Source organism: Streptomyces sp. NPDC029138, assembly GCF_055564375.1.
In genome coordinates, this window is sequence record NZ_JBVHWM010000001.1 from 1 (window position 1) to 223394 (window position 223394).

A 223394-nucleotide genomic window follows, 5' to 3' on the forward strand; every position below is an offset into this window, starting at 1 on the left:
TTCGCCTACCTGCGGGCCGTCGTCGTACCGACCGGGGTGTACGCCGCGTCCGAGGACTGGGGCGCGGAAGGGCTCGCCGAACGGATCGAGCGGGCGGCGGGGGAGTTGGCGGCGTTGATGCCGTTGGCTCCGCGGCGGGGGGAGGAGGCCGTTGTCCCCTTCGCCGAGCAGCTCGCGGCGCTCCAGCGCTGAATTCCGCCCACCCACCCACCCGACTCGGTCAGCCAAGAGGTTGGCGGTTCGGGTGGGTGTCCGCTCGGGCGGCTGAGTGGTTGCCGATCGGGGCGGGTGGCGGCTCGGGCGTGGCGAGCGGTTGCCGGTTCGGGTGGGTGTCCGCTCGGTCGGCTGAGTCGTTGCCGATCGGGGTGAGTGGCGGCTCGGACGTGGCGAGCGGTTGCCGTTTGGGGTGGGTGGTGGCTCGGGCGGCTGAGTGGTTGCCGTTTGGGGTGGGTGGTGGCTCGGGCGTGGTGAGTGGTTGCCGGTTCGGGTGGGGGTTCGCTCGGGTGGGTGAGTGGGGGACGGGGGCGGTGGTTCGCCCTGTGACGGTGAGAGGGCGGTAAAAAGGGTGATCGTAGGTCCAGCGGGCCCGGTCGAACCGCCGGAGGCCTTGGCAGACTGGGGATGTGCCCCAGACTGTGCTGCTCGCTGAAGACGACCGTGCCATCCGTCATGCCCTGGAGCGTGCCCTGACGCTGGAGGGGTACCAGGTCACGGCGGTCGCCGACGGCGTGGAAGCGCTGGCGCAGGCGCACCGGAACCCGCCGGACGTGCTCGTCCTCGACGTGATGATGCCGGGCATCGACGGACTCCAGGTGTGCCGGGTTCTGCGCGCCGAGGGGGACCGCACGCCCATCCTCATGCTCACCGCCCTCGTGGAGACCGCCGACCGCATCGCGGGCCTGGACGCCGGCGCGGACGACTACGTGGTCAAGCCGTTCGACGTCGAGGAGGTCTTCGCCCGGCTGCGCGCGCTGCTGCGCCGTACCAGCCCGGTGCCGGTCCCCGGCGGCGGCCCGGAGGGCCCGGTCCGCGAGGCACAGGTCTCCCCCGAGGCACAGGTCTCCTCCGACCGGCAGGTGGAGGCCGCCGGTCTCCGCATGGATCTCCAGGCCCGCCGGGCCTGGCGCGGCCGGCGCGAGCTGGAACTGACCCGTACCGAGTTCGAGCTGCTGGAACTGCTGGTGCGCAACGCCGGCATCGTGCTCGACCACTCCACGATCTACGACCGCATCTGGGGTTACGACTTCGGCCCCGGCTCCAAGAACCTCGCCGTCTACGTCGGCTATCTGCGCCGCAAGCTGGACGAGCCCGGTGCCCCGCAGCTGATCCACACCGTGCGGGGCGTGGGTTACGTGCTCCGGGAGGACTAGGTGGGCCGCCGGTGGCTGCCGGACCGGCCCCGGCCGAAGCTGGTCTCCCTGCGCACCACCTTCGCGGTCTCCTTCGCGGCCGTCACCGCCGCCGTCACGATCCTCGTCGGCATCCTGTCGTACAACTCCGCCGCGCGGCTCGTCCGTGTGGACCAGCAGTCGGTGTTCACGCAGGTCGTGCAGGACGTCCAGGACGAGGTGCGGCAGCACACGATGGGTCCGGAGGACTTCTCCTCCTCCCGGCCGGGGCACGATCTGGTCCGCCCCGCCCGCACCGACGTCCAGGTGCTCGGCGCGCAGGGGCAGATCATGGACCACGGCAGCCCGGTGCTGCCGGTCACCTCCCGGGACCGGGCCATGGCCGTCGCGCGGACGGCCGGGAAGGTGGTCGAGCACAAGGACGTCCGGGTGGACGAGGACCTGTTCCGCATCGCCACCGTCTCGCTCGGGAAGGGGCGGGGGGCCGTCCAGGTCGCGCAGGAGTTCAGCGACACCGAGGATCTGCTGCGGGCGCTCCAGCAGCGGACGCTGATCCTGATGGCGGCGGTCGTGGTGGCGGCCGGGCTGTTCGGCTGGTGGCTGGCCCGGCGGATCACCCGGCGCCTGGTGATCCTGACGTCCGCCGCGGAGGACGTCGCCCGCACCCGGCAGCTGGGCATCCAGGTGCCGGTGGCCGGGCTGGACGAGGTGGGGCGCCTCGGCCGCGCCTTCGACCGGATGCTGGGGCGGCTCGCGCAGTCGGAGGAGGACCAGCGCAGGCTGGTGCAGGACGCCGGGCATGAACTGCGTACGCCGCTGACCTCCCTGCGTACGAACATCTCGCTGCTGCGGCGGATCGACGAACTCCCGCCCGCCAGCCGGGAGGAGCTGGTCGCCGACCTCTCCCAGGAGGCCCGGGAACTGACCGACCTGGTCAACGAGCTGGTCGACCTGGCCGCCGGGCAGTCCGACGGCGAGCCGCCCCAGCGGGTGGACCTCGCCGACCTGGCCGAGGACGTCGTGGGGCTGGCCCGGCGTCGTACCGGGCGGGAGATCGTGCTGCGCGCGAGCGGTGACACGACGACCGACGGGCGGCCCGCGATGCTCCAGCGGGCCATCTCCAACCTGGTCGAGAACGCGGCCAAGTTCGACCGGGGCGGCAAGGCGCCGATCGAGGTCGGCATCACCGGGCCGGCGCGGCCGGGCACGGTCCGGGTGGAGGTGCGGGACCGGGGGCCGGGGATCGCCGAGGGTGACCTCGTCCGCATCTTCGACCGCTTCTACCGCGCCGCCGACGCCCGCTCCCTGCCCGGCTCGGGCCTCGGCCTGTCCATCGTCCGCGAGGTGGCCATGTCCCATGGCGGAGCACCGTTCGCCTTCCGCCGGGAGGGCGGAGGCGCGGTCATCGGCTTCACGGTAGGAGGCGGAATCGTGCCGGGCGGCGGCACCGGTACCTGACCGGGTGGCGCGGGGCGGCGCCGGTGGTTGAGTACGGGTACGGAGAACACGCTGAGCGCCGCCTACTGCCACGGCGGAGGGCTGCTGGGGCTGGAGGACAAGACCGTCGACGGTGCCTACCGGATGTTCCGCGCATGGGCGCTGGACCACGTGCCCGCGAGCCAGGCCGTCCCCGGCCTGCGCCGACTGCACCAGCGGCTGAAGGGCGACGGCTGGGAGGTCTCGTCGTACCGCGAGGGCGGGAAGGGCAAGGACTGGTCGCTGTACGTGCGGGAGGCTATGAGCGGCCCGGCAGGGTGAGGAAGCCCTCCGCGCGGGCGCTCGCCAGGCCGATCCTCGGGATGTCGCTGCTCTTGGCGAAGAGCAGGAAGCGGGGTTCCCACACCGGCCGGTACTTGGCGTTGGCCCGGTAGAGGGACTCGATCTGCCACCAGCGGGAGAAGAAGGTGAGGGTCGAGCGCCACAGGCGAAGGACGGGACCCGCGCCGAGGCGGGCGCCGCGTTCGAACACCGAGCGGAACATCGCGAAGTTGAGGGAGACCCGGTCGATCCCCAACTCCTTCGCCTGGAGGAGGAGTTCGACGACCATGTACTCCATCAGGCCGTTCTCGCACGCACGGTCGCGGCGCATCAGGTCCAGGGAGAGGCCGCGCTCCCCCCAGGGCACGAAGCTGAGCAGGGCGCGCGGTTCCCCGTCGGCGTCCCGGCACTCCAGCATCACGCAGCGGCCGTCGGCGGGGTCGCCGAGGCGGCCGAGGGCCATGGAGAAGCCGCGTTCGGTGGCGCCGTCCCGCCAGTGGTCGGCGCGGTCCACGAGGACGGTCATCTCCTCGGCGGGGATGTCCTCGTGGCGGCGGACGCGGACCGTGTAACCGGCCCGGCGGACCCGGTTGTGGGCCTGGCGGACCACGCGCATGGCCCGGCCTTCGAGGGTGAAGTCGGCGAGGTCCACGATCGCCTCGTCGCCGAGTTCCAGCGCGTCCAGGCCGTGCCGGGCGTAGATCGTGCCCGCTTCCTCGCTCGCGCCCATCACGGCGGGGGTCCAGGCGTGGCGGCGGGCCTCGGCGAGCCAGGCGTCGATGGCGCCGGGCCAGGCCTCGGGGTCGCCGAGCGGGTCGCCGGAGGCGAGGCTGACCCCGCCGACGACGCGGTAGGCGATGGCCGCCTTGCCGCTGGGGGAGAAGATGACGGCCTTGTCGCGGCGCAGGGCGAAGTAGCCGAGGGAGTCGCGCTCGCCGTGGTGTTCCAGCAGGTCGCGCAGTCTGCGTTCGTCCTCCTCCGCGAGCAGGCAGGCGCCGCGGGGGGCGCGGAAGCAGGCGTAGAGGACCGCGAGGAACGCCACGGCCATCAGGATGTTGACGATCACGTCCACCCAGCGGGGGGCCTGTACGGCGGTGACGCGGTCGGCGAGCGGGCCGACGCTGATGCCGCGCAGCAGGGTGTAGGCGATCTCGTCCTTGAGACCCGCGCCGGTGACCTTGTTCGTCGCGTGGACCAGGAGCGTGCCGAGGCCGCCGCCGACGAGGGTGCCGCCGACGCCGGTGGCGAGGGCCAGGCGCGGGTTGGAGCGGTCGCCGATGGCGTCGAACTCGCGGCGGCCGAGCAGCAGGGCGGCGACGAACAGTCCGGTGAGGGCGGTGGAGACCCAGTTGAAGGCGTGCTCGCGGTAGGGGGCGCGGGTGAGGGCGGCGGCGTAGAGGCCGAAGAGGGGGCCGGCGAGGAGGAGGTTGAAGAGCCAGGCGGCTCGTTTGCGGCGGCGCATCACCACCGCGAGGAACAGGGCGAGGGCCGCCGACACCAGGCCGGCGGTGGCCAGGTACGGGGTGAAGTACTCGCCCGCGTTGTGCTCGTGTACCTCTTCGCGGAAGGGGAGGGACACGACCGCCGCGAGGTTGAGGACGGCCAGCAGGCGCAGGTACCGGACGGTGGCCGTGGCGGCGCGGGCGCGCAGCCGGTCGTCGCCGCCGATGCGGCGGAGGCGGGGGGAGAGGACGCGGGGCGGGAGGACGCGGAGGGTGCGGTGGGGGGTGCGGGGAGCGGGGACCTGCGGGGCGATCCGGGGCGGCTGTTGTGCCGGGGTCGTTTTTTGTGCGCTGGTCGTCCGCTGTTCGGACGTCGTCTGTCGTACGGGCATGGCGACTGGTCACCCTTGGGGACGGGGACGGGGCATCGCAGACCCTACAGCTTGTAGGGTAACGGAGGGGTGCCGATCCGCACAGCCGGCGCACAGCCTCTCATCCCCCGGCTGTCCTCAGTCTCCGCTTCCGCGCCGGGCCGCCGTCAGCAGCCAGGCCAGGTTGCCCACCGCCGCCCCGGCGGCCACCGCGGCGACGATCACCCCGCCGGTCGCGAGGCCGTCACTGAACAGGTGCGGGCGCCGGTCCAGGCTGTGCAGGCCGAAGCCGCACAGCTCGTACACGCCGACGGCGGCGATGGCCAGGCTCACGACCAGCATGATCAGCGTCGGCACGAGGCTGCGCGCACAGACCTCCGCGCCGGGCTCCGCTTCCGTGGTGTCCTGCATGGGTCCCCCGTTGAACAGACGTGTGAACAGCCCGGTGGCTGTTGGCGATTGGGAACCTACAATACGTAGGGTCGATTAGGGTCGACGCCGTGCGGATCTACATCAGCGTGGACATGGAAGGCATCACCGGGCTCGTCGACGCCGACGACGTCCAGCCGGGCGGCCGGGACTACGAGCGGGGCCGCGCCATGATGGCCGAGGACGTGAACGCCGCCGTACGGGGCGCGCTGACGGCCGGCGCGTCCGACATCCTGGTCAACGACGCCCACGGGCCGATGCGCAACCTGCTCCCCGAGGCGCTGCACCCGGCGGCCCGCCTGGTGCGCGGCAGGCCCAAGCAGCTCGGCATGCTGGAGGGGCTCACCGGGGAGTACGACGCCGCGCTGTGCGTCGGCTACCACTCCCGGGCCGGTGCGCTGGGCGTGCTCAGCCACAGCTTCATGGGTCATGAGATCGAGGACATGTGGCTGGACGGCCGCCCGGTCGGCGAGATCGGCCTGGCCCATGCCACGGCCGCGGCCCTCGGGGTGCCGATGGTGGCCCTCACGGGTGACGACGCGGCGTGCGCGGAGATGACGGAGTGGGACGCCTCGGTCGTCACCGTCCCGGTGAAGTACGCCCACGACCGGTTCGCGGCCGAGCTGCGGCCGGAGGCCGAGGCGCGGGGGGCCGTCGAGGAGGCGGTCGCCCGGGCGCTGACCCCGGCCCCGCGCCGCCCCGCACCCTCCGCCGCCGAGGCCACCCTGACCGTCCGCTGGCAGTCCGCCTCGGTCGCCGCCACCCTGCTGGGCATCCCCGGCGTGACGGCCGAGGACTCCCGGACGGTCCGGGCGACCGGTGAACTGCCAGCGTTGTACCGGCAGTTCGGGGTGTGGATGCGGGTGGCGGCGTCGCTCACCCATCAGCCGCCGTACTGCTGACGCCCGCTGGCCGGCTGGCCGGCCGGCAGTGGCCACTCCTTCGTACGGTCGGCCGAGCGGCGCGGGAGAGGGTTGTCCGGCGGGGGAGGCGGCGTTGTCCGGTGGCTACTTCGCTGTGCGGCGGGCGTAGGCGCGGGCCGCGCGGGCGCGGTCGCCGCAGCGGGTGGAGCACCAGTGGCGGCGGCCGTGGCGGAGCAGGTAGCGGTTGCAGGGCGGGGAGCCGCAGGCCGTGAGGCGCTCCGCGTCCGGCCCGGCCAGCAGGTCGGCGGCGTCGGTGGCGAGGGCGGCCAGGGCGTGCTCCACGATCTGGGTGGTGGGGTGGGCGGCGGCCCGGTACGGGCCACGGTCCGGGGGCCAGTGCAGCAGCGGGGCGGCCGGGGCGCGGGTGAGCGCGTCGTTGAGGGCGGCGACCGCGTCGGTGGGGACGGGGCCGCCGGTGATCCGCGCGGCGAACAGCGTCCGGACCTGCTCGCGCAGGACGCGCAGCCGGCTCGCGCACGTCTCGCGCAGATCGGCGCCGGCCGGGGCGAGACCACGGTCCACCAGCCAGTGCTCGGCGGCGGCGGGCGTGCCGAGGAGGTCCGTCGACCGGCCGCCGGGCAGGGTGACCGCCGTGTTGGCGAGGTCGAGGGCGAGGTGCTGCTCGGCGCCGGGAGCGGGGGGCAGGTTCACGCCTCTCATGGTAGGCCTTGCGCCCATCCATGAGAAAGGGCTAGCGTCCCTCACGGATGAAACCGAATCTGTCCATGAGGTGAGCGGTATGCAGATCCCCGTCCAGGTCCTCGGCGGTCCCACCGTCCTCATCGAGTACGGCGGCCTCCGCTTCCTCACCGACCCGACCTTCGACGACCCCGGCGACTACCCGGCGCCCAGCGGCCGGGTCCTCACCAAGACCGCCCCGCCCCGCGTCCCGCTCGCCGGACTCGGCCCGGTCGACGTCGTCCTGCTCTCCCACGACCAGCACGCCGACAACCTCGACCACTCCGGCCGCGCCCTCCTCGCCGACGTACCCCGCACCTTCACCACCCCCGCGGCGGCCGGCCGGCTCGGCGGCCGTACCGAGCCGCTCACCCCCTGGCAGTCCGTGGACCTGCCCCGCCCCGACGGCGGCACGGTCACCGTCACCGCCGCGCCCGCCCTGCACGGCCCCGAGGGCTCCGAGCCGATCGTCGGCGAGGTCACCGGCTTCCTGCTGACCGCCACCGACCTGCCCAGCGTCTACGTCAGCGGCGACAACGCCTCCCTGGACCTGGTCAAGGAGATCGCCGCCCGGTACGCGCCCGTCGACACCGCAGTCCTCTTCGCCGGCGCACCCCGTCTGCCCGTCCTCGACAACGCCCTCCTCGTCCTCGACGGCGCCGGTACGGCGACCGCCGCCCGGCTCCTCGAAGCGCGCCGGGTGGTCCCGGCGCACTGCGACAGCTGGGCCCACTTCACCGAGACCCGGGATGACGTGGTGCGGGCGTTCGAGGAGGCGGGGCTGGCGGACCGCCTGCAACTGGACTGAGCGGCCGGCACTGGGACTGAGCGGCCGGGCCCGGGACCGAGCGGCCGGCACTGGGACTGACCGCTGGAAACTGAGCGGCCGGGCCAGGGACCGACCGTCACCGCGCCCTTTCCCGCAGGAACAGCGCGCTCGTGACGGTGCCGAGGAGCGCCAGGGCCGCGTTCAGCGCGATCGCCGTCTTGAGGCCGCCGAGGACGGCCACGGCGCCCGTACCGCTCATGGCGGCGGTGGCGACGGCACTCATCACCGGCGTACCCATGGTGATCCCGATCTGCTGGGTCATCGTCGCGAGCCCGGTGGCCAGCCCCTGCTCCCGGTCGGCGAGACCCGAGGTGGCGGTCACCATGAAGCCGACGATGACCAGCATGTTGCCCACACCGCCCGCGAAGGTCGCGGCCAGCAGCAGCCACAGCGAGGAACGGCCGGTGCCGAGCCCGAGCAGGGCCGCCGTGCAGAGGGCCTGGCCGAGGCCGCCGGCCAGCAGCACCCGGGTGGCGCCGAGCCGGCCGATCAGACGCGGGGCGAGGGCGCCGCCGACGACGGTCCCCGCGCCCAGCACACCGAACGACAGCCCGGCGGCCAACGGCGAGAAGCCGAGCACCTCCTGGAGGTACAGGGTCAGCAGGAACACCAGGGACGTCTCGGTCAGGAACGCGACCAGACCGGCGACGTTCCCCCACGCCACCGACCGCCTGCCCAGCACGTGCGGCGGCACCAGCGGCGCGGACACCCGGCGTTCCACCGCCCCGAACACGAGCAGCAGCACCGCCCCGGCCGCCAGCGGCAGCAGCGCGGCCGGCGCGCCCCAGCCGTGCTCACCGGCCTGTGTCAGACCGAGGACGACCACCAGCAGCCCGAGCGTCACCGTGACGGCACCCGGCACGTCCAGCTTCGGACGCTCCTCGGGCCGGGACTCGGCGATGACGGCGGGCGCGACGAGGAGCACGGCGAGGGCCACCGGTACGTTGATGAAGAACGCCCAGCGCCAGGACAGCAGGTCGGTGAGCAGGCCGCCGAGGATCGCGCCCGTGGTGAAACCGGCCGACATCAGCGCCCCGTTGAGCCCGAGCGCCTTCTCCCGCAGCGGCCCCTCCGGGAAGGACGTCGTCAGCAGCGACAGACCGGCCGGGGTCACCGCGGCGGTGGCCAGTCCCTGGAACACCCGGGCCACGACGAGCACGTCGGGGCTCCGCGCCAGCCCGCCCGCCAGCGAGGCCGCGCCGAGGACGACGAGGCCGGTGAGGAACAGCCGACGGCGGCCGAAGAGGTCGGCGACCCGCCCGAACAGCAGGGTGAACCCGGCCGCGCAGAGAGCGAACGCCGTGCCGATCCACTGGAGACGGGCGAGCGAGAAGCCGAGGCCGGCGCCGATCACCGGCAGGGCCACGTTCAGGATGGAGAAGTCCACGGCCAGCATGAACTGAGCCGCCAGCAGCAGCACCAGCACCAGGCGGAGCCGGGGGGTGAGGACGGCGGAGGCACCGGGGGGTTGACGGGTGGCGGTGACGGACATGACGGAACGGTCCCCTCTGTTGGCGGAGTCGCCGACGCACGGCGGAGTCGCCGACGCATGGCGAAGTCGCCGACGCACGGCGGAGTTGTCGGGCAAGAGGCTCGTCCCTGCCGCCCCTCCCAACCAGCACCCCCGTGCGACCGGCCGTCGCGAGGGTGGTCATCGCGTGACCACCCTCAGGCATCCCGTTCGCGCCGCCCGCCGGGCAGGATGGACGACGACCGCCGCACACCCAGGGGGCGCACGCCCCCACCCGCGCGGGCACCCGCCCCACCCCCGGAGGCCTACATGGACGCGTCGTCCGAGCTGGGAGACTTCCTCAAGTCCCGCCGCGCCGCCGTGCGGCCGGAGGACGTCGGGATCACGACCGCGCCGGCCCGCCGCCGGGTCGCCGGGCTGCGCCGCGAGGAGCTGGCCCTGCTCGCGGGCGTCAGCATCACCCACTACACCCGCCTCGAACAGGGCCGCGCGGCCGGCGTCTCCGACTCCGTGCTGGACGCCATCGCCCGCACCCTGCGCCTCACCGAGGACGAGACCGCCCACCTCAGGGACCTGGCCCGGCCCGCGGCCCGGCGCCGCCCGGCCGCACCCCGCGCCGAACACGCGACCCCGTCGGCCCGCCAGCTGCTCGCCGCCATGACCGACGTACCGGCACTCATCCTGGACCGGCGCAACGACGTCCTGGCCTGGAACCGGCTCGGCCACGCCCTGCTCGCCCCGCACCTTCCCCGGGACGCGCCGGACACCCCCACCGCCCGCCCCAACCTGGTCCGGATGCTGTTCCTGGACGAGCGCTACCGGGCCCTGTACGCCGACTGGAAGGAGGAGGCGCACCTGGCGGTGGCCTCCCTGCGCCTGGTCGCCGGCCGGCACCCGGACGACCGCGCACTGGCCGAGCTGATCGGCCATCTGTCCATCCAGAGCGACGAGTTCACCGCCCTCTGGGCCCGGCACCCGGTCCGCACCTGCACCTCGGGCGGCAAGTCCCTGCGCCACCCGGCGGTCGGCACGCTGGAGCTGAGCTTCGAGAACCTGTGCCTCCCGGGCCCCGCGGGCCAACGCCTCATCGCCTACACGGCCGAACCCGGCACCCCGTCCGACGCGGCCCTGCGCCTGCTGGCCGGTACGACGGCCCCCACCGAGCCGACCCTGCCCGCCCTGGACGCACGCTGACCGCCCCTGGCCGGCCGACGACGGCCTACGCCCCCGCCCTCACCCCGAGAACGTCCAGCATCGCGCGGGTGGCCGGGCTCGGGTTGAAGCGGCTCCAGGCCAGGTACTCGGTGCGGCGCGGCCCGTCGACCACCGGGACCAGCGCCAGCCCGGGGTCGTCGGCGGCCAGCGGGCGGATGAACGCCGAGGGCAGCAACGCGATCCCGAGCCCGCGCGCGATCAGCCGGGTGATCAGCTCGACGACCCCGGCCTCGTACGCCACATCGCGGACCAGGCCGGCCGCCGCGAACGCCTGATCCGACTGGGCCCGGGCGGGCGTCCCGGTCACGAAGTCCACGAACGTCTCCTCGGCGATCTCCCCCAGCGTGACCCGGTCCGCCCCGGCCAGCCGGTGCCCGGCCGCCACCACCAGCACATGCTCGTCGTGATCGAGCACCACGCTCTCCACCCCGGAGGGCCGCTCACCCTCCGGCAGCCCCAGGAAGGCGATGTCCACGTCCCCGTTCCGGATCGCCGCCGCCAGATCGTCACTGCGTCCGGAGCGGAGCATCACCCGGACCTCCGGGTGCCGCGCCCGGTACCGCTGCAACAGCTCCGGTACGTCCACGGCGGCGGCGGTCACGATCACGCCGACGGTGAGTCGCCCCCGTACCACCCCGGTCGCGGCGGCCGCGTCGGCCACGGCGAGGTCGGCGGCGGCCAGAGCCTCCCGGGCCCGGGCCACGAACGCCTCCCCGGCACCGGTGAGTTCGACCCGTCGGCTGGACCGCGCGAACAGCCGTACCCCCAACTCCCGCTCCAGGCCCGCGATCCGGTGACTGAGCGAGGACTGCACCACGAAACAGCGCTCGGCGGCCCGGGTGAAGTTACGGGTCTCGGCGACGGCGACGACGTACCGCATCTGCTGGAGGTCCACGCATCCATCGTTCTCGTGCATGGCTGCGATGACAAGCATGTGTTGGACGCATCGACGGCGCTGCCGAGACTTCTTGCATGCCTGCTTACGCCGACAGAGCGGCAACCGTTCTCCTGACCGCCCTCGCCCCCGCCGCCTGGGGCACGACCTACGTCGTCACCACCGGACTCCTCCCACCCGGCCACCCCCTGTTCGCCGGCCTCATGCGCGCCCTGCCCGCCGGGCTGCTCGGCCTGGCGCTCACCCGCGTCCTCCCGCGCGGCGACTGGTGGTGGAAGGCCGGAGTCCTCGGCGCGCTCAACATCGGCGCCCTGTTCCCGCTGCTGTTCCTGGCGGCCGAACGACTTCCCGGCGGGGTCGCCGCCACCCTCAGCGCCACCCAGCCGCTGCTGGTCGCCGCCCTGGCGATCCCGGTGCTCCAGGACCGGCCGACCGTCCGGCGCTGGACCTGGGGCGTGCTCGGCGTGGTCGGCGTCGGACTCGTCGTCCTGGGTCCGAGGGCCCGCCTGGACGCCGTCGGCGTACTCGCCGGCCTCGGCGGTACGGCCGCGATGGCCGTCGGCGTCGTCCTCACCAAGCGCTGGGGCCGTCCCCCGGGCGCGGGCCCGCTCACCCTGGCCGCCTGGCAACTCACGGCGGGAGGCCTGCTCCTGCTGCCGCTGACTTCGACGGTCGAGGGGCTGCCGCCGCGGATCGACGCCGGGGCGGCCGTCGGTTACCTGTGGCTCGGCAGCATGGGCGGCCTGATCGCGTACACGCTCTGGTTCCGTGGCATAGCCCGCCTCCCGGTCGGCGCCTCCGCCCCGCTCGTCCTCCTCTCGCCGCTGGTCGCCACGGTCATCGGCACGGCCCGTGGCGAGTCCCTGAACCTGCTCCAGACGTTCGGCTTCGCCCTGGCCCTCACGGCGATGCTCGTCGCCCAGCTGAACCCACCGAAGAAGACAGAGAAGAAGACGCAGAAGAAGACAGAGCAGATGACCGAGAAGACAAGGGAATCGGAACCGATGAGACCACGCCTGACGATCGCTGTCCTCGGCGCCACCGGGATGGTCGGCAGCCGGGTGATCACCGAGGCCGCCGCACGCGGACACCGGGTCCTGGCCCTGTCCCGCAAGCCGACGAGCGAACACCCGCATGTGACGCCGGTCCCGGTCGACGTGAACGACCCGGACGCCGTCCACAGGGCGCTGGCGGACTCGGGCGCGGACGCCGTCGTACTGGCCGTACGCACCCATCCGGTGGACGAGGACTTCCTGCTCGGCGCGACCCGGACGGTCCTGGACGCGGCCGCACAGCTGGGCATCCGCGTCCTGGTGATCGGCGGCGCCGGTGCCCTGCGCAGCCCCGGCGCCCCCGACGTCCTGGTGGCCGACAACCCCGTCTACGTCCCAGCGCCGTTGCAGCCGGTCGCGGCGGCGGGAGTGGCCCAACTGCGCACCTGCCGGACCCACCCCCACACGGACTGGGTCTACCTGAGCCCCCCGGCCCTCCTGGAACCCGGCCCCCGCACCGCCCGCTACCGCCGCGGTACGACCACCCTCCTGACCACGCCCGACGGCCGCTCCTGGATCAGCGCCGAGGACCTGGCCGTAGCGGCCGTGGACGAGCTGGAAGCCCCGGGTCAGGACCACCACATCACGGTCGCCCACGTCACCGAGGCCTGAACCGGCGAGAGCCGCCGGCACGCGAGGGGTCGGTGGCCGCGCCTCAGCCCAGCTCCTGGCACATGAACCCCAGCCGGTCCCAGGCTCAGTCCCCCGCGGCTCCCTTTCCTGGCACCGCCGACGTAGCCTGCCGGAACTTCGCCGCTTCAGCCGCCACCTGGGAGTGCCCGCGTGACCGAGTCGACCGCCCCGGAAAAGAAGCCCTTCCTGTACGTCGTCGTCTGCGCGAGCGGCGTCGCCCATGACGTCGGCAAGCTGATCACCGCCGCCCAGGAGGCGAACTGGGACGTCGGTGTCATCGCCACACCCCAGGGCCTCGGCTTCATCGACGCCAAGGCGGTCGAGGCCCGGACCGGCTACCCGATCCGCTCCGCCTGGCGCTCACCGGGAGACCCGCGCCCGCTGCCGCCCCCGGACGCGATCGCCGTCGCCCCGGCCACCTTCAACACGATCAACAAGTGGGCCGCCGGAATCTCCGACACCCTGGCTCTCGGCATCCTGTGCGAGGCGTACGGCATGGGCATCCCGACCGTGGCCCTGCCCTACCTGAACTCCGCCCAGGCCGCCCACCCCGCCTATCGGCAGAGCCTGGACCGGCTGCGGGGGATGGGCGTCCTGATCGGCTCGTCCGAACCACACCAGCCGATGGCCGGCGGCGCGGCGGACCGCTTCCGCTGGGAGGAAGCGCTGGAGCTGCTGGCCCCCGTGGTCGGCACGGTGCGCTGACGCCGACCTGGGTATCCGCCGCTCGGTTCGACGGGACGCCCGACCCGGTCGGGACAGCGCACTGCCGTCACCGCCCGCTGGACGTATGGTCCGTATATGAGTGCCCTGGTACGGCCGGTGCAGTGTCGCGCTGCCGGAGCCGCCCGCTCGTCGCCGCCGGTGTTCCTGCACGGGAGGGTGAAACGTGTCCGACACGGCCACTGACGCTCGTACTCCCGGCTTCGGACCGGACGCCGTGGACGCGGTCCTGGAGCACTGCGTCCGGAAGACCGGTGCCTACGCCGGCGCGGTCTACGTCCTGTCCCCGGACGAGCAGGTACTCCAGCTCGCGGTGCTGAGCGGAATCTCCCGACGGATCGCCTCGCCCTGGGCACGCGTTCCGTTGCCCGCCGTGAGCCCGGTGAGCGACGCGGTGCGGCAGGGAGGTCTGGTGTGGATCGGCTGCCAGGAGGAGCTGGCGCGCCGCTATCCGCAGCTGGCACTCGTCCTGCCGCATCCGTTCGCGCTGGTCGCCGCGCCGGTCGGTACCGGCCCACGGACGTGGGGCGGGCTGGTGCTGCACTGGTCCAGCGCGCACCCTCCCACGCTGAGCGCACAGGAGCGTGAGGCGATCGCCGACGCCTGCCACCACCTGGGCCTGATCCTGCGGCACGCCGCCGACAGCGGCCGCGCACTGGCCGGGCCCGAGCCGCGGATCCTGTCTCCGCCGCGGAACCGCGCCGCCGGACCGGCCGAAGCGCAGGCCGCGGCCGACTTCGCCGAGCGCCTGCCCAGCGGCTGCTGCGCGCTCGACCCGGACGGCCGGATCACCTTCCTCACCACCGCCGCGGCGGAGCTGCTCGGCGCAGGCATTCCCGACCTGCTGGGCGCCCGGCTCTGGGAGGCGCTCGCGTGGCTGGACAACCCGGCCGCCGAAGACCGCTACCGGGCCGCGGTGCTGAGCCGCCGGCCGACGTCCTTCACCGCCCGGCGGCCCCCCGAACAGTGGCTGTCGTTCCACCTGTACCCGGACGCGTCCGGCATCAGCGTGCGCATCGTGCCCACGTCCTCCGCTGATGCCGTGCTCCCTCCGCATCTGCTGCACCCCGCGCCCGCGGCGGATCCCGGCCGGGCCACGGCCCTCTACCACCTGATGCACCTGGCCGCCACGCTCACCGAAGCGGTCGGCGCCCAGGATGTCGTCGAACGCGTCGCCGACCAGATCCTGTCCGCCTTCGACGCCCAGGCCCTGGTGCTGATGGCCGCCGAGGAGGGCAGACTGCGGATCATCGGCTACCACGGCTACTCCGCCCAGCTCATGGACCGCTTCGACACGGCTCCGCTCACCTCCGACACTCCGGCGGTGCACGTCCTGACGACAGGGATCCCGAGCTTCTTCGGCACCTTCGGCGACCTCAAACGGGCCTATCCTCCCGCCGTCCGCCAGGACGACATGGCAGCCTGGGCGTTCCTGCCGCTGATCACTTCCGGACGCCCCGTCGGCTCACTGGTCCTCGCCTACGACCGGCCGCGCACCTTTCCCGCCGAGGAGCGCTCCGTTCTCATCTCGACCGCCGGGCTGATCGCCCAGGCGCTGGACCGCGCCCGTCTCTACGACGCCACGCAGCAGCTCGCCCACGACCTCCAGGCCGGCCTGCTGCCGCGCACGCTGCCCCGTATTCCCGGTCTGGACGTGGCCGCCCGCTACCTTCCCGCCAGCTACGGCATGGACGTCGGCGGGGACTTCTACGACCTCATCCGCCTCGGCGAGACAGCCGCCGCCGCGGCCATCGGAGACGTCCAGGGCCACAACGTCCAGGCCGCCACCCTCATGGGACAGGTCCGCACCGCCGTGCACGCCACCGCCGGCGCACCGCCCGGCGAGGTCCTCGCCCGCACCAACCGTCTGCTCACCGACCTCGACGCGGGCCTGTTCACCAGCTGCCTCTACGCCGACCTCGACCTCGCCCACCACCGCGTCCGCCTGGCCACCGCGGGACATCCCCCGCCGATCCTGCGCCATCCGGACGGCCACGCCGAGATCCTCCACCCGCCTCCCGGGCTCCTGCTCGGCATCGACCCCGCCGCCGACTACCCGGCGACGACCGTCCCGCTGCCTCCCGGTGCCGTGCTCGCCCTGTACACCGACGGACTCGTCGAAGCGCCCGGCACCGACATCGAGGACGCGATCACCGCCCTCGCCGACCAGCTCGCCCACGCCGGCAACCAGCCCATGGACGCCCTCGCCGACACCCTCATCGCCGCCGCCCACCACACCACACCCCGCAACGACGACGTCGCCCTACTCCTGATCAGCCCGCACCAGAGGTGACGCGACGAACTCAGGGCCACACCAGGCAGTACGGCTGATGCCCCGCCTCATGCAACCGGTGGCTGAAGTCCTGCCACTCATGAAGCAACTGGTACACATTGAACGCATCCCGCGGACCGCCCCGGTCGGGAACCGTCGACCAGATGAAGGCCGCCGCGCCGACCGCTTCCTCGCCGATTCCGCGGAGGGGGTCCACGACCGTCATGGGGAGTTTGACGACCGCGTAGTCGGGGTGCAGGACGACCAGTTCCAGGGGTGGCACCTTGTGCAGGGGGACGCCCTCGATGCCGGTCAGCACCATCGCGGCCATCGTCTCCGGCTTGATCTTGGTGAACATGCCGTTCATGCCCAGCTCGTCGCCGCCGAGTTCCTCGGGACGCATCGAGATGGGGACGCGGGCCGCGGTCGCGCCGTCCGGCGCGCCGAAGTATTTGTACGTCACCCCCACCCGACCACCATTCCTGCTCCCCGCCCGGAGGCGGTCGGCCCGCTGGTCGAGCCGGCGGTCGAGTTCCCGGTCGATCTGCCGGTCGTACCGCTCGGGCTCACTCGGTACACCCTGTGTCTGACGTGTCTCGGTCGTTTCCTCCGCGTCGCGCCGGTGCCTTCCCCGCCGGGCACGTCGAGGACCCAGGTCATCAGTCCCCTCGCCCAGTCCGCCACCGCGATGCATATCTCCACCCGACTGCTTTTCTAGGACGCGTGGCCCCCGCCGCGCAACCCGATCATCGTGTCAGTGACCTCCCCCACGGCCGCCCGCCGAAACGTGCGGTGGAACAACAGTCCACGCGGGGGGATTCCCGGCCCTGATCATCCGGCCCCTGATGAGTACGTGCGTATGGGCTTTGTGTATCAGGTCTCAGTCTCGCAGATGAGGGATGGCACCGCTGTGATCTTGGGACCCGCCGCGCCTGATCTTGGGATCCGTCGCGTCTGATCTTGGACCCGCCGCGTCTGATCCCGGGCCCATCGCGTCCGATCGGCACGGTCCGGCCGGGGCTCGGCGCGCCCTTCGGCCTACCCTGAGGAGGTCACCCCGCAACCGGAGTCCGAGAAGCCGGAGTAGTCGCACGTCATGAGTGCCATGAGCGAAACGCCCTATCCCTACGACGCGCCCGTCTCACAGGCGCTCTTCGACCGTGCCTCCGTCGTCACGCCGGGCGGAGTGAACTCCCCGGTGCGGGCCTTCCGCGCCGTCGGCGGCACGCCCCGGTTCATGGTGTCGGGCAAGGGGGCCTACCTGACCGACGCCGACGGGCGCGAGTACGTCGACCTCGTGTGCTCCTGGGGACCCATGATCCTCGGGCACGCGCACCCCGAGGTCATCGCCGCCGTCCAGGAGGCCGTGGCCCGCGGTACGTCCTTCGGCACGCCCGGCGAGGGCGAGGTCGCGCTCGCCGAGGAGATCGTCGCCCGGGTCGAGCCCGTCGAGCAGGTGCGGCTCGTCAGCAGCGGGACCGAGGCGACCATGTCCGCCATCCGGCTCGCCCGCGGGTTCACCCGGCGGTCCAAGGTGATCAAGTTCGCGGGGTGCTACCACGGGCACGTCGACTCGCTGCTCGCCGCGGCCGGGTCCGGTGTGGCCACGTTCGCGCTGCCCGACACGCCCGGCGTCACCGGCGCCCAGGCCGGCGACACGATCGTGCTGCCGTACAACGACCTGGAGGCCGTGCAGGAGGCCTTCCACCGGCACCCCGGAGAGATCGCCTGTGTGATCACCGAGGCGTCGCCGGGCAACATGGGTGTCGTGCCGCCGGACCCCGGCTTCAACCAGGCCCTCAAGGACTCCTGCCGGCGCAACGGCGCCCTGTTCATCTCCGACGAGGTGATGACCGGCTTCCGCACCAGCCGCGCCGGGTGGTACGGCGTGGAGGGCGTCGCGCCCGACCTGATGACCTTCGGGAAGGTCATGGGCGGCGGGTTCCCGGCCGCCGCGTTCGGCGGGCGCGCCGATGTGATGGCGCACCTCGCCCCCGCCGGGCCCGTGTACCAGGCCGGCACCCTCTCCGGTAACCCCGTCGCCACCGCCGCCGGTCTCGCCCAGCTGCGGCTGCTCGACGACGCGGCCTACGACAAGGTCGACGCCGTCTCCGAGCAGATCCGGACGCTCGTCAGCGAGGCGCTGTCGAAGGAGGGCGTCGCGCACCGGGTGCAGACCGCCTCCAACATGTTCTCCGTGTTCTTCACGGACCGGCAGGTGCGCGACTACGAGGACGCCAAGCGACAGCAGTCGTACCGTTTCACCGCGTTCTTCCATTCGATGCTGGCGAACGGCGTCTATCTGCCGCCGTCGTCCTTCGAGTCCTGGTTCGTGTCCACGGCCCATGACGAGCGGGCCATTCAGAAGATCGCCGACGCCCTTCCGGCGGCGGCCCGGGCGGCTGCGGAGGCCACGGCAGAATGAGCGACAGCAGCAAGGACGTCACCGTCGTCCACCTCATGCGGCACGGCGAGGTCGAGAACCCGGACGGGATTCTGTACGGGCGGCTGCCCGGCTACCACCTGTCCGAGCTGGGCCGGCGGATGGCCGAGCGGGTCGCCGAGCACCTGGCCCCGCGGGACGTCACCTATGTCTGCGCCTCCCCGCTGGAGCGCGCGCAGGAGACCGCCACGCCGATCGCGAAAGCGCACGGGCTGGATCTCGACAGCGACGAGCGGCTGATCGAGGCCGAGAACATCTTCCAGGGCAAGACGTTCGGCGTCGGCGACGGCGCCCTGCGCAATCCGGACAACTGGAAGCACCTCGTCAACCCGTTCCGGCCGTCGTGGGGCGAGCCGTACGTGGACCAGGTCGTGCGGATGATGGGCGCGCTGAACGCGGCCAAGGACCGGGCGCGCGGGCACGAGGCGGTGCTGGTCAGCCATCAGCTGCCGATCTGGATCGTGCGCTCGTACGTCGAGCGGCGGCGGCTGTGGCACGACCCGCGCAAGCGGCAGTGCACGCTCGCTTCCCTGACGACTTTCACATACCTGGGTGACAGGATCGTTTCCGTGGGCTACAGCGAGCCCGCCATCGATCTGGTCCCGGTCCATCTGCGCGCCGGCGCCAAGCCCCAGAAGGGCCAGGGCACCGCCCAGGGGAAGGCCTTCGGCGCTTGACCGGTATCAGTCGTCACTGACGGTCCGTTTGGTGTCGCTTAGCGCACTTTTACGGTTTCCGTTACGAAAATCAGAAGAATCAGCGGAACCTCCCCGATCGTCCTGCCCTCTGACTGGGTGTCCAGCAGGCAGCGACGAATCGGGGATTTCCATGCCCACCTTCTCCCGGACCTTCTCCCGGCGGGGAATGCTCGGCCTCGGCGCGGGCGCGGCGGCCGCCGCCTCGCTCGCCGGCTGCGGGAGCCTCACGTCCTCGGACGGCGGTGGCCACCCGAACGGTTCCGGCCAGGGCAAGCCCGGGCGGGCGGGCGGCGGGAGCACCGCGCATCCGGCGCGGCCCCTCGGCGACGGCTCCACCTCCTTCACCGGCGAGCAGCCGCACCAGCCGGCCAGGCCCGAGCCGCTGGAGCCGGGGCAGACCCCGCCGCAGTTCGTGATCTTCTCCTGGGACGGCGCCGGCGAGGTCGGCAACGGTCTCTTCCCGCGCTTCCTGGACCTGGCCAAGGAGCACGGCGCGGCCATGACCTTCTTCCTCTCGGGGCTGTATCTGCTGCCCGAGTCGAAGAAGCGGCTGTACGAGCCGCCGAACAACCCGCGCGGTGCCTCCGACATCGGCTACCTCACCGACGAGCACATCAAGGCCACGCTGACGAACGTGCGCCGGGCGTGGCTGGAGGGCCACGAGATCGGGACCCACTTCAACGGGCACTTCTGCGCCGGTACGGGCACGGTCGGCAACTGGACCCCGCAGCAGTGGGCGAGCGAGATCCGGCAGGCCAAGGCGTTCGTGAAGGAGTGGCGGACCAACACCGGCTGGACCGATCTGCCCCCGCTGCCGTTCGACTACGACAAGGAGCTGGTCGGCGGTCGTACGCCCTGTCTGCTCGGCCAGAACAACCTGCTGCCCACGGCCCGCAAGCTGGGCTGGCGCTACGACGCCTCCTCGCCGGGCGGCCGTCAGGTGTGGCCGGGGAAGAAGCTGGGGATCTGGGACCTGCCGTTGCAGCAGATACCTTTCCCCGGACGTTCCTTCGAGGTCCTGTCCATGGACTACAACATGCTCGCCAACCAGTCCCTGAACTCCACCAAGGCGCCCGCCTACAACTACCCCGGCTGGCGCAGGCAGTCCGCGCAGGCATACATCCAGGGATTCCAGCGGGCATACGAGACAAACCGGGCGCCGTTCTTCGTCGGCAACCACTTCGAGCAGTGGAACGGCGGCATCTACATGGACTCCGTCGAGGAGGCCTTCAAGCACATCGCGCGCGAGAAGGAGAAGGGTGCCGACGTACGGCTGGTCTCCTTCCGGCAGTTCGTGGACTGGATGGACGTGCAGAAGCCCGAGGTGCTCGCCAAGCTGCGGACGCTCGAGGTCGGGCAGCGGCCGGCGGGCGGCTGGAAGGAGTTCCTGCGGGGCACCAAGTCGGCGTCCTCCGACGCGGCCTGAGTGCGTGCGACGCCCGAAATGTCCCGTGTAAATACGCCCTGAAATGCGGTTTTCCGCCCGGCAGGGGGGCGCGCGAAGCCCCCGGAACAGGCATGCGAAACTTTTCACATGAGTACCCGTAGCCGCGCCGTCCTGCTCAGCGCTGTGGCCGCCGTCGCGGCCGTGACCCTGTCCGCGTGCGGTAAGGGCGGCACCTCCGGAGGCGGTGGCGACACCAACTTCGTCACCGGCAACAACGGCATCGACACCGTCCCCGCCGGCAAGCGCGCCACGGCTCCGGACCTGTCGGGCAGGACCATCGACGGCAAGACCCTGGACGTCGCCGACTACAAGGGCAAGGTCGTCGTCATCAACGTCTGGGGCTCGTGGTGCGGACCGTGCCGCGAGGAGGCGCAGTACTTCGCCAAGGTCTCCAAGGAGTACCGGGACAAGGGCGTCCAGTTCGTCGGCATCAACACCCGGGACACCAGCACCACCCCGGCCGTGAACTTCGAGAAGGAGCACGGCGTCGAGTATCCGAGCCTGTACGACCCCACGGGCAAGCTGATGCTCCGCTTCAAGAAGGGCACCCTCAACCCGCAGCTCATCCCCTCCACGCTCGTCATCGACCGGCACGGCAAGGTCGCCGCGCGGGCCCTGGAGGCGCTCGACGACACGGGTCTGCTGAAGATGCTCAAGCCGGTCCTGGCGGAGAAGTGACGTGAGCGCACTGCTGACGCTGGCCGCGGAGACGGGCCGCAACGAGACGGTCCTGCACGGCGCCCTGCTGGTCGCTCTGCCGATCGCGCTGCTCGCCGGGCTCGTCTCCTTCTTCTCGCCCTGTGTGCTGCCGCTGGTCCCCGGTTACCTCTCCTATGTGACCGGCGTCGCGGGCACCGACCTGGCCGAGGCCAGGCGGGGGCGGATGGTGGCCGGCGCCTCCCTGTTCGTGCTCGGCTTCAGCGCCGTGTTCGTCTCCGGCGGTGCGCTCTTCGGCTACTTCGGTTCCAACCTGATCGACTACCAGAGCACCCTGTCCAAGGTGCTCGGCCTGGTCATGATCGCCATGGGTGTCTTCTTCATGGGGCTCCTGCCCTGGTTCACCATGCGCGAGTTCCGCTTCCACAAGCGGCCGACGGGCGGCCTGCTGGGGGCGCCCATACTCGGTGCCCTCTTCGGCGTCGGCTGGACACCCTGCATGGGCCCGACGCTCTCCTCGGTGAACTTCCTCTCCTTCCAGGAGTCGAGCGCCGCGCGCGGCTCGCTGCTGATGGTCGTCTACTGCCTCGGCCTCGGCGTACCGTTCGTCCTCACCGCGATCGGCTTCCGCAAGGCCCTCGGTGCCTTCGCCTGGGTCAAGCGCCACTATGTGTGGGTGACGCGCATCGGCGGCTCGATGATGATCGTGACCGGTGTGCTGCTGCTGACCGGTGCCTGGAACAGTCTGGTGCAGCAGATGCAGACCTGGTCCGGCGGCTTCAATGTGGGGATCTGACCGATGAGCAAGACCGACACCGACACGAGCCAGGACCGGGAGGAACTGGGAGCGGCCGGCTCCCAGCTGTCCACCGCGCCGCAGGAGGAGCAGGTGAGCCTGCCCGGCCTCGGTGTCATCGGCTGGGCGCGCTGGTTCTGGCGGCAGCTGACCTCCATGCGGGTCGCGCTGCTGCTGCTCCTGCTGCTCTCGCTCGGCGCGATCCCCGGCTCGCTGATCCCGCAGACCGGCGCCGACGCGAGCAAGGTCGAGGACTTCCGCGCCGCCCACAGGACGCTGGCGCCGGTCTACGACAAGCTCGGCCTGTTCCACGTCTACAGCTCGGTGTGGTTCTCCGCGATCTACATCCTGCTGTTCGTCTCCCTCATCGGCTGCATCATCCCCCGCACCTGGCAGTTCGTCGGCCAGCTGCGCGGCCGTCCCCCGGCCGCGCCCAAGCGGCTGACCCGGCTGCCCGCCTACACCACCTGGCGCACCACCGAGGACCCGGAGCGGGTCCGTGAGGCCGCGCTCGCGCTGCTGAAGAAGCGCCGCTTCCGCGCCCACGTCGCCGGTGACGCCGTGGCCGCCGAGAAGGGCTACCTGCGCGAGGTGGGCAACCTGGTCTTCCACATCGCCCTGATCGTGCTGCTGGTCGCCTTCGCCTCGGGCCAGCTCTACAAGTCCGACGGCACCAAGCTGATGGTGGAGGGCGACGGCTTCTCCAACGCGCTGCCGATGTACGACGACTTCAAGTCCGGCAGCCTGTTCCGGAACGACGACCTGGTGCCGTTCAGCTTCGACCTGAAGGACTTCAAGGGCACCTACGAGGTCAGCGGCCCCAACCGGGGCACCCCGCGCACCTTCGAGGCGAAGATCACCTACAGCAAGGGCGCCTACGGCAAGGAGCGGCCGACGACCGTCAAGGTCAACGAGCCGCTGAAGATCGACGACGCCAAGGTCTACCTGGTCAGCCACGGCTATGCGCCCGTCATCACCGTCCGGGACGGCAAGGGGAAGATCGTCTACCAGGACGCGGTCCCGCTGCTGCCGCTCGACGGCAACGTCACCTCCAACGGCGTGGTGAAGGTGATGGACGGCTACCGCGACGCCCGGGGCAAGAAGGAGCAGCTCGGCTTCCAGGCGTTCTTCGTGCCGACGCTGAACACGCGGAGCGGCACGATGCTCTCGCAGTTCCCGGCGCTGCTGAACCCGGTGCTCGCGGTGAACGCCTACCACGGCGACCTGGGTGTGAACTCGGGTCTCCCGCAGAGCGTGTACCAGCTCGACAAGAAGCACATGACGGCGTTCAAGGACGCCAAGGGCCAGCTGCTGAAGAAGCTGCTGAAGCCCGGCGACACCATGACGCTGCCCAACGGCGCCGGGTCCATCACCTTCGAGAAGGACATCAAGGAGTGGGCCGGCTTCGAGATCGTCCAGGAGCCGGGCGGCGGCTGGGCGCTCACCGGCGCCCTCGCCGCGATCTTCGGCCTGGCCGCGTCCCTGTTCATCCAGCGCCGCCGGGTCTGGGTGCGGGCGGTGCGCGGCGCCGACGGCGTCACGGTGGTCGAGATGGCGGGGCTCGGCCGCAGCGAGTCCGCGAAGGTGCCCGAGGAGCTGGGCGACCTCGCCGGAATCCTCTACGACCGGGCGCCGGGGGCACCTGAGCCCGGCGACGACCCCGACGACGACTCCGCAGAAACCCCCGACCCCCAAGTCGTACCTGCCGAAGGGGCTGAGAAGTGACTCTCGCCGCCGCAACCGATCTGGCCGCCGCAACCAACGAACACCTCGCGAGCATCAGCAACACGCTGATCTACTCGTCGATGGCCGTCTACACCCTGGCCTTCTTCGCCTACATCGCCGAGTGGCTGTTCGGCAGCCGCAGCAAGGTCGCCCGTACGGCCGCCGCGCTCACCGCCGACAGCGAGCGGAAGGCGAGCGCGCCCGCCGTCACGGTGCAGCGGGCCGGCGGCACCGCCGTGCTGGAGCGGCCGAAGGTCGTCGTCCGCTCGGCGTCCGGCGCGCGGGACGTGCCGGACGGGCCCGGCGCGCACGGCGGCGACGAGCAGGGCGACCTGTACGGCCGGATCGCCGTCTCCCTCACCGTGCTCGCGTTCCTGGTGGAGCTGGGCGGTGTCGTCACCCGCGCGGCCTCCGTGGAACGGGCGCCGTGGGGCAACATGTACGAGTTCAACATCACGTTCTCCACGGTCGCGGTCGGCGTGTACCTCGCGCTGCTGGCCCTGAAGAAGAACGTGCGCTGGCTCGGCCTGTTCCTCGTCACGACGGTCCTGCTGGACCTGGGTCTCGCGGTCACCGTCCTGTACACGGCCAGCGACCAGCTGGTGCCGGCCCTGCACTCGTACTGGCTGTACATCCACGTCTCCACCGCGATCTTCTGCGGTGCCGTGTTCTACGTCGGCGCGGTCGCGACGATCCTGTACCTGTTCAAGGACTCGTACGAGAACAAGCTCCAGCTGGGCGGCCGGCCCGGCAAGTTCGCCTCCTCGGTGCTGGAGCGGCTGCCCGCCTCGGCCTCCCTGGACAAGTTCGCCTACCGCGTCAACGCGGCGGTGTTCCCCCTCTGGACCTTCACGATCATCGCGGGCGCGATCTGGGCGGGCGACGCCTGGGGCCGGTACTGGAACTGGGACCCGAAGGAGACCTGGTCCTTCATCACCTGGATCGCCTACGCCTGCTACCTGCACGCCCGGGCCACGGCCGGCTGGAAGGGCCGCAAGGCCGCCTACCTGGCGCTGATCGCCTTCGGCTGCTGGCTGTTCAACTACTACGGCGTCAACATCTTCGTCAGCGGCAAGCACTCCTACGCGGGCGTCTAACCGCCACCGCCGCAAGGCCGGTTCCTGTGACGCGGGTCACGGGAACCGGCCTTCGTCGTCCGGACAGGCGACAGGACGTGGACACACATCGCCGGGTCGTGACTCGCCGGCCACGCTGGCGGGTGCCGCTGCGTCAGCGCCCCGAAGGGGCGCGGGGAACGGCCGCGCGAGCGCGCGGCCGGACGACCGTTCAGCCGCTGCACCGGCAGGAGGTCTGGATGAGAAGGGCAGGCCACCAGCGACACGGCGGTGCTGCGCCGGGCCGTCGTGGACCGCGCGGGCGAGCGGCCGCAACCACGTGCGCATCCCCGGACCCGGGGGCAGGCTGGTGTCATGAGCGGTTCCATCGCACAGGGCACCAGCCAGACGCACGGGAACACGCACATCCTGCACTTCGTGGTGCGGCTCCCGCAGCGCATGGAGGAGGTCTGGCCCGCGCTGGCCACGCCCGAGGGGCTGGCGTCCTGGTTCACCGCCGCCGACGTGCTCGAACCCCGGCTCGGCGGCGCGGTCGCCCTGCGCGACCTGGGCGGCGGACAGGTCACCGCGTGGGACGTGGACCGGGTCGCGGAGTACACGGTCGAGGGCGGCGGCCGGCTCCGGTTCCATCTGGAGCGGGACGGAGAGGACGGCAGCGTGCTCCGCTTCACGCACGAGTTCCAGGGCGAGGAGGAGTCGGAACAGCGCTGGCGGAGCCGTTTCGAACGTTTGATCGAGGCGCTGGGGCCGGGACGGAGCTGAGCGCCTAGGAGACCGCGGGCAGACTGCTGTGGGCCACCGAGGCGATCCGGTCCCGCAGCCGCTCGACGTACAGCCGCATGTTCTTCGCCGCGATGTCCGTGTCCGGGTACCGGCTCGCCAGCCACAGCCCCTCGGGCAGCCGGTTCACCCACACGCACACCTGGTCGCCGTACGACACCCGCATCAGCCCGTACGCCTTCAGCTCCGCCCACCGCTCGGCGCCCGGGATGGTGCGGGCGTCGACGTACGACACGATCGAGTACAGGTCCGGGGAGGTCGGCCGGAAGTCCGCGCCGAGCAGGCTCAGCACCCGGGCCAGCGGCATCCGGGCCAGCGACCGGTTCGCCTGGAGTTCGGCGCGGACCGCCCGCAGGGCCTCCGGGAAGCCACGGGTACGGCCCACCGGCACCTCGATCGGGGCGCCGCCCACGTACCAGCCCACCGAGTCCGTCCACCGCGACTTCACCCGGGTGTGGAAGGGCACGACCGTCCGGTACACCGGCTGCCCGCCGAGTTCGTGCACGATCAGCCCGGTCGCGGCCAGCAGCCCGACCAGGCTGCCACCGTACGGCCGGCAGTACGCCTCGAACGCCGCCGCCGCGTCCGCGTCCGCCAGCGGCTCGCACAGCATCCGCTGTGTGGGCAGCGGGCCGCCCGGGGCCAGCCCCAGGTCGACCGGGAAGCCCGGCAGCGTGCCGTCGCAGCGGTGGATGAACTCCCGCCAGCGGTCCACGAACGCGTGCCCGCCGTCGATGCCGTCCGCGTCCGCGCGCTCGATCTCGCAGAAGTCGACGTAGCTCGCGGCCGGTACGGAGGCGTCCGGTTCGGTCCCGGCCAGGCCCGCCGCGTACAGCTCGTGGATCTCGGCGACGAGCCGGTGCAGCGAGTACGCGTCGACGTTGCTGTGGTCGAAGGCCATGTACACGCTCGCGCCGTCGTCCCGTGCGACCGCTGTGTAGATCAGGTTGGGCCAGCGCAGCGCGTCCGCGACCGTGTCGAAGCGGTCCTGGAGGTGCCGGGCGAGACCGCCGGCGTCGGGGAAGTCGCCCACCTCCTCCCGGCGCAGGGACACGTCGGCCGCATCGAGCGTGAACCGGCGCAGCTCGTCACCCGCCCAGCGGAAGCCGCTGCGCAGCGTCTCGTGCCGTACGGTCCAGGCGCGCAGCGCCCGCTCCAGCACGTCGAGGTCGACCGGGCCGGGGATGTCGAAGGCGGTGCCGAGCCAGGTCGGCACGAAGAGCCCGTCGTCCCGGACGCACTTGGCCGTCCTGATGTGCGACTCCTGGATGTAGGCGGGCGGCCGGGAGTCCTCCGGGAGCGCCGTCGCCGCCGCGACGGTCGCCGGGCTCAGCGTCCACTCGACGAGCCGTCCCGGCCGGACCTCGCAGCGCTGGATGTCAGTGATTCGCACGCGTCTCCCATCGCAGAAGGGGCCCCTGGATGCGGGCCCCCTGCAAGCCAATGCCGTGGGACGCGGGCGGGACATGCCCGGCCGGTTCATTTCAACGGAACGGGTGGCGGGCCGAACGCGGAAGTGAATAACCGTCGGTGACCGGTCAGGGGTTCAGTCGACGGTGATCGAGTCCAGCTTCTCGCGGAGGTACACGTGCGAGTCGACGGGCGGGTACGCCACCCGGCCCACCGGCGCCGGAAGGGACTCCACCAGCGTGCCCGGGGTGCACTCGCCGAAGTACACGAGCGAGATCAGCTCCTCGGTGGGCGCGTCGACGGGCGGCGGCAGCACCCGGTGCCGCCCGGACCGCCACCGGTCCCCGGTCCAACGGGCCAGCAGATCGCCGATGTTGATCGTGAACGCGGCCGGGTCGTACGGCGCGTCCTGCCAGCCGTCCGTGTCGGTGTACACCTGGAGCCCGCCCTGGCCGGCCTGCCGGTCGAGGATGGTGACGGTCCCGAAGTCGGTGTGCGGCCCGATCCGGAACTGCCCGGGCTCGGGCACGCCGACGATCTCCGTCCCCGGGTACCAGTTGATGTTGAAGCCGTACGTCGGATGACCCATGTGCCGGGTGAAGAAGTCGGCGCCGAGCCCGAGCGCGCACGCCAGCAGGGCCAGCAGCTCCTTCTCCAGCGCGACCATCCGGCCCAGGTACTCCTCGCACAGCCCGCGCAGCGCGGGCACCTGCGCCGGCCACACGTTGGGTGCGTACCACTCGGCGTTGACGACCGGGTCCTCGAACGGCTCGGCGGTGGCGAAGGTCAGCGACTCCTTCAGGTCCGGCGGGGTCGCGGTGCCCTCCGCGTACCCGTTGGCCTCGGCGCCCGGACCGAGCCAGCCGCGCCCGCCGACCCTCGCCGCGTAGCGCTGCTTGACCTCGGTGGGCAACAGGAAGAACTCCCGGGCGGCCGACCGGATCCCGGCCCGCAGCGCGGGGTCCACGCCATGCCCGGTGACCAGCAGGAACCCGGCCGTCTTGAGGGCCTCGTCGACGGTGCGGGCGAGCACGGCCCGCCGCATCGCGTCCCCCTCGGTCCAGATCCGCAGATCGATGGTGGGAATCACACCGGCCATGCTTCCACTCCTCGGCGGGGCTTTCACCCTTCGGCCGGCGTTCCGTACCCGGGCTGAGGCACCGCCGGCTAGCCGGCCAGCAGGCCGGTGATCGCCTGGACCGCCTGCGCCACCGGCTGGCCGACCGCGCCGACGGTGGCGGCGATGCCGGCGATGGCCATCAGCGCCCGGTGCCGCTCCTGCGCCGGGACGGCGGCTTCGGGGCTGAGGGCGGGCAGGGACTCGTCGAGCAGCTGGGCGCTGGGCGCCGGCACCTGGGCTCGCAACTCGCCGATCAGCCGGTGCAGTTCGGCGAGGGCAGCGACCAGCGCCGGGTCCTGCCCGGCCGTACCGGTGGTCATCTGGTTCTTGACGATGCCCTGGTTGCCCTGGCCGCCGTACATGGTGACGTTGTCGCCGTAGTAGTAGCTGTTGCCGGTCATCGCGTGATCCCCACGTTTCCGTTGCCGCCGTACATGTTCACGTTGTCGCCGAAGTAGTAGTTGTTCGGCGAGACGGTGAGGCGTTCCACCGTCACCCGGAACTCGGTGTCGGGGTGGTCGAGGGCGTACGAGATCTGGCCGACGAGCTGGTCCAGGTAGCGGGCGTCCTGGCTGGTGACCAGCGCGGTGGAGGCGCCGGACGTCTCGACGGCGAGGACGTAGTGGGGCTGGGCCGTCAGGACGGACATCATGTCGACGAAGAAGTAGACGGCGGCGGCGAGGGCCAGGAACCAGACCCAGCCCACATAGCCGGCCGCGCCGGAGTCGGGGCCCTGGAAGGCCAGGGAGGGCAGGCCCGGCAGCATGGCGATGAAGCCGACGACCAGCGTTCCGGCGGCGTACCGCAGGAACCGCAGGACCGCCTCCTTGCGCCTCGGCCGCAGGGTGAAGGTGTACACGCGGGCGATGTTGTGCAGCGGGTAGACGGCCGAGCCGATCCACAGAATCCGCTTGCTGACCCGCAGTTCGATGGGTGCGGGCGGGGCGGTCCGGGCGGGCGGCGGCACGTCCGGCATGGGCGGGCCGGCCGGCGCGGCGGCCGGTGGCGGTACGGCGGACGGTGGCGGTGCGGCCGACGGTGGCGGTGCGTGGGCCGGTCGCTCAGGCGGCTTGCCGGTCTCCATGGGTCCCCCAGAGGTCAGATGATCCCTCGTTACTCGTTGTCGACCATTAATCACGCCAGGGGTCGGCAGCCGCAAGTCCTTATGAACGCAAGCCGCGCGAGGGCCGCTTGCGGTGACCCGGGGGTGGCCGCATGGACAAAGCGGTACGTCGGCGATACTTGGGCACATGGCTTACGACGATCTTCGCTCCCTCCTCCGGGCGCTGGAGCGCGAGGGCGACCTCAAGCGCATCAAGGCCGAGGTCGACCCGTATCTGGAAGTCGGGGAGATCGTCGACCGGGTGCAGAAGTCCGACGGCCCGGCGCTGCTCTTCGAGAACGTGCGCGGCTCGGACATGCCCCTCGCCATGAACGTGTACGGCACCGACCGCCGCCTGCTGAAGGCGCTGGGCCTGAAGTCGTACGGCGAGATCTCCGAGAAGATCGGCGGTCTGCTGCGGCCCGAGCTGCCGCACGGTTTCGTCGGCGTGCGGGAGGCCTTCGGCAAGCTGGGCGCGATGACCCACGTCCCGCCGAAGAAGGTGAAGTCCGACAACGCGCCGGTGCAGGAGGTCGTCCTCCAGGGCGACGAGGTCGACCTCGACCGGCTCCCGGCGCTGTTCACCTGGCCGAAGGACGGCGGCTCCTTCTTCAACCTGGGACTGACCCACACCAAGGACCCCGAGACCGGCGTCCGGAACCTGGGCCTGTACCGCCTCCAGCGGCACGACAAGCGCACGATCGGCATGCACTGGCAGATCCACAAGGACAGCCGGAACCACTACCAGGTGGCCGCCCGGAGGGGTGAGCGGCTTCCGGTGGCCATCGCCTTCGGATGCCCGCCCGCCGTGACGTACGCCTCCACCGCCCCGCTCCCCGGCGACATCGACGAATACCTTTTCGCCGGCTTCATCGCGGGCAAGCGGATCGAGATGGTCGACTGCAAGACGGTGCCGCTCCAGGTCCCGGCCAACGCCGAGGTGGTCCTGGAGGGCTGGCTGGAGCCCGGCGAGATGCTGCCCGAGGGCCCCTTCGGCGACCACACCGGCTTCTACACCCCGCAGGAGCCCTTCCCGGCCCTGAAGATCGACTGCGTGACGATGCGCAGGCGCCCCCTGCTCCAGTCGATCGTCGTCGGCCGCCCCCCGACGGAGGACGGCCCGCTCGGCCGCGCCACGGAGCGCTTCTTCCTGCCCCTGCTCAAGATCATCGTCCCGGACATCGTGGACTACCACCTGCCCGAGGCCGGCGGCTTCCACAACTGCGCGATCGTCTCGATCGACAAGAAGTACCCGAAGCACGCGCAGAAGGTGATGCACGCGATCTGGGGGGCCCACATGATGTCCCTGACCAAGCTGATCGTCGTCGTGGACGCCGACTGCGACGTGCACGATCTGCACGAGGTCGCCTGGCGGGCCCTCGGCAACACCGACTACGCCCGCGACCTCACGGTCGTCGAGGGCCCCGTCGACCACCTGGACCACGCCTCCTACCAGCAGTTCTGGGGCGGCAAGGCGGGCATCGACGCGACGCGGAAGTGGCCGGAGGAGGGCTACACCCGCGACGGCGGCTGGCCGGACATGGTCCTGTCGGACCCGGATACGGCGGCCCTGGTGGACCGCCGCTGGAAGGAGTACGGACTGTGACGTCGGCCTCTGCCGCCATCCCCCAGCCCGGCCGCACCAAGGCGTTCCTCCGCCTGGTGATGATCGAGCACTCGGTCTTCGCGCTCCCCTTCGCCTACATCGCCTCCCTCACGGCGATGTACGAGTGGGACAAGAACATCCACTGGGGCCGCCTGCTCCTGGTCACCATCTGCATGGTCGGCCTGCGCACCTTCGCCATGGCGGTCAACCGGATCATCGACCGCGAGATCGACGCCCGGAACCCGCGCACGGCCCACCGCGAGCTGGTCACCGGCGCGATGTCGGTGAAGCACGCCTGGACGGGCGCCCTGATCGCCCTGGTGGTCTTCCTGGGCGCGGCGGCCCTCCTGAACCCGCTCTGCCTGGCGCTCGCGCCGGTGGCGGTGATCCCCATGGTGGTCTACCCCTACGGGAAGCGGTTCACCAACTTCCCGCAGGCCATCCTGGGTCTCGCCCAGGCCATGGGCCCCATCGGCGGCTGGCTGGCGATCAGCGGCGAGTGGTCCTGGACGGCGGTGATCCTCGGCCTCGCCGTCGGCGTCTGGATCGGCGGCTTCGACCTGATCTACGCCTGCCAGGACGTCGAGACCGACCGCGAGATCGGCGTGCTGTCGGTCCCGGCCCGCTTCGGCATCCCGGCCGCGATCTGGGGCGCGCGGGTGTGCCACACGATCACGACGGCCCTGTTCGTCTGGTACGGCCTGGCCACCCACGCCGGCGCGTTCTTCTGGCTGGGCCTGCTGATCGTCGCCGGTGCCTTCCTCTACGAACACTCCATCGTCCGCCCGCACGATCTGTCCCGCCTGAACAGGGCGTTCTTCTCGGTCAACGGCTTCATCGGCATTGCCCTGTTCGTGTGCGCGCTGCTTGATCTCCTCGTACGCGGTCTGACCGTGTGAGCGGCCCGGCACCACCCGGCCTGAGCACGGTCGGGCGCGCCGGTACGCTCAAGGTGTGAACGCAGGAGAAACGCAGCGTGTGCCTTGGATCGTGGGGGTCTCCGGAGCTTCCGGGACGCCGTACGCGGCTGCCGTGCTGCGGGCGCTGCTGGGGGCCGGGGAAGCGGTGGACCTGGTGGTCAGCCGGGCCTCGCGGCTGACGCTGCTGGACGAGACGGGCATCTCGTTCCGGGACGCCCACTGGCAGGACGACCTGCGGGAATGGCTGGCCCGTGGCGCCGACGGCAAGCCCGGGACCTTCGAGGTGGACGTCAGCGGGGTGCGGTACTGGAGCGCGGGCGATCTCGCCGCCGGCCCGTCCTCGGGGTCGTACCCGGCGAAGGGCATGCTCATCGTGCCCGCCTCCACCGCCTGCGTGGCCGGTGTGGCGCTCGGCCTGTCCAAGGATCTGCTCCAGCGCGCGGCGAGCGTCACACTGAAGGAGCGCCGGACGCTGGTCGTGGCCGTACGGGAGACCCCCTTGAACGGGCAGACGCTGCGGCACCTCGTCGCGCTGGACGACGCCGGCGCCACGGTCGTCCCGGCCTCGCCCGCCTTCTACGCGGGCGCCACCCACATCCAGGATCTGGTGGACTTCGTCGCCGGCCGCGTGCTGGACGCGGCGGGTGTCGCACACGACCTGTACCGGCGCTGGCGGGGCGAGCTGGGCGGCGGCACACCCGGCATGTAAGGCAAGCAGCAGTACCCCTCATCACTTCACGAACTTTCACCGGAAGGCTTCGATCGCATGGACGCGGTGGACAGGCAGCTCATCCAGGCCCTGAGGGAGAACGGCCGGGCCTCGTACGCGGAGCTGGGGCGCCTTGTCGGCCTGTCGGGGCCCAGCGTCACCGACCGCATCAACCGGCTGGAGGCGGCCGGTGTCATCACCGGCTACCGCGCGACGGTGAACGCGGCCTCCCTCGGCCTCGGCGTCACCGCCCTGATCGGCATCTCGCTCTCCGACGCCGCCGACCACGAGGACGTCGCCCAGCGGCTGCGGGACCTGCCGGAGATCGAGGACTGCTGGTTCATCGCCGGTGACGACTCCTTCATGCTCAAGGTGCGCTCGACGGACGTGGACGGCCTGGAGAAGACCATCCGCCGGCTCAGCGGGACGAAGGGCGTCTCCCGCACCCGTACCACGATCGTGCTGTCCACCAAGTGGGAGAACCGGGTCGGAGAACTGCCGGAAGAGGTCTAGGGATACCGTGGGTCGCGTTGTCGTAGAAAGGTGTGGGTATGGACGTCGGCCTCAAGCGTGAGCTGGAGGAGAAGGTCCGCTCCGGTGAGCGGCTGACCCGCGAGGACGGCATCGCGCTCTACGAGTCGGACGACCTGGCCTGGCTCGGCGGACTCGCCCACGAGGTACGGACCCGCAAGAACGGTGACGTCGTCCACTTCAACGTCAACCGGCACCTGAACATGACGAACGTGTGCACGGCCTCCTGCGCCTACTGCTCGTTCCAGCGCAAGCCGGGCGAGAAGGACGCGTACACGATGCGCATCGAGGAGGCCGTCAAGCTCGCCAAGGCGATGGAGTCGGAGAACCTCACCGAGCTGCACATCGTCAACGGCCTGCACCCGAACCTGCCGTGGCGGTACTACCCGCGCTCCCTGCGCGAGCTGAAGCAGGCCCTGCCGAACGTCTCCCTCAAGGCCTTCACGGCGACCGAGATCCACCACTTCGAGACCATCAGCGGTCTGTCGGCGTCCGAGATCCTCGACGAGCTGATCGACGCGGGCCTGGAGTCGCTGACCGGCGGTGGCGCCGAGATCTTCGACTGGGAGGTCCGGCAGCACATCGTGGACCACCGCACCCACTGGGAGGACTGGTCCCGCATCCACCGCCTGGCGCACGAGAAGGGTCTGAAGACCCCGTGCACCATGCTGTACGGCCACATCGAGGAGCCCCGGCACCGCGTCGACCACGTCCTGCGCCTGCGTGAGCTCCAGGACGAGACCGGCGGCTTCCAGGTCTTCATCCCGCTGCGCTACCAGCACGACTTCGTGGACATGAAGGACGGCAAGGTACGCAACACCCTCCAGGCGCGCACCCGGATGGCGACCGGCGCGGAGGCGCTGAAGACCTTCGCGGTGTCGCGGCTGCTGTTCGACAACGTCCCGCACGTCAAGGTCTTCTGGGTCATGCACGGCGTGCAGACCGCCCAGCTCGCCCTCCAGCACGGCGCCGACGACATGGACGGGTCGGTGGTGGAGTACAAGATCACCCACGACGCGGACAACTTCGGCACGCCGAACAAGCTGACCCGCGAGGACCTGCTGGAACTGATCCGCGACGCGGGCTTCCGCCCGGTGGAACGCAACACGCGGTACGAGATCATCCGCGAGTACGACGGCCCCGACCCGGCGCGCCGGGAGTCCCCCCAGCCGATGCGGGTGTGACTTTCCGGCGAGGGCCGGCTGAGCCGACCAGGGGCGCGGGGAACTGCGCGAGAACCCCCCACGCACCCGCACCCGGGCGACGGCCTGATCGACCCCTCGATTCCCCGCCGGAACGAGGGGTACCCGCCGGGCATGCCAGCAACGAAGGCCCCCGAGGACGCGTACACCGCGGAGCCGTTCGTGCCGGACGGCGCCGACCTGCAAGCCCTCCGCCAAGCCGCCGCAGGGTGTCGCGGCTGCCCCCTGCACCGCGCCGCCACCCAGACCGTCTTCGGCGCCGGGAACACCGACGCCCGCGTGATGCTCGTGGGGGAGCAGCCCGGGGATCAGGAGGACCGGCAGGGGAGGCCGTTCGTCGGTCCGGCCGGCAAGCTGCTCGACCGGGCCCTGGCGGAGGCCGGTATCGACCCCTCCGAGGCCTACGTCACCAACGCGGTCAAGCACTTCAAGTTCACCCGGGCCGAACCCCGCAAGCGCCGTATCCACAAGGCGCCGAGCCTGCGCGAGATGACGGCCTGCGGCCCCTGGCTCGCGGCGGAGCTGGCGCTGGTGGAGCCGGAGCTGATCGTGATCCTGGGCGCTACGGCCGGGAAGGCGCTGCTGGGGTCGTCGTTCCGGGTGAGCCAGGTGCGCGGGACCGTACTGGAGGAGGAGATCCACGGCCGGCCGGAGCGGCTGGTGCCGACCGTGCACCCGTCGGCGGTGCTGCGCGCGGACGACCGCGAGCAGGCGTACCAGGGCCTGGTGGCCGACCTGAAGGTGGCTGCACGCGCCCTTGGGTAATAAGTAAACTGCCGACGTGCCTCTTACCTTCACGCTGGACCCCGCCATCACCCCCGCCCTCCGCGACGGCATCCTCGACCTGTGGACGGACGTCTCCGACGCGGGCGGTGCCGTCGGCTTCGTACCACCGGTGACCCGCGAGGAGATACGCCCGGAGCTGGTACGGCACTTCGTGCAGATGGCCGAGGGCCGCACCCGGCTGCTCGTCGGCCACGACGAGACCGGCGAGGTCGCCGCGGCCGCCTTCCTCACCCGCAACACCCACCGGCTGATGACCCACTGGCTGTGGCTGTACACGGTGATGGTCCACCCCCGCCACCAGGGCCGGGGCTACGGCCGCGACCTGCTGGCCGCCGCCGCGGACGCGGCCCGCGCGATGGAGGGCATCGAGGCGATCCGGCTGACCTGCCGGGGCGGGCTGGGCCTGGAGCGGTTCTACGGCTCCTGCGGCTACAAGGAGGTCGGACGCGTCCCGGACGCCATCCGGGTCGCGCCCGGGGACGACCGCGACGACATCATCATGCTGCTCCCGCTGCGCTGACGCCGACCCCCCTGCGTGATCGCCCACCGCTCGTGCTTCACTGGACGATGACCCCTTTTGGAATCGGACGAGTGGATTGAGATGCTCCGCTACACGCTGATGCGCCTCGGTATCTTCGCGGGCTGCCTCTTGATCGTCTGGGGAGCCGTCTACTCGGGCATCTTCCCGCGCGGCTTCGGCGAGTCCAACGGACTGTGGGTCCTGCTGCTCGCCCTGGTCCTCTCGGCGCCGATCAGCTGGGTGGTGCTGCGCAAGGAGCGGGACCGGGCCTCCGTGCAGATCGTTCAGAAGGTCGACCGGATGAAGGCCAACCTGGACGCCAACCGCAGCCAGGAGGACGTCGCCGACGACGCGTCGCGGACACAGGGCGAGGCCGCCGCGTCCAGCTAGTCCCGCCGCCGGTCCCACTAGGCTTGCCCGCATGGGTGCCGTCAAGACCAAACGGATGCCGAGGGCGGTGCGGGAGCAGCAGATGCTCGACGCTGCCGTACGGATCTTCGGGCAGCGCGGGTACATGGCCGCCTCGATGGACGAGATCGCCGAACTCGCGGGCGTGTCCAAGCCGTTGGTCTACCTGTACCTGAACTCGAAGGAAGACCTCTTCACCGCGTGCATCCGCCGCGAGGCCGCCGCGCTCACGGAGGCCGTGCGCGCGGGTGTCCGGCCGGGGCTGCCCGCCGACCGGCAACTCTGGGACGGCTTGCGGGCGTTCTTCGCGCACACCGCCGAGCACCCCGACGGCTGGTCGGTGCTGCACCTCCAGGCCCGTACGCACGGGGAGCCCTTCGCGGCCGAGGTCGCCGCGATGCGCGCGGAGATCGTCGCGTTCGTGACCCGCCTGGTCGCGGTCGCGGCCCGCGAGGCCCACCGCGACCCCGACCTCCCGGAACACGAGGTGGCGGGCCTGGCCGAGGCCCTGGTCGGCGCCGCCGAGTCCCTCGCCGCGTGGGCCAACGTCACCCCCGGCACAACGGCCCGCCAGGCAGCGGCCACCCTGATGAACTTCGCGTGGTCGGGCCTGGGCAACCTGATGCGCGGTCAGATGTGGACACCGCCGAATGAGCCGACCTGAGGGGCGCGGGCAACTGCGCGACCAGCCACAACGGACCCGCGCCCGGCAACGACGGGGCACCCCGGTGGCGCCTAGCCCAGTCGGCTCCGCACATCCCCCTCCACATGCACCCGCCCGCCCTCCGCACCCCGCAACTCGAACCGCCCGCTCCCATCGGCCCCGTACACCACCGTCCCCGGCAACAGCACCGGCGCCCGGAACCGCGCCCGTACCTCGGTCGCGTCGGGGATGCCGTGGGCGGCCAGGCAGCGGGCCAGCGTCCACATGCCGTGGGCGATGGCCCGGGGGAAGCCGAAGAGGCGGGCGGTGAGGGGATGCAGGTGGATGGGGTTCCGGTCGCCGGACGCGGCACCGTACCGCCGCCCCACGTCCCCGGCGAGGCTCCACTCGGCGACGACGGGCAGCGCGGCGTCGGTGGCCTCTCGTGGCGCGGGTGACGTACCGGGGCCGGTGCGGTGCCGGGCCAGATACGTGCTGCGGGACTCCCAGACCGCCCTCCCGCCCGACCGTAGCTCCGTCACCACCATCGCCTCCGTCCCCCGCCGATGCGGAATCAGCCCCTCGACCCACACGGACAGCTCGTACTGCCCGTCGGCCGCCAGCGCGGCGCCCCGCTCGATCTCGATCGACGTGTGCACCAGCCCCAGCAGCGGCAGCGGAAAGTCCCGTCCGCTCATCAGCCGCATGGCCAGCGGGAAGCCGAGGACGTGCGGGTAGGTGACCGGCAGGTCGGGTTCGCCGGTCGGGAAGCCGCAGACCCGCTCGTACGCGGCCAGCTTCGTCAGGTCCACGCGTACGCCGGGCAGCACCAGGCGGGTGCGGGGGAAGGCCGCGTCGGGGGCGGGGCGCTTGAAGGGCGAGCGCAGGGCGCCCCGGGCCAGCAGCGGGGCCAGCGCGGGGGGCGCGGTCAGGGTGACGGCGGTCATCACGCCCCCAGCAGGCTCTGGCCGCAGACGCGGACGACCTGGCCGTTGACCGTGCCGGAGGCCGGGTGGGCGAGCCAGGCGGTGGCCTCGGCGACGTCGACGGGCGACCCGCCCCGCGCTAGGGAGTTCATGCGGCGACCCGCCTCGCGGGGCGCCGGGTGAGGAAACGGCCGGGGGCCGTGCCGGTGAAGCTGAGGTGGCGGTCGGCCATGTGCGACTCCCGCGCGACTCGGTTCCGGAGAACGGGAAAATGCTTACTCTTGAGTAAGGTTACCGGAGGTAAGTCGAGGTGGGCCACTGCCGGGTGAGCCACCGCCACGGGTGAGGAGCGGATCGACATGAGCCCCCTGGACCATCCCGCGCACGCCGGGTCGCGGTGCTCGGCGGCACCCGCGTCCCGTTCGCCCGCTCCGACGGCCCCTATGCCACCGCGAGCAACCAGGAGATGCTGACCACCGCCCTGATCGGCCTCACCGACCGCCACGACCTCCAAGACCTCCACGGCCCCGGCGTGGTCGGCGAGTTCGTCGCCGGCGCGGTCCTCAAGCGCAGCCGGGACTTCAACCTGCCCCGCGAAACCGCGCTCGGTTCCCGGCTGGAGCCGCGCACCCCCGCCTACGACATCCAGCAGGCCTGCGGCAACGGACCCTGACACCGGGCCGCCAGGCAAAGGTGAGCACCCGTCACATAGCCCCCGATGCTGCACATCCCCGGCCCCGGACCCTCCCCGAACCCGCACAACCCCCTCACAGCGGAGCCGTACGATCACCTGCCTAACCAGCGGTAACCCCTTTCCGTGAAAGGCTCACCGCAGGTGCACGAACGCCAGAGGAGCCGCCCGTGTCCACGCCGTACCCGACCCCGCCCGCCTCCTCCGGCACCCCGGTCTCCGCCACCGACTACGACGGCCGCCCGGTCCTCGTCGAACCCGAGATACGCCGGCTGGACGGGGCCGTACGCGAAGTGGCGGTCCCCCCGTTCGCGCCCCCGGTCACCCACGGCTCCCTGGCCGACCTCCCGTACGAGAACGCGGAGGCCGCCCCCGACCAGGTCGTCCTCAGCCGCAAGCTCTCCGACGGCAGTTGGCGGGATGTGACGGCCGCCCGCTTCGCCGCCGAGGTGCAGGCCGTGGCGAAGGGACTGATCGCCGAAGGGCTGGTGCCCGGCGACCGCATCGCCGTCATGTCCCGCACGACGTACGACTGGACCCTGCTCGACTTCGCCGCCTGGGCGGCCGGCCTGGTCACGGTCCCGATCTACCCCACCTCCTCCGTCTTCCAGACCCGCTGGATCCTCCACGACTCCGGCGCGGTCGCCCTGGTCACCGAGACCGCCGCCCAGGCCGCCGCCATCGGTCCCGAACTCGCCCACCTGCCCGACCTGCGCCACCTGTGGGTGATGGAGAAGGACCACGTGGCCCGCCTCGCCGACGCGGGCGCACCGGTGCCGGACGGCGAGACCGGCGTACGCCGGGGCATGCTCGGTCCCGACACGCTCGCCACCCTGATCTACACCTCGGGCACCACCGGCCGGCCCAAGGGCTGCGCCCTCTCGCACGGCAACTTCTTCGCCGAGGTCGACAACGCGATCGAACTCCTCTACCCCGTCTTCAAGGCCAAGGGCGAGGACCCGTCGGTCCTGCTCTTCCTCCCCATGTCCCACGTCTTCGGCCGCATGGTGGCCATCGCCTGCGTCCGCGCCCGGGTCCGCCTCGGCCACGCCCCCAGCCTGGCCCCGCAGGATCTCCTCCCGGACCTGGACGCCTTCAAGCCGACCTGCCTGCTGACCATCCCCTACATGCTGGAGAAGGTCTACAACTCCGCGCGCGCCAAGGCGGAGGCCGGCGGCCGGGCGTCGGTCTTCGACCGGGCGGCGGCCGTGGCCCAGCGCTACGGCGAGGCGCTGGAGGCCCGCCAGACCGGCGCCGGCAACGGCCCGGGGCGCGCCCTGAAGACACAGCGCGCCTTCTACGACCCCCTCGTCTACCGCCGCCTCCGCGCCGCCATGGGCGGCCGCGTCCGGTACGCCATCTGCGGCGGCTCCCCGCTCGGCCGACGCCTCGCCGCGTTCTACGCCGGTGCCGGCATCGAGATCTTCGAGGGCTACGGCCTCACGGAGACCACCGGCGCCTCCACGGTCACGCCGCCGCTGAAACCGCGCCTGGGCACGGTCGGCTGGCCGCTGCCCGGCACGCGGGTGAGGATCGCGGCGGACGGCGAGATCCTCATCGGCGGCGACCACGTCCTGCGCGGCTACTGGGACCCCCAGGCGGGCGGAGTGGTCCCCGCCACCCGCGACGGCTGGCTGCCGACGGGCGACCTCGGCGAACTGGACGACGAGGGCTACCTGACCATCACCGGCCGCAAGAAGGAACTCCTGATCACGGCGGGCGGCAAGTCGGTGGCTCCGGCCCCGCTGGAGAACTGGCTGCGCCAGCACCCGCTGATCTCGCAGGTGATGCTGGTCGGCGACGCCCGCCCCTACGTCGCGGCGCTCATCACCCTGGACCGCGACGGCATCACACACTGGCGCCAGATGATCGGCAAGCACCCGGTACCGCCAGAACTCCTGGTCGACGACGAGGAGTTGAGGGCCGTCCTCCAGCGGGCGATCGACGAGGCGAACCGCATGGTCTCCCGCCCCGAGTCCATCCGCCGCTTCGCCGTCCTCCCGGTCGACTTCACCGAGTCGGCAGGCCACCTGACCCCTTCCATGAAGCTGCGACGCGAGCAGATCCTGCGGGACTTCGCGGGCGAGGTGGAGGGGTTGTACGAGCGCTGAGGGGAGCGGAGCGGGGAGGTTGCTGTTGGGCCGCTCGCTTCTTGGCCAGTGTCGTGCTTCCGCGGGCCGCGTCAAGGGCGCTTCGCGTCGCCTTCGGCGATGGGCCTCCGGCCCACCCTTGACCCGGCCCGCTCCAGCACGAGGAAGAAGCGAGCGAGCGGCCCGGAACAGCGGTGGCCCCAGCGGCAACGGGCCCCCGGCTCAACTGCGCCCGCACCCGGCGCTAGGGGTACGCGTCGGCGCCTCGCCAGCACGCCGGGCTGGCCTAGCGGCTTGCGGCCGGTGGGGGTGCGCGCCCGCGTCTCGCCTGCACGCCGGGTGAGTTTGGCGGCTGGCGGCTTGCGGCTTGCGGGTGGTGGGCGCGGGGTGACTCCCGGCTGCTGTCCTGGGCGTCCCATGAGCCCCTCAGGTCACACGGGCCCGGTGATTGGCGGATTTGGGCCACTCCCGGCGACCGCCCAGCCCCCCGACCTGCCCATTTGTCCGCACCCCTTGGCACAAATCTGCCAATCACGGTGTGAGGGGCCCGCCGTCGGGGGAGCCGCCCCTCCCCACACCCGCCGTTCGCCGCTAAGCCCACCCGGCGTGCTGGCGAGGCGGGACGGCGCCCCACCCACTGGGCGTTCGCCGCTAAGCTCACCCGGCGTGCTGGCGAGGCGCGTCCGCGCAGCCCTGCCGACGATGCGGAGGCAACTGGCCCGAGGGCCCGGTACCGGGCTGGGCCACCGGCTTTCCGGGCCGCTCGCTCGCTTCTCCCTCGTGCTGGAGCGAGGTGAGTCAAGGGTGGCCCGGAGGGCCATCGCCGAAGGCGACGCGCAGCGCCCTTTACTCAGCTCGCGGAGGCACGACACTGGCCGAGAAGCGAGCGGCCCAACGGTCACTTCACAGCACAGCGAAGGTCGGCACCCGCTCCCCGCTGGTCCCACCTTCTCCGGAATCGGCGGGGCGTGGAGCGGGTTGCCGCCTGGGTCGGTCGCGGCCCGCTCACGATCCTCGCGCGCTGTGCTGAGCCCAGTCAATCCTTGGGTTTCCTCATCAAACCCCAGTGTTAACTTGGGGGTTGTGACCCTGGAAGACCTCCGCGTGTTCGTCGCCGTGTGCCGTGCGGGCAGCCTCAGCTCGGTAGCCCGTGACCTCGGCCGCACCCAGTCCGCCGTCAGTCAGCACGTCAAGCGACTTGAGCGGGAGACCGGCGTGGCCCTGCTGGAACGCCAGCCGCGCGGAGTCGTCCCGACGCAGGCCGGCCGGATACTGGAAGCCGCCGCAGCCGAGGGCGTCAACGCCCTGGACGTCGCCGTACGCCAGCTCCGCGACCTGGTCGACGGCCACAGCGGGTACGTCCGCGTGGCCACCGGCGCGACGACCGTCCGGCACTTCATGTCCGACGCGGTCGTCACGTTCCGCCGCCGGCACCCCAAGGTCAACCTTGAGTTCCGCACGGTCAGTTCGGGCCGGGGCAGTTTCGACGCGCTCGCCGACGGCACGCTGGACCTCGCCTGGATCACCATCGGCCCACCGGTCCGGGGCATCGAGCAGCGAACGGTCGTGGAACTGCCCTGGCTCCTCGCGGTCCGGGCGGACGACCCGCTGGCCGACCGCCCGCACCTGGACCCGGCGGAGCTGTCCGACGCACGGGTCATCCGGCTCCCACCGAACTCCACATCCGCCGCCCACCTGGAAGCGGCGTGCGCCGAGCGGGGCGTGCGGTTCGCCTACGAGCCGAACGTGGCCGACTGGGACACGGCCCTGCTGCTCGCCGAACTGGGCATCGGACGGGCGGTCGTCCCCGCCGTACCGGGACTGCCGGTCCCCGGCGACGGCCCACTGCGCCTGATCCCGCTGCCCGGCCTCCGTCCCCTCCCCGTCGGCTGGGCCGTCCGCCGCTGGGACGCCCTCAGCCCGCCGGCCCGGGCCTTCGCGGACACGGTCGCCGCCCTCCGCTGAGCGCCAACTCCACCCAGACCGTCTTGCCGACGTCCCGCTCTGACACGCCCCACAGCCTGGCCAGCACCTGTACGACGACGAGACCCCGGCCGTTCTCGTCCTCCAACCGCCCGTCCAGGAACCGCAGGGCGCGGTCGCCCCGGGCGTCGCTCACCTCGATACGCAAGGTGTCCTCGGCGGGGAGCAGTGCGAGCCGCAGTTCGAAGTCCCGGCCCGGTACGCGACCGTGCGTGACGGCGTTGGCGGCGAGTTCCGCCACGATGAGCTGGGCGGTGTGGCTGAGGTCGCCGTCGTGCGGGTATCCCCAGGTGGCGAGCGCGGTACCGGTGAGCCGACGGGCCAGCCGGGCGCCTCGGGGCGTCGAGCTGAGCCGTTGGACGAGTTCGGTTGTGGGGGTGGAGATTTCTACGTTCACATCACCGACAGTGGTCACTTCTCTCTACCCTGACCAGGGGAAACTCGGCGACTCTCCGTAGTCGTACGAGTGCGGGCCGTCTGGTGTACGGGTGTCGTGGAGGGTGTCGTGATGGAGGAGCGGAGGCCGGAGACACCGGCGGAGGCGAACGGGTCGCACGCGGTGTTCATGGTCATCGGCAAGCAGCTGAAGTTGCTGCGGGAGAAGGCGGGGCTGAACCAGAGGGAGTTCGGTCAGCTGGCGGGATACGGTCCGGATCTGATCTCGGCCATCGAGCGGGGGGTGCGGACGCCAAGGCCGGAATTCCTGCGGAGGGCAGACGAAATCCTCAAGGCCGACGGGCTGTTCACAGACGTCATCCCGGAGGTCGAGGAGGCGATGGCCAAGGCGCGGACCCGGCACCCGGAGTGGTACCGGAGCTACGCGGCGATGGAAGCGGAGGCTGTGGAGCTGCACCACTACTCCAACCACGCGGTGCAGGGGTTGTTGCAGACCGAGGCTTACGCGCGGGCGGTGTTCACCAAACGGCGGCCGTTCCTCAGCGAGGAGACCATCGAGAAGCGGGTCGCCGACCGACTCTCACGCCAGCAAGTGTTCGAGCGCGTACCGGCCCCCGTGGTCAGCTATGTACTCGAAGAGGTCGTGCTCGATCGACCGATCGGCGGGCCACGCGTTCACGCCGAGCAACTGCGCCGCCTGCTGGACGTCGGCAGCATGAGGAACGTGGAGATCCAGGTGATGCCGACGCGCCTACAGGAACACCCGAACATGGACGGCGCGTTCAACCTCCTTGTTCCCAGGGGGCACTCGCAGGTCGCGTACACGGAGATCCAGGGGTTCCCCCGCCTCATCACGGACCGGGAGGAGGTACGGAAGATCGCCGACCGCTATGGGATCATGCGGGCCGTAGCACTTCCACCCTTGGAAACACGGGCGTTGATCGAAAAGAAGCTGGAGACGCTATGAGCAGCGCAGAACTCACTTGGTTCAAATCCAGCCACAGCGGTGGAGAAGGCGGCGATTGCGTGGAAGTCGCCCCCCACCCCACCGCCATCCACATCCGCGACTCGAAGCAACCCCTCGCCGCCCACCTCACCGTCACCCCTTCCGCTTGGTCAGCCTTCCTTCTGGGCGAGAAGGAACGCCTGCGGGACGGGTGATTCGCCCCGGGTCACCTCGGGTCCGCGCACGGTGGTGGAGCGGAGGGTGAAACCGGCGTCGGAGAGCAGGTCCGCCATCTGCTCGGGGTGGCGCCGGTGGTAGTCCAGGGCCACGTCGTGACCGAAGGGGCGTTCGAGGCGGAGCGGTACGTCACCCACCTGGAAGGCGAGCAGGAGGCGGCCACCGGTGGCCAGTACCCGGTGGAACTCGGTGAACAGGTCGGGCAGTTCGTCCACAGGTGTGTGGATGCTGGAGTACCAGGAGACCACCCCGGCCAGCGAACCGTCGGCGACAGACAGCTTCCGCATGGAGCCCTGTTCGAACCGCAGCGCGGGGTGCCGGCGGCGGGCGATGGCGATCATGGCGTCGGAGAGGTCCAGGCCGAAGACGGACAGGCCCAGGCCGGCCAGGTGGGCGGTGACGTCGCCGGGGCCGCAGCCGAGGTCGGCCACCGTGCCGCGGGGGCCGACCTGTTCGGCGTACGCGCTGAGCAGGGCCCGCTCCAGGGGCCTCTCGGCCAGGGGATCGCGGAAATGGTCGGCGTAGTCCTCGGCGATGGTGTCGTAGAAGGCGCGGGTGTCGGTCATGGGGAGGGACCGTAGCGGCCCGCACCGACACTCCGCTTAGGCTGCTGCCGTTGGCCAACGCATCAACTGGGGGGTACAGGCCGATGAACCAGTCGACGGAGGTGTTCCAGCCACTCCAGGCGGACGACCCGCCCGTGGTGGCGGGCTACCGGCTCGCCGCGCGGCTGGGCGCGGGCGGTATGGGCCGGGTCTACCTGTCCCACACGCAGGGCGGCCGGCCCGTCGCGCTCAAGGTCGTACGGCCGGAGCTGGCGGACGACCCCGATTTCCGGCGGCGGTTCGGCAGGGAGATCAAGGCGGCTCGGCGGGTGCGGGGGGCGTACACCGCCGAACTGATCGACGCCGACGCCGACGGCGTACCGCCGTGGCTGGCCACGCTGTTCGTGCAGAGATCGATTCGAGGGGGAGCGAAGCAGGCCGAAAGCAGCTGGAGCCTCCTCCAACGAGTCCGATCCATGGGGTCAGCACACACGGCGCTCGCTACCATGATCCGCGATCTCGTCAGTTAATCGTTTCTCTCAAAGGAACCGCATGCGACTTCCTCGTCGTGCCCTGGTCTTACTGACTACGCTGGCCACCCTCATAGGCGTCAACCTGCTCATCTCCACCCCCGCGCAGGCCGCCACCTCCTGCTCCGGCACCATCACTCATACCGAGACCTTCTCGTACCCAGGAGAAGGCGTAGTTGGTGAGCTGACCATCTATTACAACAGCAGCAACGGCGGGACCAACAGCGCCTGCTTCTACCACCGAGGCCGCGCCTACGGCGTTGTCGCTGAGACCTACGTCTACATCATGCGGTGTGCGCAAACGTCCGGCGAGGGTCAGCCATGCAAGTCCACCTTCCCTGGCGGCTCTGACGACGGTAACTATGCCTACCAGGCAGGTCCCGTCGGTGTGACCGGCACGGCAAACGACTGTGTCGGAGCGATAGGCTGGATCGCATGGCACGGGACGATCATCGGCACAGGCAATCCTAAGACGTGGGGTTGTTGATCGCGGCGTTCATGGCGGGGCTGTGGCAGATGCCGCAGTCCGGTCAGTCACCGGGCCCTCTGTGAGTACCGTCTCCTCCTCAAGTACGCAACGAAGCACAGTTGGACGCTCAGCATCGCGGCGACCGGTACCGAGTTCTGCATGAAGGACGACGAGGGCAACATCGGGCTGTACGTGATCCAGACGAAGTCCACCGCGATGCCCGACATCGCCTTCCTCACCGGCGACCTGACCGTCTGGCGGAACGCCGCCTAACCCACCCCCGCCAGCCGCAGCAGTGCCGTCGTCGTGGCCGCCCCCAGCACCACCACGGCGAACGGTGCCCGGCGCCAGGCCAGTGCGGCGCCGACCAGGACGCCGGCGGGGCGGGCCCAGCCCGCGAAGCCGCCGGACTCGGTCAGCGCGCCCGTGGCCAGCAGGGCGACCAGGAGGACCACCGCGCCCGCCGAGGCCAGCTCCTGGACGCGGGGCGGGACCGTGACCCGGCCGTGCAGGACCGGGCCGACCAGCCGGAAGGCGTACGTGCCGACGGCCAGGGCGAGGATCACGGCGAGCGTGGCGTTCATGCGGCGGCTCCCCGGCGGCGGTGCAGAGAGAGTCCGGCCAGGGCCAACAGGACCGGGACCCCGGCCGGGACGGCGGGCGTGGCCGCCGGGGCCAGGGCGGCGCCGAGCAGGGCGCACCGCCGTACGGTCGCGTCGGCGCGGAGGGCGGGCAGGACCAGGGCGACCAGGACGGCGGGGAACGCGGCGTCCAGTCCGTAGCGGGCGGTGTCGCCGAGGGCGCCGCCCGCGAGCGCGCCGGCCAGGACGCCGGTGTTCCACACGGCGAACAGGCCGAGCCCGGATATCCAGAACGCCCGTCGCCGGCGTACCGGGTCGGACTGGGCGAGGGCGAAGGCGACCGTCTCGTCGGTGACCAGGTGGGCGCCCAGGAAGCGGGCCGCGCGGCCCGTGCCGATGATCTCGGCCACGGCCAGACTGAAGGCCGCCGTCCGGGTGTTGAGCAGCAGTCCGGTGGCCACGGCGGCCACCGGACCGCCCCCGGCGAGCAGCACGCCCACCGCGCTGAACTGGGCCGAGCCCGCGTAGACCACGAGGGACATCAGCACCGGCACCCACATCGGCAGCCCGCCGGCGACGGAGACGGCGCCGAAGGAGACGCCGACGATGCCGCTGGCCAGCCAAATGAGCGAGCTGTCGCGGACGAGTGAGCCGTGGCCGGCCCTCGCGGGTGTTCGCTGTACCGAACGCATGTTTCCTACAATGGACAGTGAGCGCCCTGTCCGTCAAGGCGAACGATCGTACCGATGGAGCGAACGCACATGTCCGAGGTGCCCGCCCGGCTCCCCCTGGAGTGGATCGCCGCGTCCCTGAAGCGGGAGCGCGGCCGTGCCGGTCTGTCCCTGTCCGAGCTGGCCAAACGCGCCGGAATCGCCAAGTCCACGCTGTCCCAGCTGGAGGCCGCGAGCGGGAACCCGAGCATGGAGACCATCTGGGCGCTCGCGGTGGCGCTCGGCGTGCCGTTCAGTGCGCTGGTGGAGTCACCGACGCCCAGCGTCCAGGTGGTCCGGGCCGGCGAGGGGCCCACGGTCGGCTCGGAGCAGTCCAGCTATGTGGCCGCGCTGCTGTCGGCGAGCCCGCCGGGGGCGCGCCGGGACATTTATTACGTGTGGCTGGAGCCCGGGACCGTACGGGATTCAGAGCCCCACATTCCGGGGACCGTCGAGCACATCGTGGTCAGCGACGGGGCCGTGAAAGCCGGTCCGCGCGGCGGGGCCGTGGAACTCGGCCCCGGGGACTACATGTCGTACCGGGGAGACCTGCCTCACACGTACGAGGCGCTCGCGGCCGGGACCAAGTTCGTGCTGATCATGCAGCACATGTGAGCGTTCGTGAATACGAAATGAACGGGGAAAGGCAGGAGCCCCGTCGCCGGTGGCGCGGGGCTCCTTGGGTACTGCACTCAGGTTCTGCGATCAGGCAGTGATCAGACGGGAGTGACGTTCTCCGCCTGCGGGCCCTTCGGGCCCTGCGTCACGTCGAAGCTCACCTGCTGGTTCTCCTCGAGGGAGCGGAAGCCGGAGGCGTTGATCGCGGAGTAGTGAACGAAGACGTCGGGGCCGCCGCCCTCCTGGGCGATGAAGCCAAAGCCCTTTTCGGCGTTGAACCACTTGACGGTTCCGGTAGCCATAAGCCCTCCTTGGGCTCAAAAGGGTTGCCCTGCCTCCAGAACCTGCAAGTGCGAAACGGTGCTGCACGACTGCATTCGTCTGAAAACGACGAGAGCCTGCGGTTACATGCTCCGCAGGCTCTGTACTGCAAGGGAAACCAAACTGCAACTTGCGGCAAGCCTAGCATCCGGGCAGCCGAAAGCAATAGGGATCAAGATCACGTCACCCGGATGTTTGAACGTCCGCTAGGCCGTTCGGGGGTGGGGTCGGTCCCAGCACCGTACCCCACGGGGTCTAGTCTCGCGATGTGGACAATTCTCGCACCCGGCCGCGCGTCGGCCACATCCAGTTCCTGAACTGCCTGCCCCTCTACTGGGGGCTCGCGAGAACCGGCACGCTCCTCGACTTCGAGCTCACCAAGGACACCCCGGAGAAGCTCAGCGAGCGGCTCGTGCGCGGCGACCTCGACATCGGCCCCATCACCCTGGTGGAGTTCCTGCGCAACGCCGACGACCTCGTCGCCTTCCCCGACATCGCCGTCGGCTGCGACGGTCCGGTGATGTCCTGCGTGATCGTCTCGCAGGTCCCGCTGGACCAGCTCGACGGCGCCCGGGTCGCCCTCGGTTCGACCTCGCGCACCTCGGTCCGGCTCGCCCAGCTGCTGCTCGCCGAGCGGTACGGCGTCCAGCCCGACTACTACACCTGCCCGCCGGACCTCAGCCTGATGATGCAGGAGGCGGAGGCCGCCGTCCTCATCGGCGACGCCGCCCTGCGCGCCAACCTCCTCGACGGACCCCGCTTCGGTCTCCAGGTGCACGACCTCGGCGCGCTGTGGAAGGAGTGGACCGGCCTGCCGTTCGTCTTCGCGGTGTGGGCGGCCCGCCGGGACTACCTGGAACGCGAGCCGTCACTCACCCGCCAGGTCCACGAGGCCTTCCTCGCCTCCCGCAACCTCTCCCTGGAAGAGGTGCACAAGGTCGCCGAACAGGCCGCCCGCTGGGAGGAGTTCGACGAGGCCACCCTGGAGCAGTACTTCACCACCCTCGACTTCAGCTTCGGCGCCCCGCAGCTGGAGGCCGTCGCCGAGTTCGCCCGCCGGGTCGGCCCGACGACCGGCTTCCCGGCCGACGTGAAGGTGGAACTGCTCCAGCCCTGAACGGGGTAGGAACCCGGGACAGGCCGACCGAGGGGGGAAGCGTGGGCGGGGTGACCACAGGGGCGCTGGCGCTCGGCGCCCTGCTGTGGGGCGCACTGGCGGGGGCGCTGCTGCCCCGCGCCGCCTACCGTTTCGCCGTACCGTCCGGCGAGCCCTGGCGCGACCGCTGTCCCGGCGGCCACCATCCGGTCCGGGGGTGGCTGGGCGGGGTCCGGTGCGGGGAGTGCGCGCGCGGGGGCGAACGCGGGGGAGCCGAGGGGCGGGCGCCCGTCACGTCGTACGAGCCGTACGCCCCCTCCGCGCCCCTCCTCGCCACCGCCACCGCCCTCGTCTGCGCCGCCATCGCCGCCGCCACCGGCACCCGGCCCGAGCTGGGGGTGTGGCTGCTGCTCGCGCCCGTCGGCGTGCTGCTCGCCGCCGTCGACTTCCGGGTGCAGCGGCTGCCCGATCCGCTGACCCTCCCGCTGGCCGCCACCGCCCTCGCCCTGCTCGGCCTCGCCGCCCTGCTCCCCGAACACGCCGGCCACTGGCGCACCGCCCTGTACGGCGCCCTCGCGCTGGGCGCCGGCTACTACGTGCTGTACCGCGTCAACCCGGGCGGCATGGGCTTCGGCGACGTGAAGCTGGCCGTGGGCGCGGGCGCCGTACTCGGCTGGTACGGCTGGCCCACCGTGCTGCTCGGCACCTTCGCCGGGTTCCTGCTCGGCGCGCTCTACGGCGGCGCGCTCGTGCTGGCCCGGCGGGCGGGCCGGAAGACGGCCGTGCCGTTCGGCCCGTTCCTCCTCGCCGGTGCCCTCACCGGACTGCTGATCGGCGCGTACGCGGCCTGAGCGCGGGCGGCCGAAAGGGCTGGCGTAGGCTGACTCAGTCCGTCCACAACCCTTGACGAAAGGGACGCCCTGGTGACCGAGAAGGCCGACCTCACGTCTGTCCTCGACCGTGCCGCCGCCGGTGGGCGGATCACCCCGGAAGAGGCGCTCGTCCTCTACCGCGACGCCCCCCTGCACGCCCTGGGCGCCGCCGCCGACGCCGTGCGCCGCCGCAAGTACGCGGGCATCGAGCACATCGCCACGTACATCATCGAGCGGAACATCAACTACACGAACGTGTGTGTCACGGCGTGCAAGTTCTGCGCCTTCTACGCGGCCCCCAAGGACAAGGAGAAGGGCTGGACGCGGGATCTGGACGACATCCTGCGCCGCTGCGCCGAGACCGTCGAACTCGGCGGCACCCAGATCATGTTCCAGGGCGGTCACCACCCGGACTACGGCGTCGAGTACTACGAGAAGCACTTCCGGGCCATCAAGGAAGCCTTCCCGCAGCTGGTCATCCACTCCCTGGGCGCGTCCGAGGTCGAGCACATGGCCCGGATCAGCGGAGTCTCGGTGGAAGAGGCCATCACCCGGATCCACGAGGCCGGCCTGGACTCCTTCGCCGGTGCCGGCGCGGAACTGCTCCCCGAGCGCCCCCGCAAGGCCATCGCGCCCCTCAAGGAGAGCGGTGAGCGCTGGCTGGAGATCATGGAGACCGCGCACCGGCTGGGCGTCGAGTCCACCTCCACCATGCTGATGGGCACCGGCGAGACCAACGCCGAGCGGATCGAGCACCTGCGGATGATCCGGGACGTACAGGACCGTACGGGTGGCTTCCGCGCGTTCATCCCGTACACCTACCAGCCCGAGAACAACCACCTGAAGGGCCGCACCCAGGCGACCCTCTTCGAGTACCTGCGGATGATCGCCATCGCCCGCCTCTTCCTGGACAACGTCCAGCACATCCAGGGCTCGTGGCTCACCACCGGCAAGGAGGTCGGCCAGCTGTCCCTGCACTACGGCGCGGACGACCTGGGCTCGATCATGCTGGAGGAGAACGTGGTCTCCTCGGCCGGCGCCAAGCACCGCTCCAACCGCCTGGAGATCATCGACCTGATCCGCAAGGCGGGCCGCGTCCCGGCGCAGCGGGCGACGACGTACGAGCACCTGGTCGTCCACGACGACCCGGCGAACGACCCCGTGGACGACCGCGTGGTCTCCCACATCTCCTCGACGGCCATCGAGGGCGGCACGGCCCACCCCGAACTGAAGCTGCTCGCGTCGAACTAGGGCCGTCTTGCTGACGATTCACGCGGACTCCAGAGGGCACGCCTTCCTCGTCAAGGGGGAGTGGATCGAGGCGGTCGGGCCCCTGGAGGAGCTGGCCGCCGCGCAGCCACGCGTGCGCGTGCGCACCTGGCCCGGCATCCTCACGCCCGGGTTCGTCAACCTCTACGGCAACGAGCTGCTGGAGCGGACGTACCACCCGGACCCACGGGAGGCCGACGACCTCGGCACCGAGCCGCTGTCCGGGGACGCGCTCGCCCTGCTCACCCTGGACGACGTCCGCTGGGGCGCGAGCGCCCGGCGTGGCATCCAGCGCATGCTGACGTACGGCACGGTCGCCGTGGCCTGCGAGCCCTTCGCCAACCGCGCGGTGCGGGACGCCGTACGACGCACCGGGCTCGGGACCGTGGGACGGCTGGGCACCCCCGACGACCCGCCGTCCCTCGATCCGTTCGGCTCCGCCCGGCCCCCGATGCCGGCAACCGAACGCCGGGAGGGCTCCGCCGCCCGCTTCGCCGTCTTCGACGTACGCGACGAGGAGGAACTGGCCGAGCGGGGCGCGGCGACGTGCGTGGCGACCGTGGTGGCGGGGCGACTGGTGTTCCGCCGCCGCTGAGGCGCCGTAGCGACTCGCTCAGCCGGAGAAGCGGCGCGCGAAGGCGCCGGAACTCTGGCTCACCCCGCTGCAATCCGTGGCCGCCTCGTCCTGCCCGGGCTGCCCGTCCTCGCACTTCTGGTCCCGGAGCGTCGACCACATCGACACCCAGGCGACCCCCTTCCGCTCCGCGAACCCCCGCACCTGACCCGCGTCGGAGAGCGTGAACGTCTCGCCGGACACGTCGTTGACGCCGATCATCGAGGTCAGCGCCATGCCCCGCCAGGCACCCGCGTCCGACAGCCCGAACACCTTCTTCAGCTGGGCGTGCGCGGCCGTCGCGGACGTCACGGCGTAGTCCCCCATGTCGCCGTCGTACGACTCGCCGTAGTTCATGGTCATGAGGTCGACCGTGGAGACCTGGACGTCGTACGTGTTCGCGGTCTCCAGCAGCGCGAGGCCGTCCGCGTCGAGCCCCGACGGCATCACCGGAAGGGTGAAGGAGACCTCCAGATCCGGCCGTTCCTTCTGCAACCGCGCTATCGCCCGCGAACGCAGGTCGACGGAAGCGGAGTTGGCCAGCTCGTCCCCCTCGATGTCGAAGTCGGCCGCACTGGAGCCCGCCGCGTCCAGCGCCTTGCCATAGGCGGCGGCGAGTTCCGAAACACTGTCACAGGCGGCGGCCAACTCCTTTCCGGAGGCGCCGCCGAAAGACACCCGCACCGTGGCGCCGTTTTTCTTCAGCGCGGATATCCGGGATGTCACGGCGGAGTCGACGATCGCCTCGGTGCCGTTCCACTTCGGCGTACAGCCACCGCCACCGGAGATCACGAAGGCGAGGTTGTACGCCGCCGGGGACCCGGCGGAGTCGGTGGCCGCGGCCTCGGTGGCGCTGACGTAGGGGGCGTAGGCGGTGCCGGCCGCGGGGGCGGCGGCGGTGCTGGAGGCGGCGGCGTGCGGTGGGCTCGTGGCCTGCGCGGAACAACCCGTCACCGCGAGCGCGACCGCGCAGCCGGCGCCGGCCATGGGCCTCAGTGGACTCCTCATGAGGCGAAATCTCTCACACCGGGGTATGGACTCCGTGCGTCCTCTCAGCCCGGCAACAGGTTCAGGGCGCCTTCATGGGCGGCTCACAAGAATCTCGGCCGGCTCACAAGAATTCCCGAGAAAAGGCCACATAAAGGCTCTCTAATATCCGGGGAATGCAATCCGAACCCGCCATCGAAACTCGCGCCGCCGGGCGCGGTCGTCGCCGCAAACATGGCAACGGGCCCACCGAGGGACCCGTGTTCGTCGACACCACCGGACGCCGGTCCAAGGTGCTGCGCCGCCTCGGCCTGTTCCTCGGTGCCGTCTGCCTCACCTACGCGGGCGTGCTCGCCGCCGCCTTCATGGGCTGGGGCACCTCCCTGAACCCGTCCTCCCTGCTGCCCTTCGGCACCAACGCCGACGGCGGCCGGGCGCCCGGTCGGATACGGCCGGAGGGCGGCATCGGCCGCCAGATGGACCTGCCGAAAGCCACCGAGTCGGCTTCCCCCACCGTGTCCCCTTCCGTGTCCCCTTCCGTGTCCGCGCCGGTGTCCGCGTCCGCGGGCCTCGACTGACCGGAGCGCAGCGGCAGTCATGACCACTCCGACGTCCTCCCGGGGCCGCAGGCGCGCGCCCACCCGCATCGAGCGCGCGGCAGGCAAGGCCGCGGCGCTGCAACGCCCCCGCGTCATCCTCGCCTTCCTGCTCCTGCTCGCGCTGACCTGCGTGATGCTGCTCGACGGCTATCTGCGCGCCGAGGTCGGCGGCGACCAGCGCGTGCGCGGCGGGGCCGACTCCAGCGAGGTCCCGGACGCGATCCTCGACGGCGGCCCGATCCTCACCTTCCGGGGCGGCCAGGCCACCACGGTCTCCGTCCCCGCCAGGACGGCTCGATGGTGTCCCGCTACCCGGGCATCGTGAGGACGATGGCCGAGCAGGGCAACGAGGTCGGTGTCCACACCTTCACGCAAGGTGACGTACCACACCTTCGGCTGGGCCTGGTGCGGCCTGGTGTTCCCCTCCAGGGGCGTCATGTTCGCCCTGGCCGGCACCCTGCTGGCGAAGTCCCTGGAACGCCCGGCCGTGAAGGTCGTGAGAGCAGGTTCAGGAGGCTCCTGCCCCCCTTCTGGTTCTGGGGCTTCTTCGTGGTGCTCGCGATGCTGATCCACGGCTGGATGCCGGGCCGGCAGTTCGTCTACTGGGTCGTCCCGCTCGGCGACCCGCCGGGCAGCGCGTGGGGCGAGCAGGCCTGGGAGATCCTCTGGTACCTGCGCACCTACCTCTGGTTCGTGCTGCTGTCCCCGCCGCTGCTGCGGGTCTTCCGGTTCGCCCCGGTCCCGGTCCTGGTGCTGTCCCTCGCGCCGGTCCTGGTGCTGAACTTCGTCCGGTCCGGCCCGGACGACCGGCTGGGCAGCGCCCTGTGGGACCTGTCGACGTACCTCTGCTGCTGGATGCTCGGCTTCGCCCACCGCGACGGCGTGCTCCGGCGGGCGAAGCCGGCCCCGGTGGTCGTCCTGCTGCTGATGTGGGCGAAGTCGTACTTCCGGATCGACTTCGCCCGGCTGACCCGGTCGCGGCGCCTGGACCGGACGGTCACCGTCTTCAGCGCGCGCGGTGACGATCTACCTGTGGCACGAGATCGCGCTGGTGCTGGCCGTCCCGCTGATCGACCGGCTCTGGAACGTGCCGGCCTTCGAGACGTACCTCCCGCTGGACAGCCAGTGGTTCATGTTCGGCGTCGGCTGGGTGCTGATCGCCTTCTTCGTGCTCGCGTGCGGGTGGGTGGAGGACGTCGCGGCACGCAGGAAGCCGACGCTCCTGCCGGGAGGGCGGGCTGCAAGAATGGGCGGGTGACCCGCGCTTCCCTGAACAAGCAGCCGCACGAAGTCGCCTCGATGTTCGACGACGTGGCGGAACGGTACGACCTGACGAACGACGTGCTGTCGCTCGGCCAGGACCGGCGCTGGCGCAAGGAGGTGGCGAAGGCGGTCGACGCGCGCCCCGCGCAGAAGGTCCTGGACCTCGCCGCCGGTACGGCCACCTCCTCGCTGCCCTTCGCGCGGACGGGCGCGTACGTCGTCCCCTGCGACTTCTCCCTCGGCATGCTCCAGGTCGGCAAGAAGAAGCACACCTGGCTGCCGTTCACCGCGGGTGACGCGACGAGGCTGCCCTTCAAGGACGACACCTTCGACGCGGTGACGATCTCCTTCGGGCTGCGCAACGTGCAGGACACGGACGCGGCCCTGCGCGAGATGTACCGGGTCACCCGGCCCGGCGGACGCGTGGTGATCTGCGAGTTCTCCCACCCGACCTGGACGCCGTTCCGGACCGTCTACACCGAGTACCTGATGCGGGCACTGCCGTCGGTCGCGCGCACGGTGTCCTCGAACCCGGACGCGTACGTCTACCTCGCCGAGTCCATCCGGGCCTGGCCCGACCAGCCCGCGCTCGCCGAACGGCTGCGCAAGGCGGGCTGGTCCAAGGTGGCGTGGCGCAACCTCACCGGCGGGGTCGTCGCGCTGCACCGGGGCTTCAAGGAGTAGCGGGCTTCGAGGACCGGCAGCCCTGGGATGGGGCAGGGCTTCGGGACGAGCTTCAAGGAGAGCTGAATCCGGCCACCGCGTACGGGTCGCCGGGCTGCTCCAACTCCCGTTGCAGTCCGCCCGTCGGGGGTCGCGGAACGCGCGGCTCCCGCACGCCTCCGCCGCCCTCACCCTCACCGAAGTCGAACCACACGTACACCATCGAGTCCGGCGGCACCTCGGCACCGGGCTGCGGATACTGGCGTACGACGTGGTCGACGACGGTGCGGTGGAAGTCCGGGCGGTCCGGCGCGTTGAGGAACAGCCCCCGCGCCCTGGCCGTTTCGCGCGCGTCCACAGCCATCAGGCCGACCAGACGCGGGACGCGCACTTCGGGTGTTTTGGGTGTTATGCGCACAGATGTCACCCCCAGCGGTACTGGCAGGGTAACTCTCGCCCGGCCCGCCCGGAAGGCGCCGGTGTCTTTCTGTAACAGATAACTACGCTGTGTGATGAAGGCTGAGCCGGAAGCACAGGGCCGGCTCGTTCAGCGTGGGGTGCGTGTAGGTCTCCGCCCGCTCCATGCCGAGCCGCCGGGCCACCGCGATCGACCGCTCGTTGCCCTGGAGGACCATCGCCACCACCGCCGGCACCCCGGCCTCCCGCACCCGCCGCAGCGTCTCCCGCGCCGCCGCCGTCGCGTACCCCTTGCCCCAGTGTGCCCGCCCGAGCCGCCAGCCGATCTCGGTCTCGCCGACCGGACCCCAGTCCGGCCGCCACGGCTGCGCGCCGGTGAAGCCGATGACCTCCCCGGACTCGTTCAGCAGGGTCCACAGGCAGAAGCCGTGTTCCGCGTCGTGCCGCCGCTGGCGCGCGGTGAGTTCCTCGTAGACCGACAGCTCCGCCGGCCTGCCGCCGTGAAACTCCATGACCTCCGGGTCGGCGAAGATCCGGTGCCAGGCGATCGCGTCCTCGTGCGTGGGAACGCGCAGCCGTACCGCGGGGAGAGGTCGGTTCACGGGGCAGCCCTTCAGCCGGTGATCAAGTCCGCTGAATAGACTGCCCATGTCCAGTGCCGGTCGGCACGCAGATTTCGAAACCTTGGGGAGATCCCGCCGTGACCGAGCCCCTCTCCGACCACACCGCAGATGTGATCGTCGTGGGCGCGGGGCCAGCCGGCTCCACGACCGCATACCACCTCGCCAAGGCCGGTCTCGACGTCCTGCTCCTGGAGAAGACCGAGTTTCCGCGCGAGAAGGTGTGCGGCGACGGCCTCACCCCGCGCGCGGTCAAACAGCTCGTCGCCATGGGCATCGACATCTCCGAGGAGGCCGGCTGGCTGCGCAACAAGGGCCTGCGCATCATCGGCGGCGGCTCCCGCCTCCAGCTCGACTGGCCGGATCTCGCCGCCTACCCGAACTACGGCCTGGTCCGCAAGCGCGACGACTTCGACGAGCAACTCGCCCGCAACGCCCAGAAGGCCGGCGCCCGCCTGTACGAGCGCTGCAACGTCAGCGGCCCGGTCCTCGACGACCGCACCGGCCGCATCACCGGCGTCACCGCCAAGCTCGGCGAGGAGAAGCGCGAGGTCACCTTCCACGCGCCGCTCGTCGTCGCCGCCGACGGCAACTCCACCCGGCTCTCCCTGGCGATGGGCCTGCACCGCCGCGAGGACCGCCCGATGGGCGTCGCGGTCCGGACGTACTTCGAGAGCCCCCGCCACGACGACGACTACCTGGAGTCCTGGCTGGAACTGTGGGACCGCCGCGGCCCCCAGGACCGCCTGCTGCCCGGCTACGGCTGGATCTTCGGCATGGGCGACGGCACGTCGAACGTGGGCCTCGGCGTGCTGAACACCTCCGCCTCCTTCAAGGAGCTGGACTGGCGCGAGATCCTCAAGGCGTGGTGCGCCTCCATGCCGGAGGACTGGGGCTACACCCCGGAGAACATGACCGGCCCGATCCGCGGCGCCGCCCTGCCGATGGCCTTCAACCGCCAGCCGCACTACACGCGCGGGCTGCTGCTCGTCGGCGACGCCGGCGGCCTGGTGAACCCCTTCAACGGTGAGGGCATCGCCTACGCCATGGAGTCCGGCCAGATCGCCGCCGACGTCATCGTGCAGGCCCACGCGCGCGCGACGCCCGCCCAGCGCGAGATCGCCCTCCAGCGCTACCCGCGCGTCCTCAAGGACACCTACGGCGGCTACTACACGCTCGGCCGCGCCTTCGTGAAGCTCATCGGCAACCCGAAGGTCATGCAGATCGCCGCCCAGCGCGGTCTGACCCACCCGCTGCTGATGAAGTTCACCCTGAAGCTGCTGGCGAACCTCACCGACCCGACGGGCGGCGACGCGATGGACCGCATCATCAACGGCCTGAGCAAGGTGGCGCCGAAGGCGTGACTAGGCGCTGAACGTCGCGGCGTTGGCGGCCCGGCGGGCGTACACCTCGTCCCGCCGGCCCGCCATCTGCCCCAACGCATCCTTCTTGTCCCGTTTCGAGAGCCGGTCCAGATAGACGTACCCGTTGGTGTGGTCGGTCTCGTGGGCCAGACACCGCGCGAAGTACCCGGTGCCCTCGACGACGACGGCGTTGCCGTCCCTGTCCTGCCCGCGCGCGACGGCCCGGTCCGGCCGCGGTACGGCCATCACGGCACCGGGCACCGACAGGCACCCCTCGCCCTCGTCCAGCAGCCGTCGCCCGGTCGTGGGCGTTTCGAGCACCGGATTGACGATGTGCCCGACATGTCGGACTCCGTCGTCATCGGGGCAGTCGTACACGAACAGGCGCAGATCCACCCCGACCTGATTCGCCGCCAGTCCCGCGCCCTCGGCGACATACATGGTCCGGAACATGTCGTCGATGAGCGCGGCGAGGTCGGGCCCGAACGCCGTGACGTCCCGGCACGGCTTGTGCAGCACCTCCTCGCCGACCTCGGTGATGCGGCGCACCGCACCCCGCGCGGCCTCGGGGGCGTGCCGCGGGTAGTGGTCGGCGGGAATTCCCTGTACGAACACGCGTGGCATCGCGTGGACTCCTTCGCTCGGCGACGGACCACCGGACGGCGGCCCGAGCAGAGCATGGCAGGGACGACGCGGGGCGTGTCAGGGGCGACGCGCGGCGCTTCAGGGGCAGCGTGAGGCGTTTCGGGGACAGCGCGAGGGCCGCTGCCCCCGAGCGGCTGCGGCCCTACGCGTCTGAGAGGTGCGGAGTGCGCTCAGAGCACCCGCACGGCGCCCGTGGGCGGGTCGTACGACAGCGGGCGCTCCACGACGCCGCTGGAGGGGTTCTGCGCGCCCACGAACATGCCGTCGCCGACGTACACCGCGACGTGGTACGCGCTGCCCGCGCCACCCCAGTACAGGATGTCGCCCGGCTGGAGGTTGCTCAGCGAGACCTGGGTACCGGCCGTCGACTGGTCCTGGGAGACACGCGGCAGGCTGATGCCGACCTGCTTGAAGGCCGTCTGCACCAGGCCGGAGCAGTCGTAGGCGGAGGGACCGGTGGCACCGGAGACGTACGCCTTGCCGACCTGCGCCTTGACGAAGCTGATGACGGCCGCGGCCGAACCGGTGGCCGTGGACGTGCTGGTGGAGGTGGACGTGGAGGTGGAGGTGGAGCCGGCGTCCGCCGTGGTGGACAGCGTGGTCCGCTCCGCGGTGCGGGAGGCGCGGGCGGCGGCCTCCTTGCGGGCGGCCTCCTGGGCCTTCTTCTTGGCCTCCGCCGCCTTCTTCTTGGCGTCGGCGAGGTCCGCCTTGGCCTGCTTCGCGGCCTTCGCGGCAGCCGCGTCACGCTCGGCCTGCAACTGGTAGTTCGCGGCGGCCTGCTCGGTGGCGTCCGCGGACTGGGCCGCCTGAGCGGCCAGGTCGGCCGTCAGGGTGGGCAGTTCGAGGGTCTGCGTCACCGGCTCGGCCGCGTTCGCCGAGCCGGACGCCCCGGCGACTGCCAGGGTGCCGAGGACGCCACCGGCAACTCCGGCCCGCATCGCGAGGGTCGACGCGCTGCGGCGGGGCTTCCGGTGGCTGCGTATGTGAGCGGTGTGGGACATGGGAACAACCGGTACCAGGGGCTCCTTCATATCTTCAAGAAACGTGTGCTGCGCCACAGTTGTTCAATCGAGACCCGGAATCCCGGGCGTGTCGCTCTTTATTGACGCCGTAACGGACATTGCGGACGTCCGCGATCAAGCCCTTGATCACGGTCTTTGATCATTACGTCCGGATTGCCCCCCACCTACCACTGGTTGGGTTCGTTGGCCAAGCCCGGTTCTCAGAGGCCTCTCATGAACGTGACGGAGGTCACGGAACGATTATCGGAATCGCGGCGTCCGGCGCCTGTGCGGCTCGTGAACGCGTGCACGCGCCCCGAATCGCGTCCACACCCCGCCCCGGCCTCCTTCCGATGTGTGAACGCGCCCCTCTATCAGCCCCTCGCGTCCAACTCCAATTTGCATGCACCGGAACTCTCTTGATATAGAGACGCCCCTTCTGGCCTGCGATGACATACAAGATTGTCACTTCTGGTGATCAACTGAACGCTTCGCGTATGAAGATCACTCATCATCCGACTTCATGATCCTTCGTCAGGTGGTGGAGATCACAAAGCTTGTGTAATACCCCGTGTCGCAGATCACAGAGCGGCGGGCATAAGATGCGAGGCAGTTGGGCTTGTGACCTGCTTCACATGTTCGCGATCTTCGCCGGGGCGAGCGGGGTTCGTGGGACCGGTGAGGCGGATGTGAGCCCAGTGCAACCGCCAGCAGTCAGCGCCGACTGAGAGGAGCGAGGAGCGGTGAACGCGTATGCGCCCATCCTCGTACTGGGAGCCCTCGGGGCAGGCTTTGCGATCTTCTCCGTGGTCATGGCCACGCTGATCGGTCCGAAGCGGTACAACCGCGCGAAACTCGAAGCCTACGAGTGCGGCATCGAGCCGACCCCCACGCCGGCCGGCGGCGGGCGCTTCCCCATCAAGTACTACCTGACGGCGATGCTCTTCATCGTCTTCGACATCGAGATCGTCTTCCTCTACCCCTGGGCCGTCACCTTCGACGCCCTGGGGATTTTCGGGCTCGTGGAGATGCTGCTCTTCGTGCTCACCGTCTTCGTCGCGTACGCGTACGTATGGCGGCGCGGCGGCCTGGAATGGGACTGAGGGGCCTTTAACGACATGGGACTCGAAGAAAAGCTGCCGAGCGGCTTCCTGCTGACCACCGTGGAGCAGGCCGCGGGCTGGGTGCGCAAGGCGTCCGTCTTCCCGGCCACCTTCGGCCTGGCCTGCTGCGCCATCGAGATGATGACCACCGGCGCCGGCCGCTACGACCTGGCCCGCTTCGGCATGGAGGTCTTCCGCGGCTCACCGCGCCAGGCGGACCTGATGATCGTCGCCGGCCGGGTCAGCCAGAAGATGGCGCCCGTCCTGAGGCAGGTCTACGACCAGATGCCCAACCCCAAGTGGGTGATCTCCATGGGTGTCTGCGCCTCCTCCGGCGGCATGTTCAACAACTACGCGATCGTCCAGGGCGTCGACCACATCGTTCCGGTCGACATCTATCTGCCCGGCTGCCCGCCCCGCCCCGAGATGCTGATGGACGCGATCCTCAAGCTCCACCAGAAGATCCAGTCCTCGAAGCTCGGCGTGAACGCCGAGGAGGCGGCCCGCGAGGCGGAGGAGGCGGCGCTCAAGGCCCTGCCCACGATCGAGATGAAGGGGCTGCTGCGGTGAGCGACGCGAACGGCACCCAGGGAAACCCTGGGGCGAACGGCTCCGCGAACGGGGTGAACCCCGAGAAGGATCTCTCCGCCTCCAACCTCCCCGGCCAGCGCGGCCAGGGCGGCGAGGAGATCCGCGTCCAGCGCGGCATGTTCGGCGCCGAAAACGGCGGCGACACGTCCGGCTACGGCGGCCTGGTCCGCTCGGTCCGACTCCCGGGACCGGCGACCCGGCCCTACGGCGGCTGGTTCGACGAGGTCGCCGACGAACTTGAGGGCGCCCTGGAGGAACAGGGACTCCTCCCCGGGAACGCCATCGAGAAGACCGTCGTCGACCGCGACGAGCTGACCTTCCACATCGAACGCGAGCACCTGGTCCGCGTCGCCCGCACCCTGCGCGACGACCCGGCCCTGCGCTTCGAGCTGTGCACCGGCGTGAGCGGCGTCCACTACCTGCACGACAAGGGCCGCGAGCTGCACGCCGTCTACCACCTGCGCTCGATCACCCACAACCGGCTGATCCGCCTCGAAGTCAGCGCCCCCGACAGCGACCCGCGCATCCCGTCGCTGGTCTCCGTCTACCCGACGAACGACTGGCACGAGCGCGAGACCTACGACTTCTTCGGCATCGTCTTCGAAGGTCACCCGGCCCTGACGCGGATCATGATGCCGGACGACTGGCAGGGCCACCCGCAGCGCAAGGACTACCCCCTCGGCGGCATCCCCGTCGAGTACAAGGGCGCCCAGATCCCGGCTCCGGACCAGCGGAGGTCGTACTCGTGAGCACGCAGTCAGCATCCGCCGCGTCGGCCGCGTCCGCGCGCGAGACCACCGAGGGCACCGTCTACACGGTCACCGGTGGCGACTGGGACGAGGTCGTCCAGTCCGCGGCCCGCGCCGACGACGAGCGCATCGTCGTCAACATGGGTCCCCAGCACCCGTCCACCCATGGAGTGCTCCGCCTGATCCTGGAGATCGAGGGCGAGACGGTCACCGAGGCCCGCTGCGGGATCGGCTACCTCCACACCGGCATCGAGAAGAACCTCGAATACCGCACGTGGACGCAGGGCACCACGTTCGTGACGCGCATGGACTACCTGACGTCCTTCTTCAACGAGACCGCCTACTGTCTCGCCGTCGAGAAGCTCCTCGGCATCGAGGACCAGATCACCGAGCGCGCCAAGATCATCCGGGTGCTCCTGATGGAGCTGAACCGGTTGTCCTCCCACCTGGTGTGCATCGCCACCGGTGGCATGGAGCTGGGCGCCACCACGATCATGATCTACGGATTCCGTGATCGTGAAATGATTCTCGACATCTACGAGCTGGTCACGGGCCTGCGCATGAACCACGCGTACATCCGGCCCGGCGGACTCGCCCAGGACCTGCCGCCCGGCGCGGTGGACCAGATCCGCGAGTTCGTGAAGAAGATGAAGAAGAACCTCCCGGAGTACGACAAGCTCGCCACCGGGAACCCCATCTTCAAGGCCCGCATGCAGGACGTCGGCTACCTCGACCTGGCCGGCTGCATGGCCCTCGGCGCGACCGGCCCGATCCTGCGCGCCACCGGCCTGCCGCACGACCTGCGCAAGGCCCAGCCGTACTGCGACTACGAGACGTACGACTTCGACGTCCCGACCGCCGACACCTGTGACGCCTACGGCCGCTTCCTCATCCGCCTGGAGGAGATGCGCCAGTCGCTCGGGATCGTCGAGCAGTGCCTGGACCGGCTCCAGCCCGGCCCGGTCATGGTCGCCGACAAGAAGATCGCCTGGCCCGCCCAGCTCGCCCTGGGACCGGACGGACTCGGCAACTCCCTCGACCACATCAAGAAGATCATGGGCACCTCCATGGAGGCTCTGATCCACCACTTCAAGCTGGTCACCGAGGGCTTCCGCGTCCCGCCGGGACAGGCGTACGCGGCCGTCGAGTCGCCCAAGGGCGAACTCGGGGTGCACGCCGTGTCCGACGGCGGCACCCGCCCCTACCGGGTCCACTTCCGCGACCCGTCCTTCACCAACCTTCAGGCCATGGCGGCGATGTGCGAGGGCGGCCAGGTCGCCGACGTCATCGTCGCCGTCGCGTCCATCGACCCCGTGATGGGAGGCGTCGACCGGTGACCACCTCTTCTTCCGAGCGGGGCGTCAGCCTGGGCATGCCCGAACTGCCCGCACCCGCCTACCCGGACGACGTCCGGGCCCGGCTGGAGGCGGACGCGCGCGAGGTGATCGCGCGCTACCCGGACTCCCGGTCCGCCCTGCTGCCGCTGCTCCACCTCGTGCAGTCGGAGGAGGGCCATGTCACGCGCACCGGCATGCGGTTCTGCGCGGACATGCTGGGCCTGACCACGGCCGAGGTCACCGCCGTCGCCACCTTCTACACGATGTACCGGCGCAAGCCGTCCGGTGACTACCAGGTCGGGGTCTGCACCAACACGCTGTGCGCGGTGATGGGCGGCGACGCGATCTTCGAGTCCCTCCAGGAGCACCTGGGCGTCGGCAACGGCGAGACCACCGACGACGGCAAGGTCACCCTGGAGCACATCGAGTGCAACGCGGCCTGCGACTACGCGCCGGTCGTGATGGTCAACTGGGAGTTCTTCGACAACCAGACCCCGGCGAGCGCCAAGCGCCTGGTCGACGATCTGCGGGCGGGGCGCTCCGTGCAGCCCACGCGCGGGGCGCGCCTGTGCACCTTCAAGGAGACCGCGCGGATCCTGGCCGGCTTCCCCGACGAGCGGCCCGGGGCCGTCGAGGAGGGCGGCGGTGCGGGACCCGCGTCGCTGGTGGGCCTTCGCCTGGCAAGGGGAGAGGCCGCACCCGCGCGCGTGGTCCATCCGCGCGGAGGTCCGCATGAGGAGCCGCAGGACAGGGTGCACGAGCCGTCGCCGGCCGAGCACCTCAGCTCCCATGACGCGCCGCAGGAGACATCGGCCTCCGACCCTGCCCACCCCGCGGGGCCTACCGCAGAGGAGGGGGAGTGATGACCGTGGTATCCGAGGTCAAGGACCCTAGCCCGGAGAAGCTGCTCGCACCCGTGCTGTCGGCCTTCTGGGACGAGGACCGGTCCTGGACTCTGGACGTCTACCGGAGGCACGAGGGGTACGAGGGGCTCCGCAAGGCCCTCGCCATGTCACCGGACGACCTGATCGCGTACGTCAAGGACTCCGGGCTGCGGGGCCGCGGCGGCGCGGGATTCCCGACCGGGATGAAGTGGCAGTTCATCCCTCAGGGTGATGGAAAACCGCACTATCTAGTTGTCAACGCCGACGAGTCGGAGCCGGGCACCTGCAAGGACATCCCGCTCCTCTTCGCGAACCCGCACAGCCTCATCGAGGGCATCGTGATCGCGTGCTACGCCATCAGGTCGTCGCATGCCTTCATCTATCTGCGGGGTGAAGTCGTCCCCGTTCTTCGGCGGTTGCACGAGGCCGTGCGCGAGGCCTACGCGGCGGGCTACCTCGGCGAGAACATCCTGGGCAGCGGGCTCGACCTCCAGCTCACCGTGCACGCGGGCGCCGGCGCGTACATCTGCGGTGAGGAGACCGCACTGCTCGACTCGCTCGAAGGCCGCCGTGGTCAACCGCGGCTCCGTCCCCCCTTCCCTGCGGTGGAAGGCCTCTACGCCTGTCCCACTGTCGTGAACAACGTCGAGTCGATCGCGTCGGTTCCCGCCATCCTGAAAAACGGCAAGGACTGGTTCAGGTCGATGGGCAGCGAGAAGTCCCCGGGCTTCACGCTCTACTCGCTCAGCGGCCATGTGGCGAGCCCCGGCCAGTACGAGGCCCCGCTCGGCATCACGCTGCGCCAGCTCCTCGACATGAGCGGCGGCATGCGGCCGGGCCACCGCCTGAAGTTCTGGACGCCGGGCGGCTCCTCGACGCCGATGTTCACCGACGAGCACCTCGACGTCCCCCTCGACTACGAGGGCGTCGGCGCCGCCGGCTCCATGCTCGGCACCAAGGCGCTCCAGTGCTTCGACGAGACGACCTGCGTGGTGCGGGCCGTGACCCGCTGGACCGAGTTCTACGCCCACGAGTCCTGCGGCAAGTGCACGCCCTGCCGGGAAGGGACGTACTGGCTGGTGCAGTTGCTGCGGGACATCGAGGCCGGCAAGGGCGTGATGTCCGACCTCGACAAGCTCGCCGACATCGCCGACAACATCAACGGCAAGTCGTTCTGCGCGCTCGGCGACGGCGCCGCGTCCCCGATCTTCTCCTCGCTGAAGTACTTCCGCGAGGAGTACGAGCAGCACATCACGGGCCGGGGCTGCCCCTTCGACCCGGCCAAGTCGACGGCCTGGGCGGACCGCCCGGAGGTGAACGCATGACCGTGACCACCAACGCTCCCGCGGGTGGCGGAGAGGCGGCGGTCCCGCCGGAGGACCTCGTCACGCTGACGATCGACGGCATCGAGATCAGCGTGCCCAAGGGCACCCTGGTCATCCGGGCCGCCGAGCAGCTCGGCATCGAGATCCCGCGTTTCTGCGACCACCCCCTGCTGGACCCGGCCGGTGCCTGCCGCCAGTGCATCGTCGAGGTCGAGGGCCAGCGCAAGCCGATGGCGTCCTGCACCATCACCTGCACCGACGGGATGGTCGTCAAGACGCACCTGACCTCCCAGGTCGCCGAGAAGGCCCAGCACGGGGTGATGGAGCTGCTGCTCATCAACCACCCGCTGGACTGCCCGGTCTGCGACAAGGGCGGCGAGTGCCCGCTCCAGAACCAGGCGATGTCGCACGGCAACGCCGAGTCCCGCTTCGACGGCAAGAAGCGGACCTACGAGAAGCCCGTACCGATCTCCACCCAGGTGCTGCTCGACCGCGAGCGGTGCGTGCTGTGCGCCCGCTGCACCCGCTTCTCCAACCAGATCGCGGGCGACCCCATGATCGAGCTGGTCGAGCGGGGCGCGCTCCAGCAGGTCGGCACCGGCGAGGGCGACCCGTTCGAGTCGTACTTCTCCGGCAACACCATCCAGATCTGCCCGGTCGGCGCGCTCACCTCGGCCGCCTACCGGTTCCGCTCCCGCCCCTTCGACCTCGTCTCCTCTCCGTCGGTGTGCGAGCACTGCTCCGGCGGCTGCGCCACCCGCACCGACCACCGGCGCGGCAAGGTGATGCGGCGGCTCGCCGCCTACGACCCCGAGGTCAACGAGGAGTGGATCTGCGACAAGGGACGCTTCGCGTTCCGGTACGCGCAGCAGAAGGACCGCCTCGACACGCCGCTCGTGCGCAACGCCGACGGCGTCCTGGAGCCCGCCTCCTGGCCGGAGGCTCTGGAAGCGGCCGCGCGGGGCCTGAGCGCCGCCCGCTCCCGGGCCGGTGTCCTCATCGGCGGCCGGCTGACCGTCGAGGACGCCTACGCGTACAGCAAGTTCGCGCGCGTGGCGCTCGACACCAACGACATCGACTTCCGCGCGCGCGTGCACAGCGGCGAGGAGGCCGACTTCCTGGCGGCCCGGGTGGCCGGCCGCGGCCGTGACCTGGACGGTACGGGCGTCACGTACACCTCCCTGGAGAAGGCGCCCGCCGTCCTGCTGGTCGGCTTCGAGTCGGAGGAGGAGGCACCCGGCGTCTTCCTGCGGCTGCGCAAGGCCTGGCGCAAGCGCAAGCAGCGGGTGTTCGCGCTGGCCACGCACGCCACCCGGGGCCTGGAGAAGGCGGGCGGCACGCTGCTGCCGGCCGCTCCGGGCACCGAGACGGAGTGGCTGGACGCGCTCGCGAGCGGCGTCGGCCTGGGGGAGCCCGGCACGCTCGCCGCCGAGGCGCTGCGCACCGAGGGCGCCGTCATCATCGTGGGAGAGCGGCTGGCCGGTGTCGCGGGCGGACTCGCCGCCGCCCTGCGCGCCGCCACCGCGACCGGCGCTGAGCTGGTGTGGATTCCGCGCCGGGCCGGTGAGCGCGGCGCCGTCGAGGTGGGCGCGCTGCCCTCGCTGCTGCCGGGCGGCCGTCCGGCGACCGACCCGCGCGCGCGGGAGGAGGTCGCCGCGGCCTGGGGTCTCGCCGAACTCCCGGCGCGTTACGGCCGCGACACCCACCAGATCGTCGAGGCCGCCGCGACCGGCGAACTCTCGGCACTCCTGGTCGCCGGTGTGGAGGTCGCCGACCTGCCCGACCCGGCACGCGCGCGTGAGGCGCTGGAGAACGTCGGCTTCCTGGTGTCGCTGGAGCTGCGGCCCAGCGAGGTCACCGCACACGCCGACGTCGTCCTGCCGGTCGCCGCGGTCGCCGAGAAGGCGGGCACCTTCCTCAACTGGGAGGGCCGCGTGCGCCTCTTCGAGGCCGCGCTCAAGCCCGACCAGATGACCCGCCCGCTCGCGCCGACCGACACGCGCGTGCTGCACATGCTCGCCGACGCCATGGACGGTGTCGAAGGCGCCGACGGACGCCGGCAGCTGGGCCTGCCGGATCTGCGCACCACGCGCGCGGAGATCGACCGGCTCGGCTCCTGGGACGGCCCCCGCGCCTCCGGACCCATGGAGATCGCGGGCGCGCTGCCCCGCCCGGCCGCCGGCGAGGCCGTGCTCGCCGGGCACCGGCTGCTGCTCGACCAGGGCGTCCTCCAGGAGGGCGACGAGGCGCTCGCCGGAACCCGGCACGCCGCACGCGCGCGCGTGTCCGCCGCGACCGCCGCCGAGGCGGGCGTCGCGGACGGCGGCATCCTCACCGTCACCGGCCCCGCCGGCACGGTCGGACTGCCCCTGGAGATCACCGAGATGCCCGACCGGGTGGTCTGGCTCCCGCTGAACTCCGTCGGTGCCGGCGTCGCCTCCGACACCGGGGCACGGCCCGGCTCCCTCGTCCACATCGGCCCGGCGGCAGTCGCCGAAGAGGCCCCCAAGGAGGTGGAGGCATGAGCCCGTACCTCGCAGCTGAAGACCTCTCGATGTTCGGCCGCGACCCCTGGTGGCTGGTCGTCGTCAAGGCAGTCTTCTGCTTCGCGTTCCTGATGGTGACCGTCCTGTTCTCCATCGTCTGGGAGCGCAAGGTCGTCGCCTGGATGCAGCTGCGCATCGGCCCCAACCGGCACGGCCCCTGGGGCATGCTCCAGTCGCTCGCCGACGGCGTGAAGCTGATGCTCAAGGAAGACGTCATCGTCAAGCGCGCGGACAAGGTGGTCTACGTCCTCGCGCCGATCGTCGCGGCCGTCCCGGCCTTCATGGCGATCGCGGTGATTCCCTTCGGACCGGCCGGCAACGAGATCTCGATCTTCGGCCACCGCACCGCGATGCAGCTCACCGACCTGCCGATCGCGATGCTCTACATCCTCGCGATCGCCTCCGTCGGCATCTACGGCATCGTGCTGGCGGGCTGGAGTTCCGGGTCCACCTACCCGCTCCTGGGCGGCCTGCGCTCCTGCGCGCAGATGATCTCGTACGAGATCGCCATGGGCGCCGCGTTCGCCTCCGTGTTCCTCTACTCGGGGTCGATGTCGACGTCCACGATCGTGGAGCAGCAGCACGACCGCTGGTACATCCTGCTGCTGCCGGTCTCCTTCATCCTGTACATCGTCACGATGGTCGGCGAGACGAACCGCGCCCCCTTCGACATGCCGGAGTCCGAGGGCGACCTGGTCGGCGGCTTCAACACCGAGTACTCGTCGATCAAGTTCGCGATGTTCATGCTCGCCGAGTACGTGAACATGGTGACGGTCTCGGCCGTGTCGGCCACCCTCTTCCTCGGCGGCTGGCGCGCTCCCTGGCCGGTCAGCTCCTTCTGGGAGGGCGCGAACCACGGCTGGTGGCCGCTGCTCTGGTTCGTCATCAAGGTCCAGCTGCTGCTGTTCTTCTTCATCTGGCTGCGCGGCACGCTCCCGCGCGTGCGCTACGACCAGCTGATGAAGCTCGGCTGGAAGGTCCTCATCCCGGTCTCCGTGACCTGGCTGATGCTGGTCGCGACCGTCCGCGCCCTGCGCAACGAGAACTACGACTTCGCCGACATCGCCCTCTACGTCGGCGGCGGTGTCCTCGCCCTGCTGTTGATCTCCTTCGTCGCCGACATGTTCCGCGAGAAGGGGAAGACGGCCGAGCAGCCCGCCGCCCAGGAGCCGGCCTTCGACCCGATGGCGGGCGGGTTCCCCGTGCCGCCGCTGCCCGGGCAGGAGCTGCCGCCGGCGCCGAGGCGCCGCCCCCGGTGGGGCGAGCGGGAGCTGATTGTCAGTGGCGGGTCGGACACTGTCAGTGACGGAACTTCGGATGGAAAGGAGGCGTCCGATGGCTGAGGAGCCTCAGGAGGCCGGGCAGACCAAGCCCGGATTCCAGAACCCCGTGGCCGGCTTCGGCGTGACCTTCAAGGCCATGTTCAAGAAGCGGCTGACCGAGCAGTACCCGGAGCAGAAGAAGACCACGGCTCCGCGGTTCCACGGACGGCACCAGCTCAACCGCCATCCGGACGGCCTGGAGAAGTGCGTCGGCTGCGAGCTGTGCGCCTGGGCCTGCCCCGCCGACGCCATCTACGTGGAGGGCGCCGACAACACCGACGAGGAGCGCTACTCGCCGGGCGAGCGGTACGGCCGCGTCTACCAGATCAACTACGCCCGCTGCATCCTGTGCGGGCTGTGCATCGAGGCGTGCCCCACGCGCGCGTTGACGATGACGAACGAGTTCGAGCTGGCCGACTCCAGCCGCGCCAACCTCATCTACACCAAGGAGCAGCTGCTCGCCGGTCTCGAAGAGGGCATGGTCGACACGCCGCACTCGATCTTCCCGGGGACGGACGAGCAGGACTACTACCGCGGCCTGGTGACGCAGGCCGCGCCCGGTACGGTCCGCCAGGTGGCCGTCTCCAAGGGCGAGGCCCCGCAGGAGGCCGCCTCCACCTTCGGCGAGGACGAGCCGGCCTCGGAGAAGGTGATCGGCCGATGAGCGCGCAGCAACTCGCCGCCTACACCACCTCCACCGGTGAGGCCTTCCAGTTCTGGGTCCTCGGCACGATCGCGGTGATCGGCGCCCTGTGCACCGTCTTCATGAAGAGGGCCGTGCACAGCGCGCTCTGCCTCGCCGGCACCATGATCGTCCTGGCGGTGTTCTACCTCGCCAACGGCGCCTACTTCCTCGGGATCGTGCAGATCGTCGTCTACACCGGCGCGATCATGATGCTGTTCCTGTTCGTGGTGATGCTCGTCGGCGTCACGGCCGCGGACTCCCTGAAGGAGACCATCAAGGGCCAGCGCTGGCTGGCCCTTCTGTGCGGGGCCGGCTTCGGTGTCCTGCTGTTCGCCGGCATCGGCAACGCCTCCCTGAAGGAGTTCAACGGCACCGGCCGGGCGAACGCGAACGGCAACGTGGAGGGGCTCGCGACCCTCATCTTCACCAAGTACGTCTTCGCCTTCGAGATCACCGGCGCGCTGCTCATCACGGCCGCCGTCGGCGCCATGGTGCTCACCCACCGCGAGCGCACCGAGCGCGCCAGGACCCAGCGCGAGCTGTCCGAACAGCGCATCCGCGAGGGGAAGCACATCCCGCCGCTGCCCGCCCCCGGTGTCTACGCCCGGCACAACGCCGTGGACATCGCGGGCCTGCTGCCCGACGGCACCCCGTCCGAGCTGACCGTCAGCAAGACGCTGCGCGAACGCGGCCAGATCCGTGACGTGTCCGCGGAGGCGCTCAACGACCTGCGGGCGCTGGAGCAGCGCGCGGAGGAGCGCCTGGAGCGCCGGGCGATCGAGCCGGAGACGTTCAAGCGGCCCGAGGAGGCGTCGAAGTGAACCCGGTCAACTACCTCTACCTCGCCGCCCTGTTGTTCACGATCGGCGCGACCGGCGTCCTGATCCGGCGCAACGCCATCGTGGTCTTCATGTGCATCGAGCTGATGCTGAACGCCTGCAACCTCGCGTTCGTCACCTTCTCCCGGATGCACGGCAACCTCGACGGCCAGATCATCGCCTTCTTCACGATGGTCGTCGCCGCCGCGGAGGTCGTGGTGGGCCTCGCGATCATCGTGTCGCTCTTCCGTGCCCGCCACTCGGCCTCGGTCGACGACGCCAGCCTGATGAAGCTGTAAGGGGTCGGAAGAATCGTGGAGAACCTGATCGCGCCGCTCATCGCGGCGCCCCTGCTCGGAGCGGCCGTCCTCCTGGTCGGCGGCCGGCGCCTGGACCGCGTCGGCCACTGGATCGGCACGCTCCTGTCGGCCGCCTCCTTCGTGTTCGGCCTCATCCTCTTCGCCGACCTGCTCGGCAAGGGCGCGGAGCACCGCACCCTGACGCAGCATCTGTTCAGCTGGGTTCCGGTGGCCGGCTTCCAGGCGGACGTCACCTTCCGCCTCGACCAGCTGTCCATGACGTTCGTGCTGCTCATCACGGGCGTCGGCTCGCTGATCCACCTGTACTCGGTCGGGTACATGGAGCACGACGAGCGGCGCCGCCGCTTCTTCGGCTATCTGAACCTGTTCCTCGCGGCGATGCTGCTGCTCGTCCTCGCCGACAACTACCTGCTGCTGTACGTCGGCTGGGAGGGCGTCGGTCTGGCCTCGTACCTGCTGATCGGCTTCTGGCAGCACAAGCCCAGCGCCGCCACGGCCGCGAAGAAGGCCTTCCTGGTCAACCGCGTCGGCGACATGGGCCTGTCGATCGCGATCATGCTGATGTTCACCACGTTCGGCAGCTTCGCCTTCGGCCCGGTCCTCGGCCACACCGGTGACACGTCCGAGGGCAAGCTCACCGCGATCGGCCTGATGCTGCTGCTCGCGGCCTGCGGCAAGTCCGCCCAGGTGCCGCTCCAGTCCTGGCTCGGGGACGCCATGGAGGGCCCGACTCCGGTCTCCGCCCTCATCCACGCGGCGACGATGGTGACCGCGGGCGTCTACCTGATCGTCCGCTCCGGGGCCATCTTCAACGCCGCCCCCGACGCGCAGCTGGCCGTCACGGTCGTCGGCGCGGTCACGCTCCTGTTCGGTGCGATCGTCGGTTGTGCCAAGGACGACATCAAGAAGGCGCTGGCCGGCTCGACCATGTCGCAGATCGGCTACATGGTCCTCGCGGCGGGCCTCGGCCCCATCGGCTACGTCTTCGCGATCATGCACCTGGTGACGCACGGCTTCTTCAAGGCCGGGCTGTTCCTCGGCGCGGGTTCCGTGATGCACGGCATGAACGACGAGGTCGACATGCGGCGCTACGGCGGCCTGCGCAAGTACATGCCGGTCACGTTCATCACCTTCGGCCTCGGCTACCTCGCGATCATCGGCTTCCCCGGCCTGTCCGGGTTCTTCTCCAAGGACAAGATCATCGAGGCGGCGTTCGCCAAGGGCGGCACCGAGGGCTGGATCCTCGGCGGCGCGGCCCTGCTGGGCGCGGCCATCACCGCCTTCTACATGACGCGCGTGATGCTGATGACGTTCTTCGGAGAGGAACGGTGGCGCCACGCCCCGACCCCGTCCCCGGCCGAGCCCAGCGTGGAGCCCGCCGCCGAGACCAGGGGCGAGCACGCCGAGCCGCACCCGCACGAGTCCCCGAAGGTCATGACGATCCCGATGATCGTGCTGGCCGTCGGTTCGGTCTTCGGCGGTGGCTTCTTCAGCATCGGCGACCGCTTCCTGCACTGGCTGGAGCCCGTCACGGGGCACAGCGAGGGCGACTCCCCGCTCAGCGCGGCCACGGTCACCGGCGCCACCATGGTCTGCCTGGTCATCGGCGTCGCCATCGCCTGGGCCCAGTACGGCCGCAAGCCCGTCCCGGCCGTCGCCCCGCGCGGCTCCCTGCTCACCCGCGCGGCCCGCCGCGACCTGCTCCAGGACGACTTCAACCACGTGGTCCTGGTGCGCGGCGGCGAGCACCTGACGCGCTCCCTGGTGTACGTCGACCACACCCTGGTCGACGGCGTCGTCAACGGCACGGCGGCCGGCTTCGGCGGCCTGTCCGGACGGCTGCGCCGGCTCCAGAACGGCTTCGCCCGCTCCTACGCGGTCTCGATGTTCGGCGGCGCGGCACTCCTGGTCGCCGCGACCCTGCTGATGAGGGCGGTCTGATACCGATGTCCTTTCCTCTGCTGACAGCGACGGCGGCGCTCCCGGCCCTCGGGGCCGTCGCCACGGCCGCCGTACCGGCCGTCCGGCGCACCGCCGCCAAGTGGCTGGCACTGGTCGTCTCGCTCGCCACGCTCGCCCTGGCGATCACCGTCCTGGTCCGCTTCGACCCGGGCGGCAGCCGTTACCAGCTCACCGAGTCCCATGCCTGGATCAAGGACTTCGGCGTCAGGTACGAGCTGGGCGTCGACGGCATCGCGGTCGCGCTGATCGCGCTGACCGCCGTACTGATCCCCTTCATCATCCTGGCGGGCTGGCACGACGCCGACCCGCTGGAGACCGGCAGCCGCCGCTGGCGGCCCACCCAGGGCTTCTTCGCGCTGATCCTGGCCGTCGAGGCGATGGTGATCATCTCCTTCGAGGCCACCGACGTCTTCCTCTTCTACATCTTCTTCGAAGCCATGCTCATCCCGATGTACTTCCTCATCGGCGGCTTCGGGGACCGTGCCCATGAGCACGGCGAGGAGACGGCCGCCACGCAGCGGTCGTACGCCGCGGTGAAGTTCCTGCTCTACAACCTGGCCGGCGGTCTGATCATGCTGGCCGCGGTGATCGGCCTGTACGTGGTGGCCGGGAACTTCTCGCTCACGGAGATCGCCGAGGCCCGCGCGAACGGCTCGCTGCACATGGCGACCAGCACCGAACGCTGGCTGTTCCTCGGCTTCTTCTTCGCCTTCGCGGTGAAGGCGCCGCTGTGGCCCCTGCACACCTGGCTGCCCAACGCCATGCAGGAGTCCACCGCCCCGGTGGCCGTGCTCATCACCGCGGTCGTCGACAAGGTGGGCACGTTCGCGATGCTCCGCTTCTGCCTCCAGCTGTTCCCGGAGGCGTCGAAGTGGGCGACGCCCGTCATCCTCGTCCTGGCGCTCATCAGCATCATCTACGGCGCGCTGCTCGCCGTCGGCCAGCGGGACATCAAACGCCTGGTGGCCTACGCGTCGATCTCGCACTTCGGCTTCATCATCATGGGCATCTTCGCGATGACCAGCCAGGGCCAGTCCGGCGCCACGCTCTACATGGTCAACCACGGCATCTCCACGGCCGCCCTGATGCTGGTCGCCGGCTTCCTCATCTCCCGGCGCGGCTCGCGGCTCATCGCCGACTACGGAGGGGTGCAGAAGGTCGCCCCGGTGCTCGCCGGGACCTTCCTGATCGGCGGCCTCGCCACCCTCTCGCTGCCCGGCCTGGCGCCGTTCGTCAGCGAGTTCCTGGTCCTGGTCGGCACGTTCACGCGCTACCCGGTGATCGGCATCATCGCCACCTTCGGCATCGTCCTCGCCGCGCTGTACACCCTCGTGCTGTACCAGCGGACGATGACGGGCCCGGTGAAGCCGGAGGTCTCCGCGATGCCCGACCTCCGCGTGCGCGAGCTGGTGGTCGTCGCCCCGCTGATCGTTCTGCTGATCTTCCTGGGCGTCTATCCGAAGCCCGTGACGGACATCGTCAACCCGGCGGTCAAGCAGACCATGTCCGACGTCCAGAAGAAGGACCCCAAGCCCGAGGTGGAGGCGGCCAAGTGAGCGCACCAGCCGTCCACAGCCTGTGGACAACCGCGGCCGAACCGATCTCGAAGATCGACGCGCCGAAGATCGAATACGGACAATTGTCGCCGACGCTGATCGTCATCGGTGCGGCGCTCGTCGGGGTGCTCATCGAGGCGTTCGTGCCGCGCCGGTCCCGCTACTACGCGCAGGTGTTCGTGTCCGCCGTCGCCCTGTGTGCCGCGTTCGCCGCGGTCGTCGCCCTCGCGGCCGACGGGTTCGGCACCACGAAGGCACACATCGCGGCCATGGGCGCCATCGCGGTCGACGGCCCCGCACTCTTCCTCCAGGGCACGATCCTGCTGGCCGGCCTCGTCGGCCTGTTCACCTTCGCCGAGCGGCGCCTGGACCCGGCGGCGCACGGCAACCGGGTCGACTCCTTCGCAGCGCAGGCCGCCTCCGTACCCGGCAGCGACAGCGAGAAGGCCGCCGTGAAGGCGGGCTTCGCCACCACGGAGGTCTTCCCGCTGCTGCTCTTCGCGGTCGGCGGCATGCTGATCTTCCCGGCGGCGAACGACCTGGTGACCCTGTTCGTGGGCCTGGAGGTCCTCTCCCTGCCGCTGTACCTGCTGTGCGCGCTGGCCCGCCGCAAGCGGCTGATGTCGCAGGAGGCCGCGGTCAAGTACTTCCTGCTCGGCGCGTTCGCCTCCGCGTTCACCCTGTTCGGCATCGCGCTGCTGTACGGCTACGCGGGCTCGATGTCGTACGCGCGCATCGCCCAGGTCGTCGACGGCACGGTCACCGATGTCGACCCGGCGCTCGCCAACACCATGGGCAACGACGCGCTGCTGCTGATCGGCGGCGCCATGCTGGTCATGGGCCTGCTGTTCAAGGTGGGCGCGGTGCCGTTCCACATGTGGACGCCCGACGTCTACCAGGGCGCGCCCACCCCGGTGACCGGCTTCATGGCGGCGGCGACGAAGGTGGCCGCGTTCGGCGCACTGCTGCGTCTGCTCTACGTCGTCCTGCCCGGGCTGCGCTGGGACTGGCGGCCGGTCATGTGGGCCGTGGCGATCATCACCATGCTGGGCGGTGCGATCGTCGCCATCACCCAGACCGACATCAAGAGGCTGCTGGCGTACTCGTCCATCGCGCACGCCGGTTTCATCCTCGCGGGTGTCATCGCCACGTCGAAGGACGGCGTGTCGTCGGTCCTCTTCTACCTGGCGGGCTACTCGTTCGTGACGATCGGCGCGTTCGCCGTGGTCACGCTGGTGCGCGACGCGGGCGGCGAGGCGACCCACCTGTCCAAGTGGGCGGGCCTCGGCCGTCGGTCTCCGCTGGTGGCGGCCGTGTTCGCGGTGTTTCTGCTCGCCTTCGCCGGCATCCCGCTGACCTCCGGGTTCGCCGGGAAGTTCGCCGTCTTCAAGGCGGCGGCGGACGGCGGCGCGGCCCCGCTGGTCGTGATCGGTGTGATCTCCTCGGCCATCGCCGCGTTCTTCTACATCCGCGTGATCGTGCTGATGTTCTTCAGCGAGCCGCGACCGGAGGGCCCGACGGTCGCGGTCCCGTCCCCGCTGACCATGCTCGCGATCGGCCTGGGCGTGGCCGTGACCCTGGTCCTCGGTGTGGCGCCGCAGTACTTCCTGGACCTGGCGAACCAGGCGGGAGTCTTCGTGCGCTGACGTCCGCCTCCGACATGCCGCTGCCCGGCACCCGCGTCCTGAAGGGTGCCGGGCAGCGGTGCGTTCGTAGGCCTCACTGACTCCGGTCGCGGCGTGCCTTGATCTGCGTCAGGTCCAGGTCCACCGGGAACGGCACGTCCACCTTCATCCGCTCGCGGAAGATGCCCGTTCTGGTGTACGTGCCGGTCGTCGGCTCCAGCTCGAAGACGTGCACCGCTGCCCGGCCCTTCTCGTTCTCGACCCGCCAATAGTGCGGAATCTTGGCGCGGGCGTACTTCAGGGGCTTGGTCTCGCGGTCGCGGGAGACGGAGTCCTCGGAGACGACCTCGATGGCCAGGACGACGGACTCCGCCGGGAAGCGGGTCTGGTACGGGTCCTCCACCACGTCGGCCCGGACCACCACCACGTCCGGCTCTGGCCGGTTCTGGCGATCGATGTCGATGGTGAACTCGCGGACAGTCTCGAATTCCTCCGGCGCCACAGACTGGAGCTGCCATTCAAAGAAGCTCACAGCGCGTACGTGAAACATCGTCTGCGGACTCGCGAAGACCAGGCTCCCGTCGATCAATTCCGTGTGCGGAGGAAGATTCGGGAGGCGGTCCAGGTCGTCGGCGGTCCAGCCGCCTTCCGGCGGGGTCGGCCAGCTGGGCGTGGACGCCTTCGGTGCGACGCTCATCAGTGCTCCCATGGGACGGAGTCTCGCCGGTGCGTTCAGAGTATCGGCCGGAAACGGGCAGGTCTCCCGCGAACGTGTGAACGACAGTCGTGTCCTTGACGTGCGGTTTTCCGGGCGACCTGTGGATAACTCCGGGGCTGTCGGTCCGGAGCCCTATGGTGGAGGCAGCGGTCGAGAGACGACACACGGGGGACCGACGGGGGACAGGGCGATGGGCGTGACGGGCGGGATCAGCGAGATGACACAGGTGACCGAGGGGCCGGGCACGGCCGACAGCGAGGCGCTGGCCGCGCTGCACCGGGTCTTCGGATACGACGCCTTCCGGGGCGAGCAGCAGGCGATCATCGAGCATGTCGTGGCGGGCGGCGACGCCGTCGTCCTCATGCCGACCGGCGGCGGCAAATCGCTGTGCTACCAGATCCCGGCCCTGGTCCGGCCCGGCACCGGCGTCGTGATCTCGCCGCTGATCGCCCTCATGCAGGACCAGGTGGACGCCCTGCGCGCCCTCGGCGTCCGCGCCGGCTTCATGAACTCCACCCAGGACTTCGACGAGCGGCGCATGGTCGAGGCCGAGTTCCTGGCCGGCGAGCTGGACCTGCTGTATCTGGCGCCGGAGCGGCTGCGCGTGGAAGCCACGCTGGACCTGCTCTCCCGTGGCAAGATCTCCGTCTTCGCCATCGACGAGGCCCACTGTGTGTCCCAGTGGGGCCACGACTTCCGCCCCGACTATCTCGCCCTCTCCCTGCTCGGCGAGCGCTGGCCGGACGTCCCGCGGATCGCCCTCACCGCCACGGCCACCCACGCCACCCACCAGGAGATCACCCAGCGGCTGAACCTGCCGACGGCCCGGCACTTCGTCGCCAGCTTCGACCGGCCCAACATCCAGTACCGGATCGTGCCCAAGGCCGACCCCAGGAAGCAGCTGCTCGCCTTCCTCCGGGAGGAGCACGCGGGAGACGCCGGCATCGTGTACTGCCTCTCGCGCAACTCGGTGGAGCGCACGGCGGAGTTCCTCAACACCAACGGCATCGCGGCGGTGCCGTACCACGCGGGCCTGGAGGCGGCCACGCGCGCGGAACACCAGGCCCAGTTCCTGCGCGAGGACGGCCTGGTCGTGGTGGCGACCATCGCCTTCGGCATGGGCATCGACAAGCCGGACGTACGCTTCGTCGCCCACCTGGACCTGCCCAAGTCGATCGAGGGCTACTACCAGGAGACCGGCCGGGCGGGCCGCGACGGCCTGCCGTCCACGGCCTGGATGGCCTACGGCCTGAACGACGTCATACAGCAGCGCAAGCTGATCCAGTCCGGCGAGGGCGACGAGGCGTTCCGCCGCCGGGCCGCCGCCCACCTCGACGCCATGCTCGCGCTGTGCGAGACCGCCCAGTGCCGCCGTGGCCAGCTGCTCGCCTACTTCGGCCAGGATCCCGACGCGGCGGCCTGCGGCAACTGCGACACCTGCCTCACCCCACCCGAGACCTGGGACGGCACGGTCGCCGCGCAGAAGGTGCTGTCGACGGTGGTGCGGCTACAGCGCGAACGCGGGCAGAAGTTCGGCGCGATGCAGATCGTCGACATCCTGCTCGGCAAGCGCACCGGCAAGGTGATCCAGTTCGACCACGACCAGCTGTCGGTCTTCGGCATCGGCCAGGATCTTTCCGAGGGCGAGTGGCGCGGGGTCATCCGGCAGCTGCTGGCCCAGGGGCTCCTCGCGGTCGAGGGGGAGTACGGCACCCTGGTGCTCACCGAGGCGAGCGGCTCGGTGCTGCGGCGCGAGCGCGACGTGCCGCTGCGCAAGGAGCCGAAGAAGCCGGCCGCCTCCCGGTCGCGGTCCACCGGTTCCTCCGGGGGCGACCGCAAGGGCAAGGCCGTCGCGGCCGAGCTGCCCGAGGCGCTGCTCCCCGCCTTCGAGGCCCTGCGGGCGTGGCGCGCCGAACAGGCCCGGGAACAGGGTGTCCCGGCGTACGTCATCTTCCACGACGCCACCCTGCGGGAGATCGTGACCCGGTGGCCCGGTTCGGTGCGGGAGCTGGGCACGGTGAACGGCGTCGGCGAGAAGAAGCTGGTGACGTACGGCGAAGGGGTGCTCCAGGTGCTGGCCTCCCTGGACGGGCCTGCCTCGGTGACCGCCGACCCCCCGGCGGCCGCTGACACCCCGGCCGCCGTCGACACCCGGGACGCCACCGACACCCAGTTCGCCGACTGGCCCGAGCCGACGGACGAGCCGGAACCGGACGACTGGATATAGCCGGCCGGGGGCAGCCGGGACAGTCCGGGGCAGCCGGGACAGCCCGACGGCAAAACCGTCGGACCTCAGGACAGTGCCGTCCGGCTCTCAGGACAGTGCCGTCAGGCCCGGGGCGAAGGTGATCAGCAGCGGGAGCAGCGGCACCAGCGCGGCCACCGTCGTCGTCAGCGCCCGGTGCCGGCGCAGCAGCCGTGGCGGCGGCTCCAGCAGGCGGTCCACACGCTCGCCGAGGAGGCGGCGGCTGGAGTCGCAGGACAGGACACCCCGGTGCTGGTTCAGCTCGATCAGGGCGAGGGCCGTGGTGAGGTGCCCGCAGCGCCGGGAGGCCGTGTCATCGGCGGCCAGCTCGACCAGGCGGTGCGTCTGGTCGCAGAAGTGGGCGAAGAGCGGTACGCGGGGGAAGCCCGTGGCGAGGGCGGTGGACAGGTGCAGCAGCCAGTCGTGGTGGGCGCGGGCGTGGCCGCGCTCGTGGGTGAGGACGGCGTCCAGCTGAAGGTCGGTGAGGCGGTGCAACGCCCCCGTGGTGACGACGAGTTGCGAGGGGTGCCCCGGCATCCACCAGGCGTCCGGGTACTCGTCCTCCAGCACCAGCATGGGCCCGCGTGCCGCCGGCAGCCCGGCCGGCAGCTCGGGGGCGCGCTCGCGCAGGTGCGCCCGGGCCTGGCCCCGGCTGCGGCGGGCCTCGAAGAGTTCCCGGGCCAGCATCGCCGTTGTCCAGGCGGCCCCGCAGGCCAGCAGCATGGTGAGCGCGGCGGCCCACACCGGCGCGGTGGACAGGTCGTACGCGGCGGTGACGGCGGGCGGCGCGGGAGCGAACACGCGGTCGCGGACGGTGTGGAAGACGGCCGCCGCGCCCAGGACCAGTGCGGTCAGGCAGCACAGCAGGACGGTGGCGACCAGGCACTGCCACACCCACAGCGCGACCACGGGTTCCCGCTCGGGCCAGGCGGCACGGGTCAGCGCGCGCGGCGCCGGTACGGCGGCCGTCAGGGCGACGACGCTCAGCAGGAGCAGGCAGACAGTCATGCCGGGGCTCCGGTTCCTGGTCGGAGAGGTGGGCGGGTGACGGTGGTGCCGGGCACGCGTCACGCGACGGCGGCTCGCGCGTGGTGCGTGTCCCCGTCAGTATGACGAAGACGGGCGGTCGGAGTCAGGTGTCGACGCCGATCCGCCGGGACCGGCAGGCAGGCCCGCGACCCCTGCCGCGCCCGACCGCCCCGCCGCGCCCGACCGCCCCGCCGCGCGAGCCACCCGACCCACCCGGCAACCCCGCCCGACACCCTCACCCCGGCACCCCGCAACGTCAGCCCGACACCACCCGCCCGCTGACCTCGCCCAGTCCCACCCGGCGGCCGTCCGCGCCCGGGGCCCATGCCGACAGGGTGACCACGTCGCCGTCCTCCAGGAAGGTCCGCTTGCCGTCGGGGAGTTCGAGGGGGTCGCGGCCGTTCCAGGTCAGTTCCAGCAGGGAGCCGCGCTGGCGTTCGGCGGGGCCGCTCACCGTGCCGGAGCCGTACAGGTCGCCCGTGCGCAGCGAGGCGCCGTTCACGGTCATGTGGGCGAGCTGCTGGGCGGCGGTCCAGTACATCGTGGAGAAGGGTGGTTCGGAGACGACGTGGCCGTTGACCGCGACGGAGATGCGGAGGTCGTAGCCGCCGGGCTCGGTGCCGGGCGCCGAGTCGTCCAGGTAGGGCAGCAGCGGATGCGTGCGCTCCGGAGGCGCCACACGCGCGTGGTCCAGCGCCTCCAGCGGGGTGATCCACGCCGACACCGAGGTGGCGAAGGACTTGCCGAGGAACGGGCCGAGAGGGACGTACTCCCAGGCCTGGATGTCGCGTGCGGACCAGTCGTTCAGCAGGCACAGCCCGAAGACGTGCTCCCGGAAGTCGCCGAGCGCGACCGGGGTGCCGAGCCGCGACGGCACGCCCACGACGAAGCCGACCTCGGCCTCGATGTCGAGCCGGATGGAGGGACCGAAGACGGGCGCGGGGTCGGCGGGGGCCTTGCGCTGCCCGGACGGCCGTACGACGTCCGTGCCGGAGACGACCACGGTGCCGGAGCGGCCGTGGTAACCGATCGGCAGGTGCTTCCAGTTGGGGGTGAGGGAGTCCTCGGCGTCCGGGCGGAAGATCTGACCGACGTTCCGGGCGTGGTTCTCCGAGGCGTAGAAGTCGACGTAGTCCGCGACCTCGAAGGGCAGGTGCAGGGTCACCTCGGACAGGGGGTGGAAGAGCGGCTCGACGGTCGCGCGGTTCGCCGGGTCCGTGACCCAGGAGGTGACGGTGCGTCGTACGTCCGACCAGGTGGCGCGGCCGGCTGCCAGCAGCGGGTTGAGGGTGGCTCGGGCGAGCAGCGGCTGGTGGGGCGAGCCGAGCGCGGCGGCCGCGGCGCCCGCGTCGAGGACGTGGTTCCCGAGCCGGACGCCGATCCTCCGCTCCGTGCTGCCGGAGGGCGAGAACACGCCATAGGGGAGGTTGTGCGGACCGAAGGGGTCGCCCTCGGGGACGTCGAAGGGGGGCATGGGGTGCTGCCTCACTCTCATCCGGGCCATGCATGGCGATGCGTTCCATGTGGTCGGGCCACACGTTACGGCCGAGCTGCGCGTCTTGGGCAGTGCCTCACCAGGCGCAACCGGCCCGCCGTGAACGGCACCACGCGGATCGGCACCCGTGAGGGACTGCTCAGCCTGGCCCGCGGCTGGGGCGAGGAGCCCGGCGTGATCCTCCGGGAGTTCGCTTCGCCGTGCCTGATGGAGCACCTGGCCGTGGCCCACCGGTGAGCAGCGCCCATCGCCTGGTCCATGGCGGGCGGTTGGGGCGGGACGGCACGTAAGTGCGGGGAACGGCGGGTGAGTCGGCGGTGCGCCCTGTCCGTATTCTCTGATCATGGCACCCACCCCGGCATATGCACTGATCGCCACTGACCTGGACGGGACGCTGCTGCGCGGCGACGACACCGTCTCCGACCGGTCGCTCGCCGCGCTCGCGCGGGTGGCGCGGGCCGGCGCCCGGCACCTGGTGGTGACGGGCCGCCCGGCCCCGCGGGTACGGCCGCTGCTCGCGGACCTCGGCTGCGCGGGGCTCGCGGTATGCGGGCAGGGGGCGCAGGTCTACGACGCCGGGACCGACCGTCTGCTGTGGTCGGTGCGGCTGGACCGGGAACTGGCCGACACGGCGCTCGGCAAGATCGAGGCGGAGGTGGGGCAGGTGTACGCGGCGGTCGACCAGGACGGCGTGGAGGGGCTCACGCTCATCGAGCCCGGCTACCGGATGCCCCACCCGACGCTGCCCGCGGTGCGGGTCGGCCGGCGGGACGACCTGTGGTGCGCGCCCATCAGCAAGGTGCTGCTGCGGCACGCCACCCTGTCCGACGACGAGTTGGCGGCCGTGGCCCGGGCCGCGGTGGGCTCGCTGGCGACGGTCACCATGTCGGGGCCGGGCACGGTGGAGCTCCAGCCGAGCGGGGTCACGAAGGCGACCGGGCTGGCGCTGGCCGCCGAACGGCTCGGGATCGCCGCCGAAGAGGCCCTCGCCTTCGGCGACATGCCCAACGACATCCCGATGTTCGACTGGGCCGGGCGCGGTGTCGCCATGGCCGACGCGCATCCCGAACTCAAGGCGGTGGCCGACGAGGTCACCTTGTCGAACGAGGACGACGGCGTCGCCGTCGTCCTCGAAAGACTCTTCCCGACCGACTGACCGGAATATCAGTAGCGTCCGGCCGGGCCGCCGGTGCCGGTCAGTACGCGCCGAACACGTTGTCGATCGACCCGTAGCGGGCGGCCGCGTAGTTGCAGGCGGCGGTGATGTTGGCGACCGGGTCGTAGATGTCGAAGGACGTTCCGGCCACGTGGTACGCGTTGAACGTCGGGTCGATGACCTGGAGCAGGCCCTTGGACGGGATGCCCTTGGCGGCGTTGGAGTCCCAGAGGTTGATGGCCTTCGGGTTGCCCGAGGACTCGCGGATGATGTTGCGGTAGATGCCGTTGTAGGTGCCCGGGATGCGCTTCTCGGCCATGATCGCGAGCGACTCGCGGATCCAGCCGTCGAGGTTGTTCGGGTAGCCGGCCGGGGTGGTGGCGGCCGTCGCGGTGGTGCTGGGGGCCGCGGAGGCGCTGGTCGCGCCGATGAGCGGCAGGGCGAGGACGGCGGCGCCGGTGCCGACGGCGGTGAGGGCGCGGACAACGCGGCTGTTCCGGGTACGGCGGGGCTGAGCGACAGCAGACATGGGGGCGTTCCTCTCCGGCGCCTGCGAGGTGAGCTGTCGGGTTCGGGCGGGGAGGTGCCCGGCCGTGCCCCTGACGGAGGCATGGCTTCACCCCTAGCCGTCCCGGCGCGGCGTGTGCCGTCCGGACCAGCGGCTTACCTGGGTCCCCCGCTCCTGCCGTACGAATGAGTTCGTGGATGGGTATACGGGCGGCGGCAGGATTCGGCGTCCGCCCGACGGCCCGGAACGTATGCGAGAGCACATGTCGGGAACAAGTGCCGGATTCATAGAACGTGCGATTTGACCTTGATCGACGGCGTATGAGGTGCTTGATCCTTTGCGGTTGCCAATCCTCAACTCGCCGACGGCGCAAGGTATCGAGCAGGTTCGGTCGAGGGGGCGGGTCCGCCGGGCGCGTGACCCAACTCACGAAATAGCAAACAGATTTAAATCGGACATGGGGGATTAGGGGGATTCACGCCTGAAGTCGGAGTGATGGTGGAACCCGGCATGGGGTGCGCGTCGTTGTCGAGGTGAGGGCACAGTGTCCGGATTACTCTTATATGGAGAAATGTCCGCTCACATCATGTGATCAAAACCATGTCGATCATGATCCGATATCGCCCGGGCTGGACCGGTGGGCGCTATCGGTGATCGAAACAGGACCGGATACGCTGACTTGAGTGATGGCAGCGACCTATCGACAAACCGTGTAATCGCCAGCAGACACCAGCAGACAGGAGACCCCTCGTGACCGTCGTCGGGCCGTTCGGGCTGAGCGTGCGGGACCAGGCTCTGGAAGCCGATGTCCAGGCCGGATTGGCGGCTGTCGAGGAAGGCTTGCTCGAAGCCACCAAGAGCGAGGTCCCGTTCATCACGGAGGCCGCGCAGCACCTCGTGCGGGCGGGCGGGAAGCGGTTCCGGCCACTCCTCGTGATGCTCGCCGCCCAGTTCGGCGACCCCTACACGCCGGGCGTGGTGCCGTCGGCCGTGGTCGTGGAGCTGACCCATCTGGCCACGCTGTACCACGACGACGTCATGGACGAGGCGGCCGTACGGCGCGGCGTGGACAGCGCCAACACGCGCTGGGGCAACTCGGTCGCGGTCCTCACCGGCGACTTCCTCTTCGCCCGAGCCTCCCAGATCCTCGCCGACCTCGGCCCCGAGGCGGTCCGGGTGCAGGCCCTGGCGTTCGAACGGCTCGTCACCGGCCAGATCCTGGAGACCGCGGGTCCCTCGGACGGCCGAGACCCGGTCGAGCACTATCTGGACGTGCTCGCCGGCAAGACGGGCTCCCTGGTGGCGGTGTCGTGCCGGTTCGGCGCGATGATGTCCGGCGCCGACGAGACGGTCGTCGACGTGCTCACCCAGTACGGCGAACGGCTCGGGGTCGCCTTCCAGCTCGCGGACGACGTCCTGGACATCGCCTCCGACTCTCACGAGTCCGGCAAGACCCCGGGCACCGACCTGCGCGAGGGCATCCCGACCCTGCCGGTACTGCGGCTGCGCGAGCGGGCCGCCCGGCTGGGGCTGGCCGAGGACGTCGCGCTGTGCGAGCTGCTGGACTCCGACCTCAGCGACGACGCCCGGCACGCCGAGGCGCTGGCCGCGCTGCGCGCGCACCCCGCGCTGGAGCAGGCCCGCCGGGACACCGTGCGGTACGCGGAGGAGGCGCGGTCCGCGCTCGCCCCGCTGCGCGAGTGCGATGCGAAGGCGGCGCTGCTCGAGCTGTGCGACGCGGTCGTGCACCGCGCCGGCTGACCCGGCCGCTCACCCGTACGGGTGCCGGCCCCCGGTACGACCCCTACGGGTCGGGTGGAGAAACCGCCGCCGGGTGTCATACCGCAGGTGTAGACGGAGTTGGCTCCGAGGTCTGACGCTTGTTCACGGCCGATTTGGTCAGATGGACACCACGGAAATCACCACTCCTCACCGATTCGGGTGAGAATGGCGGCTCAGGGTGGACCAGCGGACCAGCGTGAGGACAGCCGCCGCCGACGACGGAGGTAAGGCACACATGGCACCGTACGAATCCGACGACGCAGTGGGCGCGGCGCGGGACGAGCACCCGCGCTCGGGCCGGCGCAAGGCCGCCCGGTACGCCGTGCCGGTCGCGGTGGTGGGGGTGGCGGCGGCCACGATCGGGCTGGTCCCGGCGCTCGCCGACTCCGGTGACCCCGACCTGCCGAAGATCAGCGCACAGCAGCTCATCGAGAAGATCGCCAAGTCGGACGTGCAGCAGCTGTCCGGCACGGTGAAGATCAGCACCGACCTCGGCCTGCCCGACCTCGGCGGCCTGGAGAACGGCCTGATGTCCGGCGCGGGCCGGGACGGCTCCGGCGACGGTTCCTCCGCCGACCCGCAGGCCAAGCTCACCGAGCTGGTCTCCGGCACGCACACCCTGCGCGTCGCCGCGGACGGCCCGGACCGGCAGAAGCTGTCGCTGCTGGAGAGCGGCGCCGAGTACAGCCTGATCCACGACGGCAAGGACGTCTGGGGCTACGACAGCAAGAGCAACGAGGTCCACCACTCCACCGCGGCCGGCCCCGGCAAGGACCGCGAGGCCGAGCCGCCCGCCACGCCCAAGGACTTCGCCGACGAGGCCCTGAAGTCGGTGGACGACACCACGTCCGTCACCGTCGACGGCACCGCCCAGGTCGCCGGGCGCGACGCGTACAAGCTGCTGATCCGGCCCAAGCAGTCCGGCACCACGGTCGGCGCGATCAGCATCGCCGTGGACGCGAAGACCGGCATGCCGCTGAAGTTCACGCTGACCCCGAGGAGCGGCGGCGCCGCCGTGATCGACGCGGGCTTCACCCAGGTCTCCTTCGCCCGGCCGGCCGCCTCCACGTTCGACTTCACGCCGCCCAAGGGCGCGAAGGTCACCGAGGAGAAGGACGCGGCCGGGGACCGGGAGCACGCCCCGAAGCACGGCGAGGAGTTCGCCGGGGGCCTGGATGGCATGGACGGGCTGAATGTGCTGGGCAAGGGCTGGACGTCCGTCGCCACCTTCGACACCGGCGCCAAGGGCGGCCTGCCGACCGGCTCCCAGGGCGGTGACCTCGGCGGCTTCCTCGGCTCGCTCGGCGACCCGGTCTCCGGGAAGTTCGGCAAGGGTACGGTCTTCTCCACGCGCCTGGTCAACGCCCTGATCACCGACGACGGCAAGGTGTACGCCGGCGCGGTGACCAAGGAGGCCCTGGTGAAGGCGGCCGACACGGGGAAGTGATCTCCACCGGGAACTACGCGGAGTGACCGGGCGTTGACCCTCCGGGGCACGACGAATCGAGGGGAAGCCGATGGACGAACCGTCCGCCACGCAGCCGGACCCGGGCGACGCGACGGCGAGTGTGATCGCCACGCGCGGCCTCAGCAAGCGCTACCGCGGCGGGCAGCTCGCCGTGGACGGTCTCGACCTGACCGTCCCGGCGGGCAGCGTCTTCGGCTTCCTCGGCCCGAACGGCTCCGGCAAGACCACCACCATCCGCATGCTGATGGGCCTGATCGAGCCGACCGCGGGCACGGCCAGGGTGCTCGGCCGGCCCATGCCGCGGGCGGCCCGTACGGTCCTTCCGCAGGTCGGCGCCCTCATCGAGGGCCCCGCCCTGTACGGCTTCCTCTCCGGCCGGGACAACCTGCTGCGCTACGACGCCGCCGACCCGACCGCCGACCCGCGCACCCGGCGCGCCCGCGTCGCCGCCGCGCTGGACCGGGTCGGCCTCGCGGCCGCCGCCGGCAAGAAGGCGAAGGCGTACTCGCTCGGTATGAAACAGCGTCTGGGGCTGGCCGCCGCGCTGCTCCAGCCGCGCAGGCTCCTCGTCCTGGACGAGCCCACCAACGGCCTCGACCCGCAGGGCATGCGTGAGATCCGCACCCTGATCAGGGAGTTGGCCGCCGACGGCACGACCGTCTTCCTCTCCTCCCACCTCCTCGACGAGATCGAGCAGGTGTGCACCCATGCGGCGGTCATGGCACAGGGCCGGCTCGTCACCCAGGGCGCGGTGGCCGACCTGGCCGCCGGGGCGCGCGGCCGGCTGGTGGTGACCACCCCGGACCCGGCCGAGGCGGCGCGCGTCCTGAAGGAACTCGGGGTCGGGGACGTGACGGCCGACGGCGACCGGGTCACCGGCGAACCGCCCGCGCGGGATCTCGCCGAGGTGACCGAGGCCCTGGTCACGGCGGGCGTCCGGGTCCGGGGCCTCACCGTCGAACGGGCCTCGCTGGAGGACGCGTTCGTGGCGCTGACCGGGGAGGGCTTCGATGTCGCGGGCTGATGTGCTCCCGGCGGGCGCCGGGCGCCGGCCGAACCCCCTGTGGACCCTCGGGCTGTTGCGCAGCGAGCTGGTCACCACTGTCCGCCGCTGGCGCACGCTCGCCCTGCTCGGGGTGCTGGCCGCGGTGCCGGTGCTGGTCGGGATCGCCGTGAGGATCGAGACGCGGGGCGGCGGACCGGCGGGCGGAGGCGGCGGCGAGGGCCCGGCGTTCATCTCGCAGATCACCAACAACGGCCTGTTCCTCGTGTTCACCGCGCTGGCGGCGACCCTGCCGTTCTTCCTGCCGATGGCGGTCGGTGTCGTCGCGGGCGACGCGATCGCCGGGGAGGCCGGCGCGGGCACCCTGCGTTATCTGCTGGTCGCCCCGGCCGGCCGCACCCGGCTGCTGCTCACCAAGTACGCGACCGTGCTGGCCTTCTGCCTGCTGGCCACGCTGGTCGTCGCCGTCTCGGCGCTGCTCGTCGGCGCGTTGCTCTTCCCGCTCGGCGAGCTGACGACGATCTCCGGCACCCGGATCAGCTTCGCCGAGGGGCTCGGCCGCGCCCTGCTGATCGCCCTGGTCGTCGCGGCCTCACTGGTCGGCGTGGCGGCCCTCGGCCTGTTCGTGTCGACGCTCACCAACAGCGGCATCGCGGCGATGGCGACCACGGTCGGCCTGCTCATCACCGTGCAGATCGTCGACCAGATACCCCAGCTGCACGCGCTCCAGCCGTACTTGTTCTCGCACTACTGGCTGTCCTTCGCCGACCTGATGCGCGACCCCGTCTACTGGGACGACCTGGTGAAGAACCTCGGTCTCCAGGGCCTGTACGCGGCCGTGTTCGGCGCGGCGGCCTGGGCGCGGTTCACGGCGAAGGACATCAACGCCTAGCGTCCGCTCACCGCAGTGGGGCGCCGGCGTCCTCGTACGGGAAGCGTGCGAGGGGCGCGTCCTGCGCGAAGAACGTCTTCGCGCGCGCCTGGGCTTCGGTGTCCTTGCGTACGTCGCCGGGCGCGCTGCCGTTGCCGAGCAGGACCCCGCCGAAGCGCATCCGCAGGTAGGCGGCCGAGTTGTTGAGCGTGCCGGCGTACGGGTCGGCGACCGACGGCTCGTCGTCCGCCAGCGCGGCGATGCCCCAGAGGGTGCGGCCGGCCATCGTCGCCTTGAAGTCGACGCCCGGGGTGCGCAGCCAGGCCGACCAGTAGTCCAGGTAGCGCTTGGTGAGACTGGACACCGAGTACCAGTACAGCGGCGAGGCGATCACGATGTCCGTCGCCGCGAGCGTGGCGTCCAGCAGCAGTCCGGCCGGGGTGTCCGAGGGCGGCCGGACGTGGTCGCTGTCGTGCCGCAGGTCCACGAAGTCGGGCAGGGGGTGGTCGGTGAGGCGGAGCCAGTGCTGTTCGGCGTCGCCGGGCAGCTGCGCGGCGGCCTCGCGGGCCAGCAGTTCGGTGTTGCCCGCCTCGCGGGCGCTGCCCAGGACGAAGAGGAAGCGGCGGCTCATGGGTCCCCCAGGTGTCTCATGTCGTACCGCGATTGAATGCGTGTGCATTCTATGCGCACGCAAGCAGTCTCGGCCAGAGTGCGGCTGGTGCGAGGCTGTGACGTCGCGGTGACGTGGAAAACCGTGGGGAGCGGACACACTGGTGGGCAGGACGCGTACGACCGGATCGCGGCGCCGGGGGAGTGAGGGACACCGATGGCTGGAGTCAGCTTCGAGAAGAAGCGGGCGCGGCGGCCCGTGGGGCCTGCGGCGACGGTGTCCGTCCGGGTCTTCGGCGCGGGATGTGCCTCGGTGGACGGGGCGTCCGTCGTGGCGGCACCGGGTGAGGAGATCCAGCAGACCGTGCTCAACCACCTCCAGCGCCTGGCCATCAGCGTCGGCGCGCCCATACGCGCCACGGTCCACGACGACCTCGCGGGCTGTGTGGTTCCCCTGGAGGTCTCGGCGGACGGCTCCAGCCGGGTGACGGGGGAGGCGATCCGGGTGGCTCCGCGGCCGGCGGCGGCCGGGGCGCCGGGCACCGTACAGGCTCCGACGGGGCGGTTCGGACCGGCGCCGGTGATGAGCGAGCCCGACACGGACGCGCAGAGGCCTGCCGTCCCCGCAGCTCAGAGTCCCGTGCCCCAGAGCCCCCTCGCCGCCGTACCGCCGGAGGCCGTCACCGCCGTGCCGCCGGAGCCTTCCTCACCCACCCCCACCCCGGCCCGTGGGTTCGACGCGGTCGCCGAGGAGGTGCTCGGGGACGGGCCGCTGACCGAGACCGCCGAGGGCGCGGAACTGCTCACCGAGCCGATGAGCCGGATCAACGAGGCCGTGCGGGCGGGCCGTATCGACACGGCGGCGGAACTGGCCGACCGGACGCTCGCCGAGGCGTCCGCCGTGTTCGGCCCGCACCACGCCGAGGTGCTGCACCTGCGCGAACTGTCCGCGTACATCGCCTACCTGGCCGGTGACCCGGTCCGCGCCTTCCGGCTGTCCCTGGACCTCGCCCGGCTGCGCCGCCAGGCACGGGACGGGGAGGCCGCCTACGGCAACGTACAGAGCGCGGCCACCGCCTGGCGCGCGGTGCGCGACCCGGAGGAGGGCCTGCGGCTGGGCCGCGACCTGATCGACCTGTGGACGGACCTCACCGCCGAGCCGGGCCCCGCCGCGGACGACCCGCGCCCGCTGGAGTCCGCCCGCGCCCGCATGGCCCGGCTGACCGACCGCGCGGCCAAGGCGGCGGCGCGGGCGTGAGGGGCCTCGCGCGGAGCAGGCGGACCCTGGGTCACTGCACGCAGAACTCGTTGTCCTCCGGGTCCGCCATCAGCACCCACTGGCCCGCGGGCTCCTTCACCTCGCGCACCACCCGCGCGCCCAGCGCCTGAAGGCGTGTCACCTCGTCCGCGCGCCGCTCCGGGCCGGCGTGGAGGTCGAGGTGGAGCCGGTTCTTCACGGTCTTCGGCTCCGGTACCCGCTGGAACAGCAGCCGCCGCCCGAGCCCGGTGCCGGTCTCGGGGTCGTACGGGTCGTCGGGGTGCCGTACGGCGATCAGGTCACGGAAGGCGGCCCGCCCGTGGTACTCGACGGTGGCCTCCCCGGACAGCGCGCCGTGGGACAGCAGCCGTTCGACGAGGGCGCTGTTGTCCTCGGGGGTGTAGTGCAGCGCGGCGGCCCAGAAGTCGGCCTGTGCGTGCGGGTCTGCCGCGTCGATGACGAGCTTCCAGTGCAGGGGGGCGGGCGCCTGTGTGGTCATGGCTCCCACTTATAGCCGGACGCGTCGGCGCAGGAGGGCACTTGGCCCACTCAGCTGACCGTGGCCCTCCAGGTCAGGCGTCCGCCGGAGCAGACGTCGAGGTCGACGGCGACGCCTCGACCGTACGGGCCGTCGGCACGGCGATCCGTCGCGGCCGCCTCGCCCAGCGCAGCGCGTCGCCCGTGAGCAGGATCAGCGCCAGCCAGACCAGCGCGAACCCGGCCCACCGCTCGGCCGGCATGGCCTCGTGGAAGTACAGGACGCCGAGCAGGAACTGGAAGATCGGGGCCAGGTACTGGAGCAGGCCCAGCGTGGACAGGGGCACGCGGATCGCCGCCGCGCCGAAGCAGACCAGCGGGAGGGCGGTGACGATGCCGGTCGAGGCGAGCAGGGCCGCGTGTCCGGCGCCGTCGGCCAGGAAACTGGCCTCGCCGTGCGCGGTCAGCCACAGCAGATAGCCGAGCGCCGGCAGGAACTGGATCGCGGTCTCGGCGGCCAGCGACTCGACACCGCCGAGATCCACCTTCTTCTTCACCAGCCCGTAGGTGGCGAAGGAGAAGGCGAGGCAGAGGGAGATCCACGGCGGGCGGCCGTAGCCGACGGTCAGCACGACGACGGCGGCGAGGCCGATGCCGACCGCCGCCCACCGCACGGGCCGCAGCCGCTCCTTGAGGAGCAGCACGCCCATCGCGATGGTGACCAGCGGGTTGATGAAGTAGCCGAGCGAGGCCTCGACGACATGGCCGGCGTTCACCGCCCAGATGTAGACGCCCCAGTTCACGGTGATGACACCGGCCGCCACAGCGATGAGGCCGAGCCGCCGGGGCTGGCGCAGCAGTTCTCCCGCCCAGGCCCAGCGGCGTACGAAGAGCAGCGCGACGGCCACGAACACCAGGGACCACACCATGCGGTGCGCGAGGATCTCCATGGCGCCGGCCGGTTTGAGCAGCGGCCAGAACAGGGGCACGAGCCCCCACATCCCGTAGGCGGCAAAGCCGTTCAGCAGGCCTATGCGGTGCTCACCCTCGGACGTCCCGGCCACGTCCCCTCCTTCTCGCCCGTGCGTCCCGCATGGACGCGCGAGGACGAAGGTAACGCCGGGCGCCCCCGGCTGTCATGCTCGTATCGCCATACGGTCATGACAGCCGGGGTCTGCCGGGCGGGTCAGCCCTTGAGCGCGGCGGTGACGGCCTCCGCGAGCGGCGTGGTCGGGCGGCCGATCAGCCGGGACAGGTCGCCGGAGGAGACGACCAGCTCGCCCTTCTCGATCGAGGCGTCCACGCCGGCCAGGATTCCGGCCACCGGCGCGGGCAGCCCGGCGCCGGTCAGGATGCCGGTGAGGGCCTCCACCGAGACCGCGTTGTAGACGATCTCCCTGCCGGTCTGCCGGCTCAGCTCGGCCGCGTACTCGGCGAAGCTCCACGCCTCGTCGCCGCCCAGCTCGTACGTCGTGTTCTCGTGCCCCTCGCCGGTCAGCACCGCGACCGCGGCGGCGGCGTAGTCGGCGCGGGCGGCCGAGGAGATCCGGCCGTCACCGGCGGCGGCCACCACCGCGTCGTGCTCCAGCACCGGCGCGAGGTTCTCGGTGTAGTTCTCGTGGTACCAGCCGTTGCGCAGCAGGCTGTACGGCAGGCCGGAGGCGAGCAGCACCTGCTCGGTCGCCCGGTGGTCGTCCGCCAGTGCGGCCGTCAGGGTGCCCGGGGCGCTGGTGTAGGCGAGCAGCGCCACGCCGGCCGCCTCGGCCGCCTCGATGACGACCGTGTGCTGCCCCGCCCGGCCCTTGTCGAACTCGTTGCCGGAGATCAGCAGGACCTTGTCACCGGCGGCGAACAGGCCGTCGAAGGTCTCGGGCACGTTGTAGTCGGCGACGGCCAGCTTGACTCCGCGGGCGGCGAGGTCGGCGGCCTTCGCCTCGTCGCGCACGACCGCGGTGATCCGCTCCGCCGGGACCTTCTCCAGCAGCTGCTCCACGACGTGCCGGCCGAGGTGTCCGGTGGCTCCGGTGACGACGATGCTCATGGTGGGTGACTCCTTGTCCAGTGGGTGTGCCACTCACCCTAGGAGCTGCACTAACTCAACGAAAGTACCCACTTTGAAGTAAGGTACTGGCATGTCGGTAAGTAGAAACGCGGCGGACGCCGAGGCGATGTGCCCGCACCGCCTCGTCCTGGAGCACGTCACCAGCCGCTGGGGCGTCCTCGCCCTCATCGAGCTGCTGGAGCGGCCGTACCGGTTCAGCGAGCTGCGCCGCGCGATCGGCGGCTACGGCGGCCGGGGCGTCAGCGAGAAGATGCTCACCCAGACCCTCCAGACCCTGGAGCGCGACGGCCTGGTCCACCGCGACGCCAAGCCGGTCATCCCGCCCCGCGTCGACTACTCGCTCACCGACCTCGGCCGCGAGGCGGCGGAGCAGGTCCGCTCCCTCGCCCAGTGGACGCACGACCGCATGGACGAGGTGGAGAAGGCCCCGCCGGGCCTACGACGAGAGCCGCCGCGCACACGAAGAGGCCCGGGAAATCCAGTCCCGGGCCTCCTGAACCGACAGACGGACGGATCAGCCGACGACCGTCCAGGTGTCCCCGCCCGCCAGCAGCGCGGCCAGGTCGCCCTTGCCGTGCTGCTCGATCGCGGTGTCGAGCTGCTCGGCCATCCGGGTGTCGTAGACCGGCCGTTCGACGGAGCGGAACACGCCGATCGGGGTGTGGTGCAGGGTGTCCGGGTCGGCCAGCCGGGACAGGGCGAAGGCCGCGGTCGGGGACGCGGCGTGGGCGTCGTGCACCAGGACGTCCGCCTCGATCTCCGGGGTCACCGTCACCACCTTCAGATCGCCGGTCTGCCGGTCGCGGACGACCCCTCTCGCGCCGTCGGCGCCGAACCGGATCGGCTGCCCGTGCTCCAGCCGGATCAGCGCCTCCTCGGCCCGCTGCTTGTCCTTCAGGGCGTCGAACGCGCCGTCGTTGAAGATGTTGCAGTTCTGGTAGATCTCGATCAGCGCCGTGCCCGGGTGGTCGGCGGCGGCGCGCAGCACCTCGGTCAGGTGCTTGCGGTCGGAGTCGATCGTGCGCGCCACGAAGGACGCCTCCGCGCCGATCGCCAGCGACACCGGGTTGAACGGCGCGTCCAGCGAGCCCATCGGCGTCGACTTGGTGATCTTGCCGACCTCGGAGGTCGGCGAGTACTGGCCCTTCGTCAGGCCGTAGATCCGGTTGTTGAACAGCAGGATCTTCAGGTTGACGTTGCGGCGCAGCGCGTGGATCAGATGGTTGCCTCCGATGGACAGCGCGTCGCCGTCACCCGTGACGACCCACACGCTCAGGTCCCGGCGGGAGGAGGCCAGGCCCGTCGCGATGGCCGGGGCGCGCCCGTGGATGGAGTGCATCCCGTAGGTGTTCATGTAGTACGGGAAGCGGGAGGAGCAGCCGATGCCGGAGACGAAGACGATGTTCTCCTTCGCGAGGCCCAGTTCCGGCATGAAGCCCTGCACGGCCGCGAGGATCGCGTAGTCACCGCAGCCCGGGCACCAGCGCACCTCCTGGTCCGACTTGAAGTCCTTCATCGACTGCTTGGCCTCGGCCTTGGGGACCAGCTGGAGCAGCCCGTTGGTGGCGTCAGTCATCGATGGCCTCCTTCAGCGCCGCGGCGAGCTGTTCCGCCTTGAACGGCATGCCGTTGACCTGGTTGTAGGAGTGGGCGTCGACCAGGTACTTCGCCCGGATGAGGGTGGCGAGCTGCCCGAGGTTCATCTCGGGGACGACCACCTTGTCGTAGCCCTTCAGGACCGTGCCGAGGTTGCGCGGGAAGGGGTTGAGATGACGCAGATGGGCCTGGGCGATCGACTCGCCGGCCGCGCGCAGCCGCCGTACCGCCGCCGTGATCGGGCCGTAGGTCGAGCCCCAGCCGAGGACCAGGGCCTTCGCGCCGTGCGGGTCGTCGACCTCCACGTCGGGGACGTCGATGCCGTCGACCTTGGCCTGCCGGGTGCGGACCATGAAGTCGTGGTTGGCCGGGTCGTAGGAGATGTTGCCCGTGCCGTCCTGCTTCTCGATGCCGCCGATGCGGTGCTCCAGACCCGGGGTGCCCGGGACCGCCCACGGCCGGGCCAGGGTCCGCGGGTCCCGCTTGTACGGCCAGAAGACCTCGGTGCCGTCCTCCAGCGTGTGGTTCGGTCCGGAGGCGAACCGCACCCGCAGGTCGGGCAGCTCGTCCAGGTCGGGGATGCGCCAGGGCTCGGAGCCGTTGGCCAGATAGCCGTCCGACAGCAGCATCACCGGCGTGCGGTACGTCAGCGCGATGCGGGCCGCCTCCAGGGCGGCGTCGAAGCAGTCGGCCGGGGTCTGCGGCGCGACCACCGGCACCGGTGCCTCGCCGTTGCGGCCGTACATCGCCTGGAGCAGGTCGGCCTGCTCGGTCTTGGTCGGCAGACCCGTCGACGGGCCGCCGCGCTGGATGTCCACCACCAGCAGGGGCAGCTCCAGCGAGACCGCGAGGCCGATCGTCTCGCTCTTCAGGGCGACACCGGGCCCGCTCGTCGTGGTCACCGCCAGCGAACCGCCGAACGCCGCGCCCAGCGCCGCGCCGATGCCCGCGATCTCGTCCTCGGCCTGGAAGGTGCGCACGCCGAAGTTCTTGTGCTTGCTCAGCTCGTGCAGGATGTCCGAGGCCGGCGTGATCGGGTACGACCCCAGGAACAGCGGCAGATCCGCCTGGCGGGACGCGGTGATCAGGCCGTAGGCCAGGGCGAGGTTGCCGGAGATGTTCCGGTAGGTGCCGACCGGGAAGGCCTTGGTGGCCGGCGCGACCTCGTAGGAGACCGCGAAGTCCTCGGTCGTCTCGCCGAAGTTCCAGCCCGCGCGGAACGCGGCGATGTTGGCCTCCGCGATGTCCGGCTTCTTCGCGAACTTCGACTTCAGGAACTTCTCGGTGCCCTCGGTGGGCCGGTGGTACATCCAGCTCAGCAGGCCCAGCGCGAACATGTTCTTGCTGCGCTCGGCCTCCTTGCGGGAGAGGGCGAACTCCTTGAGCGCCTCCACGGTGAGCGTGGTCAGCGGCACCGGGTGGAGGCTGTAGCCGTCGAGCGAGCCGTCCTGGAGCGGGTCGCTGTCGTACCCGACCTTCTGGAGGGCGCGCTTGGTGAACTCGTCGGTGTTGACGATGATCTCGGCTCCGCGCGGGAGATCGCCGATGTTGGCCTTCAGGGCGGCCGGGTTCATGGCGACCAGGACGTTCGGCGCGTCGCCGGGCGTGAGGATGTCGTGGTCGGCGAAGTGGAGCTGGAAGGACGAGACACCCGGCAGGGTGCCGGCGGGGGCGCGGATCTCGGCGGGGAAGTTCGGGAGGGTGGAGAGGTCGTTGCCGAAGGAAGCGGTCTCCGAGGTGAAACGGTCCCCGGTGAGCTGCATGCCGTCACCCGAGTCCCCCGCGAACCGGATGATCACCCGGTCCAGGCGCCGCACGTCCTTCGCGCCGCCCGGTTTGCGCTGCTCTCCCACGACGGTTCCGTCGGTCTGCTCCGCTGGGCTGCTGACCTGGCTGGTCACTGAACTGGACCTCCTTCGAGGCGGCTGTCCGGGGCCTGGTCGTCCCACGGACCATCCCAGGATCAACCCTACGTCGGTTAGGGTCGCCTTCCCGAGGCCATCCGTGGATTGGACGACATTTCGAGACGGCCTGTCGCGCTGTGTGCACATCATGTCCCGCATCGCCGAAGCGCCGGTCAAGGCGCTCCCCGCGCGTGTACAGGTTCTCTCCTGCGGCTCCCGTCCGGACCCCCGGCCGCCCCCTAACGGGTCGCTCCGGGTCTTCCTCCCGGGTACCCGCCTCAACCGAAGCGGGAGAGGCTGACGCGGCGCTGACGGGAGGCTGACACCGGACCGCCGGCCAGCAGTCAGGCAGGGCCGGCTAGGAGTTCAGATAGGTGAGAACGGCCAGAACCCGCCGGTGGTCGCCCTCGCTCGGGGCCAGGCCGAGCTTCAGGAAGATGTTGCTGACGTGCTTCTCCACGGCCCCGTCGCTGACCACCAGCTGCCGGGCGATCGCTGAGTTCGTCCGCCCCTCCGCCATCAGCCCCAGCACCTCGCGCTCCCGGGGCGTCAGCCCCGCCAGCACGTCCTGCTTGCGGCTGCGGCCGAGCAACTGCGCGACCACCTCCGGGTCCAGCGCCGTACCGCCGTCGGCGACCCGCACCACCGCGTCCACGAACTCCCGGACGTCCGCCACCCGGTCCTTGAGCAGATAGCCGACGCCCCGGCTGGAACCGGCCAGCAGTTCGGTGGCGTAGCGCTCCTCGACGTACTGCGACAGCACCAGCACCCCGAGCCCGGGGTGCAGCCGGCGCAGCAGTACGGCCGCCCGGACGCCCTCGTCGGTGTGCGTCGGCGGCATCCGTACGTCCGCCACCACCACGTCGGGCAGCTCGCCCCGCTCGTCCAGCTCGGAGATGGTCTTCAGCAGCGCGTCCGCGTCGCCGACGCCCGCCACGACGTCATGCCCGCGGTCGGTCAGCAGCCGGGTCAGGCCCTCCCGCAGCAGCACTGAATCCTCGGCGATGACCACCCGCACCCTGTCCTCCACGATCTTCCGGCCCCCCACAGCCCGATCCCCCGCGACGCCGTCCGCCCGGGGCGTCCTCAACGGGTCCAGCATTCCAGCAATCCCGCCCGAACACCGCCGGACCCAGGGGAATACCGGGGGAATCCCGGGGGCGGGGCCGGGGCGTGCGGGGGTGTTCTCAGGGCTTCGGCGTGTTTCCACGGCGTTCCGGCCGCTCAGGTGCTCAGGTGCTCAGCCGCTCCGGCGCTGAGCCGTTCGGGCGTTCATCCGCGCCAGGGCAGTTCCGCGATCACCCGGGTGGGGCCGCCCGCCGGGGAGTCCACCACGAGGATGCCGTCCACCGCGTCCAGGCGGGCGGCGAGACCGGCCAGCCCGGAGCCCCGGGAGGTGTCGGCGCCGCCCACGCCGTCGTCGGTCACCTGGAGCATCAGCCGGTCCTCGGTACGCCAGACGTCGACGGAGGCGGTCCGGGCCCCGCTGTGCTTGCTGATGTTCTGGAGCAGCTCGGAGACGGTGAAGTAGGCGATGCCCTCGATGGCGGGCGCCGGCCGGGCGGGCAGATCGACCTCGACCCTCACCGGCACCGCGCAGCGGGAGGCGACCGCCGACAGGGCCGCGTCCAGGCCGCGGTCGGTGAGCACGGCAGGGTGGATGCCCCGGGCGAGGTCGCGCAGCTCCTGGAGGGCCGTCTTCACCTCGCCGTGCGCCTCCTCCACCATCCGCGCCGCCGTGCGCGGGTCCTCCCGCAGCTTCTCCTTGGCCAGCCCCAGGTCCATCGCCAGGTTCACCAGCCGGGCCTGCGCCCCGTCGTGCAGGTCCCGCTCGATGCGCCGCAGATCGGCGGCGGCCGTGTCCACCACGGCTCCCCGGTCCGACTCCAGCTCCACCACCCGCGCCGACAGCGGCGACGGCCCGAGCAGACCGCGCACGAGCAGCCCGTCCACGGTCGTCAGGGCCCGTACGAGCCAGGGCGTGGCCAGCGTGAACACCAGCCCGATCAGGGCGGTCACGGTGATCTCGAAGGGGTTGTCGAGGTAGACGCTGTGGTGCGCGTCGCCGTACAGCTGGATCCCGCCCTCGCCGGCGTACGCCGGGAACACCCAGAACCACAGCGGATAGCTCAGCAGCGCCCAGCCGCAGGACCAGAAGGTCACCGCCACCGAGAACGAGAAGACCGCCCACGGGAACTGCACCAGCGCGTACAGCGCGTGCCGCCAGGAGGCGCCGCTCTTGAGCATCGCGCCCATCCAGGCCGCCGCCCCCGGCTTGCGCAGCCGCAGCGGCTCCGGGTCGGCCACCTCCAGGCCGAGCAGGCCGCGCGCCCGCGCCCGCTCCAGCACGCCGAAGCCCCGGCAGCCGGCCAGCGCCGCCGCCAGCACCGGGATGCCGAGGAACGTGACCAGCAGGCCCGCGCCGAGCGCGACCATCGTCACCGTCCAGCTGAACAGGACGGTCGCCACCGGCAGGCTCAGCAGCACGTAGCCGAACTCGCGCCAGCTGCGCGCCTCGACGGGCGCCCGCAGCGCGGCGGGCAGCCGGTGCCGCGGCTCGCTTCGGGTGGCGTACCCCTGTCCGTACTCCGTGACCATCGGTGTCGTCCCGTTCTCCTCGTTCCGGCGGCGGTTCCAGCCGTACATCCAGGGTCGTCCGCCGGGCGTTCCCGGGGTATGGAGTCCGTCGGCGTCTTGAGCGGGGGGTTTTCCCCACCCCGGCGCTGCGCTCAGCCGCAGGGCCGCAGGAGGAGCCGTCGATGTGTGCGCTCCACGCGCGCGTGAGGTTTTCCCAGGCGTACGCGCGCGTGCGGCTTTTCGACGGCACGCGCGCGCGTGGCGCCACGGCGGTCGGCCATGCGGGCAGGGCGAGGGCTGTTACTCCTGCCGGGGCTATTACTCCTGCCGGTCCCGCCAGGGCAGTTCCGCCGTGACCACCGTCGGGCCGCCCGCGGGGGAGTCGACCACGAACAGGCCGTCCACCGCGCCCAGCCGGTCCGCCAGACCCCGCATCCCGCTGCCCCCGTCCAGCCGGGCGCCGCCCCGGCCGTCGTCCCGGACCTGGACGAGCAGCCGCTCCTCCGTACGCCAGACGTCGACGGAGGCGGTCCGGGCCCCGCTGTGCTTGCTGATGTTCTGGAGCAGCTCGGAGACGGTGAAGTAGGCGATGCCCTCGATGGCCGCCGCCGGCCGGGCCGGCAGGTCCACGGTCACCGTCACCGGCACCGTGCAGCGGGAGGCGACCGCCGACAGGGCCGCGTCCAGGCCGCGGTCGGTGAGCACGGCCGGGTGGATGCCCCGGGCGAGGTCACGCAGCTCCTGGAGGGCCAGCTTCACCTCGCCGTGCGCCTCCGCCACCATCGCCGCCGCCGTGTCGGGGTCCTCCAGCAGCTTCTCCTTGGCGAGGCCCAGCCCCATGGCCAGGTTCACCAGCCGCGCCTGGGCCCCGTCGTGCAGATCCCGTTCGATCCGGCGCAGATCCGCCGCCGCCGTGTCCACCACGATCCCGCGGTCGGACTCCAGCTCGGCGATCCGGCGCTCCAGCTCGTCCGAGGGCGACAGCAGCCCGCGCACCATCGCCCGGTCCAGGTTCGCCATGCCCCGCGCGAGGTACGGCAGCACCGGCCACAGCACGAACAGCGAGGTCAGCACCGTGCAGAAGGTGAGGATGCCCCAGGGCAGCCGGATCGCGTCGTACAGCAGCGTCCGCCAGCCCACCGGGTCCTTCAGCGCCATCCACAGCCGCTGCACCGGCCCCCCGCCCTTGGCGAGCGGCAGCGGTGTCGGCTCCTCCACCCGTACCCCGAGCAACTTCCGGGCCCGGGCCCGTTCCAGCTTGCCCAGCTGCCGGGCGCCCAGCAGGGACAGCGCGAGCAGCGGGAGACCGATCACGGTGAGGGTGAGGGTGCCGCCGGCCACCAGCACGGTGACGGCGTACGTGAACCCGAACAGCGCCACCGGCAGGTTCAGCAGGAGATACGCGATCTCCTTCCAGGTGTGCGCGTCATAGGCCGGCCGGGGCGGCGGCAGCCGGTGCGGGCCGTCGTGTCCGTCGTGGCCGTCACGTTCGTCGGGGCCGTCGGTCCGGTCGGCGGCGGGGCTGGGAGCGGTCATGCTGATCAGCCTGCCGTGCGCGGCACCGTCGACGCCATGCGGTACGCCGCCCTCCGCCGCCGGGGGAAAACCCCACCCCATCACGGGTACCGGCTGTCTCACGACATGACGGGCTGCTTACCGGTTCTTTATCAGGGCCTAGACTCCCGTGCGTACAGACCCTCGAATCACGGGGGGTCACAGAGTTCACTAACTCACTAGGTTCACGAGGTCAGGGAGCGAGGGACGGACGGTGCGGGAGACGTTGGCGGACTCGTCGTACGCCGCGGCGAACGTCGTCGCGGCCGGCTACTTCCGGTCCTACTCGGTGGTCGGACTGCTCGCCCTCATCGGCGTGCTCTTCGTCGCGGTCGCCTTCGGCGCGGGCCGCCTGCTGCGCCCGGTCGTGCCGACACCGGAGAAACTCCTGACCTACGAGTGCGGCGTCGACCCCGTCGGCGAGGGCTGGGCCCACACCCAGGTCCGCTACTACGTCTACGCCTTCCTGTACGTGATCTTCGCCGTCGACTCGATCTTCCTGTTCCCCTGGGCGACGGTCTTCGCCGCGCCCGGCTACGGCGCGACGACCCTGGTGGAGATGTTCATCTTCCTCGGCTTCCTCGCCGTCGGCCTGCTGTACGCATACAAGAAGGGCGTCCTGACATGGACGTGAACCCGGACGCCGTGTACCTGCCTGAGCCCAAGAGGCTCGGCGCGCTCGCCCGCCTGGCGCCCGAGCCGATGAAGGTGGTCCTGAACTGGGGCCGCCGCTACTCGCTCTGGGTGTTCAACTTCGGCCTCGCCTGCTGCGCGATCGAGTTCATCGCCGCGTCGATGGCCCGCCACGACTTCATCCGGCTCGGCGTGATCCCGTTCGCGCCGGGCCCCCGCCAGGCCGACCTGATGGTGGTCTCGGGCACGGTGACGGACAAGATGGCCCCGGCGGTCAAGCGCCTGTACGAGCAGATGCCGGAACCCAAGTACGTCATCTCCTTCGGCGCCTGCTCCAACTGCGGCGGCCCCTACTGGGACTCCTACTCCGTCACCAAGGGCGTCGACCAGATCATCCCGGTGGACGTCTACGTCCCCGGCTGCCCGCCACGCCCCGAGGCGCTGCTCCAGGGCATCCTCAAGCTCCAGGAGAAGATCGCCCGCGAGTCGCTGGAGGAGCGGTACGGCAACGGGCCCGCCCGTCCGTCCGCCGCCGCCCTCCAGAGCGGCCTGGTGCAACCGCCGGCGCCGGCCGGTGAAGGGGGTGCGCGATGAGCACGGCCGCCGGCTGGCTGCCCGCCCCCGCGGAGGAACTCTTCGGCACGGAGGCCACGGCCGAGGAGTCGTACGAGGTGCTGACCGTGGACGTCCCGCCGTCCGCCTGGCTCACCGCCCTGGAGACGGCCCGTACGACCCTGTCCTGCACCTACTTCGACTGGCTGAGCGCGGTCGACGAGCCGGGCATCGGCTTCCGGGTCTCCGCGCACGTCGTCGCCCTGCACCCGGTCCGCCGGCTCCTCGTGCGCACGACGGTGCCGCACGACGCCCCGGCCCTGCCCTCCGCCGTCGGCGTCTACGCGGGCGCCGCCTGGCACGAGCGCGAGACCCACGAGATGTTCGGCGTCGTCTTCGAGGGCCACCCGGGGCTGGAGCACCTCCTGCTCCCCGAGAACTTCGAGGGCCACCCGCTTCGCAAGGACTTCGTCCTCGCCGCTCGCGTCGCCAAGGCCTGGCCGGGCGCGAAGGAACCCGGCGAGTCCGAACACGGCGGCCCCAAACGCCGCCAGATGCTGCCCCCCGGCGTGCCCGACCCCAACGAGTGGGGCCCCCTGAAGGGCCAGCTCCCACCTGCCCCGACCCGCCCGGCCAGAGCGGCGGCGGGACGCGCGGCGGGAGGCGCGGCGGGGGAGCGTCCGGTACGGCGCACCCGCTCGGCGTCGGAAGGCTCGGCCAGCCAGGCGGCTGCCGCAGGTGGGCCCGGCGAAGCTGTTGCCGGTGCCGGTGCCGGTGCCGGTGCCGGTGCCGGTGCCGGTGCCGGTGGTCCCGGTCGGCCGCGTCGGATGCGGAGCGCCGGCGAGGGCTCGGTGAGCCAGGCGGCGGCGCGGGACGAGGACGCGGCGACGCGCAAGCAGGCCGCGACCGAGGGTGACGCCACCCAGGCGGCGGCGGAAGGGCCGACGGAGGGACCGGCCTCCGAGGCCTCGGTGGCGCACGAGCCCGGTCCGGCGCCCTCACCCGCCGCCCGGCCGCGCCGCGCACGCAGCGCCTCGCAGGGCTCGGCCTCACAGCGGGCACAGGCGACGCCGGAGCCGACCTCGACGCAGCCGACGGAGTCTGCGGAACCGGCAGGGCCGGCACAGCGGACGGAACCGGGAGAGCCGGCGGGACCGGCAGGCGCCCCCCGCCCCGCCCGCCGGAGCACCGCCCCGCGCAGCTCCGACGCCCCGTGGCACCACGCCCGCCCGGCGTTCGCAGAACCGGAGTCAGAGCCGGTGTCGGAGCCGCAGCCGGTGTCGGAGTCGCGGTCGGAGCCGGAATCGCAGTCGGAATCGGAGCCGCAGTCCGATTCGGAGTCGGCGTCGAACGAGGAGCAGGCACCGGAGCCGGGTCAGGCACCCGCCCCCAAGCCGCGCCCCGGCGCCCCGGAACACCCGACCACAGGCGACAACCCGGCCACCCCCGCAGCCCCCGAGGCCCCCACCACCCCCGACGACCCCACCACCCCCGCACCCCCCGACGACCAAGCAGGAGGCCCGCAGTGAACGGCGCGTTGGACGTCGCCCTGCGACTCCTGGTCGTCTTCGTCGTCTTCCTGACCTTCCCGCTGATCGTCGGCCAGACCGAGCACAAGGTGATGGCCCACATGCAGGGCCGGCTCGGCCCGATGTACGCGGGCGGCTTCCACGGCTGGGCCCAGCTCATCGCGGACGGCGTGAAGTTCGCGCAGAAGGAGGACGTGGTCCCGGCGGGCGCGGACCGCCGCGTCTTCCAGCTGGCCCCCGCCGTAGCCCTGTTGCCGTACCTCCTGGTCCTGCTCGCCGTCCCCATCGGCCCGAGCGAGGGCGCCGTCGGCCAGGTGCTGGACGCCGGTGTGTTCTTCGTGCTCGCGGTGATGGGCGTCGGCGTGCTCGGCTCGCTGATGGCCGGCTGGGCCAGCGCCAACAAGTTCTCCCTCCTCGGCGGCCTGCGCACGGCCGCCCAGCTGCTCGCCTACGAACTCCCGATGCTGCTGGCGGCTGCCTCGGTGGCGATGGCGGCGGGCACGGTCTCCCTGCCCGGCATCGTGCACGCCTTCCACTGGTGGTGGCTGCCCTGGCAGATCGTCGGCGCCATCGTCTTCTTCGTCGCCGGACTCGCGGAGCTGCAACGCCCGCCGTTCGACATGCCGGTCGCCGACTCGGAGATCATCTTCGGCGCGTACACCGAGTACACCGGCCTGCGCTTCGCCCTGTTCCTGCTCGCCGAGTACGCGGGCATCGTCGTCCTGTGCGGCCTGACCACCGTCCTCTTCCTGGGCGGCTGGCACGGCCCGTGGGGCGCCGACGGCCTCGGCTGGGTCTGGACCCTGCTGAAGACCGCGATCCTCGCCTTCCTGGTCATCTGGCTCCGGGTCACCTACCCGCGGCTGCGCGAGGACCAGCTCCAGAAGCTCTCCTGGACCCTCCTCGTCCCCCTCTCCCTCGCCCAGATCGCCCTCACCGGCATCGTCAAGGTGGTGATCAGCTAACCATGGCCCCCCTTCCTGGCACCGGCCTCGCCAAGGGCCTGGCCGTCACCCTCCGCACGATGACGAGGAAGCACGTCACCGAGCAGTACCCGGACACCCTGCCCGAACTCCCGCCCCGCACCCGTGGCGTGATCGGCCTGTTCGAGGAGAACTGCACGGTCTGCATGCTGTGCGCCCGCGAGTGCCCGGACTGGTGCATCTACATCGACTCCCACAAGGAGACGGTCCCGCCCGCCGCCCCCGGCGGCCGGGAACGCAGCCGCAACGTCCTCGACCGGTTCGCGATCGACTTCTCCCTGTGCATGTACTGCGGTATCTGCATCGAGGTCTGTCCTTTCGACGCGCTGTTCTGGTCCCCGGAGTTCGAGTACGCCGAGACCGACATCCGCGACCTCACCCACGAGCGGGACAAGCTCCGCGAGTGGATGTGGACCGTGCCCGCCCCGCCAGCCCTGGACCCCGGTGCGGAGGAACCCAAGGAGATCGCCGCCGCCCGCAAGACCGCCGAGAAGCTGGCCGCCGCCCAGGCCGAGCCGGCCGAGCAGCGGGAGGGGGAGTCGTGACCCTCGCCGCCGCAACGGCCACCGTGGCCGCCGCCGACCCGCACGGCTTCCTGTCCCCGACCGGCGTCGAGATCGCGTTCCTGCTCGTCGGCCTGGTCACCCTCGGCGCCGCGCTGGTCACGGTCACCACCCGGCAGCTGGTGCACGCCGCGCTGTGGCTGGTGGTCGCGCTCGGCGGTCTCGCCGTGGAGTACCTGCTGCTCACGGCCGAGTTCATCGCCTGGGTGCAGGTCCTGATCTACGTCGGCTCCGTCGTCGTCCTCCTCCTGTTCGGTCTCATGCTCACCAAGGCCCCCATCGGCCGCTCCCCGGACGCCGACTCCGGCAACCGCTGGGCCGCCCTCACGGTCGCGGTCGCCGCCGCCGTCGCCCTGGTGTGGGTGGTCGTCGACGCGTTCCGGACCACCTGGATCGACCTGGACGGCCCGGCCGCCGGCACCACCGAGGTCACCGGCGCCAGCCTGTTCCGGCACTGGGTGCTGCCGTTCGAGGCCCTGTCCGTGCTGCTCCTGGCCGCGCTGGTCGGCGCGATCGTGCTGTCCCGCAAGGCCAAGGCGGACGCGGCCGCCGCCCCCGCGGTCCCCGGGAAGGAAGGCGTCCGCTGATGCACCTCGCCTACCCCGCCGTACTCTCCGCCCTCCTCTTCTGCACCGGTCTGTACGGCGTCCTCGCCCGCCGCAACGCGATCCTGGTCCTGATGTCGGTCGAGCTGATGTTCAACGCCGTCAACCTCAACCTGGTCGCCTTCGACGTCTGGCTCAGCCGTGCCGCGAAGGACACCCTGCACTCCGGCCAGGCGCTGACGCTGTTCACCATCGCCATCGCCGCCGCCGAGATCGGCATCGGCCTGGCGATCGTGCTCGCCGTCTACCGCAACCGCGGCACCTCCGACATCGACAAGCTCCGCGACACCGCCGAGGGCCCCGAGACCGGCGGCCCCGACACCGAGGGCCCCGGCACCTCGGCGGCCGAGAAGGCTGAGGCCGCCGCGTGACCACGACCACCCTCGCCGCCCTCGTCCCCCTCCTGCCGTTCCTGGGCGCCGCGGCGGGCCTGCTGCTCGGCCGCACCGCGCCCGGGTTCGTCCGCCCGCTCGCCGTGCTGCCCCCGCTGGCCTCGCTGGTCCTGGCCGCGCTGGTCGCCGTACGCCAGGGCGGCGGGGCGGCCGTGGACGCCCACACCGAGCTGACGCCCACCGGGTCCGTCCCGATCGAACTGGCGCTGCACATCGACGGCTTCGCCGCGCTCGTCGCCGTCCTGGTCGCGTTCGTCGCGGCCTGCGTGCAGATCTACTCCACCGGCTACCTGCGGGACGACCCGCGCTACCCCTCGTACGCCGCTCTCGTCTCCCTGTTCACCTCCGCGATGCTCCTGGTCGTCTACTCCGGCGACCTGATCGTGCTGCTGGTCGGCTGGGAAGTCATGGGCATCTGCTCCTACTTCCTGGTCGGCCACTACTGGGAGACCCCCGAGGCCCGCGCCGCCTCTCTGAAGGCCTTCCTGGTCACCAAGCTCGGCGACGTGCCGTTCCTCATCGGCCTGTTCGCGCTCGCCGCCGACGCCGGGTCGTTCCGCGTCACCCGTGTCCTCGGCGCCGTCGCGAGCGGCGGCATCGACCACCCGACGGTGATCGCCCTGCTGCTGCTCGCCGGTGTCGCGGGCAAGTCGGCGCAGTTCCCGCTGCACACCTGGCTCCCGGACGCGATGGCGGGCCCGACGCCCGTCTCGGCGCTGATCCACGCCGCGACGATGGTCGCCGCCGGTGTCTACTTCATCGCCCGTCTCCTCCCGCTCTTCGAGGCCTCCCAGGCCGCCATGGTGGTCCTCGCCGTCATGGCCGCCGTCACCATGGCCGGCTCCGGTCTCGCCGCGCTCGCCCAGGACGACATCAAGCGCGTCCTCGCCTACTCGACGATCGGCCAGCTCGGCTACATGACCGGCGCCCTCGCCGTCGGCGACCGCGGTGCCGCCGTCTTCCACCTCCTGTCCCACGGCGCCTTCAAGGCGCTGCTGTTCCTCGCGGCCGGCGTGATCATCCACGCCGCCGGCACCAACTCGCTGGCCGCCATGTCCCGCATGCACGGCCTGCGCGACCGCATCCCGGACGCCTACTGGACGATGACCGTGGCGCTGCTCGCGCTCGCCGCGATCCCGCCCTTCAGCGGCTTCTTCTCGAAGGAGTCCGTCCTCGGCGCCGCCGAGCACGTGACCTCCGGCCACACCGAGCACGCTCCCGGCGCCGCCGGGTGGATCGTCCTCGTCGCCGGTCTGGTCACCGCCCTGCTCACCGCCGCGTACGCCACCCGGCTGTGGCTGCTCGCCTTCCGCGGCCGGGGCGCCGAGGCCCCCGACCACGGCCGCCAGCCGCTGACGATGACCGTGGTGCTCTGGGTGCTCGCGATCCCCTCCCTCGCTCTCGGCGGGCTCGCCTACCGCGCGCTGCCCGACTGGTTCGACGGCCGCGACCTGACCCCGACCCTGCTCACCTCGGTCCTCGGCACGGGCCTGGCGCTGGTCGGCGGGCTGCTCACCTACGGCTGCCGGCAGCGCACCACCGCCCTCGCCGCCCGGACCCCGCTGGGCGCGGTCGCCGCCCACCCGGAGGAGGACGCCGGACTGGTCGAGGCCGAGGCCATCGCCACCCACGAGCCGGCCTACGGCGACATCGCCTACGCCCCCGACCCGGCGGACCCGTCACGGCTGCTGCTCGGCCCGCTGCACCGGCACGCGGCCGCCGGCTTCCACCTGGACGCCGTCTACCGGGCGCTGTTCGTCCGCCCGGTCCAGGCCGGGGCGAGTCTCGTCCGGTTCCTCGACCGCGAGGTCGTCGACACCTACGTACACGGCGCCGCCGCGCTGCCCCAGCTGCTCGGGGCCGCCGTACGGCGGGCGCAGACCGGCAATGTGCAGACCTATGTGAGCGCGCTGCTCGCCGGCACCGTCGTCCTGGCGGTCGCCGTCCTCCTCGTCGCCACGGGAGCGTGAGCAGGCGTGATCGATATCAACGAGTCCGTGATGCAGTTCCTTCTGGCATTCGTCGTCGTCGGCCCGCTCCTCGGCGCCGCCGCCGCTCTCCTCCCGGCCCCGCCCGGACTGAAGGGGAAGTCGCCCGAGCAGGCCGTGCTGCGGCACGGCGTGACCGTGACCGGCGCGGTCCTCATCGCGGCGATCGTCCTCGCGCTCGGCTTCGACCACGACCATCCGTCGAAGATGCAGGCCACGACCGACATCAGCTGGATCCCCGCGCTCGACGTGCGCATCCACCTCGGCACCGACGGCATCTCCCTCCCCCTTCTGGTCCTGACCGCGCTGCTGACCTTCCTCTGCGCGCTCTACTCCTACTTCAAGCCGCCGTCGGGCCCGTCCCCGAAGGCGTTCGTCGCCCTGCTGCTCCTGCTGGAGTCCGGCACCCTCGCGACCTTCGCCGTCCTCGACCTGCTGCTGTTCTTCCTCGCGTTCGAGATGGTGCTCATCCCGATGTACTTCCTCATCGCCCGCTGGGGCGGCGAGGGCCGGACCCGGGCCGCGTGGAAGTTCATCCTGTTCACGCTGCTCGGCTCCGTGGTCATGCTGCTCGGCCTGCTCCTGATCGGAATCAAGGCGGGCACATTCGACATGGTGGCACTCGCCACTGACAACGGCCGGTCGCTGACCTCGTCCGTGCAGGTCATCGCCGTTCTGGCGATCGGGATCGGGCTCGCGGTGAAGGCGCCGATGTGGCCGCTGCACAGCTGGCTGCCCGACGCCCACACCGCCGCGCCGACCGTCGGCTCGGTCCTGCTGGCCGGTGTCCTGCTGAAGATGGGTACGTACGGGTTCGTCCGCATCCTGCTGCCGGTCGCGCCGCACGGGTTCCACACCTTCGCGCCGTACCTCGCCGCGTTCGCCGTCGTCGGGATCATCTACGGGTCCCTGGCCTGCCTGGCCCTCGCCAAGCGGGGCGCGAAGGGCGACCTCAAGCGCCTGATCGCCTACTCCTCCGTCGGCCACATGGGCTTCGTCCTGCTCGGCATCGCCACCATGACCCCGACCGGCGTCAACGGCGCCCTGTTCGCCAACATCGCCCACGGCCTCATCACCGGCCTGCTGTTCTTCCTGGTCGGCGCGCTGAAGGACCGCACCGGCACCACCGACCTGGACACCCTCGCGGAGGAGACCGGCGCCGCGCTGTACGGCAAGGCCCCGCGCCTCGGCGGCCTGCTCGCCTTCGGCGCGGTCGCCTCCCTCGGCCTGCCCGGCCTCGCCGGGTTCTGGGGCGAGATGCTGGCCCTGTTCGGCGCGTTCCGGCCCGCCGCCGACCTCAGCCGCCCCGCCTTCCTCACCTTCATGGCGATCGGCGCGTTCGGCACCCTGCTGACCGCCGCGTACATGCTGATCGTGGTCCGCCGCGTCTGCATGGGCGGCGCGGAGCGGGAGGTGCCGAAGCTCGCCGACGTCCACGGGTACGAGTTCGCCGCCTGGACCCCGCTCGTCACCCTCACCGTCCTCGCCGGACTGTGGCCGAAGGCCCTGCTCGGCCTGACCGACCCGGCCGTGCAGCAGCTCCTCGCAGGAGGCACCCGATGAGCGCCCAGCCGCTTGCCGAGTCGCTGGTCCAGTCCGTCGACTGGCTCGCGATCGCCCCGCCCACCCTCGCGGCCGTCGTGGCACTCGTCGTCCTCGTCGCCGACCTGTTCCTGCCGGAGCCCCGCAAGGCCGTGCTCGGCTGGATCTCGGTCGCGGGCCTCGCCGCGGCCACCCTGCTGCTCCTGCCCCTCCTGGACGGCGACCGCAGCACGTTCTGCCTCACCGGCCCCGCGCGCGCGTGCAGCTACACCGCCGACCACTTCACCCTCGTCATCCAGTTCCTGGTCCTCGGCGGCGCCCTGCTCGCGGCCCTGCTCTCCGTCACCCACCTGGACGACGAGCGGCGGCGCGTGCCCGCGGGCGAGTTCTGGTTCCTGCTGCTGTCCTCCGCGGCCGGTGCCGCCCTGCTGCCCGCCTCCCGGGACCTGGCCACCCTGGTCGTCGCCCTGGAGGTCGCCTCCCTGCCGGCCTTCGCCCTCGTCGGCATCCGGCACGGCGACAAGCGGTCCTCCGAGGCCGCCCTGAAGTTCTTCCTGTCCTCGGTCACCGCCACCGCGGTCAGCCTGATGGGCATCAGCTTCGTCTACGCCTCCACCGGCACCCTGCACCTCACCCAGGTCGCCCAGCGCCTCCCGCACGTCGACGGACAGCTGCACACCCTCGCCCAGACCGGAGTCGCCCTCACCCTCGTCGGCTTCGCCTTCAAGACGGCCGCCGTGCCCTTCCACTTCTGGGTGCCCGACACCTACGTGGGCGCGCCCCTGCCCGTCGCCGCCTACCTGTCCGTCGTGGGCAAGGCCGTCGGCTTTTCCGGCCTGATCCTCGTCACGGTCGTCGCCTTCCCGTCGTACGCCGACGTCTGGGGGCCCGCGCTCGCCGCCCTGGCCGCCCTCACCATGACCGTCGGCAACGTCGCCGCCCTGCGCCAGCAGGCCACGCGCGCGTACAGCGCCGTACGGCTGCTCGCCTGGTCCTCCGTCGGCCAGGCCGGCTATCTGCTGGTGCCGATCGCCGCCGCCGGATACACCAAGGACGCCCAGAAGGCGATCGGCTCCACGGTGGCGTACGCCCTGATGTACGCCGCCGTGAACCTCGGCGCCTTCGCGGTGGCCGCCCTGGTGGGCCGTGGCCGCGCCCTGAACCGGATCAGCGACTACCGGGGCCTGTACGCCACCAACCCGCTCAGCGCGCTCCTGCTGGCCTTCTTCCTGCTGTGCCTGGCCGGGCTGCCGCCGGGCGTCATCGGCCTGTTCGCCAAGGTCACCGTGTTCTCCGCGGCCGTCGACGCGGGCCTCGGCTGGCTCGCCGTCGTCATGGCCGTCAACGTCGTGATCGCCCTCTTCTACTACCTCCAGTGGACGGCCCTGCTGTTCCGCGCCCCCGAGGGCGAGCCCGCCCGGCACCGCGTCCCGGCGCCCGTCACGGCCGCTCTCGCCGTCACCGGGGTCCTCGCCGTCGCCCTCTCCGGAGCACCCCAGCTGGTCCTGCGCTTCGCGGCCGGCGGACTGTTCTGAGGAGTCGCCACGCGCGCGCGGGGCACCCGTCCCGCCACGCGCGCGTGGCCGAACCCGCACGTCACCCGCACGGCCGCGCCGCGCCGCCGTACGCACCGGGGAACTCGTGGCCGCCGCCTGGCGTTGTCATCAGCGGGAGGGTCCACTGGATCAGAGTGTTCCCCAGCTGCACGACTTGGAGGGCGCACCGTGCACCGCCGGCACAACGGGCTCAGGACCGCCGTACTCCTCGGGGGACTGTCCGCACTCATCATCGTCATCGGCAGCTTCTTCGGCCGCGCGGGCCTCGTCGTCGCGGTCCTGGTGGCTCTGGGCACGAACGCGTACGCGTACTGGAACAGCGACAAGCTGGCGCTGCGCGCGATGCGCGCCCGCCCGGTCAGCGAGTTCGAGGCACCGGCGCTGTACCGGATGGTGCGCGAACTGTCCACGCAGGCCCGCCAGCCCATGCCCCGGCTGTACATCTCGCCGACGGAGGCCCCGAACGCCTTCGCCACGGGCCGCAACCCGCGCAACGCGGCCGTGTGCTGCACCGAGGGCATCCTGCGCCTGCTGGACGAGCGCGAGCTGCGCGGCGTCATCGGCCATGAACTGAGCCATGTCTACAACCGGGACATCCTCATCTCCTCGGTCGCCGGCGCACTCGCCTCCGTGATCATGTTCCTGGTCAACTTCGCCTGGCTGATCCCGGTCGGCCGCTCGGACGACGACGACGGCCCCGGCCTGTTCGGCGTGCTGCTGATCATGATCCTCGGCCCGCTCGCCGCCACCCTGATCCAGCTGGCCATCAGCCGCTCCCGGGAGTACGAGGCGGACGCCTCCGGCGCCCAGCTCACCGGTGACCCGCTCGCCCTGGCCAGCGCCCTGCGCAAGCTGGAGACGGGCACCCAGCAGCTGCCGCTGCCCCCCGAGCCCCGGATCGAGACGGCGAGCCACATGATGATCGCCAACCCGTTCCGCCCGGGCCAGGGACTGTCCAAGATGTTCTCCACCCACCCGCCGATGGCGGAGCGCATCGCCCGGCTCGAAAAGATGGTGGGCGGCTACCGGTGAAGACTCTCCTGGTTGACCACACGCTCTGTTAATTCATCATTGCGCAGGCCGTTGATTTCCGACTTGGTAAGCCGCGTGAAAACCTTGAGGCTGTCCGGGGGAAAACGCGGGTGCTGCCGCGTGCCTAGTGATTGTTCACAGACCGCCATCGCCATCCTGTCCTCTGAGAATGCGGCACCAGGGACGACGAAAGGTTGGCCGAGTGAAGCTCACCAAGCGGTTCGCCACGATCAGTACCGCCGCGATCACGGTGGTGCTCTTCAGTGCCGGCGGCGCACAGGCTCAGAGCGACGGGGGACTCCTGTCGCGCCTGGGTGCCACGTCACTGCTCCAGGCTCCCTACCGTGTGGGGCAGACAGGCACCGGAGGCACCGACACCCAGAACACCACCAACACGACGAACAACACTAATAACAACAATAACAATAATGCCGGTGGGGTGAACAACAACAACAATAACAACAACAACGGCGGCGTGAACACGAACAACAACACCAACAACAACAACATCCTCGCCGGGGCCGAGGGCCAAGGCGGCGGGGGACTTCTCTCGCTTCTCGGCATCCCGCCACTCCTTCAGATCTGTACCCCGACGGGGCAGGCCGCACAGGGGAACAACACCTTCACCGGCAGCCAGAACATCAACTGCAAATTCAGCTGAGGTGACGAATCCGTCGCGGAGCCCTATCCGCGCTCGGGATGGTGGAGCTTGCGGGCGGCTTCGTGACGGGTGTGGACGTCGAGCTTGGTCAGTACGGCGCCCACGTGATGCCCGGCCGTCTTGGGACTGATGTAGAGGCGGGCGGCGATCTCGGCGTCCGAAAGGCCCTCGTCCAGCAGTTTCAGGACGTCCATCTCCCGGTTGGTGAGCCGGTACGGATTGGCTCGGGTGGCCGGCCGCGGCCCTTGCCGGATCGGGCGGACACCGCGCAGACGCATCAAAGAGCGGGTGCGAGCCACGGCCGGGCGGGCGCCGAGAGCCTCGAAGGCGGCCAGGGCCTGGCGCAGCGCGGGCGCGTCGCCGGACAGACGGGCCAGCGCGGCGTCGTACGGGCAGCCGAGCCTGTCCCATCGCGCCGCGGCGCCGGCCCAGTCGCCGGCCAGTTCCAGGGCGTACGGTGCGACCGCCGGGACCCGCGGAGGCTCGCCTCCGGCGCGGCGGATCCAACAGGCCAGGGGACCGGACAGCCAGGGATGGGCACGGTTCGCCAGCGCGGCCAGACCGCGTCGGCCCTCGGTCCGAACCTGCTCCTGATCATCGGCCAGCCAGGCCGCCTCGACCCGGGCCTCCCACCCCAGGCCCGTGTCCAGCAGGCACTCGGAGTCGACCAGGCTCGCCGCTTGTTCCAGCAGCGGCCACACCTCGGGTCCGCCCTGCCGGGCCCGTACCAGGCCCAGCACGGTCAGCGCCAGGGCCCGGGCGACCGGTGGCGAGCCGGGGTGGGACAGGACCTTCTGCGAGACATCGGCGGCCTGCGGCCACATGCCCCGGTGGAGCAGCCCCCAACTGCCCCAGGCCCTCGCACACAGCAGGTAGGCCAGCAGGCCGTGATCGAGGCAGTAGGTCTCCGCTCGGCTCGCGGCCGCGGTCGACCGGGCGGCATCCCGCCGCAACGCGGCCAGCCAGCACATGGCGAGCGTCATCGAGCCGGTGTCCAGCGGCAGCTCCCGCGCCATCGCGTCGGACACCGCCTGCTCGCAGTCCTCCCAGCCGCGCCCGCCGCTCAGCATGCGTGCCGCCGCGGCATGGAAGCGGGCCTGGACCAGCACCCCCGCGTCGCCGGAGCGCTCACCCAGAGCGATCGCCTTCTCGGCGTGGGCGGCGACCACCGCCACGCCCTCATGCTCGTAGCAGGCCAGCTGGCAGAGGTTCAGATACGCCCTCGCCAACTCCCGTCCGGGCGTCAGCTCTTCGAGCACCCGCACGGCGTCCAGACCGGTTCGCCTGGCCTCGGCGGTCCGCCCGGCCGGCCACAACCAGCATGACAGCCAGCGCAGGTCCTCGCCCTCACGCAACCGGTCGCCGAGCGCACGGCGCAGTCTCACCGCGGTACGACGCGAAGCGATCCCCTCGTCGAGCTGGCTGGACAGGAGGCAGGCCTGGGAATGGCCCTCCAGCAGAGAGATCTGTTGCTCGGGCGGCAGGCGGTCGGCGTACCGCAGGGCACGGGTGTACTGGGCGGCGGCCTCCCGGTGTGCGCCCAGCGCGGCGGCGCGGACGGCCGCCGCGGGCGCGTACTCCAACACGGCGGCCGGGTCCCCGGCGCCGTCGGCGTGATCCGCCAGCAGCGGCAGATCATCCGCGGCGACCGGGCCGGACCGCATCGCCGCGAGCACCTGCCGGTGCACCCGCAGACGGTAGGCGGCGGGCACGGCCTCCAGCACCGCCAGCCGGGTCAGCTCATGGCGGAACTCGGTCACCTGTCCGTGGGTTCGCACGATTCCGCAGGCCACGGCCTCGTCGAGCGCCTGCTCCGGGGCCGGCAGGATGCCGGCCAGAAGGGGCAGCGAGACCCGGACCCCCAGGACGGCCAGGACGTCGACCACCCCGCGCGCCGCGGGCGACAGGCCCGACAGGCGGCCGGCGACGGCCTCGCGCACCGTGGCCGGAATGGGTTCGGCAGGGGCGGCCAGGATCTCGGTGACGAGGAACGGGTTGCCGGCGGAGACGTGATACAGCTGCTCGGCGTCCACGGCGTGTCCGGTGGCCAGCCGGGCGACCGCCCGGCGGCTCAGGGGCGCCAGATCATGGCGGTACACCCATGGATAGCCGGCCAGGGTGCCCAGTAAAGCGGTCAGGTCGTGGGTGCGGCCGATCTCGTCGTCGCGGTAGGTGGCCAGCACCAGCGCCGGAACGCTCGGCAGGCGGCGAGCCAGGTAACGCAGCAGGTCCATCGTGGCCTCATCGGCCCAGTGGATGTCCTCGACGACCAGCAGGCTGGGGTAGGCGCTCAGGTCGGCGAGCAGGCAGTCGTAGACCTCGTCGGAACGGCTGGTGCCGGTCAGTGTGCCCGTCAGGGCGGTGCGCACCTCTTCGCCCAAGCGCGGAGCCAAGTCCAGCAGAGGGCCCAGGGGGCGGGGTGTGGCGAGCGGGTCGCACGCGCCGATCACGACCCGGACGTGGGGATCGGCAAGCTGGGCCAGACGGTTGACGACGGCGGTCTTCCCTATCCCGGCCTCGCCGCGCACAAGGGCCAAGCGTCCAGGGCCACTCACGGCTGCCTTCAGGTGACCGGCGAGGTCCCGGAGCACGGCCTCTCGCTCTAGAAGGTCCATCACCAGCCAGTTTCCCCCCGTGGCCGGAGCCGCGCAAAAGATCCAGACCGATCAAGACGCCGGGCCGGTGGGGGCGTGTTGTGGGCTGCCGGGACGGGATGTGGGGTGCGCCGGGGTGTGAGGTGGGGTGTGCGGGGTGGAACTTGGGGCGCTCACCCGATGCGCCCGCCGACTGCGGCTGGGCATGCTGGCCAGAGAGTTTCAGACCCGGGTTTCCGAGTGGCAGTCGCATCCAGAGCCCGACATTCCGTGAAACTCCCAGGAACCGACCTGACGGAGCATTGCCACGGCGAATGCCTTCCGTCAACGAAATGGACTGCGAATCCGCGACGTCCATGTCATCGGAAAGGACACATCATGGCGAACAAGTACGCCAAGCGCGCGGCCCTGATAGCCGCATCGGCAGCCCTGGCCGCAGGAGGCGCCCTGGCGCCGTCGAGCGCCTTCGCCACGCCGGCGCCCACAGGAACGCACGCGATGGCGCCGAGCGACGACGGCGGGAACAACAACAATAACAACAACAACAACGGTAGGGGCGGGAACAACAACAACAACAATAACAACAACAACGGCAGGGGTGGCAACAACAACAATAACAACAACAACAACGGTAGGGGCGGGAACAACAACAACAACAATAACAACAATAACGGCAGGGGTGGCAACAACAACAATAACAACAACAATAACGGCGGAGGCGCGAACAACAACAACAACAATAACAACAACGGTGGGGGCGCGAACAACAACAACAATAACAACAACGGTGGGGGCGCGAACAACAACAACAATAACAACAACAACGGCGGAGGCGCGAACAATAACAATAACAACAACAATAACGGCGGAGGTGCAAACAACAATAACAATAACAACAACAATGGCGGCGGCGGAGGCGCAAACAACAACAATAACAACAACAACGGCTGAACTTGAGGGTCCGGCAGTCGGGTGTCCAAAATTCCCTGGCCGCCGGACTGTCGCGTTCGTGCGTTCTGATGCTCCGTCTGCTCGCGGCTCTCAGGGTGATGGAAATGCGGAAAGCGACCTTGCGCAGGGGCGGTCTTGCAGTGGCGGCGACTTGCTGTATGGCACTCGGCGCATGGGAGGCCGCGGTGAGTGAAGCAAGTGCCTCACCAGCGAAGTCGACGACCGAGTGCTATGCGACTCGGAGCAACCCGAACGATGTCGTGTGCTACCGGAATTCATGGAAGGCCGAGTACAGGCACGGCGAAGTAATCTACGTGCCCATTCTCATTCAGGTACCCAAGCCTTCGTATTCGCTGTCCGTGATTCTCGTTGACAGCCTGAATGACATTCGCCCGAGCAGTGCGACGGGTGCATGAGTGCCGCCCCTAGGTGTCACAGCCGCCGTCCCCCCAGACCTCGTCGCAGCCGCGGCTCAACTGGTGGGAAGACGAGGAGACGTGACCCGAGGCTGCCGCCGAAGCGGTTTCCGCCGCGCCGACCGCGGCACCGCAGGCCATGAGAACGCCGAGTGCCAACACCGCTAAGAGATGCTTGGGCCGCTGTGCAGTCATACGGGCCGGAGAAAACCACCACATAGTTCCATTGTCGGACACCACCAGGATCGAAGCCAGGGCAACCGGCAACCGGCAATGAGGGGGATGGAGGTCAGCGTCCGCCGAATGCCTCGTCCGTGGGCACAACCTCCTGGCCCAGCGGCATGAGCGAGATAGGAATGAGCTTCAGGTTCGCCCAGCCGAAGGGAATCCCGATGATCGACAGGAACAGAGGGATGCTCGTGATCAGGTGGGCCAGCGCAAGCCACCAGCCCGCGAAGACGATCCAGATGACGTTGCCGACGCACGAGGGCGCCCCGGCACCCGGCCGCTGCACAGTGGTACGGCCGAACGGCCAGAGGACGAACCCGGCGATGCGCAGCGACGCGATGCCGAACGGGATGGTGACGATCAGGATGAAGCAGACCAGGGCGGCGATCAGGTAACCGATCGCCATCCAGAGCCCGCAGAAGACGAGCCACAGGATATTCAGCAGCAGGTTGAACACCTTCATGACCGGCACCTCTCCAGGCAGCTCGGTCGGCGTGCCTGCTACCGCCAGTATCAGCGGATCACGCGCTCAGGAGGAACTGGAGCGGCCATGAAGGAATCGAAGGAATCGGCGCCGAGCGCCGGCCGATCCTGGGATGGCGACGGGTCCGCGCTCGCCGGCGCTTGAAGCCGGTGGGCGTGGCGGCCCACGGCGTACGCCGGCGTACGTCACCCCGCGAACCGCCCCGCCCACCACCGCCGTACGCCGTAGGCCGCGACGCCCACCGCGAGCACGCCCGCGCCCACGGCCACCGAGGCCGCGGGCAGCGCGAACGCCAGCGTGGCGCAGCCCAGCAGGCCCACCGCGGGCACCACGCGGGAGCGCGGGGCCGCGTTCAGCGTCCAGGCCGAGGCGTTGGCGACGGCGTAGTAGGCCAGCACGCCGAAGGACGAGAAGCCGATCGCGCCGCGTACGTCCACCGTCGCGGCCAGCACGGCGACCACCGCGCCCACGGCCGACTCCGCCCGGTGCGGCACCCGGAAGCGCGGGTGCACGGCCGCCAGCACGCGCGGCAGGTGCCCGTCCCGGGCCATGGCGAGCGTCGTACGGGACACGCCGAGGATCAGCGCGAGCAGCGAGCCCAGCGCGGCCACCGCCGCCCCGGCCCGCACCACGGGCACGAGCCCCGGCACGCCGGCCGCCCGCACCGCGTCGGCCAGCGGCGCCGCCGCGTGCCCGAGCCGGTCCGCGCCGAGGACGCCGAGCACCGCGACGGCCACGCACGCGTACACCGCGAGAGTGATCCCCAGGGCCAGTGGGATCGCCCGCGGAATCGTGCGCGCCGGATCGCGCACCTCCTCACCGAGGGTGGCGATCCGCGCGTAGCCGGCGAACGCGAAGAACAGCAGCCCGGCCGCCTGGAGCACCCCGCCCGCACCCGTCGACAGGCCGATGTCCAGCCGCCCCGCGTCGGCCCGCCCGGAGGCCAGGCACACCACGACCACAGCCGCGAGAACGGCCAGGACGACGGCCACGATCGCCCGCGTCAGCCACGCCGACTTCTGAATACCGCCGTAGTTCACGGCGGTCAGGGCCACCACCGCCGCGACCGCCACCGCGTGCGCCTGCCCCGGCCACACGTACGCGCCCACGGTGAGTGCCATGGCCGCACAGGAGGCCGTCTTGCCGACCACGAAGGCCCAGCCGGCCAGGTATCCCCAGAACGGGCCCAGTCGTTCCCTGCCGTACACGTACGTCCCGCCGGAGGCCGGGTAGCGGGCGGCGAGCCGGGCCGAGGACATGGCGTTGCAGTAGGCCACCACGGCGGCGAGGGCGAGGCCGGGCAGCAGCCCGGACCCGGCCGCGCGCGCGGCCGGCCCCAGAGCCGAGAAGACACCGGCGCCGATCATCGAGCCCAGGCCGACGACCACGGCGTCCCGCACGCCCAGAGTCCGGCGCAGACCGGCATCGGTACGTGTCATGCGCCGCACCCTACTGATCGCGGCAACCGGCGGGTGGACCCATGACGTCCTCTTCATCGACACGGCACGAACACGCGCGCGACGCACAGCGGGTCCTGGAGTGAGAACTCTCAGGGAGCCGACAGTGCGGACACAGCGCGGAAGGGCAGGTTCACGGCATGAGCATCATCGGTTGGATCATCCTGGGACTGCTGGCCGGAGCCATCGCCAAGGTCCTCCTGCCCGGACGCGACCCCGGCGGCTTCATCGGTACGACCCTCATCGGCATCGCGGGCGCGTTCATCGGGGGCTGGATATCGGCCCGCTGGCTGGACCACCCGATCAGCAAGCACTTCTACGACGGCGCCACCTGGGCCGCGGCCGTCGGCGGCTCCCTGGTGCTGCTGATCGTCTACCGCCTCCTGTTCGGCAACTCACGCGACTGAGCACGCGGGCACGGCAGCACGAAGGGCGGGCACCGGAGGGTGCCCACCCTTCTTCCGCTCACCTGTAGTTCACGAACTGAAGCGCGAAGTCGAAGTCCTTGCCCTTCAGGAGGGCGATGACGGTCTGGAGGTCGTCGCGGCTCTTGGAGCTGACGCGCAGCTCGTCACCCTGGACCTGGGCCTTCACGCCCTTGGGGCCCTCGTCGCGAATGATCTTCGCCACCTTCTTCGCGTTCTCCTGGGAGATGCCCTCCTCGATCGACGCGAAGATCTTGTACTCCTTGCCGGAGAGCTGAGGCTCGCCCGCTTCCAGCGCCTTCAGCGAGATGCCGCGCTTGATGAGCTTCGACTGGAAGACGTCGAGGACAGCCTTCACCCGGTCCTCGGAGTTCGCCTCCATGAGGATCTTTTCACCGGACCACGAGATCGAAGCCCCCACGCCCTTGAAGTCGTAGCGCTGCGAGATCTCCTTGGCGGCCTGGTTGAGGGCGTTGTCGACCTCCTGCCGCTCGACCTTCGAGACGATGTCGAAACTGGAGTCGGCCATGTCCTGTGGCTCCTTGTATCGGGGTGCGTATCGGGTGCGTATCGGGTGCGTGCCGGCGTGCGCGGCGGCGACCGCCGGGCCCGGTGGAGTACCGGGCCGCATCCGCACCAGCCTAGCCACCCCGCGCCCGCCGGGTGGAGATCAATCGGGTGGCGAAGCACCCCCGCGCATCGGGTATTGTTTACGTCGTTGCCGGGGAACACCGCCGAAAGCGGGTTCGAGACGGCAGCACTACCCGGCGGTGTGCCCGAGCGGCCAAAGGGAGCAGACTGTAAATCTGTCGGCTAAGCCTACCCAGGTTCGAATCCTGGCGCCGCCACACGGGAACAAGGCCCTGTGATCTGCGAGAGCAGGTCACAGGGCCTTTGTCGTTGTCGTACGGGTTGTGTGGGGCCGGTGCCGCTCGTGACATCGGAGTACCGCTGGTCGCGCTTCGGTCCCCGACGTCACTAGAATCGAACGTGTGAACGAGGACCGTCCGCTGACGCGTCTCGACATGCTGCGCTTCGCCCGCCGCGTCGTCGAACACCAGGCCGCCAGGCAGCTCGCGCTGATGGACCGGTGGATCGCCGACGAGGAACGGCGGGAGGCCGAACGCCGGCGCCGCCTCGGCGTCCGGCAGGCCGCTGCGGAGTGGGCCATCGAGCGCGGTCTCAACGGCCGGAGCGCGGTGTACGTCCACGTCGGCGGCTGCACGGGCGCCGGCGGGCGGGCCAAGGGCGTCGGCCGGGAGCACGCGGTACGGGCCCTCACCGAAGGAGGTGTCCCCGCATGCCCGCTGTGCCGGCCGGACACCGTGCTGGGGATTCTCGAATGACCGGCCCGGGTGCGGGCCCGACCGGTCCGGATGATGCTGGAGCCATGGCCGGGAAACGTCCCATCATCGTGCACCTGCCGTCCCCGACCGGCGGTCGCCGGGTGCGGGTGGACGGCGAGATCCTCGGCCTCGCGCACAGCGTGCGGGACCTGGTGGAGTTCCTGCGCCGGGCGGGGCTGGAGATCGAACCGGAGGAGGTGGCCGACTCGCCGCTGATCGACTGGCGCGGAGTGGGCCCCGACCGGTGGGAGGCGGAGACCCGGACCTGACCGTGCCGCAGTCCTTGCCCGGGAAGGGCGCGCGGACCGAGGGGTGCGCGGACCGCCCGCTCGGGCACACTGACGGCATGTCCTCCCGACGCAGAACCTGTCCCGTGTGCCACCGCGACATCGCCGTCGTCGCGGGCCGCTTCGCACGGCACGACCCGCCCGGGGCGCGGGGGAACGGGGAACTCGTCTCCTGTGCCGGGTCGCGACAGCCGGCGCAACTCGGGGCGGTCCAGCCGTCCTTGGACGGCTACGTCGTGCCAGACTTCCCCGGGCAGCTGTCACTGTTCTGAGCCCTGACGGACCGACAGCCGGCGGGCGGGGTTTCCCACGGCTCGTCAGCACAGCGCAGCAGGAGGGGTGCCGGGGTGTGGTGGGGCGGGCTCGACCGGTGAACGGCCGGCGGCCCGGCTCAGTTCCCGGCGACCGACTTCACCGCGACCGACACCGGCGTCGAACCGCTGATCAGCTCCAGCGTGAGACCGGTCGTCGCCGGCGTGTCCACCAGCTCCGCGAGGACGGCCGCCACATCGTCCCGGGGGATCGCGCCGCGTCCCGTGTGCGCCTCCAGCCGGACCAGGCCGGTGCCCGCGTCGTCCGTCAGCGAGCCCGGGCGCAGGATCGTCCAGTCCAGCGTTTCCTGCCGGGTGACGTACTCGTCGGCCTCGCCTTTCGCGCGCAGGTACACGTCGAAGACGTCGTCCCCCTGGTGCGCGGGATCCGCGCCCATCGAGGACACCACCACGAAGCGGCGCACGCGCGCGCGTACCGCCGCGTCGGCGAACAGCACCGCCGCGCCCCTGTCCACCGTGTTCTTGCGGGCCGCGCCGCTGCCCGGTCCCGCGCCGGCCGCGAAGACCGCCGCGTCCGCGCCCTGCAAGTGCGCCGCGACCTCCTCCACCGAGGCGGACTCCAGGTCGAGCAGGACCGGCTCGGCACCGGCCGCGCGCAGATCGTCGCCCTGCTCGGCTTTGCGGATGATGCCCGCGACCTCGTCCCCGCGCGCGGAGAGCAGACGCTCCAGCCGCAGCGCGATCTGACCATGACCACCAGCGATGACAATGCGCATGAAACCGACCGTACGCCCGAAGAGCCGCATCCGCCGCACGAGTTAACCGCCACGCCGCAAGCGCGCCGCACTCACGCGCACCACCACGCGCCCGCGCACACGGCGGCGCCCTGCGCGCCCGCTCACCGGCGTGCCACCCCCCTCACGACAGCTCCCCCCGCCCCTGGCGCGGTAGACCCAGTTCCGCCGTTGCCGCCGAGTTGCAGTACTCGCGGACCGCGCTCGTGCGGGCCACCACCCGGCCTCGGTGTACGACGATCCGGCTGTAGGCGAGAGAGAGCGCGCCGGGGAGGTGGTCGCCGCGTACGGCCAGCAGTTCGGCCGGGAAGCCCGCTTCCACGCGGACCTCCGGCAGGCCCAGCACCGCGCGTGCAGAGGCGCAGACGGCGTCGTAGGCGTCCTCGGGGCGCAGGCCGTGGGCGGAGGCGAGGAGGTAGGCGGCCTCCAGCGGGTCGCCACGGCCGACGGGGTTCGAGACGTCACGCAGGGCACCGCTGCCGGCCGCCACCCGCACCCCGGCGGCGCGCAGCAGCCGTACCGGCGCCGTGCCCCGCCGGTCGGTGCCGCCGCAGCCGCCCTGAGGCAGGCACACGACCGTCACGCCGGCCGCCGCGAGCTGGTCGGCGACGCGGGAGGCGGCTGCCACGGGCAGGCGAGCGAGACCGGCGCACGGCCCGATCGTCACGCCGGGGCGCAGGCCCCCCGCCATGGCCGCGAGCCGGGACAGCCGGGCCGGATCGTCGGCGTCCGTGTGCAGGTCCACCGAGCAGCCGTGTTCGGAGGCCACCTCCAGGACCGTCTCCACGTAGCCGGTGGGGTCCGGGTCCAGGTCCGGACAGCCGCCCACCACACAGGCGCCCATCTTCACCGCGTCCCGCAGCATCGCCAGCCCGTCGGCCCCGGCCGCCCCGGTCAGCAGCCGTGGCATCGCCACCGCCGTCAGCTCCGCCAGCCCCCGCAGCGACCGCCGCGCCTGGAGCACCGCGCCCAGCGCGCCGAGCCCCTGGACGTCGCCCACGCGCACGTGCGCGCGTACGGCCGTCGCCCCGTGTCCGAGCTGGAGCAGGGCCGCCTCGGTGGTCCGGCGCTGGACGTCCTCGGGGGCGTACGAGGCCGGGCCGGGGCGTTCGGCGGACAGGGCGGTGTCGCCGTGGGCGTGCGGCTCGGCCGGCGCCGGCAGGAGCAGGTAGCCGCTCAGGTCCACGCGCGTGGCGCCCGTCCGGGCCGGGCCCGGCGCGAGGCTGCCGGTGGTGCCCACGGCCTCGATGCGCCCGCCGCCCAGCCGCACGTCCACGGTCCGGCCGTCGGTGAGCCGCGCCCCGCAGAGCAGGAGCGGCGCCTGGTCGGACGGTCCTGATGACCCCGACGAGTGCGACGGCGGTTGCGGCTGCGGCTGGCTGTCGGGCATCGCGCTCCAGGGTGGGGGCCGGGGGCATGGGGAGTCGGCGTGACGGATTCGGGGCCGTGCGCCGCCCCAAGATCACGCAGAGTGAGTCGAGCCTAGGGTGACGAGCCGCGCGGGACGCGCAGGAGCGCAATAGTCGTACCGGCGTGGTCCGCCCCAGGCGGTACCCGGCGCCGCCCGTGCGCGTGGCCGACACCGCGCCCGGCAACGCGCACGCGCGCGTACGCGGTTCCCCGCATGACGCGCCCACGCGTAGCGCCCCCGATCGGGCCGCGCCTCCCGGGGTTCAAGGGGCTGCCGAGCGGGCTGTGCGGGGAGCCCCGGCGGGCGGCGGGATACGGATTTGGGTGAACGGCGGCGGACCGTGTAATGTCTTCATCGCTCGCCCCAATAGCTCAGTCGGCAGAGCGTCTCCATGGTAAGGAGAAGGTCAACGGTTCGATTCCGTTTTGGGGCTCTGGTGTGAGAGGTTCCCGCCGCGAGGCGGGGGCTGATCTCATCAAAGCGGTGTAGCTCAGTCGGTAGAGCAAGCGGCTCATAATCGCTGTGTCACCGGTTCAAGTCCGGTCACCGCTACTGACAGTAGCCGATTGCGGGGTCGGTCCTTCGATCGGCTACTCTTTCTTGCGTTGAACCAGTCCACCCGTTCGTCTTAGGAGCACTCACGTGGCTGCCACCGACGTCCGCCCGAAGATCACGCTGGCCTGCGTGGAGTGCAAGGAGCGGAACTACATCACCAAGAAGAACCGGCGTAACAACCCGGACCGTCTTGAGATGAAGAAGCACTGCCCGCGTTGCAATGCGCACACCGCGCACCGCGAAACGCGATAAACAGGCTCGTCCGTGAGGCCGTCCCCTTCCGAGGGGGCGGCCTCACGGCGTTTTCCCCGCTCGGCGCCCACCCGCCGCGCCCACCCGCCGTACCCGCCCCCGTGCGCGTTCCGCGGCCGGTTTCCGGCTAATTTGGGGCCAGCACAGCAGACATCAGGAGGTGCCGGGCCATGGCGCTCGACCAGTCCTTCGTGGGACGGACCTACCCGCCCACCGCGCCCTATGAGGTGGGCCGGGAGAAGATCCGCGAGTTCGCCGAGGCGGTGGGCGAGACCAACCCGGTGTACACGGACCCCGAGGCCGCCAAGGCGTTCGGCTACTCGGATGTGATCGCCCCGCCGACCTTCGTGTTCTCCATCACGTTCCGCGCCGCCGGCCAGGTCGTCCAGGACCCGCAGCTGGGGCTGGACTACAGCCGCGTGGTGCACGGCGACCAGAAGTTCGCCTACGCCCGCCCGGTGCGCGCCGGCGACCGGCTCACGGTCACCTCCACGATCGAGGCGATCAAGTCCCTCGCGGGCAACGACATCCTGGACATCCGCGGTGAGGTGCACGACGAGGCCGGCGAGCGCGTCGTGACCGCCTGGACCAAGCTCGTGGCCCGCGCGGCCGAGGAGGCGTGAGGACCCGATGACGGCGAAGATCGCCTACGACGACGTCGAGGTCGGCACCGAGCTGCCGGCGCAGACCTTCCCCGTGACCCGTGCCACGCTCGTGCGCTACGCGGGCGCCTCCGGGGACTTCAACCCGATCCACTGGAACGAGAGGTTCGCCAAGGAGGTGGGCCTGCCGGACGTCATCGCGCACGGCATGTTCACCATGGCCGAGGCGATCCGCGTGGTCACCGACTGGACCGGGGACCCGGGCGCGGTCGTGGAGTACGGCGTCCGCTTCACCAAGCCCGTCGTCGTCCCGAACGACGACCAGGGTGCCCTCATCGAGGTCAGCGGCAAGGTCGGGGCCAAGCTGGACGACAACACCGTACGGGTGGACCTGACGGCGATGAGCGGCGGTCAGAAGGTGCTGGGCATGTCCCGGGCGGTCGTACGGCTCGCCTGACGGCCCATGCGGTGTGTGTAAGGGGCGTCCTCTCTGGTGGGGCGCCCCTTACGTATGGCGCACGAATCCCGCCCTTGCCAAGTTAGTGATTGAGCACTAACTTTGTACGCATGTCCAGGATGAGCGCAGAGGAGCGACGCGAGAGCGTCATCCGTGCCGCGACCGCCGAGTTCGCGCGCGGCGGCTACCACGGCACCTCCACGGAGGCCATCGCCAAGCGGGTCGGTGTCTCGCAGCCGTACCTCTTCCGGCTCTTCCCGGGCAAGAAGGCGATCTTCCTCGCGGCGGCCGAACGCTGCGTGGAGGACACCATCCGGACCTTCGAGGAGGCCTCGGAGGGGCTGCGGGGCGAAGAGGCCCTGCACGCCATGGCGAACGCGTACACCAAGGTCATCACGGAGCGGCCCGAGTGGCTGATGATGCAGATGCAGATGTACGTCGCCGTGGCCGCCGCCGAGCAGGAGGGTGACCGGGAGTTCGGCGAGGGCGTACGGGCCGGCTGGATGCGGCTGTGGGACACCGTGCGGCTGGCGCTGGGTGCGGACGTCGACGGGACGACCACCTTCCTGGCGCACGGGATGCTCATCAACTGCCTGGTGGCCATGGGTTTTCCGCCCGAGCACCGGGTGTGGGAAGGGCTCTATCCGTCGGCCCGGCTCACGGGTCGCCTGGAGGCGTAGGGGCCTGCCCTGTCGTCCTCGGGGGCATTTTTGGGCCCAAGGAAGTTAGTCAGCAATAACTAACTGAAGTTTCTCTGGGGGAGCGATGGCACAGCAGACAGCAATACCCGGCACCGCCCCATCGCGCGGGAGCGTCGTATGGGCCCTCGTGATCACCAGCGTCGCCGGATTCATGGCGGCCCTGGACAACCTCGTCGTCACCACCGCCCTGCCCTCCATCCGCCAGGATCTCGGCGGGGCACTGGACGACCTGGAGTGGACCGTGAGCGCGTACACGCTCACCTTCGCCGTCCTGCTGATGTTCGGCGCCGCGCTCGGTGACCGCTTCGGACGCCGGCGGATGTTCATCGCCGGACTCGCCGTCTTCACCGGCGCCTCCGCCGCCGCGGCCATGGCACCCGGCATCGGCTCCCTGATCGCCGCCCGCGCGGTCCAGGGCGTCGGCGCGGCCGTGATGATGCCGCTCACGCTGACCCTGCTGACGGCGGCCGTGCCGGCGGCCAGGCGCGGCATGGTGTACGGCATCTGGGGCGCCGTCAACGGACTCGCCGTCGCTTCCGGGCCGCTGATCGGCGGCAGCCTCACCGAGCACGTCTCCTGGCACTGGATCTTCTGGCTGAACGTCCCGCTGGGCCTCGCCGCGCTGCCGCTCGCCCGGCTGCGCCTCGCCGAGTCCCACGGCACCGGCGCCCGGCTCGACCTTCCCGGCACGCTGCTCGCCAGCAGCGGGCTCTTCGGGATCGTGTACGGCCTGGTCCGCGGGCCCGCCGACGGCTGGACCCACTCCGTGGTGCTGACCGCGCTGAGCGCGGGCGGAGCGCTGCTGGCGGGCTTCGTCGGCTACAGCTCCCGCGCGGCGCACCCCATGCTGCCCATGCGGCTGTTCCGCTCCCGGGCGTTCTCCGGGATCAACGCCGCCAGCCTGCTGATGTTCGTCGGGATGTTCGGCTCGATCTTCCTGCTCAGCCAGTACATGCAGGGCGTCCTCGGCTACTCGCCCACCGAGGCGGGCCTCAGGATGCTCCCGTGGACCGGCATGCCGATGCTCGTCGCGCCCATCGCCGGCCTCCTCTCCGACCGGGTCGGCGGCCGGCCGGTCGTCGCCGCGGGCCTGTTCCTCCAGGCCGCCGGGCTCGGCTACATGGCCTGGGTGGTCACCACGGACGCCTCCTACGCCGTCCAGCTGCCCGCCCTCGTCATCAGCGGCGTCGGCATGGCCCTGTTCTTCGCACCGGCCGCCAGCCTGGTGATGGCGAGCGTCCGCCCGCAGGAGCAGGGGATCGCCTCCGGCGCGAACAACGCGCTGCGCGAGGTGGGCGGCGCGCTCGGCATCGCGGTGATGTCGTCGATCTTCTCGGCGCAGGGCGGTTACGAGTCCGCGCGGAGCTTCGTGGACGGTCTGCGGCCGGCCCTGGTCACCGGCTCGGCGGTGGTCGCCCTCGCCGCGGTCGCGGCCCTGGTGATCCCCGGCCGCCGGAGCGCCCCCGCAGCCGGGGAGGCGTCCGCACCGGTCCTCGTGACCGCCTCCCGCTGACCCCGCCCACCCCGCCCCCCCCCGCCCAAGGAGCCCGCGATGCCCACCCTTCCGTGGACCGTGCCGAACACCCCGCCGGCCGGCGCCGAGGCCCACGTCTTCGCCTCGCGCTTCGAGACCCGCACCCTGTGGGGTGCCCTCCGCTTCCTCGTCCGCACACCGGCCGTCTGGCGGCAGGTCGGCCGCGCGCCCGGCGCGTACGGGGCCACGCTCAGGGCGCAGCCCCTGCGGCGGACCTTCTGGACTCTGTCCGCCTGGGAGTCGGCAGCCGCGCTCAAGGAGTTCGCCCGCTCCGGAGCCCACCGGCCGACGTCCCGCGCGCTGGCGGCCCAGATGCGTGACGTCCGGTTCGCCACCTGGCAGACCACCGCCGGCCAACTCCCGGTGAGCTGGGAGGAAGCGATGCGGCACCTGACGTAGCCGCCGCCGGGACAGCACCGCGCCCGCGCGCGTGGACCTCCCTACGGCCCGTAGGGAGGTCCACGCGCGCGTGCGCTGTTGTCTCGGGCGGAAAGAATGGGTGTGCAGGAGAATGGGTGTGCAGGCGACACCCGCCCCGTCGGCAACACTCCTGTCGGCACGGGGCCCGTCGACGTGTCTCGTAGTCTTGGGCCCGTGCAGGTACTCCACGACCCTGTCGGCACGGGGCCCGTCGACGTGTCTCGTAGTCTTGGGCCCGTGCAGGTACTCCACGACGCCCCCCTTGCCCCGCTGACCACCTTCCGGCTGGGTGGTCCCGCGACGCGGCTGGTGACCGCCGCTACCGACGCCGAGGTGATCGCCGCCGTCCGCGAGGCCGACGACAGCGGTACCCCGCTGCTGGTCATCGGCGGCGGATCGAACCTGGTCATCGGCGACAAGGGCTTCGACGGCACCGCGCTGCGCATCGCCACGCGCGGGGTCGAACTGCGCGGCACCACCGTGGAGCTGGCGGCCGGCGAGGTGTGGACCGACGCCGTCGCCCGCACCGTCGAGGCCGGGCTCGCCGGGATCGAGTGCCTGGCCGGCATCCCCGGATCGGCGGGCGCCACGCCGATCCAGAACGTGGGCGCCTACGGCCAGGAGGTCTCCTCGACGATCACCGAGGTGATCGCGTACGACCGGCGGGCCGGCGAGACCGTCACGCTGACGAACGAGGAGTGCGCCTTCTCGTACCGCCACAGCCGCTTCAAGGCCGACCCCGAGCGCTATGTCGTGCTCCGCGTCCGCTTCGAACTGGAGGACGCGGGCGGGCTGTCCGCGCCGGTCAAGTACGCCGAGGCGGCCCGCGCGCTCGGTGTGGAGCCGGGGGACCGGGTGCCGCTGGCCGCCGCCCGGGAGACCGTGCTGAAGCTGCGCGCCGGCAAGGGCATGGTCCTGGACCCCGAGGACCACGACACCTGGTCGGCCGGCTCCTTCTTCACCAACCCGATCCTCACCGAGGAGCAGTTCGCAGTGTTCCACGCGCGCGTGCGCGAGCGGCTGGGCGAGGGCGTCGAGCCGCCCGCCTACCCGGCGGGGGAGGGCCGTACGAAGACCTCGGCGGCCTGGCTGATCGACAAGGCGGGCTTCACCAAGGGCTACGGCAGCGGCCCGGCCCGCATCTCCACCAAGCACACCCTCGCGCTCACCAACCGGGGCGGCGCCACCACGGAGGATCTGCTCGCCCTGGCCCGCGAGGTGGTCGCCGGTGTCCGCGACGCCTTCGGGATCACCCTGGTCAACGAGCCGGTGACCGTCGGCGTCAGCCTCTAGCGGCACCCGAGCGGCACCCGAGCGGCACGAAGCCGCATCGGAGCGGCTCCCGGCAGGGCCGACTCAGTAAGCCACCCCCACCCCCTGCTTCAGGGTCTCGCGCGCGTCGATCATCGACAGCATCGCGTGCGCGACGTCCGCGCGCGCGATGAAGCGGCCCTTGGGCGGGAAGCCGCCGACGACGGTGCGGTAGCGGCCGGTGAGCGGCTTGTCCTGGAGCCGTGGCGGGCGTACGGACGTCCAGTCCGTGCCGCTGCGGGCCAGCTCGGCCTCCATCTCGCGCAGGTCGGCGTAGACGTCCTTCAGGATCGCCGACACCAGGCCCCGCATCCCGCGGTCCAGGGGGCCGTCGTCCACCGGGGCGGGGCCGACCGGACCGGCGCTGACCACCAGCAGCCGGCGTACGCCCTCCGCCTCCATGGCGCCCAGCACCGTACGGGTCAGCCGGGCGGCCACCCCGGCGTCCTTGCGGCTGCGCGCGCCCAGGCCCGACAGGACGGCGTCCCGGCCCCGGACGGCGGGCCTCAGCTCCTCCGGGCCGGCCAGGCCACTGCGGACGACCTCCAGCCGGTCGCCGGTGACAGCGAGCCGGGCCGGGTCCCGTACCACCGCCGTGACCTCGTGACCGGCGTTCAGGGCCTGGCGGACCAGCTCCCGGCCGATCCCTCCCGTGGCGCCGAAAACAGTGAGCTTCATGCCGACCTTCCCCCTGCGATGGGTGGGTGAGTACTTACTCACCGCGTGTCGTTCTAGAGTGGGTAAACGCTCACCCACCCGTCAAGCCCCGATCGGAGCCCCATGGAGACGAAGCCGGCGCGTGTCCGCATCCTCGACGCGGCCCACGAGCTGATGCTCACCGTCGGACTCGCCCGCGCCACCACCAAGGAGATCGCCCGCGCGGCCGGCTGCTCCGAAGCGGCCCTCTACAAGTACTTCGACAGCAAGGAAGAGCTGTTCGTACGGGTCCTCACCGAGCGCCTGCCCCGCCTCACCCCGCTGCTCAGCGGCCTCGCCGCCGAACCGGGCCGGGGCACGCTCGCGGAGAACCTCACCGAGATCGCCCGCCAGGCCGCCCTCTTCTACGAGCAGAGCTTCCCGATCGCCGCGTCCCTCTACGCCGAGACCCAGCTCAAGCGCCGCCACGACGAGGCCCTGCGCGCGATCGGCTCCGGCCCGCACGTGCCCATCCAGGGCCTGGACGCCTACCTCCGCGCCGAACAGGCCGCCGGCCGGGTCCGCGCCGACGCCGACACCTACGCCGCCGCCTCCCTCCTCCTCGGCGCCTGCGCCCAGCGCGCCTTCGCCTACGACGCCACCGAGACCGGCGAACGCCCGCCCGTGGACACGTTCGCCACCCGCCTCGCGCGCACCCTGCTGGGCGGAATCTCCGTTGCGGACACGCCCGGAGACCCGCGACCCTGACGCCATGAGGCAACGCACATGCGGCTGAGGCTGCGTGAGTTCCGGCCCCGCACCGGGCCGCACGAGCACCGGATCGTCCAGCCCCGGCACACGCTGCGCCACACCTCGCTGCGCGCCCCCGACCCCGTCGGCCTGCTGCTCGGCGACCACGACGGGCTGAACCGGCTCGCCGGCCTCTTCTCCTTCGCCGCCTGCTCCCGGCGCACGATCGTCCATGTGCCGCTGCGCGACGGCGTCCCGCCCGACGAGGGCGTCGGCGAGCTGGTCGACCTCGTCCTCGCTCACGAAAGCCTCGGCCTGCGCCCCAGCCAGTGGCCCGACCTACGCCGCCGACTACGCCAGGGGACCCCGCTCACCGTCCGCACCGACGAGGCGCGCACCGCGCGGGACGCCGCCGCGTGGAGCGAGCGCCGGGACCGGGCAGGCTTCCGGAGCGGCCTGCGGCACACCACGCACGCGCGTACCTTCTTCCTCTTCGGCAACCGGGAGGTGTTCGCCGAGACGGCCACCTGTTTCGCGGACGCGGCGGGCCGGGGGCCGTATCAGGACCGGGTCGGCGAAGGGCGTATGGCCTACCTGGGGTCGTTCCTGCCCCTGGTCGACGCACCCGGCGGCGGGCACCCCGTCGAGGTGATGATCTGCTTCAAGCCCTATCCGCCGTACGCCCACTTCAGGCCGCCGGGCGCGCCAGCCAGTCGTCCACGCCGGCCAGCAGCCGCGCCTTGACCTCCCGCGGGGCGGCCGAACCGCGCACCGACTGCCGGGCCAGCTCCGCCAGCTCGGCGTCCGTGAAGCCGTGGGAGTGCCGGGCGAGTTCGTACTGCGCGGTCAGCCGGGAGCCGAACAGCAGCGGGTCGTCGGCGCCCAGCGCCATCGGGACGCCCGCCTCGAAGAGCGTGCGCAGCGGCACGTCCTCCGGTTTCTCGTACACGCCGAGCGCCACGTTCGACGCCGGGCACACCTCGCAGGTCACGCCCCGGTCGGCCAGCCGCTTCAGCAGCCGCGGGTCCTCGGCCGCCCGCACGCCGTGCCCGATCCGCGTGGCGTGCAGATCGTCCAGGCAGTCCCGGACCGACGCGGGGCCGGTCAGCTCGCCGCCGTGCGGAGCCGAGAGCAGACCGCCCTCCCGCGCGATGTGGAAGGCCCGGTCGAAGTCCCGGGCCATGCCCCGCCGCTCGTCGTTGGAGAGCCCGAAGCCGACCACGCCCCGGTCCGCGTAGCGCACCGCCAGCCGGGCCAGCGTGCGCGCGTCCAGCGGGTGCTTCATCCGGTTCGCGGCCACCAGCACCCGCATGCCGAGCCCGGTCTCCCGCGAGGTGGTGTCCACCGCGTCCAGGATGATCTCCAGAGCCGGGATCAGACCGCCCAGCCGGGGCGCGTACGACGTCGGGTCCACCTGGATCTCCAGCCAGCCCGAGCCGTCCCTCAGGTCCTCCTCGGCGGCCTCCCGGACCAGGCGCCGGATGTCCTCCGGCTCGCGCAGACAGGAGCGCGCGGCGTCGTACAGCCGCTGGAAACGGAACCAGCCCCGCTCGTCCGTGGCCCGGAGCCTCGGCGGTTCCCCGCTGGTCAGCGCCTCCGTCAGCGCGTCGGGCAGGTGGACGCCGTACTTGTCGGCCAGCTCCAGGACGGTGCCCGGTCGCATCGAGCCGGTGAAGTGCAGGTGCAGATGGGCTTTCGGCAGCTCAGAGAGATCACGTACACGCTCCATTCCCAGATCCTGCCGTACGTCCCCGCCGTCCCGGTAGCCGTTTCCCCGTACGTGGTCTTGCTCGCACAAACGAACAGGGGCACCTACGAAAGTCCGTAGGTGCCCCTGTCCAGAAATGGATGACTCAGTCCCTGGCCTCCGCCAGCAGCTTCTGGATGCGGCTCACGCCCTCGACGAGGTCCTCGTCACCGAGCGCGTACGACAGCCGCAGGTAGCCCGGTGTGCCGAAGGCCTCGCCCGGGACGACCGCGACCTCGGCCTCCTCCAGGATCAGCGCGGCCAGCTCGACGGTGTCCTGCGGGCGCTTGCCGCGGATCTCCTTGCCGAGCAGCGCCTTGACCGACGGGTAGGCGTAGAAGGCGCCCTCGGGCTCGGGGCAGAACACGCCGTCGATCTCGTTGAGCATCCGGACGATGGTCTTGCGGCGCCGGTCGAAGGCCTCGCGCATCTTCGCCACGGCCTCCAGACCGCCGGAGACGGCGGCCAGCGCGGCCACCTGGGCGACGTTGGAGACGTTCGACGTGGCGTGCGACTGGAGGTTCGTCGCGGCCTTGACCACGTCCTTCGGGCCGATGACCCAGCCCACGCGCCAGCCGGTCATGGCGTACGTCTTCGCCACACCGTTGACGACGACGCACTTGTCGCGCAGCTCGGGCAGGAGCGCCGGCAGGGACACGGCGGCGGCCTCGCCGTAGACCAGGTGCTCGTAGATCTCGTCGGTGAGCACCCACAGGCCGTGCTCGACGGCCCAGCGGCCGATCGCCTCGGTCTCGGCCTCGGAGTACACCGCGCCGGTCGGGTTGGACGGGGAGACGAAGAGCACGACCTTCGTCTTCTCCGTGCGTGCCGCCTCCAGCTGCTCGACCGAGACCCGGTAGCCGGTCGTCTCGTCGGCGACGACCTCGACCGGGACACCGCCGGCCAGGCGGATGGACTCGGGGTAGGTCGTCCAGTACGGCGCGGGGACGATGACCTCGTCGCCCGGGTCGAGGATCGCCGCGAACGCCTCGTAGATGGCCTGCTTGCCGCCGTTGGTGACCAGGATCTGCGAGACGTCGGGCTCCCAGCCGGAGTCGCGCAGCGTCTTCGCCGCGATGGCGGCCTTCAGCTCGGGCAGGCCGCCGGCCGGGGTGTAGCGGTGGTACTTCGGGTTCTTGCAGGCCTCGACGGCCGCCTCGACGATGTAGTCCGGGGTCGGGAAGTCGGGCTCACCGGCGCCGAAGCCGATCACCGGACGCCCGGCGGCCTTGAGGGCCTTGGCCTTGGCGTCCACGGCGAGGGTGGCGGACTCGGAGATCGCGCCGACTCGGGCGGAGACCCGGCGCTCGGTGGGAGGGATTGCAGCGCTCATGCGGCCCATCGTTCCAGACCGGAAACGCCCCCGGCACACGGGTTTCACAGACTGAACAGGAAGGGTCGAGGCGTGAACACGGGTCCGAATCCGGGCCCCGGCCAGGACGATCTTTGGTCACGCGGCCCTGGACGGGCACTTTCTGTTCGACGCCGGGCGCCGGACCACGTACACTCTCACCTCGTTGGCCTTCAGCAGCCGCCGCCGAGCCGGTGCACACCGAGCATCCGGTCGGATGCGGTACGTTGGGGGGCACACAAAGGGTCGTAGCTCAATTGGTAGAGCACCGGTCTCCAAAACCGGCGGTTGGGGGTTCAAGTCCCTCCGGCCCTGCTACACACACCGCCAGGATGTGTGCGCATGTACGTACAGCAATGCACCGCCGTGCGGCTCAGAAACCGGGCGCGGCACGGCCACGACCCGGGATCAGGTGAGGATTATGACGGACGCCGTGGGCTCCATCGACACGCCTGACGCCCAGGACGAGGTCTCCGAGTCCAAGAAGAGGGCTCGCAAGGGCGGCAAGCGCGCCAAGAAGGGCCCGCTCAAGCGTCTGGCCACCTTCTACCGCCAGATCATCGCGGAACTCCGCAAGGTCGTCTGGCCCTCGCGCAACCAGCTGACCTCGTACACCACCGTGGTGATCTTCTTCGTCGCCATCATGATCGCCCTGGTGACCGTGATTGACTATGGGCTCAACCACGCGGCCAAGTACGTCTTCGGCTGAGCCAAGAGCGAAGGGCGCCGTGGTACCGGCGCCCGTTTTCGCATGTTCCACCCCTATGTATCCAGGAAGAAGCAGCCATCGTGTCTGACCCGAACCTGAACGACGACGCCACCGAGCCCCGCGGGCTGGCTGCCGAGACGGTGGACGACGAGCTCGACATCGTCGAGGGCGCGGACGAGCAGGACGAGTTCGAGGCTGCCGAGGCCGAGGCGGGTGAGCCGGCCGAGGAGGCCGCCCTGCACGCCGAGGACGAAGAGGCCGACGAGGCCGACGAGGAGTCCGCTGTAGCGGAGGCCGCCGAGGAGGAGCCGGCCGCTCCGGTGGACCCGGTCGAGGCCCTGCGCGAGGAACTGCGCACCCTGCCCGGCGAGTGGTACGTCATCCACACCTACGCCGGCTACGAGAACCGCGTGAAGACCAACCTGGAGCAGCGCGCCGTCTCGCTGAACGTCGAGGACTACATCTTCCAGGCCGAGGTGCCGCAGGAAGAGGTCGTCCAGATCAAGAACGGCGACCGCAAGACGATCAAGCAGAACAAGCTGCCGGGTTACGTCCTGGTCCGCATGGACCTGACCAACGAGTCGTGGGGCGTCGTCCGCAACACCCCGGGCGTCACCGGCTTCGTCGGCAACGCCTACGACCCGTACCCGCTGACCCTGGACGAGATCGTCAAGATGCTTGCCCCGGAGGCCGAGGAGAAGGCCGCTCGCGAGGCCGCCGAGGCCGAGGGCAAGCCCGCCCCGCAGCGCAAGGTCGAGGTCCAGGTGCTGGACTTCGAGGTCGGCGACTCGGTCACCGTCACCGACGGCCCGTTCGCCACGCTTCAGGCGACCATCAACGAGATCAACCCCGACTCGAAGAAAGTCAAGGGCCTGGTGGAGATCTTCGGCCGCGAGACGCCGGTCGAGCTCTCCTTCGACCAGATCCAGAAGAACTAGTTCTTTCTGGACGTACCGCTTCCGAACAGGTCAGGCGGGCTGCTACAGCCGGTCTGACCTGCTCGGTTTTCAGCCGCGCATCTATACCCGTTATCGTTGTGCGGTATGCCTGCGTCCGGGTGGTCCCCGGGAGCGGGCAGGACCCGAACCGAAAGGACCCGGAGAGCTATGCCTCCCAAGAAGAAGAAGGTCACGGGGCTCATCAAGCTCCAGATCCAGGCCGGCGCCGCCAACCCGGCTCCGCCGGTCGGCCCGGCGCTGGGTCAGCACGGCGTCAACATCATGGAGTTCTGCAAGGCCTACAACGCCGCGACCGAGTCGCAGCGCGGTTGGGTCATCCCGGTGGAGATCACGGTCTACGAGGACCGCTCCTTCACCTTCATCACCAAGACGCCGCCGGCCGCGAAGATGATCCTCAAGGCCGCGGGCATCGAGAAGGGCTCCGGCGAGCCGCACAAGACCAAGGTCGCCAAGATCACCGAGGCGCAGGTCCGCGAGATCGCCCAGACCAAGATGGCCGACCTGAACGCGAACGACCTGGACGCCGCCGCGAAGATCATCGCCGGTACCGCGCGCTCCATGGGCGTCACGGTCGAGGGCTGACCTCAACCCCCCAGCAGTCATGCGGCCGTAGCCGGTCGCACGTGGCAGGGCCTGCTCGGCCCAGGGACCACGACTCCTTCAGAACACACAGGAGCAAGTTGTGAGCAAGCGCAGCAAGGCTCTCCGCGCTGCGGACGCCAAGGTCGACCGGGAGAAGCTGTACGCCCCGCTCGAGGCCGTCCGTCTGGCCAAGGAGACCTCCACGACCAAGTTCGACGCCACCGTCGAGGTCGCCTTCCGTCTGGGTGTCGACCCGCGCAAGGCCGACCAGATGGTCCGTGGCACCGTGAACCTTCCGCACGGCACCGGCAAGACCGCCCGGGTCCTGGTCTTCGCGACCGGTGACCGTGCTGCGGCCGCGGAGGCCGCCGGCGCCGACATCGTCGGCTCCGACGAACTGATCGACGAGGTGGCGAAGGGCCGTCTGGACTTCGACGCCGTCGTCGCCACCCCGGACCTCATGGGCAAGGTCGGCCGCCTCGGCCGCGTCCTCGGCCCGCGTGGTCTGATGCCGAACCCGAAGACCGGCACCGTCACCCCCGACGTCGCCAAGGCCGTCACCGACATCAAGGGCGGCAAGATCGAGTTCCGCGTCGACAAGCACTCGAACCTGCACTTCATCATCGGCAAGGCGTCCTTCGACGACTCCAAGCTGGTGGAGAACTACGGCGCCGCGCTGGAGGAGATCCTCCGTCTGAAGCCGTCCGCCGCCAAGGGTCGCTACATCAAGAAGGCCGCCATCACCACCACGATGGGCCCCGGCATCCCGGTCGACCCGAACCGCACCCGTAACCTCCTCGTCGAGGAGGACCCGGCCGCCGTCTGAGCCCTCGGCTCAGCCCGGTAGCCGCGTCAGGTACGCGTAAGAAAAGGGCGGGCCCTGGAACCTCGAAGGTTCCGGGCCCGTCCTTTCTTTGTGCGACCTTTCGCACGACTGTCAGTGGCCTGGCTTACGGTGCAGGCACAGGACACGCATTAGGGGTGGGAGTAGATGATGAGCACGACCGTGCGCCGGGCGGCCCTTTCCACAGCGGTGGTGGCCGCGCTGACCGGAGTGGCCGCGTGCGGCTCCTCCGACTCCGGCAAGGACGGCGGTGACAAGGCGGCCGGCAAGACCGCGACGCATGTCAGCCCCATCGCCGCCCTGCGCTCCGCCGAGAAGTCCACCGACAAGGCCGACTCGGCCAAGGTGCGCTCCACCACGTCCATCGGCGACCTGATGTCGATGACCGCGAACGGCGCCCTCACCTGGGGCGACGGCCTCAAGGGCAACCTCACCATCACCTACACCGGCGGCCAGATGGCCGAGCTGATGAAGAAGGCCGGCACGCAGTCGATGGAGGCCCGGTATCTGCCGGACGCCTACTACGCGCACATGAGCGACACCTACGCCCAGCAGGCGGGCGGCGGCAAGCACTGGATCAAGTACTCCTACGACGACCTCGCCAAGCTCGGCGGCGCCTCCGGTTCGTACATGAAGGACCAGATCCAGAACGCCACGCCGAACCAGTCCGTGAAGATGCTGCTGGCCTCCGGCGACGTCAAGAAGGTCGGCGAGGAGACGATCTCCGGCGTCCACACCACGCACTACTCGGGCACGCTGAACGTCGCCGACCTCGCCGGCAAGACCAGCGACCTCAGCGCCGAGCAGCTGTCGGCCCTGAAGAAGCAGCTCAGCCAGGCCGGCGTCACCACCGACACCGTCGACATCTGGATCAACGACCAGGACCTGCTGGTCAAGAAGACCGAGAAGGCCGACACGGCCAACGGCGCCATGGTCAACACGACCTTCTACACCGACTACGGCGTGAAGGTCACCGCCGAGGCGCCCCCGGCCGGCGACACCAAGGACTTCGCGGACATGCTGAAGTCCGGCGGCACGCTGACGGGCGGCACCGGCGCCGCCTCCTGACCCGGCGGCCCTTCACAGAGCCGTCCGTCCCGCAGGGCCCCTGAGGCGCGCTCAGCGTCCCTCGGGGGCGGGGGGGCTTGCCCGCCACGGCCCGCAGCCACGGCCTGCCTGCTACGGCCCGCCGCCACGGCCCGCAGCCACGGTTCGCCCTGCCCCCGCCGGGCGCCTGCCTGCCCCGGCCGGACCGGTCCCAAACGGTCGATTTGCTCGACGGAGCCCTCGTCCCGTACTCTCTTCCAGAAGCCAAAGACCGCTGGTCGTTGCCGTGCGCTCGAACGAGGGTGCGGTGGCCGAAGGATCCGCTGAAAAGTGGACGACCCGCGCAGGTGTCAGTGGAAGAACTCCCGGAGTGCGCGCGCCGAGCGCGTGTACAGCCGGTCGAGTCCGCCCCGTGCGCCTGCGCCGGGGCGTTTCGTTTCCCCAGTCCTCCTTCGGGTCCGCGCGGTCCGAATCACCCGGAAGGAGGCCGAGGCTCTATGGCGAGGCCCGACAAGGCTGCCGCGGTTGCGGAGCTGACGGACAAGTTCCGCAGCTCCAACGCCGCCGTGCTGACCGAGTACCGCGGTCTCACCGTGGCGCAGCTCAAGACGCTGCGCCGGTCGCTCGGTGAGAACGCCCAGTACGCCGTGGTGAAGAACACGCTGACCAAGATTGCGGCCAAGGAGGCCGGGATCACGCTGGAGGACCAGCTCTTCGCTGGCCCGACGGCCGTCGCCTTCGTCACCGGTGACCCGGTGGAGTCGGCGAAGGGTCTGCGTGACTTCGCCAAGGACAACCCCAATCTCGTCATCAAGGGCGGTGTCCTTGACGGCAAGGCGCTGTCCGCCGACGAGATCAAGAAGCTTGCGGACCTCGAGTCCCGCGAGGTTCTGCTCAGCAAGCTGGCCGGTGCCTTCAAGGCGAAGCAGTCCCAGGCTGCCTCCGTCTTCCAGGCGCTGCCGTCGAAGCTCGTCCGCACCGTGGACGCGCTGCGCGCCAAGCAGGCCGAGCAGGGCGGTGCCGAGTAATTCGGCTCGCTTTCTGACCCGCACGACGAGCGCGGGTCGCAGCGGGCCGACGTACGCCCGCCTTACCCAGTACATCCGGCACCTGCCGATTTGAGTGGAAGGACCGCCATCATGGCGAAGCTCAGCCAGGAAGACCTGCTCGCCCAGTTCGAGGAGATGACCCTCATCGAGCTCTCCGAGTTCGTGAAGGCCTTCGAGGACAAGTTCGACGTCACCGCCGCCGCTGCCGCGCCGGTCGTCGTCGCCGGTGGTGCCGCTGGTGGCGCCGCCGCCGAGGCCGAGGAGGAGAAGGACGAGTTCGACGTCATCCTCACCGGCGCCGGCGAGAAGAAGATCCAGGTCATCAAGGTCGTGCGTGAGCTGACCTCGCTGGGTCTGAAGGAGGCCAAGGACCTCGTCGACGGCACCCCGAAGCCGGTCCTCGAGAAGGTCAACAAGGAGCAGGCCGACAAGGCCGCCGAGGCCCTCAAGGGCGCCGGCGCGTCCGTCGAGGTCAAGTAAGACCTTCGCGACCGTCGAAACGGCCCCCTAGGGCTGTAACGCGAACGCACCGAAGGGCGATCATCCATCCGGGTGGTCGCCCTTCGGCGTTCCCCGGGGTCCGGCCTGGGCTGCCTTGCACCTCTGTTCGTGAGGGGTAAGGTGATCTTCGTCGTGTCTCCCGATGCTCCGGTTCCGGCAAGGAACCCTTGACGAACCGCACGCAGCGCGCAATTCTCAGGACGCGTCGTCACAAGGATCCGAATCCGAGGCATGGATCGGCGACGAAGAGGGCAGTATGAACGTGCGTTGAGGGCAGGCATGCCGAGGGCGTTGAAGAGGGCGTTGAGGACAACGAGGGTCTTCGAAAACCCGCACTGGACATCAGTGTGCCAAGTGGCTACACTGACCCTTTGCGCTGCCTGTTAGCTGTCCCCTGCCCGTCACCAGGGGTCTGCCCTCACTCGAGCACAGTCGACCGAACCCCCCTGACCTGGGGTCTCCGTCCCTGTGTACGGGAGAGGGACCGGTACGCGCGTAGTGAGTCCGAGCCCTCGGAAGGACCCCCTCTTGGCCGCCTCGCGCACTGCCTCGACCGCGAATACGAACAACGGCGCCAGCACCGCCCCGCTGCGCATCTCCTTTGCAAAGATCAAGGAGCCCCTCGAGGTTCCGAACCTGCTCGCGCTGCAGACCGAGAGCTTTGACTGGCTGCTCGGCAACACCGCCTGGCAGACTCGGGTCGAGGAGGCTCTGGAGAACGGTCAGGACGTCCCCACCAAGTCCGGTCTGGAGGAGATCTTCGAGGAGATCTCTCCGATCGAGGACTTCTCCGGGTCGATGTCGCTGACGTTCCGGGACCACCGCTTCGAGCCGCCCAAGAACTCGATCGACGAGTGCAAGGAGCGCGACTTCACGTACGCCGCCCCGCTCTTCGTCACCGCCGAGTTCACCAACAACGAGACCGGCGAGATCAAGTCCCAGACCGTCTTCATGGGCGACTTCCCGCTCATGACGAACAAGGGCACCTTCGTCATCAACGGCACCGAGCGTGTCGTGGTGTCGCAGCTGGTCCGTTCCCCCGGTGTCTACTTCGACTCCACCATCGACAAGACGTCCGACAAGGACATCTTCTCCGCCAAGATCATCCCGTCCCGGGGTGCCTGGCTGGAGATGGAGATCGACAAGCGCGACATGGTCGGTGTCCGCATCGACCGCAAGCGCAAGCAGTCGGTCACCGTGCTGCTGAAGGCGCTCGGCTGGACGACCGAGCAGATCCTTGAGGAGTTCGGCGACTACGAGTCGATGCGCGCCACCCTGGAGAAGGACCACACCCAGGGCCAGGACGACGCGCTGCTCGACATCTACCGCAAGCTGCGTCCGGGCGAGCCCCCCACGCGTGAGGCCGCGCAGACGCTGCTGGAGAACCTCTACTTCAACCCCAAGCGCTACGACCTCGCCAAGGTCGGCCGCTACAAGGTCAACAAGAAGCTGGGTACGGACACCCCGCTGGACGCGGGCATCCTGACCGTCGAGGACATCATCGCGACGATCAAGTACCTGGTGAAGCTGCACGCCGGCGAGACCGAGACCACCGGTGACAACGGCGAGACGGTCGTCGTCGAGACGGACGACATCGACCACTTCGGCAACCGTCGTCTGCGCAGCGTCGGCGAGCTCATCCAGAACCAGGTCCGCACGGGTCTGGCGCGTATGGAGCGTGTCGTCCGCGAGCGGATGACGACCCAGGACGTCGAGGCGATCACGCCGCAGACCCTGATCAACATCCGGCCGGTCGTCGCCTCCATCAAGGAGTTCTTCGGCACCAGCCAGCTGTCCCAGTTCATGGACCAGAACAACCCGCTGTCGGGTCTCACCCACAAGCGCCGTCTGTCGGCTCTTGGCCCGGGTGGTCTCTCCCGTGAGCGGGCCGGCTTCGAGGTCCGTGACGTGCACCCGTCGCACTACGGCCGTATGTGCCCGATCGAGACGCCGGAAGGCCCGAACATCGGTCTGATCGGCTCGCTCGCCTCCTACGGCCGGGTCAACGCGTTCGGTTTCGTCGAGACCCCGTACCGCAAGGTCATCGACGGCCAGGTCACCGACGAGGTCGACTACCTGACCGCCGACGAGGAGGACCGCTTCGTCATCGCGCAGGCCAACGCGCCGCTGACCAGCGACCTCCGTTTCGAGGAGAGCCGCGTGCTCGTCCGCCGTCGTGGCGGCGAGGTCGACTACGTCGGCCCCGAGGACGTGGACTACATGGACGTCTCGCCGCGCCAGATGGTGTCGGTCGCGACCGCCATGATCCCCTTCCTGGAGCACGACGACGCCAACCGTGCCCTCATGGGCGCGAACATGATGCGCCAGGCCGTTCCGCTGATTAAGTCGGAGGCCCCGCTCGTCGGTACCGGCATGGAGTACCGCTCCGCCGTCGACGCCGGCGACGTCGTCAAGGCCGAGAAGGCCGGTGTGGTCCAGGAGGTCTCCGCGGACTACATCACCACCGCCAACGACGACGGCACGTACATCACGTACCGCCTGGCCAAGTTCGCCCGCTCCAACCAGGGCACCTCGGTCAACCAGAAGGTCATCGTCAACGAGGGCGACCGGATCATCGAGGGCCAGGTCCTCGCCGACGGTCCGGCCACCCAGAACGGTGAGATGGCCCTCGGCAAGAACCTGCTCGTGGCGTTCATGCCGTGGGAGGGTCACAACTACGAGGACGCGATCATCCTGTCGCAGCGCCTCGTGCAGGACGACGTCCTCTCCTCGATCCACATCGAGGAGCACGAGGTCGACGCCCGTGACACCAAGCTCGGCCCCGAGGAGATCACCCGGGACATCCCGAACGTCTCCGAGGAGGTCCTCGCCGACCTCGACGAGCGCGGCATCATCCGTATCGGCGCCGAGGTCATCGCCGGTGACATCCTCGTCGGCAAGGTCACGCCCAAGGGTGAGACCGAGCTGACCCCCGAGGAGCGCCTGCTCCGCGCGATCTTCGGTGAGAAGGCCCGTGAGGTCCGTGACACCTCGCTGAAGGTGCCGCACGGCGAGACCGGCAAGGTCATCGGTGTGCGCGTCTTCGACCGCGAGGAGGGCGACGAGCTGCCGCCGGGCGTGAACCAGCTGGTCCGCGTCTACGTCGCGCAGAAGCGCAAGATCACCGACGGTGACAAGCTCGCCGGCCGTCACGGCAACAAGGGTGTCATCTCCAAGATCCTGCCGATCGAGGACATGCCGTTCCTGGAGGACGGCACCCCGGTCGACATCATCCTGAACCCGCTGGGTGTGCCGTCCCGAATGAACCCGGGACAGGTCCTGGAGATCCACCTCGGCTGGCTCGCCAGCCGCGGCTGGGACGTCTCCGGCCTCGCGGAGGAGTGGGCCCAGCGTCTCCAGGTCATCGGCGCCGACAAGGTCGAGCCCGGCACCAACGTCGCCACCCCGGTCTTCGACGGTGCCCGCGAGGACGAGCTGGCGGGTCTGCTCCAGCACACCATCCCGAACCGGGACGGCGAGCGCATGGTGCTCCCGACCGGTAAGGCGCGGCTGTTCGACGGCCGTAGCGGTGAGCCGTTCCCGGACCCGATCTCGGTCGGCTACATGTACATCCTGAAGCTGCACCACCTGGTCGACGACAAGCTGCACGCCCGCTCGACCGGTCCGTACTCGATGATCACCCAGCAGCCGCTGGGTGGTAAGGCCCAGTTCGGTGGCCAGCGGTTCGGTGAGATGGAGGTGTGGGCGCTGGAGGCTTACGGCGCCGCGTACGCCCTCCAGGAGCTGCTGACCATCAAGTCCGACGACGTCACCGGCCGCGTGAAGGTCTACGAGGCCATCGTCAAGGGCGAGAACATCCCTGAGCCCGGCATTCCCGAGTCCTTCAAGGTGCTCATCAAGGAAATGCAGTCCCTGTGCCTCAACGTGGAGGTGCTGTCCTCGGACGGCATGTCCATCGAGATGCGCGACACCGACGAGGACGTCTTCCGCGCAGCGGAGGAGCTCGGTATCGACCTGTCCCGGCGCGAGCCGAGCAGCGTCGAAGAGGTCTGACGGGAGTCCGGCGGGGCCCTGACCCACAAGGGCCCCGCCGACCCCCAGGCCCCCGTTTCAGACCACAGACTTAACGACCCTGAGAGGGATTGACGCATAGTGCTCGACGTCAACTTCTTCGACGAGCTCCGGATCGGCCTGGCCACCGCTGACGACATCCGTCAGTGGAGCCACGGCGAGGTCAAGAAGCCCGAGACCATCAACTACCGCACCCTCAAGCCCGAGAAGGACGGACTCTTCTGCGAGAAGATCTTCGGTCCGACCCGGGACTGGGAGTGCTACTGCGGCAAGTACAAGCGCGTCCGCTTCAAGGGCATCATCTGCGAGCGCTGCGGCGTCGAGGTCACGCGCGCCAAGGTGCGCCGTGAGCGGATGGGCCACATCGAGCTGGCCGCTCCCGTCACGCACATCTGGTACTTCAAGGGTGTCCCCTCGCGCCTCGGCTACCTGCTGGACCTGGCGCCGAAGGACCTCGAGAAGGTCATCTACTTCGCCGCGTACATGATCACGTACGTCGACGAGGAGCGCCGTACCCGCGACCTGCCCTCCCTGGAGGCGCACGTCTCGGTCGAGCGCCAGCAGATCGAGAACCGCCGGGACGCCGACCTGGAGGCCCGCGCCAAGAAGCTCGAGGCCGACCTGGCCGAGCTGGAGGCGGAGGGCGCCAAGGCCGACGTGCGCCGCAAGGTGCGCGAGGGTGCCGAGCGCGAGATGAAGCAGCTGCGCGACCGCGCGCAGCGCGAGATCGACCGCCTCGACGAGGTGTGGAACCGGTTCAAGAACCTCAAGGTCCAGGACCTGGAGGGCGACGAGCTGCTCTACCGCGAGCTGCGTGACCGCTTCGGCACCTACTTCGACGGCTCGATGGGCGCCGCGGCGCTTCAGAAGCGCCTGGAGTCCTTCGACCTGGAGGAAGAGGCCGAGAGGCTCCGCGAGATCATCCGCACCGGCAAGGGCCAGAAGAAGACCCGTGCCCTGAAGCGGCTGAAGGTCGTCTCCGCGTTCCTCCAGACCTCCAACAGCCCCAAGGGCATGGTCCTGGACTGCGTCCCGGTCATCCCGCCGGACCTGCGTCCGATGGTGCAGCTGGACGGTGGCCGCTTCGCGACCTCCGACCTGAACGACCTGTACCGCCGTGTCATCAACCGCAACAACCGCCTGAAGCGCCTTCTCGACCTCGGTGCCCCCGAGATCATCGTGAACAACGAGAAGCGCATGCTCCAGGAGGCCGTCGACGCGCTCTTCGACAACGGCCGTCGTGGTCGCCCGGTCACGGGCCCCGGCAACCGTCCGCTGAAGTCGCTGTCCGACATGCTCAAGGGCAAGCAGGGTCGCTTCCGTCAGAACCTGCTCGGTAAGCGAGTCGACTACTCGGCGCGTTCCGTCATCGTCGTCGGCCCGCAGCTGAAGCTGCACCAGTGCGGTCTGCCCAAGGCCATGGCGCTGGAGCTGTTCAAGCCGTTCGTGATGAAGCGCCTGGTCGACCTGAACCACGCGCAGAACATCAAGAGCGCCAAGCGCATGGTGGAGCGCGGTCGCACCGTCGTGTACGACGTCCTCGAAGAGGTCATCGCCGAGCACCCGGTGCTGCTGAACCGTGCGCCCACCCTGCACCGCCTCGGCATCCAGGCCTTCGAGCCGCAGCTGGTCGAGGGCAAGGCCATCCAGATCCACCCGCTCGTCTGCACCGCGTTCAACGCGGACTTCGACGGTGACCAGATGGCCGTGCACCTGCCGCTGTCCGCGGAGGCGCAGGCCGAGGCCCGCATCCTGATGCTGTCCTCGAACAACATCCTCAAGCCGGCCGACGGCCGTCCGGTGACGATGCCGACCCAGGACATGGTCCTCGGTCTGTTCTTCCTCACCACCGACGGCGAGATGCGGGACGTCAAGGGCGAGGGCCGCTCGTTCGCGTCCGTGGCCGAGGCGATCATGGCGTTCGACGCCGGCGAGCTGTCGCTCCAGTCGCGCGTGGACATCCGCTTCCCGGTGGGCACCATCCCGCCGCGCGGCTGGACCCCGCCGGCGCGCGAGGAGGGCGAGCCGGAGTGGCAGCAGGGTGACAGCTTCCGGCTGAACACCACGCTGGGCCGCGCGCTCTTCAACGAGCTGCTGCCGGAGGACTACCCGTTCGTCGACTACGAGGTCGGCAAGAAGCAGCTCTCCGAGATCGTCAACGACCTCGCCGAGCGCTACCCGAAGGTCATCGTGGCGGCGACGCTCGACAACCTGAAGGCGGCCGGCTTCTACTGGGCGACCCGTTCCGGTGTCACCGTGGCCATCTCCGACGTCGTCGTTCCCGAGGCGAAGAAGGAGATCGTCAAGGGCTACGAGGCGCAGGACGAGAAGGTCCAGAAGCAGTACGAGCGCGGTCTGATCACCAAGGACGAGCGCACGCAGGAGCTCATCGCGATCTGGACCAAGGCGACCAACGAGGTCGCCGAGGCGATGAACGACAACTTCCCGAAGACCAACCCGATCTTCATGATGGTGAACTCGGGTGCGCGAGGCAACATGATGCAGATGCGTCAGATCGCCGGTATGCGTGGTCTGGTGTCGAACGCGAAGAACGAGACGATCCCGCGTCCGATCAAGGCGTCGTTCCGTGAGGGTCTGTCCGTGCTGGAGTACTTCATCTCCACGCACGGTGCCCGTAAGGGTCTGGCGGACACGGCTCTGCGTACCGCCGACTCGGGTTACCTGACCCGTCGTCTGGTCGACGTCTCGCAGGACGTCATCATCCGCGAGGAGGACTGCGGCACCGACCGTGGCCTGCGGCTGCGGATCGCCGACCGTGCCGCCGACGGCACGCTGCGCAAGACGGAGAACGTCGAGACGTCCGTGTACGCGCGCTGCCTCGCCGAGGACATCGTGGTCGACGGCCAGGTGCTGGCCCCGGCCGGCACCGACCTGGGCGACGTCCTCATCGAGGAACTGGTCGGCCGTGGCGTCGAGGAGGTCAAGACCCGCTCGGTCCTGACCTGCGAGTCCGCCGTCGGTACCTGCGCGATGTGCTACGGCCGCTCGCTGGCCACCGGCAAGCTGGTCGACATCGGTGAGGCGGTCGGCATCATCGCCGCCCAGTCCATCGGTGAGCCCGGTACCCAGCTGACGATGCGTACCTTCCACACCGGTGGTGTGGCCGGTGACGACATCACCCAGGGTCTGCCGCGTGTCGTCGAGCTCTTCGAGGCCCGTACCCCGAAGGGTGTCGCCCCGATCTCCGAGGCCTCCGGCCGGGTCCGGATCGAGGAGACCGAGAAGACCAAGAAGATCGTCGTCACCCCGGACGACGGCAGCGACGAGACGGCGTACCCGATCTCGAAGCGTGCCAAGGTCCTGGTCCGCGAGGGCGACCACGTCGAGGTGGGCCAGCAGCTCACCGTGGGTGCCACCAACCCGCACGACGTGCTGCGCATCCTGGGTCAGCGTGCCGTCCAGGTCCACCTGGTCGGCGAGGTCCAGAAGGTCTACAACTCGCAGGGTGTGTCGATCCACGACAAGCACATCGAGATCATCATCCGGCAGATGCTGCGCCGCGTGACGATCATCGAGTCCGGCGACGCCGAGCTGCTGCCCGGCGAGCTGGTCGAGCGCTCCCGCTTCGAGCAGGAGAACCGTCGTGTGGTCCAGGAGGGCGGTCACCCGGCCTCCGGTCGTCCGCAGCTGATGGGTATCACCAAGGCCTCGCTGGCGACGGAATCCTGGCTGTCGGCCGCCTCCTTCCAGGAGACGACCCGAGTCCTGACGGACGCGGCGATCAACGCCAAGTCCGACAGCCTCATCGGCCTCAAGGAGAACGTCATCATCGGTAAGCTCATCCCGGCCGGTACGGGTCTGTCCCGCTACCGCAACATCCGGGTCGAGCCGACCGAGGAGGCCAAGGCCGCGATGTACTCGGCCGTCGGCTACGACGACATCGACTACTCGCCGTTCGGCACGGGCTCCGGCCAGGCCGTGCCGCTGGAGGACTACGACTACGGTCCGTACAACCAGTAAGGCGTACGTCCACTGAAGGGCGGCCACCTCACGGGGTGGCCGCCCTTCGGCGTTGTCCGGGTCGTCTGTGTGACCTCGCTGGGGGCCGGGCGCGGCTGGACGGCGAAGAAGGCCGCCATGGCGCCCACGGCCACGGTCAGGGGCGACAGGGAGCCGAGCCACCAGCCTGCCGGGAACGGGCACAGCACACGGCTCCAGGGGGCCGCAGGGCGCGGCACGGCCGAGCGCCGGCGAGCGTCCGGGATGTCGCCCACATCACGGATTCGAAGATCACCTAGGGTACGGGGACTTGACATTCCTCGCAGGGCGAGGCGTCCGGACCCCATTTGTTTTGACCGCAGCGAATGAGGTAGGTACGCTCAGACCTTGTGCCTGGGGTGTGCCCTGGCTCCTGTGCGTGCCTGCAAACCGCATGGCGAGCCGTGACCGGCCACCGTAATCTGCGCCCTTTTCGCCTTGCGGCGGGAGTCTGGCGGATTCGACACACCCGACCGCGTGGGTCGGCGACGTTCCAGGTTAGCTGTACCCATCGGCACACAGAAACCGGAGAAGTAGTGCCTACGATCCAGCAGCTGGTCCGCAAGGGCCGGCAGGACAAGGTCGAGAAGAACAAGACGCCCGCACTCGAGGGTTCCCCTCAGCGTCGCGGCGTCTGCACGCGTGTGTTCACGACCACCCCGAAGAAGCCGAACTCGGCCCTCCGCAAGGTCGCGCGTGTGCGTCTGACCAGCGGCATCGAGGTCACCGCTTACATTCCGGGTGAGGGACACAACCTGCAGGAGCACTCCATCGTGCTCGTGCGCGGCGGCCGTGTGAAGGACCTGCCGGGTGTTCGCTACAAGATCATCCGCGGCTCGCTCGACACCCAGGGTGTCAAGAACCGCAAGCAGGCTCGCAGCCGTTACGGCGCCAAGAAGGAGAAGTAAGAATGCCTCGTAAGGGCCCCGCCCCGAAGCGCCCGGTCATCATCGACCCGGTCTACGGCTCTCCTCTGGTGACCTCCCTGATCAACAAGGTGCTGCTGAACGGCAAGCGCTCCACCGCCGAGCGCATCGTCTACGGCGCCATGGAGGGCCTGCGCGAGAAGACCGGCAACGACCCGGTCATCACGCTCAAGCGCGCTCTCGAGAACATCAAGCCGACCCTCGAGGTCAAGTCCCGCCGTGTCGGTGGCGCCACCTACCAGGTGCCGGTCGAGGTCAAGCCCGGCCGTGCCAACACCCTGGCGCTGCGCTGGCTGGTCGGTTACTCCCGCGCCCGTCGCGAGAAGACCATGACCGAGCGTCTCCTCAACGAGCTTCTCGACGCCTCCAACGGCCTCGGTGCGGCCGTGAAGAAGCGCGAGGACACCCACAAGATGGCCGAGTCCAACAAGGCCTTCGCGCACTACCGCTGGTAGTCGCTACCCACATCGAGACCGAGAGAAGACTGAAGCCTTATGGCTACCACTTCACTTGACCTGGCCAGGGTCCGGAACATCGGGATCATGGCCCACATCGACGCGGGCAAGACGACCACCACCGAGCGGATCCTGTTCTACACCGGTGTGTCTTACAAGATCGGTGAGGTCCACGACGGCGCTGCCACCATGGACTGGATGGAGCAGGAGCAGGAGCGTGGCATCACGATCACCTCTGCTGCCACCACCTGTCACTGGTCGCTGGCGGACGTCGACCACACCATCAACATCATCGACACGCCGGGTCACGTCGACTTCACCGTCGAGGTGGAGCGCTCCCTGCGTGTGCTCGACGGTGCTGTCACGGTGTTCGACGGCGTCGCCGGCGTTGAGCCCCAGTCCGAGACGGTGTGGCGTCAGGCGGACCGCTACGGCGTTCCGCGTATCTGCTTCGTCAACAAGCTCGACCGCACCGGTGCCGAGTTCCACCGCTGTGTCGACATGATCTCCGACCGCCTGGGCGCGCAGCCGCTGGTCATGCAGCTGCCGATCGGTGCCGAGGCGGACTTCAAGGGCGTCGTCGACCTGGTGACGATGAAGGCCCTGGTCTGGTCGGCCGAGGCGACCAAGGGCGAGATGTACGACACCGTCGACATCCCCGCCACGCACACCGAGGCCGCCGAGGAGTGGCGCGGCAAGCTGGTCGAGGCCGTCGCCGAGAACGACGAAGAGATCATGGAGCTGTACCTGGAGGGCGAGGAGCCCACCGAGGAGCAGCTGTACGCCGCGATCCGTCGTATCACCATCGCGTCCGGCAAGGGCACCGGCACCACCGTCACCCCGGTGTTCTGCGGCACCGCGTTCAAGAACAAGGGCGTCCAGCCCCTGCTCGACGCGGTCGTGCGCTACCTGCCGTCCCCGGTCGACATCGAGGCCATCGAGGGCCACGACGTCAAGGACCCGGAGACGGTCATCAAGCGCAAGCCGTCCGACGACGAGCCGCTGTCCGCGCTGGCGTTCAAGATCATGAGCGACCCGCACCTGGGCAAGCTCACCTTCGTCCGCGTGTACTCCGGCCGCCTGGAGTCCGGCACCGCCGTGCTGAACTCCGTCAAGGGCCGCAAGGAGCGCATCGGCAAGATCTACCGCATGCACGCCAACAAGCGTGAGGAGATCGAGTCGGTGGGCGCCGGTGACATCGTCGCCGTCATGGGCCTGAAGCAGACCACCACCGGTGAGACGCTGTCCGACGAGAAGAACCCGGTGATCCTGGAGTCCATGGACTTCCCGGCGCCGGTCATCGAGGTCGCGATCGAGCCCAAGTCCAAGGGTGACCAGGAGAAGCTGGGTGTCGCCATCCAGCGTCTCGCGGAGGAGGACCCCTCCTTCCAGGTGCACACCAACGAGGAGACCGGCCAGACCGTCATCGGCGGTATGGGCGAGCTGCACCTCGAGGTGCTGGTCGACCGGATGAGGCGCGAGTTCAAGGTCGAGGCCAACGTCGGCAAGCCGCAGGTCGCGTACCGCGAGACCATTCGCCAGAAGGTCGACAAGGTCGAGTACACCCACAAGAAGCAGACGGGTGGCACCGGCCAGTTCGGTCGCGTCATCATCTCGATCGAGCCGATCGAGAGTGGCGACATGGCGTACGAGTTCGTGAACCAGGTCACCGGTGGCCGTATCCCGAAGGAGTACATCCCTTCGGTGGACGCCGGTGCGCAGGAGGCCATGCAGTTCGGTATCCTCGCCGGCTACGAGATGACCGGTGTCCGGGTCATCCTGCTGGACGGTGCCTACCACGAGGTCGACTCCTCCGAACTCGCCTTCAAGATCGCCGGTTCGCAGGCCTTCAAGGAGGCCGCGCGCAAGGCCAAGCCCGTGCTGCTCGAGCCGATGATGGCCGTCGAGGTCACCACGCCCGAGGACTACATGGGCGAGGTCATCGGCGACATCAACTCCCGCCGTGGCCAGATCCAGGCCATGGAGGAGCGGGCTGGTGCCCGCGTCGTGAAGGGCCTCGTGCCCCTGTCGGAGATGTTCGGCTACGTCGGCGACCTCCGCAGCAAGACGTCGGGTCGCGCAAGCTACTCGATGCAGTTCGACTCCTACGCCGAGGTTCCGCGGAACGTCGCCGAGGAGATCATCGCGAAGGCCAAGGGCGAGTAACGCACCGCGTTCACACGCCGTAGGCTTGACTCCGGAGCCTCCAGGGGCAAACGTCCGCAATCGTGAGCGTTTGCCCCGGGTTCCGGGCCTTTACAGCAAAGATCACCTGGCGCCGATGAAGTAAGGCGTACAGAACCACTCCACAGGAGGACCCCAGTGGCGAAGGCGAAGTTCGAGCGGACTAAGCCGCACGTCAACATCGGCACCATCGGTCACATCGACCACGGTAAGACGACCCTCACGGCCGCCATTACCAAGGTGCTGCACGACGCGTACCCGGACCTGAACGAGGCCACCCCGTTCGACAACATCGACAAGGCTCCTGAGGAGCGTCAGCGCGGTATCACCATCTCCATCGCGCACGTCGAGTACCAGACCGAGGCGCGTCACTACGCCCACGTCGACTGCCCGGGTCACGCGGACTACATCAAGAACATGATCACCGGTGCCGCGCAGATGGACGGCGCGATCCTGGTGGTCGCCGCGACCGACGGCCCGATGCCGCAGACCAAGGAGCACGTGCTCCTGGCCCGCCAGGTCGGCGTTCCGTACATCGTCGTCGCCCTGAACAAGGCCGACATGGTGGACGACGAGGAGATCCTGGAGCTCGTCGAGCTCGAGGTCCGTGAGCTCCTCTCCGAGTACGAGTTCCCCGGCGACGACGTCCCGGTCGTCAAGGTCTCCGCGCTCAAGGCCCTCGAGGGCGAGCAGGAGTGGGTGGACTCCGTCCTCAACCTGATGAAGGCCGTCGACGAGTCGATCCCGCAGCCGGAGCGCGACGTCGACAAGCCGTTCCTCATGCCGATCGAGGACGTCTTCACCATCACCGGTCGCGGTACGGTCGTCACCGGCCGTATCGAGCGTGGTGTCCTCAAGGTCAACGAGAACGTCGACATCATCGGCATCAAGACCGAGAAGACCTCCACCACGGTCACCGGCATCGAGATGTTCCGCAAGCTGCTCGACGAGGGCCAGGCCGGTGAGAACGTCGGTCTGCTCCTCCGTGGCATCAAGCGCGAGGACGTCGAGCGCGGCCAGGTCATCATCAAGCCGGGCTCGGTCACCCCGCACACCGAGTTCGAGGCGCAGGCCTACATCCTGTCCAAGGACGAGGGTGGCCGCCACACGCCGTTCTTCAACAACTACCGTCCGCAGTTCTACTTCCGTACGACGGACGTGACCGGCGTGGTGACCCTCCCCGAGGGCACCGAGATGGTCATGCCGGGTGACAACACCGAGATGAAGGTGGAGCTCATCCAGCCCGTCGCCATGGAAGAGGGCCTGAAGTTCGCCATCCGTGAGGGTGGCCGCACCGTGGGCGCCGGCCAGGTCACCAAGATCGTCAAGTAGGTTCCGCTTGCTTGAGGGCTTGATGACTTGAGGGTCAGTGCCTGACCCGAAGGTCTCGACCTGCGAGAGGCCCGTACGACTCCGGTCGTACGGGCCTCTTCGTATGTCCCGCCCGGCACCGCATACGGTTCTCCGGGTGAGGAAGAGGACCTTGATACACGCGGGGCTCCAGGCCGTCGTCCCCTGGCTGGCCGTGGCGGCCGTGGTGATCACCATGGCCTGGCAGCAGGGCCTGTTCTCCTGGGGCGCCTCGGCCGCGTCGGGCCCGGCCCGCACGATCGCGCTGCCGGGAGGCGGTTTCTCCGACGGCGGCCGGTGCGGGGCCAAGGACTATCACTACTTCCCGCTGCCCGCGTCCGCGTCCGCACCTCCCGCGGCGCAGTCCACCGCCCCGACGCCCGGCCCGCAGCTCGTACTCGGCTCCTACGGCTACGAGAAGCTGCCCCGCGCCCCCGGCCGCTTCACCATCGGCCTGCTCTTCGCACCGGGCCCAAAGGGGTCACTGGAACTGTCGCGGACCCTGGGCGGCGAGGGTGTCGCCGTCGAGATCGAGGGCCCGGACGGACTGGTTGGCGGCGCGCACGGCCTGCCCGTCACCTGGGATTCCGCCACGAAGTCCGGCACCGGTGACGGTGCCGAGGTGTCCCTGCCGCTGGACGCGCTGTGCCCCGGTCAGGACGCGAAGGACGTGATGAAGGCGCTTCAGGCACCGACCGACTCCTCGAACACCATCACCGGAGAGCCGGCCTACACCCTGACCGTGTCGGTGCGTGATCCGGGTATCGGGGCGCAGCGCAGGTCGATCGGCCTCCCGCTGGGCGGCAACCTGCTCAGCGCGAACAATCTGGTGCCGGAGGACGGCTTCATGCTCGCGGGCGCGGCGTACTGACGGCTTCGAAACTATTCGGCGCGTACGACCCGTTCCCCCCGTCCCTGCCTCCCCCCACTATTTGTCATGCCGGTGAGCAAATGGGGGCTGGAGGGGCTGGAGGGGTGAGGTATGTCGTCTGCGCACGTCAGCCGTAGGACGGTGCTCGGCGGGACGGTCCTGGGCGCCGGGCTGGCCGCCATGCCCATGGGAGCGTCGGGAACCGCGTCCGCCGCCACCGGGGACGGGCTCCGGGTGACGGACCCGGGGTCGTACATCTCGTTCACAGGCGGGGTGTTCTCCCTGGTCGGCGCGCCCGTGGTGGTGAGTCCCGAGGACCATCCCGGGGTCGTACGGGTGGCGGGGGACCTCCGGGACGACCTCGCGCGCGTCACCGGCGTCCACTCGGGCACGACGATCGGCCGCTTCCCGGTCCTGCTCGGCACGATCGGCCGCAGCCCGCTGATCGACGGCCTGATCCGGTCCGGGAAGCTCGACGTCACGGGCGTGCGGGGCCGGTGGGAGACCTCGCTGGAGACGGTCGTGGAGCACCCGATGCCCGGTGTGGAGCGGGCGTTCGTCATCGCGGGCAGCGATCCACGGGGCACGATCTTCGGGGCGTACGACGTCTCGTACGGCCTCGGCGTCTCGCCCTGGCACTGGTGGGACGACGTACCGCCGGCCCGGCGCGACGCGGTGTGGGTGAAGGCCGGCCGCTTCACCCAGGGCACCCCGGCGGTCAAGTACCGGGGCATCTTCGTCAACGACGAGAACCCGGCCCTCGGCACCTGGGCGCCGGCGTACTTCGGCCCGGGCAAGGCGCCGGGCTACCCCGGCGGCTTCACCGCCGACCTCTACGCGAAGGTCTTCGAGGTCCTGCTGCGCCTGAAGGGCAACTACCTCTGGCCGGCGGTCTGGGGCCGGGCGTTCGCGGAAGACGACCCGGACAACCACCGGCGGGCGGCCGAGTACGGCATCGTCATGGGCACATCCCACGAGGCGCCGATGATGCGCGGCATCGAGGAGTGGAACCGGCACGCCGGCTCCGGGACAGACCCCTACGGGGGCACCGGCGAATGGTCGTACCGCCGCAACGCGGAGGCGATCCGCGCGTACTGGCGCGCCGGCATCCAGCGCATGGTCGACCAGGGCTTCGAGGGCGTCGTGACCCTCGGCATGCGCGGCAACGGCGACACCGGCCTGCCCGACGGCGACGGCATCGAACTCATGCAGCAGATCATCACCGACCAGCGCCGCATCATCGAGGAGGTGACCGGCAGGCCGGCGGCCGAGACGCCCCAGGTCTGGACCCTCTACAAGGAGGTCCAGCGCTACTGGGACCGGGGCCTGCGCGCCCCCGACGACGTCACCGTGGTCCTCACGGACGACAACTGGGGCAACATCCGCAAACACCCGGACAGCCCCCGCCCCGGCGGCTACGGCCTCTACTACCACTTCGACTACGTCGGCGCCGGCCGCAACTACAAGTGGGTCGACACCGCGAACCTCAGAAACGTCTGGGACCAGCTCCACCAGGCGCACGCCTACGGCAACCACGGCCTGTGGGTGGTCAACGTCGGCGATCTGAAGGGCAACGAGCTGCCGACGGAGTTCTTCCTCACCTACGCCTGGAATCCCGACGCCTGGCCGCTGGAGCGCCTCGGCGCATGGGAGGAGCGCTACGCCCGCCAGAACTTCGGGGAGGCACAGGCGAAGGAGATCGCCTCGCTGCTCGCGGCCTACGGCCGGCTCCAGGCCCGCCGCAAACCGGAGCTGCTGAACCGACGGATCACCCTCTCCGGCGACCAGGTCGTGTACGACGACCAGCAGAGCCCGTACTACTTCGCGCACCGGGAACTGGAACGGGTCACCGAACAGTGGCGCGCGCTGGGCCGCCGCGCGGAACGCGTCGAGCGCAGACTGCCGGGGCGGCTGCGGGACGCGTGGTTCGAACTGGCCGGTTACGCGGTCACGGCGACCGCGAACCTGTACGCGCTGCGGGCAGCGGAGTTCACGAACCTGCTGTACGCGGCACAGGGCCGGGCCGCGACGAACGACCGCGCGGCACAGGCGGAAGCCGCCCTCGGCCACGACTTCGCCCTCGCCGACCGCTTCAACTCCCGTGTCGCCGACGGCAAATGGCAGGGCTTCCAGACCCAGCCGCACATCGACTACGGGGACGTCGACCGCTACGGCCCCAACGCGGGCTGGCAGCAGCCGGAGAAGGACAACGTGGCGCTGCCGGATGTGCTGTTCCCCGCGGTGCGGCGCATCGAGGTGCCCTCGGGTGCGGAGCTGGGCGTGTCCGTGGACGGGGCCGAAGACGCGGGGGAGTGGTGGCCGGGAGGCTCCTCCTCGGCCGCGTCGCTGCCACCGTTCAGCCCGTACCAGACCCGCCCCCAGCAGTATGTGGAGATCTTCAACCGGGGCCGTACGCCCTTCCCGTACGAGGTCTCGGTCTCGGCGCCCTGGCTGCGGGTGGACCGCCCGCGCGGCCGGGTGGACCAGCAGGTCCGGCTGGAGGTGGAGGTGGACTGGTCCCGGGCACCGGCCGGGCGGGCGGAGGCGACCCTGACGGTCCACGGGGCCGGTGCGTCGGTCCCGGTCCGCTGCGTGGCGGAACGCCCGTCGGGCGTGCGGGTGCGGGGTTTCGTGGAGGCCGGCGGCTACGTGGCGATCGACGCCGAGCACTACGACCGGGCAGTCGGACAGTGGCGCCTGATCGACGGCATCGGACGGACCGGCGCGGGCATGACCCCGTGGCCGGTGACGTCCCCGAGCCGTACTCCGGGCGGCGACTCACCTCGCCTGGAGTACGAGGTGACGCTGCTGTCCGCCCCCGGCGAGGTGACGGTCTGGGCCCACCTGTCCCCCCGCAACCCGGCCCTGCCCTCCGCGTCCGGCCTTCGCTACGGCGTCTCCCTCGACGACGGCCCGATCCGGACCGTGGACATCACGGCGGGCGCGGACGACGGCGCGCTGAACACGGTGTGGGCCCGGCACACCTCGGACAACGTCAACGCGACGGCGACCACGCACACCGTGACGAAGCCGGGCGTCCACCGGCTGAAGTTCTGGATGGTGGACCCGACGGTGGTGGTGCAGCGCCTGCTGATCGACAGGGGCGGGCTGCCGGAGCTGTACCTGGGTCCGCTGGAGAGCCTGCGGGTGGGGGAGGGTCACCCGTAGAGCGGCAGACCCTCCGTCGAGATCGTCCAGTCGGCGATCGTCACGTCCTCGCCGTAGACGAAGTCCTTGCGTGTGGCGTGGCGGGGGCCGTCCGGGGTGGGGTGGATGTCTGTGAAGACGGCGCCGGTGCCGGTGCGGGGGTCGAAGACCGCGTAGACCGGGACACCCATCAGAGGGTAGTCGCGGACCTTGCCCACCCAGTCGTTGTCCGGGTTGGAGCGGGAGACGATCTCGATGGCGGCGATGAGAGTGCGGGGATCGAAGGAACCCGGGACGTCCATGTCCGCCATGGTGATCACCATGATGTCAGGTCGGCGCATGAGGCCCTGGGACTCAATCCTCGACATCCGGTTCGCCTGTGGGAGCCACGATCTCCTCCGGCATCACCCTTTCCAGGCGCCTCCGCAGGTGCACAGTGGTCAGCTCATGCGGACCGACGGGCGCCACCATGTCGTGGACGATCCCTTCCTGGGTGATCTCGAACTTGCCGGGCAGGGTGTCGTCCGCGGACTGGACGAAATCCCGCATGGCTCGGTAGCGGTGGAGAGCGCCCCGCCGCGCGTTGCCCGGTGCGATGGGCATGGCGCTCGCTCCTCGTCGTCTGTGCCCAGGGGCAAGGATCGTCGCTTTCATGCTAGGCGGCCTCCTGGAGGTCGGTCCGGCAGTCGCGGCAGCGGCCCGGTCGTGGCGCGCGGAAGGCTCGGTCGCAGTCGTCGCAGGTCTGGAGGGGGTGCCGGACGGCCGGGGGCGGCTCGGGCGCGCGGTACGGGGGCAGGGGCGGGAGCTTGGCCGCCAGGCGGTGGGCGAGGAGGGCGGCCGGACGGATCAGGGGTTCCGGCGGCAGGTCGCTGGTCAGAGCGTGGCGTACGGCGGTGGGGGTGAGGTCCCGCTCCAGCCAGGCCACGACACCGGGCGCGAGGTGCTCGGCGTCGGCGGCGGACAGGAGCAGGCGGGGGTCCGTGCGGCGGAGGCCGGCGAGGACGTCGGTCGCCGCCCGGAGGAGGGCGGGGGAGGTGTACGCGGGCTTCGGCACAGCGGGGAGGGCGCGGCGCCGGGCGGGCTTCTGCCGCGCTGCGGTGGCCGCGCGGCGCGTCTGCGGGGCCTCGGACGCCTCACGCCGGCGGCCCGGCTGGTTGCAGGAGACCGTGCGGGTGACGATCCGTCCGCCGGGGACGCGGGCGCGTTCGCGGCGCAGGTAGCCGTGGGCCTCCAGCTCGCGCAGGGCGGCGGCGATACGGGTCGCGCCCTCGGGGAAGCGGGCGGCGAGGGTCTTGATGTCGACGCGGGCGCCGGGCGGCAGCGACTGGATGTGGCAGGCCAGGCCGATCGCGAGCAGGGAGAGGTCCGGGTGCTGGGCGAGGTGGTTGCCGATCACCGTGAACCGGGTGGTGTGGCGGGTGTGCTCGTGGATGAGCCCACCGCTGTGATGGGCCCGGTTCGGGTGGTTGTCGGCGGCAATGGGGGACTGGGCGTGCGTGGGCACGCTAGGGTTTTCCGTGTCCATCGGGAAGTTGGAGCCTTCCTCGGTGGTCAGGCCCTCGCACTGGGATCGCTACTCCCGGCGAGGGCCGACTCATGTCTGCGGTGGTCTCGCGCCGAGCGTAAGGCAGGCAACCCGGCCGAAATCCAGCCGAGTTGGTCGTATTCACCCTCGTGGGTGAGTGTGCGCCGTGGGCGGGAGGGGTGGGGCTTGGTGGGGTTCTTTGATCTTGCTGTTCCTTGGGGAGAAGCCGCCCGTGGTACCGGAGCAAGGGGAGTCGGGTTCCGGTGCGGGGAGAGCGACCTCCGCCCAGACGGTCTTGCGCGGGTGCCGTCCCTGGGTGACGCCCCAGCGGTCGGCGAGAGCCGCCACGAGCACGAGGCCGCGACCTGACTCGCCCTCCTCGGCCGGGCGTGCGAGCCGGGGGAGTCGGTCACCGCGAGTGTCGGTGACCTCGATGCGGAGCGTGCCGCCGACGACGTAGAGCAGCAGCTGGAAGTCGCGGCCGGGGACGCGGCCGTGGGTGGCTGCGTTGGCGGCGAGTTCGGCGACGATCTGCGTCGGCGTCTCCAACGGCAGCCCCCACGTCCGAAGTTGCTGCTCGGCGAGCAGCCGGGCCAGGCGGGCTCCGCGTGGCGTGGGGGACAGGCGGACGCTGAAGTGAGGGATGTGCCCGTTGAGTTGGTTTTCAGGAGCAGCCGTTTCTTGATTCATGTCACTGAGCGTGGCGGATTCTGCTTCCGTGAAGGGAGTGACTGCGCCTGTACGTACGGTGACTGTCCCGGCTTTGTCTCGGCTGTCTCGGCTGTCTCGGGCGTTGTTACGGGTACGAGTGCGCGCCGGAGGAGGAGCGATGGGTGAGGGAGTGGACGAGGCCGGCTGGGACGTCGAGCCGGGCGACGAGATCGAGCCGGTGGTCCAGGCGGTGGGGCGCCTGCTCAAGGTCTGCCGGGAGGCGGCCGGGGTCTCGGCGCCCGAGCTGGGCGAGGCCATGGGGTACGGCGAGGACATGATCCGCAAGATCGAGCGAGGGGCACGAATTCCCCGGCCGGAGTTGCTGGACAGGGCGGACACGTTCCTGAAGGCGCAGGGGCATCTGAGGGCCTTCACGGAGGACATGAAGAAGGCCCGCTATCCCAAGAAGGTGCGGGAGCTGGCGGAGATGGAGGGGCGGGCGGTGGAGATGTCGCTGTACAGCAACCACAACATCCATGGTCTGTTGCAGACGGAGGAGTACGCGCGAGCGCTGCTTCGCACCTGGCGTCCGGCCTACTCACCGGACCTGCTGGAGCGCATGGTGGCCGGGCGCATGGCCCGGAAGGCCGTCTTCGAGCGCTCGCCCGCACCAGAGTTCAGCTTCGTCCAGGAGGAGGTGACGCTACGGCGCCCGGTCGGGGACACAATGGTGTTGCGCCGGCAGCTCGAACACATGCTGGAGGTGGCCCGGTTGCCTTTCGTGGAGCTTCAAGTGATGCCGACCGCCCGCGCGAACCACCCTGGAACGGGGGGCCGGATCCAAGTGCTGAAGTTCGCGGACGGAACGGGGATGGGCCGTACGGACGGTGACTTCTCGGGCCGCCCGGTCTCGAACCCGAGGCAGCTCCGTGTCCTCGACCTGCGCTATGGCATCATCCGGGCTCAGGCGCTGACGCCAGAGGAGTCTCTGGTCTTCATCGAGCAAACGCTGGGAGAACTATGAGCACCCCGGAACTCCACTGGTTCAAGAGCAGCTACAGCGACAGCAGCAACGGCAACGACTGCCTCGAAGTCGCCCCCACCCCCACCACCATCCACATCCGCGACTCCAAGAATCCCGAAGGCCCCCGCCTCGCCTTCCCGGCCACCGCCTGGGCGGACTTCCTGAGCTACGCGACCGGCATCCGTCCCTGACAGGGGCCGGTGACTGCGTACGATGCACCCCTATGGCGATACAGAACCCGTACCCGTGGGGGCCGCCCTATGGCGGCCCGCCGCCCCCGCCGCCGAACATCCCGGCGAAGGACTTGCGGCCTCGGCGTATCTGGTACCTGGTGGCCGCGTTGCTGGGCATCGTCCTGGTCGGTGTCGGTACCGCCTTCTTCGTGTCGACGGTCAAGGACACGGTGCACTCGATCGACACGGCCCGGAGCTTCTCCAGCGGTGAGGCGCGGACGTTCGGTTTCGTGCGCGGAGAGACCAAGGCGATCTACGTGTCCCAGTCCGGCCAGGGTCACGTCGAGTGCCGGATTCCGGAGATGAGGTCCGGCTCCATGACCCAGCCGGACAGCACGTTCCGCATCACGCTGGGGTCCCGCACCTGGGAGCGCGTCTTCGAGGTGGAGCCCGGTGGCAGTGGCGAGTACTCGATCATCTGCACATCGCAACTGCCGGCCGAGTTCGCGCTGGGGGACAAGCCCCGAGTGGGGGCCACGATCGGCGGCATCGCCGCAGGGATCGGTTGCTTCCTCGCCGCTTTCACCGTATCCGTGACCATCATCGTCATCACTGCCGTCCGGCGCAGCCGCCATCGCCGCCGGCATGCCGCCGCGTGGGTCCCGCCCCAGCCGTGGGGCCCACCGCCCTCCGGCCCCGCTCCGGGGCCTTCGGCCGGCTCGGTCTCCTAGCCGCGCGTGCAGCCTTCCGGTTTGACCTACGTCACCTTGGGGGTAATCTCTTCGGCTCGATTGGCGGAGCACCTGCCCCATATGGCAGACTGTCCGAGTTGCTCGGTCGAGTGTTGATGCTGCGCGCCTCCCGCCGGGAGGACCGGAAGCGAGTCCCACAGTACTCGTCGCCCTAACTGCCTTCGGGCAGCACTGGGGCGGACGTACGGGAATCTTCCGGGAAGCGTGGGCGCGGCACCGGCCAGGCGCCCGGTGGGCCCGAGGTCCCCGGTCCGCGGTTCCGGAAGGGCCGTGTCAATCCCGCAGGGATGTTCGAACAAGGGACATCTGTGTCAGCGGGAGCGCGACACGCCCGACCGCGTGGGTCGGAGAACGAGGGTGACATGCAGGAAACACCGGGTTCCAGAGCGTGAGAAGAGACAGGACTACTGAGTAGCCATGGCGGGACAGAAGATCCGCATCCGGCTCAAGGCCTACGACCACGAGGTCATCGACTCTTCGGCGAAGAAGATCGTCGAGACGGTGACCCGTACCGGTGCGTCGGTCGCGGGCCCGGTGCCGCTGCCCACTGAGAAGAACGTGTACTGCGTCATCAAGTCGCCGCACAAGTACAAGGACTCGCGCGAGCACTTCGAGATGCGCACGCACAAGCGCCTGATCGACATCCTCGACCCGACCCCCAAGACCGTTGACTCTCTGATGCGACTCGACCTGCCGGCCGGTGTCGACATCGAGATCAAGCTCTGAGGCCGGTGATCTGAGAATGGCTAAGCAGATCAAGGGCATCCTGGGCGAGAAGCTCGGTATGACGCAGGTGTGGGACGAGAACAACCGCGTTGTTCCCGTCACCGTCGTCAAGGCCGGGCCCAACGTCGTCACCCAGGTCCGTACGAATGACACTGACGGCTACGAGTCGGTCCAGATCGCCTTCGGCGAGATCGACCCGCGCAAGGTGAACAAGCCCCTCAAGGGCCACTTCGCCAAGGCCGACGTCACCCCGCGTCGTCACCTCGTCGAGATCCGCACCGCGGACGCCTCCGAGTACACGCTCGGCCAGGAGATCACCGCTGAGGTGTTCGAGGCCGGTACCAAGGTCGACGTCACCGGCAAGAGCAAGGGCAAGGGCTTCGCCGGTGTCATGAAGCGCCACAACTTCCGTGGCCTCGGCGCCGGACACGGCACCCAGCGCAAGCACCGCTCCCCCGGTTCCATCGGTGGCTGCGCCACCCCGGGCCGTGTGTTCAAGGGCCTCCGCATGGCGGGTCGTATGGGCAACGAGCGGGTCACCACCCAGAACCTGACCGTCCACGCCGTTGACGCGGAGAAGGGTCTGCTGCTCATCAAGGGCGCGGTTCCCGGTCCGAACGGCGGCCTCGTCCTGGTCCGCACCGCGGCCAAGGGGGCCTGAGGTAACCGATGAGCACTGTTGACATCCTTTCGCCGGCGGGCGAGAAGGCCGGTTCCGTCGAGCTCCCCGCGGAGATCTTCGACGCCAAGGTCAGCGTTCCGCTGATCCACCAGGTCGTCGTCGCGCAGCTGGCTGCCGCCCGTCAGGGCACGCACAAGACCAAGACCCGCGGTGAAGTCCGTGGTGGTGGCAAGAAGCCTTACCGCCAGAAGGGCACCGGTCGCGCCCGTCAGGGTTCGACCCGCGCGCCGCAGTTCGCCGGTGGTGGCGTCGTGCACGGTCCCGTGCCGCGCGACTACTCGCAGCGGACCCCGAAGAAGATGAAGGCCGCCGCCCTGCGCGGTGCCCTCACCGACCGGGCGCGTCACAACCGCATCCACGTCGTCTCCGGCGTGGTCGAGGGCGAGACCCCCAGCACCAAGGCCGCCAAGTCGCTGTTCGGCAAGATCTCGGAGCGCAAGAACCTGCTCCTGGTCGTCGACCGCGCCGACGAGGCCGCGTGGCTGTCCGCCCGCAACCTGCCCCAGGTCCACATCCTGGAGCCGGGCCAGCTGAACACGTACGACGTTCTCGTCTCGGACGACGTGGTCTTCACCCAGGCCGCTTTCGAGTCCTTCGTCGCCGGCCCGAAGGCCAACGACATTGAAGGGAGCGAGGTCTGATGGCCATCCGTCACCCCGCTATCGCCTCGAAGGCCGCCAAGGCCGCCAAGGCCGCGCGCGTCGCCAAGGCGCGTCGCCACGCCACCGAGGGCAAGAACACCGTCGAGACTCCGCTGAGCAAGTCGTACACGGACCCCCGTGACGTCCTGCTGAAGCCGGTCGTCTCCGAGAAGAGCTACGCGCTCCTCGACGAGAACAAGTACACGTTCGTCGTCGACCCGCGTGCCAACAAGACCCAGATCAAGGAGGCCGTCCAGGCGGTCTTCGACGTCAAGGTCACCGGGGTCAACACGATCAACCGCCAGGGCAAGCGCAAGCGGACCCGCACCGGCTTCGGCCAGCGCGCGGCCACGAAGCGCGCGATCGTGACCCTCGCCGAGGGCGACCGTATCGACATCTTCGGCGGTCCGACCGCGTAAGCGGGTCGGATCGTCCGATATCGGACGAGGACTGAGAAATGGGAATCCGCAAGTACAAGCCGACTACGCCGGGCCGTCGTGGCGCCAGCGTTGCCGACTTCGTCGAGGTCACGCGGTCCACGCCGGAGAAGTCGCTGGTCCGTCCCCTGCACAGCAAGGGCGGCCGTAACAACGCCGGTCGTGTGACCGTTCGCCACCAGGGTGGCGGACACAAGCGCGCCTACCGTGTGATCGACTTCCGTCGTCACGACAAGGACGGCGTGCCGGCGAAGGTCGCGCACATCGAGTACGACCCCAACCGCACCGCGCGCATCGCGCTGCTGCACTACGCCGACGGCGAGAAGCGCTACATCCTCGCCCCGCGCAACCTCCAGCAGGGCGACACCGTGGAGAACGGTCCCGGGGCCGACATCAAGCCGGGCAACAACCTGGCCCTCCGCAACATCCCGGTCGGTACCACGATCCACGCGATCGAGCTCCGTCCCGGTGGCGGTGCCAAGTTCGCCCGTTCCGCCGGTGCCTCCGTGCAGCTGCTCGCGAAGGAGGGCGCCTACGCCCACCTGCGCATGCCGTCCGGTGAGATCCGCCTGGTCGACGTGCGCTGCCGCGCCACCGTCGGCGAGGTCGGCAACGCCGAGCAGAGCAACATCAACTGGGGCAAGGCAGGCCGCAAGCGGTGGCTGGGCGTTCGCCCGACCGTCCGTGGTGTGGTCATGAACCCGGTTGACCACCCGCACGGTGGTGGTGAGGGCCGGACCTCCGGTGGTCGCCACCCTGTGTCCCCGTGGGGCAAGAAGGAAGGCCGTACTCGTTCGCCCAAGAAGGCGTCGAACAAGTACATCGTCCGCCGCCGCAAGACGAACAAGAAGCGCTAAGGACGGGTTGAGATGCCTCGTAGCTTGAAGAAGGGGCCCTTCGTCGACGACCACCTGATGAAGAAGGTGGACACGCAGAACGAAGCCGGCACCAAGAACGTCATCAAGACCTGGTCCCGTCGCTCGATGATCGTCCCGGCCATGCTCGGCCACACGATCGCGGTGCACAACGGCAAGACCCACATCCCGGTGTTCGTCACCGAGTCGATGGTCGGCCACAAGCTCGGCGAGTTCTCGCCGACGCGCACCTTCCGGGGCCACGTCAAGGAAGACCGGAAGTCGAAGCGCCGCTAGTAGCGGATCGCATTCAGACACGTAAGTAACTGAAGGGACAACCATGGAAGCCAGGGCCCAGGCGCGGTACATCCGCGTCACGCCCATGAAGGCCCGCCGCGTGGTGGACCTCATCCGTGGCATGGACGCCACGGAGGCCCAGGCCGTCCTGCGATTCGCTCCGCAGGCCGCCTCCGTGCCGGTCGGCAAGGTGCTCGACAGCGCCATCGCCAACGCCGCGCACAACTACGACCACACCGATGTCGACAGCCTCTTCATTTCCGAGGCCTACGTCGACGAGGGCCCGACCCTGAAGCGGTTCCGTCCGCGCGCCCAGGGCCGTGCCTACCGGATCCGCAAGCGGACCAGCCACATCACCGTGGTCGTCAGCAGCAAGGAAGGAACCCGGTAATGGGCCAGAAGGTAAACCCGCATGGGTTCCGGCTCGGTGTCACGACCGACTTCAAGTCGCGTTGGTACGCCGACAAGCTGTACAAGGACTACGTCAAGGAAGACGTCGCCATCCGTCGGATGATGACGTCCGGCATGGAGCGCGCCGGCATCTCCAAGGTCGAGATCGAGCGCACCCGTGACCGCGTCCGCGTGGACATCCACACCGCTCGCCCGGGCATCGTCATCGGCCGCCGCGGCGCCGAGGCCGACCGCATCCGCGGTGACCTGGAGAAGCTGACCGGCAAGCAGGTCCAGCTGAACATCCTCGAGGTCAAGAACCCGGAGACGGACGCTCAGCTGGTGGCCCAGGCCGTCGCCGAGCAGCTGTCCTCCCGCGTCTCCTTCCGTCGGGCCATGCGCAAGAGCATGCAGTCCGCCATGAAGGCCGGCGCCAAGGGCATCAAGATCCAGTGCGGTGGCCGCCTCGGCGGCGCCGAGATGTCCCGCTCGGAGTTCTACCGCGAGGGCCGCGTGCCCCTGCACACGCTCCGCGCGAACGTGGACTACGGCTTCTTCGAGGCCAAGACGACCTTCGGCCGCATCGGTGTGAAGGTCTGGATCTACAAGGGCGACGTCAAGAACATCGCCGAGGTCCGCGCCGAGAACGCTGCCGCCCGTGCGGGTAACCGCCCGGCCCGCGGTGGCGCCGACCGCCCGGCCCGTGGTGGCCGCGGTGGCGAGCGGCGCGGTCGCAAGCCGCAGCAGGCTGCCGGCGCCGAGGCCCCCAAGGCCGAGGCTCCCGCCGCCGCTCCGGCTGAGAGCACCGGAACGGAGGCCTGACCGTCATGCTGATCCCCCGTAGGGTCAAGCACCGCAAGCAGCACCACCCGAAGCGCAACGGTATGTCCAAGGGTGGGACGCAGGTTGCGTTCGGCGAGTACGGCATCCAGGCGCTGACCCCGGCCTACGTGACGAACCGCCAGATCGAGGCGGCTCGTATCGCGATGACCCGTCACATCAAGCGTGGCGGCAAGGTCTGGATCAACATCTACCCGGACCGTCCCCTCACCAAGAAGCCGGCCGAGACCCGCATGGGTTCCGGTAAGGGTTCTCCGGAGTGGTGGATCGCCAACGTCAAGCCCGGACGTGTGATGTTCGAGCTGTCGTACCCCAACGAGAAGATCGCCCGTGAGGCGCTGACGCGTGCGGCCCACAAGCTGCCGATGAAGTGCCGGATCGTCAAGCGCGAGGCAGGTGAAGCGTGATGTCGGCCGGTACCAAGGCGTCCGAGCTGCGCGAGCTGGGCAACGAGGAGCTTCTGGCGAAGCTCCGCGAGGCCAAGGAAGAGCTGTTCAACCTCCGCTTCCAGGCGGCGACGGGTCAGCTCGAGAACCACGGTCGGCTGAAGGCCGTCCGTAAGGACATCGCGCGGATCTACACCCTGATGCGTGAGCGCGAGCTGGGCATCGAGACGGTGGAGAGCGCCTGATGAGCGAGAGCAACGTGACTGAGAACACCGAGGCACGCGGATTCCGCAAGACCCGTGAGGGTCTGGTCGTCAGCGACAAGATGGACAAGACCGTCGTCGTCGCCGTCGAGGACCGTGTGAAGCACGCGCTGTACGGCAAGGTCATCCGCCGTACGAACAAGCTCAAGGCCCACGACGAGCAGAACGCTGCGGGCGTCGGCGACCGCGTCCTCCTCATGGAGACCCGGCCGCTGTCCGCGACGAAGCGCTGGCGCGTCGTCGAGATCCTCGAGAAGGCCAAGTAATTCTCCTGCGGGGCGCCCCTCGCAGGACAGTTCCGCCAGGCTCCGGGGGCCGCTCGTGTGAGCGGCCCCCGGGGAACCGGCAGACATTCAGGAGATAGACGTGATCCAGCAGGAGTCGCGACTGCGTGTCGCCGACAACACTGGTGCGAAGGAGATCCTTTGCATCCGTGTGCTCGGTGGCTCCGGTCGCCGCTACGCGGGCATCGGTGACGTCATCGTCGCCACCGTCAAGGACGCGATCCCCGGTGGCAACGTGAAGAAGGGTGACGTCGTCAAGGCGGTCATCGTTCGCACCGTCAAGGAGCGCCGCCGTCCGGACGGCTCGTACATCCGCTTCGACGAGAACGCCGCCGTCATTCTGAAGAACGACGGCGACCCTCGCGGCACCCGCATCTTCGGCCCGGTCGGCCGTGAGCTGCGCGAGAAGAAGTTCATGAAGATCATCTCGCTCGCGCCGGAGGTGCTGTAAGTATGAAGATCAAGAAGGGCGACCTGGTCCAGGTCATCACCGGCAAGGACAAGGGCAAGCAGGGCAAGGTCATTGCCGCTTACCCGCGCGAGGAGCGTGTCCTGGTCGAGGGTGTCAACCGGGTCAAGAAGCACACCAAGGCCGGTCCGACCGCCAGCGGTTCCCAGGCCGGCGGCATCGTGACCACCGAGGCGCCGATCCACGTCTCCAACGTCCAGCTGGTCGTGGAGAAGGACGGCAACAAGGTCGTCACGCGTGTCGGCTACCGCTTCGACGACGAGGGCAACAAGATCCGCGTTGCCAAGCGGACGGGTGAGGACATCTGATGGCGACCACCACCACTCCGCGTCTGAAGCAGAAGTACCGCGAGGAGATCGCGGGCAAGCTGCGTGACGAGTTCAAGTACGAGAACGTCATGCAGGTCCCGGGCCTCGTCAAGATCGTGGTCAACATGGGTGTGGGCGACGCCGCCCGCGACTCCAAGCTGATCGAGGGCGCCATCCGCGACCTCACCACGATCACCGGTCAGAAGCCGGCCGTCACCAAGGCCCGCAAGTCCATCGCGCAGTTCAAGCTGCGTGAGGGTCAGCCGATCGGTGCCCACGTCACGCTCCGTGGCGACCGCATGTGGGAGTTCCTGGACCGCACCCTGTCGCTCGCGCTGCCGCGCATCCGCGACTTCCGCGGCCTGTCCCCCAAGCAGTTCGACGGCCGTGGCAACTACACCTTCGGTCTCACGGAGCAGGTCATGTTCCACGAGATCGACCAGGACAAGATCGACCGCGTCCGGGGTATGGACATCACCGTGGTGACCACGGCGACCAACGACGAAGAGGGCCGTGCCCTTCTCCGTCACCTCGGCTTCCCGTTCAAGGAGGCGTGAGCGAGATGGCGAAGAAGGCTCTCATCGCGAAGGCTGCTCGCAAGCCCAAGTTCGGTGTGCGTGGCTACACCCGCTGCCAGCGCTGCGGTCGTCCGCACTCCGTTTACCGCAAGTTCGGCCTCTGCCGCGTGTGCCTTCGTGAGATGGCTCACCGTGGCGAGCTGCCGGGCGTGACCAAGAGCTCCTGGTAATCCCCACTTTCAGGGATTCCTGGACCTCTCGGTAAGCAACCGGGACGGCAGGGGCGCCCGCCCTCATGGCTTAGGCTAGGAGGGTTGGGCCTCTGCCGCCCTGAACGCCCGCGGACAGCGTCCGCTAGTAATTGCTTACTACGCCGTAGGTCCCCGCACCGCACCCGTCCCGTCCATGTACGGGGAGAGGGATGGCGCATATAGGAAACCCCGGCGAGAAAGGCCACAGGCCAATTCATGACCATGACTGATCCGATCGCAGACATGCTGACGCGTCTGCGGAACGCGAACTCGGCGTACCACGACTCGGTGTCGATGCCGCACTCCAAGATCAAGTCTCACATCGCGGAGATCCTCCAGCAGGAGGGCTTCATCACGGGCTGGAAGGTCGAGGACGCCGAGGTCGGCAAGAACCTCGTCCTGGAGCTGAAGTTCGGCCCCAACCGTGAGCGCTCCATCGCGGGCATCAAGCGGATCTCCAAGCCCGGTCTCCGGGTGTACGCGAAGTCCACCAACCTGCCGAAGGTGCTCGGCGGCCTCGGCGTGGCGATCATCTCCACGTCGCACGGGCTCCTCACCGACAAGCAGGCCGGCAAGAAGGGCGTGGGTGGGGAAGTCCTCGCCTACGTCTGGTAGCAGAAGGGAACGGAGGAAACAGCTATGTCGCGCATCGGCAAGCTCCCCATCGCGGTTCCCGCCGGCGTGGACGTCACCATCGACGGCCGCACGGTCTCGGTCAAGGGCCCCAAGGGCTCGCTGACCCACACCGTTGCCGCGCCGATCGACATCGCTAAGGGCGAGGACGGCACCCTTCAGGTGCTGCGCCCGAACGACGAGCGTCAGAGCAAGGCCCTGCACGGCCTCTCCCGCACGCTGGTGGCGAACATGATCACCGGCGTGACCCAGGGTTACGTGAAGAAGCTCGAGATCAGCGGTGTCGGTTACCGAGTGACCGCCAAGGGTTCGAACCTGGAGTTCGCTCTCGGTTACAGCCACCCGATCGTGGTCGAGGCCCCCGAGGGCATCACCTTCAAGGTGGAGTCCCCGACCCGTTTCTCGGTCGAGGGCATCGACAAGCAGAAGGTCGGCGAGGTTGCGGCCAACATCCGCAAGCTGCGCAAGCCCGACCCGTACAAGGCCAAGGGCGTCAAGTACGAGGGCGAAGTCATCCGCCGCAAGGTCGGAAAGGCGGGTAAGTAAGCCATGGCATACGGGCAGAAGATCCTCAAGGGCGACGCCTACAAGCGCGCCGCGATCAAGCGCCGTCACATCCGGATCCGGAAGCGGATCTCCGGTACGGCGGAGCGCCCCCGTCTGGTCGTGACCCGCTCCAACCGCCACATCGTGGCGCAGGTGATCGACGACCTGAAGGGCCACACCCTGGCGTCGGCGTCCACCCTGGACGCGTCGATCCGTGGCGGCGAGGCCGACAAGTCCGCGCAGGCCAAGCAGGTCGGCGCCCTGGTCGCCGAGCGTGCCAAGGCCGCCGGTGTCGAGGCCGTCGTGTTCGACCGTGGTGGCAACCAGTACGCCGGGCGCATCGCCGCCCTGGCGGACGCCGCCCGCGAAGCCGGGCTCAAGTTCTGAGCCGCTTGTAGCTAGCGGAAAGAGAGAGGTAATCCAATGGCTGGACCCCAGCGCCGCGGAAGCGGTGCCGGTGGCGGCGAGCGGCGGGACCGGAAGGGCCGTGACGGCGGCGCTGCTGCCGCCGAGAAGACCGCGTACGTCGAGCGCGTCGTCGCGATCAACCGCGTCGCCAAGGTTGTGAAGGGTGGTCGTCGCTTCAGCTTCACCGCGCTGGTCGTAGTGGGCGACGGTGACGGCACCGTGGGTGTCGGATACGGCAAGGCCAAGGAGGTGCCGGCCGCCATCGCCAAGGGCGTTGAGGAGGCCAAGAAGCACTTCTTCAAGGTCCCCCGGATCCAGGGCACCATCCCGCACCCCATCCAGGGTGAGAAGGCCGCCGGCGTCGTGCTGCTCAAGCCCGCGTCCCCGGGTACCGGTGTTATCGCCGGTGGTCCGGTGCGTGCCGTGCTCGAGTGCGCCGGTATCCACGACGTGCTGTCGAAGTCGCTCGGCTCCGACAACGCCATCAACATCGTGCACGCGACCGTGGAGGCCCTGAAGGGTCTGCAGCGTCCCGAGGAGATCGCGGCCCGCCGTGGTCTGCCGCTCGAGGACGTCGCTCCCGCGGCCCTGCTGCGTGCGCGTGCCGGGGCGGGTGCGTAATCATGGCGCAGCTCAAGATCACGCAGGTCAAGTCCTACATCGGCAGCAAGCAGAACCACCGTGACACCCTGCGGTCGCTTGGTCTCAAGGGGATCAACACCGTGGTCGTCAAGGAGGACCGCCCCGAGTTCCGCGGCATGGTGCACACCGTCCGCCACCTCGTGACGGTCGAGGAGGTCGACTGATCATGGCGGAGCAGAACCCGCTGAAGATCCACAACCTCCGTCCCGCCCCGGGCGCCAAGACCGCCAAGACCCGTGTGGGTCGTGGTGAGGCGTCGAAGGGTAAGACGGCCGGTCGTGGTACCAAGGGCACCAAGGCCCGCTACCAGGTTCCGGAGCGCTTCGAGGGCGGCCAGATGCCGCTGCACATGCGCCTCCCGAAGCTGAAGGGCTTCAAGAACCCGTTCAAGACCGAGTACCAGGTCGTGAACCTCGACAAGCTGGCCGCGCTCTACCCCGAGGGTGGCGAGGTCACGGTCGAGGGTCTGGTGGCCAAGGGTGCCGTTCGCAAGAACAGCCTCGTCAAGGTCCTCGGCCAGGGCGAGATCTCCGTGGCGCTTCAGGTGACGGTCGACGCCGTCTCCGGCTCCGCCAAGGAGAAGATCACCGCCGCCGGCGGCACGGTCACCGAGCTCGTCTGAGTCCTTCGGACGACGCCTCGATGACGTAAACGAACCCGACCGGGGATACCTCACAATGGGGTATCCCCGGTTGGTCGTTCCTAGGGGGCAGTGTCGCCGGTAAGGTGGCCTGCACTGTTCTTTTTCGTATTCGTCGAACTCAGACCGTCACCCTTGACGCAGTTGCGCGGGGGTCGCAGGAGGCACCGTGCTCACCGCGTTCGCCCGGGCGTTCAGGACGCCCGACCTGCGCAAGAAGCTGCTCTTCACGCTGGGCATCATCGTGGTCTACCGGGTCGGTACCCACATCCCGATCCCCGGCGTGAACTACAAGGCAGTCCAGACCTGTGTGAACGAGGCCCAGGGCAACCAGGGCCTGTTCGGTCTCGTGAACATGTTCAGTGGTGGTGCGCTGCTGCAGATCACGGTCTTCGCGCTCGGCATCATGCCGTACATCACGGCCAGCATCATCCTTCAGCTGCTGACCGTGGTCATCCCGCGCCTGGAAGCCCTGAAGAAGGAGGGCCAGGCCGGCACGGCGAAGATCACGCAGTACACCCGTTACCTCACCGTGGCGCTCGCCATCCTTCAGGGCACCGGCCTGGTCGCCACCGCCCGCAGCGGCGCTCTCTTCAACGGCTGCTCGGTCGCCACGAGCATCGTCCCGGACCAGGCGATCTTCACCACGATCACCATGGTCATCTGCATGACCGCGGGTACGGCCGTCGTGATGTGGCTCGGTGAGCTGGTCACCGACCGCGGTATCGGCAACGGCATGTCGATCCTGATGTTCATCTCGATCGCCGCGACCTTCCCGTCCGCGCTGTGGGCCATCAAGAAGCAGGGCACGCTGGCCGGCGGCTGGATCGAGTTCGGCACCGTCATCGCGGTGGGCCTGATCATGGTCGCGCTCGTCGTCTTCGTCGAGCAGGCCCAGCGCCGCATCCCGGTGCAGTACGCGAAGCGCATGATCGGCCGTCGTTCCTACGGCGGTACGTCCACGTACATCCCGCTCAAGGTGAACCAGGCGGGTGTGATTCCCGTCATCTTCGCCTCGTCGCTGCTCTACATCCCGGCGCTGGTGGCGCAGTTCTCGGGGGGCAAGTCGGGCTGGAAGACCTGGGTCGAGCAGAACCTCACCAAGGGCGACCATCCGATTTACATCACTACGTACTTCTTGCTCATCGTTTTCTTCGCGTTCTTCTATGTGGCGATCTCCTTCAACCCCGAAGAAGTAGCCGACAACATGAAGAAGTATGGTGGCTTCATCCCGGGCATCCGGGCTGGCCGACCGACCGCTGAGTACCTGAGCTACGTGCTCAACCGGATCACCTGGCCGGGTTCGCTGTATCTGGGTCTGATCGCTCTCGTACCGACAATGGCGTTGGTGGGCTTCGGGGCAAGCCAGAACTTCCCCTTCGGCGGGACCAGCATCCTGATCATCGTGGGTGTCGGCCTCGAGACGGTGAAGCAGATCGAGAGCCAGCTCCAGCAGCGCAATTACGAAGGGTTCCTCCGCTGATGCGTATCGTCCTCGTCGGGCCGCCGGGTGCCGGTAAGGGAACGCAGGCCGTCCGGCTCGCAGAGAAGCTGGGCGTCCCGCACATCTCCACGGGCGACCTGTTCCGGGCCAACATCAGCCGCCAGACGGAGCTGGGGAAGCTGGCGAAGTCCTACATGGACGCCGGCAACCTCGTACCCGACGAGGTGACGATCGCGATGGCCAAGGACCGCATGGAGCAGCCCGACGCGGAGAACGGCTTCCTGCTGGACGGCTTCCCACGCAACGTCTCGCAGGCGGAGGCGCTGGACGAGCTGCTGCGGACCGAGGACATCACGCTGGACGCCGTCCTCGACCTGGAGGTCCCCGAGGACGAGGTCGTCAAGCGCATCGCCGGCCGGCGCATCTGCCGGAACGACTCCTCCCACGTCTTCCACGTGACGTACAGCCCGCCGAAGCAGGAGGGCGTCTGCGACGTCTGCGGCGGTGAGCTGTACCAGCGCGACGACGACTCCGAGGAGACCGTCCGCAAGCGGCTGGAGGTCTACCACACGCAGACCGAGCCGATCATCGACTACTACAAGGCGCAGGGCCTGGTCGTGACGATCTCCTCCCTGGGCCCGGTGGACGAGATCACGCGGCGGGCGCTGGAGGCCCTCAAGCGCGAGAAGGCCGAGAAGTAGCTCCCGGCCCTTCCGGCCGCGGTGCCCTCTGCGGGGCGCCGCGGCCGTAGTGTTGTACAGGTATCCCCAGACGATGTGAGTGACGGAGAGCGCAGGCCCCCATGGTGCAGATCAAGACCCCCGAGCAGATCGCGAAGATGCGGGCGGCGGGCCTGGTCGTAGCCGCCATCCACGCGGCCACGCGCGAGGCCGCGGTGCCGGGCGCCACCACCAGGGACCTGGACGAGGTGGCCCGCAAGGTCCTCGCCGAGCACGGAGCCAAGTCGAACTTCCTGGGCTACGGCGGCTTCCCCGCGACCATCTGCACCTCCGTGAACGACGTGGTCGTCCACGGCATCCCGTCCGACGACGTCGTCCTCAAGGACGGCGACATCATCTCCATCGACTGCGGCGCGATCGTCGACGGCTGGCACGGCGACGCGGCCTACACCGCGTTCGTGGGCTCCGGCCACGCCCCGGAGCTGATCGAGCTGTCCCGGGTGACCGAAGAGTCGATGTGGGCCGGCATCGCGGCCATGAAGCAGGGCAACCGCCTGGTCGACATCTCCCGGGCGATCGAGACGTACATCCGCCGTCAGCCCAAGCCGGGCGGCGGCCGGTACGGGATCATCGAGGACTACGGCGGCCACGGCATCGGCACCGAGATGCACATGGACCCGCACCTGCTGAACTACGTCGACCGCCGCCGCGGCAAGGGCCCCAAGCTGGTCCCGGGCTTCTGCCTCGCGATCGAGCCGATGGTGTCGCTGGGCACCCCGCGCACCGAGGTCCTGTCGGACGACTGGACGGTCATCACCACCGACGGCACATGGTCCTCCCACTGGGAGCACTCCGTCGCCCTCACCGACCAGGGCCCCCTGGTCCTGACGGCCCCCGACGGCGGCAGGGCGAAGCTCGCCGAGTACGGCATCACGGCCGCTCCCGACCCGCTCGCATGACCGGCGTCAGGGATGGGGTCCCGCTCGCATAGGGATCACCCTCATGGGGCAGACTTCCTCGATTCGCCTTTCCGGGTGCGCCGACGTAGACTGACTCGTCGGCTCTCGTGCACCCGCATGTCCGCATGCTCCCGCAAGGGAATCCCAGGGATCGCCTGAGAGTCGATCAAGGTAGTCGATTCGAAGGGCGAAGCGTGGCCAAGAAGCAAGGTGCCATCGAGATCGAGGGCACTGTCGTCGAGTCTCTGCCGAACGCCATGTTCAAGGTCGAGCTCCAGAACGGCCACCAGGTCCTGGCACACATCAGCGGCAAGATGCGTATGCACTACATCCGCATCCTCCCTGACGACCGGGTCGTGGTGGAGCTGTCTCCGTACGACCTGACGCGTGGCCGGATCGTCTACCGGTACAAGTAGATCTTGCCCGCGCCCCGGGCCCGCCCGGTGCGATGGCACTGACCCGGAGAACCTCACCCCATGAAGGTCAAGCCGAGCGTCAAGAAGATCTGCGACAAGTGCAGGGTGATCCGCCGTCACGGCCGGGTCATGGTCATCTGCGAGAACCCGCGCCACAAGCAGCGCCAGGGCTGACGCACGACCATCACCCTCTGCACCTCTATCGCAGAGTTTTCGCGCGACGCGAGCTGAATATGTTCATACGCAGAGCCCGAGCCACCCAGCTCGACACCCCCGGTTCGGAGGCCGGGGACCCGGTTCGTACCTAGTACGGCGGCCGGGAGCCGGTTCTGTGGAAGACCTCCGACGATTCACCAGGAGCCATTGAATGGCACGCGTTTCCGGTGTCGACATCCCGCGCGACAAGCGCGTGGAGATCGCCCTCACCTACGTGTTCGGCATCGGCCGGACGCTCTCGAAGGAGACGCTGGCTGCGACCGGCGTCGACCCGAACACCCGCGTTCGTGACCTGACCGAAGAGCAGCTGGTCGCGATCCGCGAGTACGTCGACAACAACATCAAGACCGAGGGTGACCTCCGTCGCGAGATCCAGGCCGACATCCGCCGCAAGGTCGAGATCGGTACCTACCAGGGTCTCCGTCACCGTCGCGGTCTGCCCGTCCGCGGTCAGCGCACCAGCACCAACGCCCGCACCCGCAAGGGCCCGCGTCGCGCCATCGCCGGCAAGAAGAAGCCGGGCAAGAAGTAGTCCGCAGCGGACACCTGTCCACGGTCTTCGCTGTAGGACCGACCACCTCCCTCTAGGAGTTTGTAGATGCCCCCCAAGGGACGTCAGGGCGCTGCCAAGAAGGTGCGCCGCAAGGAAAAGAAGAACGTCGCTCACGGCCACGCGCACATCAAGAGCACGTTCAACAACACGATCGTCTCGATCACGGACCCGTCCGGCAACGTGATCTCCTGGGCCTCCGCCGGCCACGTCGGCTTCAAGGGCTCCCGGAAGTCCACGCCGTTCGCCGCGCAGATGGCCGCCGAGTCGGCCGCCCGCCGCGCCCAGGAGCACGGCATGCGCAAGGTCGACGTGTTCGTGAAGGGCCCGGGTTCCGGTCGTGAGACCGCGATCCGCTCCCTTCAGGCCACGGGCCTCGAGGTCGGCTCCATCCAGGACGTCACCCCGACCCCGCACAACGGCTGCCGCCCGCCGAAGCGCCGCCGCGTCTGACGCACGGCTGCTCCGCCGAGCAGTGGGTCCGGGCGGTACGGCTCTTTCGGGTCGTGCCGCCCGTACCCTTGCAGTACCCGCGTTTTTCTCGGGCGCGGTTTCCGTCGGACGTCAAATAGCGGGCGTCCACGAAAGAAGGATCTGATCCACACATGCTGATCGCTCAGCGTCCCTCGTTGACCGAAGAGGTTGTCGACGAGTTCCGCTCCCGGTTCGTGATCGAGCCGCTGGAGCCGGGCTTCGGCTACACCCTCGGCAACTCCCTCCGCCGTACCCTCCTCTCCTCGATCCCGGGTGCCGCCGTCACCTCGATCCGGATCGACGGCGTGCTGCACGAGTTCACCACCGTGCCGGGCGTCAAGGAGGACGTCACCGACCTGATCCTCAACATCAAGCAGCTGGTCGTCTCCTCGGAGCACGACGAGCCGGTCGTGATGTACCTGCGCAAGCAGGGCCCGGGTCTGGTCACCGCCGCCGACATCGCGCCCCCGGCCGGTGTCGAGGTGCACAACCCCGACCTCGTCCTCGCCACGCTCAACGGCAAGGGCAAGCTGGAGATGGAGCTGACGGTCGAGCGTGGCCGTGGTTACGTCTCCGCCGTGCAGAACAAGCAGGTGGGCCAGGAGATCGGCCGTATCCCGGTCGACTCGATCTACTCGCCGGTGCTGAAGGTCACGTACAAGGTCGAGGCCACGCGTGTCGAGCAGCGCACCGACTTCGACAAGCTGATCGTCGACGTCGAGACCAAGCAGGCGATGCGTCCCCGTGACGCCATGGCCTCCGCCGGTAAGACGCTGGTCGAGCTGTTCGGTCTCGCCCGCGAGCTGAACATCGACGCCGAGGGCATCGACATGGGCCCGTCCCCGACGGACGCCGCCCTGGCCGCCGACCTCGCGCTGCCGATCGAGGAGCTGGAGCTCACCGTCCGCTCCTACAACTGCCTCAAGCGTGAGGGCATCCACTCCGTGGGTGAGCTGGTCGCGCGTTCCGAGGCCGACCTGCTGGACATCCGCAACTTCGGTGCGAAGTCCATCGACGAGGTCAAGGCGAAGCTGGCCGGCATGGGCCTGGCCCTGAAGGACAGCCCGCCCGGATTCGACCCCACGGCCGCTGCCGACGCCTTCGGCGCCGACGACGACGCGGACGCGGGTTTCGTGGAGACCGAGCAGTACTGATCGGTCATAGCCAGTGAGCATCCGCTCATCGGGTTCCTGACCCCGGTACCTGACACGGCCGGGGCAGACACACAGGAGAAAGAACATGCCGAAGCCCACCAAGGGTGCCCGTCTGGGCGGCAGCGCCGCGCACGAGAAGCTCCTCCTCGCCAACCTGGCGAAGAGCCTCTTCGAGCACGGCCGTATCACCACCACCGAGGCGAAGGCGCGCCGCCTGCGTCCGTACGCCGAGCGTCTGATCACCAAGGCGAAGAAGGGTGACCTTCACAACCGCCGTCAGGTGCTTCAGGTCATCACGGACAAGAGCATCGTCCACACGCTCTTCACCGAGATCGGCCCGCGGTACGAGAACCGTCCCGGTGGCTACACCCGCATCACCAAGATCGGTAACCGCCGTGGCGACAACGCGCCCATGGCCGTCATCGAGCTGGTCGAGGCGCTGACGGTTGCCCAGCAGGCGACCGGTGAGGCCGAGGCCGCCACCAAGCGTGCGGTCAAGGAGGCCGAGGAGACCAAGGCCGAGGAGACCAAGGTCGAGGAGACCGAGGCTCCCGCCGAGGAGTCCAAGGACGCCTGAGGCTCTGCCTGACGCGGGAAGCGGGTTCGCCCTTCGGGGCGGGCCCGCTTTCGCGTACTTGAGAGGATCTGTACGTGAGTGACGAAGTACAGCCCGGCCATGTCCGTCTCCGTCTCGACCTGTCCTACGACGGCACCGACTTCCACGGCTGGGCCAAGCAGGCCGGTGGCCGGCGGACCGTGCAGGGGGAGATCGAGGACGCCCTGCGGACGGTGACCCGGTCCCGGGAGACCTATGAGCTGACGGTCGCCGGGCGGACCGACGCCGGGGTGCACGCGCGCGGGCAGGTGGCGCACGTGGATCTGCCCGAGGGTGTGTGGCGCGAGCATCACGAGAAGCTGCTCAAGCGGCTCGCCGGCCGGCTGCCCAAGGATGTCCGGGTGTGGGCGCTCAGGGAGGCGCCGAGCGGATTCAACGCGCGGTTCTCGGCCGTCTGGCGGCGGTACGCCTACCGGGTCACCGACAACCCGGGCGGCGTGGACCCGCTGCTGCGCAACCATGTGCTGTGGCACGACTGGCCGCTCGATGTGGACGCCATGAACCAGGCCGCCCGGGCGCTGCTCGGGGAGCACGACTTCGCCGCCTACTGCAAGAGGCGGGAGGGGGCGACCACGATCCGCACGCTCCAGGAGCTGAGCCTGGTCAGAGGGGATGACGGGATCATCACCGCGACCGTGCGCGCGGACGCGTTCTGCCACAACATGGTGCGGTCGCTGATCGGCGCGCTGCTGTTCGTGGGGGACGGGCACCGCGGGCCGGAGTGGCCCGGGAAGGTGCTGGCCGCGGGGGTGCGGGACTCCGCCGTGCATGTCGTACGGCCGCACGGGCTGACGCTGGAGGAGGTCGGCTATCCGGCCGACGAACTGCTGGCGGCCCGCAGCAAGGAGGCGCGGAACAAGCGGTCGCTCCCCGGAGTGTCGGGCTGCGAAACCTGTTAGTTACGTTGCATTTCGCTGAACTTATGCCCCATGTCTGGACTTACCGGGCGTAACCCTTCTTACCAACTCTTACGGCTTTCATACCTCTCGGATACAGTTGCGCCTCCCGGCCAAAAGTTCGACAGGAGTGGCCGGGGTTGGCTGGGGGGTCGACGGGCCGGAACGCCCGGGGTTGGACAACGGCATGACTTCAGTGGGTCCCGTGCGGACCGGGGGGCGTCGCGCGGCGCGCCGGAGTGGTGGGCGGCGACGGGCCGGACGGGGCGGGAACCCCGCGCTCGGGCTGCTGCCGCTGCCGCCGACGGACCGGGAGAAGTACTCCTACGCGCACCGGCGTCTGTGGATTCTGACCATCAGCTCGCTGGTCAGCTTCTGCTGTCTGGTGGTGAGCCAGTTCAAGCTGGCGCAGTCCACACCGGTGCTGTGGATCTACACCCCGCTGCTGGTGTTCACGGTGATCTACTACCTGGTGTCGCTGCGGGTGAACGGCTTCACCCGGGACTTCGACATCGCCCACCACCGGCGGCTGGTGCAGAACTGGCGGCCCGAGGTCCACCCGTCCGTCGACGTGTTCCTGCCGGTGTGCGGCGAGCCCATCGAGGTGCTGCACAACACCTGGCGGCATGTGCGGGCGATGGCCGACCGGTACCCCGGGGTCTGTGTGCCGTTCGTGCTGGACGACGGCGCGAGCCCGGAGCTGGCGGCGATGGCCCGGGACTTCGGGTTCCGCTACGGCACCCGGGAGAACCGGGGCTGGTTCAAGAAGGCCGGCAACCTGCACTTCGGCTTCGCCCAGTCCGACGGCGAGTACATCCTCATCCTGGACGCCGACTTCACCCCGCGCGCCGATCTGCTGGAGGAACTGCTGCCGTACATGGACGCCGATCCGCGGATCGGTATCGTCCAGTCCCCGCAGTACTTCCGGGTGCTCGACTCGCAGAACTGGATCGAGCGTGGCGCGGGCGCGGTGCAGGAGCTGTTCTACCGTTCCGTGCAGGTCTCGCGGCAGGGCAGTGACGGCGCCATCTGCGTCGGTTCCTGCGCGATCTACCGGCGGGCGGCCCTGGACACCAACGGCGGCACCACCCTGATCGAGCACTCCGAGGACGTGCACACCGGCTTCGACCTGCGCGGGCTCGGCTGGGACCTGCGCTATGTGCCGGTCGCGGTCTCCACGGGCGTGTGCCCGGACACCGCGGGCGCGTTCTTCAACCAGCAGTACCGCTGGTGCTCGGGCTCGATGAGTCTGCTCGGCAGCCGCAAGTTCTGGCAGGCGAGGATCAAGCTGTCCAGCCGGCTGTGCTACATGTCCGGTTTCTTCTACTACATCCACACCGCGCTGTTCACCTTCGCGGCGCCGGTCATCCCGATCGTGCTGCTGCTGATGATGCCGGAGAAGCTCAAGGTCGAGCATCTGCTCCTGGTGGTGCCCAGCATCCTCTACACCACGATCATCTTCCCGATGTGGCACCGGGCGCCGTACCGCCTGGAGGCCTGGGCGGCCCGCATGATGTACGGCTGGGCGCATGTCTTCGCCATCTGGGACATCCTGCGCAAGAACCGGATGGGCTGGCAGCCGACCGGCTCCTCCGGTGCCAAGAAGAACAAGACGCGGCGCTTCTGGATCGGCATGTGGGCCTGGAGCGGCGGCACGGCGCTGATCTGGGTCACCGCGGCCGTGTACCGGACGTTCACCATGAACGCCCCGGACTTCGCCCTGATCCTGTCCTCGGGGCTGTTCTACGCGCTGGTCGTGGGCCGGGTCCTGGTCCAGCCGCGCTCGGGGGCGGAGGCCGCCTGATGCGACTGACGAAACGATTCTGCAATGTCCGTGCGGCACGATCCCGGGGAGCCCGCGCCGCCCTGGCCTGCGCCCTCGTCGGCGTCCTCACGCTCAGCGGCTGCTCGCTGCTCGGCGACGACTCCGGCGACTCGCCGTCGTCCGGCGGCGGCACGGCCGCCCCGCACGCCGCGGCCGGCGCCGACCAGGACGTCCCCTACGACGTCACCCCGCTGCTGAAGCCGGCGAAGAAGTACTTCGGCGTGGCGGTGCCGGGCGCGCCGACCTCCATGAAGAACGTCGACGCGTACACGAAGATGACCGGCAAGCAGCCGAACCTGGTCGAGTACTACGCCGGCTGGGGCGACGGCTTCGACGCCAGCGGGGTGCGCAGGGCCTGGGCCGAGGGCGCCCTGACGCTGATGTCCTGGGAGCCCTTCGACACCCCGCTCGCCGACATCGCGGCGGGCAAGTCGGACCCGTACATCAAGAAGTACGCGACCGCCGTCCGCAAGCTGAACCTGCCCGTGGTGATCGACTTCGCGGACGAGTTCAACGGCCACTGGGAGAAGTGGGGCACGAACGACGTGACCCCGGCCCAGTACGTGGCCGCCTGGCGGCACATCCACCAGGCCTTCGTGGACGCCGGCGCCACCAACGTCATCTGGGCCTGGTCGCCCAACATCGTCAACCCGGTCCGGAACGTGAAGCTCGAGCCGTACTACCCGGGCGACGCCTATGTCGACTGGGTGGGACTGATCGGCTACTTCACCGCCGGCGAGGACAACGCCTTCGACAGCGTCTTCGGCACCACCCGCGACCGGGTCCGCACCTTCACCAAGAAGCCGATCCTGCTGCTGGAGACGGCCGCCATGCCCGGCGAACGACGGCGGGCCGACATCCGCAACCTGTTCGCGGGCGTCGCGGCGGACGACGACATGCTCGGCTTCGTCTGGTTCAACCACAGGAAGCGCGCCGACTGGCGGCTGGAGGCGAGCCCGCTGGCGCTGAAGGAGTTCAAGCGCCTGGCCGCCGACGACCGGTTCGGCTTCGACGTACGGAAGCCGTCATGAGTTCACGACCCGAGTACTACGTCCCGCAGCCGTACGACCCGTACGCCGACGACGACCCGCAGGGCGGCTGGTTCAACTCCGACGGCTACGTCCCGCGCCAACCGCAGGGCCACGGCGCCCCCCAGGGACACGACACACCCCAGGGCTACGACGTCCCGCAGAGCTACGGCGTCTCCCAGGGCTACGGTGTCTCCCAGGGCTACGACTACGACCCCCGGACCTATCCGTACCAGCAGCAGGGCGACCAGCCGGCGTACGCCCCGCACACGGTGGCCGAGCCCGCGGCGCCGGCGGAGCCCGGGTACACCGTGCCCGACACGCCCGAGGTCGGCTGGGACATGGCCGCCAGCCGGCGGCGCGCCTGGGTCAGCCGGGCCGTGCTGCTGTTCGTCCTGGCCGTCCAGGCGGTGCTCTCGCTGCGGCTGTCCAACACCGCGTTCCAGGACGAGGCCCTCTACCTGGCCGCCGGCCACGCCGAGCTGCAACACCTGCTGCACGGCACCCCGCTGCCGATCGACTACGGGGCGTACTTCTCCGGCTCGCCGCAGCTGTACCCGGTGCTCGCCGCCGTCGTCGACGACCGCTTCGGGCTCACCGGGGCCCGCCTCCTGAGCCTGGCCTTCATGCTGGGCACCACCGCGCTGCTGTACTCCTTCACCCGGCGGCTGTTCAACGAGCGGGCCGCGCTGGCCGGCGCGGCGCTCTTCGCCGTGGTGCAGTCGACCGTCGTCATGGGGTACTTCGCCACCTACGACGCCGCCGCGGTGTTCCTGCTGGCCCTGGCCACCTGGATCGTCGTCCGCACCGACCGGGCGCCCGTGGCCGCCGTGCTGCTCGCCGCGCCGGTCGCCGTCCTCGCCGTCGGCGTGAAGTACGCGGCCGCCCTGTACCTGCCGACCATCGTCGTGCTCGCGCTGCTCACCGGCTGGCCGCACAAGGGCGGCAAGGCCTTCCTGCGGATGCTGCTGCTCGCGCTCGGCATCGGTGCCCTGCTGGCGGCCGGCATGTACAGCACCGATCTGCTCGCCGGTGTGCGGCAGACCACGACCAACCGCGACCACGGCTCCGACACCGCGGCCTTCCTGCTCCAGCGGTCGGCCCAGTGGGGCGGGCTGATGTTCCTCACCGCCGTCGGCGGCGCGATCTCCTACGTGCGGCGCAGCCGGATGAACGAGTCGCCGATCGCGCAGCGGCTCGGCAACCCCGGCCGGCGCCGGCGGGCCCTGCTCGGGCTGGTGCTGTGCGGCACCGCGCTGCTCGCGCCCGCCTACCAGGTGCACCTCGGGACCGTCGTCTCGCTGTTCAAGCACGTCGGCTTCGGCCTGCTGTTCGCCGCGCCGATGGCCGGCGTCGGCGTGACCCGGCTGATCGGCGCCCACTTCCGCTACCCCCAGCTCGGCATCATGCTGTGGACGGCGGCGCTCTGCCTCGGCATCTCGCAGGCGGACTGGCGCTTCGGCGTCTGGCCCGACTCCTCGAAGATGATCCAGGTCATCGACTCCCATGTGGACCGCAAGGGGCACTACCTCGCCTCGACACCCGAGGTGCCCGTCTACTACCTGCGCGACAGGACCAGCCACCGGCAGTGGCAGGGCGTGTTCGCCCTGGAGTACACGGACAAGAAGGGCACCTACCACAACGGGGACGCCGCCTACCGCGCGGCGCTGCGCGACGGCGAGTTCGACCTGGTCGTCCTGGACGGTCTCACCAACCCCCGGGTGGACGCCGTCGTCGCGGACGCGGTCAAGGGCAATCCGCACTACCGGCTCCTCGCCGACCTGCCCTTCCGCAACTCCAGCGGCACCGGCCACTACCGCGTCTGGGTCAAGACCGCCTGACGCACCCGAAGCATCCGAAGCAAGAAAGGCCGTTCCCTTGCGGCTCACCGTCATCGGCACCGGCTACCTCGGTGCCACCCACGCCGCCTGCATGGCGGAACTCGGCCACGACGTGCTCGGCGTCGACGTCGACCCGGAGAAGGTCGCCGCGCTGAGCGCCGGCCGGGTGCCCTTCCACGAGCCCGGGCTGCCCGAGCTGATCGCGAAGCACACCGCGAGCGGCCGGCTGCGCTTCACCACCTCCTTCGCGGAGGCCGGGGCCTTCGGCGAGGTGCACTTCGTGTGCGTCGGCACCCCGCAGCGCGCCGACTCAGGCGCCGCCGACCTGAGCCATGTCGACGCGGCCTTCGCCGCGCTGGCCGCGCACGCGGCGCCGGACGCACTGGTCGTGGGCAAGTCGACCGTGCCGGTCGGTACGGCGCAGCGGCTGGCCCGGACGTACGGCATCGAGATCGCCTGGAACCCGGAGTTCCTGCGCGAGGGCTTCGCCGTCGAGGACACGCTGCGGCCGGACCGGCTGGTGTTCGGCGTGGACAACGCCCGGGCCGAGACGATCCTCCGCGCGGTGTACGCCCCGGTCCTCGCCGCCGGCACCCCGCTCGTCACCGCCGACTTCCCGACCGCCGAGCTGGTCAAGACGGCCGCCAACGCCTTCCTCGCCACCAAGATCTCCTTCATCAACGCGATGGCCGAGGTCTGCGAGGCGGCCGGCGGCGATGTGCGCACCCTCGCCGAGGCGCTGGGCCACGACGACCGGATCGGACGGAAGTTCCTGCGCGCCGGGATCGGCTTCGGCGGCGGCTGTCTGCCGAAGGACATCCGCGCCTTCGCGCACCGAGCCGACGAGCTGGGCGTGCCGCTGACCTTCCTGCCCGAGGTCGACGCGATCAACATGCGGCGCCGGGACCGGGCTGTGGAGCTGGCCCGCGAGCTGTGCGGGGGAGACGTGCTCGGTGCCCGGGTCGCCGTCCTCGGGGCCGCCTTCAAGCCCGGCTCCGACGACATCCGGGACTCGCCGGCGCTGGCCGTGGCGGCCCGGTTGCGGCTGGAGGGCGCCGACGTCACCGTCCACGACCCCGAGGCGATGGACAACGCCCGCAAGGCGTTCCCGCTGCTCGGGTACGCGCTGACCGTGGAGGACGCGCTGCGCGGGGCGGACCTGGTGCTGCATCTGACCGAGTGGCCGCAGTTCCGGACGATCGACCCGGAGCGGGCCGCGACGCTGGTGGCCCGCCCCCGGATCGTGGACGGGCGAGGGGTGCTCGACGCGGGCCGCTGGGCCGCGGCGGGCTGGCGGTTCCGGGCGCTGGGCACTTTGGCGCCCGCAGGGGAGGGACAGTGATGGCCGAGGACGAGCTGCCGGTCACGGTGGTCATGCCGACGTACAACGAGGCGGCGAACCTGCCGGGGATGGCCGAGGCGGTGCTGGGGCTGCCGCTGGACGGGCTGCATCTGAAGATCGTCGACGACTCCAGCCCGGACGGCACCGGGCGGATCGCCGAGGAACTGGCGGCGCGGTACAACAGCGCCGGGCGGCGCCGGATGAGCGTGCTGCACCGCACCGAGAAGGACGGGCTGGGGCGGGCGTACACGGCCGGGATGTCCGCCGCGCTGGCGGAGGGCGCCGCGTACGTCGTCCAGATGGACGCCGACGGCAGCCACCCGGTGGAGGCCGTGCCCCGCATGCTCGAGGCGGCTCTCGCCCGCGACGCCGGTCTCGTCGTGGGCAGCCGGTACGTCGAGGGCGGCTCACTGGACGAGCGGTGGGGCGCGCACCGGGTGCTGCTGTCCCGCTTCGCCAACCGGTACGCGCGCGCCGTCCTCGGCACCGAGATCCAGGACATCACGGCCGGCTTCAACCTGTGGTCGGCGGCGACCCTAAGGGACGTGGACCTGGCGTCCCTGGACAGCGCGGGCTACAGCTTCCAGGTGGAGCTGAAGTACAAGGCCGTACGCGCCGGGCACACGGCCGTGGAGATCCCGATCCGGTTCGCCGAGCGCACGGAGGGTGCCTCAAAGATGACGTTGCGCACCCAGCTGGAGTCGGCCGTGGTGCCGCTGCGGCTACGGCTGAAGCGGCAGTAGGCGCCCCTCCGCCTACTGGGCCGCGGCCGAGGCCTGGACCTGGCCGCGGCGGTGGATCTGGTTCGCGGCGAACTGGGCGAGGTCGTTGCCGGCGTCGAAGACCTTGGTGTCCTTGGTGGTGACGTCCTTGCCGCTGGTGAAGCCGGAGATCGTGAAGTAGGCGTAGCGGCCGTAGGCGTTCCGGGTCGAGCGGCAGAACGCGCCGTCGCAGAACGGCTTGACGCCCTTGCCGAACAGCGATCGCACGATGCTCTGGTCGTTCGTCTGGGCCTTGGCCTTGCCGGCCTGGGCCGCGTCGTCGAAGACGGCGACGCCGACGGTGACCGCGATGCCACCGTTCGTGTACGTCACGCGCATCAGGCGGGTGCAGCCCTTGCTGGTGAGGATCTTGGGCAGGGTGCCGCCGGTGGCGGTGGCACAGCTCTTGGTGTCGGCCGTCAGGCCCTTCTTGTACACCGTGGCGCCCATGGTCAGCTGCTTGCCCGGGAACAGGGTGTCCGGGCTCAGCGGGGCGGTGTCCTTCTCGGCGCTGGATATGAAGTCCGTGGGGTCCAGCGGCGGCGGCGCGCTGGTGGGCGCGAAGGACGGCGTCGCGGTGCCCGTGCCGGGCAGCGAGGCGCTGGCGGGCAGGTTGCTGGGACCGGCCTGCGGGTCACCGCCGTTCGCGGAGACGACGGCCATGGCGACCGCGGTGCCTATCGCGACGGTGGCGAGCGCGCCGCCGGCTATGAACAGCAGCTTGCGGCGCTTGTTCCGCGTCTCCGAGGCCTCGGCGAGCGCGGCCCAGTCCGGGGTGCCGTCGTCGGCTCCGCCGTTCCACGGCTGCTGGGATTGCGGTTTCCAGGGATCCCACTGAGACTGGGGTCCCCCCTGCCCGTTACTCATGGGGCGCATCTTAGACGGGGGGCCGGTGGTGCGGGGTCCGTCTGGCGGCCTGCCTCGTTTTGACCCGTCCGGGGGCTGCCCGGTACTCTACTTCTTCGTTGTGTATTGGCTTGCTCATTCTCACGGGACGGGCCCTTACACCGGTCCACCGGGCCGATGACCAGCGACCCCACGCACGCGGTTTGCGTCGCCGCCGTGGGTCAAGGCTGTCGTGATCGTTTCGGTGACCTTGTTTAGGACCATTCACTCGAAGCGAAGGCTACGAACCGTGCGTACGTACAGCCCCAAGCCCGGCGATGTGACGCGCCAGTGGCACGTCATCGACGCTCAGGACGTTGTCCTGGGCCGTCTCGCCACCACTGCCGCGACCCTCCTCCGGGGCAAGCACAAGCCGATCTACGCGCCGCACGTCGACGCTGGTGACTTCGTCATCATCATCAACGCCGACAAGGTGCACCTGTCCGGCAACAAGCGGACCCAGAAGATGGCGTACCGCCACTCCGGTTACCCGGGTGGTCTGCGCTCCGTCCGCTACGACGAGCTGCTCGACAAGAACCCCGAGAAGGCCATCGAGAAGGCCGTCAAGGGCATGCTCCCCAAGAACACTCTGGGCCGTCAGATGCTCTCGAAGCTGAAGGTCTACAAGGGTGACCAGCACCCGCACGGCGCGCAGCAGCCGCAGCCGTACGAGATCACCCAGGTCGCGCAGTAAGTCCGGCCACCCCCTAAGACTGAAGAGAATCTGAGGAGAATCGTGGCCGAGACCACTGCCGAGCAGCCGCTCGAAGAGCTTGACATCGACAGCTACACCACCGAGTCCGAGGTCCCCGTCGAGGGCGAGTACACCTCGGAGTCCCTGGCCTCCCGCTTCGGCGAGCCGCAGCCGGCCGCCGGCCTGGGCCGCCGCAAGAACGCCATCGCCCGCGTCCGGATCGTCCCGGGCACCGGCAAGTGGAAGATCAACGGTCGCACCCTCGAGGACTACTTCCCGAACAAGGTGCACCAGCAGGAAGTCAACGAGCCGTTCAAGGTCCTGGAGCTCGAGGGCCGTTACGACGTCATCGCCCGCATCGCGGGTGGCGGTGTCTCCGGTCAGGCCGGTGCGCTCCGTCTCGGTGTCGCCCGTGCGCTGAACGAGGCCGACGTCGACAACAACCGCGGCCCGCTGAAGAAGGCCGGCTTCCTGCGCCGCGACGACCGCGCGGTCGAGCGGAAGAAGGCCGGTCTGAAGAAGGCCCGCAAGGCCCCGCAGTACAGCAAGCGCTAACCAGCAGCTGCCTGCTGGGCCTGCCCGGCGGGTCAGGCCGCAGAAAAGCCGCGGTGCTTGTCCAGCGCTGGTGAGCGGGGGCTGGTGCGTCCAGCTGCAAGGCGGAGGAGGGAGTCGACGCGGAGCGTCGGCGACCGACGACAACGCAGCAGATGGGCGTGCCAGGCCCCGCGTCTGCGGCATGATCCGCTGGGTAGGTCCCAGTACTCCGAACGCCCCGGCGGCACGCCACATGTGCCGTCGGGGCGTTCGTTTATCCCCGCCAAGGGCGTATAACGACACAAGACGCTCAAAGGCTTGTGTGATCGGATCTCGTGGCGTCTGCCATCATTCCCGGCAGCAAGGACGCTTCCTCAGGAGGACAAGTGGGACGACTCTTCGGCACGGACGGCGTGCGCGGTGTCGCCAACGCGGATCTGACGGCCGAGATGGCGCTCGGCCTCTCCGTCGCCGCGGCGCACGTGCTGGCCGAGGCGGGCACCTTCGAGGGCCACAAGCCGACGGCGGTGGTCGGACGGGACCCGCGAGCGTCCGGGGAGTTCCTGGAAGCGGCGGTGGTCGCCGGCCTGGCCAGCGCGGGCGTGGACGTCCTGCGCGTCGGCGTGCTGCCGACGCCCGCGGTGGCGCATCTGACCCGAGCGCTCGGCGCGGACCTCGGCGTGATGCTCTCCGCCAGCCACAACGCCATGCCGGACAACGGCATCAAGTTCTTCGCCCGCGGCGGCCACAAACTCGCCGACGAGCTGGAGGACCGGATCGAGGCGGTGTACGACGCGCACCGGCACGGCGAGCCCTGGCAGCGGCCGACGGGCGCCGGGGTCGGGCGCGTGCGGTCGTACCAGGAGGGCTTCGAGCAGTACGTCGCCCACCTGCTCACGGTGCTGCCCAACCGGCTCGACGGGCTGAAGATCGTTCTGGACGAAGCGCACGGCGCGGCCTCGGGGGTCTCGCCGGAGGCGTTCGCCCGGGCCGGTGCCCAGGTCGTCACGATCGGCGCCGAGCCGGACGGTCTCAACATCAACGACGGCTGCGGCTCGACCCACCTGGGCAAGCTCAAGGCCGCGGTCGTCGAGCACGGCGCGGACCTCGGCATCGCGCACGACGGCGACGCCGACCGCTGCCTGGCCGTGGACCACACCGGTGAGGAGGTCGACGGCGACCAGATCCTCGCCGTGCTCGCGCTGGCGATGCGGGAGCGTTCCGCACTGCGCTCCGACACCGTCGTCGCGACCGTGATGTCCAACCTCGGCTTCAAGCTGGCCATGGAGCGCGAGGGCATCCGGCTCGTGCAGACGGCCGTGGGCGACCGGTATGTGCTGGAGGAGATGAAGGAGCACGGATACGCCCTCGGCGGCGAGCAGTCCGGGCACGTCATCATCCTCGACCACGCGACCACCGGTGACGGCACGCTGACCGGGCTGCTGCTGGCGGCGCGGGTCGCCGAGACCGGCCGTACGCTGCGGGAACTGGCCTCCGTCATGGAGCGGCTGCCGCAGGTGCTGATCAATGTGCCGGACGTGGACAAGTCGCGGGTGCGTACGTCGGCCGACCTTGCCGCCGCTGTTTCCGAGGCGGAGCGGGAACTCGGGGAGACCGGGCGGGTGTTGCTGCGGCCTTCCGGTACCGAGCCGCTGGTGCGGGTCATGGTCGAGGCCGCCGACATCGAGCAGGCGCGCTCTGTCGCCGGGCGGCTGGCCGACGCCGTGAAGTCGGCCCTCGGATAGTTCCGGGTTCGGGGCGGGTGGACCTGTGCGTCGCAGGCTGCGGCGCCGCCGTGGCTGATCGCGCAGTTCCCCGCGCCCCTTGGTTGGTTCCGTCGCCCTCAGCGGGGACGCTGCCGTTGCTTCGCCCAGAAGCACTTCTGCGTCAGCAGGGTGAGCGTTCCCGCCAGGATGATGCCCAGCAGGTTCAGCAGGAGCTGGGCCGTAGAGCCGCTCGTCTGGGACGTGTCGCCGTAGGCCAGCGCCACGGCCGCGTTGGCGGCGGCCGGGACCGTGGTCACCGAGATCGCGACGCCCACCAGCGCGCCCGACTTGGCGGAGGTCAGGGACAGCGTGCCGGCGACGCCGGCGAGGACCGCCACGATGAGCGAGAAGGCGTCGGGGGCGTACACGAAGGCCGTGTTGGGGCGCTCGCCCTCCAGGCCCGACCGGTGGAAGAGCCCGATGGCGTCCATGAACAGGGCGAAGCCGACCGTCACCGCCATCGCCACGGCGAAGCCCACCAGCAGCGCGGTCAGCGAGCGCCACGCCAGGCGCGGACGGCGTCGCACGAGTGCCGTGCAGATGCCGGCGAGCGGGCCGAACTCGGGTCCCACCGCCATCGCGCCCACGATCAGGATCGCGTTGTCCAGCACGACACCGCAGGCCGCGATCATCGTGGCCAGGGTGATGAACGCCACGTAGGTGACCGACAGCGTCGACTCCTCGTGGGTGGCCTCCGTCAGGCCCTCCCACAGCACCGCGTCCGCGCCCTCGCCCGGCGCCTCCTCCTCGGCCCGGTCGGCCCGCCGGGACAGGGAGAGGTCGATGGTCTCCATGGCGATCGAGCCGGTGTCGTCCAGGCCGAGGCGCCGTAGCCCGGCGATGAGTTCGTCGCCCGCCTCGCGGGCCACGTCGCACAGGACGACGTCTCCGGCGGGGTCGCGGGCGGCGCCGGGCAGCACCACCAGGTGAGTGGTGCCGACCGTCGTCTCGATCAGACGGACCACCTCGTCGGTCCGCTCCGCGGGGGTGATCAGGCGCAGATGCAGCATGGCGCCCATCTAACAGGTACCGCTACAGCTTGCGGAGTCTGAGGCGCTGGACCTTGTGGTCCTGGCCCTTGCGGAGGATGAGGCCGGCCCGGCCGCGGGTCGGGGCGATGTTCTCGACCAGGTTGGGTTTGTTGATGGTGCGCCAGAGCGTGCGGGCGTAGTCCAGGGCCTCCTCCTCGGAGACCTGGGTGTACTTGCGGAAGTACGAGTTCGGGTTCTGGAACGCCGTCTGCCGCAGCTTCTTGAAGCGGCTGAGGTACCAGCTCTCGATGTCGTCGACGCTCGCGTCGACGTACACGCTGAAGTCGAAGTAGTCGGCGAGACCCACCCGGGTGCGGCCGTCCTTGCCGGGCAGAGCGGGCTGGAGGACGTTCAGGCCCTCCACGATCAGGATGTCCGGGCGGCGGACGGTGAGCTTCTCGCCGGGCACGATGTCGTAGATGAGGTGCGAGTAGACCGGCGCGGACACCTCCCCCTTGCCGGCCTTGATGTCGGCGACGAAACGGGTGAGGGCCCGGCGGTCGTAGGACTCGGGGAATCCCTTGCGCGACATCAGGCCGCGCGCCTCCAACTCCCGGGTGGGCAGCAGGAAGCCGTCCGTCGTGACCAGCTCCACGCGCGGGTGCTCGGGCCAGCGGGAGAGCAGGGCCTGGAGGAGACGGGCGACCGTGGACTTGCCCACGGCGACCGAGCCGGCGACACCTATGACGAACGGGGTGCCGGACTGGGAGCCCTTCTCCCCGAGGAAGGTGTTCAGCGCGCCCCGGAGGCCGTCCGTGGCGCCGACGTAGAGGTTGAGGAGCCGGGAGAGCGGGAGGTAGATGTCCCGGACCTCGTCCAGGTCGATGACGTCGCCGAGGCCGCGGAGCTTCTCCACCTCCTCGGCGGTGAGCGGCAGCGGTGTCTTGTCGCGCAGCGCGCTCCACTCGGCACGGGTGAGATCGACGTAGGGAGTCGCCTCCGGCCTGTGCCGGTGGGCGCTCCGGGGCATCGAGGAGACCGGTGAGATCACAGTCCATTGTTAACGGAGTTTGAACGGCACGGCGGGTGGGGTCCGTCACGCATGCCGTCGGGGCCGTCGGGGGTCTTCGTACGACGGTGGGAATTTCCGATTTCGGGCAGGCGGAGGCCGTTTCTGATCGTTGTTGGCCCGTAGGCTGCCGCTCATGTGCGGAATCGTGGGATACGTAGGGTCTCAGTCGGCGCTCGATGTCGTGATGGCCGGGCTGAAGCGGCTGGAGTACCGGGGGTACGACTCGGCGGGTGTCGCCGTACTGGCGGACGGCGGGCTGGCCGCCGCGAAGAAGGCCGGGAAGCTGGTCAACCTGGAGAAGGAACTGGTCGAACGGCCGCTGCCGACCGGCTCGACCGGCATCGGCCACACGCGCTGGGCCACGCACGGCGGCCCCACGGACGGCAACGCGCACCCGCACCTGGACAACGCGGGCCGGGTCGCGGTGGTCCACAACGGCATCATCGAGAACTTCGCCGTGCTGCGCGCCGAACTGGCCGAGCGGGGCCATGAGCTGAACTCCGAGACGGACACCGAGGTCGTCGCCCATCTGCTGGCCGAGGAGTTCTCGGCGACCGCCGACCTCGCCGAGGCGATGCGGCTGGTGTGCCGGCGGCTGGAGGGCGCGTTCACGCTGGTCGCCGTGCACGCCGACGATCCGGACGTGGTGGTCGGCGCCCGCCGGAACTCGCCGCTGGTGGCGGGCGTTGGAGAGGGTGAGGCGTTCCTGGCCTCCGACGTCGCCGCGTTCATCGCCCACACGCGCTCGGCGATCGAGCTGGGCCAGGACCAGGTGGTGGAGCTGCGGCGCGACGGCGTCACGGTGACGGGCTTCGACGGCCGCCCGGCCGAGGTCCGCTCCTACCACGTGGACTGGGACGCCTCGGCGGCCGAAAAGGGGGGTTATGACTATTTCATGCTCAAGGAGATCGCCGAACAGCCCAAGGCGGTCGCCGACACGCTGCTCGGGCGCATCGACCCGTCCGGCTCGCTGACCCTGGACGAGGTGCGGATCAGCCCCTCCGAGCTGCGCGAGATCGACAAGGTCGTCATCGTGGCGTGCGGTACGGCCTTCCACGCGGGCCTGATCGCCAAGTACGCCATCGAGCACTGGACGCGCATCCCGTGCGAAGTCGAGCTGGCCAGTGAGTTCCGCTACCGGGACCCGATCCTGGACGGGCGGTCGCTGGTGATCGCCATCTCCCAGTCCGGCGAGACCATGGACACCCTGATGGCGCTCCGGCACGCCCGCGAGCAGGGCTCGAAGGTGCTGGCGATCTGCAACACCAACGGCTCGACGATCCCACGCGAGTCCGACGCGGTGCTGTACACGCACGCGGGCCCGGAGGTCGCCGTCGCCTCCACCAAGGCGTTCCTGACCCAACTGGTCGCCTGCTACCTGGTCGCGCTGTACCTGGGCCAGGTGCGGGGCACCAAGTGGGGCGACGAGATCCAGGCGGTCATCAAGGACCTCTCCCGCATCTCCGAGGAGGTCGAGCGGGTCCTGGAGACCATGGAGCCGGTACGGGCGCTGGCGCGGACGCTGGCCGACAAGGACACGGTGCTGTTCCTCGGCCGGCACGTGGGCTACCCGGTGGCCCTCGAAGGCGCGCTCAAGCTGAAGGAACTGGCGTACATGCACGCCGAGGGCTTCGCCGCCGGCGAGCTGAAGCACGGCCCGATCGCGCTGATCGAGGAGGACGTGCCGGTGGTCGTCGTCGTCCCGTCCCCGCGCGGCCGGTCGGTCCTGCACGACAAGATCGTCTCCAACATCCAGGAGATCAGGGCGCGGGGCGCGCGCACGATCGTGATCGCGGAGGAGGGGGACGAGGCGGTCGTCCCGTACGCCGACCACCTGATCCGCATCCCGGCCACCCCCACGCTGCTCCAGCCGCTGGTGGCCACCGTCCCGCTCCAGGTCTTCGCCTGCGAGCTGGCCACGGCCCGGGGCAACGAGGTGGACCAGCCCCGCAACCTGGCCAAGTCGGTGACGGTGGAGTAAGGGGCCCGCCGATCGGAGGGGGCCGGCCGGTCAGTGGACGGAGAAGCCGCCGTCCACGTGGATCGACTGGCCCGTGAGGTAGGCGGAGGCGCGGCCGGCCAGGAACACGGCCGCGCCCGCGAAGTCCTCGGCGAGGCCGTTGCGGCCGACCATCGTGCGCGCGGCCAGGGCCGCCACCTTCTCGGGGTCGGCCTGCAACCGCCTGTTGAGCGGGGTCAGCACGAAGCCCGGCACGAGGGTGTTGCAGGTGACGCCGTGCGGGGACCAGGCCTCGGCCTGGGAGCGGGCCAGGGACTCCAGGCCTCCCTTGGAGACGCCGTAGGCGCCGCTCTGCACGAAGGCGCGGTGCGCCTGCTGGGAGGTGATGTGGATGATCCGTCCGAAGCCCCGCTCGGCCATACCGGGGCCGAACCGCTGCCCGAGCAGGAAGGGCGCCTCCAGGTTCACCGCCATGGTGGTGTCCCAGACGTCCTCGCCCAACTCGTCCATCGGCGGCCGGAGGTTGATCCCGGCGGAGTTGACGAGGATGTCGGGTTCCCCGAAGACGGCCGCGGCCTCCTCGGCCGCCGCGCGCACGCCGTCCCGGGTGCCCAGGTCACCGCTGACCCAGGCCGCCCGGCAGCCGTCCGCCGCCAACTCGTCCACGGTCGCGACCAGTTCCGTCTTCCTCCGCGCCACGATCACCACGCTCGCCCCGGCCCGGGCCAGCGCCCCGGCGACGGCCCGCCCGATACCGGAACTGCCTCCGGTCACCACGGCGACACGGCCGTCCAGGGAGAAGAGGTCGGAGAGATAGGCATGCGACGAGGTCATGCCGGAAGCGTAGAGCGCGCACTCCGGACGCCGCGTGGCGCCCGGGGCCTGACGTGGTGTCGTCGTGTCCCTGGTCACCGGGGTCGTAGGGTGCTCGGCATGAGCATCATCGGGGTGGGCATCGACGTCGCCGAGATCGACCGGTTCCGGGCGTCCCTGGAGCGGACGCCGGGCCTGGCCGACCGGCTGTTCGTGGAACGGGAGTTGCTGCTGCCCAGCGGGGACCGGCGCGGCATCGCCTCGCTCGCGGCCCGGTTCGCCGCCAAGGAGGCGCTGGCGAAGGCGCTGGGCGCCCCGCCGGGTTTGCAGTGGACCGATGCCGAGGTGTACGTGGAGGACACCGGGCAGCCACGGCTGCGGGTGAAGGGGACCGTGGCCGCGCGGGCCGCCGAGCTGGGCGTGCGGGCCTGGCATGTGTCGCTCAGTCATGACGCGGGCGTGGCCTCGGCCGTGGTGGTCGCCGAGGGCTGACCGGTCCCGCGCCCGGGTGTGGACGGTGGGGGTTACGGGGCAGACTCGGTGCCATGCGTACTGCGTACAGCGTGGAGACGGTAAGGGCCGCCGAGCAGGCGTTGATGGCACGGCTGCCGGAGGGCGCGCTGATGCAGCGGGCCGCCGCCGGGCTGGCCGCCGCCTGCGCCGAACTGCTCGGGCGGGTGTACGGCAGCCGGGTGGTGCTGCTCGTCGGCAGCGGGGACAACGGCGGGGACGCCCTGTACGCGGGGGCCCGGCTGGCCCGGCGCGGCGCGGGGGTGACGGCCGTCCCGCTGACGCCCGGACGGGCCCACGGCGGGGGGCTGGCGGCCCTGCGGCGGGCGGGCGGCACGGTCGCCTCCGCCGGCACCACGGCCTCCTTGGAGGAGCTGATCCTGCGGGCCGACCTGGTGGTGGACGGGATCGTCGGGATCGGCGGCAAGGGCGGGCTGCGGTCGGACGCCGAGCGGCTCGCCGGGGTGGTGGCGCGGTCCCGGGCCGCCGTCGTCGCCGTGGACCTGCCCAGCGGCGTCGACGCGGACACCGGGGAGGTGCGGGGGGCCGCGCTCCGGGCCGACCTGACCGTCACCTTCGGCGCGTACAAGCCCGGGCTGCTGATCGATCCCGCGCGGGAGTACGCCGGGGTGGTACGGCTCGTCGACATCGGGCTGGAGCCGCCGCCCGCCGACGCCGAGCTGGAGGCCCTGCAACACGCCGACGTGGCCCGGCTGTTGCCGGTGCCGACGGGGGAGAGCGACAAGTACCGGCGCGGGGTCGTCGGGATCGCCGCGGGCTCGGCGCGCTATCCGGGGGCGGCCGTGCTGGCGGTGTCGGGCGCGCTGCGGGGCGGGGCCGGCGCCGTACGGTACGTCGGGCCGGCCGGGGACGCGGTCATCGCCCGCTTCCCGGAGACCCTCGTCTCCGACGACGGGCCCGCGAAGGCCGGGCGGGTGCAGGCCTGGGTGGTCGGGCCCGGGGCCGGGGACGACGCCGCCACCGTCGCCGAGGTGCTGGAGGCGGACGTGCCGGTGCTGCTGGACGCGGACGGGCTGCGGCTGGCCGACCGGGACGCGGTGCGGCGGCGTACGGCGCCGACGCTGATGACCCCGCACGCGGGGGAGGCCGCCGCGTTGCTCGGGGTGCGGCGGGAGGAGGTCGAGGGCGCCCGGCTGGCCGCGGTGCGGGAGCTGGCGGCGGTGTACCGGGCGACCGTGCTGCTGAAGGGGTCGACCACACTGGTCGCCGACTTCGCGGGCGGGCCGGTGCGGGTGAACGCCACGGGGACGCCGTGGCTGGCCACGGCAGGGAGCGGGGACGTGCTGTCCGGGCTGTCAGGTTCCCTGCTGGCGGCGGGGTTGGCGGCGGTGGACGCGGGGAGCGTGGCGGCGTACCTCCACGGCCTCGCGGGCCGTTTCGCCGCCGAGGGCGCACCGACGGGAGCGCATGACGTGGCGTCACGCATCCCGGAGGCGTGGAGGGATGTACGGGGCTGAGGGGGGGTGGCGGGGAGCGCCCCGAAGGGGCGTGGGGCCGTAGCGGACATGCGGCTGCCGCCGCGCGGGCGCGGCCGGCTTCCACGCCCCCGCAGCCCGGTGACGGCCGGAGGTCCGACGGCGGGACCGACCCGGCCCACGCCCCGCGCGGGACGGCTCTGAGAGACTGGGGGCGCGATGAGTGAGACAGCAGCTGTGCCGACCGCCGCCCTGCGCGCCCGCGCCGAGATCGATCTGGGCGCCCTGCGCGCCAATGTGCGGGCCCTGCGCGCCCGGGCCGAGGGCGCCGCCGTGATGGCCGTCGTCAAGTCCGACGGATACGGCCACGGCGCCGTGCCGTGCGCCCGCGCCGCTCTCGCGGCGGGCGCGAGCTGGCTCGGCACGGCGACGGCCGAGGAGGCCCTCGCGCTGCGCGCGGCCGGGCTGCCGGGCCGCGTCCTGTGCTGGCTGTGGGTGCCGGGCGGGCCCTGGCGGCAGGCGATCGAGGCGGACATCGACGTCTCGCTGAGCGGCACGTGGGCCCTGCGGGAGGCCGTCGAGGCCGCCCGGGCGGCGGGACGCCCCGCACGCGTGCAGCTCAAGGCCGACACCGGCCTCGGACGCAACGGCTGCCAGCCGGGCGAGGACTGGTCCGAGCTGGTCGGCGCCGCCCTGCGCGCGGAGGCCGAGGGGCTGGTCCGGATCACCGGACTGTGGTCCCACTTCGCCTGCGCCGACGAGCCGGGGCACCCCTCCATCGCCGCTCAGCTCACCCGGTTCCGGGAGATGCTGGCGTACGCCGAGGGACAGGGCGTACGGCCCGAGGTGCGGCACATCGCCAACTCGCCGGCCACCCTCACCGTGCCCGAGTCCCACTTCGACCTGGTCCGCACGGGCATCGCCATGTACGGCGTCTCACCCAGCCCGGAGCTGGGCGCCCCGGCGGACTTCGGGCTGCGCCCGGTGATGACGCTCAGCGCCTCGCTGGCCCTGGTCAAGCGCACCCCGGCCGGACACGGTGTCAGTTACGGCCATCACTACGTCACCCCCGGCGAGACGACGCTCGGCCTGGTGCCGGTCGGCTACGCGGACGGCATTCCGCGGCACGCCTCGGGCACCGGCCCGGTGCTGGTCGGCGGCAAGTGGCGGACGATCGCCGGGCGGGTCGCCATGGACCAGTTCGTCGTGGACCTGGGCGGCGACGAGCCCCCGGTGGGCAGCGAGGCCGTGCTGTTCGGGCCCGGTGACCGCGGTGAGCCCACGGCCGAGGACTGGGCGCAGGCCTGCGGCACGATCGCGTACGAGATCGTCACGCGCATCGGAACGCGCGTTCCCCGCGTCTATGTGAACGGGACTGTGTGAACGGGACTGTGTGAACCGGACTGTGTGAACGCGTACAGGTGAACGCGTCCATGTGAGCGCATTCATGTGAACGGGCAAGAAGTCGGGTAACCCGTTCCGCGGCGGCACCCAGGCGAACTGTAGTACGGCGAAGAGGAGCGGTACGTGAGCGAGACCAGCGCGGAGGTCGTGGCGGACGTCGTCGCCTCGGCGGCCGCCGCCTCCGCCGCGGGGGCGGCCGGGAGCTGGCGCAGGGCGACCGGCATCGCCGGTGCCGCGATAGGCGTGCTCGCCGCGGGGGCGGCGGCCGGTGTCGCCATCGAGCGGATGACGGTGGGGCGCGGGATGCGCCGCAAGGCCCGGCTGGCGCTGGACTCGGCGGGCCCGTACGGCACCCTGCGCGGCACCCCCGGCAAGGCGTACGCCGACGACGGCACCGAGCTGTACTACGAGGTCGACGAGGCCGAGCCCGAGGCCGGCCCGAACGTCTCGCCGCGCCGGCGCCGCCTCTTCGGCCGCAAGGCGCCCGCCCCGGTCACCGTCGTCTTCTGCCACGGCTACTGCCTCAGCCAGGACTCCTGGCACTTCCAGCGGGCGGCCCTGCGCGGGGTCGTGCGGACCGTGCACTGGGACCAGCGCAGCCACGGGCGGTCCGGGCGGGGCCTGGCCCAGATCCGGGACCGGGTGCCCCTCACCATCGACCAGCTCGGCCGCGATCTGAAGGCCGTGCTCGACGCCGCCGTACCGGACGGGCCCCTGGTGCTGGTCGGTCACTCGATGGGCGGCATGACCATGATGGCCCTCGCCGCGCAGTATCCCGAGCTGATCCGGGACCGGGTCGTCGCCACCGCCTTCGTGGGAACGTCGTCCGGGCGGCTCGGCGAGGTCAACTTCGGGCTGCCGGTGGCCGGCGTCAACGCGGTCCGCCGCATCCTCCCCGGCGTGCTGAGGGCGCTCGGGCAGCAGGCGGAGCTGGTGGAGAAGGGGCGCCGGGCCACCGCCGACCTGTTCGCCGGGATCATCAAGCGGTACTCGTTCGCGGGCCGGGACGTCGACCCGGCCGTGGAACGCTTCGCCGAGCGGATGATCGAGTCGACCCCGATCGACGTGGTCGCCGAGTTCTACCCGGCCTTCACCGACCACGACAAGACCGAGGCGCTCGCCTGCTTCCAGGACATGCCGGTGCTCGTGCTGGCCGGCGTCCAGGACCTGGTCACGCCGAGCGAGCACAGCGAGGCCATCGCCGACCTGCTGCCCGACGCCGAGCTGGTGCTCGTGCCGGACGCGGGGCACCTGGTGATGCTGGAGCACCCGGAAGTGGTCACCGACCGCCTCGCCGACCTGCTCACGCGCGCGGGCGCGGTGCCCGCAGGGGCTACCGTAAGTGGCTATGGAAGCACCAGCAGCACCGCACAACCCCGCTGAGACCCAGCTGACCGTCACCTCCCCGGAACAGATGCGCGAGCTGGGCCGCCGACTGGCCAAGCTGCTGCGCGCGGGCGACCTCGTGATGCTCACCGGGGAGCTGGGCGCGGGCAAGACCACGCTGGCCCGCGGGCTCGGTGAGGGCCTGGGCGTGCGCGGCGCGGTCACCTCGCCGACCTTCGTGATCGCCCGGGTGCACCCGTCCCTCGGTGACGGCCCGCCCCTGGTGCACGTCGACGCCTACCGGCTCTCCGGCGGCCTGGACGAGATGGAGGACCTGGACCTCGACGTCTCGCTGCCCGACTCGGTGATCGTCGTGGAGTGGGGCGAGGGCAAGGTCGAGGAGCTGACCGAGGACCGCCTCCAGGTGGTCATCCACCGCGCGGTCGGCGACACCACGGACGAGGTACGGCACGTGACCGTCACCGGTCTGGGCGAACGCTGGTCCGACACGGGCCTGGAGACGCTGTCCGGCTGAGCCCGCCGACACATTCCGACAAGCCGTCGGCAACTATTGCGCAGGGCGCCCCGGGCGTGGTCACATGGGAGCCACCCCGTACTTAGGCATACCTAAGTACACCGCCCCCGCGCGTCAGGAGGCGTCCATGGCCGCGGTGCAACCGGTATCCATGCACCAACTGCTGGCGTCGTGCGAGGCGGCGAAAGCGGTCTCCCGTCCACCCCGGGCCCCGGAAGCGCGCCCCGAAGGCGCGCGGGGCCGTGTCGAACACGCGGCTGCCGCCGCGTGGGCGCGACCAGCCACGACCAACCCGCGGACGCCCGACGACGCGCCCCGCCACGACGCCTAGCGGATGACGACGACCTTCACCCCGATCGTCGCGAAGTTCCACATCGCGTTCCCGTCCGCCCGCGTCTCCCGGATACCCCCGGTCTTCACGCTGGAGTCGCCGGTCATCCCCGCCGCAGCGCTGTCCACCGCCGCGCTGAACCCGATGGCCACCCCGTCCACGCTGGTGAACCGCACCACGTGCTCGATGGGGATGCTGTCGGTGCCGGTGGCCGTGCTGGAGCGGGACGTGACCCAGTACGTGCCGGCCGGCGGGTCGACGCTGCCCGGCCGCACCGGGAAGGTGCGCTGCACCCGGTTCCCGGGGGTGACCAGCCAGACCCGGTCGTCGTCCACCGAGTACACGACCCGTTCACCCGTTCCGGAGCCGCTCGGCAGGGCGGTCGGGTTGTGCCGGTCCCGGGGCGCCTTGGAGGTGGGCGTCGCGTGTGCCGCCGGCCCCGCGCCCAGGCCCGGCGGGACGGTCGCCTGGGCCCGGTAGGCGAGGAAGCCGACCGTTCCCAGCGCCGCCGCGGTGAGGGCGGCCACGATCCCCGAGCTGGTCCCTGCCACCTGCGCCACCTCTGCCTCGTGCCGTCACATGGTGCATATGTCGTACTTCGTACAGACCGTAGCAGTCGGTGACCGTCCGTCCCGGACGACCCTGCGGGCGGCGCGGGCGCCGTAGGCTGTTCGCGTGCTCTTGCTCGCTCTGGATACCGCAACACCCGCCGTCACCGTCGCCCTGCACGACGGCACCGACGTCATCGCCTCGTCGAGCCAGGTGGACGCGCGCCGGCACGGAGAGCTGCTGCTGCCGGCCGTCGACCGGGTCCTCGCCGAGGCCGGACTGAAACTGGAGGCCGTCACCGGGATCGTCGTCGGCACCGGGCCCGGCCCCTACACCGGCCTGCGCGTCGGCCTGATGACCGCCGACACCTTCGGCCTCGCGCTCGGCGTCCCGGTGCACGGCGTGTGCACGCTCGACGGGCTGGCCTACGCCGCCGACATCGAGAAGGGCCCCTTCGTCGTGGCGACCGACGCCCGGCGCAAGGAGGTCTACTGGGCCACGTACGCCGACTCCCGGACCCGGCTGACCGGCCCGGCCGTCGACCGCCCGGCCGACATCGCCGAGCAGGTCGCGGACCTCCCGGCGGTCGGCGCGGGCGCGCTGCTCTACCCGGACACGTTCCCGCGCGCCCACGAGCCCGAGCACGTGTCCGCCGCCGCCCTCGCCTCGCTCGCGGTGGAGAAGCTGGCCGCGGGCGAGGAACTCCCGGCGCCCCGGCCGCTGTACCTGCGCAGGCCGGACGCCCAGGTCCCCAAGAACTACAAGGTGGTCACCCCCAAGTGACACAGCCGGCACTCCCCCGACTGCGCGAGATGCGCTGGTGGGACATCGACCCGGTCCTGGAGCTGGAGCGGGACCTGTTCCCCGAGGACGCCTGGTCCCGGGGCATGTTCTGGTCCGAGCTGGCCCACTCCCGGGGCCCCGAGGCCACCCGGTGCTATCTCGTCGCCGAGTCCGCCGACGGCCGGATCGTCGGGTACGCGGGCCTGGCCGCCGCCGGTGACCTGGCCGACGTACAGACCATCGCCGTCGCCCGCGACCACCAGGGCACCGGCCTCGGGGCCCGCCTGCTGACCGAGCTGCTGCGCGCGGCGACCGCGTTCGAGTGCCACGAGGTGATGCTCGAATGCCGGGTGGACAACCTCGCCGCCCAGAAGCTCTACGAGCGCTTCGGCTTCACCCCCATCGGCTTCCGGCGCGGCTACTACCAGCCGGGCAATGTGGACGCCCTGGTGATGCGCCTGACCACGGAACCCGGCACCGGCACCGCCGCGGGCTCCGCCTCAGTACAAGGAACCGATATCAATGACTGACGAACCTCTCGTCCTCGGCATCGAGACCTCCTGCGACGAGACCGGCGTCGGCATCGTCCGCGGCACCACCCTGCTGGCGGACGCCGTCGCCTCCAGCGTCGACGAGCACGCCCGCTTCGGCGGTGTCGTGCCGGAGGTGGCGTCCCGGGCGCACCTGGAGGCGATGGTCCCGACCATCGACCGCGCGCTGAAGGAGGCGGGGGTCAGCGCCAAGGACCTGGACGGCGTCGCGGTCACCGCGGGCCCCGGCCTCGCGGGCGCCCTGCTCGTCGGCGTCTCGGCGGCCAAGGCGTACGCCTACGCGCTCGGCAAGCCCCTGTACGGCGTCAACCACCTGGCCTCGCACATCTGCGTGGACCAGCTGGAGCACGGCCCGCTGCCCGAGCCGACGATGGCCCTGCTGGTCTCCGGCGGCCACTCCTCGCTGCTGCTCTCGACGGACATCACGTCGGACGTCCGGCCGATGGGCTCGACCATCGACGACGCGGCCGGCGAGGCCTTCGACAAGATCGCCCGCGTGCTGAACCTCGGCTTTCCCGGCGGCCCGGTCATCGACCGGTACGCCAGGGAGGGCGACCCGGAGGCCATCGCCTTCCCGCGCGGCCTGACCGGCCCGCGCGACCCGGCGTACGACTTCTCCTTCTCCGGCCTGAAGACGGCCGTGGCCCGCTGGATCGAGGCCAGGCGGGCGGCCGGCGAGGAGGTCCCGGTCCGCGATGTGGCCGCCTCCTTCCAGGAGGCCGTGGTCGACGTGCTGACCCGCAAGGCCGTCCGCGCCTGCAAGGACGAGGGCGTGGACCACCTGATGATCGGCGGCGGTGTGGCGGCCAACTCCCGGCTGCGCGCCCTCGCCCAGGAGCGCTGCGAGGCGGCCGGCATCCGCCTGCGTGTGCCGCGCCCCAAGCTGTGCACGGACAACGGCGCGATGGTGGCCGCGCTCGGCGCCGAGATGGTCGCCCGGGGCCGGGCCGCGTCCAGCTGGGACCTGTCGGCGGACTCCTCCCTGCCGGTGACCGACCCGCACGTGCCCGGCCACGACCATGTGCACGAGGTCAGCAAGGAGAACCTCTACTCGTGACCGTCGCCCTGATGTGGGAGGCCCGGGCGGCCGAGGGCCGGGGCGCGGACCTGCTGGCCTGGGTGCGCGAACAGCCCCTCGCCGCCGAGCCGTTGCGCCGGGAGACCTTCCGGGCGCCGCAGGACCGGGTGCTGGTCATCACGTGGTGGGACGCGCCGTACGACGCTCCGCTCCCCGAACTGCCCGAGCCGGATGCGGAGTTGGTGAACCGGGCCGTGCACCGGTGGCGGTTCGAGGCGGTGGCGGAGGGGTGAGGTTGGGGAAACGGCCCCGACTGCGCTATGATCATCACACAGCGAACGGCCGGAACACCGGTTCGGACGCAGTGCGTTGGTGGTCCAAGGAAAGACGCCCCGCTTCCTGCGGGGAGATGCAGGTGCAAGGCCTGCCCGGCGCTCCACTCGACACCCCGCCCCCGGGTCACCGGAGGCGGGGTGTTCGCGTTTCCCCGAGATGTGAGCGAATGTTTCGCTAAATCCTTCGAATGTTCCGATGGGGTCGTCGTGAGCCGAGGGCTTCGTCAAGCGGTCCGGCGGGGATACGATCGCGGGCATGAAGCCCTCGAAGCCCGCAGAAACGCAGACGGCGACCCTCGCCGAGATCGCCCGTGAGGCGGGGGTCTCCGCTCCGACTGTTTCGAAGGTCCTCAACGGCCGGGCCGATGTCGCCCCCGCGACCCGCACCCGCGTCGAGGAACTGCTGCGTGCCTACGGCTACCGGCGCCGCCGCGCCGAGGCCTCCCGCTCGCCCCTGATCGACCTGGTCTTCCACGAGCTGGAGAGCGCCTGGGCGATGGAGGTCATCCGGGGCGTGGAGAACGTCGCCCGGGACGCCGGGCTGAGCGTGGTCCTGTCCGAGTCGGCCGGCCGGCTCACCCCCGGGCGAACCTGGGCCGACCAGGTCGCCGCCCGCCGCCCGCACGGCGTGGTGCTGGTGCTCTCCGGGCTCGACGAGTCCCAGCGGGCGCTGCTGACCAGCCGCTCCATCCCGTTCGTGGTGATGGACCCGGCCGGCGACCCGGGCCCGGACGTGCCGTCCATCGGTGCCACCAACTGGCAGGGCGGTCTCGCCGCCACCCGCCACCTGGTGGAACTCGGCCACACCCGGATCGGCGCGATCAGCGGCCCGTCCCGGATGATGTGCAGCCGCGCCCGGGTCGACGGCTACCGTGCCGCCCTGGAGACGGCCGGGCTGCCCGTCGACCCCTCTCTCGTCGTGGCCGGCGACTTCCACCACGACGCCGGCTACCGCCTGGGCCTGGAGCTGCTGCGCCGCCCGGACCGGCCCACCGCCGTCTTCGCGGGCAACGACCTACAGGCGCTCGGCCTGTACGAGGCCGCCCGCGAGCTGGGCCTGCGCATCCCGGAGGACCTCAGCGTGGTCGGCTTCGACGATCTGCCGGTGGCCCGCTGGGTCGGCCCGCCGCTGACGACCGTACGGCAGCCGCTGACCGAGATGGCCGAGGCCGCGGCCCGGCTGGTGCTGGAGCTGGGGCGCGAGCGGGAGGAGCGGGCGGCGACCCGGGTGGAGCTGGCGACGAGCCTGGTGGTGCGTTCCTCCACGGCGACGCCGGCGGCAGTCCGGTACCCACAGTGACGCTTGGATGAGAATTCCCGAAGAAAACCGACTCGGACGGCTTCCGCTAACAGTCCCCTAATAATTCGGACTTACGTTCCTGTCGTGACGCGACACGAGGAGCAAGGCGACGCAGGCAGACCGGTGGGCCGGCGATCGAGAGCGCTGAAGATCGTCGGCCTCACTCTGACGGGCACCCTGGTGCTCGGCGCGGCGGCGGCGGGCTGGGCCTACTGGCATCTCGACCACAACATCAGAACCGTCGACATCAACAGCGCACTCGGCGACGACCGTCCGGCCAGGGCCGTGGTCGCCCCGTCCGCCAGCGCCTCCCCGCTGCCCTCCGGCTCCCTCAACATCCTGGTCCTCGGCTCGGACTCGCGCAGCGGCAAGGACAACCAGGAACTGGGCGGCGGCGACAGCGGCGGAGCCCGGTCCGACACCGCGATGGTCGTGCACATCGACGCGGGCCGGACGAAGGCCACCGTCGTCAGCATCCCGCGCGACACCCTCGTCACCCGCCCGTCCTGCCCGCTCTCCTCCGGCGGCAGCACGGCACCGGCGTACGGCGCCATGTTCAACAGCGCCTACGCGGTGGGCGGCCCGGTGTGCGCGGTGAAGACCGTCGAGTCCCTCACCGGCGTCCGCATGGACCACTACCTGGAGATCGACTTCTCCGGCTTCGCCAAGCTGGTCGACGCGCTCGGTGGGGTCGACGTCACCACCGGCCAGGACATCGACGACGACAAGAGCCATCTGCACCTCAAGGCCGGCACTCACCACCTCGACGGCAAGCAGGCCCTCGCCCTCGCCCGCACCCGGCACGGCATAGGCGACGGCAGCGACCTGGGCCGCATAGGGCTCCAGCAGACGCTGGTCAAGGCCCTGCTGGAGCAGATGTCCGGCGCCGGCCTGCTCTCCGACCCGGCCCGGCTGTACCAGGTCGCCGACGCCGTCACCACCAGCCTCACCACCGACACCGGCCTGAACTCCCTGAACGAGCTGGTGAGCCTCGGCCGGAGCCTGGAGGGACTGACCGCCGACCGGGTGCGGACGGTGACCATGCCGGTCGTCACGGCACCCTCCGACCCCAACCGGGTCGTCGCCGAGGAACCGGCGGCGGGCGACCTCTGGGCGTCCCTGCGCTGAGCCGTACGACCTTCCGGGTGAAGCATGGGTCTGCGGCGGTGACCGAACAGCCGTAGGCCAGGGGGTTCTGCGCTGTTCCGCCCACGTTCGCACGCCTGTTGGGTGCTCCCGGTGACCCTGGGCCTGACCGCCCTGGGATTCACCGTCCCGGCCGCGTCCGCCGCCCCGTCGGGGAGCGCCGCTCCCGTCCGCGACGACTTCGACGGCGACGGCTGCGCCGACCTGGCGATCGGCGCCCCCAACGCCACGGTCGGCGGCCAGGCCCGGGCGGGCTCGTCACCCCTTCGGGCTCCAGGTCTCCATGGGCGACCTGGACGGCGACGGCTACGCGGACCTCGTCGTCGGCACCGGCTCCGCGCGCTCCGACGCGGTCGTGGTCTGGGGCGGCCCGCGCGGCCTGGCCCGTGACGGGGCTGCGGGTGACGGGGCGGGGGAAAAAATCCCGGAGATTTTTCCGTGAGCGTGTCGATCCGGGTGTCTCCCGTTCGACGCAAGGGGTGAGCGGCGGGGAACGGACCCGCCGCCCCGACCGAAGGAGTCACCATGCCCCGCTACCTGTCGCTCGTGCGCATCGACGAGTCCGCCGGCCCCGCAGGGGGCCCCAGCGCCGAGCTGATGCAGCGGATGGGCGAGCTGATCGAGGAGATGACCAAGGCCGGTGTCCTGCTCGACACCGCCGGGCTCACCCCGTCCGCCGAGGCCGTCCGGCTGGACTGGGACGGCGCGAAGGTGTCCGTGACCGACGGTCCGTTCACCGAGTCCAAGGAGGTCGTCGGCGGCTACGCGCTCATGCAGTGCAAGGACCGGGCGGAGGCGCTGGAGTGGACCCAGCGCTTCCTGAAGATCCACGGCCCGGAGTGGCAGTTCGCCTGCGAGCTGCGGGAGATCGCCGAGGGCTGAGCCCGTTTGGCCCGCCGCCGTCCAGGGTGTTGCATGGTGGGCTGTGGAGACACAGCCGACACAGCCCGCCACGGCGCACGCCATCGAGACCGTCTTCCGTCTGGAGTCGCCCCGGGTGATCGCCGGCGTCGCCCGGATCGTCCGGGACGTCGGCATCGCCGAGGAACTGGCGCAGGACGCCCTGGTCGCCGCCCTGGAGCGGTGGCCGCTGGACGGGGTGCCGGACAACCCCGGCGCCTGGCTCATGGCCACCGCCCGGCACCGGGCCGTCGACCTGGTCCGGCGCCGTGAGACCTACGCCCGCAAACTCGCCGAGATCGGCCGCGACCTGGAGACGGCCCCGCCGTCGTACGACGAACCGGCCGACCCGGACGACATCGACGACGACCTGCTCCGGCTGGTCTTCACCGCCTGCCACCCGGTGCTGTCCCCGGAGGCCCGCACCGCGCTCACCCTGCGCCTGCTCGGCGGACTGACCACGGCCGAGATCGCCCGGGCCTACCTGGTCCCGGAGCCGACGATCGCCCAGCGGATCGTCCGCGCCAAGCGCACCCTGGCGAAGCGGAATGTCGCCTTCGAGGTGCCGTACGGCCCTGACCGCGAGGCCCGCCTCGGCTCCGTGCTGGACGTCATCTACCTGATCTTCAACGAGGGTTACGCGGCCACCGCCGGCGAGGACTGGCTGCGCCCCGGCCTGTGCGAGGACGCGCTGCGGCTGGCCCGGGTGCTGTCCGCGCTGATGCCCAAGGAGCCCGAGGTGCACGGCCTGACGGCGCTGCTGGAGTTCCAGGCGTCCCGCGCGACCGCCCGCACCGGCCCCGACGGCACACCGGTGCTGCTGAGGGACCAGGACCGCCGCCGCTGGAACCGCATGCTCATCGCGCGCGGGGTCCGGGCCCTGGAGCGCGCCGAGGCCACCGCGAGCGGCCCCCCGGGCCCGTACGCCCTCCAGGCGGCCATCGCCGCCTGCCACGCGCGCGCGTACACGTACGAGGAGACGGACTGGCGCGCCATCGCCACCCTGTACGGCCTGCTGGCCGTCCGCGCGCCGTCCCCGGTGGTCGAGCTGAACCGCGCGGTCGCCGTGTCGATGGCCGACGGCCCGGCGGCGGCCCTGGAACTGGTGGACGCCCTGGCCGCCGCGCCCGCGCTGCGCGGCTACCACCTGTTGCCCAGCGTCCGCGGCGACCTCCTCTCCCGCCTCGGGCGCACCGCCGAGGCCCGCGAGGAGTTCCTCCGGGCGGCGGCCCTGACCCACAACGCGAGGGAACGGCAGCTGCTGCTGCGCAGGGCGCGTGCGTGCGGCTGAGCGTCAGCCCAGCGGACGGCCGATCAGCATCGTCGGCGCCCGGGCGACGCGGGTGAGGAAGAGGGTTGCTGTGCAGGGCGCGTGCGTGCGGCTGAGCGTCAGCCCAGCGGACGGCCGATCAGCATCGTCGGCGCCCGGGCGACGCGGGTGAGGAAGAGGGTTGCTGCGCAGGGCGCGTGCGTGCGGCTGAGCGTCAGCCCAGCGGACGGCCGATCAGCATCGTCGGCGCCCGGGCGACGCGGGTGAGGAAGACGGTTGCTGTGCAGGGCGCGTGCGTGCGGCTGAGCGTCAGCCCAGCGGACGGCCGATCAGCATCGTCGGCGCCCCGGCGACGCGGGTGAGGAAGACGGTGGCCGCGTGCGGCCCCTGGGGTTTCACCTTCCGGCGCAGTTCCTCCGGCTCGACCGCCGAGCCGCGCTTCTTCACGGTCAGCGTGCCGACCTCGCGCTCGCGCAGCAGGGCCTTCAGCTTCTTCACGTTGAACGGGAGCTGGTCGGTGATCTCGTAGGCGGTGGCGTACGGCGTGGGCCGGGCCTCGTCGGCGGTGACGTACGCGATGGTCGGGTCGACGAGCCCGCCGCCGACCTCCTCGGCCACCTCCGCGACCAGGTGCGCGCGGATCACGGCGCCGTCCGGCTCGTACAGGTACCGCCCCACCGGCCGGACCCCGGGATCGGGCAGCCCGCGCCCGAGCAGCCTGCGCGGGCCCGGCAGCAGCGTGGCCCGCACGGCGCCCGGAGCCCCGGTCCCGAACCACAGCACCGCCTCCTTCACGTCCCCGCCGTCGGAGATCCACTCGGCCTCGGCAGCGGCCGGGATCACCTCGTGCGGGATGCCCGGGGCGATCTTCAGCGCGGCCCGGGGGGCCTTCAGGGCCGTCTCGACCGCCCAGGACAGCGGCGGCGAGTACGCCTCCGGGTCGAAGACGCGCCCGCCCGTCACCCGGCCACCACCCCTCACCGACGCGCTGCGCGCGGCCCCTCGCGACTGCCCGCCCCGGCGCGCGGGGTCCACGAACACCGCGTCGTACCCGGCCGTGTCCACCTCCGTGACGTCGGCCTCCCGCACCTCGATCAGGCCGGCCAGTCCCAGCGTCTCGGCGTTCGCCCGGGCCACCGCCGCCGTCAGCGGGTCCCGGTCCACGGCCAGCACCCGGATTCCGGCCCGCGCCAGCGCGATGGCGTCCCCGCCGATCCCGCAGCACAGATCGGCGACGGAGGTCACGCCCAGCTCCTTCAGCCGCCCGGCCCGGTACGCCGCCACGGAGGCCCGCGTCGACTGCTCGACGCCGTTGGGCGTGAACAACATGCGCCCGGCGTCCTCGGCCCCGAACTTCGCCACCGCCCGCTGCCGCAGCCGGGCCTGGCCGAGCGCGGCGGAGACCAGGTCGGCCGGGTGGTCGCGGCGCAGCCGGGTGGCCATGGCCAGCTCCTGAGCGGGCTCGGTGTCGCGGACCTCGTCGAGGAGGGCGCGGCCTTCGGGGGTGAGGAGCAGAGCGAGGTCGTTCACCGGGTCATTGTGGGCCAGTCGGTGGATGGTGCGCCTCCGGCGGCGGTGTCGTCCGGGGGCGCGGGCCGGGGCCTGGGAGGATCCGGCACCATGCGAGCAGTAGTACAAAATGACAAAAGTCGGACTCGTCTCCGGCGGCTGACCCTCGGCGGCGGAGCCGCCACGCTGGCCGCCGTCACCCTGCTCTCCGGCTGCGCCGGGCCCGACTCCGCGCGTCCCGCGTCCGGCCAGGGCGGCCCCGCCCAGCCCCAGGACCCGGCGGCGCGCCGGGCCGCCGAACACGCCCGGCTGGCCGCCGCCGCCCGGCGCTGGGGGCTGGACCGGGTCCCGCTCACGCCTCCGCCGCCTCCCGCGGTGAAGCCGAAGATCACCGCCCGCGACGGATTCGAGGTGGACCACCAGGAGGACTGGGACCTGCCCCCCGTCTTCACCACGATCCCCACCCGGCAGAAGGTCGTCTTCCTGACGATCGACGACGGCGCCGAGAAGGACCCGCGCTTCCTCGCCATGATGCGGGAGCTGAAGATCCCGTACACCGCCTTCCTCAGCGACTACCTGGTGAAGGAGGACTACGCCTACTTCCGCAGGATGCGCTCCTACGGCAACACCCTGAACAACCACACGCTGCACCACCCCTATCTGCCGGGCCTGTCCTACGAGGAGCAGAAGGACGAGATCTGCGGCATGCAGGCCGTCATGAAGAAGCAGTTCGGCAAGGCGCCCACCGTCTTCCGGCCGCCCTACGGCAACTACAACCAGGACACCCTGGTCGCCGCCAAGGAGTGCGGCATCAAGTACGCGCCGATCTGGAACGAGGAGGTCTTCGTCGACCACTGGGAGTACCGCGAGGACGACAAGCGGCTGCGCCGCGGCGACATCGTCCTCACCCACTTCCGCGGCCGGGACGACTGGGACGGCACGATGGTGGACGACATGCGGCGCTTCCTGAACAAGGTCACGCGCGAGGGCTACGCCGTGGCCCGCCTGGAGGACTACCTGTGAGGCGCGTACGGGGCCCGGCCGCGGTCCTCGCCGCGGCCCTGCTCCTGACGGGCTGCGCCCAGTCCGTCGACCCCATCGAACGCCTCGGCAAGAAGGCCGCCGAAGGGGTACGCCCGCACACCACCGCCCCCGACCACCGCTACCGCGCCTGGGGCCTGACCCGGCCCCTCGCCCGCTCCCCGGTGCACCCGGCCCGCCCGCTCGCCGAGCACCCGGGGGCCGGCGCGCCGCCCCCGGTGGTCGACCACGTCCCCACCCGCGACCCGGTCGTCTTCCTCACCTACGACGACGGCGCCGAGCGGGACCCCCGCTTCGTCGACATGGTCCGCGACCTCCGCCTCCCGGTCACCCTGTTCCTCACCGACAGTGTCGCCGCCCCCGGCTACCGCCACTTCGCCCGCCTGCGCGCGCTCGGCGCCGGCATCGGCAACCACACCGTCGACCACCGGGCCCCGGCCGGGCTGCCGTACGCCGGTCAGCGCGCCGAGATCTGCGGCCAGCAGGACCGCCTCCGCGCCGCCCTCGGCGTCCGCCCCCGCCTCTTCCGCCCGCCCTACGGCTCCTACGACCGCACCACCCTGCGCGCGGCGGCCGACTGCGGCATCTCCGCGCTCGTCCTGTGGCGCGCCGCCCTGACCCCGGACGGCCTCGCCTACACCCACGGCCCCCGTCACCTCCGCCCCGGCGACGTCGTCTTGGTGGGCCCCGACGAGTCGGCCGGGCCGGCCCTGCGGAAACGCACGGTACGGGTGCTGAGGGAGGCGCAGGGGCGGGGGCTGACGGTGGGGCGCCTCGAGGACTACCTCTGAACGCCGGCCCGTCACACGGGGCCGCCAGGGGATTCGCGCGAGCCGTTCGCCGCCGACGCGCCGCACGGCAATTGGCACTCCGCTTGACCGAGTGCTAATCGCGGTCATAGTCTCGGCTCTGGCACTCCCCCCTGGAGAGTGCCAGACAAACGCGACGGGCAGGTCCGGCACCCGCGACGACGGATCGACCTGGTCGCCACCTCAGACAGTTAACCCCGTGAGATCTCCGAAGGGGGAGGTCGGATCGTGACGACCGCCAGCTCCAAGGTTGCCATCAAGCCGCTCGAGGACCGCATCGTGGTCCAGCCGCTGGACGCCGAGCAGACCACGGCCTCTGGCCTGGTCATCCCGGACACCGCGAAGGAGAAGCCCCAGGAGGGCGCCGTCCTCGCCGTGGGCCCGGGCCGGTTCGAGAACGGCGAGCGTCTGCCGCTCGACGTCAAGGTCGGCGACGTCGTCCTCTACAGCAAGTACGGCGGCACCGAGGTGAAGTACAACGGCGACGAGTACCTCGTCCTCTCGGCTCGCGACGTCCTCGCGATCATCGAGAAGTAATCACCTCAAGCAACTCTCCGCTTGAGCTGCGCCCCTGGCCCCCGCGACCGATAAGAAGCCGGGCGCCCGGGGCGCAGCGTCTTTTCACCCACAGATTTCCGAGAGGGCTCCCGCTGTCATGGCGAAGATCCTGAAGTTCGACGAGGACGCCCGTCGCGCCCTTGAGCGCGGCGTCAACAAGCTTGCCGACACCGTCAAGGTGACGATCGGCCCCCGCGGCCGCAACGTCGTCATCGACAAGAAGTTCGGCGCTCCGACCATCACCAACGACGGTGTCACGATCGCCCGCGAGGTCGAGATCGAGGACCCGTACGAGAACCTCGGCGCGCAGCTGGTGAAGGAGGTGGCGACCAAGACCAACGACATCGCTGGTGACGGCACCACCACCGCCACGGTTCTCGCCCAGGCGCTCGTCCGCGAAGGCCTGAAGAACGTCGCCGCCGGTGCCTCCCCGGCCGCCCTGAAGAAGGGCATCGACGCCGCGGTCAAGGCCGTCTCCGAGGAACTCCTCGCCTCGGCCCGCCCGATCGACGAGAAGTCCGACATCGCCGCCGTCGCCGCGCTGTCCGCCCAGGACCAGCAGGTCGGCGAGCTGATCGCCGAGGCGATGGACAAGGTCGGCAAGGACGGTGTCATCACCGTCGAGGAGTCCAACACCTTCGGTCTGGAGCTGGACTTCACCGAGGGCATGGCCTTCGACAAGGGCTACCTGTCGCCGTACTTCGTGACGGACCAGGAGCGCATGGAGGCCGTCCTGGAGGACCCGTACATCCTCATCAACCAGGGCAAGATCTCCGCCATCACGGACCTGCTGCCGCTGCTGGAGAAGGTCATCCAGGCCGGCTCCTCCAAGCCGCTGCTGATCATCGCCGAGGACGTCGAGGGCGAGGCCCTGTCGACCCTGGTCGTCAACAAGATCCGCGGCACCTTCAACGCCGTCGCGGTGAAGGCCCCGGGCTTCGGTGACCGCCGCAAGGCGATGCTCCAGGACATGGCGGTCCTCACCGGCGCCACCGTCATCTCCGAGGAGGTCGGCCTCAAGCTCGACCAGGTCGGCACCGACGTGCTCGGCTCCGCCCGCCGCGTCACCGTCACCAAGGACGACACCACGATCGTCGACGGCGCCGGCAAGTCCGAGGACGTGCACGGCCGCGTCGCCCAGATCAAGGCCGAGATCGAGAACACCGACTCCGACTGGGACCGCGAGAAGCTCCAGGAGCGCCTCGCCAAGCTGGCCGGCGGCGTGTGCGTGATCAAGGTCGGCGCCGCCACCGAGGTGGAGCTGAAGGAGAAGAAGCACCGTCTGGAGGACGCCATCTCCGCGACCCGCGCCGCGGTCGAGGAGGGCATCGTCTCCGGTGGTGGCTCCGCCCTGGTCCACGCCTCCAAGGTGCTGGACGGCAACCTCGGCAAGACCGGCGACGAGGCCACCGGTGTCTCCGTGGTCCGCAACGCCGTGGTCGAGCCGCTGCGCTGGATCGGCGAGAACGCCGGCCAGGAGGGCTACGTCATCGTGTCCAAGGTCAAGGACCTGGACAAGGGGCAGGGCTACAACGCCGCCACCGGCGAGTACGGCGACCTGATCAAGGCCGGCGTCATCGACCCGGTCAAGGTCACCCGCTCCGCCCTGGAGAACGCCGCCTCCATCGCCTCCCTGCTGCTCACGACCGAGACCCTGGTCGTCGAGAAGAAGGAAGAGGAGCCGGAGGCCGCGGGTCACGGCCACAGCCACGGCCACGCGCACTGAGCCCAGCGCTCTCGAGTGAAGGCCCGGCACCCCGGACGGGGGCCGGGCCTTCGCCCTGTCCACTGCTCCGACGTCCACTGCGCAACGTCTACTGCTCCAACGCGTCGAGCGCGCCCAGCTGCTGCATCAGCCCCAGCTGGTCGTGCTGCCACCACAGCTCGGCGATCTTGCCGTTGTCGCCGAACCGGAACAGCGTCATCCCGGTCGTGGTGACCTGCTTGCCGGTGGGCGCGATCCCCAGGAAATCGCCCTGGTGCGTGGCGTACCAGTTCCACCGCGCGCAGGCCCGGTCGCCCTGGGCGAGCACGTCCTCGACCGTGAACGCGAACTCGAAGGCGCCGCGCCACATCCTGAACTCGGCGCGGACGTTGTCCAGCCCGATGGTGTCCTGCGGGTTCAGCGGATCATGGCTGTGGATGTCCTCGTCCAGCAGGTCGTTGAGCGGCGGCAGCTCGCCCTCGGTGCACAGCGCCTCGAAGAATCCGCGCACCATTCCCTCGGACAGGCTCTCGTCCCGTACGACGTCCAGGTCGGTGAACGTCGGCATCTCGTCGCACAGCGCGACCAGGCCCCGGAAGATCCGGTCGGTCTCCGGGAGGTTCGAGTTCCGCATCGCGTCCTCGTACGACGGGAACTCCACCACTTCGACGACGTGCGACGCGTCCGAGCGGTCGGTGCCGACCACCGTGTGCGTCGCGGTCCGCTTCCCCTTGGTCTGCTGGACCCAGTCGTCCATGAGCCGGTTCATCTCGTCCAGCCGGCTCGTCCTGCACTCGATGAGCTGTACGAAGGTCATGCGCCGCCTCCGGCCCCCCTGGTCCGGTACCGTCCCGCCCATTTTCCCACCGGGACGGCGGCGCCACCCGCCCGCTACCGCGGCCCGTACCTGCGCCCGGTCCGGGAGCTGATCCCGCCCAGCAGCCCACGCGGCGCCACCTTCGCCAGGCCCATCAGCGCCTTGTAGCGGGGGTCGGGGATGGACAGCGTCTTGCCGCGCGCGAGGTCGGACAGGGCCGCCGCGACCAGCTTGTCGGCGTCCAGCCACATCCAGCCCGGGATGTTGTCCGTACCCATCCCGGCCCGCTGGTGGAACTCGGTGCGCACGAACCCCGGGCACAGCGCCATCAGCCGGACCCCGCTGCCGGCCAGGTCCTTGGCCGCGCCCTGGGTGAACTGCACGACCCACGCCTTGGACGCGCCGTACGTGCCGCGCGGGACGAACGCGGCCACCGAGGCGACGTTCACCACCCCGCCCCGGCCGCGCTCGCGCATCGCCTCGGCCGCCGCCGACGTCAGCCGGAGCACCGCCTCGCAGTGCACCTTGAGCATCCGCAGCTCGTCCGCCATCGGTACTTCCAGATAGCGGCCCTTGTTGCCGAAGCCGGCGTTGTTGACCAGCAGGTCGACCGGGTTCTTCCGGTCACCGAGCCGGTCGGCCACCGCCTCGATGCCCTTGTCCTGCGCCAGGTCGGCGGTCAGCACCTCCACCTCGATGCCGTGCCTGTCGTGCAGTTCCGTCGCCTGTTCGCGCAGCCGCTTGGTGTCCCGCGCGACCAGGACGAGGTCATGCCCGTCAGCCGCCAGCCGCCGCGCGAACGCGGCACCGATCCCCGCGGTCGATCCCGTAATCAGAGCCGTTGTCATGGCCCAAGGGTAGTGACCCGGACCGCCGGCCTCCGCGGTCCGCGCGCGCATCGCCCGGTGCCGTGCCGACGGGCTCTCACGCCCCGTGCTCCGCCACGTACTTCCGGGCCTTCGCCAGCGCCTCGGAGTGCAGCGCCGCGCCCGCCGCGAGCAGCTGGGGCAGCAGGTGCCGCTCGGTGGTGACCGCGCGGAACTGCATCGCCGCCGTCACCCCGTGGTCCGGCCGGTGCACGATCTCCACCGGATCGCCCGCCCGGATCTCACCCGGCTCGATCACCCGGAGGTAGGCACCCGATGCGCCCTTCCGTGTGAACCTCCTGACCCAGCCGCGCTCGCCCAGATGGCCCTGGAAGGTGGCGCACGGAACGCGGCCCGAGGTCACCTCAAGCACCACGGTGGAACCGATCCGCCAGCGCTCTCCGATCAGCGCGTCGGAGACGTCCAGACCGTCCGTCGTCAGGTTCTCGCCGAAGCAACCATTGGCCAACGATCTGCCGAGTTCACGCTCCCACGCGTCGAGGTCCTCGCGGGCGTACGCGTACACCGCCTGGTCGTCCCCGCCGTGATAGCGCGTGTCGCACACCGCGTCCCCGGCGAGCCCGCCCGCGCCGACACCCCTGGGGCCTGGCGCCGCCACCCGCACCGGACCCTCGGCGGGGCGCTTGTCGATGCCGGTCAGGCCGTCCGGCTGATTCGTGTAGGGCGCCTGCCGGGGCCGGCCCAGATTGACCGAGAGAAGCTTCATCCCGGCACGGTAAGCGATCCTGCCCAAAGCGTCGACGCATTATCGGGCGTCCCGCCCAAGGCTGCCTTATGCTCGACAGGTGATCGAGGCCCGTCATCTCCGCGTCCTGCGCGCCGTCGCCACCACCGGTTCCTTCTCGGCGGCCGGACGCCAGCTGGGCTGCACCCAGCCGGCCGTCAGCCAGCAGATGAAGGCCCTGGAAGCCTCGGTCGGCACCCCGCTGCTGGTCCGCACCGGGCGCGAGATGCGCCTCACCCAGGCCGGCGAGGCCCTGGTCCGGCACGCCTCCGGCATCCTCGCCGGGCTCACCGCCGCCGAGGAGGAGGTCGCCGCCATCGCCGGCCTGCGCGCGGGCCGGGTCCGGCTGGTCTCGTTCCCCAGCGGCAGCTCCACTCTGGTCCCCACCGCCCTGGCCGCCCTGCGCGCCGCCCACCCCGGCACCCGCGTCTCCCTGGAGGAGGCCGAGCCGCCGAGGTCCGTGGAACTGCTGCGCGAAGGCGACTGCGACCTGGCCCTGGCCTTCCGCTACGAGGGGGCGGCGGTCGCCGAGGACTGGGACGACCTCGTCGTACGCCCCCTGCTGACGGACCGCCTGGTCGCCCTGGTGCCCGAGCGGCACCGGCTCGCGCGCGCGGACACCGTCGCCATCGGCGAGCTGGCCCACGAGCCCTGGATCGCGGGCTGCCCGCGCTGCCGCGGCCAGCTGGTCGAGGTGTGCGAGGGGGCCGGCTTCGCCCCGCGCATCGACTTCGCCACCGACGACTATCCGGCCGTGGTCGGCCTGGTCGGCGCCGGTCTCGGCGTCGCCGTACTGCCCCAGCTGGCCGTGGAGTCGGTACGGCCGCGCGGCGCGCGCACGGTACGGCTGGAACCGGCGGTACGGCGGGAGATCGTCGCCCTCACCCTGCCCGACCTGGCCCAGGTGCCGGCGGTGTCGGCCACGCTGGAACAGCTGGCCCGGGCGGCGCGGGCGACAGGGCGCGGACAGGGGTAGCCCGGGCGGCGGGGGTCGTTCGGAGAAGCGGGGGGCCTGGAGAAGCGGCGGGTCGCCCGGACGAGGCACGGGCACGCGCGTGCGTGCCCGGTAAGGAAGTGGATGCTTTGCCGATGGGTGATGCAGAAACGTTCCTTCAGTGATCCGAAGCGGTATCCCCGCTGGTGGTGGAGGCCGCCACCAGGCGGTTGCGTGCCCGCCCCATCAACTCCTCACGCTCGTCCTCGGTCAGGCCGCCCCAGACGCCGTACGGCTCGCGCACCGCCAGCGCGTGTGCCGCGCACTCCGCACGGACCGGGCACCTCATGCAGACCTCTTTGGCCGAGTTCTCGCGAGCGCTCCGAGCCGCCCCGCGCTCGCCCTCCGGGTGGAAGAAGAGCGAGCTGTCCACCCCGCGGCAGGCAGCCAGCAGCTGCCAGTCCCACAGGTCCGCGTTCGGTCCGGGAAGGCGGGAGAAATCTGCCATTACGTGACCCCTTGTCGCCGTTCTGGGCGGATACGGTGCCAACGACCGTACATCTCCGGTCTAAGGAGATGAAAATATGACTCATTGCGAATCTAGCCCCGGACACTACGAAACGGGAAGAAAAGGGGCCAAATGGGGCATAGCTTGTGATGAAAAGTTGTGGGTCCGTCGAGCATGTCTGCACCGTGTCGACGCCCTCACGTAGAGTGCCGAAGACGGCACGCGGGCCCGTAACTCTTTCGAGTGACCGTCGTTGAGAGTGCGGAGGCGGTTGAAAAAACAAGCGCTCGGGCAGGCGTCCGAGACGGTCGACCGCACAGGTGACGATTCCGTACCAGCCTGGAGGCTCAAGGTGACGCGCATCAGCTGCGGAGGGCGGTCATGACATCCGTCCTCGTCTGCGACGACTCCCCGCTTGCCCGAGAAGCGCTCCGCCGCGCGGTCGCGACCGTGCCCGGTGTCGAGCGCGTGACGACGGCGGCCAACGGCGAGGAAGTCCTCCGCCGCTGGGGCGCCGACCGCTCCGACCTCATCCTGATGGACGTGCGCATGCCCGGTCTGGGCGGCGTCGAGACCGTGCGCCGGCTGCTGTCCGCCGACCCGGGCGCGCGCATCATCATGCTCACCGTCGCCGAGGACCTCGACGGGGTGGCCCTCGCGGTCGCCGCCGGTGCGCGGGGTTACCTGCACAAGGACGCCTCGCGCGCGGAGCTGCGCGCCACGGTGACCCAGGCGCTCGCCGACCCCACCTGGCGCCTCGCTCCGCGCAGGCTGCGCTCGGCGGAGATGGGCGCCGCGCCCACGCTCACCGCGCGTGAGATCCAGGTCCTGGAGGGCATGAGCCACGGCCGCTCGAACGCCGAGATCGGCCGTGAGCTGTTCCTCTCCGAGGACACCGTCAAGACGCACGCCCGGCGCCTGTTCAAGAAGCTCGGCGCCTCGGACCGGGCGCACGCGGTGGCCCTCGGCTTCCGCTGGGGACTGGTCCGCTAGCGAGTACGAGGCCCTGCGGGTCGCTCGGCACCGGGGTCGTCCGGTGCCGTCCGGGCCCGCGGCTCCTGTGCGGGTGACCGGCCGACCGCGCTCGTCGAGGGTGGCCGGGCTTGCCCGGGGTTCGTCCGGTCCCTCGGTCTGGTGTGTTCCCCGGGTTCGTGGTGCCCGCCGGTGGTGTGCGGGCGGGCGCCGTGCGAGGCGCGGGGTCGTGCGGGCGGTGGCGTGCCGGGGTGCGGTGCCATCCGGTGCGCGGGGCCGTCCGGGTGATTCCGGTCGTCCCGGTCCGGCCTGGTCACCCCAGCCGTTCCGGCCGTCCGGATCTCGCGCTGGCGGGCGAACCGTCGTAGCGGCCGGCGGCGAACCCTCGTAGAAGCCGGCGGGTGGACCGTCGTAGAAGCCGGCAGGCGATCTGCGGTCCGGTGGGACGCGTCGACGGGCGACCGTCCCGGCGCACAACGGTGCCGAACGCGGTGCGTGACCACTCCGGCGCACCACCCCGCCGAACGCCTCAAAGGGCGCGCGCAAGGCGGCCCGCCGGACGCGCGCTGCTCGTTTCGGCGCGGATGCCGCATCCTTGAGGTGTGGAGTCTCTCGGGGACGAGTCGGTCGAGCGGAAGGGGAGGGCGCAGGGAATGAGTGCCGGCGCACCTGCTCATAACGCTTCGGTGCACAACCACGAGCGCGATGCGACGGACCGGACGGCCGCAGGGCACCATGGACCGATGCGCGACGACGAGGCGGGCACGGCCCATGGGGCGATCGGTGCGCTCGTGCATCGTGCCGTCGACGGGGACGAGCAGGCCACGCACGATCTGCTCGCCCATGTCCACCCCCTGGCGCTGCGCTACTGCCGCACCCGGCTGTCCCGGCTGCCCGGCGACGCGCGCCACTTCGTGGAGGATCTCGCCCAGGAGGTCTGTGTGGCGGTCCTCCTCGCCCTGCCCCGCTACCGCGACACCGGCCGCCCCTTCGAGGCGTTCGTGTTCGCCATCGCCTCCCACAAGGTCGCCGACCTCCAGCGCGCGGCGATGCGTCACCCGGGATCGACCGCGGTGCCGTCCGACGAGATGCCCGAGCGGCCCGACGACTCCCTCGGCCCCGAGGAGCGCGCCCTGCTCAGCAGCGACGCCGAGTGGGCCAAGAAGCTGCTGGCCAACCTCCCCGAGAACCAGCGCGAGCTGCTCCTGCTGCGCATCGCCGTAGGCTTGACCGCGGAGGAGACGGGGCAGATGTTGGGAATGTCACCCGGCGCGGTCCGCGTGGCCCAGCACCGGGCCCTGAGCCGCCTCAGGGCGCTCGCCGAACAGTAAAACCCCCTGTGCGGAGCCTGAAGTAGCTCCTTCGCTGAACAGGTGCGCCGCCGTTTCCGTACGAACATACGAAGCCTGAAGCGACCCCGTACCGTGGAATTTGCTAGCGACGCTTCCCGTTAGCATGGACATCCGCACCGATCAAGGCCATTTGGGGAAGGTGTCATGACTGCGAACGTCGACGGAGTGCCCGGTAAATTCGCGACACTCGGGCTGACCTACGACGACGTGCTGCTGCTGCCGGGCGCATCCGAGGTGCTCCCCAACGCGGTCGACACCTCGTCCCGCATCTCCCGCAACGTCCGGGTGAACATCCCGCTGCTGTCGGCGGCGATGGACAAGGTGACCGAGTCCCGCATGGCGATCGCGATGGCCCGGCTGGGCGGCGTCGGCGTGCTGCACCGCAACCTCTCCATCGAGGACCAGGTCAACCAGGTCGACCTGGTGAAGCGGTCGGAGTCCGGCATGGTCACCGACCCGATCACGGTGCACCCGGAGGCCACGCTCGCCGAGGCGGACGCCCTGTGCGCGAAGTTCCGCATCAGCGGCGTCCCGGTCACCGACCAGGCCGGCAAGCTCCTCGGTATCGTGACCAACCGGGACATGGCCTTCGAGAGCGACCGCACCCGGCGCGTGCACGAGGTCATGACCCCGATGCCGCTGGTCACCGGAAAGGTGGGCATCTCCGGCCCCGAGGCCATGGAGCTGCTGCGCAAGCACAAGATCGAGAAGCTGCCGCTGGTGGACGACGAGGGCGTCCTCAAGGGCCTGATCACGGTCAAGGACTTCGTCAAGGCCGAGAAGTACCCCAACGCCGCGAAGGACGCCGAGGGCCGGCTGCTCGTCGGTGCCGCGGTGGGCGCCAGCCCGGAGGCGCTGGAGCGCGCCCAGGCGCTCGCCGCCGCCGGTGTGGACTTCCTGGTCGTCGACACCTCGCACGGCCACAACAGCAACGCACTGAGCTGGATGTCGAAGATCAAGTCGAGCGTGAACGTCGACGTGGTCGGCGGCAACGTCGCCACGCGCGACGGCGCCCAGGCGCTGATCGACGCCGGTGTGGACGGTATCAAGGTGGGGGTGGGCCCGGGCTCCATCTGCACCACCCGTGTCGTCGCCGGTATCGGCGTTCCCCAGGTCACCGCCATCTACGAGGCGTCCCTCGCGGCCCGTCCCGCCGGCATCCCGCTGATCGGCGACGGCGGTCTGCAGTACTCCGGTGACATCGGCAAGGCGCTGGCCGCCGGCGCCGACACGGTGATGCTGGGCAGCCTCCTCGCCGGCTGCGAGGAGTCCCCGGGCGAGCTGCTCTTCATCAACGGCAAGCAGTTCAAGTCGTACCGCGGCATGGGCTCGCTGGGTGCCATGCAGTCGCGCGGCCAGGGCAAGTCGTACTCGAAGGACCGCTACTTCCAGGCCGACGTCACCACCGACGAGAAGCTCGTGCCCGAGGGCGTCGAGGGCCAGGTGCCCTACCGCGGCCCGCTCTCCAACGTGCTGCACCAGCTCGTCGGAGGCCTGCGCCAGACCATGGGCTACGTGGGCGCCGCCACCATCGAGGAGATGGAGTCCAAGGGCCGGTTCGTGCGGATCACCTCGGCGGGTCTGAAGGAGTCCCACCCGCACGACATCCAGATGACGGTCGAGGCGCCGAACTACAGCAGCAAGAAGTGACGTCCACGCGCGCGTGAGGCTCGTGCCACGGCGGTCCCGGAGCATCCGGGGCCGCCGTTGTCGTACCCGTCGGCGATACTGGAAGGCGCTGCAACGCATAGGGAAAGGCCACCAACGTGACTGAGATCGAGATCGGGCGCGGCAAGCGCGGCCGCCGGGCGTACGCCTTCGACGACATCGCCGTCGTCCCCAGCCGCCGTACGCGGGACCCGAAGGAGGTCTCGATCGCCTGGCAGATCGACGCCTACCGCTTCGAGCTGCCGTTCCTGGCCGCCCCCATGGACTCCGTGGTCTCCCCGGCCACCGCGATCCGCATCGGCGAGCTGGGCGGTCTCGGCGTACTCAACCTCGAAGGCCTGTGGACGCGGTACGAGGACCCGCAGCCGCTGCTGGACGAGATCGCCGAGCTGCCCGCCGAGCAGGCGACCCGCCGCCTCCAGGAGGTCTACGCGGCACCGATCAAGGAGGAGCTGATCGGCGCCCGCATCAAGGAGGTGCGCGACTCCGGCGTGGTCACCGCCGCCGCGCTCTCCCCGCAGCGCACCGCCCAGTTCTCCAAGGCGGTCGTGGACGCGGGCGTGGACATCTTCGTCATCCGGGGTACGACGGTCTCGGCGGAGCACGTGTCGTCCTCGCACGAGCCGCTGAACCTGAAGCAGTTCATCTACGAGCTGGACGTCCCGGTGATCGTCGGCGGCTGCGCCACGTACACGGCGGCCCTGCACCTGATGCGCACGGGTGCGGCCGGCGTCCTCGTCGGCTTCGGCGGCGGCGCCGCGCACACCACGCGCAACGTCCTCGGCATCCAGGTCCCGATGGCCACGGCCGTCGCCGACGTGGCCGCGGCCCGCCGGGACTACATGGACGAGTCCGGCGGCCGGTATGTGCACGTGATCGCGGACGGCGGCGTCGGCTGGTCCGGCGACCTGCCCAAGGCGATCGCCTGCGGCGCCGACGCCGTGATGATGGGCTCCCCGCTGGCCCGGGGCACGGACGCGCCCGGCAAGGGTCACCACTGGGGCATGGAGGCGGTCAACGAGGAACTGCCCCGCGGCCAGAAGGTCGACCTCGGCACGGTCGGCACGATCGAGGAGATCCTGACGGGCCCGTCCCACACCCCGGACGGCTCGATGAACTTCTTCGGCGCCCTGCGCCGCGCCATGGCCACCACCGGCTACAGCGAGCTGAAGGAGTTCCAGCGGGTCGAGGTGACGGTGGCGGACAGCCAGCACCGGCGGTAGTCGCCGGGGCGGTCTCCACGACGCCTGAAGGGCCGGTCGTCCCGGGTGGATGACCGGCCCTTTCGCTTGCCCGGGTGCGGACAAGTGGGCCTGAACGGGGGCGTGTTGTGCGCACGCCCTCGGGGCCCGGCCCGAATTCCAGGCGGACCGCCTACCGGGTCTCTGGGCGGATCGTGGAAGGGGGCGCCCACGGGACGCCACCGCAAGCCCACCCACTGGGACCGCATTCGGCTTCGGCTGGTGAAGTTCCGGAGGAGGTGCGTCTTGTGGATCTACGGGAAGTGAGCGGCCACCCCCACACGGAATAGGGGTGGACACTCCGATCACTTCCAGGAGCCTGCCGCAGTGACCCCTGCGGTGGGCTCCACCTGATCCCAAGGTACCGGCGCCGAATCCCCACGCCACCAGACCCCAGCCCCCACACCCCCACGCGCCCCCCTTCACAACCGATGCGCCGCCCCCGTCGGCGTGGCTCCCCGTGTGTCCAGCAGTAGCTGGGCCTTCACCGAGAGTCCCTGCAAGTCGTACGTGCGGTGCTGCTGGAGGAGGATCGTGAGGTCGGCGTCGGCGGCGGCCTCGTACAGGGAGTCGGCGCGCGGTACGGGCCGGTCCAGGACGCTCCACGCGGGCACGTACGGGTCGTGGTAGCTGACGGCCGCGCCCAGCCCCATCAGCCGTACGGCGATTTCCTGGGCCGGGGTGCCCTGCTGGTCGGCGAGGTCGGGCTTGTAGGTGACGCCGAGCAGGAGCACGCGTGCTCCGCGCGCGGACTTGCCGTGTTCGTTGAGGAGCGTGGCCGCGCGCTGGACGACGTACCGGGGCATCCGGCTGTTGACCTGCTGGGCCAGCTCCACCATGCGCAGGGTGCGGGTCGCGTGCCCGGTCAGGTCCAGCGGGACCCCGTGTCCGCCGACGCCCGGACCCGGCCGGAACGCCTGGAAGCCGAAGGGCTTGGTCTCCGCGCACCGGATGACGTCCCACAGGTCGACGCCCAGCTCGTGGCAGAGGACGGCCATCTCGTTGACGAGCGCGATGTTGACGTGCCGGTAGTTGGTCTCCAGCAACTGCACGGTCTCCGCCTCGCGCAGCCCACGCGCGCGTACCACCTTGTCGGTGAGCCGGCCGTAGAACGCGGCGGCCGACTCGGTGCAGGCGGGGGTGAGGCCGCCGATGACCTTGGGGGTGCTCGCGGGGGTGTGGTCGCGGCTGCCGGGGTCGACCCGGCTGGGGGAGTAGGCGAGGTGGAAGTCGCGTCCGGCGCGCAGCCCCGAGCCCTCCTCCAGCAGCGGACGCAGGAACTCCTCCGTGGTTCCCGGGAGCACCGGCGACTCCAGGATCACCGTGGTGTGCGGGCGGAGCCGTGCGGCCAGGGTGCGGGCGGCCGCCTCGACCTGAGCGAGGTCGAGTCCGCCGTCGGCGCCGCGCGGGGTGGGCGCGCAGATCACCGCGGTGCGCACCCGGCCGAGCTGGGCGGGGTCGGTGACGGGGCGGAAGCCGGCGGAGTGCATCCGGCGCAGCTCCGCGGGGCTGAGTGAGCCGGCCTCGGGGCCGGTGGCATAGCCGACGGTGGAGATACCGGCGGCGACGGCGGCCTGGGCGAGCGGCAAGCCGTAGGGACCGAGTCCGATGACGGCGAGGTCTGCGGGCATGGAGTGGGCCGTCCTTCCCAGTAGCCGAAGCGGGACAGGTGCGCAACCGCTGTGGAGAAGACGAGCGAGTGCACTGTCAGACTAGGTACATATATGACCGTTATGTGTGATTGTGTTTGTGTGTCTTCCGAGGGTTGTGCGCAAGTTGTCCACAGGTTGGGAACCCGTGGTGGCTGAAGTCGGGCAACCCGGTCAGAATTTGGGCATGAGGAGGGGATGAAACCGGGCTTCGCCCACCGGGTGCGGCCGACGCGAGCGAGTCTGCGACAGCGGGAGGCAGCGGTGAGGACAGCGACTCTGGGGCCGGCGCAGCGCGCCGAGGCACTGGCGGCGATGGCGGAGCGCGAGCTGGACGTGCTGGTGGTCGGCGGCGGAGTGGTGGGCGCAGGCACCGCGCTGGACGCCGTCACCCGTGGCCTGTCCACCGGCCTGGTCGAGGCCCGCGACTGGGCGTCCGGCACCTCCAGCCGGTCCAGCAAACTGATCCACGGCGGCCTGCGCTATCTGGAGATGCTCGACTTCGCCCTGG

The 223394-nt window shown here is 70.6% G+C and carries 224 protein-coding genes, 4 tRNA genes, 10 pseudogenes and 1 riboswitch (1 of these 239 running past the window's edge); of the genes and pseudogenes, 180 read left to right on the plus strand and 58 right to left on the minus strand.

Going from position 1 to position 223394, the window contains the following annotated elements; translation table 11 throughout:
- The 4 genes and pseudogenes from ACZ4WH_RS00005 to ACZ4WH_RS00020 all read left to right on the plus strand — a co-directional run.
- Window positions 1-192, plus strand: a pseudogene (locus ACZ4WH_RS00005) (oxidoreductase); the annotation flags it as partial.
- 431 nt (window positions 193-623) lie between these two features.
- A complete protein-coding gene (locus ACZ4WH_RS00010; RefSeq protein ID WP_468174512.1) occupies window positions 624-1370 on the plus strand; it encodes a response regulator transcription factor in 747 nt (248 codons plus the stop codon).
- A complete protein-coding gene (locus ACZ4WH_RS00015; RefSeq protein ID WP_468174515.1) occupies window positions 1371-2807 on the plus strand; it encodes a sensor histidine kinase in 1437 nt (478 codons plus the stop codon).
- A 27-nt stretch (window positions 2808-2834) separates the two neighbouring features.
- On the plus strand, window positions 2835-3107 hold the full coding sequence (locus ACZ4WH_RS00020; RefSeq protein WP_468174518.1) for a hypothetical protein: 273 nt from the start codon (window positions 2835-2837) through the stop codon (window positions 3105-3107).
- Here the strand turns inward: ACZ4WH_RS00020 and ACZ4WH_RS00025 are convergent.
- Window positions 3085-4941 carry a phosphatidylglycerol lysyltransferase domain-containing protein gene (locus ACZ4WH_RS00025; RefSeq protein WP_468174521.1) on the minus strand — a complete coding sequence of 619 codons (1857 nt, stop codon included), beginning with the start codon at window positions 4939-4941 and terminating at the stop codon, window positions 3085-3087. The genes ACZ4WH_RS00020 and ACZ4WH_RS00025 overlap by 23 nt on opposite strands.
- Window positions 4942-5058: 117 nt before the next feature.
- Complete coding sequence (locus ACZ4WH_RS00030) at window positions 5059-5331, minus strand: hypothetical protein (protein WP_468174524.1); 273 nt, start codon at window positions 5329-5331, stop codon at window positions 5059-5061.
- Window positions 5332-5420: 89 nt separating this feature from the next.
- On the opposite strand from ACZ4WH_RS00030, the gene ACZ4WH_RS00035 reads away from it, so the two are divergent.
- Window positions 5421-6251, plus strand: coding sequence for a M55 family metallopeptidase (locus ACZ4WH_RS00035; RefSeq protein ID WP_468174527.1), 831 nt, complete (start codon window positions 5421-5423; stop codon window positions 6249-6251).
- 105 nt (window positions 6252-6356) lie between these two features.
- Here the strand turns inward: ACZ4WH_RS00035 and ACZ4WH_RS00040 are convergent, their stop codons facing one another.
- Window positions 6357-6917: a CGNR zinc finger domain-containing protein gene (locus ACZ4WH_RS00040; protein WP_468175508.1), complete on the minus strand. Its 561-nt coding sequence runs from the start codon at window positions 6915-6917 to the stop codon at window positions 6357-6359.
- Window positions 6918-7011: 94 nt separating this feature from the next.
- Between ACZ4WH_RS00040 and ACZ4WH_RS00045 the strand changes: the two genes are divergently transcribed.
- A complete protein-coding gene (locus ACZ4WH_RS00045; RefSeq protein WP_468174530.1) occupies window positions 7012-7758 on the plus strand; it encodes an MBL fold metallo-hydrolase in 747 nt (248 codons plus the stop codon).
- A gap of 97 nt (window positions 7759-7855) precedes the next feature.
- Here the strand turns inward: ACZ4WH_RS00045 and ACZ4WH_RS00050 are convergent, their stop codons facing one another.
- The gene (locus tag ACZ4WH_RS00050) at window positions 7856-9271 is read right to left on the minus strand and encodes an MFS transporter (RefSeq protein WP_468174533.1); all 1416 of its coding nucleotides are present in this window, start codon (window positions 9269-9271) and stop codon (window positions 7856-7858) included.
- A gap of 288 nt (window positions 9272-9559) precedes the next feature.
- Between ACZ4WH_RS00050 and ACZ4WH_RS00055 the strand changes: the two genes are divergently transcribed.
- On the plus strand, window positions 9560-10444 hold the full coding sequence (locus tag ACZ4WH_RS00055) for a helix-turn-helix transcriptional regulator (protein WP_468174536.1): 885 nt from the start codon (window positions 9560-9562) through the stop codon (window positions 10442-10444).
- Between the two features lie 25 nt (window positions 10445-10469).
- Here the strand turns inward: ACZ4WH_RS00055 and ACZ4WH_RS00060 are convergent, their stop codons facing one another.
- Complete coding sequence (locus ACZ4WH_RS00060; RefSeq protein ID WP_468175511.1) at window positions 10470-11360, minus strand: LysR family transcriptional regulator; 891 nt, start codon at window positions 11358-11360, stop codon at window positions 10470-10472.
- A gap of 77 nt (window positions 11361-11437) precedes the next feature.
- On the opposite strand from ACZ4WH_RS00060, the gene ACZ4WH_RS00065 reads away from it, so the two are divergent.
- The 3 genes from ACZ4WH_RS00065 (at window position 11438) to ACZ4WH_RS00075 (ending at window position 16061) form a co-directional block, all read left to right on the plus strand.
- On the plus strand, window positions 11438-13024 hold the full coding sequence (locus ACZ4WH_RS00065) for an EamA family transporter (protein ID WP_468174539.1): 1587 nt from the start codon (window positions 11438-11440) through the stop codon (window positions 13022-13024).
- Window positions 13025-13195: 171 nt separating this feature from the next.
- Window positions 13196-13750, plus strand: a complete 555-nt coding sequence (locus tag ACZ4WH_RS00070) for a flavoprotein (protein WP_468174542.1) — start codon at window positions 13196-13198, stop codon at window positions 13748-13750.
- Window positions 13751-13934: 184 nt separating this feature from the next.
- Window positions 13935-16061: a SpoIIE family protein phosphatase gene (locus ACZ4WH_RS00075; protein WP_468174545.1), complete on the plus strand. Its 2127-nt coding sequence runs from the start codon at window positions 13935-13937 to the stop codon at window positions 16059-16061.
- A gap of 10 nt (window positions 16062-16071) precedes the next feature.
- Here ACZ4WH_RS00075 and ACZ4WH_RS00080 read toward each other — a convergent pair whose 3' ends face one another.
- On the minus strand, window positions 16072-16509 hold the full coding sequence (locus tag ACZ4WH_RS00080) for a hypothetical protein (protein ID WP_003974483.1): 438 nt from the start codon (window positions 16507-16509) through the stop codon (window positions 16072-16074).
- Window positions 16510-17145: 636 nt separating this feature from the next.
- On the opposite strand from ACZ4WH_RS00080, the gene hemL reads away from it, so the two are divergent.
- From hemL to ACZ4WH_RS00120, 8 genes are all read left to right on the plus strand, one after another.
- Complete coding sequence (hemL, locus tag ACZ4WH_RS00085; protein ID WP_356336962.1) at window positions 17146-18465, plus strand: glutamate-1-semialdehyde 2,1-aminomutase; 1320 nt, start codon at window positions 17146-17148, stop codon at window positions 18463-18465.
- The gene (locus ACZ4WH_RS00090) at window positions 18462-19160 is read left to right on the plus strand and encodes a histidine phosphatase family protein (protein WP_468174549.1); all 699 of its coding nucleotides are present in this window, start codon (window positions 18462-18464) and stop codon (window positions 19158-19160) included. Before hemL ends, ACZ4WH_RS00090 begins: the two co-directional genes overlap by 4 nt.
- Window positions 19161-19311: 151 nt before the next feature.
- Entirely contained in the window at window positions 19312-20607 is a 1296-nt protein-coding gene (locus ACZ4WH_RS00095; protein ID WP_468174552.1) for a polysaccharide deacetylase family protein, read from the plus strand.
- 108 nt (window positions 20608-20715) lie between these two features.
- Window positions 20716-21306 carry a TlpA family protein disulfide reductase gene (locus ACZ4WH_RS00100; protein WP_468174555.1) on the plus strand — a complete coding sequence of 197 codons (591 nt, stop codon included), beginning with the start codon at window positions 20716-20718 and terminating at the stop codon, window positions 21304-21306.
- Between the two features lies 1 nt (window position 21307).
- Window positions 21308-22081 (plus strand): cytochrome c biogenesis CcdA family protein, encoded by a 774-nt coding sequence (locus tag ACZ4WH_RS00105; protein WP_468174558.1) that lies wholly within the window; start codon window positions 21308-21310, stop codon window positions 22079-22081.
- Window positions 22082-22084: 3 nt separating this feature from the next.
- Window positions 22085-23806 (plus strand): cytochrome c biogenesis protein ResB, encoded by a 1722-nt coding sequence (gene resB, locus ACZ4WH_RS00110; RefSeq protein WP_468174561.1) that lies wholly within the window; start codon window positions 22085-22087, stop codon window positions 23804-23806.
- The gene (ccsB, locus tag ACZ4WH_RS00115; RefSeq protein ID WP_468174563.1) at window positions 23803-24903 is read left to right on the plus strand and encodes a c-type cytochrome biogenesis protein CcsB; all 1101 of its coding nucleotides are present in this window, start codon (window positions 23803-23805) and stop codon (window positions 24901-24903) included. The genes resB and ccsB overlap by 4 nt, the downstream gene beginning before the upstream one ends.
- A gap of 333 nt (window positions 24904-25236) precedes the next feature.
- Complete coding sequence (locus ACZ4WH_RS00120) at window positions 25237-25644, plus strand: SRPBCC domain-containing protein (protein ID WP_468174566.1); 408 nt, start codon at window positions 25237-25239, stop codon at window positions 25642-25644.
- Between the two features lie 4 nt (window positions 25645-25648).
- Here the strand turns inward: ACZ4WH_RS00120 and ACZ4WH_RS00125 are convergent, their stop codons facing one another.
- The 4 genes from ACZ4WH_RS00125 to ACZ4WH_RS00140 form a co-directional block, all read right to left on the minus strand.
- A complete protein-coding gene (locus ACZ4WH_RS00125; protein WP_468174569.1) occupies window positions 25649-27055 on the minus strand; it encodes a condensation domain-containing protein in 1407 nt (468 codons plus the stop codon).
- 153 nt (window positions 27056-27208) lie between these two features.
- The gene (locus tag ACZ4WH_RS00130; RefSeq protein WP_468174572.1) at window positions 27209-28171 is read right to left on the minus strand and encodes an isopenicillin N synthase family dioxygenase; all 963 of its coding nucleotides are present in this window, start codon (window positions 28169-28171) and stop codon (window positions 27209-27211) included.
- A 68-nt stretch (window positions 28172-28239) separates the two neighbouring features.
- Window positions 28240-28593 carry a hypothetical protein gene (locus tag ACZ4WH_RS00135; protein WP_468174575.1) on the minus strand — a complete coding sequence of 118 codons (354 nt, stop codon included), beginning with the start codon at window positions 28591-28593 and terminating at the stop codon, window positions 28240-28242.
- Window positions 28590-29168, minus strand: coding sequence for a DUF6232 family protein (locus tag ACZ4WH_RS00140; protein ID WP_468175514.1), 579 nt, complete (start codon window positions 29166-29168; stop codon window positions 28590-28592). The genes ACZ4WH_RS00135 and ACZ4WH_RS00140 overlap by 4 nt, the downstream gene beginning before the upstream one ends.
- A 274-nt stretch (window positions 29169-29442) precedes the next feature.
- Here ACZ4WH_RS00140 and ACZ4WH_RS00145 point away from each other — a divergent pair, with 274 nt between their 5' ends.
- The 9 genes from ACZ4WH_RS00145 (at window position 29443) to ACZ4WH_RS00185 (ending at window position 36640) form a co-directional block, all read left to right on the plus strand.
- Entirely contained in the window at window positions 29443-30900 is a 1458-nt protein-coding gene (locus ACZ4WH_RS00145) for a menaquinone biosynthesis decarboxylase (RefSeq protein WP_468174578.1), read from the plus strand.
- Window positions 30897-31799, plus strand: a complete 903-nt coding sequence (mqnP, locus tag ACZ4WH_RS00150) for a menaquinone biosynthesis prenyltransferase MqnP (protein WP_468174580.1) — start codon at window positions 30897-30899, stop codon at window positions 31797-31799. The genes ACZ4WH_RS00145 and mqnP overlap by 4 nt, the downstream gene beginning before the upstream one ends.
- A 79-nt stretch (window positions 31800-31878) precedes the next feature.
- Window positions 31879-32529, plus strand: coding sequence for a UbiX family flavin prenyltransferase (locus ACZ4WH_RS00155; RefSeq protein WP_468175517.1), 651 nt, complete (start codon window positions 31879-31881; stop codon window positions 32527-32529).
- A 57-nt stretch (window positions 32530-32586) separates the two neighbouring features.
- Window positions 32587-33042: an Lrp/AsnC family transcriptional regulator gene (locus tag ACZ4WH_RS00160; protein WP_030640941.1), complete on the plus strand. Its 456-nt coding sequence runs from the start codon at window positions 32587-32589 to the stop codon at window positions 33040-33042.
- 38 nt (window positions 33043-33080) lie between these two features.
- Window positions 33081-34244 (plus strand): aminofutalosine synthase MqnE, encoded by a 1164-nt coding sequence (gene mqnE / locus ACZ4WH_RS00165; protein ID WP_468174583.1) that lies wholly within the window; start codon window positions 33081-33083, stop codon window positions 34242-34244.
- A gap of 132 nt (window positions 34245-34376) precedes the next feature.
- Window positions 34377-35027 (plus strand): UdgX family uracil-DNA binding protein, encoded by a 651-nt coding sequence (locus tag ACZ4WH_RS00170; RefSeq protein WP_359266566.1) that lies wholly within the window; start codon window positions 34377-34379, stop codon window positions 35025-35027.
- A 16-nt stretch (window positions 35028-35043) separates the two neighbouring features.
- On the plus strand, window positions 35044-35568 hold the full coding sequence (locus ACZ4WH_RS00175; protein WP_468174587.1) for a GNAT family N-acetyltransferase: 525 nt from the start codon (window positions 35044-35046) through the stop codon (window positions 35566-35568).
- A gap of 81 nt (window positions 35569-35649) precedes the next feature.
- Window positions 35650-35958, plus strand: coding sequence for a DUF4229 domain-containing protein (locus ACZ4WH_RS00180; RefSeq protein ID WP_030640949.1), 309 nt, complete (start codon window positions 35650-35652; stop codon window positions 35956-35958).
- 31 nt (window positions 35959-35989) lie between these two features.
- Complete coding sequence (locus tag ACZ4WH_RS00185; RefSeq protein WP_468174590.1) at window positions 35990-36640, plus strand: TetR/AcrR family transcriptional regulator; 651 nt, start codon at window positions 35990-35992, stop codon at window positions 36638-36640.
- A gap of 71 nt (window positions 36641-36711) precedes the next feature.
- Here the strand turns inward: ACZ4WH_RS00185 and ACZ4WH_RS00190 are convergent, their stop codons facing one another.
- Window positions 36712-37566 (minus strand): MaoC/PaaZ C-terminal domain-containing protein, encoded by an 855-nt coding sequence (locus ACZ4WH_RS00190; protein ID WP_468174593.1) that lies wholly within the window; start codon window positions 37564-37566, stop codon window positions 36712-36714.
- Window positions 37566-37715, minus strand: a pseudogene (locus ACZ4WH_RS00195) (3-oxoacyl-ACP reductase); the annotation flags it as partial. The pseudogene ACZ4WH_RS00195 and the gene ACZ4WH_RS00190, both read right to left, overlap by 1 nt.
- A 227-nt stretch (window positions 37716-37942) precedes the next feature.
- Here ACZ4WH_RS00195 and ACZ4WH_RS00200 point away from each other — a divergent pair.
- The 3 genes and pseudogenes from ACZ4WH_RS00200 to ACZ4WH_RS00210 all read left to right on the plus strand — a co-directional run.
- Window positions 37943-38212 (plus strand): annotated as a pseudogene (locus ACZ4WH_RS00200) (acetyl-CoA C-acetyltransferase); the annotation flags it as partial.
- 194 nt (window positions 38213-38406) lie between these two features.
- Window positions 38407-40347 (plus strand): AMP-dependent synthetase/ligase, encoded by a 1941-nt coding sequence (locus ACZ4WH_RS00205; protein WP_468174596.1) that lies wholly within the window; start codon window positions 38407-38409, stop codon window positions 40345-40347.
- Window positions 40348-41409: 1062 nt separating this feature from the next.
- On the plus strand, window positions 41410-42291 hold the full coding sequence (locus ACZ4WH_RS00210) for a LysR family transcriptional regulator (RefSeq protein ID WP_468174599.1): 882 nt from the start codon (window positions 41410-41412) through the stop codon (window positions 42289-42291).
- Here the strand turns inward: ACZ4WH_RS00210 and ACZ4WH_RS00215 are convergent.
- Window positions 42242-42706 (minus strand): ATP-binding protein, encoded by a 465-nt coding sequence (locus ACZ4WH_RS00215; RefSeq protein ID WP_468174602.1) that lies wholly within the window; start codon window positions 42704-42706, stop codon window positions 42242-42244. The genes ACZ4WH_RS00210 and ACZ4WH_RS00215 overlap by 50 nt on opposite strands.
- Before the next feature lie 111 nt (window positions 42707-42817).
- On the opposite strand from ACZ4WH_RS00215, the gene ACZ4WH_RS00220 reads away from it, so the two are divergent.
- Both ACZ4WH_RS00220 and ACZ4WH_RS00225 read left to right on the plus strand, forming a co-directional pair.
- Complete coding sequence (locus ACZ4WH_RS00220) at window positions 42818-43672, plus strand: helix-turn-helix domain-containing protein (protein ID WP_468175520.1); 855 nt, start codon at window positions 42818-42820, stop codon at window positions 43670-43672.
- Window positions 43669-43866 carry a DUF397 domain-containing protein gene (locus ACZ4WH_RS00225; RefSeq protein WP_078629915.1) on the plus strand — a complete coding sequence of 66 codons (198 nt, stop codon included), beginning with the start codon at window positions 43669-43671 and terminating at the stop codon, window positions 43864-43866. The genes ACZ4WH_RS00220 and ACZ4WH_RS00225 overlap by 4 nt, the downstream gene beginning before the upstream one ends.
- Here the strand turns inward: ACZ4WH_RS00225 and ACZ4WH_RS00230 are convergent.
- Window positions 43822-44454 (minus strand): class I SAM-dependent methyltransferase, encoded by a 633-nt coding sequence (locus ACZ4WH_RS00230; RefSeq protein ID WP_468174605.1) that lies wholly within the window; start codon window positions 44452-44454, stop codon window positions 43822-43824. The two genes, ACZ4WH_RS00225 and ACZ4WH_RS00230, sit on opposite strands and share 45 nt — an antisense overlap.
- 83 nt (window positions 44455-44537) lie before the next feature.
- Here ACZ4WH_RS00230 and ACZ4WH_RS00235 point away from each other — a divergent pair.
- Together ACZ4WH_RS00235 and ACZ4WH_RS00240 are read left to right on the plus strand one after the other, a co-directional pair.
- A pseudogene (locus tag ACZ4WH_RS00235) lies at window positions 44538-44840 on the plus strand (serine/threonine-protein kinase); the annotation flags it as partial.
- Between the two features lie 145 nt (window positions 44841-44985).
- The gene (locus tag ACZ4WH_RS00240) at window positions 44986-45450 is read left to right on the plus strand and encodes a hypothetical protein (RefSeq protein WP_468174608.1); all 465 of its coding nucleotides are present in this window, start codon (window positions 44986-44988) and stop codon (window positions 45448-45450) included.
- 251 nt (window positions 45451-45701) lie between these two features.
- Here ACZ4WH_RS00240 and ACZ4WH_RS00245 read toward each other — a convergent pair whose 3' ends face one another.
- Together ACZ4WH_RS00245 and ACZ4WH_RS00250 are read right to left on the minus strand one after the other, a co-directional pair.
- Window positions 45702-46016 (minus strand): AzlD domain-containing protein, encoded by a 315-nt coding sequence (locus ACZ4WH_RS00245; protein ID WP_468174611.1) that lies wholly within the window; start codon window positions 46014-46016, stop codon window positions 45702-45704.
- Entirely contained in the window at window positions 46013-46705 is a 693-nt protein-coding gene (locus tag ACZ4WH_RS00250) for an AzlC family ABC transporter permease (protein WP_468174614.1), read from the minus strand. The genes ACZ4WH_RS00245 and ACZ4WH_RS00250 overlap by 4 nt, the downstream gene beginning before the upstream one ends.
- A 69-nt stretch (window positions 46706-46774) precedes the next feature.
- On the opposite strand from ACZ4WH_RS00250, the gene ACZ4WH_RS00255 reads away from it, so the two are divergent.
- Window positions 46775-47338, plus strand: coding sequence for a helix-turn-helix domain-containing protein (locus ACZ4WH_RS00255; protein ID WP_468175523.1), 564 nt, complete (start codon window positions 46775-46777; stop codon window positions 47336-47338).
- Window positions 47339-47439: 101 nt separating this feature from the next.
- Here the strand turns inward: ACZ4WH_RS00255 and ACZ4WH_RS00260 are convergent, their stop codons facing one another.
- Window positions 47440-47643, minus strand: coding sequence for a cold-shock protein (locus ACZ4WH_RS00260; protein WP_003992177.1), 204 nt, complete (start codon window positions 47641-47643; stop codon window positions 47440-47442).
- A gap of 287 nt (window positions 47644-47930) precedes the next feature.
- Here ACZ4WH_RS00260 and ACZ4WH_RS00265 point away from each other — a divergent pair, with 287 nt between their 5' ends.
- From ACZ4WH_RS00265 to ACZ4WH_RS00280, 4 genes are all read left to right on the plus strand, one after another.
- Window positions 47931-48779, plus strand: coding sequence for a menaquinone biosynthetic enzyme MqnA/MqnD family protein (locus tag ACZ4WH_RS00265; RefSeq protein ID WP_364864206.1), 849 nt, complete (start codon window positions 47931-47933; stop codon window positions 48777-48779).
- Window positions 48780-48829: 50 nt separating this feature from the next.
- On the plus strand, window positions 48830-49609 hold the full coding sequence (locus ACZ4WH_RS00270; RefSeq protein ID WP_468174617.1) for a prepilin peptidase: 780 nt from the start codon (window positions 48830-48832) through the stop codon (window positions 49607-49609).
- 72 nt (window positions 49610-49681) lie between these two features.
- Window positions 49682-50881 carry a cyclic dehypoxanthinyl futalosine synthase gene (gene mqnC, locus ACZ4WH_RS00275; protein ID WP_014674270.1) on the plus strand — a complete coding sequence of 400 codons (1200 nt, stop codon included), beginning with the start codon at window positions 49682-49684 and terminating at the stop codon, window positions 50879-50881.
- Window positions 50882-50888: 7 nt separating this feature from the next.
- Complete coding sequence (locus ACZ4WH_RS00280; RefSeq protein ID WP_468174620.1) at window positions 50889-51494, plus strand: hypothetical protein; 606 nt, start codon at window positions 50889-50891, stop codon at window positions 51492-51494.
- A gap of 18 nt (window positions 51495-51512) precedes the next feature.
- Here the strand turns inward: ACZ4WH_RS00280 and ACZ4WH_RS00285 are convergent, their stop codons facing one another.
- The gene (locus tag ACZ4WH_RS00285; protein WP_468174623.1) at window positions 51513-52520 is read right to left on the minus strand and encodes a chitinase; all 1008 of its coding nucleotides are present in this window, start codon (window positions 52518-52520) and stop codon (window positions 51513-51515) included.
- Between the two features lie 155 nt (window positions 52521-52675).
- Here ACZ4WH_RS00285 and ACZ4WH_RS00290 point away from each other — a divergent pair, with 155 nt between their 5' ends.
- The 4 genes and pseudogenes from ACZ4WH_RS00290 to ACZ4WH_RS00305 all read left to right on the plus strand — a co-directional run bounded on the left by ACZ4WH_RS00290 (window position 52676) and on the right by ACZ4WH_RS00305 (window position 55045).
- Entirely contained in the window at window positions 52676-53077 is a 402-nt protein-coding gene (locus ACZ4WH_RS00290) for a hypothetical protein (protein ID WP_468174626.1), read from the plus strand.
- 19 nt (window positions 53078-53096) lie between these two features.
- Window positions 53097-53488: pseudogene (locus ACZ4WH_RS00295) on the plus strand (bi-functional transferase/deacetylase); the annotation flags it as partial.
- Window positions 53469-54356, plus strand: a pseudogene (locus tag ACZ4WH_RS00300) (acyltransferase family protein); the annotation flags it as partial. The pseudogenes ACZ4WH_RS00295 and ACZ4WH_RS00300, both read left to right, overlap by 20 nt.
- A complete protein-coding gene (locus ACZ4WH_RS00305; protein ID WP_468175526.1) occupies window positions 54353-55045 on the plus strand; it encodes a demethylmenaquinone methyltransferase in 693 nt (230 codons plus the stop codon). The pseudogene ACZ4WH_RS00300 and the gene ACZ4WH_RS00305, both read left to right, overlap by 4 nt.
- Before the next feature lie 52 nt (window positions 55046-55097).
- Here the strand turns inward: ACZ4WH_RS00305 and ACZ4WH_RS00310 are convergent, their stop codons facing one another.
- The gene (locus ACZ4WH_RS00310) at window positions 55098-55415 is read right to left on the minus strand and encodes a PASTA domain-containing protein (RefSeq protein WP_468174629.1); all 318 of its coding nucleotides are present in this window, start codon (window positions 55413-55415) and stop codon (window positions 55098-55100) included.
- Window positions 55416-55524: 109 nt separating this feature from the next.
- Window positions 55525-56043, minus strand: a complete 519-nt coding sequence (locus ACZ4WH_RS00315) for a GNAT family N-acetyltransferase (RefSeq protein WP_468174632.1) — start codon at window positions 56041-56043, stop codon at window positions 55525-55527.
- A 98-nt stretch (window positions 56044-56141) separates the two neighbouring features.
- On the opposite strand from ACZ4WH_RS00315, the gene ACZ4WH_RS00320 reads away from it, so the two are divergent.
- Complete coding sequence (locus tag ACZ4WH_RS00320) at window positions 56142-57425, plus strand: geranylgeranyl reductase family protein (protein ID WP_468174634.1); 1284 nt, start codon at window positions 56142-56144, stop codon at window positions 57423-57425.
- Here ACZ4WH_RS00320 and def read toward each other — a convergent pair whose 3' ends face one another.
- Together def and ACZ4WH_RS00330 are read right to left on the minus strand one after the other, a co-directional pair.
- Window positions 57426-58049: a peptide deformylase gene (def, locus tag ACZ4WH_RS00325; protein ID WP_468174637.1), complete on the minus strand. Its 624-nt coding sequence runs from the start codon at window positions 58047-58049 to the stop codon at window positions 57426-57428. It lies immediately after the preceding gene.
- A 191-nt stretch (window positions 58050-58240) separates the two neighbouring features.
- Entirely contained in the window at window positions 58241-59071 is an 831-nt protein-coding gene (locus tag ACZ4WH_RS00330; RefSeq protein WP_468174640.1) for a C40 family peptidase, read from the minus strand.
- 743 nt (window positions 59072-59814) lie between these two features.
- On the opposite strand from ACZ4WH_RS00330, the gene ACZ4WH_RS00335 reads away from it, so the two are divergent.
- Genes ACZ4WH_RS00335 through nuoN form a run of 14 tightly spaced genes read left to right on the plus strand, consistent with a single transcriptional unit; the run spans window position 59815 to window position 75915 of the window.
- The gene (locus tag ACZ4WH_RS00335) at window positions 59815-60174 is read left to right on the plus strand and encodes an NADH-quinone oxidoreductase subunit A (protein ID WP_003992243.1); all 360 of its coding nucleotides are present in this window, start codon (window positions 59815-59817) and stop codon (window positions 60172-60174) included.
- 15 nt (window positions 60175-60189) lie between these two features.
- Window positions 60190-60744, plus strand: a complete 555-nt coding sequence (locus ACZ4WH_RS00340; RefSeq protein WP_007383964.1) for a NuoB/complex I 20 kDa subunit family protein — start codon at window positions 60190-60192, stop codon at window positions 60742-60744.
- Window positions 60741-61514, plus strand: coding sequence for an NADH-quinone oxidoreductase subunit C (locus ACZ4WH_RS00345; RefSeq protein ID WP_468174643.1), 774 nt, complete (start codon window positions 60741-60743; stop codon window positions 61512-61514). The genes ACZ4WH_RS00340 and ACZ4WH_RS00345 overlap by 4 nt, the downstream gene beginning before the upstream one ends.
- The gene (locus ACZ4WH_RS00350; protein WP_468174646.1) at window positions 61511-62851 is read left to right on the plus strand and encodes an NADH-quinone oxidoreductase subunit D; all 1341 of its coding nucleotides are present in this window, start codon (window positions 61511-61513) and stop codon (window positions 62849-62851) included. Before ACZ4WH_RS00345 ends, ACZ4WH_RS00350 begins: the two co-directional genes overlap by 4 nt.
- Window positions 62848-63714 (plus strand): NADH-quinone oxidoreductase subunit NuoE, encoded by an 867-nt coding sequence (gene nuoE / locus ACZ4WH_RS00355; RefSeq protein WP_468174649.1) that lies wholly within the window; start codon window positions 62848-62850, stop codon window positions 63712-63714. Before ACZ4WH_RS00350 ends, nuoE begins: the two co-directional genes overlap by 4 nt.
- Complete coding sequence (nuoF, locus tag ACZ4WH_RS00360) at window positions 63714-65060, plus strand: NADH-quinone oxidoreductase subunit NuoF (protein WP_103812733.1); 1347 nt, start codon at window positions 63714-63716, stop codon at window positions 65058-65060. Before nuoE ends, nuoF begins: the two co-directional genes overlap by 1 nt.
- Window positions 65057-67585 carry an NADH-quinone oxidoreductase subunit G gene (locus tag ACZ4WH_RS00365; RefSeq protein WP_468174654.1) on the plus strand — a complete coding sequence of 843 codons (2529 nt, stop codon included), beginning with the start codon at window positions 65057-65059 and terminating at the stop codon, window positions 67583-67585. Before nuoF ends, ACZ4WH_RS00365 begins: the two co-directional genes overlap by 4 nt.
- Window positions 67582-68949, plus strand: a complete 1368-nt coding sequence (gene nuoH / locus ACZ4WH_RS00370) for an NADH-quinone oxidoreductase subunit NuoH (RefSeq protein WP_468174657.1) — start codon at window positions 67582-67584, stop codon at window positions 68947-68949. The genes ACZ4WH_RS00365 and nuoH overlap by 4 nt, the downstream gene beginning before the upstream one ends.
- A complete protein-coding gene (gene nuoI / locus ACZ4WH_RS00375; protein WP_468174660.1) occupies window positions 68942-69592 on the plus strand; it encodes an NADH-quinone oxidoreductase subunit NuoI in 651 nt (216 codons plus the stop codon). The genes nuoH and nuoI overlap by 8 nt, the downstream gene beginning before the upstream one ends.
- Window positions 69589-70434 (plus strand): NADH-quinone oxidoreductase subunit J, encoded by an 846-nt coding sequence (locus tag ACZ4WH_RS00380; RefSeq protein ID WP_468174663.1) that lies wholly within the window; start codon window positions 69589-69591, stop codon window positions 70432-70434. The genes nuoI and ACZ4WH_RS00380 overlap by 4 nt, the downstream gene beginning before the upstream one ends.
- Complete coding sequence (gene nuoK, locus ACZ4WH_RS00385) at window positions 70431-70730, plus strand: NADH-quinone oxidoreductase subunit NuoK (protein WP_030641022.1); 300 nt, start codon at window positions 70431-70433, stop codon at window positions 70728-70730. Before ACZ4WH_RS00380 ends, nuoK (ACZ4WH_RS00385) begins: the two co-directional genes overlap by 4 nt.
- Window positions 70731-70745: 15 nt before the next feature.
- On the plus strand, window positions 70746-72692 hold the full coding sequence (gene nuoL / locus ACZ4WH_RS00390) for an NADH-quinone oxidoreductase subunit L (protein ID WP_468174667.1): 1947 nt from the start codon (window positions 70746-70748) through the stop codon (window positions 72690-72692).
- Between the two features lie 5 nt (window positions 72693-72697).
- A complete protein-coding gene (locus ACZ4WH_RS00395) occupies window positions 72698-74269 on the plus strand; it encodes an NADH-quinone oxidoreductase subunit M (RefSeq protein ID WP_468174670.1) in 1572 nt (523 codons plus the stop codon).
- Window positions 74266-75915: an NADH-quinone oxidoreductase subunit NuoN gene (gene nuoN / locus ACZ4WH_RS00400; RefSeq protein WP_468174673.1), complete on the plus strand. Its 1650-nt coding sequence runs from the start codon at window positions 74266-74268 to the stop codon at window positions 75913-75915. The genes ACZ4WH_RS00395 and nuoN overlap by 4 nt, the downstream gene beginning before the upstream one ends.
- Before the next feature lie 73 nt (window positions 75916-75988).
- On the opposite strand, the gene ACZ4WH_RS00405 is transcribed toward nuoN, so the two are convergent.
- Window positions 75989-76591 (minus strand): Uma2 family endonuclease, encoded by a 603-nt coding sequence (locus ACZ4WH_RS00405; RefSeq protein ID WP_468174676.1) that lies wholly within the window; start codon window positions 76589-76591, stop codon window positions 75989-75991.
- Between the two features lie 211 nt (window positions 76592-76802).
- Here ACZ4WH_RS00405 and recQ point away from each other — a divergent pair, with 211 nt between their 5' ends.
- The gene (gene recQ, locus ACZ4WH_RS00410) at window positions 76803-78839 is read left to right on the plus strand and encodes a DNA helicase RecQ (protein ID WP_468174678.1); all 2037 of its coding nucleotides are present in this window, start codon (window positions 76803-76805) and stop codon (window positions 78837-78839) included.
- 87 nt (window positions 78840-78926) lie between these two features.
- Here recQ and ACZ4WH_RS00415 read toward each other — a convergent pair whose 3' ends face one another.
- Window positions 78927-79865, minus strand: a complete 939-nt coding sequence (locus ACZ4WH_RS00415) for a M56 family metallopeptidase (protein WP_468174681.1) — start codon at window positions 79863-79865, stop codon at window positions 78927-78929.
- A 277-nt stretch (window positions 79866-80142) separates the two neighbouring features.
- A complete protein-coding gene (fahA, locus tag ACZ4WH_RS00420) occupies window positions 80143-81360 on the minus strand; it encodes a fumarylacetoacetase (protein ID WP_468174684.1) in 1218 nt (405 codons plus the stop codon).
- Between the two features lie 120 nt (window positions 81361-81480).
- On the opposite strand from fahA, the gene ACZ4WH_RS00425 reads away from it, so the two are divergent.
- The gene (locus ACZ4WH_RS00425) at window positions 81481-81618 is read left to right on the plus strand and encodes a hypothetical protein (protein ID WP_468175582.1); all 138 of its coding nucleotides are present in this window, start codon (window positions 81481-81483) and stop codon (window positions 81616-81618) included.
- A gap of 106 nt (window positions 81619-81724) precedes the next feature.
- A complete protein-coding gene (locus ACZ4WH_RS00430; protein ID WP_468174687.1) occupies window positions 81725-82537 on the plus strand; it encodes an HAD family hydrolase in 813 nt (270 codons plus the stop codon).
- Between the two features lie 40 nt (window positions 82538-82577).
- Here the strand turns inward: ACZ4WH_RS00430 and ACZ4WH_RS00435 are convergent, their stop codons facing one another.
- Window positions 82578-83066: a transglycosylase SLT domain-containing protein gene (locus tag ACZ4WH_RS00435; RefSeq protein WP_468174690.1), complete on the minus strand. Its 489-nt coding sequence runs from the start codon at window positions 83064-83066 to the stop codon at window positions 82578-82580.
- Between the two features lie 5 nt (window positions 83067-83071).
- Window positions 83072-83251: riboswitch (cyclic di-AMP (ydaO/yuaA leader) on the minus strand.
- Window positions 83252-83795: 544 nt separating this feature from the next.
- On the opposite strand from ACZ4WH_RS00435, the gene ACZ4WH_RS00440 reads away from it, so the two are divergent.
- The 4 genes from ACZ4WH_RS00440 (at window position 83796) to ACZ4WH_RS00455 (ending at window position 88190) form a co-directional block, all read left to right on the plus strand.
- Entirely contained in the window at window positions 83796-84806 is a 1011-nt protein-coding gene (locus ACZ4WH_RS00440) for a polyprenyl synthetase family protein (protein ID WP_468174692.1), read from the plus strand.
- A gap of 256 nt (window positions 84807-85062) precedes the next feature.
- Complete coding sequence (locus tag ACZ4WH_RS00445) at window positions 85063-86274, plus strand: LolA family protein (RefSeq protein ID WP_468174695.1); 1212 nt, start codon at window positions 85063-85065, stop codon at window positions 86272-86274.
- Between the two features lie 70 nt (window positions 86275-86344).
- Window positions 86345-87319, plus strand: a complete 975-nt coding sequence (locus ACZ4WH_RS00450) for an ABC transporter ATP-binding protein (RefSeq protein WP_468174698.1) — start codon at window positions 86345-86347, stop codon at window positions 87317-87319.
- Window positions 87306-88190, plus strand: a complete 885-nt coding sequence (locus ACZ4WH_RS00455; protein WP_468174701.1) for an ABC transporter permease — start codon at window positions 87306-87308, stop codon at window positions 88188-88190. Before ACZ4WH_RS00450 ends, ACZ4WH_RS00455 begins: the two co-directional genes overlap by 14 nt.
- Before the next feature lie 7 nt (window positions 88191-88197).
- Here ACZ4WH_RS00455 and ACZ4WH_RS00460 read toward each other — a convergent pair whose 3' ends face one another.
- Window positions 88198-88800 (minus strand): flavodoxin family protein, encoded by a 603-nt coding sequence (locus ACZ4WH_RS00460; RefSeq protein WP_468174704.1) that lies wholly within the window; start codon window positions 88798-88800, stop codon window positions 88198-88200.
- Window positions 88801-88995: 195 nt separating this feature from the next.
- Here ACZ4WH_RS00460 and ACZ4WH_RS00465 point away from each other — a divergent pair, with 195 nt between their 5' ends.
- Complete coding sequence (locus ACZ4WH_RS00465; protein WP_468174707.1) at window positions 88996-90036, plus strand: hypothetical protein; 1041 nt, start codon at window positions 88996-88998, stop codon at window positions 90034-90036.
- Window positions 90037-90067: 31 nt separating this feature from the next.
- On the opposite strand, the gene ACZ4WH_RS00470 is transcribed toward ACZ4WH_RS00465, so the two are convergent.
- From ACZ4WH_RS00470 to ACZ4WH_RS00480, 3 genes are all read right to left on the minus strand, one after another.
- Window positions 90068-90535 (minus strand): VOC family protein, encoded by a 468-nt coding sequence (locus ACZ4WH_RS00470; protein WP_468174710.1) that lies wholly within the window; start codon window positions 90533-90535, stop codon window positions 90068-90070.
- Between the two features lie 73 nt (window positions 90536-90608).
- Window positions 90609-91577 (minus strand): EamA family transporter RarD, encoded by a 969-nt coding sequence (rarD, locus tag ACZ4WH_RS00475; RefSeq protein ID WP_468174713.1) that lies wholly within the window; start codon window positions 91575-91577, stop codon window positions 90609-90611.
- A gap of 122 nt (window positions 91578-91699) precedes the next feature.
- Window positions 91700-92554 carry an SDR family oxidoreductase gene (locus tag ACZ4WH_RS00480; protein WP_468174716.1) on the minus strand — a complete coding sequence of 285 codons (855 nt, stop codon included), beginning with the start codon at window positions 92552-92554 and terminating at the stop codon, window positions 91700-91702.
- A 91-nt stretch (window positions 92555-92645) separates the two neighbouring features.
- Between ACZ4WH_RS00480 and ACZ4WH_RS00485 the strand changes: the two are divergent.
- Window positions 92646-93072 (plus strand): annotated as a pseudogene (locus ACZ4WH_RS00485) (winged helix-turn-helix transcriptional regulator).
- Between the two features lie 17 nt (window positions 93073-93089).
- Here the strand turns inward: ACZ4WH_RS00485 and ACZ4WH_RS00490 are convergent.
- The 5 genes from ACZ4WH_RS00490 to ACZ4WH_RS00510 all read right to left on the minus strand — a co-directional run bounded on the left by ACZ4WH_RS00490 (window position 93090) and on the right by ACZ4WH_RS00510 (window position 100188).
- Window positions 93090-94151 carry a 2-oxoacid:ferredoxin oxidoreductase subunit beta gene (locus ACZ4WH_RS00490; RefSeq protein ID WP_468174719.1) on the minus strand — a complete coding sequence of 354 codons (1062 nt, stop codon included), beginning with the start codon at window positions 94149-94151 and terminating at the stop codon, window positions 93090-93092.
- On the minus strand, window positions 94144-96072 hold the full coding sequence (locus ACZ4WH_RS00495) for a 2-oxoacid:acceptor oxidoreductase subunit alpha (RefSeq protein ID WP_468174722.1): 1929 nt from the start codon (window positions 96070-96072) through the stop codon (window positions 94144-94146). The genes ACZ4WH_RS00490 and ACZ4WH_RS00495 overlap by 8 nt, the downstream gene beginning before the upstream one ends.
- Window positions 96073-96433: 361 nt before the next feature.
- A complete protein-coding gene (locus tag ACZ4WH_RS00500) occupies window positions 96434-97105 on the minus strand; it encodes a LuxR C-terminal-related transcriptional regulator (protein WP_468175528.1) in 672 nt (223 codons plus the stop codon).
- A gap of 242 nt (window positions 97106-97347) precedes the next feature.
- Window positions 97348-98673, minus strand: a complete 1326-nt coding sequence (locus ACZ4WH_RS00505) for a sensor histidine kinase (protein ID WP_468175531.1) — start codon at window positions 98671-98673, stop codon at window positions 97348-97350.
- A gap of 297 nt (window positions 98674-98970) precedes the next feature.
- On the minus strand, window positions 98971-100188 hold the full coding sequence (locus ACZ4WH_RS00510; RefSeq protein WP_468174725.1) for a sensor histidine kinase: 1218 nt from the start codon (window positions 100186-100188) through the stop codon (window positions 98971-98973).
- 232 nt (window positions 100189-100420) lie between these two features.
- Between ACZ4WH_RS00510 and ACZ4WH_RS00515 the strand changes: the two genes are divergently transcribed.
- The 12 genes from ACZ4WH_RS00515 (at window position 100421) to ACZ4WH_RS00570 (ending at window position 112242) form a co-directional block, all read left to right on the plus strand.
- Window positions 100421-100840, plus strand: a complete 420-nt coding sequence (locus tag ACZ4WH_RS00515; protein WP_468174728.1) for an NADH-quinone oxidoreductase subunit A — start codon at window positions 100421-100423, stop codon at window positions 100838-100840.
- Window positions 100831-101433: an NADH-quinone oxidoreductase subunit B gene (locus ACZ4WH_RS00520; protein WP_468174731.1), complete on the plus strand. Its 603-nt coding sequence runs from the start codon at window positions 100831-100833 to the stop codon at window positions 101431-101433. The genes ACZ4WH_RS00515 and ACZ4WH_RS00520 overlap by 10 nt, the downstream gene beginning before the upstream one ends.
- On the plus strand, window positions 101430-102920 hold the full coding sequence (locus ACZ4WH_RS00525; RefSeq protein WP_468174734.1) for an NADH-quinone oxidoreductase subunit C: 1491 nt from the start codon (window positions 101430-101432) through the stop codon (window positions 102918-102920). The genes ACZ4WH_RS00520 and ACZ4WH_RS00525 overlap by 4 nt, the downstream gene beginning before the upstream one ends.
- Entirely contained in the window at window positions 102917-103885 is a 969-nt protein-coding gene (locus ACZ4WH_RS00530; RefSeq protein ID WP_468174737.1) for a complex I subunit 1/NuoH family protein, read from the plus strand. Before ACZ4WH_RS00525 ends, ACZ4WH_RS00530 begins: the two co-directional genes overlap by 4 nt.
- A gap of 2 nt (window positions 103886-103887) precedes the next feature.
- On the plus strand, window positions 103888-104448 hold the full coding sequence (locus ACZ4WH_RS00535; protein ID WP_468174740.1) for a NuoI/complex I 23 kDa subunit family protein: 561 nt from the start codon (window positions 103888-103890) through the stop codon (window positions 104446-104448).
- Window positions 104445-105053 (plus strand): NADH-quinone oxidoreductase subunit J family protein, encoded by a 609-nt coding sequence (locus ACZ4WH_RS00540; protein ID WP_468174743.1) that lies wholly within the window; start codon window positions 104445-104447, stop codon window positions 105051-105053. Before ACZ4WH_RS00535 ends, ACZ4WH_RS00540 begins: the two co-directional genes overlap by 4 nt.
- Window positions 105053-105442: an NADH-quinone oxidoreductase subunit NuoK gene (gene nuoK, locus ACZ4WH_RS00545; RefSeq protein ID WP_468174746.1), complete on the plus strand. Its 390-nt coding sequence runs from the start codon at window positions 105053-105055 to the stop codon at window positions 105440-105442. The genes ACZ4WH_RS00540 and nuoK (ACZ4WH_RS00545) overlap by 1 nt, the downstream gene beginning before the upstream one ends.
- Window positions 105439-107433 (plus strand): NADH-quinone oxidoreductase subunit 5 family protein, encoded by a 1995-nt coding sequence (locus tag ACZ4WH_RS00550; protein ID WP_468174749.1) that lies wholly within the window; start codon window positions 105439-105441, stop codon window positions 107431-107433. The genes nuoK (ACZ4WH_RS00545) and ACZ4WH_RS00550 overlap by 4 nt, the downstream gene beginning before the upstream one ends.
- A gap of 6 nt (window positions 107434-107439) precedes the next feature.
- Window positions 107440-109014 (plus strand): NADH-quinone oxidoreductase subunit M, encoded by a 1575-nt coding sequence (locus ACZ4WH_RS00555; RefSeq protein ID WP_468174752.1) that lies wholly within the window; start codon window positions 107440-107442, stop codon window positions 109012-109014.
- The gene (locus tag ACZ4WH_RS00560; protein WP_468174755.1) at window positions 109011-110528 is read left to right on the plus strand and encodes an NADH-quinone oxidoreductase subunit N; all 1518 of its coding nucleotides are present in this window, start codon (window positions 109011-109013) and stop codon (window positions 110526-110528) included. Before ACZ4WH_RS00555 ends, ACZ4WH_RS00560 begins: the two co-directional genes overlap by 4 nt.
- Window positions 110529-110717: 189 nt before the next feature.
- On the plus strand, window positions 110718-111581 hold the full coding sequence (gene htpX, locus ACZ4WH_RS00565; protein ID WP_468174757.1) for a zinc metalloprotease HtpX: 864 nt from the start codon (window positions 110718-110720) through the stop codon (window positions 111579-111581).
- A 202-nt stretch (window positions 111582-111783) separates the two neighbouring features.
- Window positions 111784-112242: a hypothetical protein gene (locus ACZ4WH_RS00570; protein WP_468174760.1), complete on the plus strand. Its 459-nt coding sequence runs from the start codon at window positions 111784-111786 to the stop codon at window positions 112240-112242.
- 23 nt (window positions 112243-112265) lie between these two features.
- On the opposite strand, the gene ACZ4WH_RS00575 is transcribed toward ACZ4WH_RS00570, so the two are convergent.
- Window positions 112266-114857, minus strand: coding sequence for an ATP-binding protein (locus tag ACZ4WH_RS00575; RefSeq protein WP_468174763.1), 2592 nt, complete (start codon window positions 114855-114857; stop codon window positions 112266-112268).
- Window positions 114858-115214: 357 nt separating this feature from the next.
- On the opposite strand from ACZ4WH_RS00575, the gene ACZ4WH_RS00580 reads away from it, so the two are divergent.
- A complete protein-coding gene (locus tag ACZ4WH_RS00580; protein ID WP_468174766.1) occupies window positions 115215-115787 on the plus strand; it encodes a hypothetical protein in 573 nt (190 codons plus the stop codon).
- A 705-nt stretch (window positions 115788-116492) separates the two neighbouring features.
- On the opposite strand, the gene ACZ4WH_RS00585 is transcribed toward ACZ4WH_RS00580, so the two are convergent.
- Both ACZ4WH_RS00585 and ACZ4WH_RS00590 read right to left on the minus strand, forming a co-directional pair.
- The gene (locus tag ACZ4WH_RS00585; RefSeq protein WP_468174769.1) at window positions 116493-116894 is read right to left on the minus strand and encodes a YccF domain-containing protein; all 402 of its coding nucleotides are present in this window, start codon (window positions 116892-116894) and stop codon (window positions 116493-116495) included.
- Between the two features lie 206 nt (window positions 116895-117100).
- On the minus strand, window positions 117101-118354 hold the full coding sequence (locus tag ACZ4WH_RS00590; protein ID WP_468174772.1) for an APC family permease: 1254 nt from the start codon (window positions 118352-118354) through the stop codon (window positions 117101-117103).
- 158 nt (window positions 118355-118512) lie between these two features.
- Here ACZ4WH_RS00590 and ACZ4WH_RS00595 point away from each other — a divergent pair, with 158 nt between their 5' ends.
- On the plus strand, window positions 118513-118779 hold the full coding sequence (locus tag ACZ4WH_RS00595) for a GlsB/YeaQ/YmgE family stress response membrane protein (protein WP_132786990.1): 267 nt from the start codon (window positions 118513-118515) through the stop codon (window positions 118777-118779).
- 58 nt (window positions 118780-118837) lie between these two features.
- Here the strand turns inward: ACZ4WH_RS00595 and ACZ4WH_RS00600 are convergent, their stop codons facing one another.
- The gene (locus tag ACZ4WH_RS00600; RefSeq protein ID WP_468174776.1) at window positions 118838-119326 is read right to left on the minus strand and encodes a YajQ family cyclic di-GMP-binding protein; all 489 of its coding nucleotides are present in this window, start codon (window positions 119324-119326) and stop codon (window positions 118838-118840) included.
- Window positions 119327-119563: 237 nt separating this feature from the next.
- On the opposite strand from ACZ4WH_RS00600, the gene ACZ4WH_RS00605 reads away from it, so the two are divergent.
- The 4 genes from ACZ4WH_RS00605 (at window position 119564) to ACZ4WH_RS00620 (ending at window position 120702) form a co-directional block, all read left to right on the plus strand.
- Window positions 119564-119645 (plus strand) — tRNA-Tyr (locus tag ACZ4WH_RS00605).
- A 144-nt stretch (window positions 119646-119789) separates the two neighbouring features.
- A complete protein-coding gene (locus ACZ4WH_RS00610) occupies window positions 119790-120143 on the plus strand; it encodes a DUF6233 domain-containing protein (RefSeq protein WP_468174779.1) in 354 nt (117 codons plus the stop codon).
- Between the two features lie 44 nt (window positions 120144-120187).
- On the plus strand, window positions 120188-120412 hold the full coding sequence (locus tag ACZ4WH_RS00615) for a hypothetical protein (RefSeq protein ID WP_030747440.1): 225 nt from the start codon (window positions 120188-120190) through the stop codon (window positions 120410-120412).
- 77 nt (window positions 120413-120489) lie between these two features.
- Window positions 120490-120702 carry a hypothetical protein gene (locus ACZ4WH_RS00620; RefSeq protein WP_468174783.1) on the plus strand — a complete coding sequence of 71 codons (213 nt, stop codon included), beginning with the start codon at window positions 120490-120492 and terminating at the stop codon, window positions 120700-120702.
- A gap of 119 nt (window positions 120703-120821) precedes the next feature.
- On the opposite strand, the gene ACZ4WH_RS00625 is transcribed toward ACZ4WH_RS00620, so the two are convergent.
- Together ACZ4WH_RS00625 and ACZ4WH_RS00630 are read right to left on the minus strand one after the other, a co-directional pair.
- Window positions 120822-121478, minus strand: coding sequence for an NAD(P)H-binding protein (locus ACZ4WH_RS00625; protein ID WP_468174786.1), 657 nt, complete (start codon window positions 121476-121478; stop codon window positions 120822-120824).
- A 142-nt stretch (window positions 121479-121620) separates the two neighbouring features.
- Window positions 121621-122886 carry an amidohydrolase family protein gene (locus ACZ4WH_RS00630; RefSeq protein ID WP_468174789.1) on the minus strand — a complete coding sequence of 422 codons (1266 nt, stop codon included), beginning with the start codon at window positions 122884-122886 and terminating at the stop codon, window positions 121621-121623.
- 381 nt (window positions 122887-123267) lie between these two features.
- Between ACZ4WH_RS00630 and ACZ4WH_RS00635 the strand changes: the two genes are divergently transcribed.
- The 9 genes from ACZ4WH_RS00635 (at window position 123268) to ACZ4WH_RS00675 (ending at window position 128721) form a co-directional block, all read left to right on the plus strand.
- Window positions 123268-123340, plus strand: a tRNA-Thr gene (locus tag ACZ4WH_RS00635).
- Between the two features lie 46 nt (window positions 123341-123386).
- A tRNA-Met gene (locus ACZ4WH_RS00640) sits at window positions 123387-123459 on the plus strand.
- Window positions 123460-123549: 90 nt separating this feature from the next.
- A complete protein-coding gene (gene rpmG / locus ACZ4WH_RS00645; RefSeq protein WP_003948671.1) occupies window positions 123550-123714 on the plus strand; it encodes a 50S ribosomal protein L33 in 165 nt (54 codons plus the stop codon).
- Window positions 123715-123884: 170 nt separating this feature from the next.
- Window positions 123885-124337, plus strand: coding sequence for an FAS1-like dehydratase domain-containing protein (locus ACZ4WH_RS00650; protein ID WP_468174792.1), 453 nt, complete (start codon window positions 123885-123887; stop codon window positions 124335-124337).
- A 7-nt stretch (window positions 124338-124344) separates the two neighbouring features.
- The gene (locus ACZ4WH_RS00655; protein WP_468174795.1) at window positions 124345-124773 is read left to right on the plus strand and encodes a MaoC family dehydratase; all 429 of its coding nucleotides are present in this window, start codon (window positions 124345-124347) and stop codon (window positions 124771-124773) included.
- A 110-nt stretch (window positions 124774-124883) separates the two neighbouring features.
- Window positions 124884-125453: a TetR/AcrR family transcriptional regulator gene (locus ACZ4WH_RS00660; protein ID WP_468174798.1), complete on the plus strand. Its 570-nt coding sequence runs from the start codon at window positions 124884-124886 to the stop codon at window positions 125451-125453.
- A gap of 85 nt (window positions 125454-125538) precedes the next feature.
- On the plus strand, window positions 125539-126987 hold the full coding sequence (locus ACZ4WH_RS00665; protein ID WP_468174801.1) for a DHA2 family efflux MFS transporter permease subunit: 1449 nt from the start codon (window positions 125539-125541) through the stop codon (window positions 126985-126987).
- Between the two features lie 39 nt (window positions 126988-127026).
- Window positions 127027-127407 carry a DUF3291 domain-containing protein gene (locus ACZ4WH_RS00670; RefSeq protein ID WP_468174804.1) on the plus strand — a complete coding sequence of 127 codons (381 nt, stop codon included), beginning with the start codon at window positions 127027-127029 and terminating at the stop codon, window positions 127405-127407.
- Between the two features lie 258 nt (window positions 127408-127665).
- Window positions 127666-128721: a UDP-N-acetylmuramate dehydrogenase gene (locus tag ACZ4WH_RS00675; RefSeq protein ID WP_468174807.1), complete on the plus strand. Its 1056-nt coding sequence runs from the start codon at window positions 127666-127668 to the stop codon at window positions 128719-128721.
- 63 nt (window positions 128722-128784) lie between these two features.
- Here the strand turns inward: ACZ4WH_RS00675 and ACZ4WH_RS00680 are convergent, their stop codons facing one another.
- Entirely contained in the window at window positions 128785-129417 is a 633-nt protein-coding gene (locus ACZ4WH_RS00680; RefSeq protein ID WP_468174810.1) for an NAD(P)-dependent oxidoreductase, read from the minus strand.
- Between the two features lie 102 nt (window positions 129418-129519).
- Here ACZ4WH_RS00680 and ACZ4WH_RS00685 point away from each other — a divergent pair, with 102 nt between their 5' ends.
- Both ACZ4WH_RS00685 and ACZ4WH_RS00690 read left to right on the plus strand, forming a co-directional pair.
- Complete coding sequence (locus ACZ4WH_RS00685) at window positions 129520-130143, plus strand: TetR/AcrR family transcriptional regulator (RefSeq protein ID WP_468174813.1); 624 nt, start codon at window positions 129520-129522, stop codon at window positions 130141-130143.
- Between the two features lie 18 nt (window positions 130144-130161).
- Entirely contained in the window at window positions 130162-130869 is a 708-nt protein-coding gene (locus tag ACZ4WH_RS00690; RefSeq protein ID WP_468174816.1) for a hypothetical protein, read from the plus strand.
- On the opposite strand, the gene ACZ4WH_RS00695 is transcribed toward ACZ4WH_RS00690, so the two are convergent.
- Window positions 130814-131854, minus strand: coding sequence for an adenosine deaminase (locus ACZ4WH_RS00695; protein WP_468174819.1), 1041 nt, complete (start codon window positions 131852-131854; stop codon window positions 130814-130816). The two genes, ACZ4WH_RS00690 and ACZ4WH_RS00695, sit on opposite strands and share 56 nt — an antisense overlap.
- A gap of 124 nt (window positions 131855-131978) precedes the next feature.
- Entirely contained in the window at window positions 131979-133205 is a 1227-nt protein-coding gene (locus tag ACZ4WH_RS00700; RefSeq protein ID WP_468174821.1) for a pyridoxal phosphate-dependent aminotransferase, read from the minus strand.
- A 260-nt stretch (window positions 133206-133465) separates the two neighbouring features.
- Between ACZ4WH_RS00700 and ACZ4WH_RS00705 the strand changes: the two genes are divergently transcribed.
- From ACZ4WH_RS00705 to ACZ4WH_RS00780, 16 genes are all read left to right on the plus strand, one after another.
- Window positions 133466-133538, plus strand: a tRNA-Trp gene (locus ACZ4WH_RS00705).
- Between the two features lie 106 nt (window positions 133539-133644).
- On the plus strand, window positions 133645-133932 hold the full coding sequence (secE, locus tag ACZ4WH_RS00710; protein ID WP_014674349.1) for a preprotein translocase subunit SecE: 288 nt from the start codon (window positions 133645-133647) through the stop codon (window positions 133930-133932).
- A gap of 80 nt (window positions 133933-134012) precedes the next feature.
- The gene (gene nusG, locus ACZ4WH_RS00715; RefSeq protein WP_468174825.1) at window positions 134013-134870 is read left to right on the plus strand and encodes a transcription termination/antitermination protein NusG; all 858 of its coding nucleotides are present in this window, start codon (window positions 134013-134015) and stop codon (window positions 134868-134870) included.
- A gap of 168 nt (window positions 134871-135038) precedes the next feature.
- Window positions 135039-135473, plus strand: a complete 435-nt coding sequence (gene rplK, locus ACZ4WH_RS00720; RefSeq protein ID WP_014674351.1) for a 50S ribosomal protein L11 — start codon at window positions 135039-135041, stop codon at window positions 135471-135473.
- Between the two features lie 100 nt (window positions 135474-135573).
- Window positions 135574-136299, plus strand: a complete 726-nt coding sequence (gene rplA, locus ACZ4WH_RS00725; protein ID WP_468174828.1) for a 50S ribosomal protein L1 — start codon at window positions 135574-135576, stop codon at window positions 136297-136299.
- Window positions 136300-136464: 165 nt separating this feature from the next.
- Complete coding sequence (locus tag ACZ4WH_RS00730; RefSeq protein ID WP_468174831.1) at window positions 136465-137385, plus strand: SCO4651 family lipoprotein; 921 nt, start codon at window positions 136465-136467, stop codon at window positions 137383-137385.
- 476 nt (window positions 137386-137861) lie between these two features.
- Window positions 137862-138392, plus strand: a complete 531-nt coding sequence (rplJ, locus tag ACZ4WH_RS00735; protein ID WP_356336851.1) for a 50S ribosomal protein L10 — start codon at window positions 137862-137864, stop codon at window positions 138390-138392.
- A gap of 111 nt (window positions 138393-138503) precedes the next feature.
- Window positions 138504-138893 (plus strand): 50S ribosomal protein L7/L12, encoded by a 390-nt coding sequence (gene rplL, locus ACZ4WH_RS00740; RefSeq protein ID WP_467392524.1) that lies wholly within the window; start codon window positions 138504-138506, stop codon window positions 138891-138893.
- 549 nt (window positions 138894-139442) lie between these two features.
- On the plus strand, window positions 139443-142928 hold the full coding sequence (rpoB, locus tag ACZ4WH_RS00745) for a DNA-directed RNA polymerase subunit beta (RefSeq protein WP_468174835.1): 3486 nt from the start codon (window positions 139443-139445) through the stop codon (window positions 142926-142928).
- Between the two features lie 99 nt (window positions 142929-143027).
- Window positions 143028-146927, plus strand: coding sequence for a DNA-directed RNA polymerase subunit beta' (locus ACZ4WH_RS00750; RefSeq protein ID WP_468174838.1), 3900 nt, complete (start codon window positions 143028-143030; stop codon window positions 146925-146927).
- A 554-nt stretch (window positions 146928-147481) separates the two neighbouring features.
- Window positions 147482-147853, plus strand: coding sequence for a 30S ribosomal protein S12 (gene rpsL / locus ACZ4WH_RS00755; protein ID WP_003948652.1), 372 nt, complete (start codon window positions 147482-147484; stop codon window positions 147851-147853).
- A 2-nt stretch (window positions 147854-147855) separates the two neighbouring features.
- Entirely contained in the window at window positions 147856-148326 is a 471-nt protein-coding gene (rpsG, locus tag ACZ4WH_RS00760; protein WP_003998848.1) for a 30S ribosomal protein S7, read from the plus strand.
- Window positions 148327-148365: 39 nt separating this feature from the next.
- Window positions 148366-150492: an elongation factor G gene (gene fusA / locus ACZ4WH_RS00765; protein WP_468174841.1), complete on the plus strand. Its 2127-nt coding sequence runs from the start codon at window positions 148366-148368 to the stop codon at window positions 150490-150492.
- Window positions 150493-150648: 156 nt separating this feature from the next.
- Window positions 150649-151842 carry an elongation factor Tu gene (gene tuf / locus ACZ4WH_RS00770; RefSeq protein WP_030601270.1) on the plus strand — a complete coding sequence of 398 codons (1194 nt, stop codon included), beginning with the start codon at window positions 150649-150651 and terminating at the stop codon, window positions 151840-151842.
- Between the two features lie 136 nt (window positions 151843-151978).
- Window positions 151979-152731 (plus strand): hypothetical protein, encoded by a 753-nt coding sequence (locus ACZ4WH_RS00775; protein WP_468174844.1) that lies wholly within the window; start codon window positions 151979-151981, stop codon window positions 152729-152731.
- A 111-nt stretch (window positions 152732-152842) separates the two neighbouring features.
- Window positions 152843-155899, plus strand: coding sequence for a glycosyl hydrolase 115 family protein (locus ACZ4WH_RS00780; protein ID WP_468174847.1), 3057 nt, complete (start codon window positions 152843-152845; stop codon window positions 155897-155899).
- Here ACZ4WH_RS00780 and ACZ4WH_RS00785 read toward each other — a convergent pair.
- The 3 genes and pseudogenes from ACZ4WH_RS00785 to ACZ4WH_RS00795 all read right to left on the minus strand — a co-directional run bounded on the left by ACZ4WH_RS00785 (window position 155890) and on the right by ACZ4WH_RS00795 (window position 158093).
- Window positions 155890-156481 (minus strand): annotated as a pseudogene (locus tag ACZ4WH_RS00785) (Uma2 family endonuclease). The gene ACZ4WH_RS00780 and the pseudogene ACZ4WH_RS00785 overlap by 10 nt on opposite strands.
- A 52-nt stretch (window positions 156482-156533) precedes the next feature.
- Window positions 156534-157403 (minus strand): helix-turn-helix domain-containing protein, encoded by an 870-nt coding sequence (locus ACZ4WH_RS00790; RefSeq protein WP_468174849.1) that lies wholly within the window; start codon window positions 157401-157403, stop codon window positions 156534-156536.
- Between the two features lie 141 nt (window positions 157404-157544).
- Window positions 157545-158093 (minus strand): ATP-binding protein, encoded by a 549-nt coding sequence (locus ACZ4WH_RS00795; protein ID WP_468174852.1) that lies wholly within the window; start codon window positions 158091-158093, stop codon window positions 157545-157547.
- 139 nt (window positions 158094-158232) lie between these two features.
- On the opposite strand from ACZ4WH_RS00795, the gene ACZ4WH_RS00800 reads away from it, so the two are divergent.
- From ACZ4WH_RS00800 to ACZ4WH_RS00990, 39 genes are all read left to right on the plus strand, one after another.
- Window positions 158233-159078, plus strand: coding sequence for a helix-turn-helix domain-containing protein (locus ACZ4WH_RS00800; RefSeq protein WP_468174855.1), 846 nt, complete (start codon window positions 158233-158235; stop codon window positions 159076-159078).
- Window positions 159075-159269 (plus strand): DUF397 domain-containing protein, encoded by a 195-nt coding sequence (locus tag ACZ4WH_RS00805; protein ID WP_468174858.1) that lies wholly within the window; start codon window positions 159075-159077, stop codon window positions 159267-159269. The genes ACZ4WH_RS00800 and ACZ4WH_RS00805 overlap by 4 nt, the downstream gene beginning before the upstream one ends.
- A gap of 32 nt (window positions 159270-159301) precedes the next feature.
- On the plus strand, window positions 159302-159982 hold the full coding sequence (locus tag ACZ4WH_RS00810) for a serine/arginine repetitive matrix protein 2 (RefSeq protein WP_468174861.1): 681 nt from the start codon (window positions 159302-159304) through the stop codon (window positions 159980-159982).
- 438 nt (window positions 159983-160420) lie between these two features.
- On the plus strand, window positions 160421-160729 hold the full coding sequence (gene rpsJ, locus ACZ4WH_RS00815; protein WP_003948644.1) for a 30S ribosomal protein S10: 309 nt from the start codon (window positions 160421-160423) through the stop codon (window positions 160727-160729).
- Window positions 160730-160745: 16 nt separating this feature from the next.
- The gene (gene rplC / locus ACZ4WH_RS00820; protein WP_468174864.1) at window positions 160746-161390 is read left to right on the plus strand and encodes a 50S ribosomal protein L3; all 645 of its coding nucleotides are present in this window, start codon (window positions 160746-160748) and stop codon (window positions 161388-161390) included.
- An 8-nt stretch (window positions 161391-161398) separates the two neighbouring features.
- Window positions 161399-162052 (plus strand): 50S ribosomal protein L4, encoded by a 654-nt coding sequence (rplD, locus tag ACZ4WH_RS00825; RefSeq protein ID WP_467905393.1) that lies wholly within the window; start codon window positions 161399-161401, stop codon window positions 162050-162052.
- Entirely contained in the window at window positions 162052-162471 is a 420-nt protein-coding gene (rplW, locus tag ACZ4WH_RS00830) for a 50S ribosomal protein L23 (protein ID WP_208876145.1), read from the plus strand. The genes rplD and rplW overlap by 1 nt, the downstream gene beginning before the upstream one ends.
- A gap of 38 nt (window positions 162472-162509) precedes the next feature.
- Window positions 162510-163346: a 50S ribosomal protein L2 gene (rplB, locus tag ACZ4WH_RS00835; protein ID WP_030601203.1), complete on the plus strand. Its 837-nt coding sequence runs from the start codon at window positions 162510-162512 to the stop codon at window positions 163344-163346.
- A 12-nt stretch (window positions 163347-163358) separates the two neighbouring features.
- Window positions 163359-163640, plus strand: a complete 282-nt coding sequence (rpsS, locus tag ACZ4WH_RS00840; protein WP_030641188.1) for a 30S ribosomal protein S19 — start codon at window positions 163359-163361, stop codon at window positions 163638-163640.
- 43 nt (window positions 163641-163683) lie between these two features.
- On the plus strand, window positions 163684-164031 hold the full coding sequence (gene rplV, locus ACZ4WH_RS00845) for a 50S ribosomal protein L22 (RefSeq protein ID WP_006130776.1): 348 nt from the start codon (window positions 163684-163686) through the stop codon (window positions 164029-164031).
- Entirely contained in the window at window positions 164031-164852 is an 822-nt protein-coding gene (rpsC, locus tag ACZ4WH_RS00850; RefSeq protein WP_014674374.1) for a 30S ribosomal protein S3, read from the plus strand. The genes rplV and rpsC overlap by 1 nt, the downstream gene beginning before the upstream one ends.
- A 5-nt stretch (window positions 164853-164857) precedes the next feature.
- Window positions 164858-165277 carry a 50S ribosomal protein L16 gene (rplP, locus tag ACZ4WH_RS00855; RefSeq protein ID WP_009190136.1) on the plus strand — a complete coding sequence of 140 codons (420 nt, stop codon included), beginning with the start codon at window positions 164858-164860 and terminating at the stop codon, window positions 165275-165277.
- Window positions 165277-165501, plus strand: coding sequence for a 50S ribosomal protein L29 (gene rpmC, locus ACZ4WH_RS00860; protein WP_003974259.1), 225 nt, complete (start codon window positions 165277-165279; stop codon window positions 165499-165501). Before rplP ends, rpmC begins: the two co-directional genes overlap by 1 nt.
- Window positions 165501-165785: a 30S ribosomal protein S17 gene (gene rpsQ / locus ACZ4WH_RS00865; protein WP_014674375.1), complete on the plus strand. Its 285-nt coding sequence runs from the start codon at window positions 165501-165503 to the stop codon at window positions 165783-165785. Before rpmC ends, rpsQ begins: the two co-directional genes overlap by 1 nt.
- 100 nt (window positions 165786-165885) lie before the next feature.
- Entirely contained in the window at window positions 165886-166254 is a 369-nt protein-coding gene (rplN, locus tag ACZ4WH_RS00870; protein WP_003998823.1) for a 50S ribosomal protein L14, read from the plus strand.
- 2 nt (window positions 166255-166256) lie between these two features.
- Complete coding sequence (rplX, locus tag ACZ4WH_RS00875; RefSeq protein ID WP_030930498.1) at window positions 166257-166580, plus strand: 50S ribosomal protein L24; 324 nt, start codon at window positions 166257-166259, stop codon at window positions 166578-166580.
- The gene (gene rplE, locus ACZ4WH_RS00880) at window positions 166580-167137 is read left to right on the plus strand and encodes a 50S ribosomal protein L5 (RefSeq protein ID WP_030345436.1); all 558 of its coding nucleotides are present in this window, start codon (window positions 166580-166582) and stop codon (window positions 167135-167137) included. The genes rplX and rplE overlap by 1 nt, the downstream gene beginning before the upstream one ends.
- Before the next feature lie 5 nt (window positions 167138-167142).
- The gene (locus ACZ4WH_RS00885) at window positions 167143-167328 is read left to right on the plus strand and encodes a type Z 30S ribosomal protein S14 (protein WP_003948630.1); all 186 of its coding nucleotides are present in this window, start codon (window positions 167143-167145) and stop codon (window positions 167326-167328) included.
- Window positions 167329-167565: 237 nt separating this feature from the next.
- Window positions 167566-167964 carry a 30S ribosomal protein S8 gene (gene rpsH / locus ACZ4WH_RS00890; protein ID WP_014674378.1) on the plus strand — a complete coding sequence of 133 codons (399 nt, stop codon included), beginning with the start codon at window positions 167566-167568 and terminating at the stop codon, window positions 167962-167964.
- A gap of 24 nt (window positions 167965-167988) precedes the next feature.
- Window positions 167989-168528 carry a 50S ribosomal protein L6 gene (gene rplF, locus ACZ4WH_RS00895; RefSeq protein ID WP_030641195.1) on the plus strand — a complete coding sequence of 180 codons (540 nt, stop codon included), beginning with the start codon at window positions 167989-167991 and terminating at the stop codon, window positions 168526-168528.
- Between the two features lie 3 nt (window positions 168529-168531).
- Window positions 168532-168915, plus strand: coding sequence for a 50S ribosomal protein L18 (gene rplR, locus ACZ4WH_RS00900; RefSeq protein WP_014674380.1), 384 nt, complete (start codon window positions 168532-168534; stop codon window positions 168913-168915).
- Window positions 168916-168951: 36 nt separating this feature from the next.
- Window positions 168952-169557, plus strand: a complete 606-nt coding sequence (rpsE, locus tag ACZ4WH_RS00905) for a 30S ribosomal protein S5 (RefSeq protein ID WP_019753099.1) — start codon at window positions 168952-168954, stop codon at window positions 169555-169557.
- Window positions 169558-169559: 2 nt separating this feature from the next.
- Window positions 169560-169742, plus strand: coding sequence for a 50S ribosomal protein L30 (gene rpmD, locus ACZ4WH_RS00910; RefSeq protein ID WP_003998814.1), 183 nt, complete (start codon window positions 169560-169562; stop codon window positions 169740-169742).
- Between the two features lie 2 nt (window positions 169743-169744).
- Window positions 169745-170200, plus strand: coding sequence for a 50S ribosomal protein L15 (gene rplO, locus ACZ4WH_RS00915; protein WP_014674382.1), 456 nt, complete (start codon window positions 169745-169747; stop codon window positions 170198-170200).
- A gap of 187 nt (window positions 170201-170387) precedes the next feature.
- On the plus strand, window positions 170388-171701 hold the full coding sequence (secY, locus tag ACZ4WH_RS00920) for a preprotein translocase subunit SecY (RefSeq protein WP_468174870.1): 1314 nt from the start codon (window positions 170388-170390) through the stop codon (window positions 171699-171701).
- Window positions 171701-172363 carry an adenylate kinase gene (locus tag ACZ4WH_RS00925; RefSeq protein ID WP_468174873.1) on the plus strand — a complete coding sequence of 221 codons (663 nt, stop codon included), beginning with the start codon at window positions 171701-171703 and terminating at the stop codon, window positions 172361-172363. Before secY ends, ACZ4WH_RS00925 begins: the two co-directional genes overlap by 1 nt.
- Window positions 172364-172464: 101 nt before the next feature.
- Window positions 172465-173301 carry a type I methionyl aminopeptidase gene (gene map, locus ACZ4WH_RS00930; protein WP_468174876.1) on the plus strand — a complete coding sequence of 279 codons (837 nt, stop codon included), beginning with the start codon at window positions 172465-172467 and terminating at the stop codon, window positions 173299-173301.
- A gap of 194 nt (window positions 173302-173495) precedes the next feature.
- Window positions 173496-173717: a translation initiation factor IF-1 gene (infA, locus tag ACZ4WH_RS00935; RefSeq protein WP_003948620.1), complete on the plus strand. Its 222-nt coding sequence runs from the start codon at window positions 173496-173498 to the stop codon at window positions 173715-173717.
- A 60-nt stretch (window positions 173718-173777) separates the two neighbouring features.
- Window positions 173778-173891, plus strand: a complete 114-nt coding sequence (gene rpmJ / locus ACZ4WH_RS00940; RefSeq protein ID WP_003998809.1) for a 50S ribosomal protein L36 — start codon at window positions 173778-173780, stop codon at window positions 173889-173891.
- A 193-nt stretch (window positions 173892-174084) separates the two neighbouring features.
- Window positions 174085-174465, plus strand: coding sequence for a 30S ribosomal protein S13 (rpsM, locus tag ACZ4WH_RS00945; protein ID WP_030641206.1), 381 nt, complete (start codon window positions 174085-174087; stop codon window positions 174463-174465).
- Between the two features lie 66 nt (window positions 174466-174531).
- Window positions 174532-174936, plus strand: a complete 405-nt coding sequence (gene rpsK / locus ACZ4WH_RS00950; RefSeq protein WP_003956432.1) for a 30S ribosomal protein S11 — start codon at window positions 174532-174534, stop codon at window positions 174934-174936.
- A 152-nt stretch (window positions 174937-175088) separates the two neighbouring features.
- Window positions 175089-176111, plus strand: coding sequence for a DNA-directed RNA polymerase subunit alpha (locus tag ACZ4WH_RS00955; RefSeq protein WP_003966937.1), 1023 nt, complete (start codon window positions 175089-175091; stop codon window positions 176109-176111).
- 85 nt (window positions 176112-176196) lie between these two features.
- The gene (gene rplQ, locus ACZ4WH_RS00960; RefSeq protein ID WP_468174880.1) at window positions 176197-176688 is read left to right on the plus strand and encodes a 50S ribosomal protein L17; all 492 of its coding nucleotides are present in this window, start codon (window positions 176197-176199) and stop codon (window positions 176686-176688) included.
- A gap of 74 nt (window positions 176689-176762) precedes the next feature.
- Window positions 176763-177626, plus strand: a complete 864-nt coding sequence (gene truA, locus ACZ4WH_RS00965) for a tRNA pseudouridine(38-40) synthase TruA (RefSeq protein WP_468174883.1) — start codon at window positions 176763-176765, stop codon at window positions 177624-177626.
- A 382-nt stretch (window positions 177627-178008) separates the two neighbouring features.
- Window positions 178009-179427, plus strand: a complete 1419-nt coding sequence (locus ACZ4WH_RS00970; RefSeq protein ID WP_468175534.1) for a glycosyltransferase family 2 protein — start codon at window positions 178009-178011, stop codon at window positions 179425-179427.
- A complete protein-coding gene (locus tag ACZ4WH_RS00975) occupies window positions 179427-180479 on the plus strand; it encodes a glycoside hydrolase family 26 protein (RefSeq protein WP_468174886.1) in 1053 nt (350 codons plus the stop codon). The genes ACZ4WH_RS00970 and ACZ4WH_RS00975 overlap by 1 nt, the downstream gene beginning before the upstream one ends.
- Window positions 180476-182317, plus strand: coding sequence for a glycosyltransferase family 39 protein (locus ACZ4WH_RS00980; protein WP_468174889.1), 1842 nt, complete (start codon window positions 180476-180478; stop codon window positions 182315-182317). The genes ACZ4WH_RS00975 and ACZ4WH_RS00980 overlap by 4 nt, the downstream gene beginning before the upstream one ends.
- A gap of 37 nt (window positions 182318-182354) precedes the next feature.
- On the plus strand, window positions 182355-183659 hold the full coding sequence (locus ACZ4WH_RS00985; RefSeq protein WP_468174892.1) for a UDP-glucose dehydrogenase family protein: 1305 nt from the start codon (window positions 182355-182357) through the stop codon (window positions 183657-183659).
- Entirely contained in the window at window positions 183659-184402 is a 744-nt protein-coding gene (locus ACZ4WH_RS00990; RefSeq protein ID WP_468174895.1) for a polyprenol monophosphomannose synthase, read from the plus strand. Before ACZ4WH_RS00985 ends, ACZ4WH_RS00990 begins: the two co-directional genes overlap by 1 nt.
- Window positions 184403-184414: 12 nt before the next feature.
- Here the strand turns inward: ACZ4WH_RS00990 and ACZ4WH_RS00995 are convergent, their stop codons facing one another.
- Window positions 184415-185287, minus strand: a complete 873-nt coding sequence (locus ACZ4WH_RS00995; RefSeq protein WP_468174898.1) for a hypothetical protein — start codon at window positions 185285-185287, stop codon at window positions 184415-184417.
- A 268-nt stretch (window positions 185288-185555) separates the two neighbouring features.
- Between ACZ4WH_RS00995 and rplM the strand changes: the two genes are divergently transcribed.
- The 3 genes from rplM (at window position 185556) to glmM (ending at window position 188278) form a co-directional block, all read left to right on the plus strand.
- Window positions 185556-185999 carry a 50S ribosomal protein L13 gene (gene rplM, locus ACZ4WH_RS01000; RefSeq protein WP_010036634.1) on the plus strand — a complete coding sequence of 148 codons (444 nt, stop codon included), beginning with the start codon at window positions 185556-185558 and terminating at the stop codon, window positions 185997-185999.
- 42 nt (window positions 186000-186041) lie between these two features.
- On the plus strand, window positions 186042-186554 hold the full coding sequence (rpsI, locus tag ACZ4WH_RS01005) for a 30S ribosomal protein S9 (protein WP_003998795.1): 513 nt from the start codon (window positions 186042-186044) through the stop codon (window positions 186552-186554).
- A gap of 365 nt (window positions 186555-186919) precedes the next feature.
- Window positions 186920-188278: a phosphoglucosamine mutase gene (gene glmM / locus ACZ4WH_RS01010; RefSeq protein ID WP_468174902.1), complete on the plus strand. Its 1359-nt coding sequence runs from the start codon at window positions 186920-186922 to the stop codon at window positions 188276-188278.
- A gap of 98 nt (window positions 188279-188376) precedes the next feature.
- Here glmM and ACZ4WH_RS01015 read toward each other — a convergent pair whose 3' ends face one another.
- Window positions 188377-189309, minus strand: a complete 933-nt coding sequence (locus ACZ4WH_RS01015; protein WP_468174905.1) for a DUF389 domain-containing protein — start codon at window positions 189307-189309, stop codon at window positions 188377-188379.
- A gap of 22 nt (window positions 189310-189331) precedes the next feature.
- A complete protein-coding gene (coaA, locus tag ACZ4WH_RS01020) occupies window positions 189332-190300 on the minus strand; it encodes a type I pantothenate kinase (RefSeq protein ID WP_468175537.1) in 969 nt (322 codons plus the stop codon).
- A gap of 175 nt (window positions 190301-190475) precedes the next feature.
- Here coaA and glmS point away from each other — a divergent pair, with 175 nt between their 5' ends.
- A complete protein-coding gene (gene glmS / locus ACZ4WH_RS01025) occupies window positions 190476-192323 on the plus strand; it encodes a glutamine--fructose-6-phosphate transaminase (isomerizing) (RefSeq protein ID WP_468174908.1) in 1848 nt (615 codons plus the stop codon).
- Window positions 192324-192353: 30 nt separating this feature from the next.
- Here glmS and ACZ4WH_RS01030 read toward each other — a convergent pair whose 3' ends face one another.
- Window positions 192354-193136, minus strand: a complete 783-nt coding sequence (locus ACZ4WH_RS01030) for an SDR family NAD(P)-dependent oxidoreductase (RefSeq protein ID WP_468174911.1) — start codon at window positions 193134-193136, stop codon at window positions 192354-192356.
- A gap of 99 nt (window positions 193137-193235) precedes the next feature.
- Between ACZ4WH_RS01030 and ACZ4WH_RS01035 the strand changes: the two genes are divergently transcribed.
- The 5 genes from ACZ4WH_RS01035 to tsaE all read left to right on the plus strand — a co-directional run bounded on the left by ACZ4WH_RS01035 (window position 193236) and on the right by tsaE (window position 198326).
- Complete coding sequence (locus ACZ4WH_RS01035) at window positions 193236-193607, plus strand: holo-ACP synthase (protein ID WP_103812811.1); 372 nt, start codon at window positions 193236-193238, stop codon at window positions 193605-193607.
- Window positions 193608-193660: 53 nt separating this feature from the next.
- Window positions 193661-195103, plus strand: coding sequence for an NAD(P)H-hydrate dehydratase (locus ACZ4WH_RS01040; RefSeq protein ID WP_468174915.1), 1443 nt, complete (start codon window positions 193661-193663; stop codon window positions 195101-195103).
- Between the two features lie 177 nt (window positions 195104-195280).
- Window positions 195281-196444, plus strand: coding sequence for an alanine racemase (gene alr, locus ACZ4WH_RS01045; protein ID WP_468174918.1), 1164 nt, complete (start codon window positions 195281-195283; stop codon window positions 196442-196444).
- Between the two features lie 144 nt (window positions 196445-196588).
- Window positions 196589-197848 (plus strand): alpha/beta fold hydrolase, encoded by a 1260-nt coding sequence (locus ACZ4WH_RS01050; protein WP_468174921.1) that lies wholly within the window; start codon window positions 196589-196591, stop codon window positions 197846-197848.
- Window positions 197814-198326 (plus strand): tRNA (adenosine(37)-N6)-threonylcarbamoyltransferase complex ATPase subunit type 1 TsaE, encoded by a 513-nt coding sequence (tsaE, locus tag ACZ4WH_RS01055; protein ID WP_468174924.1) that lies wholly within the window; start codon window positions 197814-197816, stop codon window positions 198324-198326. Before ACZ4WH_RS01050 ends, tsaE begins: the two co-directional genes overlap by 35 nt.
- 327 nt (window positions 198327-198653) lie before the next feature.
- Here the strand turns inward: tsaE and ACZ4WH_RS01060 are convergent, their stop codons facing one another.
- Complete coding sequence (locus tag ACZ4WH_RS01060; RefSeq protein ID WP_468174927.1) at window positions 198654-199208, minus strand: hypothetical protein; 555 nt, start codon at window positions 199206-199208, stop codon at window positions 198654-198656.
- 124 nt (window positions 199209-199332) lie between these two features.
- Between ACZ4WH_RS01060 and tsaB the strand changes: the two genes are divergently transcribed.
- From tsaB to ACZ4WH_RS01110, 10 genes and pseudogenes are all read left to right on the plus strand, one after another.
- On the plus strand, window positions 199333-199989 hold the full coding sequence (gene tsaB / locus ACZ4WH_RS01065; protein ID WP_468174930.1) for a tRNA (adenosine(37)-N6)-threonylcarbamoyltransferase complex dimerization subunit type 1 TsaB: 657 nt from the start codon (window positions 199333-199335) through the stop codon (window positions 199987-199989).
- 29 nt (window positions 199990-200018) lie between these two features.
- Window positions 200019-200519, plus strand: a complete 501-nt coding sequence (rimI, locus tag ACZ4WH_RS01070; RefSeq protein ID WP_468175540.1) for a ribosomal protein S18-alanine N-acetyltransferase — start codon at window positions 200019-200021, stop codon at window positions 200517-200519.
- A complete protein-coding gene (gene tsaD / locus ACZ4WH_RS01075; RefSeq protein ID WP_468174933.1) occupies window positions 200512-201597 on the plus strand; it encodes a tRNA (adenosine(37)-N6)-threonylcarbamoyltransferase complex transferase subunit TsaD in 1086 nt (361 codons plus the stop codon). Before rimI ends, tsaD begins: the two co-directional genes overlap by 8 nt.
- A complete protein-coding gene (locus tag ACZ4WH_RS01080; protein WP_468174936.1) occupies window positions 201594-201851 on the plus strand; it encodes a hypothetical protein in 258 nt (85 codons plus the stop codon). The genes tsaD and ACZ4WH_RS01080 overlap by 4 nt, the downstream gene beginning before the upstream one ends.
- A 298-nt stretch (window positions 201852-202149) precedes the next feature.
- Window positions 202150-203193 carry a LacI family DNA-binding transcriptional regulator gene (locus ACZ4WH_RS01085; RefSeq protein WP_468174939.1) on the plus strand — a complete coding sequence of 348 codons (1044 nt, stop codon included), beginning with the start codon at window positions 202150-202152 and terminating at the stop codon, window positions 203191-203193.
- Between the two features lie 84 nt (window positions 203194-203277).
- Complete coding sequence (locus tag ACZ4WH_RS01090; RefSeq protein WP_468174942.1) at window positions 203278-204321, plus strand: LCP family protein; 1044 nt, start codon at window positions 203278-203280, stop codon at window positions 204319-204321.
- A gap of 111 nt (window positions 204322-204432) precedes the next feature.
- Window positions 204433-204582: pseudogene (locus tag ACZ4WH_RS01095) on the plus strand (FG-GAP repeat protein); the annotation flags it as partial.
- A gap of 34 nt (window positions 204583-204616) precedes the next feature.
- Window positions 204617-204781: pseudogene (locus ACZ4WH_RS01100) on the plus strand (VCBS repeat-containing protein); the annotation flags it as partial.
- An 83-nt stretch (window positions 204782-204864) separates the two neighbouring features.
- Window positions 204865-205221, plus strand: a complete 357-nt coding sequence (locus tag ACZ4WH_RS01105; RefSeq protein ID WP_468174945.1) for a YciI family protein — start codon at window positions 204865-204867, stop codon at window positions 205219-205221.
- A 43-nt stretch (window positions 205222-205264) separates the two neighbouring features.
- Entirely contained in the window at window positions 205265-206530 is a 1266-nt protein-coding gene (locus ACZ4WH_RS01110; protein ID WP_468174948.1) for an RNA polymerase sigma factor, read from the plus strand.
- Between the two features lie 288 nt (window positions 206531-206818).
- Here ACZ4WH_RS01110 and ACZ4WH_RS01115 read toward each other — a convergent pair whose 3' ends face one another.
- Complete coding sequence (locus ACZ4WH_RS01115; protein ID WP_468174951.1) at window positions 206819-208039, minus strand: class I SAM-dependent methyltransferase; 1221 nt, start codon at window positions 208037-208039, stop codon at window positions 206819-206821.
- Between the two features lie 90 nt (window positions 208040-208129).
- Between ACZ4WH_RS01115 and ACZ4WH_RS01120 the strand changes: the two genes are divergently transcribed.
- From ACZ4WH_RS01120 to groL, 4 genes are all read left to right on the plus strand, one after another.
- Entirely contained in the window at window positions 208130-209041 is a 912-nt protein-coding gene (locus tag ACZ4WH_RS01120; RefSeq protein WP_468174954.1) for a polysaccharide deacetylase family protein, read from the plus strand.
- Window positions 209038-209850 carry a polysaccharide deacetylase family protein gene (locus ACZ4WH_RS01125; RefSeq protein ID WP_468174957.1) on the plus strand — a complete coding sequence of 271 codons (813 nt, stop codon included), beginning with the start codon at window positions 209038-209040 and terminating at the stop codon, window positions 209848-209850. The genes ACZ4WH_RS01120 and ACZ4WH_RS01125 overlap by 4 nt, the downstream gene beginning before the upstream one ends.
- Before the next feature lie 246 nt (window positions 209851-210096).
- Complete coding sequence (groES, locus tag ACZ4WH_RS01130; RefSeq protein WP_004955293.1) at window positions 210097-210405, plus strand: co-chaperone GroES; 309 nt, start codon at window positions 210097-210099, stop codon at window positions 210403-210405.
- A gap of 118 nt (window positions 210406-210523) precedes the next feature.
- Window positions 210524-212152 carry a chaperonin GroEL gene (groL, locus tag ACZ4WH_RS01135; protein WP_468174960.1) on the plus strand — a complete coding sequence of 543 codons (1629 nt, stop codon included), beginning with the start codon at window positions 210524-210526 and terminating at the stop codon, window positions 212150-212152.
- Between the two features lie 88 nt (window positions 212153-212240).
- Here the strand turns inward: groL and ACZ4WH_RS01140 are convergent, their stop codons facing one another.
- The 3 genes from ACZ4WH_RS01140 to ACZ4WH_RS01150 all read right to left on the minus strand — a co-directional run bounded on the left by ACZ4WH_RS01140 (window position 212241) and on the right by ACZ4WH_RS01150 (window position 214541).
- On the minus strand, window positions 212241-212948 hold the full coding sequence (locus ACZ4WH_RS01140) for an ester cyclase (protein ID WP_468174963.1): 708 nt from the start codon (window positions 212946-212948) through the stop codon (window positions 212241-212243).
- A gap of 74 nt (window positions 212949-213022) precedes the next feature.
- Window positions 213023-213796, minus strand: a complete 774-nt coding sequence (locus ACZ4WH_RS01145; RefSeq protein WP_468174966.1) for an SDR family NAD(P)-dependent oxidoreductase — start codon at window positions 213794-213796, stop codon at window positions 213023-213025.
- Between the two features lie 76 nt (window positions 213797-213872).
- A complete protein-coding gene (locus tag ACZ4WH_RS01150; RefSeq protein WP_468174969.1) occupies window positions 213873-214541 on the minus strand; it encodes an MOSC domain-containing protein in 669 nt (222 codons plus the stop codon).
- A 79-nt stretch (window positions 214542-214620) separates the two neighbouring features.
- Here ACZ4WH_RS01150 and ACZ4WH_RS01155 point away from each other — a divergent pair, with 79 nt between their 5' ends.
- A complete protein-coding gene (locus ACZ4WH_RS01155; RefSeq protein WP_468174972.1) occupies window positions 214621-215535 on the plus strand; it encodes a LysR family transcriptional regulator in 915 nt (304 codons plus the stop codon).
- Window positions 215536-215671: 136 nt separating this feature from the next.
- Here the strand turns inward: ACZ4WH_RS01155 and ACZ4WH_RS01160 are convergent, their stop codons facing one another.
- On the minus strand, window positions 215672-216001 hold the full coding sequence (locus ACZ4WH_RS01160; RefSeq protein WP_030641276.1) for a WhiB family transcriptional regulator: 330 nt from the start codon (window positions 215999-216001) through the stop codon (window positions 215672-215674).
- Window positions 216002-216382: 381 nt separating this feature from the next.
- Here ACZ4WH_RS01160 and ACZ4WH_RS01165 point away from each other — a divergent pair, with 381 nt between their 5' ends.
- From ACZ4WH_RS01165 to ACZ4WH_RS01180, 4 genes are all read left to right on the plus strand, one after another.
- The gene (locus ACZ4WH_RS01165) at window positions 216383-216994 is read left to right on the plus strand and encodes a response regulator transcription factor (protein WP_003948568.1); all 612 of its coding nucleotides are present in this window, start codon (window positions 216383-216385) and stop codon (window positions 216992-216994) included.
- 722 nt (window positions 216995-217716) lie between these two features.
- A complete protein-coding gene (locus tag ACZ4WH_RS01170; protein WP_030641278.1) occupies window positions 217717-218304 on the plus strand; it encodes a sigma-70 family RNA polymerase sigma factor in 588 nt (195 codons plus the stop codon).
- Between the two features lie 165 nt (window positions 218305-218469).
- A complete protein-coding gene (gene guaB / locus ACZ4WH_RS01175; RefSeq protein ID WP_468174975.1) occupies window positions 218470-219975 on the plus strand; it encodes an IMP dehydrogenase in 1506 nt (501 codons plus the stop codon).
- 116 nt (window positions 219976-220091) lie between these two features.
- Window positions 220092-221216, plus strand: coding sequence for a GuaB3 family IMP dehydrogenase-related protein (locus ACZ4WH_RS01180; protein WP_467927061.1), 1125 nt, complete (start codon window positions 220092-220094; stop codon window positions 221214-221216).
- Between the two features lie 440 nt (window positions 221217-221656).
- Here the strand turns inward: ACZ4WH_RS01180 and ACZ4WH_RS01185 are convergent, their stop codons facing one another.
- Window positions 221657-222865, minus strand: a complete 1209-nt coding sequence (locus ACZ4WH_RS01185; RefSeq protein WP_468174979.1) for a nucleotide sugar dehydrogenase — start codon at window positions 222863-222865, stop codon at window positions 221657-221659.
- Window positions 222866-223147: 282 nt separating this feature from the next.
- Between ACZ4WH_RS01185 and ACZ4WH_RS01190 the strand changes: the two genes are divergently transcribed.
- A protein-coding gene (locus ACZ4WH_RS01190; protein ID WP_468174982.1) for a glycerol-3-phosphate dehydrogenase/oxidase crosses the window boundary here: on the plus strand, window positions 223148-223394 show its 5' end (the start). The gene runs 1460 nt beyond the window's last position; only the first 247 of its 1707 coding nucleotides appear in the window; the start codon lies at window positions 223148-223150; the stop codon falls past the right edge of the window.

Excerpts from the sequence above, each read along its gene's own strand:
- ACZ4WH_RS01120 (WP_468174954.1), top strand. The coding sequence starts at position 208,130 with ATGCGAGCAGTAGTACAAAATGACAAAAGTCGGACTCGTCTCCGGCGG.
- ACZ4WH_RS00455 (WP_468174701.1), top strand. The coding sequence starts at position 87,306 with ATGTCGCGGGCTGATGTGCTCCCGGCGGGCGCCGGGCGCCGGCCGAAC.
- ACZ4WH_RS00330 (WP_468174640.1), bottom strand. The coding sequence starts at position 59,071 with ATGTCCCACACCGCTCACATACGCAGCCACCGGAAGCCCCGCCGCAGC.
- tsaE (WP_468174924.1), top strand. The coding sequence starts at position 197,814 with ATGGAAGCACCAGCAGCACCGCACAACCCCGCTGAGACCCAGCTGACC.
- mqnE (WP_468174583.1), top strand. The coding sequence starts at position 33,081 with ATGGACGTCGGCCTCAAGCGTGAGCTGGAGGAGAAGGTCCGCTCCGGT.
- alr (WP_468174918.1), top strand. The coding sequence starts at position 195,281 with ATGAGTGAGACAGCAGCTGTGCCGACCGCCGCCCTGCGCGCCCGCGCC.
- ACZ4WH_RS00415 (WP_468174681.1), bottom strand. The coding sequence starts at position 79,865 with ATGACTGTCTGCCTGCTCCTGCTGAGCGTCGTCGCCCTGACGGCCGCC.
- ACZ4WH_RS00660 (WP_468174798.1), top strand. The coding sequence starts at position 124,884 with ATGTCCAGGATGAGCGCAGAGGAGCGACGCGAGAGCGTCATCCGTGCC.
- ACZ4WH_RS00595 (WP_132786990.1), top strand. The coding sequence starts at position 118,513 with ATGAGCATCATCGGTTGGATCATCCTGGGACTGCTGGCCGGAGCCATC.
- rimI (WP_468175540.1), top strand. The coding sequence starts at position 200,019 with ATGCGCTGGTGGGACATCGACCCGGTCCTGGAGCTGGAGCGGGACCTG.
- rpsE (WP_019753099.1), top strand. The coding sequence starts at position 168,952 with ATGGCTGGACCCCAGCGCCGCGGAAGCGGTGCCGGTGGCGGCGAGCGG.
- ACZ4WH_RS00430 (WP_468174687.1), top strand. The coding sequence starts at position 81,725 with ATGGCACCCACCCCGGCATATGCACTGATCGCCACTGACCTGGACGGG.
- ACZ4WH_RS00025 (WP_468174521.1), bottom strand. The coding sequence starts at position 4,941 with ATGCCCGTACGACAGACGACGTCCGAACAGCGGACGACCAGCGCACAA.
- def (WP_468174637.1), bottom strand. The coding sequence starts at position 58,049 with ATGCCACGCGTGTTCGTACAGGGAATTCCCGCCGACCACTACCCGCGG.
- map (WP_468174876.1), top strand. The coding sequence starts at position 172,465 with ATGGTGCAGATCAAGACCCCCGAGCAGATCGCGAAGATGCGGGCGGCG.
- rplF (WP_030641195.1), top strand. The coding sequence starts at position 167,989 with ATGTCGCGCATCGGCAAGCTCCCCATCGCGGTTCCCGCCGGCGTGGAC.
- rpmJ (WP_003998809.1), top strand. The coding sequence starts at position 173,778 with ATGAAGGTCAAGCCGAGCGTCAAGAAGATCTGCGACAAGTGCAGGGTG.
- ACZ4WH_RS00680 (WP_468174810.1), bottom strand. The coding sequence starts at position 129,417 with ATGAAGCTCACTGTTTTCGGCGCCACGGGAGGGATCGGCCGGGAGCTG.
- ACZ4WH_RS00365 (WP_468174654.1), top strand. The coding sequence starts at position 65,057 with ATGACCGTGACCACCAACGCTCCCGCGGGTGGCGGAGAGGCGGCGGTC.
- guaB (WP_468174975.1), top strand. The coding sequence starts at position 218,470 with ATGACTGCGAACGTCGACGGAGTGCCCGGTAAATTCGCGACACTCGGG.
- ACZ4WH_RS00690 (WP_468174816.1), top strand. The coding sequence starts at position 130,162 with ATGCGGCTGAGGCTGCGTGAGTTCCGGCCCCGCACCGGGCCGCACGAG.
- ACZ4WH_RS00055 (WP_468174536.1), top strand. The coding sequence starts at position 9,560 with ATGGACGCGTCGTCCGAGCTGGGAGACTTCCTCAAGTCCCGCCGCGCC.
- ACZ4WH_RS00090 (WP_468174549.1), top strand. The coding sequence starts at position 18,462 with ATGAGCGACAGCAGCAAGGACGTCACCGTCGTCCACCTCATGCGGCAC.
- ACZ4WH_RS00585 (WP_468174769.1), bottom strand. The coding sequence starts at position 116,894 with ATGAAGGTGTTCAACCTGCTGCTGAATATCCTGTGGCTCGTCTTCTGC.
- ACZ4WH_RS01040 (WP_468174915.1), top strand. The coding sequence starts at position 193,661 with ATGCGTACTGCGTACAGCGTGGAGACGGTAAGGGCCGCCGAGCAGGCG.
- ACZ4WH_RS00190 (WP_468174593.1), bottom strand. The coding sequence starts at position 37,566 with ATGACCGCCGTCACCCTGACCGCGCCCCCCGCGCTGGCCCCGCTGCTG.
- ACZ4WH_RS01145 (WP_468174966.1), bottom strand. The coding sequence starts at position 213,796 with ATGACAACGGCTCTGATTACGGGATCGACCGCGGGGATCGGTGCCGCG.
- ACZ4WH_RS00160 (WP_030640941.1), top strand. The coding sequence starts at position 32,587 with ATGGACGCGGTGGACAGGCAGCTCATCCAGGCCCTGAGGGAGAACGGC.
- ACZ4WH_RS00925 (WP_468174873.1), top strand. The coding sequence starts at position 171,701 with ATGCGTATCGTCCTCGTCGGGCCGCCGGGTGCCGGTAAGGGAACGCAG.
- hemL (WP_356336962.1), top strand. The coding sequence starts at position 17,146 with ATGAGCGAAACGCCCTATCCCTACGACGCGCCCGTCTCACAGGCGCTC.
- ACZ4WH_RS00620 (WP_468174783.1), top strand. The coding sequence starts at position 120,490 with ATGTCCTCCCGACGCAGAACCTGTCCCGTGTGCCACCGCGACATCGCC.
- ACZ4WH_RS00510 (WP_468174725.1), bottom strand. The coding sequence starts at position 100,188 with ATGACCGCTCCCAGCCCCGCCGCCGACCGGACCGACGGCCCCGACGAA.
- ACZ4WH_RS00445 (WP_468174695.1), top strand. The coding sequence starts at position 85,063 with ATGGCACCGTACGAATCCGACGACGCAGTGGGCGCGGCGCGGGACGAG.
- rpsK (WP_003956432.1), top strand. The coding sequence starts at position 174,532 with ATGCCCCCCAAGGGACGTCAGGGCGCTGCCAAGAAGGTGCGCCGCAAG.
- ACZ4WH_RS00435 (WP_468174690.1), bottom strand. The coding sequence starts at position 83,066 with ATGTCTGCTGTCGCTCAGCCCCGCCGTACCCGGAACAGCCGCGTTGTC.
- ACZ4WH_RS00520 (WP_468174731.1), top strand. The coding sequence starts at position 100,831 with ATGGACGTGAACCCGGACGCCGTGTACCTGCCTGAGCCCAAGAGGCTC.
- tsaD (WP_468174933.1), top strand. The coding sequence starts at position 200,512 with ATGACTGACGAACCTCTCGTCCTCGGCATCGAGACCTCCTGCGACGAG.
- ACZ4WH_RS00625 (WP_468174786.1), bottom strand. The coding sequence starts at position 121,478 with ATGCGCATTGTCATCGCTGGTGGTCATGGTCAGATCGCGCTGCGGCTG.
- ACZ4WH_RS00590 (WP_468174772.1), bottom strand. The coding sequence starts at position 118,354 with ATGACACGTACCGATGCCGGTCTGCGCCGGACTCTGGGCGTGCGGGAC.
- rpsC (WP_014674374.1), top strand. The coding sequence starts at position 164,031 with ATGGGCCAGAAGGTAAACCCGCATGGGTTCCGGCTCGGTGTCACGACC.
- rpsH (WP_014674378.1), top strand. The coding sequence starts at position 167,566 with ATGACCATGACTGATCCGATCGCAGACATGCTGACGCGTCTGCGGAAC.
- ACZ4WH_RS00575 (WP_468174763.1), bottom strand. The coding sequence starts at position 114,857 with ATGGACCTTCTAGAGCGAGAGGCCGTGCTCCGGGACCTCGCCGGTCAC.
- ACZ4WH_RS01160 (WP_030641276.1), bottom strand. The coding sequence starts at position 216,001 with ATGGCAGATTTCTCCCGCCTTCCCGGACCGAACGCGGACCTGTGGGAC.
- ACZ4WH_RS00630 (WP_468174789.1), bottom strand. The coding sequence starts at position 122,886 with ATGCCCGACAGCCAGCCGCAGCCGCAACCGCCGTCGCACTCGTCGGGG.
- rplP (WP_009190136.1), top strand. The coding sequence starts at position 164,858 with ATGCTGATCCCCCGTAGGGTCAAGCACCGCAAGCAGCACCACCCGAAG.
- ACZ4WH_RS00615 (WP_030747440.1), top strand. The coding sequence starts at position 120,188 with ATGGCCGGGAAACGTCCCATCATCGTGCACCTGCCGTCCCCGACCGGC.
- ACZ4WH_RS01085 (WP_468174939.1), top strand. The coding sequence starts at position 202,150 with ATGAAGCCCTCGAAGCCCGCAGAAACGCAGACGGCGACCCTCGCCGAG.
- ACZ4WH_RS00065 (WP_468174539.1), top strand. The coding sequence starts at position 11,438 with ATGCCTGCTTACGCCGACAGAGCGGCAACCGTTCTCCTGACCGCCCTC.
- rplB (WP_030601203.1), top strand. The coding sequence starts at position 162,510 with ATGGGAATCCGCAAGTACAAGCCGACTACGCCGGGCCGTCGTGGCGCC.
- fahA (WP_468174684.1), bottom strand. The coding sequence starts at position 81,360 with ATGCCCCCCTTCGACGTCCCCGAGGGCGACCCCTTCGGTCCGCACAAC.
- ACZ4WH_RS00460 (WP_468174704.1), bottom strand. The coding sequence starts at position 88,800 with ATGAGCCGCCGCTTCCTCTTCGTCCTGGGCAGCGCCCGCGAGGCGGGC.
- rplK (WP_014674351.1), top strand. The coding sequence starts at position 135,039 with ATGCCTCCCAAGAAGAAGAAGGTCACGGGGCTCATCAAGCTCCAGATC.
- ACZ4WH_RS00810 (WP_468174861.1), top strand. The coding sequence starts at position 159,302 with ATGGCGATACAGAACCCGTACCCGTGGGGGCCGCCCTATGGCGGCCCG.
- ACZ4WH_RS01165 (WP_003948568.1), top strand. The coding sequence starts at position 216,383 with ATGACATCCGTCCTCGTCTGCGACGACTCCCCGCTTGCCCGAGAAGCG.
- ACZ4WH_RS00700 (WP_468174821.1), bottom strand. The coding sequence starts at position 133,205 with ATGAGCGCTGCAATCCCTCCCACCGAGCGCCGGGTCTCCGCCCGAGTC.
- ACZ4WH_RS00340 (WP_007383964.1), top strand. The coding sequence starts at position 60,190 with ATGGGACTCGAAGAAAAGCTGCCGAGCGGCTTCCTGCTGACCACCGTG.
- ACZ4WH_RS00225 (WP_078629915.1), top strand. The coding sequence starts at position 43,669 with ATGAGCAGCGCAGAACTCACTTGGTTCAAATCCAGCCACAGCGGTGGA.
- ACZ4WH_RS00180 (WP_030640949.1), top strand. The coding sequence starts at position 35,650 with ATGCTCCGCTACACGCTGATGCGCCTCGGTATCTTCGCGGGCTGCCTC.
- ACZ4WH_RS00285 (WP_468174623.1), bottom strand. The coding sequence starts at position 52,520 with ATGAGGAGTCCACTGAGGCCCATGGCCGGCGCCGGCTGCGCGGTCGCG.
- ACZ4WH_RS00100 (WP_468174555.1), top strand. The coding sequence starts at position 20,716 with ATGAGTACCCGTAGCCGCGCCGTCCTGCTCAGCGCTGTGGCCGCCGTC.
- ACZ4WH_RS00955 (WP_003966937.1), top strand. The coding sequence starts at position 175,089 with ATGCTGATCGCTCAGCGTCCCTCGTTGACCGAAGAGGTTGTCGACGAG.
- rpsG (WP_003998848.1), top strand. The coding sequence starts at position 147,856 with ATGCCTCGTAAGGGCCCCGCCCCGAAGCGCCCGGTCATCATCGACCCG.
- ACZ4WH_RS00240 (WP_468174608.1), top strand. The coding sequence starts at position 44,986 with ATGCGACTTCCTCGTCGTGCCCTGGTCTTACTGACTACGCTGGCCACC.
- secE (WP_014674349.1), top strand. The coding sequence starts at position 133,645 with ATGACGGACGCCGTGGGCTCCATCGACACGCCTGACGCCCAGGACGAG.
- ACZ4WH_RS01015 (WP_468174905.1), bottom strand. The coding sequence starts at position 189,309 with ATGCTGCATCTGCGCCTGATCACCCCCGCGGAGCGGACCGACGAGGTG.
- ACZ4WH_RS01030 (WP_468174911.1), bottom strand. The coding sequence starts at position 193,136 with ATGACCTCGTCGCATGCCTATCTCTCCGACCTCTTCTCCCTGGACGGC.
- ACZ4WH_RS00800 (WP_468174855.1), top strand. The coding sequence starts at position 158,233 with ATGGGTGAGGGAGTGGACGAGGCCGGCTGGGACGTCGAGCCGGGCGAC.
- ACZ4WH_RS00780 (WP_468174847.1), top strand. The coding sequence starts at position 152,843 with ATGTCGTCTGCGCACGTCAGCCGTAGGACGGTGCTCGGCGGGACGGTC.
- ACZ4WH_RS00805 (WP_468174858.1), top strand. The coding sequence starts at position 159,075 with ATGAGCACCCCGGAACTCCACTGGTTCAAGAGCAGCTACAGCGACAGC.
- rplW (WP_208876145.1), top strand. The coding sequence starts at position 162,052 with ATGGCCATCCGTCACCCCGCTATCGCCTCGAAGGCCGCCAAGGCCGCC.
- groL (WP_468174960.1), top strand. The coding sequence starts at position 210,524 with ATGGCGAAGATCCTGAAGTTCGACGAGGACGCCCGTCGCGCCCTTGAG.
- nuoI (WP_468174660.1), top strand. The coding sequence starts at position 68,942 with ATGGCTGAGGAGCCTCAGGAGGCCGGGCAGACCAAGCCCGGATTCCAG.
- ACZ4WH_RS00245 (WP_468174611.1), bottom strand. The coding sequence starts at position 46,016 with ATGAACGCCACGCTCGCCGTGATCCTCGCCCTGGCCGTCGGCACGTAC.
- rpmC (WP_003974259.1), top strand. The coding sequence starts at position 165,277 with ATGTCGGCCGGTACCAAGGCGTCCGAGCTGCGCGAGCTGGGCAACGAG.
- ACZ4WH_RS00525 (WP_468174734.1), top strand. The coding sequence starts at position 101,430 with ATGAGCACGGCCGCCGGCTGGCTGCCCGCCCCCGCGGAGGAACTCTTC.
- ACZ4WH_RS00990 (WP_468174895.1), top strand. The coding sequence starts at position 183,659 with ATGGCCGAGGACGAGCTGCCGGTCACGGTGGTCATGCCGACGTACAAC.
- rplE (WP_030345436.1), top strand. The coding sequence starts at position 166,580 with ATGGCGACCACCACCACTCCGCGTCTGAAGCAGAAGTACCGCGAGGAG.
- rpsQ (WP_014674375.1), top strand. The coding sequence starts at position 165,501 with ATGAGCGAGAGCAACGTGACTGAGAACACCGAGGCACGCGGATTCCGC.
- rplC (WP_468174864.1), top strand. The coding sequence starts at position 160,746 with ATGGCTAAGCAGATCAAGGGCATCCTGGGCGAGAAGCTCGGTATGACG.
- fusA (WP_468174841.1), top strand. The coding sequence starts at position 148,366 with ATGGCTACCACTTCACTTGACCTGGCCAGGGTCCGGAACATCGGGATC.
- rplD (WP_467905393.1), top strand. The coding sequence starts at position 161,399 with ATGAGCACTGTTGACATCCTTTCGCCGGCGGGCGAGAAGGCCGGTTCC.
- rplQ (WP_468174880.1), top strand. The coding sequence starts at position 176,197 with ATGCCGAAGCCCACCAAGGGTGCCCGTCTGGGCGGCAGCGCCGCGCAC.
- ACZ4WH_RS00480 (WP_468174716.1), bottom strand. The coding sequence starts at position 92,554 with ATGAGCATCGTCGTCACCGGAGCCACCGGACACCTCGGCCGGCACGTC.
- rplL (WP_467392524.1), top strand. The coding sequence starts at position 138,504 with ATGGCGAAGCTCAGCCAGGAAGACCTGCTCGCCCAGTTCGAGGAGATG.
- ACZ4WH_RS00975 (WP_468174886.1), top strand. The coding sequence starts at position 179,427 with ATGCGACTGACGAAACGATTCTGCAATGTCCGTGCGGCACGATCCCGG.
- rplX (WP_030930498.1), top strand. The coding sequence starts at position 166,257 with ATGAAGATCAAGAAGGGCGACCTGGTCCAGGTCATCACCGGCAAGGAC.
- ACZ4WH_RS00140 (WP_468175514.1), bottom strand. The coding sequence starts at position 29,168 with ATGCCGGACGTGCCGCCGCCCGCCCGGACCGCCCCGCCCGCACCCATC.
- ACZ4WH_RS00250 (WP_468174614.1), bottom strand. The coding sequence starts at position 46,705 with ATGCGTTCGGTACAGCGAACACCCGCGAGGGCCGGCCACGGCTCACTC.
- ACZ4WH_RS01140 (WP_468174963.1), bottom strand. The coding sequence starts at position 212,948 with ATGACCTTCGTACAGCTCATCGAGTGCAGGACGAGCCGGCTGGACGAG.
- ACZ4WH_RS00655 (WP_468174795.1), top strand. The coding sequence starts at position 124,345 with ATGACGGCGAAGATCGCCTACGACGACGTCGAGGTCGGCACCGAGCTG.
- ACZ4WH_RS00030 (WP_468174524.1), bottom strand. The coding sequence starts at position 5,331 with ATGCAGGACACCACGGAAGCGGAGCCCGGCGCGGAGGTCTGTGCGCGC.
- ACZ4WH_RS00465 (WP_468174707.1), top strand. The coding sequence starts at position 88,996 with ATGGCTGGAGTCAGCTTCGAGAAGAAGCGGGCGCGGCGGCCCGTGGGG.
- ACZ4WH_RS00580 (WP_468174766.1), top strand. The coding sequence starts at position 115,215 with ATGGCGAACAAGTACGCCAAGCGCGCGGCCCTGATAGCCGCATCGGCA.
- ACZ4WH_RS00135 (WP_468174575.1), bottom strand. The coding sequence starts at position 28,593 with ATGACCGGCAACAGCTACTACTACGGCGACAACGTCACCATGTACGGC.
- ACZ4WH_RS01185 (WP_468174979.1), bottom strand. The coding sequence starts at position 222,865 with ATGCCCGCAGACCTCGCCGTCATCGGACTCGGTCCCTACGGCTTGCCG.
- ACZ4WH_RS00395 (WP_468174670.1), top strand. The coding sequence starts at position 72,698 with ATGTCCTTTCCTCTGCTGACAGCGACGGCGGCGCTCCCGGCCCTCGGG.
- rpsJ (WP_003948644.1), top strand. The coding sequence starts at position 160,421 with ATGGCGGGACAGAAGATCCGCATCCGGCTCAAGGCCTACGACCACGAG.
- ACZ4WH_RS00790 (WP_468174849.1), bottom strand. The coding sequence starts at position 157,403 with ATGGACACGGAAAACCCTAGCGTGCCCACGCACGCCCAGTCCCCCATT.
- ACZ4WH_RS00255 (WP_468175523.1), top strand. The coding sequence starts at position 46,775 with ATGTCCGAGGTGCCCGCCCGGCTCCCCCTGGAGTGGATCGCCGCGTCC.
- rpsS (WP_030641188.1), top strand. The coding sequence starts at position 163,359 with ATGCCTCGTAGCTTGAAGAAGGGGCCCTTCGTCGACGACCACCTGATG.
- nuoH (WP_468174657.1), top strand. The coding sequence starts at position 67,582 with ATGAGCCCGTACCTCGCAGCTGAAGACCTCTCGATGTTCGGCCGCGAC.
- ACZ4WH_RS00230 (WP_468174605.1), bottom strand. The coding sequence starts at position 44,454 with ATGACCGACACCCGCGCCTTCTACGACACCATCGCCGAGGACTACGCC.
- ACZ4WH_RS00470 (WP_468174710.1), bottom strand. The coding sequence starts at position 90,535 with ATGACCACACAGGCGCCCGCCCCCCTGCACTGGAAGCTCGTCATCGAC.
- ACZ4WH_RS00450 (WP_468174698.1), top strand. The coding sequence starts at position 86,345 with ATGGACGAACCGTCCGCCACGCAGCCGGACCCGGGCGACGCGACGGCG.
- ACZ4WH_RS00185 (WP_468174590.1), top strand. The coding sequence starts at position 35,990 with ATGGGTGCCGTCAAGACCAAACGGATGCCGAGGGCGGTGCGGGAGCAG.
- rplR (WP_014674380.1), top strand. The coding sequence starts at position 168,532 with ATGGCATACGGGCAGAAGATCCTCAAGGGCGACGCCTACAAGCGCGCC.
- ACZ4WH_RS00045 (WP_468174530.1), top strand. The coding sequence starts at position 7,012 with ATGCAGATCCCCGTCCAGGTCCTCGGCGGTCCCACCGTCCTCATCGAG.
- ACZ4WH_RS01150 (WP_468174969.1), bottom strand. The coding sequence starts at position 214,541 with ATGAAGCTTCTCTCGGTCAATCTGGGCCGGCCCCGGCAGGCGCCCTAC.
- rpsM (WP_030641206.1), top strand. The coding sequence starts at position 174,085 with ATGGCACGCGTTTCCGGTGTCGACATCCCGCGCGACAAGCGCGTGGAG.
- ACZ4WH_RS00980 (WP_468174889.1), top strand. The coding sequence starts at position 180,476 with ATGAGTTCACGACCCGAGTACTACGTCCCGCAGCCGTACGACCCGTAC.
- recQ (WP_468174678.1), top strand. The coding sequence starts at position 76,803 with ATGGGCGTGACGGGCGGGATCAGCGAGATGACACAGGTGACCGAGGGG.
- ACZ4WH_RS00650 (WP_468174792.1), top strand. The coding sequence starts at position 123,885 with ATGGCGCTCGACCAGTCCTTCGTGGGACGGACCTACCCGCCCACCGCG.
- ACZ4WH_RS00600 (WP_468174776.1), bottom strand. The coding sequence starts at position 119,326 with ATGGCCGACTCCAGTTTCGACATCGTCTCGAAGGTCGAGCGGCAGGAG.
- ACZ4WH_RS00670 (WP_468174804.1), top strand. The coding sequence starts at position 127,027 with ATGCCCACCCTTCCGTGGACCGTGCCGAACACCCCGCCGGCCGGCGCC.
- nuoF (WP_103812733.1), top strand. The coding sequence starts at position 63,714 with ATGACCGTGGTATCCGAGGTCAAGGACCCTAGCCCGGAGAAGCTGCTC.
- ACZ4WH_RS00095 (WP_468174552.1), top strand. The coding sequence starts at position 19,312 with ATGCCCACCTTCTCCCGGACCTTCTCCCGGCGGGGAATGCTCGGCCTC.
- ACZ4WH_RS00730 (WP_468174831.1), top strand. The coding sequence starts at position 136,465 with ATGATGAGCACGACCGTGCGCCGGGCGGCCCTTTCCACAGCGGTGGTG.
- ACZ4WH_RS00405 (WP_468174676.1), bottom strand. The coding sequence starts at position 76,591 with ATGAGCGTCGCACCGAAGGCGTCCACGCCCAGCTGGCCGACCCCGCCG.
- glmS (WP_468174908.1), top strand. The coding sequence starts at position 190,476 with ATGTGCGGAATCGTGGGATACGTAGGGTCTCAGTCGGCGCTCGATGTC.
- ACZ4WH_RS00130 (WP_468174572.1), bottom strand. The coding sequence starts at position 28,171 with ATGGCCGGTGTGATTCCCACCATCGATCTGCGGATCTGGACCGAGGGG.
- ACZ4WH_RS00535 (WP_468174740.1), top strand. The coding sequence starts at position 103,888 with ATGGCCCCCCTTCCTGGCACCGGCCTCGCCAAGGGCCTGGCCGTCACC.
- resB (WP_468174561.1), top strand. The coding sequence starts at position 22,085 with ATGAGCAAGACCGACACCGACACGAGCCAGGACCGGGAGGAACTGGGA.
- ACZ4WH_RS00795 (WP_468174852.1), bottom strand. The coding sequence starts at position 158,093 with ATGAATCAAGAAACGGCTGCTCCTGAAAACCAACTCAACGGGCACATC.
- ACZ4WH_RS00505 (WP_468175531.1), bottom strand. The coding sequence starts at position 98,673 with ATGGTCACGGAGTACGGACAGGGGTACGCCACCCGAAGCGAGCCGCGG.
- ACZ4WH_RS00290 (WP_468174626.1), top strand. The coding sequence starts at position 52,676 with ATGCAATCCGAACCCGCCATCGAAACTCGCGCCGCCGGGCGCGGTCGT.
- ACZ4WH_RS00560 (WP_468174755.1), top strand. The coding sequence starts at position 109,011 with ATGAGCGCCCAGCCGCTTGCCGAGTCGCTGGTCCAGTCCGTCGACTGG.
- ACZ4WH_RS00885 (WP_003948630.1), top strand. The coding sequence starts at position 167,143 with ATGGCGAAGAAGGCTCTCATCGCGAAGGCTGCTCGCAAGCCCAAGTTC.
- coaA (WP_468175537.1), bottom strand. The coding sequence starts at position 190,300 with ATGCCCCGGAGCGCCCACCGGCACAGGCCGGAGGCGACTCCCTACGTC.
- ACZ4WH_RS00220 (WP_468175520.1), top strand. The coding sequence starts at position 42,818 with ATGGAGGAGCGGAGGCCGGAGACACCGGCGGAGGCGAACGGGTCGCAC.
- ACZ4WH_RS00260 (WP_003992177.1), bottom strand. The coding sequence starts at position 47,643 with ATGGCTACCGGAACCGTCAAGTGGTTCAACGCCGAAAAGGGCTTTGGC.
- rpmD (WP_003998814.1), top strand. The coding sequence starts at position 169,560 with ATGGCGCAGCTCAAGATCACGCAGGTCAAGTCCTACATCGGCAGCAAG.
- ACZ4WH_RS01035 (WP_103812811.1), top strand. The coding sequence starts at position 193,236 with ATGAGCATCATCGGGGTGGGCATCGACGTCGCCGAGATCGACCGGTTC.
- ACZ4WH_RS00170 (WP_359266566.1), top strand. The coding sequence starts at position 34,377 with ATGCCAGCAACGAAGGCCCCCGAGGACGCGTACACCGCGGAGCCGTTC.
- ACZ4WH_RS00380 (WP_468174663.1), top strand. The coding sequence starts at position 69,589 with ATGAGCGCGCAGCAACTCGCCGCCTACACCACCTCCACCGGTGAGGCC.
- ACZ4WH_RS00685 (WP_468174813.1), top strand. The coding sequence starts at position 129,520 with ATGGAGACGAAGCCGGCGCGTGTCCGCATCCTCGACGCGGCCCACGAG.
- ACZ4WH_RS00695 (WP_468174819.1), bottom strand. The coding sequence starts at position 131,854 with ATGGAGCGTGTACGTGATCTCTCTGAGCTGCCGAAAGCCCATCTGCAC.
- rplJ (WP_356336851.1), top strand. The coding sequence starts at position 137,862 with ATGGCGAGGCCCGACAAGGCTGCCGCGGTTGCGGAGCTGACGGACAAG.
- ACZ4WH_RS00145 (WP_468174578.1), top strand. The coding sequence starts at position 29,443 with ATGGCTTACGACGATCTTCGCTCCCTCCTCCGGGCGCTGGAGCGCGAG.
- nuoK (WP_468174746.1), top strand. The coding sequence starts at position 105,053 with ATGCACCTCGCCTACCCCGCCGTACTCTCCGCCCTCCTCTTCTGCACC.
- ACZ4WH_RS00050 (WP_468174533.1), bottom strand. The coding sequence starts at position 9,271 with ATGTCCGTCACCGCCACCCGTCAACCCCCCGGTGCCTCCGCCGTCCTC.
- ACZ4WH_RS00995 (WP_468174898.1), bottom strand. The coding sequence starts at position 185,287 with ATGAGTAACGGGCAGGGGGGACCCCAGTCTCAGTGGGATCCCTGGAAA.
- ACZ4WH_RS00490 (WP_468174719.1), bottom strand. The coding sequence starts at position 94,151 with ATGACTGACGCCACCAACGGGCTGCTCCAGCTGGTCCCCAAGGCCGAG.
- ACZ4WH_RS00120 (WP_468174566.1), top strand. The coding sequence starts at position 25,237 with ATGAGCGGTTCCATCGCACAGGGCACCAGCCAGACGCACGGGAACACG.
- ACZ4WH_RS01170 (WP_030641278.1), top strand. The coding sequence starts at position 217,717 with ATGCGCGACGACGAGGCGGGCACGGCCCATGGGGCGATCGGTGCGCTC.
- rplO (WP_014674382.1), top strand. The coding sequence starts at position 169,745 with ATGGCGGAGCAGAACCCGCTGAAGATCCACAACCTCCGTCCCGCCCCG.
- ACZ4WH_RS00665 (WP_468174801.1), top strand. The coding sequence starts at position 125,539 with ATGGCACAGCAGACAGCAATACCCGGCACCGCCCCATCGCGCGGGAGC.
- ACZ4WH_RS01105 (WP_468174945.1), top strand. The coding sequence starts at position 204,865 with ATGCCCCGCTACCTGTCGCTCGTGCGCATCGACGAGTCCGCCGGCCCC.
- rplV (WP_006130776.1), top strand. The coding sequence starts at position 163,684 with ATGGAAGCCAGGGCCCAGGCGCGGTACATCCGCGTCACGCCCATGAAG.